The 224,869-nt window shown below is 67.4% G+C and carries 219 protein-coding genes, 8 tRNA genes, 1 other RNA gene and 4 pseudogenes (2 of these 232 running past the window's edge); 142 read left to right on the top strand and 90 right to left on the bottom strand.

Annotated elements, in window-relative coordinates; translation table 11 throughout:
- Positions 1-552, bottom strand: partial view of a patatin-like phospholipase family protein gene (locus tag QE389_RS04535; protein WP_307364897.1) — the 5' portion only. It extends 1,179 nt beyond the left edge of the window; only the first 552 of its 1,731 coding nucleotides appear in the window; its start codon is at positions 550-552; its stop codon lies beyond the left edge, outside the window.
- 814 nt (positions 553-1,366) lie between these two features.
- Here QE389_RS04535 and serS point away from each other — a divergent pair.
- The 8 genes from serS (at position 1,367) to QE389_RS04495 (ending at position 10,258) form a co-directional block, all read left to right on the top strand.
- Positions 1,367-2,806: a serine--tRNA ligase gene (gene serS / locus QE389_RS04530; RefSeq protein WP_307364896.1), complete on the top strand. Its 1,440-nt coding sequence runs from the start codon at positions 1,367-1,369 to the stop codon at positions 2,804-2,806.
- A gap of 1 nt (position 2,807) precedes the next feature.
- On the top strand, positions 2,808-3,599 hold the full coding sequence (surE, locus tag QE389_RS04525) for a 5'/3'-nucleotidase SurE (RefSeq protein ID WP_307364895.1): 792 nt from the start codon (positions 2,808-2,810) through the stop codon (positions 3,597-3,599).
- Positions 3,596-4,240 carry a protein-L-isoaspartate(D-aspartate) O-methyltransferase gene (locus QE389_RS04520; RefSeq protein ID WP_307364894.1) on the top strand — a complete coding sequence of 215 codons (645 nt, stop codon included), beginning with the start codon at positions 3,596-3,598 and terminating at the stop codon, positions 4,238-4,240. The genes surE and QE389_RS04520 overlap by 4 nt, the downstream gene beginning before the upstream one ends.
- Before the next feature lie 162 nt (positions 4,241-4,402).
- Positions 4,403-5,506, top strand: a complete 1,104-nt coding sequence (locus tag QE389_RS04515; protein ID WP_307368915.1) for a peptidoglycan DD-metalloendopeptidase family protein — start codon at positions 4,403-4,405, stop codon at positions 5,504-5,506.
- Between the two features lie 103 nt (positions 5,507-5,609).
- Positions 5,610-5,927, top strand: a complete 318-nt coding sequence (gene yajC / locus QE389_RS04510; RefSeq protein WP_307364893.1) for a preprotein translocase subunit YajC — start codon at positions 5,610-5,612, stop codon at positions 5,925-5,927.
- Positions 5,928-5,959: 32 nt separating this feature from the next.
- Positions 5,960-7,552 (top strand): protein translocase subunit SecD, encoded by a 1,593-nt coding sequence (gene secD / locus QE389_RS04505; protein WP_307364892.1) that lies wholly within the window; start codon positions 5,960-5,962, stop codon positions 7,550-7,552.
- Complete coding sequence (secF, locus tag QE389_RS04500) at positions 7,552-8,544, top strand: protein translocase subunit SecF (RefSeq protein ID WP_307364890.1); 993 nt, start codon at positions 7,552-7,554, stop codon at positions 8,542-8,544. The genes secD and secF overlap by 1 nt, the downstream gene beginning before the upstream one ends.
- A 34-nt stretch (positions 8,545-8,578) precedes the next feature.
- Entirely contained in the window at positions 8,579-10,258 is a 1,680-nt protein-coding gene (locus QE389_RS04495; protein ID WP_307364889.1) for a histidine kinase famiy protein, read from the top strand.
- A 7-nt stretch (positions 10,259-10,265) separates the two neighbouring features.
- On the opposite strand, the gene QE389_RS04490 is transcribed toward QE389_RS04495, so the two are convergent.
- Positions 10,266-11,471: a pyridoxal phosphate-dependent aminotransferase gene (locus QE389_RS04490; RefSeq protein ID WP_307364888.1), complete on the bottom strand. Its 1,206-nt coding sequence runs from the start codon at positions 11,469-11,471 to the stop codon at positions 10,266-10,268.
- Positions 11,472-11,594: 123 nt separating this feature from the next.
- Between QE389_RS04490 and QE389_RS04485 the strand changes: the two genes are divergently transcribed.
- The 6 genes and pseudogenes from QE389_RS04485 (at position 11,595) to rodA (ending at position 18,589) form a co-directional block, all read left to right on the top strand.
- Positions 11,595-12,371: a TVP38/TMEM64 family protein gene (locus tag QE389_RS04485; protein WP_307364887.1), complete on the top strand. Its 777-nt coding sequence runs from the start codon at positions 11,595-11,597 to the stop codon at positions 12,369-12,371.
- Between the two features lie 174 nt (positions 12,372-12,545).
- Positions 12,546-13,586 (top strand): rod shape-determining protein, encoded by a 1,041-nt coding sequence (locus QE389_RS04480; RefSeq protein WP_054765854.1) that lies wholly within the window; start codon positions 12,546-12,548, stop codon positions 13,584-13,586.
- Between the two features lie 145 nt (positions 13,587-13,731).
- Positions 13,732-14,895, top strand: a complete 1,164-nt coding sequence (gene mreC / locus QE389_RS04475; RefSeq protein ID WP_307364886.1) for a rod shape-determining protein MreC — start codon at positions 13,732-13,734, stop codon at positions 14,893-14,895.
- Positions 14,892-15,410 carry a hypothetical protein gene (locus QE389_RS04470; protein ID WP_307364885.1) on the top strand — a complete coding sequence of 173 codons (519 nt, stop codon included), beginning with the start codon at positions 14,892-14,894 and terminating at the stop codon, positions 15,408-15,410. The genes mreC and QE389_RS04470 overlap by 4 nt, the downstream gene beginning before the upstream one ends.
- A pseudogene (gene mrdA / locus QE389_RS04465) lies at positions 15,407-17,438 on the top strand (penicillin-binding protein 2). The gene QE389_RS04470 and the pseudogene mrdA overlap by 4 nt, the downstream one beginning before the upstream one ends.
- A complete protein-coding gene (gene rodA / locus QE389_RS04460; RefSeq protein ID WP_307364884.1) occupies positions 17,435-18,589 on the top strand; it encodes a rod shape-determining protein RodA in 1,155 nt (384 codons plus the stop codon). The pseudogene mrdA and the gene rodA overlap by 4 nt, the downstream one beginning before the upstream one ends.
- Before the next feature lie 7 nt (positions 18,590-18,596).
- Here the strand turns inward: rodA and hutH are convergent, their stop codons facing one another.
- From hutH to hutG, 3 genes are read right to left on the bottom strand one after another with little or no spacing between them, the layout of a single operon-like run.
- The gene (hutH, locus tag QE389_RS04455; RefSeq protein ID WP_307364883.1) at positions 18,597-20,141 is read right to left on the bottom strand and encodes a histidine ammonia-lyase; all 1,545 of its coding nucleotides are present in this window, start codon (positions 20,139-20,141) and stop codon (positions 18,597-18,599) included.
- A gap of 2 nt (positions 20,142-20,143) precedes the next feature.
- Entirely contained in the window at positions 20,144-21,808 is a 1,665-nt protein-coding gene (gene hutU, locus QE389_RS04450; RefSeq protein WP_307364882.1) for a urocanate hydratase, read from the bottom strand.
- Positions 21,805-22,623: an N-formylglutamate deformylase gene (gene hutG, locus QE389_RS04445; protein ID WP_307368913.1), complete on the bottom strand. Its 819-nt coding sequence runs from the start codon at positions 22,621-22,623 to the stop codon at positions 21,805-21,807. Before hutG ends, hutU begins: the two co-directional genes overlap by 4 nt.
- 77 nt (positions 22,624-22,700) lie before the next feature.
- Between hutG and QE389_RS04440 the strand changes: the two genes are divergently transcribed.
- From QE389_RS04440 to hutI, 3 genes are read left to right on the top strand one after another with little or no spacing between them, the layout of a single operon-like run.
- The gene (locus QE389_RS04440) at positions 22,701-24,077 is read left to right on the top strand and encodes a formimidoylglutamate deiminase (RefSeq protein ID WP_307364881.1); all 1,377 of its coding nucleotides are present in this window, start codon (positions 22,701-22,703) and stop codon (positions 24,075-24,077) included.
- Positions 24,074-24,793: a histidine utilization repressor gene (gene hutC, locus QE389_RS04435; RefSeq protein WP_307364880.1), complete on the top strand. Its 720-nt coding sequence runs from the start codon at positions 24,074-24,076 to the stop codon at positions 24,791-24,793. Before QE389_RS04440 ends, hutC begins: the two co-directional genes overlap by 4 nt.
- Positions 24,790-26,013, top strand: coding sequence for an imidazolonepropionase (gene hutI, locus QE389_RS04430; protein ID WP_307364879.1), 1,224 nt, complete (start codon positions 24,790-24,792; stop codon positions 26,011-26,013). The genes hutC and hutI overlap by 4 nt, the downstream gene beginning before the upstream one ends.
- Here hutI and QE389_RS04425 read toward each other — a convergent pair.
- Positions 26,010-26,387, bottom strand: a complete 378-nt coding sequence (locus QE389_RS04425; protein ID WP_307364878.1) for a response regulator — start codon at positions 26,385-26,387, stop codon at positions 26,010-26,012. The two genes, hutI and QE389_RS04425, sit on opposite strands and share 4 nt — an antisense overlap.
- Positions 26,388-26,615: 228 nt before the next feature.
- Between QE389_RS04425 and QE389_RS04420 the strand changes: the two genes are divergently transcribed.
- On the top strand, positions 26,616-28,136 hold the full coding sequence (locus tag QE389_RS04420; protein ID WP_307364877.1) for a carboxylesterase/lipase family protein: 1,521 nt from the start codon (positions 26,616-26,618) through the stop codon (positions 28,134-28,136).
- Between the two features lie 7 nt (positions 28,137-28,143).
- On the opposite strand, the gene gor is transcribed toward QE389_RS04420, so the two are convergent.
- From gor to QE389_RS04395, 5 genes are all read right to left on the bottom strand, one after another.
- The gene (gene gor / locus QE389_RS04415) at positions 28,144-29,526 is read right to left on the bottom strand and encodes a glutathione-disulfide reductase (protein ID WP_307364876.1); all 1,383 of its coding nucleotides are present in this window, start codon (positions 29,524-29,526) and stop codon (positions 28,144-28,146) included.
- 130 nt (positions 29,527-29,656) lie between these two features.
- Entirely contained in the window at positions 29,657-30,967 is a 1,311-nt protein-coding gene (locus QE389_RS04410) for an Hsp70 family protein (protein WP_307364875.1), read from the bottom strand.
- Between the two features lie 112 nt (positions 30,968-31,079).
- Positions 31,080-31,667 (bottom strand): class I SAM-dependent methyltransferase, encoded by a 588-nt coding sequence (locus QE389_RS04405; protein WP_307364874.1) that lies wholly within the window; start codon positions 31,665-31,667, stop codon positions 31,080-31,082.
- Positions 31,664-32,701 carry a glycosyltransferase family 4 protein gene (locus QE389_RS04400; protein WP_307364873.1) on the bottom strand — a complete coding sequence of 346 codons (1,038 nt, stop codon included), beginning with the start codon at positions 32,699-32,701 and terminating at the stop codon, positions 31,664-31,666. Before QE389_RS04400 ends, QE389_RS04405 begins: the two co-directional genes overlap by 4 nt.
- A 61-nt stretch (positions 32,702-32,762) precedes the next feature.
- Positions 32,763-33,695: a hypothetical protein gene (locus tag QE389_RS04395; protein WP_307364872.1), complete on the bottom strand. Its 933-nt coding sequence runs from the start codon at positions 33,693-33,695 to the stop codon at positions 32,763-32,765.
- A gap of 213 nt (positions 33,696-33,908) precedes the next feature.
- Between QE389_RS04395 and QE389_RS04390 the strand changes: the two genes are divergently transcribed.
- The 5 genes from QE389_RS04390 to QE389_RS04370 all read left to right on the top strand — a co-directional run bounded on the left by QE389_RS04390 (position 33,909) and on the right by QE389_RS04370 (position 40,523).
- A complete protein-coding gene (locus QE389_RS04390) occupies positions 33,909-34,415 on the top strand; it encodes an RNA polymerase sigma factor (protein ID WP_307364871.1) in 507 nt (168 codons plus the stop codon).
- Between the two features lie 82 nt (positions 34,416-34,497).
- Entirely contained in the window at positions 34,498-35,439 is a 942-nt protein-coding gene (locus QE389_RS04385) for a FecR domain-containing protein (protein ID WP_307364870.1), read from the top strand.
- A complete protein-coding gene (locus QE389_RS04380; RefSeq protein ID WP_307364869.1) occupies positions 35,426-37,909 on the top strand; it encodes a TonB-dependent receptor in 2,484 nt (827 codons plus the stop codon). The genes QE389_RS04385 and QE389_RS04380 overlap by 14 nt, the downstream gene beginning before the upstream one ends.
- Before the next feature lie 163 nt (positions 37,910-38,072).
- Positions 38,073-39,653 carry an alkaline phosphatase gene (locus tag QE389_RS04375; RefSeq protein ID WP_307364868.1) on the top strand — a complete coding sequence of 527 codons (1,581 nt, stop codon included), beginning with the start codon at positions 38,073-38,075 and terminating at the stop codon, positions 39,651-39,653.
- 24 nt (positions 39,654-39,677) lie between these two features.
- Positions 39,678-40,523, top strand: a complete 846-nt coding sequence (locus QE389_RS04370; protein ID WP_307364867.1) for a phosphatase PAP2 family protein — start codon at positions 39,678-39,680, stop codon at positions 40,521-40,523.
- Between the two features lie 15 nt (positions 40,524-40,538).
- Here the strand turns inward: QE389_RS04370 and ygiD (QE389_RS04365) are convergent.
- Positions 40,539-41,325: pseudogene (ygiD, locus tag QE389_RS04365) on the bottom strand (4,5-DOPA dioxygenase extradiol).
- Between the two features lie 222 nt (positions 41,326-41,547).
- Between ygiD (QE389_RS04365) and QE389_RS04360 the strand changes: the two are divergent.
- On the top strand, positions 41,548-42,039 hold the full coding sequence (locus QE389_RS04360) for a VOC family protein (protein WP_307364865.1): 492 nt from the start codon (positions 41,548-41,550) through the stop codon (positions 42,037-42,039).
- A gap of 3 nt (positions 42,040-42,042) precedes the next feature.
- On the opposite strand, the gene QE389_RS04355 is transcribed toward QE389_RS04360, so the two are convergent.
- The 10 genes and pseudogenes from QE389_RS04355 to QE389_RS04315 form a co-directional block, all read right to left on the bottom strand.
- Positions 42,043-42,549: a flavin reductase family protein gene (locus QE389_RS04355; protein ID WP_307364864.1), complete on the bottom strand. Its 507-nt coding sequence runs from the start codon at positions 42,547-42,549 to the stop codon at positions 42,043-42,045.
- An 8-nt stretch (positions 42,550-42,557) separates the two neighbouring features.
- Positions 42,558-43,868: a peptidase M20 gene (locus QE389_RS04350; RefSeq protein ID WP_307364863.1), complete on the bottom strand. Its 1,311-nt coding sequence runs from the start codon at positions 43,866-43,868 to the stop codon at positions 42,558-42,560.
- Positions 43,869-43,883: 15 nt separating this feature from the next.
- Positions 43,884-45,161: a CynX/NimT family MFS transporter gene (locus QE389_RS04345; RefSeq protein ID WP_307364862.1), complete on the bottom strand. Its 1,278-nt coding sequence runs from the start codon at positions 45,159-45,161 to the stop codon at positions 43,884-43,886.
- A 173-nt stretch (positions 45,162-45,334) separates the two neighbouring features.
- Positions 45,335-45,991, bottom strand: a complete 657-nt coding sequence (locus QE389_RS04340; RefSeq protein ID WP_307364861.1) for a cysteine hydrolase family protein — start codon at positions 45,989-45,991, stop codon at positions 45,335-45,337.
- 8 nt (positions 45,992-45,999) lie between these two features.
- Positions 46,000-47,049: an LLM class flavin-dependent oxidoreductase gene (locus QE389_RS04335; protein ID WP_307364860.1), complete on the bottom strand. Its 1,050-nt coding sequence runs from the start codon at positions 47,047-47,049 to the stop codon at positions 46,000-46,002.
- 303 nt (positions 47,050-47,352) lie between these two features.
- On the bottom strand, positions 47,353-48,045 hold the full coding sequence (locus QE389_RS04330; RefSeq protein WP_307364859.1) for an isochorismatase family protein: 693 nt from the start codon (positions 48,043-48,045) through the stop codon (positions 47,353-47,355).
- 15 nt (positions 48,046-48,060) lie between these two features.
- On the bottom strand, positions 48,061-48,909 hold the full coding sequence (locus QE389_RS04325; protein ID WP_307364858.1) for an oxidoreductase: 849 nt from the start codon (positions 48,907-48,909) through the stop codon (positions 48,061-48,063).
- Positions 48,910-48,976: 67 nt separating this feature from the next.
- Positions 48,977-49,114: a TauD/TfdA family dioxygenase gene (locus tag QE389_RS14620; RefSeq protein ID WP_373458337.1), complete on the bottom strand. Its 138-nt coding sequence runs from the start codon at positions 49,112-49,114 to the stop codon at positions 48,977-48,979.
- Positions 49,115-49,175: 61 nt separating this feature from the next.
- A pseudogene (locus QE389_RS04320) lies at positions 49,176-49,835 on the bottom strand (TauD/TfdA dioxygenase family protein); the annotation flags it as partial.
- A gap of 19 nt (positions 49,836-49,854) precedes the next feature.
- A complete protein-coding gene (locus QE389_RS04315; RefSeq protein WP_307364856.1) occupies positions 49,855-52,254 on the bottom strand; it encodes a TonB-dependent receptor in 2,400 nt (799 codons plus the stop codon).
- Positions 52,255-52,506: 252 nt separating this feature from the next.
- On the opposite strand from QE389_RS04315, the gene QE389_RS04310 reads away from it, so the two are divergent.
- The 6 genes from QE389_RS04310 to QE389_RS04285 all read left to right on the top strand — a co-directional run bounded on the left by QE389_RS04310 (position 52,507) and on the right by QE389_RS04285 (position 59,958).
- Positions 52,507-52,785: a hypothetical protein gene (locus tag QE389_RS04310; protein WP_307364855.1), complete on the top strand. Its 279-nt coding sequence runs from the start codon at positions 52,507-52,509 to the stop codon at positions 52,783-52,785.
- Positions 52,786-52,826: 41 nt separating this feature from the next.
- Positions 52,827-53,822, top strand: coding sequence for a bile acid:sodium symporter family protein (locus QE389_RS04305; RefSeq protein ID WP_307364854.1), 996 nt, complete (start codon positions 52,827-52,829; stop codon positions 53,820-53,822).
- Positions 53,823-53,921: 99 nt separating this feature from the next.
- Positions 53,922-55,031, top strand: coding sequence for an acetamidase/formamidase family protein (locus QE389_RS04300; protein WP_307364853.1), 1,110 nt, complete (start codon positions 53,922-53,924; stop codon positions 55,029-55,031).
- Positions 55,032-55,181: 150 nt separating this feature from the next.
- A complete protein-coding gene (locus QE389_RS04295) occupies positions 55,182-57,515 on the top strand; it encodes an acetamidase/formamidase family protein (RefSeq protein ID WP_307364852.1) in 2,334 nt (777 codons plus the stop codon).
- A 103-nt stretch (positions 57,516-57,618) separates the two neighbouring features.
- Positions 57,619-58,698, top strand: a complete 1,080-nt coding sequence (locus tag QE389_RS04290; RefSeq protein WP_307364851.1) for a TauD/TfdA family dioxygenase — start codon at positions 57,619-57,621, stop codon at positions 58,696-58,698.
- A gap of 15 nt (positions 58,699-58,713) precedes the next feature.
- Positions 58,714-59,958, top strand: coding sequence for an NAD(P)/FAD-dependent oxidoreductase (locus QE389_RS04285; RefSeq protein ID WP_307364850.1), 1,245 nt, complete (start codon positions 58,714-58,716; stop codon positions 59,956-59,958).
- Positions 59,959-59,968: 10 nt separating this feature from the next.
- Here the strand turns inward: QE389_RS04285 and QE389_RS04280 are convergent, their stop codons facing one another.
- From QE389_RS04280 to QE389_RS04270, 3 genes are all read right to left on the bottom strand, one after another.
- Positions 59,969-60,286 carry a 2Fe-2S iron-sulfur cluster-binding protein gene (locus tag QE389_RS04280; RefSeq protein WP_307364849.1) on the bottom strand — a complete coding sequence of 106 codons (318 nt, stop codon included), beginning with the start codon at positions 60,284-60,286 and terminating at the stop codon, positions 59,969-59,971.
- A 78-nt stretch (positions 60,287-60,364) separates the two neighbouring features.
- Complete coding sequence (locus QE389_RS04275) at positions 60,365-61,573, bottom strand: aromatic ring-hydroxylating dioxygenase subunit alpha (RefSeq protein WP_307364848.1); 1,209 nt, start codon at positions 61,571-61,573, stop codon at positions 60,365-60,367.
- A 210-nt stretch (positions 61,574-61,783) separates the two neighbouring features.
- Positions 61,784-61,873, bottom strand: a tRNA-Ser gene (locus QE389_RS04270).
- Between the two features lie 98 nt (positions 61,874-61,971).
- Here QE389_RS04270 and QE389_RS04265 point away from each other — a divergent pair.
- From QE389_RS04265 to QE389_RS04245, 5 genes are read left to right on the top strand one after another with little or no spacing between them, the layout of a single operon-like run.
- Positions 61,972-62,808: a septal ring lytic transglycosylase RlpA family protein gene (locus tag QE389_RS04265; protein ID WP_307364847.1), complete on the top strand. Its 837-nt coding sequence runs from the start codon at positions 61,972-61,974 to the stop codon at positions 62,806-62,808.
- A 48-nt stretch (positions 62,809-62,856) separates the two neighbouring features.
- Positions 62,857-63,489 carry a dTMP kinase gene (gene tmk / locus QE389_RS04260; RefSeq protein WP_307364846.1) on the top strand — a complete coding sequence of 211 codons (633 nt, stop codon included), beginning with the start codon at positions 62,857-62,859 and terminating at the stop codon, positions 63,487-63,489.
- Positions 63,486-64,478, top strand: a complete 993-nt coding sequence (locus QE389_RS04255; RefSeq protein ID WP_307364845.1) for a DNA polymerase III subunit delta' — start codon at positions 63,486-63,488, stop codon at positions 64,476-64,478. The genes tmk and QE389_RS04255 overlap by 4 nt, the downstream gene beginning before the upstream one ends.
- Complete coding sequence (locus QE389_RS04250) at positions 64,478-65,260, top strand: TatD family hydrolase (RefSeq protein WP_307364844.1); 783 nt, start codon at positions 64,478-64,480, stop codon at positions 65,258-65,260. Before QE389_RS04255 ends, QE389_RS04250 begins: the two co-directional genes overlap by 1 nt.
- Positions 65,257-66,051: an MBL fold metallo-hydrolase gene (locus QE389_RS04245; RefSeq protein ID WP_307364843.1), complete on the top strand. Its 795-nt coding sequence runs from the start codon at positions 65,257-65,259 to the stop codon at positions 66,049-66,051. Before QE389_RS04250 ends, QE389_RS04245 begins: the two co-directional genes overlap by 4 nt.
- Positions 66,052-66,324: 273 nt before the next feature.
- On the opposite strand, the gene recG is transcribed toward QE389_RS04245, so the two are convergent.
- The gene (gene recG, locus QE389_RS04240) at positions 66,325-68,424 is read right to left on the bottom strand and encodes an ATP-dependent DNA helicase RecG (protein WP_307364841.1); all 2,100 of its coding nucleotides are present in this window, start codon (positions 68,422-68,424) and stop codon (positions 66,325-66,327) included.
- Between the two features lie 131 nt (positions 68,425-68,555).
- On the opposite strand from recG, the gene QE389_RS04235 reads away from it, so the two are divergent.
- Together QE389_RS04235 and mfd are read left to right on the top strand one after the other, a co-directional pair.
- Positions 68,556-68,849 carry a succinate dehydrogenase assembly factor 2 gene (locus QE389_RS04235; RefSeq protein ID WP_307364840.1) on the top strand — a complete coding sequence of 98 codons (294 nt, stop codon included), beginning with the start codon at positions 68,556-68,558 and terminating at the stop codon, positions 68,847-68,849.
- Positions 68,850-68,860: 11 nt separating this feature from the next.
- Positions 68,861-72,295 (top strand): transcription-repair coupling factor, encoded by a 3,435-nt coding sequence (mfd, locus tag QE389_RS04230; protein WP_373458288.1) that lies wholly within the window; start codon positions 68,861-68,863, stop codon positions 72,293-72,295.
- Between the two features lie 111 nt (positions 72,296-72,406).
- Here the strand turns inward: mfd and QE389_RS04225 are convergent, their stop codons facing one another.
- Positions 72,407-73,714: a diguanylate cyclase domain-containing protein gene (locus tag QE389_RS04225; protein WP_307364838.1), complete on the bottom strand. Its 1,308-nt coding sequence runs from the start codon at positions 73,712-73,714 to the stop codon at positions 72,407-72,409.
- Between the two features lie 289 nt (positions 73,715-74,003).
- Here QE389_RS04225 and QE389_RS04220 point away from each other — a divergent pair, with 289 nt between their 5' ends.
- Complete coding sequence (locus tag QE389_RS04220) at positions 74,004-74,846, top strand: YihY/virulence factor BrkB family protein (protein WP_373458336.1); 843 nt, start codon at positions 74,004-74,006, stop codon at positions 74,844-74,846.
- Here QE389_RS04220 and QE389_RS04215 read toward each other — a convergent pair.
- Positions 74,806-75,054, bottom strand: a complete 249-nt coding sequence (locus QE389_RS04215; protein ID WP_307364836.1) for a sulfurtransferase TusA family protein — start codon at positions 75,052-75,054, stop codon at positions 74,806-74,808. The two genes, QE389_RS04220 and QE389_RS04215, sit on opposite strands and share 41 nt — an antisense overlap.
- Complete coding sequence (locus tag QE389_RS04210) at positions 75,051-75,539, bottom strand: CinA family protein (protein WP_307368910.1); 489 nt, start codon at positions 75,537-75,539, stop codon at positions 75,051-75,053. Before QE389_RS04210 ends, QE389_RS04215 begins: the two co-directional genes overlap by 4 nt.
- A 40-nt stretch (positions 75,540-75,579) precedes the next feature.
- Here QE389_RS04210 and QE389_RS04205 point away from each other — a divergent pair, with 40 nt between their 5' ends.
- Positions 75,580-77,865 (top strand): spermidine synthase, encoded by a 2,286-nt coding sequence (locus QE389_RS04205; RefSeq protein ID WP_307364835.1) that lies wholly within the window; start codon positions 75,580-75,582, stop codon positions 77,863-77,865.
- Positions 77,866-77,874: 9 nt separating this feature from the next.
- On the opposite strand, the gene QE389_RS04200 is transcribed toward QE389_RS04205, so the two are convergent.
- Positions 77,875-79,017 carry a bifunctional 2-C-methyl-D-erythritol 4-phosphate cytidylyltransferase/2-C-methyl-D-erythritol 2,4-cyclodiphosphate synthase gene (locus QE389_RS04200; RefSeq protein WP_307364833.1) on the bottom strand — a complete coding sequence of 381 codons (1,143 nt, stop codon included), beginning with the start codon at positions 79,015-79,017 and terminating at the stop codon, positions 77,875-77,877.
- A 64-nt stretch (positions 79,018-79,081) separates the two neighbouring features.
- Here QE389_RS04200 and dusB point away from each other — a divergent pair, with 64 nt between their 5' ends.
- The 7 genes from dusB to QE389_RS04165 all read left to right on the top strand — a co-directional run bounded on the left by dusB (position 79,082) and on the right by QE389_RS04165 (position 87,979).
- Entirely contained in the window at positions 79,082-80,137 is a 1,056-nt protein-coding gene (gene dusB, locus QE389_RS04195; protein WP_307364832.1) for a tRNA dihydrouridine synthase DusB, read from the top strand.
- Positions 80,134-82,395: a PAS domain-containing sensor histidine kinase gene (locus QE389_RS04190; protein ID WP_307364830.1), complete on the top strand. Its 2,262-nt coding sequence runs from the start codon at positions 80,134-80,136 to the stop codon at positions 82,393-82,395. The genes dusB and QE389_RS04190 overlap by 4 nt, the downstream gene beginning before the upstream one ends.
- A gap of 10 nt (positions 82,396-82,405) precedes the next feature.
- A complete protein-coding gene (locus QE389_RS04185; protein ID WP_307364829.1) occupies positions 82,406-83,812 on the top strand; it encodes a sigma-54 dependent transcriptional regulator in 1,407 nt (468 codons plus the stop codon).
- The gene (locus tag QE389_RS04180) at positions 83,812-84,672 is read left to right on the top strand and encodes a D-amino-acid transaminase (protein WP_307364828.1); all 861 of its coding nucleotides are present in this window, start codon (positions 83,812-83,814) and stop codon (positions 84,670-84,672) included. The genes QE389_RS04185 and QE389_RS04180 overlap by 1 nt, the downstream gene beginning before the upstream one ends.
- Positions 84,673-84,775: 103 nt before the next feature.
- Positions 84,776-85,021 (top strand): RNA chaperone Hfq, encoded by a 246-nt coding sequence (gene hfq, locus QE389_RS04175; protein ID WP_003164861.1) that lies wholly within the window; start codon positions 84,776-84,778, stop codon positions 85,019-85,021.
- Positions 85,022-86,335, top strand: a complete 1,314-nt coding sequence (gene hflX, locus QE389_RS04170) for a GTPase HflX (RefSeq protein ID WP_307364827.1) — start codon at positions 85,022-85,024, stop codon at positions 86,333-86,335. It abuts the gene before it with no gap.
- Between the two features lie 3 nt (positions 86,336-86,338).
- Complete coding sequence (locus QE389_RS04165) at positions 86,339-87,979, top strand: Na+/H+ antiporter (RefSeq protein ID WP_307364826.1); 1,641 nt, start codon at positions 86,339-86,341, stop codon at positions 87,977-87,979.
- A 4-nt stretch (positions 87,980-87,983) separates the two neighbouring features.
- On the opposite strand, the gene QE389_RS04160 is transcribed toward QE389_RS04165, so the two are convergent.
- The 3 genes from QE389_RS04160 to QE389_RS04150 are packed head-to-tail and all read right to left on the bottom strand — an operon-like array spanning position 87,984 to position 90,789.
- Positions 87,984-88,640: an HAD family phosphatase gene (locus QE389_RS04160; RefSeq protein WP_307364825.1), complete on the bottom strand. Its 657-nt coding sequence runs from the start codon at positions 88,638-88,640 to the stop codon at positions 87,984-87,986.
- Positions 88,637-89,425 carry a nucleoside triphosphate pyrophosphohydrolase gene (gene mazG, locus QE389_RS04155; protein ID WP_307364824.1) on the bottom strand — a complete coding sequence of 263 codons (789 nt, stop codon included), beginning with the start codon at positions 89,423-89,425 and terminating at the stop codon, positions 88,637-88,639. Before mazG ends, QE389_RS04160 begins: the two co-directional genes overlap by 4 nt.
- Positions 89,422-90,789: an MFS transporter gene (locus tag QE389_RS04150; protein ID WP_307364823.1), complete on the bottom strand. Its 1,368-nt coding sequence runs from the start codon at positions 90,787-90,789 to the stop codon at positions 89,422-89,424. The genes mazG and QE389_RS04150 overlap by 4 nt, the downstream gene beginning before the upstream one ends.
- Before the next feature lie 126 nt (positions 90,790-90,915).
- Here QE389_RS04150 and QE389_RS04145 point away from each other — a divergent pair, with 126 nt between their 5' ends.
- Genes QE389_RS04145 through ygiD (QE389_RS04130) form a run of 4 tightly spaced genes read left to right on the top strand, consistent with a single transcriptional unit; the run spans position 90,916 to position 93,670 of the window.
- A complete protein-coding gene (locus tag QE389_RS04145; protein WP_307364822.1) occupies positions 90,916-91,773 on the top strand; it encodes a M15 family metallopeptidase in 858 nt (285 codons plus the stop codon).
- Entirely contained in the window at positions 91,749-92,276 is a 528-nt protein-coding gene (locus QE389_RS04140) for a hypothetical protein (RefSeq protein ID WP_307364821.1), read from the top strand. Before QE389_RS04145 ends, QE389_RS04140 begins: the two co-directional genes overlap by 25 nt.
- 28 nt (positions 92,277-92,304) lie before the next feature.
- On the top strand, positions 92,305-92,907 hold the full coding sequence (wrbA, locus tag QE389_RS04135) for an NAD(P)H:quinone oxidoreductase (protein WP_307364820.1): 603 nt from the start codon (positions 92,305-92,307) through the stop codon (positions 92,905-92,907).
- A 4-nt stretch (positions 92,908-92,911) separates the two neighbouring features.
- The gene (gene ygiD / locus QE389_RS04130) at positions 92,912-93,670 is read left to right on the top strand and encodes a 4,5-DOPA dioxygenase extradiol (protein ID WP_307364819.1); all 759 of its coding nucleotides are present in this window, start codon (positions 92,912-92,914) and stop codon (positions 93,668-93,670) included.
- Here ygiD (QE389_RS04130) and QE389_RS04125 read toward each other — a convergent pair whose 3' ends face one another.
- Positions 93,671-95,215, bottom strand: coding sequence for an AMP-binding protein (locus QE389_RS04125; protein ID WP_307364818.1), 1,545 nt, complete (start codon positions 95,213-95,215; stop codon positions 93,671-93,673).
- A 181-nt stretch (positions 95,216-95,396) separates the two neighbouring features.
- Between QE389_RS04125 and lipA the strand changes: the two genes are divergently transcribed.
- From lipA to lpdA, 13 genes are all read left to right on the top strand, one after another.
- Complete coding sequence (gene lipA / locus QE389_RS04120; protein ID WP_307364817.1) at positions 95,397-96,359, top strand: lipoyl synthase; 963 nt, start codon at positions 95,397-95,399, stop codon at positions 96,357-96,359.
- A 6-nt stretch (positions 96,360-96,365) separates the two neighbouring features.
- A complete protein-coding gene (locus QE389_RS04115; protein ID WP_307364816.1) occupies positions 96,366-96,818 on the top strand; it encodes a type II toxin-antitoxin system RatA family toxin in 453 nt (150 codons plus the stop codon).
- Positions 96,815-97,930 carry an NAD(P)/FAD-dependent oxidoreductase gene (locus QE389_RS04110; RefSeq protein ID WP_307364815.1) on the top strand — a complete coding sequence of 372 codons (1,116 nt, stop codon included), beginning with the start codon at positions 96,815-96,817 and terminating at the stop codon, positions 97,928-97,930. The genes QE389_RS04115 and QE389_RS04110 overlap by 4 nt, the downstream gene beginning before the upstream one ends.
- Positions 97,927-98,478, top strand: a complete 552-nt coding sequence (locus tag QE389_RS04105; RefSeq protein WP_307364814.1) for a sugar O-acetyltransferase — start codon at positions 97,927-97,929, stop codon at positions 98,476-98,478. Before QE389_RS04110 ends, QE389_RS04105 begins: the two co-directional genes overlap by 4 nt.
- A 134-nt stretch (positions 98,479-98,612) precedes the next feature.
- The gene (gene rpmF / locus QE389_RS04100) at positions 98,613-98,795 is read left to right on the top strand and encodes a 50S ribosomal protein L32 (RefSeq protein WP_054765894.1); all 183 of its coding nucleotides are present in this window, start codon (positions 98,613-98,615) and stop codon (positions 98,793-98,795) included.
- Between the two features lie 112 nt (positions 98,796-98,907).
- Positions 98,908-99,513 (top strand): hypothetical protein, encoded by a 606-nt coding sequence (locus QE389_RS04095; protein WP_307364813.1) that lies wholly within the window; start codon positions 98,908-98,910, stop codon positions 99,511-99,513.
- A gap of 89 nt (positions 99,514-99,602) precedes the next feature.
- Complete coding sequence (gene eno, locus QE389_RS04090; RefSeq protein WP_307364812.1) at positions 99,603-100,880, top strand: phosphopyruvate hydratase; 1,278 nt, start codon at positions 99,603-99,605, stop codon at positions 100,878-100,880.
- A gap of 136 nt (positions 100,881-101,016) precedes the next feature.
- A complete protein-coding gene (locus QE389_RS04085) occupies positions 101,017-101,316 on the top strand; it encodes a septum formation initiator family protein (protein WP_307368907.1) in 300 nt (99 codons plus the stop codon).
- Between the two features lie 132 nt (positions 101,317-101,448).
- Positions 101,449-102,477, top strand: a complete 1,029-nt coding sequence (pdhA, locus tag QE389_RS04080) for a pyruvate dehydrogenase (acetyl-transferring) E1 component subunit alpha (protein WP_307364811.1) — start codon at positions 101,449-101,451, stop codon at positions 102,475-102,477.
- A 3-nt stretch (positions 102,478-102,480) separates the two neighbouring features.
- Positions 102,481-103,860, top strand: coding sequence for a pyruvate dehydrogenase complex E1 component subunit beta (locus QE389_RS04075; protein WP_307364810.1), 1,380 nt, complete (start codon positions 102,481-102,483; stop codon positions 103,858-103,860).
- Complete coding sequence (locus tag QE389_RS04070; protein WP_307364808.1) at positions 103,857-105,152, top strand: pyruvate dehydrogenase complex dihydrolipoamide acetyltransferase; 1,296 nt, start codon at positions 103,857-103,859, stop codon at positions 105,150-105,152. Before QE389_RS04075 ends, QE389_RS04070 begins: the two co-directional genes overlap by 4 nt.
- Before the next feature lie 13 nt (positions 105,153-105,165).
- Positions 105,166-105,645: a glutathione peroxidase gene (locus tag QE389_RS04065; protein WP_307364807.1), complete on the top strand. Its 480-nt coding sequence runs from the start codon at positions 105,166-105,168 to the stop codon at positions 105,643-105,645.
- Positions 105,645-107,051: a dihydrolipoyl dehydrogenase gene (lpdA, locus tag QE389_RS04060; RefSeq protein ID WP_307364806.1), complete on the top strand. Its 1,407-nt coding sequence runs from the start codon at positions 105,645-105,647 to the stop codon at positions 107,049-107,051. The genes QE389_RS04065 and lpdA overlap by 1 nt, the downstream gene beginning before the upstream one ends.
- A 151-nt stretch (positions 107,052-107,202) precedes the next feature.
- On the opposite strand, the gene QE389_RS04055 is transcribed toward lpdA, so the two are convergent.
- Positions 107,203-107,385 (bottom strand): DUF3606 domain-containing protein, encoded by a 183-nt coding sequence (locus tag QE389_RS04055; protein ID WP_047413801.1) that lies wholly within the window; start codon positions 107,383-107,385, stop codon positions 107,203-107,205.
- 191 nt (positions 107,386-107,576) lie between these two features.
- Between QE389_RS04055 and QE389_RS04050 the strand changes: the two genes are divergently transcribed.
- Positions 107,577-108,050, top strand: coding sequence for a surface-adhesin E family protein (locus QE389_RS04050; protein WP_307364805.1), 474 nt, complete (start codon positions 107,577-107,579; stop codon positions 108,048-108,050).
- A 41-nt stretch (positions 108,051-108,091) separates the two neighbouring features.
- On the opposite strand, the gene QE389_RS04045 is transcribed toward QE389_RS04050, so the two are convergent.
- The 4 genes from QE389_RS04045 to QE389_RS04030 all read right to left on the bottom strand — a co-directional run bounded on the left by QE389_RS04045 (position 108,092) and on the right by QE389_RS04030 (position 112,402).
- On the bottom strand, positions 108,092-109,177 hold the full coding sequence (locus QE389_RS04045; RefSeq protein WP_307364804.1) for a PLP-dependent cysteine synthase family protein: 1,086 nt from the start codon (positions 109,175-109,177) through the stop codon (positions 108,092-108,094).
- Between the two features lie 95 nt (positions 109,178-109,272).
- A complete protein-coding gene (locus tag QE389_RS04040) occupies positions 109,273-111,636 on the bottom strand; it encodes an ATP-dependent helicase (RefSeq protein ID WP_307364803.1) in 2,364 nt (787 codons plus the stop codon).
- 92 nt (positions 111,637-111,728) lie between these two features.
- Positions 111,729-111,977: a ribbon-helix-helix domain-containing protein gene (locus tag QE389_RS04035; RefSeq protein WP_307364802.1), complete on the bottom strand. Its 249-nt coding sequence runs from the start codon at positions 111,975-111,977 to the stop codon at positions 111,729-111,731.
- Positions 111,974-112,402, bottom strand: coding sequence for a YbaY family lipoprotein (locus tag QE389_RS04030; RefSeq protein ID WP_307364801.1), 429 nt, complete (start codon positions 112,400-112,402; stop codon positions 111,974-111,976). Before QE389_RS04030 ends, QE389_RS04035 begins: the two co-directional genes overlap by 4 nt.
- Positions 112,403-112,510: 108 nt before the next feature.
- Here QE389_RS04030 and QE389_RS04025 point away from each other — a divergent pair, with 108 nt between their 5' ends.
- On the top strand, positions 112,511-113,395 hold the full coding sequence (locus QE389_RS04025) for a DMT family transporter (protein ID WP_307364800.1): 885 nt from the start codon (positions 112,511-112,513) through the stop codon (positions 113,393-113,395).
- Positions 113,396-113,402: 7 nt separating this feature from the next.
- Here QE389_RS04025 and QE389_RS04020 read toward each other — a convergent pair whose 3' ends face one another.
- Positions 113,403-113,579, bottom strand: a complete 177-nt coding sequence (locus QE389_RS04020; protein WP_307364799.1) for a DUF4169 family protein — start codon at positions 113,577-113,579, stop codon at positions 113,403-113,405.
- Entirely contained in the window at positions 113,576-114,799 is a 1,224-nt protein-coding gene (locus QE389_RS04015; protein ID WP_307364798.1) for a patatin-like phospholipase family protein, read from the bottom strand. Before QE389_RS04015 ends, QE389_RS04020 begins: the two co-directional genes overlap by 4 nt.
- A 178-nt stretch (positions 114,800-114,977) precedes the next feature.
- Between QE389_RS04015 and QE389_RS04010 the strand changes: the two genes are divergently transcribed.
- Together QE389_RS04010 and QE389_RS04005 are read left to right on the top strand one after the other, a co-directional pair.
- A complete protein-coding gene (locus tag QE389_RS04010; protein WP_307368904.1) occupies positions 114,978-115,217 on the top strand; it encodes a DUF2171 domain-containing protein in 240 nt (79 codons plus the stop codon).
- 66 nt (positions 115,218-115,283) lie between these two features.
- Positions 115,284-115,679, top strand: a complete 396-nt coding sequence (locus tag QE389_RS04005) for a YccF domain-containing protein (protein WP_307364797.1) — start codon at positions 115,284-115,286, stop codon at positions 115,677-115,679.
- On the opposite strand, the gene QE389_RS04000 is transcribed toward QE389_RS04005, so the two are convergent.
- Together QE389_RS04000 and fumC are read right to left on the bottom strand one after the other, a co-directional pair.
- Entirely contained in the window at positions 115,676-116,092 is a 417-nt protein-coding gene (locus QE389_RS04000; RefSeq protein ID WP_307364796.1) for an AAA family ATPase, read from the bottom strand. The two genes, QE389_RS04005 and QE389_RS04000, sit on opposite strands and share 4 nt — an antisense overlap.
- A 4-nt stretch (positions 116,093-116,096) precedes the next feature.
- Positions 116,097-117,488: a class II fumarate hydratase gene (gene fumC, locus QE389_RS03995; RefSeq protein ID WP_307364795.1), complete on the bottom strand. Its 1,392-nt coding sequence runs from the start codon at positions 117,486-117,488 to the stop codon at positions 116,097-116,099.
- Positions 117,489-117,569: 81 nt separating this feature from the next.
- On the opposite strand from fumC, the gene QE389_RS03990 reads away from it, so the two are divergent.
- Positions 117,570-118,187, top strand: coding sequence for a peptidylprolyl isomerase (locus QE389_RS03990; protein WP_307364794.1), 618 nt, complete (start codon positions 117,570-117,572; stop codon positions 118,185-118,187).
- Positions 118,184-118,543 carry a RusA family crossover junction endodeoxyribonuclease gene (locus QE389_RS03985; protein ID WP_307364793.1) on the top strand — a complete coding sequence of 120 codons (360 nt, stop codon included), beginning with the start codon at positions 118,184-118,186 and terminating at the stop codon, positions 118,541-118,543. Before QE389_RS03990 ends, QE389_RS03985 begins: the two co-directional genes overlap by 4 nt.
- Before the next feature lie 2 nt (positions 118,544-118,545).
- On the opposite strand, the gene QE389_RS03980 is transcribed toward QE389_RS03985, so the two are convergent.
- From QE389_RS03980 to miaA, 3 genes are all read right to left on the bottom strand, one after another.
- Positions 118,546-119,016, bottom strand: a complete 471-nt coding sequence (locus QE389_RS03980; protein WP_307364792.1) for an SspB family protein — start codon at positions 119,014-119,016, stop codon at positions 118,546-118,548.
- 111 nt (positions 119,017-119,127) lie between these two features.
- Positions 119,128-119,497: a transfer-messenger RNA gene (gene ssrA, locus QE389_RS03975) on the bottom strand.
- A gap of 22 nt (positions 119,498-119,519) precedes the next feature.
- Positions 119,520-120,395, bottom strand: a complete 876-nt coding sequence (gene miaA / locus QE389_RS03970) for a tRNA (adenosine(37)-N6)-dimethylallyltransferase MiaA (protein WP_307364791.1) — start codon at positions 120,393-120,395, stop codon at positions 119,520-119,522.
- Between the two features lie 74 nt (positions 120,396-120,469).
- Between miaA and QE389_RS03965 the strand changes: the two genes are divergently transcribed.
- Complete coding sequence (locus QE389_RS03965; protein ID WP_307364790.1) at positions 120,470-121,531, top strand: Mrp/NBP35 family ATP-binding protein; 1,062 nt, start codon at positions 120,470-120,472, stop codon at positions 121,529-121,531.
- Here the strand turns inward: QE389_RS03965 and QE389_RS03960 are convergent.
- The 6 genes from QE389_RS03960 to QE389_RS03935 all read right to left on the bottom strand — a co-directional run bounded on the left by QE389_RS03960 (position 121,528) and on the right by QE389_RS03935 (position 124,344).
- Positions 121,528-121,848, bottom strand: coding sequence for a YbjQ family protein (locus QE389_RS03960; RefSeq protein WP_307364789.1), 321 nt, complete (start codon positions 121,846-121,848; stop codon positions 121,528-121,530). The two genes, QE389_RS03965 and QE389_RS03960, sit on opposite strands and share 4 nt — an antisense overlap.
- 24 nt (positions 121,849-121,872) lie before the next feature.
- Positions 121,873-122,400 (bottom strand): dihydrofolate reductase, encoded by a 528-nt coding sequence (locus QE389_RS03955; RefSeq protein WP_307364788.1) that lies wholly within the window; start codon positions 122,398-122,400, stop codon positions 121,873-121,875.
- Positions 122,397-122,696 (bottom strand): phosphoribosyl-ATP pyrophosphohydrolase, encoded by a 300-nt coding sequence (locus QE389_RS03950; RefSeq protein WP_307364787.1) that lies wholly within the window; start codon positions 122,694-122,696, stop codon positions 122,397-122,399. The genes QE389_RS03955 and QE389_RS03950 overlap by 4 nt, the downstream gene beginning before the upstream one ends.
- Entirely contained in the window at positions 122,696-123,541 is an 846-nt protein-coding gene (locus tag QE389_RS03945; protein ID WP_307364786.1) for a thymidylate synthase, read from the bottom strand. The genes QE389_RS03950 and QE389_RS03945 overlap by 1 nt, the downstream gene beginning before the upstream one ends.
- Before the next feature lie 90 nt (positions 123,542-123,631).
- Positions 123,632-124,174: a DUF924 family protein gene (locus QE389_RS03940; protein ID WP_307364785.1), complete on the bottom strand. Its 543-nt coding sequence runs from the start codon at positions 124,172-124,174 to the stop codon at positions 123,632-123,634.
- Positions 124,175-124,270: 96 nt separating this feature from the next.
- Positions 124,271-124,344 (bottom strand) — tRNA-Gln (locus tag QE389_RS03935).
- A 203-nt stretch (positions 124,345-124,547) separates the two neighbouring features.
- Here QE389_RS03935 and QE389_RS03930 point away from each other — a divergent pair.
- The 4 genes from QE389_RS03930 (at position 124,548) to QE389_RS03915 (ending at position 125,894) form a co-directional block, all read left to right on the top strand.
- Positions 124,548-124,624 (top strand) — tRNA-Pro (locus QE389_RS03930).
- Between the two features lie 152 nt (positions 124,625-124,776).
- The gene (locus tag QE389_RS03925) at positions 124,777-125,292 is read left to right on the top strand and encodes a Dps family protein (protein WP_307364784.1); all 516 of its coding nucleotides are present in this window, start codon (positions 124,777-124,779) and stop codon (positions 125,290-125,292) included.
- A gap of 69 nt (positions 125,293-125,361) precedes the next feature.
- Entirely contained in the window at positions 125,362-125,733 is a 372-nt protein-coding gene (locus QE389_RS03920) for a hypothetical protein (RefSeq protein WP_307364783.1), read from the top strand.
- 76 nt (positions 125,734-125,809) lie between these two features.
- Positions 125,810-125,894: transfer RNA gene (locus QE389_RS03915), tRNA-Leu, on the top strand.
- A 134-nt stretch (positions 125,895-126,028) separates the two neighbouring features.
- Here QE389_RS03915 and QE389_RS03910 read toward each other — a convergent pair.
- Positions 126,029-127,603, bottom strand: coding sequence for an amino acid permease (locus QE389_RS03910; protein WP_307364782.1), 1,575 nt, complete (start codon positions 127,601-127,603; stop codon positions 126,029-126,031).
- Between the two features lie 144 nt (positions 127,604-127,747).
- On the opposite strand from QE389_RS03910, the gene hrpB reads away from it, so the two are divergent.
- Together hrpB and QE389_RS03900 are read left to right on the top strand one after the other, a co-directional pair.
- Positions 127,748-130,192 (top strand): ATP-dependent helicase HrpB, encoded by a 2,445-nt coding sequence (hrpB, locus tag QE389_RS03905; RefSeq protein WP_307364781.1) that lies wholly within the window; start codon positions 127,748-127,750, stop codon positions 130,190-130,192.
- Between the two features lie 57 nt (positions 130,193-130,249).
- Positions 130,250-131,530, top strand: coding sequence for an MFS transporter (locus QE389_RS03900; RefSeq protein WP_307364780.1), 1,281 nt, complete (start codon positions 130,250-130,252; stop codon positions 131,528-131,530).
- A 9-nt stretch (positions 131,531-131,539) separates the two neighbouring features.
- Here QE389_RS03900 and QE389_RS03895 read toward each other — a convergent pair whose 3' ends face one another.
- The 3 genes from QE389_RS03895 to QE389_RS03885 are packed head-to-tail and all read right to left on the bottom strand — an operon-like array spanning position 131,540 to position 134,667.
- Positions 131,540-132,337, bottom strand: coding sequence for an RNA methyltransferase (locus QE389_RS03895; protein WP_307364779.1), 798 nt, complete (start codon positions 132,335-132,337; stop codon positions 131,540-131,542).
- Entirely contained in the window at positions 132,334-133,245 is a 912-nt protein-coding gene (locus QE389_RS03890; RefSeq protein WP_307364778.1) for a class I SAM-dependent methyltransferase, read from the bottom strand. Before QE389_RS03890 ends, QE389_RS03895 begins: the two co-directional genes overlap by 4 nt.
- Positions 133,246-133,263: 18 nt before the next feature.
- Positions 133,264-134,667 (bottom strand): glycosyltransferase family 2 protein, encoded by a 1,404-nt coding sequence (locus QE389_RS03885; protein WP_307364777.1) that lies wholly within the window; start codon positions 134,665-134,667, stop codon positions 133,264-133,266.
- 119 nt (positions 134,668-134,786) lie between these two features.
- Between QE389_RS03885 and QE389_RS03880 the strand changes: the two genes are divergently transcribed.
- Genes QE389_RS03880 through QE389_RS03865 form a run of 4 tightly spaced genes read left to right on the top strand, consistent with a single transcriptional unit; the run spans position 134,787 to position 137,960 of the window.
- On the top strand, positions 134,787-135,416 hold the full coding sequence (locus QE389_RS03880; RefSeq protein ID WP_307364776.1) for a TetR/AcrR family transcriptional regulator: 630 nt from the start codon (positions 134,787-134,789) through the stop codon (positions 135,414-135,416).
- Positions 135,413-136,222, top strand: coding sequence for an ABC transporter substrate-binding protein (locus tag QE389_RS03875; RefSeq protein WP_307364775.1), 810 nt, complete (start codon positions 135,413-135,415; stop codon positions 136,220-136,222). Before QE389_RS03880 ends, QE389_RS03875 begins: the two co-directional genes overlap by 4 nt.
- Positions 136,219-137,208, top strand: coding sequence for an iron ABC transporter permease (locus QE389_RS03870; RefSeq protein WP_307364774.1), 990 nt, complete (start codon positions 136,219-136,221; stop codon positions 137,206-137,208). The genes QE389_RS03875 and QE389_RS03870 overlap by 4 nt, the downstream gene beginning before the upstream one ends.
- Entirely contained in the window at positions 137,205-137,960 is a 756-nt protein-coding gene (locus QE389_RS03865; protein WP_307364773.1) for an ABC transporter ATP-binding protein, read from the top strand. Before QE389_RS03870 ends, QE389_RS03865 begins: the two co-directional genes overlap by 4 nt.
- On the opposite strand, the gene QE389_RS03860 is transcribed toward QE389_RS03865, so the two are convergent.
- Entirely contained in the window at positions 137,954-140,011 is a 2,058-nt protein-coding gene (locus QE389_RS03860) for a lytic transglycosylase domain-containing protein (protein WP_307364772.1), read from the bottom strand. The genes QE389_RS03865 and QE389_RS03860 overlap by 7 nt on opposite strands.
- Positions 140,012-140,135: 124 nt before the next feature.
- Between QE389_RS03860 and dapA the strand changes: the two genes are divergently transcribed.
- Entirely contained in the window at positions 140,136-141,020 is an 885-nt protein-coding gene (gene dapA / locus QE389_RS03855; RefSeq protein ID WP_307364771.1) for a 4-hydroxy-tetrahydrodipicolinate synthase, read from the top strand.
- On the top strand, positions 141,020-141,490 hold the full coding sequence (gene smpB, locus QE389_RS03850; RefSeq protein WP_307364770.1) for an SsrA-binding protein SmpB: 471 nt from the start codon (positions 141,020-141,022) through the stop codon (positions 141,488-141,490). Before dapA ends, smpB begins: the two co-directional genes overlap by 1 nt.
- Positions 141,491-141,519: 29 nt before the next feature.
- Here smpB and QE389_RS03845 read toward each other — a convergent pair whose 3' ends face one another.
- The gene (locus tag QE389_RS03845; RefSeq protein ID WP_307364769.1) at positions 141,520-142,158 is read right to left on the bottom strand and encodes a uracil-DNA glycosylase; all 639 of its coding nucleotides are present in this window, start codon (positions 142,156-142,158) and stop codon (positions 141,520-141,522) included.
- Entirely contained in the window at positions 142,155-142,691 is a 537-nt protein-coding gene (locus QE389_RS03840; protein ID WP_307364768.1) for an NYN domain-containing protein, read from the bottom strand. The genes QE389_RS03845 and QE389_RS03840 overlap by 4 nt, the downstream gene beginning before the upstream one ends.
- Here QE389_RS03840 and folK point away from each other — a divergent pair.
- From folK to QE389_RS03785, 11 genes are all read left to right on the top strand, one after another.
- Entirely contained in the window at positions 142,690-143,265 is a 576-nt protein-coding gene (folK, locus tag QE389_RS03835) for a 2-amino-4-hydroxy-6-hydroxymethyldihydropteridine diphosphokinase (RefSeq protein ID WP_307364767.1), read from the top strand. The two genes, QE389_RS03840 and folK, sit on opposite strands and share 2 nt — an antisense overlap.
- Positions 143,266-143,349: 84 nt before the next feature.
- Positions 143,350-143,709 (top strand): DNA-directed RNA polymerase subunit omega, encoded by a 360-nt coding sequence (gene rpoZ / locus QE389_RS03830; protein WP_292087126.1) that lies wholly within the window; start codon positions 143,350-143,352, stop codon positions 143,707-143,709.
- An 86-nt stretch (positions 143,710-143,795) separates the two neighbouring features.
- Positions 143,796-146,000: a bifunctional (p)ppGpp synthetase/guanosine-3',5'-bis(diphosphate) 3'-pyrophosphohydrolase gene (locus tag QE389_RS03825; protein WP_373458335.1), complete on the top strand. Its 2,205-nt coding sequence runs from the start codon at positions 143,796-143,798 to the stop codon at positions 145,998-146,000.
- A complete protein-coding gene (locus tag QE389_RS03820; RefSeq protein ID WP_307364766.1) occupies positions 145,997-146,755 on the top strand; it encodes an LOG family protein in 759 nt (252 codons plus the stop codon). Before QE389_RS03825 ends, QE389_RS03820 begins: the two co-directional genes overlap by 4 nt.
- 51 nt (positions 146,756-146,806) lie before the next feature.
- Entirely contained in the window at positions 146,807-147,391 is a 585-nt protein-coding gene (gene pyrE, locus QE389_RS03815; protein WP_307364765.1) for an orotate phosphoribosyltransferase, read from the top strand.
- A gap of 24 nt (positions 147,392-147,415) precedes the next feature.
- Positions 147,416-148,156 (top strand): pyridoxine 5'-phosphate synthase, encoded by a 741-nt coding sequence (locus tag QE389_RS03810; protein WP_307364764.1) that lies wholly within the window; start codon positions 147,416-147,418, stop codon positions 148,154-148,156.
- Entirely contained in the window at positions 148,153-148,554 is a 402-nt protein-coding gene (gene acpS, locus QE389_RS03805; RefSeq protein ID WP_307364763.1) for a holo-ACP synthase, read from the top strand. Before QE389_RS03810 ends, acpS begins: the two co-directional genes overlap by 4 nt.
- A 56-nt stretch (positions 148,555-148,610) precedes the next feature.
- A complete protein-coding gene (gene lepB, locus QE389_RS03800; RefSeq protein WP_307364762.1) occupies positions 148,611-149,498 on the top strand; it encodes a signal peptidase I in 888 nt (295 codons plus the stop codon).
- Entirely contained in the window at positions 149,498-150,208 is a 711-nt protein-coding gene (rnc, locus tag QE389_RS03795) for a ribonuclease III (RefSeq protein WP_307364761.1), read from the top strand. The genes lepB and rnc overlap by 1 nt, the downstream gene beginning before the upstream one ends.
- A complete protein-coding gene (gene era / locus QE389_RS03790) occupies positions 150,205-151,152 on the top strand; it encodes a GTPase Era (protein WP_307364760.1) in 948 nt (315 codons plus the stop codon). The genes rnc and era overlap by 4 nt, the downstream gene beginning before the upstream one ends.
- A gap of 4 nt (positions 151,153-151,156) precedes the next feature.
- Entirely contained in the window at positions 151,157-152,401 is a 1,245-nt protein-coding gene (locus QE389_RS03785) for a serine hydrolase (RefSeq protein WP_307364759.1), read from the top strand.
- 4 nt (positions 152,402-152,405) lie between these two features.
- On the opposite strand, the gene QE389_RS03780 is transcribed toward QE389_RS03785, so the two are convergent.
- Positions 152,406-153,917: an acetyl-CoA hydrolase/transferase family protein gene (locus QE389_RS03780; protein WP_307364758.1), complete on the bottom strand. Its 1,512-nt coding sequence runs from the start codon at positions 153,915-153,917 to the stop codon at positions 152,406-152,408.
- A 124-nt stretch (positions 153,918-154,041) separates the two neighbouring features.
- Between QE389_RS03780 and QE389_RS03775 the strand changes: the two genes are divergently transcribed.
- The 3 genes from QE389_RS03775 (at position 154,042) to parC (ending at position 157,598) form a co-directional block, all read left to right on the top strand.
- Complete coding sequence (locus QE389_RS03775; protein WP_307364757.1) at positions 154,042-154,554, top strand: nuclear transport factor 2 family protein; 513 nt, start codon at positions 154,042-154,044, stop codon at positions 154,552-154,554.
- 13 nt (positions 154,555-154,567) lie between these two features.
- Positions 154,568-155,299, top strand: a complete 732-nt coding sequence (gene recO, locus QE389_RS03770) for a DNA repair protein RecO (RefSeq protein WP_307364756.1) — start codon at positions 154,568-154,570, stop codon at positions 155,297-155,299.
- An 85-nt stretch (positions 155,300-155,384) separates the two neighbouring features.
- Positions 155,385-157,598 (top strand): DNA topoisomerase IV subunit A, encoded by a 2,214-nt coding sequence (gene parC / locus QE389_RS03765; protein WP_307364755.1) that lies wholly within the window; start codon positions 155,385-155,387, stop codon positions 157,596-157,598.
- A gap of 17 nt (positions 157,599-157,615) precedes the next feature.
- On the opposite strand, the gene QE389_RS03760 is transcribed toward parC, so the two are convergent.
- On the bottom strand, positions 157,616-158,353 hold the full coding sequence (locus QE389_RS03760; protein WP_307364754.1) for an arginyltransferase: 738 nt from the start codon (positions 158,351-158,353) through the stop codon (positions 157,616-157,618).
- A gap of 119 nt (positions 158,354-158,472) precedes the next feature.
- Entirely contained in the window at positions 158,473-159,369 is an 897-nt protein-coding gene (locus QE389_RS03755; RefSeq protein ID WP_307364753.1) for a flagellar motor protein MotB, read from the bottom strand.
- Between the two features lie 118 nt (positions 159,370-159,487).
- On the opposite strand from QE389_RS03755, the gene QE389_RS03750 reads away from it, so the two are divergent.
- Positions 159,488-160,342: an NAD(P)-dependent oxidoreductase gene (locus tag QE389_RS03750; RefSeq protein ID WP_307364752.1), complete on the top strand. Its 855-nt coding sequence runs from the start codon at positions 159,488-159,490 to the stop codon at positions 160,340-160,342.
- Between the two features lie 6 nt (positions 160,343-160,348).
- Here the strand turns inward: QE389_RS03750 and QE389_RS03745 are convergent, their stop codons facing one another.
- Genes QE389_RS03745 through hemB form a run of 3 tightly spaced genes read right to left on the bottom strand, consistent with a single transcriptional unit; the run spans position 160,349 to position 161,993 of the window.
- Positions 160,349-160,738, bottom strand: coding sequence for a PIN domain nuclease (locus QE389_RS03745; protein WP_307364751.1), 390 nt, complete (start codon positions 160,736-160,738; stop codon positions 160,349-160,351).
- The gene (locus QE389_RS03740) at positions 160,735-160,932 is read right to left on the bottom strand and encodes a type II toxin-antitoxin system VapB family antitoxin (protein WP_307364750.1); all 198 of its coding nucleotides are present in this window, start codon (positions 160,930-160,932) and stop codon (positions 160,735-160,737) included. The genes QE389_RS03745 and QE389_RS03740 overlap by 4 nt, the downstream gene beginning before the upstream one ends.
- A gap of 59 nt (positions 160,933-160,991) precedes the next feature.
- Positions 160,992-161,993, bottom strand: coding sequence for a porphobilinogen synthase (gene hemB / locus QE389_RS03735; protein ID WP_307364749.1), 1,002 nt, complete (start codon positions 161,991-161,993; stop codon positions 160,992-160,994).
- 153 nt (positions 161,994-162,146) lie between these two features.
- Here hemB and QE389_RS03730 point away from each other — a divergent pair, with 153 nt between their 5' ends.
- The 14 genes and pseudogenes from QE389_RS03730 (at position 162,147) to QE389_RS03665 (ending at position 174,202) form a co-directional block, all read left to right on the top strand.
- Positions 162,147-162,956, top strand: a complete 810-nt coding sequence (locus QE389_RS03730; RefSeq protein WP_307364748.1) for a class I SAM-dependent methyltransferase — start codon at positions 162,147-162,149, stop codon at positions 162,954-162,956.
- 133 nt (positions 162,957-163,089) lie between these two features.
- Positions 163,090-164,325, top strand: coding sequence for a 5-aminolevulinate synthase (gene hemA / locus QE389_RS03725; protein ID WP_307364747.1), 1,236 nt, complete (start codon positions 163,090-163,092; stop codon positions 164,323-164,325).
- The gene (locus tag QE389_RS03720) at positions 164,322-164,504 is read left to right on the top strand and encodes a hypothetical protein (RefSeq protein ID WP_295173088.1); all 183 of its coding nucleotides are present in this window, start codon (positions 164,322-164,324) and stop codon (positions 164,502-164,504) included. Before hemA ends, QE389_RS03720 begins: the two co-directional genes overlap by 4 nt.
- Positions 164,505-164,536: 32 nt before the next feature.
- Positions 164,537-165,082, top strand: a complete 546-nt coding sequence (locus QE389_RS03715) for a GNAT family N-acetyltransferase (RefSeq protein WP_307364746.1) — start codon at positions 164,537-164,539, stop codon at positions 165,080-165,082.
- 98 nt (positions 165,083-165,180) lie between these two features.
- Positions 165,181-166,464 (top strand): serine hydroxymethyltransferase, encoded by a 1,284-nt coding sequence (gene glyA / locus QE389_RS03710; RefSeq protein WP_307364745.1) that lies wholly within the window; start codon positions 165,181-165,183, stop codon positions 166,462-166,464.
- A gap of 7 nt (positions 166,465-166,471) precedes the next feature.
- Positions 166,472-166,957, top strand: a complete 486-nt coding sequence (nrdR, locus tag QE389_RS03705) for a transcriptional regulator NrdR (RefSeq protein ID WP_307364744.1) — start codon at positions 166,472-166,474, stop codon at positions 166,955-166,957.
- Complete coding sequence (locus tag QE389_RS03700) at positions 166,957-167,580, top strand: RibD family protein (RefSeq protein ID WP_307364743.1); 624 nt, start codon at positions 166,957-166,959, stop codon at positions 167,578-167,580. The genes nrdR and QE389_RS03700 overlap by 1 nt, the downstream gene beginning before the upstream one ends.
- Before the next feature lie 108 nt (positions 167,581-167,688).
- On the top strand, positions 167,689-168,291 hold the full coding sequence (locus QE389_RS03695; RefSeq protein ID WP_307364742.1) for a riboflavin synthase: 603 nt from the start codon (positions 167,689-167,691) through the stop codon (positions 168,289-168,291).
- A 26-nt stretch (positions 168,292-168,317) separates the two neighbouring features.
- Positions 168,318-169,443: pseudogene (gene ribB, locus QE389_RS03690) on the top strand (3,4-dihydroxy-2-butanone-4-phosphate synthase).
- Entirely contained in the window at positions 169,440-169,901 is a 462-nt protein-coding gene (gene ribH, locus QE389_RS03685; protein WP_307364741.1) for a 6,7-dimethyl-8-ribityllumazine synthase, read from the top strand. Before ribB ends, ribH begins: the two are co-directional and overlap by 4 nt.
- Positions 169,898-170,422 carry a transcription antitermination factor NusB gene (nusB, locus tag QE389_RS03680; protein WP_307364740.1) on the top strand — a complete coding sequence of 175 codons (525 nt, stop codon included), beginning with the start codon at positions 169,898-169,900 and terminating at the stop codon, positions 170,420-170,422. The genes ribH and nusB overlap by 4 nt, the downstream gene beginning before the upstream one ends.
- The gene (thiL, locus tag QE389_RS03675) at positions 170,422-171,411 is read left to right on the top strand and encodes a thiamine-phosphate kinase (protein ID WP_307364739.1); all 990 of its coding nucleotides are present in this window, start codon (positions 170,422-170,424) and stop codon (positions 171,409-171,411) included. The genes nusB and thiL overlap by 1 nt, the downstream gene beginning before the upstream one ends.
- 42 nt (positions 171,412-171,453) lie before the next feature.
- Entirely contained in the window at positions 171,454-171,882 is a 429-nt protein-coding gene (locus tag QE389_RS03670; protein WP_307364738.1) for a hypothetical protein, read from the top strand.
- Positions 171,883-172,054: 172 nt separating this feature from the next.
- Positions 172,055-174,202 carry a sodium-translocating pyrophosphatase gene (locus QE389_RS03665; RefSeq protein WP_307364737.1) on the top strand — a complete coding sequence of 716 codons (2,148 nt, stop codon included), beginning with the start codon at positions 172,055-172,057 and terminating at the stop codon, positions 174,200-174,202.
- A 74-nt stretch (positions 174,203-174,276) separates the two neighbouring features.
- Here the strand turns inward: QE389_RS03665 and QE389_RS03660 are convergent, their stop codons facing one another.
- Positions 174,277-174,756, bottom strand: coding sequence for an outer membrane protein assembly factor BamE (locus tag QE389_RS03660; protein WP_292176624.1), 480 nt, complete (start codon positions 174,754-174,756; stop codon positions 174,277-174,279).
- Between the two features lie 90 nt (positions 174,757-174,846).
- Here QE389_RS03660 and QE389_RS03655 point away from each other — a divergent pair, with 90 nt between their 5' ends.
- The 7 genes from QE389_RS03655 (at position 174,847) to QE389_RS03625 (ending at position 178,994) form a co-directional block, all read left to right on the top strand.
- On the top strand, positions 174,847-175,383 hold the full coding sequence (locus tag QE389_RS03655) for a ubiquinol-cytochrome C chaperone family protein (protein WP_307364735.1): 537 nt from the start codon (positions 174,847-174,849) through the stop codon (positions 175,381-175,383).
- 5 nt (positions 175,384-175,388) lie between these two features.
- Complete coding sequence (locus QE389_RS03650) at positions 175,389-175,907, top strand: DUF177 domain-containing protein (protein WP_307364734.1); 519 nt, start codon at positions 175,389-175,391, stop codon at positions 175,905-175,907.
- Positions 175,908-176,013: 106 nt separating this feature from the next.
- Positions 176,014-177,087, top strand: coding sequence for a phosphate acyltransferase PlsX (gene plsX / locus QE389_RS03645; RefSeq protein ID WP_307364733.1), 1,074 nt, complete (start codon positions 176,014-176,016; stop codon positions 177,085-177,087).
- Entirely contained in the window at positions 177,084-178,061 is a 978-nt protein-coding gene (locus QE389_RS03640; RefSeq protein ID WP_307364731.1) for a beta-ketoacyl-ACP synthase III, read from the top strand. The genes plsX and QE389_RS03640 overlap by 4 nt, the downstream gene beginning before the upstream one ends.
- Positions 178,062-178,136: 75 nt before the next feature.
- On the top strand, positions 178,137-178,445 hold the full coding sequence (locus tag QE389_RS03635; protein ID WP_292087165.1) for an integration host factor subunit alpha: 309 nt from the start codon (positions 178,137-178,139) through the stop codon (positions 178,443-178,445).
- Between the two features lie 5 nt (positions 178,446-178,450).
- Complete coding sequence (locus tag QE389_RS03630; protein WP_307364730.1) at positions 178,451-178,858, top strand: MerR family transcriptional regulator; 408 nt, start codon at positions 178,451-178,453, stop codon at positions 178,856-178,858.
- Positions 178,859-178,917: 59 nt separating this feature from the next.
- Positions 178,918-178,994: transfer RNA gene (locus QE389_RS03625), tRNA-Pro, on the top strand.
- 82 nt (positions 178,995-179,076) lie between these two features.
- On the opposite strand, the gene QE389_RS03620 is transcribed toward QE389_RS03625, so the two are convergent.
- Positions 179,077-179,271: a DUF2842 domain-containing protein gene (locus QE389_RS03620; RefSeq protein ID WP_307364729.1), complete on the bottom strand. Its 195-nt coding sequence runs from the start codon at positions 179,269-179,271 to the stop codon at positions 179,077-179,079.
- Positions 179,271-179,522, bottom strand: a complete 252-nt coding sequence (locus QE389_RS03615; RefSeq protein WP_307364728.1) for a transglycosylase — start codon at positions 179,520-179,522, stop codon at positions 179,271-179,273. The genes QE389_RS03620 and QE389_RS03615 overlap by 1 nt, the downstream gene beginning before the upstream one ends.
- 148 nt (positions 179,523-179,670) lie before the next feature.
- Here QE389_RS03615 and QE389_RS03610 point away from each other — a divergent pair, with 148 nt between their 5' ends.
- Positions 179,671-180,771, top strand: coding sequence for a COX15/CtaA family protein (locus tag QE389_RS03610; RefSeq protein ID WP_307364727.1), 1,101 nt, complete (start codon positions 179,671-179,673; stop codon positions 180,769-180,771).
- On the opposite strand, the gene QE389_RS03605 is transcribed toward QE389_RS03610, so the two are convergent.
- Entirely contained in the window at positions 180,740-182,140 is a 1,401-nt protein-coding gene (locus QE389_RS03605) for an alkaline phosphatase PhoX (protein WP_307364726.1), read from the bottom strand. The genes QE389_RS03610 and QE389_RS03605 overlap by 32 nt on opposite strands.
- A 267-nt stretch (positions 182,141-182,407) precedes the next feature.
- On the opposite strand from QE389_RS03605, the gene rplM reads away from it, so the two are divergent.
- The 3 genes from rplM (at position 182,408) to argC (ending at position 184,412) form a co-directional block, all read left to right on the top strand.
- Entirely contained in the window at positions 182,408-182,881 is a 474-nt protein-coding gene (gene rplM / locus QE389_RS03600) for a 50S ribosomal protein L13 (RefSeq protein ID WP_307368896.1), read from the top strand.
- A gap of 2 nt (positions 182,882-182,883) precedes the next feature.
- On the top strand, positions 182,884-183,375 hold the full coding sequence (rpsI, locus tag QE389_RS03595) for a 30S ribosomal protein S9 (RefSeq protein WP_292176579.1): 492 nt from the start codon (positions 182,884-182,886) through the stop codon (positions 183,373-183,375).
- Between the two features lie 86 nt (positions 183,376-183,461).
- A complete protein-coding gene (argC, locus tag QE389_RS03590) occupies positions 183,462-184,412 on the top strand; it encodes an N-acetyl-gamma-glutamyl-phosphate reductase (RefSeq protein ID WP_307364725.1) in 951 nt (316 codons plus the stop codon).
- Between the two features lie 40 nt (positions 184,413-184,452).
- On the opposite strand, the gene QE389_RS03585 is transcribed toward argC, so the two are convergent.
- Both QE389_RS03585 and phaC read right to left on the bottom strand, forming a co-directional pair.
- On the bottom strand, positions 184,453-184,830 hold the full coding sequence (locus tag QE389_RS03585; protein WP_307364724.1) for a hypothetical protein: 378 nt from the start codon (positions 184,828-184,830) through the stop codon (positions 184,453-184,455).
- Positions 184,827-186,806: a class I poly(R)-hydroxyalkanoic acid synthase gene (gene phaC, locus QE389_RS03580; RefSeq protein WP_307364723.1), complete on the bottom strand. Its 1,980-nt coding sequence runs from the start codon at positions 186,804-186,806 to the stop codon at positions 184,827-184,829. The genes QE389_RS03585 and phaC overlap by 4 nt, the downstream gene beginning before the upstream one ends.
- Positions 186,807-186,884: 78 nt before the next feature.
- Here phaC and QE389_RS03575 point away from each other — a divergent pair, with 78 nt between their 5' ends.
- From QE389_RS03575 to QE389_RS03535, 9 genes are all read left to right on the top strand, one after another.
- Entirely contained in the window at positions 186,885-187,334 is a 450-nt protein-coding gene (locus QE389_RS03575) for a hypothetical protein (protein ID WP_307364722.1), read from the top strand.
- Positions 187,335-187,374: 40 nt separating this feature from the next.
- Positions 187,375-189,186, top strand: coding sequence for a single-stranded-DNA-specific exonuclease RecJ (recJ, locus tag QE389_RS03570; protein WP_307364721.1), 1,812 nt, complete (start codon positions 187,375-187,377; stop codon positions 189,184-189,186).
- 97 nt (positions 189,187-189,283) lie between these two features.
- A tRNA-Glu gene (locus QE389_RS03565) sits at positions 189,284-189,358 on the top strand.
- Positions 189,359-189,556: 198 nt separating this feature from the next.
- Entirely contained in the window at positions 189,557-190,090 is a 534-nt protein-coding gene (locus QE389_RS03560; protein WP_307368893.1) for a cold-shock protein, read from the top strand.
- A 24-nt stretch (positions 190,091-190,114) separates the two neighbouring features.
- The gene (locus QE389_RS03555; RefSeq protein ID WP_307364720.1) at positions 190,115-190,594 is read left to right on the top strand and encodes a DUF192 domain-containing protein; all 480 of its coding nucleotides are present in this window, start codon (positions 190,115-190,117) and stop codon (positions 190,592-190,594) included.
- Positions 190,595-190,639: 45 nt separating this feature from the next.
- Positions 190,640-190,716 (top strand) — tRNA-Pro (locus QE389_RS03550).
- Between the two features lie 78 nt (positions 190,717-190,794).
- Positions 190,795-191,100 carry an ETC complex I subunit gene (locus QE389_RS03545; RefSeq protein WP_307364719.1) on the top strand — a complete coding sequence of 102 codons (306 nt, stop codon included), beginning with the start codon at positions 190,795-190,797 and terminating at the stop codon, positions 191,098-191,100.
- A gap of 12 nt (positions 191,101-191,112) precedes the next feature.
- A tRNA-Arg gene (locus QE389_RS03540) sits at positions 191,113-191,189 on the top strand.
- Between the two features lie 30 nt (positions 191,190-191,219).
- Entirely contained in the window at positions 191,220-192,170 is a 951-nt protein-coding gene (locus QE389_RS03535; protein ID WP_307364718.1) for a rhodanese-related sulfurtransferase, read from the top strand.
- A 72-nt stretch (positions 192,171-192,242) separates the two neighbouring features.
- Here QE389_RS03535 and QE389_RS03530 read toward each other — a convergent pair whose 3' ends face one another.
- Entirely contained in the window at positions 192,243-192,995 is a 753-nt protein-coding gene (locus QE389_RS03530) for an NAD(P)H-hydrate dehydratase (protein ID WP_307368891.1), read from the bottom strand.
- A 199-nt stretch (positions 192,996-193,194) separates the two neighbouring features.
- On the opposite strand from QE389_RS03530, the gene QE389_RS03525 reads away from it, so the two are divergent.
- Entirely contained in the window at positions 193,195-193,533 is a 339-nt protein-coding gene (locus QE389_RS03525) for a P-II family nitrogen regulator (RefSeq protein WP_292087873.1), read from the top strand.
- Positions 193,534-193,618: 85 nt separating this feature from the next.
- On the top strand, positions 193,619-195,025 hold the full coding sequence (glnA, locus tag QE389_RS03520; protein WP_307364717.1) for a type I glutamate--ammonia ligase: 1,407 nt from the start codon (positions 193,619-193,621) through the stop codon (positions 195,023-195,025).
- Between the two features lie 106 nt (positions 195,026-195,131).
- Here the strand turns inward: glnA and tatC are convergent, their stop codons facing one another.
- The 3 genes from tatC to QE389_RS03505 are packed head-to-tail and all read right to left on the bottom strand — an operon-like array spanning position 195,132 to position 196,827.
- Entirely contained in the window at positions 195,132-195,965 is an 834-nt protein-coding gene (gene tatC, locus QE389_RS03515; protein ID WP_373458334.1) for a twin-arginine translocase subunit TatC, read from the bottom strand.
- A 50-nt stretch (positions 195,966-196,015) separates the two neighbouring features.
- A complete protein-coding gene (tatB, locus tag QE389_RS03510) occupies positions 196,016-196,585 on the bottom strand; it encodes a Sec-independent protein translocase protein TatB (RefSeq protein ID WP_307364713.1) in 570 nt (189 codons plus the stop codon).
- A gap of 23 nt (positions 196,586-196,608) precedes the next feature.
- The gene (locus tag QE389_RS03505; RefSeq protein WP_307364711.1) at positions 196,609-196,827 is read right to left on the bottom strand and encodes a twin-arginine translocase TatA/TatE family subunit; all 219 of its coding nucleotides are present in this window, start codon (positions 196,825-196,827) and stop codon (positions 196,609-196,611) included.
- A gap of 109 nt (positions 196,828-196,936) precedes the next feature.
- Here QE389_RS03505 and rnhA point away from each other — a divergent pair, with 109 nt between their 5' ends.
- A complete protein-coding gene (gene rnhA, locus QE389_RS03500; protein WP_307364709.1) occupies positions 196,937-197,389 on the top strand; it encodes a ribonuclease HI in 453 nt (150 codons plus the stop codon).
- Positions 197,390-197,404: 15 nt separating this feature from the next.
- On the opposite strand, the gene QE389_RS03495 is transcribed toward rnhA, so the two are convergent.
- From QE389_RS03495 to kdsA, 7 genes are all read right to left on the bottom strand, one after another.
- A complete protein-coding gene (locus tag QE389_RS03495; RefSeq protein WP_307364707.1) occupies positions 197,405-198,817 on the bottom strand; it encodes an MFS transporter in 1,413 nt (470 codons plus the stop codon).
- A 44-nt stretch (positions 198,818-198,861) separates the two neighbouring features.
- Complete coding sequence (locus QE389_RS03490) at positions 198,862-199,320, bottom strand: NfeD family protein (RefSeq protein WP_307364706.1); 459 nt, start codon at positions 199,318-199,320, stop codon at positions 198,862-198,864.
- Between the two features lie 13 nt (positions 199,321-199,333).
- Positions 199,334-200,308: an SPFH domain-containing protein gene (locus tag QE389_RS03485; protein ID WP_307364704.1), complete on the bottom strand. Its 975-nt coding sequence runs from the start codon at positions 200,306-200,308 to the stop codon at positions 199,334-199,336.
- A gap of 76 nt (positions 200,309-200,384) precedes the next feature.
- Positions 200,385-201,485 (bottom strand): DUF3089 domain-containing protein, encoded by a 1,101-nt coding sequence (locus QE389_RS03480; RefSeq protein WP_373458287.1) that lies wholly within the window; start codon positions 201,483-201,485, stop codon positions 200,385-200,387.
- Complete coding sequence (rfaD, locus tag QE389_RS03475; RefSeq protein WP_307364701.1) at positions 201,482-202,471, bottom strand: ADP-glyceromanno-heptose 6-epimerase; 990 nt, start codon at positions 202,469-202,471, stop codon at positions 201,482-201,484. The genes QE389_RS03480 and rfaD overlap by 4 nt, the downstream gene beginning before the upstream one ends.
- A gap of 8 nt (positions 202,472-202,479) precedes the next feature.
- Entirely contained in the window at positions 202,480-203,961 is a 1,482-nt protein-coding gene (gene rfaE2, locus QE389_RS03470; protein WP_307364699.1) for a D-glycero-beta-D-manno-heptose 1-phosphate adenylyltransferase, read from the bottom strand.
- 18 nt (positions 203,962-203,979) lie between these two features.
- A complete protein-coding gene (gene kdsA / locus QE389_RS03465; RefSeq protein ID WP_307364696.1) occupies positions 203,980-204,858 on the bottom strand; it encodes a 3-deoxy-8-phosphooctulonate synthase in 879 nt (292 codons plus the stop codon).
- Positions 204,859-204,981: 123 nt separating this feature from the next.
- On the opposite strand from kdsA, the gene QE389_RS03460 reads away from it, so the two are divergent.
- Complete coding sequence (locus QE389_RS03460; RefSeq protein ID WP_307364694.1) at positions 204,982-206,202, top strand: cyclopropane-fatty-acyl-phospholipid synthase family protein; 1,221 nt, start codon at positions 204,982-204,984, stop codon at positions 206,200-206,202.
- Between the two features lie 94 nt (positions 206,203-206,296).
- Positions 206,297-207,145: a 3-mercaptopyruvate sulfurtransferase gene (sseA, locus tag QE389_RS03455; RefSeq protein WP_307364692.1), complete on the top strand. Its 849-nt coding sequence runs from the start codon at positions 206,297-206,299 to the stop codon at positions 207,143-207,145.
- 6 nt (positions 207,146-207,151) lie between these two features.
- On the opposite strand, the gene QE389_RS03450 is transcribed toward sseA, so the two are convergent.
- Both QE389_RS03450 and QE389_RS03445 read right to left on the bottom strand, forming a co-directional pair.
- A complete protein-coding gene (locus tag QE389_RS03450) occupies positions 207,152-208,480 on the bottom strand; it encodes a dicarboxylate/amino acid:cation symporter (protein ID WP_307364690.1) in 1,329 nt (442 codons plus the stop codon).
- Between the two features lie 31 nt (positions 208,481-208,511).
- Positions 208,512-209,603 (bottom strand): amino acid ABC transporter substrate-binding protein, encoded by a 1,092-nt coding sequence (locus tag QE389_RS03445; protein ID WP_307364688.1) that lies wholly within the window; start codon positions 209,601-209,603, stop codon positions 208,512-208,514.
- Between the two features lie 83 nt (positions 209,604-209,686).
- Here QE389_RS03445 and metC point away from each other — a divergent pair, with 83 nt between their 5' ends.
- The 5 genes from metC to QE389_RS03420 all read left to right on the top strand — a co-directional run bounded on the left by metC (position 209,687) and on the right by QE389_RS03420 (position 217,418).
- Positions 209,687-210,865, top strand: a complete 1,179-nt coding sequence (gene metC, locus QE389_RS03440; RefSeq protein WP_307364687.1) for a cystathionine beta-lyase — start codon at positions 209,687-209,689, stop codon at positions 210,863-210,865.
- Between the two features lie 23 nt (positions 210,866-210,888).
- Positions 210,889-212,250 carry an O-antigen ligase gene (locus tag QE389_RS03435; protein ID WP_307364685.1) on the top strand — a complete coding sequence of 454 codons (1,362 nt, stop codon included), beginning with the start codon at positions 210,889-210,891 and terminating at the stop codon, positions 212,248-212,250.
- On the top strand, positions 212,225-214,315 hold the full coding sequence (parE, locus tag QE389_RS03430; protein WP_307364684.1) for a DNA topoisomerase IV subunit B: 2,091 nt from the start codon (positions 212,225-212,227) through the stop codon (positions 214,313-214,315). The genes QE389_RS03435 and parE overlap by 26 nt, the downstream gene beginning before the upstream one ends.
- Before the next feature lie 50 nt (positions 214,316-214,365).
- Positions 214,366-215,778 carry an FAD-binding oxidoreductase gene (locus QE389_RS03425; RefSeq protein WP_307364682.1) on the top strand — a complete coding sequence of 471 codons (1,413 nt, stop codon included), beginning with the start codon at positions 214,366-214,368 and terminating at the stop codon, positions 215,776-215,778.
- Positions 215,779-216,353: 575 nt separating this feature from the next.
- Positions 216,354-217,418 carry a PA0069 family radical SAM protein gene (locus tag QE389_RS03420; protein WP_307364680.1) on the top strand — a complete coding sequence of 355 codons (1,065 nt, stop codon included), beginning with the start codon at positions 216,354-216,356 and terminating at the stop codon, positions 217,416-217,418.
- Positions 217,419-217,602: 184 nt separating this feature from the next.
- Here the strand turns inward: QE389_RS03420 and QE389_RS03415 are convergent, their stop codons facing one another.
- Entirely contained in the window at positions 217,603-217,995 is a 393-nt protein-coding gene (locus tag QE389_RS03415; protein WP_307364678.1) for a hypothetical protein, read from the bottom strand.
- Positions 217,996-218,011: 16 nt separating this feature from the next.
- Positions 218,012-219,256, bottom strand: coding sequence for a class I SAM-dependent RNA methyltransferase (locus QE389_RS03410; protein ID WP_307364676.1), 1,245 nt, complete (start codon positions 219,254-219,256; stop codon positions 218,012-218,014).
- A gap of 307 nt (positions 219,257-219,563) precedes the next feature.
- On the opposite strand from QE389_RS03410, the gene QE389_RS03405 reads away from it, so the two are divergent.
- Positions 219,564-220,238, top strand: coding sequence for a glycine zipper 2TM domain-containing protein (locus QE389_RS03405; protein WP_307364674.1), 675 nt, complete (start codon positions 219,564-219,566; stop codon positions 220,236-220,238).
- 121 nt (positions 220,239-220,359) lie between these two features.
- Here QE389_RS03405 and QE389_RS03400 read toward each other — a convergent pair whose 3' ends face one another.
- From QE389_RS03400 to QE389_RS03385, 4 genes are all read right to left on the bottom strand, one after another.
- Positions 220,360-221,100, bottom strand: a complete 741-nt coding sequence (locus QE389_RS03400) for a TlyA family RNA methyltransferase (RefSeq protein ID WP_307364673.1) — start codon at positions 221,098-221,100, stop codon at positions 220,360-220,362.
- Between the two features lie 13 nt (positions 221,101-221,113).
- Positions 221,114-223,843: a valine--tRNA ligase gene (locus tag QE389_RS03395; protein ID WP_307364671.1), complete on the bottom strand. Its 2,730-nt coding sequence runs from the start codon at positions 223,841-223,843 to the stop codon at positions 221,114-221,116.
- 122 nt (positions 223,844-223,965) lie between these two features.
- Entirely contained in the window at positions 223,966-224,565 is a 600-nt protein-coding gene (locus tag QE389_RS03390) for a DUF2497 domain-containing protein (protein WP_307364668.1), read from the bottom strand.
- Between the two features lie 145 nt (positions 224,566-224,710).
- A protein-coding gene (locus QE389_RS03385) for a TolC family outer membrane protein (RefSeq protein WP_307364667.1) crosses the window boundary here: on the bottom strand, positions 224,711-224,869 show its 3' end. It continues 1,377 nt past the right edge of the window; the window shows 159 of its 1,536 coding nt (coding positions 1,378-1,536); the start codon falls outside the window, past its right edge — the gene reads right to left on this strand; its stop codon occupies positions 224,711-224,713.

Below are 224,869 nucleotides of genomic sequence, written 5' to 3'. Positions count from 1 at the left end.
TTCGGACGCCGAGGCCAGGGCCGACTGGTCGATGACCTGACAGGTGAAGCCCATGGCCTGGATGGCGGCGCCGATGCGTTCGACGAAGGCGCGGATCGGCCGCGGCCGGGCCGAGACGAAGCCGAAGACGCTGGGCTCCGACGCGCCGGCCGTGCGCTCGCGGGCGCGGTGGATCATCAGGCGCGACAGTTCGACCATCAGGTCCGGTTCGGTCCGGGCGGCCTCGAAGAAGGCTTCGCGCGGCAGGGCCAGGATCTCGCTGTCCCTCAGGGCGACGACGGTTGCGGTGTGGGGCGTGCCGGCCAGCATGGCCATTTCGCCCACCGGCTCGCCCGTCTTGACCACGCCCAGCATGTGCGGCGGTTGATCCGCCTCCATCCGAAACACGCCCAGACGACCGGAGCGGACCAGATACAGGGTGTCGGCCGGATCGCCCTCGGTGAACAGCGGCTCGCCGCCGGTCAGCGCAAACCAGCTGGCCCGGTCGACCATGCGACCTTCGAAGATGCGCGCGAGCGAGGTCGCCAGCGTGTCGGGGCGAAGCGTGGCCATGATCCGGTTGTAGGCGCGATTCTGAGGCGGGTGAATTGGGTGTTTGGACGTGCGACGGCGCCTTCGCGCAATCGCAGCGAAGTTTGGAGGGCTGGGCGGAGCGCCGGGCCTTCGCCCGGAGTGTGAGTTTACAAGTACCGTTTCGACGAAGGGTATGACGCTCCGCGCGGGTGGTTGGCCTGCAAGCTCGGGGCGTCGAGCGGTGGCGGTCTTATCGCCTAACCCCATAAGCCTGCGACGGGCGGGTCGGAGCAGCGATCCCCGATCCCCGGTGCGGCCGAGTATCCCCCTCGACCCTGCGACGCGACTGCGGACGCCGGGGCGATTCCCCGACCGATCAGCCCCGGCGCCGCGATGGAATCTCACCACCGCTCCTGTCGCCGCAAGGTCGCAGGCCAGGCGAGCCCTCCATGCGACGAAACGGGTGCATTATGGGGCCGTTTCACCCGTGGATGGGAGACGGGGGACATAAATCGACAAGCGGTTGAAATCATTGTGGAGGCGCCAGCGGCATTGCGATGGCTGGGGCGGCATCTCTTGCTTTCGTCATCCTCCGGCTCAAAGCGACCGGGGGACCCAGCGGCGCCGAAGGCGATGCGTCCGCTGAACCGACCTAAAAGCCGAATCTGCGACAGGTTCGCGCTCGCGCGCGCCGCTGGGTTCCCCGGTCTCGCTACGCTCGCCGGAGAATGACGAAAGAAGAAGCATCTTTTTGCTCGTCGGGAGACGATGCATCCGCACCTTCCCGCGTTGCCCGTGACGGCGCGGGCGGGTAGAGCGTTCGGCTTCTCCCGCCCAGCCGAAGTTTCAGACCATGCACGACATCAGAGCCATTCGCGAGAACCCGCAGGTTTACGTGGCGGGCTGGTCGTCGCGCGGGGTGGACGAGCCGGACGGGCTGGTGGCGGACATCCTGCGGCTGGACGGCGAACTGCGTCACGCCCAGACGACGGGGCAGGACGCCCTGGCCAAGCGCAATGCGGCCTCCAAGCTGATCGGCGCCGCCATGGGCAAGAAGGACATGGCCGAGGCCGACCGACTGAAGGCCGAGGTCGAGGCGCTGAAAGGCGATATCGCGGCGGCGGCCGAGGTCGAGGCGCGTGTCGGCAAGGCGCTGCGCGACCTGCTGGCGGCGCAGAAGAACCTGGCGGCCGAGGACGTGCCGGACGGCGAGGACGAGGCGGGCAATGTCGAGGTCTCGACCTGGGGCGAACCGCGTCGCACCGGTCCGGCCAAGGACCACGCCGACCTGGGCGAGGCCCTGGGGATGCTGGACTTCGAGGCGGCGGCGAAGATGTCGGGCGCGCGGTTCGCGGTGCTGAAGGGGCAGCTGGCGCGGCTGGAACGTGCCGTGGGTCAGTTCATGCTGGACCTGCAGACGGACCAGCATGGGTATCTGGAGGTGAACCCGCCGCTGCTGGTGCGCAAGGACGCTATGTTCGGCACGGGGCAGTTGCCGAAGTTTGCCGACGATCTGTTCTTTGCAACCAGCACTGTGGGTAGCGTTGATTGGAACAACGTCGGAGCGCCGCTGCGCCCTGAGTTCCTGGGAAGTCCGCTTGGCGTCTTTGAGTTTGATGCGGTCACTCAATCCAGGGATTACTTCCTTGCTGCTCTCGATGCAGAGTATGTTGATGAGCGTCGCTACCTCATCCCCACCGCCGAAGTCTCTCTGACCAATCTGGTGCGCGAGAGCATCCTGCCCGAGGACGACCTGGCGACGCCGATGCGGATGACGGCGTTGACGCCTTGCTTCCGGGCCGAGGCGGGGTCGGCGGGACGTGATACGCGCGGGCTGATCCGCCAGCACCAGTTCTCCAAGGTCGAGATGGTGTCCATCGCGCGGCCGGAGGACTCAGACGCCGAGCATGAGCGGATGACGGCGTGCGCCGAGGCGGTGCTGAAGGCGCTGGAGCTGCCGTTCCGGCGGATGCTGCTGTGCAAGGGCGACATGGGCTTTTCGGCGCAGAAGACCTTTGACTTGGAGGTCTGGCTGCCCAGCCAGGGGACCTATCGCGAGATCAGCAGCTGCTCGAACTGCGGCGACTTCCAGGCGCGGCGCATGGACGCCCGGTTCAAGCGCGCAGGCGAGAAGAAGACCGAGTTCGTCCATACGCTGAACGGCTCGGGCCTGGCGGTCGGCCGGACGCTGGTGGCGATCATGGAGAACTATCAGCAGGACGACGGACGGATCGCCGTGCCCGCCGTGCTGCGGCCCTATATGGGCGGGCTTGAGTTCGTGGGCGGAGTTTAGAGTGCGGATTCTTCTGACCAACGACGACGGGATCGAGGCCGAGGGGCTGGAATGCCTGGAGCGGATCGCGCGCTCCATCAGCGACGATGTCTGGGTGTGCGCGCCCGCCGTCGAGCAGTCGGGCAAGGGGCGGGGGATCACCCTGACCGAGCCTCTGCGGGTGCTGAACCTGGGCGAAAAGCGGTTCGCGGTGACGGGGACGCCGACCGATTGCGTCGTTCTGGCCGTCAACGACCTGATGCCGGAAAAGCCGGACCTGGTGCTGTCGGGCGTCAATCGCGGGCACAACATCGGCGAGGACGTCAGCTATTCCGGCACGGTGGCGGGTGCGCTTCAGGGCATGGCGTTCGGCATCCGCTCCATCGCCCTGAGCCAGAGCCTGGAGCGGTTCCACGACGAGGTGGTCGCGCACTGGGAGACGGCGGAGGAATTCGCGCCCGCCATCATCGCCCGGCTGCTGGAGCAGAAATGGGCGAACGGCGTGGTGATGAACCTGAACTTCCCCAACCGCCCGCCCGAGGCGGTGGAACAGGTCGAGGTGACGACCCAAGGGTTCCGCGACGTGGGCGAGATGCACGCCGTGCGCCGCACCGATCTGCGCGGCCGCGACTACTACTGGATGAGTTTCCGGGGCGAGAAGCAGGAGCATCCGCAAGGCACCGATCTGCGCGCCATCGACGAGGGGCGGATTTCGGTCACGCCCCTGCACATCGACCTGACGCATAGGGCCAGCGTCAACGACCTGAAGAAGGTGTTGGGCGGGGCGCCGCCCAAGGCGGTGAAGGCCGCATGAACCTGCACGACGACCGCGCCGGCCGCCTGATCCTGTCGTTGCGGCGGCAGGGCGTGACCGACGCGCGCGTCCTGGGGGCCATGGAGAGCGTGGACCGTTCGGTCTTCGTGCACGAGAAATTCCTGGACCAAGCCTGGGAGGACCAGGCCCTGCCCATCGATTGCGCCCAGACGATCAGCCAGCCCTATATCGTCGGCCTGATGACCCAGGCGCTGGAGGTGCAGCCGCGCCACCGGGTGCTGGAGATCGGCACGGGCAGCGGATACCAGTGCGCGGTGCTGTCGAAGCTGGCGCGCTATGTCTATTCGGTCGAACGCTATCGCAGCCTGCTGGCCGAGGCGGAGGCGCGGCTGAAGCTGCTGGGCGTGGACAACGTGATCACCCGGCACGGGGACGGCGGGCTGGGCTGGCCCGAACAGGCGCCGTTCGACCGGATCATGATCACGGCCGCCGCCCCGACCGAGCCGACCGAACTGCTGAAACAGCTGAAGCCCAACGGCGTGCTGGTGGCCCCTGTGGGGCGCACCTCGGTCCAGATCCTGCACCGCTATGTCGGCCAGGGCGACGGCGCCTTCCGCCGCGAAAGCCTGACCGAAGTGCGGTTCGTGCCCCTGGTGGAGGGGACGGCGAAGGAGGGATAAAACCTCCTTTGCGGACCACGGCGCGCGTCGCGGTCGCTGGTTGTTTGGGCCGTTAACCTTCGCGCCCCAATTCCGTGCGGTTTGCGGGGTTGGATTTCGGGCCGCGAGCGGGCAAACCGGGCGGGCGAGGATCAACCCTGAGAGGAGCGGCCGGTGGCGAGAATGTCGGGCTGGATGAGAGCGGTTCTGATCGCGGGGGCGGCGCTGAGCACGGCGGCCTGCATCACCTATCCGTCCGAACCCCGCTACTCCACGCGGCCCACGCCCGTGCCGGGCCATACGGGCCCCGCCTATCCGGCGCCGCAGGGGGGGCAGGCGCAAGGCGGCTATCCGGTCTCGGCCCCGGCCCCGGCCCCGGCGCAGACCCAGCCTTCTTCGCCGCCCGCGCCGATGGCGACCGCGCCGGTGGGTCAGATCGACGGCGGGGCCCTGCCGCCGCCGGCGACCACCCCCTATACGCCCGGTCAGCCCGCCTATGCCCCTCCGTCCAGCGTGACGCCCCCGTCGCAACCGCGTTCCACCTCGACCGTGCCAGGGGCGGCCTATGTGATTCAGGCAGGCGACACGATTTCGGGCGTCGGACGCCGGTTCCAGACGCCGGTTCAGGTCCTGATCGATCTGAACGGCCTGGGGCCGCGCGGCGCGATCACGACGGGCCAGCGAATCATCCTGCCGGAATCGGCGGTCGACACCGGGTCCGATCCCTATGCGACCGGACCTTCGCCGACGGGAGTCTATGTGCCGAACGCGGGCGTCGTGCCGCCGCCCCCGCCGCCGCCCTCGGGCAATGCGGCCCTGCCGGCCCAGACTCGACCAGCCCCGCCCCGGCCCACGGCTGTAGCGCCAGTCGCCGCGCCGACGAGCGCCGCCGGCGCCTCTGTGGGCCTGGCCTGGCCTGTGCGAGGCGACATCCTGCGCCGGTTCGGCCCGGTCGGCATGGGCGAGCGGAACAATGGCGTCAACATCGGCGCGCCTGCGGGAACCGCCGTGACCGCCTCTGCGGCCGGTCGCGTGGCCTATGTCGGCGACGACCTGGTCGGGCAGGGACTGACGGTGCTGATCGTCCACGTCGGCGGCTGGCGCACCGTCTATGGTCATCTGGGCTCTGCGACGGTGCGCGACGGCGAGGACGTGCGCGCGGGTCAGCAGATCGGCACCGTCGGCATGACCGCCGGCGACGGCCGCCCGTCGATCCATTTCGAGACCCGCCAGATGCAGGGCGACGACCCGGTCGCGGTCGATCCTTTGAGCGTATTGCCGCGATAGCGATTTCGCCGCGTTGCAATCCGCGAGACGCGGCCCTAGGTTCCGCGCCTCGTTTTAATGGGGCGCCGACGAGGGCTGTCCCCCTCGTGTTCGGAGACTTCCCATGGGCGCCCCAGCTGACGGCGGCATTATGGCCGTGATCATGCAGTTCCTGCCGATCGTCGCCATCTTCATCCTGTTCTACTTCCTGCTGATCCGTCCGCAGCAGAAGCGTGCCAAGGACCACGCCGCCGCCATCGCGGCCGTGAAGCGCGGCGACACCGTCGTCCTGGGCAGCGGCATGATCGGCAGGGTCACGCGCGTCGAGGAGGCCGAGGTCAATGTCGAGATCGCGCCCAGCGTCAATGTGCGCGTGGTCAAGGCGATGATCGCAGAGGTGCGTAACCGCACCGCCATCGCCGCCAACGACTCCAAGGCCTGAACACCGCGTATCGCTGACCGGGGACCGCCCACATGATTCAGCTCTCGCGCTGGAAAATCATTCTCGTCGTCGTTTCGGCGGTTCTCGGCTGCTTGCTGGCCTTCCCCAACCTGCTGAGCCCTGCTCAGCGCGAAGCCTTGCCCGGCTGGCTGCCGAAGAACGCGCTGAACCTGGGCCTCGACCTGCAGGGCGGCTCCTATCTGCTGCTCGAAGTCGATGTGCCGACGATGCGCGAGAAGCGCGTCACCAATCTGATCGAAGACGTGCGCGTCACCTTGAACGGCGCGGGCATCCCGACCAACGGCTTCCAGCGCGAGACGGGCGGCGTGGTCGTGACCCTGGCGAACCCGGCTCAGAGCGATGCGGCCTTCAAGGCGTTGCAGCAACTGGGCGGTCAGGCCGGCCCCGGCGCCCAGGTCGAGCGGACGGCGACCCGTCTGGGCGATAACCGCATTCGCTTCGCCTATACCGACGCCGCGCTGAACAGCATGGGCGCGACGGCCGTGGATCAGTCGATCGAGGTGGTGCGCCGCCGGATCGACAGCCTGGGCACCCGTGAACCCTCCATCACCCGCCAGGGCTCCGACCGGATCGTGGTCCAGGCGCCGGGCGAGAGCGATCCGACCAAGCTGGAAGAGGTCATCGGCCAGACGGCGCAGTTGACCTTCCAGATGGTGGACGTCGAGAACTCGGTCCAGGACGCTATGGCCGGTCGCGTGCCGCCGGGTTCCGAACTGCTGCAAGGCGAGGACGGCACCCCCTATCTGGTCAAGAAGCGTGTGCTGGTGTCGGGCGAGAACCTGACCCGCGCGGGCGTCGGCTCCGACCAGAGCGGCCGCCCGGCCATCGACTTCCGCTTCGACGGGGCCGGCGCGCGTCGGTTCGGCGAGGCGACGGCCGCCAACCTACAGAAGCCGTTCGCCATCATCCTGGACGGCAAGGTCATTTCGGCGCCGACGATCCAGAGCGCGATCACCTCGGGATCGGGTCAGATCACCGGCAACTTCACCATTCAGGAAGCCTCGACCCTGGTGAACCTGCTGAACGGGGGCGCCCTGCCGGCGCCGCTGAAGGTCGAGGAGCGTCGGACCGTGACCGCCGAACTGGGCGCGGACGCGGTCGCCGCCGGCGCCCTGTCCACCGCCGTCGGTTTCGCCATCATCGTGGTCTTCATGATCCTGGCCTACGGTTTCCTGTTCGGCGGCGTGTCCGTGGTCGGTCTGGTGCTGAACGGCGTGCTGATCGTGGCGGCCATGTCCCTGACCCAGGCCACCCTGACCCTGCCCGGCATCGCCGGTCTGATCCTGACCTTTGCGGTCGCGGTGGACGCCAACGTCCTGATCTACGAGCGGATGCGCGACGAGGCCCGGGCAGGCCGCAGCGTCGTCGCCTCGATGGACGCCGGTTTCAACAAGGCCATGGGCACCATCATCGACGCCAACCTGACCACTCTGGTCGCGGCCGGCATCATGTTCGTGTTCGGCGAAGGGCCTGTGCGCGGCTTCGCCTGGACCCTGACCATCGGCGTGTTCACTTCGGTCTTCTCGTCGGTCCTGGTCGCCCAGGTCCTGCTCGGCTACTGGCTCAAGGCGGCCAAGCCCAAAAAACTGCCGATCGCGGAGTGATGGCGATGCGTGGATGGCCCCTCATCAAACTGCTGCCGCAGAAGACGAACTTCCACTTCGTCAAATACGCCCGGTTCGCCGGCGTGCTGTCGGTGGTGCTGTGCGTCGCGGCGATCGTGTCGTGCTTCTATCCCGGCCTGAACATGGGCATCGACTTCCGGGGCGGGGCCTCGATGGAGGTGTCCAAGCCCGCCGGCCAGGTGATCGAACTGGACCGTGTGCGCGAGGCCGTGAACGGCCTGAACCTGGGCGACGTCCAGGTGCAGGGCATCGCCCGGCGCGACTCCAATGTGGACGACGGCTCGACCGCCATCCTGCGTTTCCAGGTGCCGGAAGGCCGGGATCAGACCCAGGTGGTCCAGCAGGTCGAGGGCGCCATCACCGGCGCGGTCGGTCAGGTGAACTATTCGGGCGTCAGCGTCGTCGGCTCCAAGGTGTCGGGCGAACTGTTCACCTCGGGCCTCTTGGCCCTGGGTGTCGCGATCGGCCTGATGTTCCTCTACATCTGGTTCCGGTTCGAGCCGCAGTTCGGATTCGGCGCCGTGGTCGGCCTGCTGCACGACGTGATCCTGACGTTCGGCCTGATCGTGCTGTTCAAGCTGGAGTTCAGCCTGAACATGGTCGCCGCCGTCCTGACCGTCATCGGCTATTCGATGAACGACACCGTGGTGGTGTTCGACCGCCTGCGAGAGAACCTGCGCAAGTACAAGACCATGCCGCTGCGCGACGTGATCGACCTGTCGCTGAACGAGACCCTGTCGCGGACCATCATCACCGGCGTCACCGCCGTCATGGTGCTGGCGGCCCTGGCGGTGTTCGGCGGCGAGGCCCTGTTCGGATTCTCCATCGCCCTGATGTTCGGCATCATCGTCGGCACCTATTCATCGATCTATGTCGGCGCGCCCATCATCCTGTTGTGGGGCGTCAAGCGTGGGGGCGGGGCGTCGGACGACGCCAAGCCGATCAAGCTGGGCATGGCCAGCCGACCTTGAAGAACCGTCCGGCCCTCCAAGCGTTGCGCTAATCATGACCGATAAGAGCAAGGACACGATTGGCGGACACGCGGGGGCGCATTTGAGCCACTGGCGCCAAAGCGTCATCAGCGAGCCCGGCTTCGCGGACCAGAGCGACGTCTTCTTCGCCGCCATCCAGATGACGCGGATGCCGATGATCATTTCGGATCCGCGTCAGCCGGACAATCCCATCGCCTTCGCCAACAACGCCTTCCTCGACTTGACGGGTTATGAGGAAAAGGAGGTCGTCGGTCGCAACTGCCGCTTTCTGCAAGGGCCAGGCACCGACCGCGAAACCGTCCGTGAAATGCGCGAGGCCATCGAGGCTAAACGCGCCTTGGCGGTAGAGGTGCTCAACTACCGCCGGGACGGAACGCCGTTCTGGAACGCCGTCTTCATCGGGCCGATCTTCGACGAGAAGGGCGAACTGCTCTATTTCTTCGCCAGTCAGTTGGATGTCACCCGCCGGCGTGAGAGCGAGCAGGTGTCGCGCCAGGCGCAGAAGATGGAGGCCATCGGCCAGCTGACGGCCGGCCTGGCGCACGATTTCAACAATCTTCTGCAGGTGGTCGGCGGCAGTCTGGAGCGCATCAGCGCAGCGCCCGACGATGTGGATCGGGTGAAGCGTTTCGTCGCCGTGGCCACCACGGCGGCCGAGCGCGGGGCCAAGCTGACCCAGCAGCTTCTGGCCTTCGCCCGTCGCAGCCGGCTGGAGCCGAAGGGCGTCGATCTGACCGACCTGGTCAGTTCCATCTCTGACCTCCTGGACAGCGCGGTCGGGTCGAAGATCGATCTGTCGCTGCACCTGCGCCGTCGCCTGCCGCGCGTGATGGTCGACCCGGTCCACCTTGAGATGGCCCTGCTGAACGTTCTGGTGAACGCGCGCGACGCTTCCCGCCAAGGCGGGGCCGTGACGGTCAGCACCGAGCCGCTGAGCCTGAACGGGGACGCCGCCGCGCGCCATCTGGCGCCGGGCGACTATGTCACCCTGACTGTCGCCGACCGGGGCGAAGGCATGCCCGACCATGTGCTGGCGCGGGCGACCGAACCCTTCTTCACGACCAAGCCGGCCGGGCAGGGCACCGGACTGGGCCTGGCGATGGCCCACGGATTCGCCCAGCAGTCGGGCGGACGGATGGAGATCGAGTCGGAGCCGGGCAAGGGCACGACGGTGCGCCTGATCTTCCCTGTCGCGGCCCCAGCCGACGACGATGTCCAGGCGCCGAGGGGGCGCTTCAGGCCCGACGCGGTGGACGACGACACGCCGCCGCGGATTCTGGTCGTGGACGACAACGCCGAGATCGCCGCCCTGGCCCGCGATACGCTGGTGGAGACCGGCTATGAGGTGGCGGTGGCGCTGAGCGGCGAGGAGGGGCTGGCCCTGTTCGCGGCCGCCCAGAAGGAGGGCGCGCCGTTCGACCTGGTCTTCACCGACGTGGTCATGCCCGGCGGGATGAACGGCCTGGTGTTCGCCAGCCAGATTCGGGAACGCAGCGAGACCGCCGCCGTCCTGATGACCACCGGCTACAACGATCAGATGGCGCTGGACGGGCCGCAGGCCGAGGCGATGGACGTGCTGGGCAAGCCCTATCGTCGCAACGAGTTGATCGACCGGGTCCAGACCGCCCTGAAACAAGGGCCGCGCAAGGGGCCGGGCCGCCGCACTTCCGACTTCGGAATTGCGACGGCCTGACTTTCTGTCAGCGTAGCGAGGCGGTGAAGCGCTGGATGCGCGTGCAAGCCTCTTCCAGCACGGCGTCGGAGGTGGCGTAGCTGATGCGGAAATAGGGGCTGAGACCGAACGCTTCGCCCTGGACCACGGCGACCCCTTCTGCATTCAACAGTTCGGCGGCGAAGGTGGAATCGCCGTCGATGACCACGCCGCCTTCGGTCGTCTTGCCGATCAGGCCGGCGATGGACGGATAGACGTAGAAGGCGCCTTCCGGCGTGGCGCAGGTGATGCCAGCCGCCTGGTTGAGCATCGACACGACCAGATCGCGGCGCTTTTCGAAGGCGGCCTTGCGCTGGGGGATAAAGTCCTGCAGGCCGTTCAGCGCCTCGACCGCCGCCCACTGGCTGATGCTGGTCGGGTTGGAGGTGGTTTGGCTGGCGACCTTGCGCATCAGGTCGATCAGCGGCTTGGGCCCGCCGGCGTAGCCGATGCGCCAGCCGGTCATGGCGTAGGCTTTCGACACGCCGTTCACCGTCAGGGTGCGGTCGATCAGGTCCGGCGCCACCTGGGCGATGGTTGTGTATTCGAAGTCGCCATAGACGAGGTGTTCGTACATGTCGTCGGTCAGCACCCAGACGTGGGGGTGGCGGCGCAGGACCTCGGCCAGGGCTTCCAGCTCGGCGCGGGTATAGGCGGCGCCGGTGGGGTTGGACGGGCTGTTCAGGATCAGCCACTTGGTCCTGGGCGTGATCGCCGCTTCCAGCGTGGTGGGCAGCAGTTTGAAGCCGTCCTTCTCCTCGCCGATCACGGTGACGGGTTCGCCCCCGGCCAGCAGCACCATGTCCGGATAGCTGACCCAATAGGGGGCGGGCACGATGACCTCGTCACCGGGGTTCAGGGTGGCCACCATGGCGTTGAAGATGACCGGCTTGCCGCCAGGGGCGACGTGGATTTGCGACACGTCGTAGGCCAGGCCGTTTTCGCGGGCGAACTTGGCGACAATGGCCTTCTTCAAGTCGGGCATGCCGTCGGCGTCGGTGTATTTGGTCTCGCCGCGATGGATCGCGTCGATGGCGGCCTGTTTGATGTTGTCCGGCGTGTCGAAATCGGGTTCGCCGGCGCCCAGGCCGATGACGTCGCGGCCTTCCGCTTTCAGCTTACGCGCCTGGGCGGTCACGGCGATGGTGGCCGAAGGCTTGACACGGGCGAGGGCGGAAGATTGCAGGCTGGACATCATAATCCCGTCGATTTGAAACGTTCATGCCGGGGAGGGCGGGGTTGTTTAGGCGCTGCGGCGCGCCGGGACAATGCGCTGACGCTCGCTAATGTGGGCGGCGGATGATAAGCGGCCGGTCTGATGCGCTGGATCGTCGATTTCCTGTCGAACATGGAGGCGCGCCGCTGGCGGGCGGTGCTGGCGACGGCCTTGCTGCTGGGCGCCATGATCGCCCTGTTCGCGGTGGGCAAGACCCAAATGGGACTGGAGGCCGAGGGGCGGCTGGAGGCGTGGCTGACGGGGTTTCGGCACGGGCCATGGGGACTGGTCGCGGCCATTGTGGTGTTCACCCTCTCGGCCTTTATCGGCGCGCCGCAGTTCATCCTGATCGCCGCCTGCGTGGTGGCGTTCGGCCCCTGGTTCGGCTTTCTTTACAGCTGGATCGCCACTGTGGTGTCGGCGGGCGTGACCTATTGGCTGGGACGCGGGCCGACGGCGCGGCTGCTGGAGCGGCACGGCGGTCAGACGGTCGGGCGGCTGACGCGGTTCGTCGGCAAGAACGCCTTCTACGCCAGCTTCATGATCCGAAACGTGCCGTCCGCGCCCTTCATCGTGGTCAATATGGCCTTCGGCGCGGCGCGGGCGTCGTTCATGGGCTTTCTGGGCTGGTTGCGCGCTGGGGGTCCTGCCCAAGACCGCCCTGGTGGCCTTCTTTGGCGGATCGTTCATGACGGCGGTTCGCGGCGACGGCGTCTGGACCTCGGCCATACTGGCGGGCCTGGCCCTGGCCTGGCTGGCGCTGATGTTGGGTGTTCGGGAATTGGTGAAGCGCCGCGAAGCCGCGCGCGGCGACTGATATCCGGATATCGCCTGGCCGGGTTCGTCGGTGCGGCGTGGCGCCGCGAAATTACGATATGACGAGACTGTCATCGGGGCTTGTAATCCCGTTTCCATACGGGCAAACCCCCCGCTGGTAGGCGTGGCGAAGACGATCAGGACCTGTCCGGCGTGGGGATGTCGGACAGCGGGGCGTCGCCAGGTCGACTGCGAACAAAAGACGCCCTTGGCCAGCAAGCAACGGTATCCACTCCCATGAGTTTTTCCCTTTTCGGCGCGATCTCGAACGACATCGCGATGGACCTGGGCACCGCCAACACCCTGATCTACATGAAGGGAAAGGGCATCGTTCTGAACGAGCCTTCGGTGGTGGCGCTGCGTAACGTCGGCGGACGCAAGATCGTCCACGCCGTCGGCATCGAGGCCAAGCAGATGCTGGGTCGCACCCCCGGTCACATGGAGGCGATCCGCCCCATGCGCGACGGCGTCATCGCCGACTTCGAAGTCGCCGAAGAGATGATCAAGCACTTCATCCGCAAGGTGCATAACCGCAAGGGCTTCGTGAACCCCAAGATCATCGTCTGCGTGCCGTCGGGCGCCACGGCGGTCGAGCGTCGCGCCATCAATGATTCCTGCCTGAACGCCTCGGCCCGTCGCGTGGGCCTGATCGACGAGCCGATGGCCGCCGCGATCGGCGCCGGCCTGCCGATCCACGAGCCGACCGGCTCCATGGTCGTCGACATCGGCGGCGGCACCACCGAGGTGGCCGTCCTGTCCCTGTCGGGCATCGTCTATTCGCGCTCGGTCCGCGTCGGCGGCGACAAGATGGACGACAGCATCATCAGCTACATGCGTCGCAACCATAATCTGCTGATTGGTGAAACGACCGCCGAACGCATCAAGAAGGACATCGGCACCGCCCGCATCCCGGCCGACGGCGAGGGCCTGTCGATCGAGGTCAAGGGCCGCGACCTGATGCAGGGCGTGCCGCGCGAAGTCCGCATCTCGGAACGCCAAGCGGCGGAAGCCCTTGCGGAACCCGTCACCCAGATCATCGAGGCCGTGAAGGTCGCGCTGGAAGCCACGCCGCCGGAACTGGCCGCCGACATCGCGGACAAGGGCATCATGCTGACGGGCGGCGGCGCCCTGCTGCGCGGTCTGGACGTGGAGATCCGCGACCACACCGGCCTGCCGGTTTCGGTGGCCGACGATCCGCTGTCGTGCGTGGCCATCGGCTGCGGCCGCGTGCTGGAGCATCCGCGCTGGATGAAGGGCGTGCTCGACTCGGCGCTCTAAGCCGTCGGCGGTCGGGCTTCTCCGGGCCGCGCCTCCGATCAGTCTGTCGTGATCGGGTTTCTTTCGAGGCTCGTTTTTGCGATAGGCAGGCAGAACGGCGGGCGGCGTCCCGCCGATTCCCAACCCTTTTACTGGAAGGTCGACCGTGGCGTTTCGCGACGGCCCTTTTGAAAACCTGAAGGTGCCGCTGGCGTGGGCCGCCGCGGTGGTCGCCGTCGTGGGCGTCGTCGGGGCGGGGGTGCTGCTGGCGACCGACCGCACGACGCCTGAAGGCGGCTCCAGCGTCCAGGCGGTTCGCGGCGGCGTCGAAACGGTCGTCGGGCCGGTCGGCGGCGTTCTGTCGGCGCCTGTGCGCTGGTTCGGGTCGGTCAGCGACGGTGTCGGCGGCTATTTCTTCGCCGTGTCCGAGAACCGCAGGCTGAAGGCCGAGATCGACGAACTGGAGGCCTGGAAGGCCCAGGCCATCGCCCTGAAGAACATCAATGCGCGCTATGAGGCGCTGCTGGGTCTGCGGCTGGAGCCGCCGGTGCCGACCGTGGCCGCGCGCGCCGTGCTGGAATCGCGCGGCCCCTTCAGCCGATCCAAGCTTCTGGATGTCGGCGCCGCCAAGGGCGTGCGTATCGGCAATCCCGTCGTGGACGAGCACGGCTTGGTCGGGCGCGTGACGGGCGTGACCGGCGGCGTCAGCCGCATAGTGCTGCTGTCGGATGTGGCGTCCCGCATCCCGGTCCTGATCGAGCGCACCGACGCACGGGCCGTGTTGACCGGCGACGGCAGCAACAGTCCGCGCCTGGACTTCATTCGCGGCGTCGGGGCGGTCAAGGCCGGGGATCGGGTGCTGAGCTCGGGCGACGGGGGCGGCCTGCCGCGCGGCCTGCCGGTCGGCGTCGTGGCCAAGGGGCTGGACGGCGCCTGGAGGGTCAAGCTGTTCAGCGATCGGGGCGCCATCGACTATGTGCGGGTGCTGCTGTTCCAGAATTTCGGCCAGTTGGTCGATCCCAACGCCCTGAACGCGCCGCCCCTGGCCGGTCTGAACACGGCGCCCCAGCCCACGCCCGATCAGGCCGCCGCCATCAGCGACGCGGCGGCGCGTCGCCAGGCCCAGATTCAGGCCCAGATTCAGGCCCAGATTCAGGCCCAGATTCAGGCCCAGGCGGAACGCGCCCGCGCCGCCGCCGCCGCCGCCGTTCCAACCCCCGGCCCGTCTGCAGGCACGGCCGCAGCCGCGCCGCGTCCTGCCGCCCAGACGCCGTCGCCGGCCGCGCCCCAGACCCCGGCGCCGGCGCCCGACACGGAGGCGCAGCGGTGAGACGCCCTGTCGCGGTCCGCGTTGTCGGGCCTCTGGAATGGGTCGTCTATCCGTCTCTGGCCGCCATCGCCGCGACCGTGGTTCTGGCGACGCCGATCCAGCTTTTCGGCCTCAGGCTGCCGGAGCCCGTGATCCCCATGGTCCTGGCCTTCGCCTGGCCCCTGATACGGCCGTCGATGTTCGCCGCCGTGACCCTGTTCGTGGTCGGCCTGTTCCTGGACCTGTTCTGGAACGCGCCCCTGGGGCTGTGGCCGCTGTGCCTGATGGCGGTCTATGGGGGGCTGCTGATGTCGCGCAATCTGCTGGCCGGTCATGAGGGGCTGGTCCGGCTGGGCTGGTACGTCGCCTGCACCCTGGGCGCCTTCGGCCTGGCCTATGTCGTCGTCACCGCGCGAGCGGGGAATGCGCCGTCCCTGACCGCGGTTTTCGGTCAGATTGCGCCCACATTACTGCTGTATCCGCTGGCCAACTGGATGATCGAACGGTTCGACGACGGAGATATTCGGTTCCGATGAGCGGCGAACCCTCCATCTTCTTCTCGGACGTCAACGAGCGCCAGGGTTCGTTCCTGCGTCGCACCTTCGTCCTGGGCGGGGCGACGGCTCTGGGCGTGGCGGCCCTGATCGGGCGTCTGGGGCAGTTGCAGGTCGTGCAGGCCCAGGAATATGCGACCCTGTCGTCGCAGAACCAGTTCAACTTTCGCCTGGTGCCGCCGCCGCGCGGGCCTGATCAAGGATCGGAACGGCGTCGTCATCGCCGGCAACCGCCCCAGCTTCCGCGTGCTGGTGATCCGCGACGAAACCAAGGATCTGGACGAGACGCTGGACCTGCTGGGTCAACTGCTGCCCGACACTGTGGAGCGCCGCCGGGCCATCATCCGCGACGTCAACGCCTCGCCCAAGTTCAACCCCGTGCCGGTCAAGAGCGACCTGACCTGGGAAGAGTTCGCCAAGGTCAATCAATACGCCAATGAACTGCCCGGCGTGATGGTCGATATGAACGAGGCCCGCTACTACCCCTTCGGCGGAGCCTTCGCGCACGTCATCGGCTATGTGGCCAAGGTCAACGACCGCGACGTTCAGGCGATCCGCGCCAAGGGCGAGCAGCCGCCGCCGCTTTTGTTCAACCCCAGCTTCCGCATCGGCCGGCAGGGCGTGGAAAAGGCGCTGGACGTGCCTTTGCGGGGCGAGCCGGGTGGCAACCGGGTCGAGGTGGACGCCCGTGGTCGCGTGGTGGCCGAGGACGTCGGCGGCTCACGCCCGGCCGTCCCGGGCAAGGAAGTGGTCCTGACCCTGGACGCGGACGTCCAGAACCGGGCCCTGGAAGTGTTCGGCGACGAGTCCGGCGCCTGCGTGGTCATGGACGTGCGCAACGGCGACATCCTGTGCATGATGTCGGCGCCGTCTTTCGATCCCAACCTGTTCGTCGGCGGGGTGCCGTCCAAGGTCTATCGCGCCCTGGCGGACTATGAGCGCAAGCCGCTGCTGGACAAGACGATCAACGGCACCTTCGCGCCGGGCTCTACGTTCAAGCCGACCACGGCCCTGGCGCTGCTGGAGGCAGGAGTCGATCCGAAACAGACGGTCGTCTGCACCGGGGCGTTCCGCAACGGCAATCGGATTCAACGCTGCTGGGGTCGGCACGGCGTGCAGAACATGCACGACGCCATCAAGAACTCCTGCGACGTCTATTTCTACACCATGTGCAACCGCGCGGGCGTGGACAATATCCGCAAGGCGGGCCTGGCCCTAGGGTTCGAGCATATCTTCGACATCGGCGTGGATAACCAGAAGAAGGGTCTTCTGCCGTCCACCGAATGGAAGGCGCGCACCTTCCCGCGCGATCCGGTCTGGCATCCGGGCGAGACGACCTCGGTGGCGATCGGGCAGGGGGCCATCACCGTCAACGCCCTGCAACTGGCGGTCATGACCTCGCGCTTGGCCAACGGCAAGAAGGCCCTGATGCCCCGCCTGATCAAGTCGATCGGCGGGGTCGAGCAGCCCCGCGGAGACGCGGCGCCGGATTTGCCGTTCGATCCGGCCCATATCGAATATGTGCGCCAGGGGATGATCGCGGTCGCCAACGACCGATCCGGCACCGCCTATCGCCAGAGCCAGCTGGGACTGGGCGACATCCAGATGGCCGGCAAGACGGGGACGGCCCAGGTTCGCAACTATGGCTCTGGCCCGCGCAAGAGCGATGTCTGGGCCTTGAAGGATCACAACCTGTTCGTAGCCTTCGCCCCCATCGACGCACCGCGCTACGCCGTGGCGGTGATCATCGAGCACGGCGGCAAGGGCGGGGCCACCGCCGGCGCCCCGCGTGCGCGCGAGGTGATGCGCACGGTCCTGCTGAAAGATCCCGACATGCGCGCCCGCATCGAACGGCCCCCGCCGCCCGAGGCGACCGGACCCCAGATCGACGAAGGCCTGGTCGGCGCCGCGCCCGAGCCGGACGCCGTCGCGCCCTCGACGCCGGCGCCCAGTCCCGCCGCGCCGGCGACCGGGGGACCGCATCCCTATCTGTCCGAGCCGCGCGTATGACCGCCTCCGCCCTGTCGCGCCCAGGCGAGCGCGAGCGTTTTTCGACCAAGCTGGGCCAGATCGACTGGCGACTGACGGCCTTGCTGTGCATCGTCGCGGGCACCGGCGGACTGATGCTCTATTCGGTGGCCGGCGGGTCCTGGTCCCCTTGGGCGGCGAAACACATGATCCGGTTCGGCGTCTGCCTGGCGCTGATGCTGGCCCTGTCGCTGATCAACATCCGCTACTGGTTCAGCCTGGCCTATCCCATCTATGGGGTGGCGCTGGTGCTGCTGGCCTTGGTGGAGACGCCGCTGGGCTATCACGCCCTGGGCGCCACGCGCTGGCTGGACCTGGGCTTCACCCGCATCCAGCCGTCCGAGATCATGAAGATCGGCGTCGTTCTGGCCCTGGCCCGCTGGTACCACGGCGCCACGGCCAAGGAGGCCAGTTTTCACTGGAAGCTGATCGTGCCGGTGGCGATCATCGGCCTGCCCTTTCTGCTGGTCGCGCATCAGCCGGACCTGGGTTCGGCCATGCTGATCGGCCTGACCGGGGCAGCGGTGATGTTCGCGGCAGGCTTGAGCTGGCGCATCATCCTGCCGCTGGTCATTGCGGCGGCGGTGCTGGTTCCGCCCTATGTCATGTTCGGCATGCACGATTATCAGCGCCACCGGGTGCTGACCTTCCTGAACCCCGAGGCCGACATGGCCGACAAGGGGTATCAGATCGTCCAGTCCAAGATCGCCATGGGATCGGGCGGCCTCCTGGGGCGCGGCTACGGCCTGGGCAGCCAGAGCCAGCTGGAGTTCCTGCCCGAGCGTCAGACCGACTTCATCTTCTCGGCCTTTGCGGAAGAGTTCGGCTTTGTCGGCACCTTCACCCTACTGGCCTGTTACGCCGCCATCATCTTGATTTCACTAAGGATCGCTTCCCTGTCCCACAGCCATTTCGGACGGTTGGGGGCGCTGGGAGTGACGGCGACCTTCGCCCTCTATGTGCTGATCAACGGGGCCATGGTGATGGGGCTGGCGCCGGTCGTGGGTGTGCCCATGCCGATGCTGTCGAACGGCGGCACGGTGATGCTGACGGTGATGATCGGTTTCGGCCTGGTCATGGCGACCCGCGTTCACCGCTACGCCGAACTGCCCAAGGGCCACGGCCTGCTTTGAAGACGGTCTAGGCGGACGGCAGCAGGTCGGCGGCGAACCGTCGATAGCGACCGGCGCGCACGCCGTCGGTGGCCCGGGCGATGTCGGGGGCGAAATAGTGGTCCTGGGCATAGGGGGCGGCCGCCTCGCGGACGATGGCGAAGACCTGCTCCAGCGCGGGCGAACTGGTCAGGGGGCGATGGAATTCGATCCCCTGGGCGGCGGCCAGAAGCTCGATGCCCACGATCGTCGCCGTATTCTCGGCCATGTCCAGCAGGCGGCGCGCACCGTGGGTGGCCATGGAGACGTGGTCTTCCTGATTGGCGCTGGTCGGCACGGTGTCCACGCTGCACGGATGGGCGACCATGCGGTTTTCAGCCACCAGGGCCGCCGCCGTGACCTGGGCGATCATGAAGCCCGAGTTCAGGCCGCTTTCCTTGACCAGAAAGGCGGGCAGTTCGCTCATCTTCGGATCGACCAGGATCGCGGTGCGCCGTTCGGAGATATTGCCGATCTCGCACAGGGCCATGGCGATCTGATCCGCAGCGAAGGCCACGGGCTCCGCGTGGAAGTTGCCGCCGGAGATGACGTCGCCCCCAGATTCAGAATTGGCCTCGATGAAGACCAGGGGATTGTCGGTCACGGCGTTGGCCTCGCGCTCCAGGGCGGCCGCTGCGGTCGTCAGCACGTCCAGCACCGCCCCCATGACCTGGGGCTGGCAGCGCAGGGAGTAGGGGTCCTGCACCTTGGTGCAGTCGTCCCGGTGGCTGTCGCGGATGGCCGAGCCGGCCATCAGGTCGCGCAGGCGGGCGGCGACGGCGATCTGGCCCGGCTGGCCGCGCAGGGCGTGGATGCGGGCGTCGAACGGGGCGTCCGAGCCCTTCAGGGCGTCGACCGACAGGGCGCCGGCGGCGATGCCGGCGGCATAGGCGGCCTCGGCCGCGAACAGGCCGGCGAGGGCCAGGGCGGTCGAACACTGGGTGCCGTTCAGCAGGGCCAGACCCTCCTTGGGGCCCAGGGTCAGGGGCGTCAGGCCGACACGGGCCAGGGCGGTCTCGGCGTCGAGCGTCCGGCCGTCCAGCCGCGCCTCGCCGACGCCGATCAGGACGCAGGACATGTGGGCCAGGGGCGCCAGGTCGCCCGAGGCGCCGACAGATCCCTTTGACGGAATAGAGGGCAGGATGTCGGCGTCGACCAGGGCGATCAGGGCCTCCAGCGTCTCGCGCCGGACGCCGGACGCGCCCTTCGACAGGCTGGCGATCTTCAGCACCATGAGCAGGCGGGTGACGGCGTCCGGCAAAGGATCGCCCACGCCGCAGGCGTGGCTGAGCACCAGGTTCTTCTGAAGGGTTTCAAGGTCTTCCGGCGCGATGCTGGTGTTGGCCAACAGGCCGAAACCCGTGTTGACGCCATAGACGGTGCGGCCTTCGGCGACGATGGCGGCGACCGCGGCCGCGCCCCTTTCGACAGCGGACCAGGCGGCGGCGTCCAGTTCGACCGTCACCGGCCCGTCCAGAACCGCGCGGAGCTGGGCCAGGGTCAGGGGCGCGCGGCCCAGGGTCAGGGTCGTCATGGTCAAGCCTTCAGGCTGGGCAGGTTCAGATGATGCTCGCGCGCGGCGGCCTTGGCGATGTCGTAGCCGGCGTCGGCGTGGCGCATGACCCCGGTGGCGGGGTCGTTCCACAGCACGCGCTCCAGACGGACGGCGGCTTCGGGCGTGCCGTCCGCGACGATGACGACGCCTGAGTGCTGGGAATAGCCCATGCCGACCCCGCCGCCATGATGCAGGGACACCCAGCTGGCGCCGGAGGCCGTGTTCAAAAGGGCGTTCAGCAGAGGCCAGTCGGACACGGCGTCAGAGCCGTCCTGCATGGCCTCGGTCTCGCGGTTGGGGCTGGCGACCGACCCCGAATCCAGATGGTCGCGGCCGATGACGATGGGGCCGGACAGTTCGCCGGACGCCACCATCTCGTTGAACATCAGGCCCGCGCGATGGCGGTCGCCCAGGCCGATCCAGCAGATACGGGCGGGCAGGCCCTGGAAGGCGATCCGCTCGCCCGCCATGTCCAGCCAGCGGTGCAGGCCGGCGTTGTCGGGGAACAGCCGTTTCATGGCCGCGTCGGTCTTCCTGATGTCGTCCGGATCGCCGGTCAGGGCGGCCCAGCGGAACGGGCCGACGCCGCGACAAAACAGCGGGCGGATATAGGCCGGGACGAAGCCGGGGAAGGCGAAGGCGTTCGTCACCCCCTGGTCGAAGGCGACCTGGCGGATGTTGTTGCCATAGTCCGTCGTCGGCACGCCCTGCGCGTGGAAATCCAGCATGGCCTGGACGTGGACGGCCATCGACGCCCGGGCGGCGGCCTCGACGGCGGCGGGGTCGGACACGCGCCTGTCCTCCCATTCGGCGACGGTCCAGCCGGAAGGGAGGTAGCCGTTGACGGGATCGTGGGCGCTGGTCTGGTCCGTGACCAGATCGGGCCGGACGCCGCGTCGGACAAGTTCGGGTAGGAGATCGGCGGCGTTGCCCAGCAGGCCGATGGAGGTGGGCCTGCCTTCGTCGAAGGATGTCTGGAGAAGGGCCAGGGCCTCGTCCAGGGTCTCGGCCATGACATCGAGGTAGCGGGTGCGCAGACGGAACTCGATGCGGCTGCGCTGGCATTCGATGGTGATGCTCGAGGCTCCGGCCATCGCGGCGGCCAGGGGCTGGGCCCCACCCATGCCGCCCAGGCCCGCGGTCAGGATCCAGCGCCCCGACCAGTCGCCGCCATAGTGCTGGCGGCCCGCCTCCATGAAGGTCTCATAGGTCCCCTGAACGATGCCCTGGGTGCCGATGTAGATCCACGACCCGGCGGTCATCTGGCCGTACATGGCCAGACCCTTGCGATCCAGTTCGTGGAAATGCTCCCACGTCGCCCATTTGGGCACCAGGTTGGAGTTGGCGATCAGGACGCGCGGCGCCTCGGCGTGGGTGCGAAAGACGCCGACCGGCTTGCCCGACTGCACCAACAGGGTCTCGTCCTCTCCGAGCGCCGTCAGCTCGGCGACGATGCGGTCGAAGCTGGGCCAGTCGCGCGCCGCCTTGCCGATGCCGCCATAGACGACGAGGTCTTCCGGCCGCTCGGCCACCTCGGGGTCCAGATTGTTCATCAGCATCCGCAGGGCGGCCTCGGCGGCCCAGGTCTTGGCGGTCTTCTCCGGCCCGCGCGGGCTGCGGACGACGCGGCTGTTGGGGGTGTTCATCTCTGGCTCTCGGCGAAGGCGATGCAGGCGGTCAGGACGCGGCGCAGATGGTCCCGCATCGGCGCCGCGCGGTCGGGGTCATAGGGGCTGGGCCAGTTGTCCGGTGTGACCGGACCGGCCGGATCGAGGATGTAGCCCCGGTCGGCCAACTCCATCTGAATGGCGTGAACGCCCGTTTCGGGACGCCCGTAGTGGCGGGTGGTCCAGCCGCCCTTGAAGCGGCCGTTGACGATCAGGCTGTCGCCGCTGACGGCGCAGGCGGCCTCCACCGCGCGGGTCAGCCGAGGCGCGCAGGTCGTTCCGTCATTGTCGCCGATGTTGAACTGCGGCAACGCACCGTCGAACAGGCGCGGAACGACCGAACGGATCGAATGGGCGTCGTAAAGGACGACCGGGCCGCGCGCTCTCAGCCGCTCGATCTGCTCTTGAAGGGCGGCGTGGTAGGGGGCGAACCAGGCCGTGCGGCGTTCGTCGATCTCGTCCGCGTCGGGCGTCTGACCCGGATGATACAGGGGTTCGCCGTCGAAGGTTTCGGTGGGACACAGGCCGGTCGTGGTCATGCCGGGATAGAGAGAGGCGCCGGACGGATCGCGATTCACGTCGATGACGCTGCGAGACACGCCGGTGCGCACCAGGGTCGCGCCCATGTCGATGGCGAAGTCGTACAGCCGGTCCACCCACCAGTCCGCATCCTTGCGCCCCAGCCAGGGAGAGGTCATCCGCGTCTCGATGGCGGCTGGGATGTCGGTCCCGGTGTGCGGCAGACCGATCACCAGCGGCGCCGAACTTTCATGGACGGTCAGCCAGTCCTGCATCCGTTCGGTCTCCCTCGCCAAATCGATCCATCGTGGTATGTCTAGACATATTGATCGCAACGACACGGACCTGTCCAGTGACCCTTGAGCCGCAGCCTGTGGATCGCACCCTCTGGTTCGAGGCGGCCCTGACGCCGGACGGCTGGGCGCGCGACGTGCGGCTGAGCGTGGGGGGCGGCCGGATCGTGGGCCTGGAAACGGGCGCGGCGCGGGGCGCGGCGGATCAGGGCGGCGGGGTGGCCCTGCCCGGCGTCGCCAATGTGCACAGCCATGCCTTCCAGCGCGCCATGGCGGGGCTGACCGAGGCGCGCGGGCCATCGGAGGACGACTTCTGGACCTGGCGCGAGCTGATGTATCGTTTTCTGGATCGGGGCGGTCCGGAAGAGATCGAGGCCATCACGGCCCTGGCCTTCATCGAGATGCTGGAGGGCGGCTTTACGCGGGTGGCCGAGTTTCACTATCTGCATAACGATCCGGCAGGCGCGGCCTATGCCGACAGGGCCGAAATCGCCGGGCGAATCGCAGCGGCCGCGCAGGCGGCGGGCATCGCCCTGACGCTGCTGCCGGTCTTCTACGCCCACGCCGGGTTCGGCGGACAGCCGCCGTCGCACGGTCAGAGACGATTCATAAGCGACCTGGACGGGTTCGCCGACCTGGTTTCGCGGTGCCGAGCCCTGACCGGCGATCTGTCGGACGCCGTCGTGGGCGTCGCGCCCCACAGTCTGCGCGCCGTCAGCCCGGAAGAACTGGCGATGCTGCCCGCCCTGGCCGGCGACGGGCCGATCCACATCCATGTGGCCGAACAGACCAAGGAGGTCGAGGACTGCCGGGCCTGGTCGGGCGCGCGGCCGGTCGAATGGCTGCTGACGCATGCGCCGGTCGATACGCGGTGGTGCCTGATCCACGCGACCCACGTGACCGAGGCGGAATGGCGCGGGATCGCTGATCGCGGCGCCGTGGTCGGCCTGTGTCCGATCACCGAGGCCAATCTTGGCGACGGCGTCTTTCCGGCCGCGGACTATCTGCACGCGGGCGGACGCTTCGGCGTCGGCACCGATTCCAATGTTCAGATCGGGGTCGCCGAAGAATTGCGATTGCTGGAGTACAGCCAGCGTCTGGCCCGACGCGGGCGCGCGGTCATGGCCGACTCGGCGCGTTCGACGGGGCGGGCCCTGTTCGAGCGCGCCCTGGCCGGCGGGGCGCAAGCGGCCGGCGCGGCGGGCGGCCTGGCAGTGGGGGCACCGGCGGATATCGTGGTTCTGGACACCCGCGGGATCGCCTTCGCGGGCCGATCCGGCGATGCGATCCTGGACAGCTGGATCTTCGGCGCGCCGGGCGGGGCCGTCGGCTCGGTCTGGCGGGCGGGCCGGGAGGTGGTGCGGAACGGCCGTCATGTCGCCCGAGACGCCATCGAAGACCGCTATCGCCGCGCTCTGGCGACGGTTCTGGGATGAGCGCGCCGCTGCATCGGCGCATCTACGCCGACCTGGAAAGCCGAATCCTGTCGGGCGAACTGGCGCCGGGTGATCGCATTCCGTTCGAGCATGAACTGACGGCGCGTTACGGCTGTTCGCGCATGACCGTGTCCAAGGCGATCGGCGAGCTGGCTGGACGCGGGCTGGTCACGCGCCGCCGACGCGCGGGCACCTTCGTCGCCCAGCCCAAGGCCCACGCCGCCGTCCTGGCCATTCCCGACCTGCGGGCCGAGGTGCAGGCGAGGGGCCAGACCTATGGTTACGCCCTCCTGGCGCGGGTGGAGCGGGCGCCGGCCGATGCGGAGGAGGCGGAGCTGGCTGCAGGCGGTCGCCTGCTGGACCTGACCTGCCTGCACCGGGCCGATCAGGCGCCGTTCGCCCTGGAACGCCGGTTGATCGCTTTGAACGCTGCGCCCGAGGCGGCCCTGGTGGATTTCAAGGCCGTGCCGCCGGGCAGTTGGCTGCTGGAATCCGCGCCCTGGACCGAGGCCGAGAACCGCATCGCGGCCGTGGAAGCCGACGCCGCGACCGCGCGCCTGCTGGAACGGGCGCCCGGCGCCGCCTGTCTGTGCGTCGAACGCCGGACTTGGCGGGACGGGCAGGGGGTGACGCGGGTGTGGCAGACCTTCCCCGGCGACCGCTACGATCTGGTCGCCCGCTTCTCGTCCGCCCATGCTGAGGATCAAAGCCGATGAAGGCCGACCGCCTGCTGATCGACTGTCACGCCGCGACCATGACGGAGGGCGGCGCGCCTTACGGCGTCGTCGAGGACGCGGCCGTGGCCATTGCGGACGGCCGGATCGCCTGGATCGGCCCGCGCGCCGGAATGCCCGCGATGGAAGCGGCACGGACGGATCGGCTGGACGGCCGCTGGATCACGCCGGGTCTGATCGACTGCCACACCCATCTGGTCTTCGGCGGAGACCGCTCGGGCGAATTCGAACAACGGCTGGGCGGTGCGACCTATGAAGAGATCGCCCGCGCGGGCGGCGGCATCGTCTCTTCGGTCAAGGCCACACGCGCGGCGTCGGAAGAGGCGTTGTTCGCCTCGGCCATGAGCCGTCTGGAGGGGCTGAAGGCCAGCGGAGTCACGACCGTCGAGATCAAGTCCGGCTATGGTCTGGACCGCGACAGCGAGCTGAAAATGCTGCGTGTCGCCCGCCGGATCGGGCGCGAAGGCGGGGTCAGGGTCCGCACCAGCTATCTGGGCCTGCACGCCGTCCCGCCCGAGCACCGCGACGATCGCAGGGCCTATGTGGACAAGGCTGTGGACGACATCCTGCCGGAGGCCCATGCTCAGGGGCTGGTCGACGCCGTTGACGCCTATTGCGAGCCCATCGCCTTCTCGACCGAGGAGGTGTCGCGCCTGTTCGACAAGGCGAGGGCCTTGGGCCTGCCGGTCAAGCTGCATGCCGACCAGTTGTCGGACGGCGGCGGAGCGGCCCTGGCGGCGCGTTATCGGGCCCTGTCGGCCGATCATATCGAACATGCGACCGAGGCGGGCGTCGCGGCGATGGCCGCAGCGGGGGTCGCGGCGGTGCTGCTGCCCGGCGCCTACCTGATGTTGCGTGAAACCCGGACGCCGCCGATCGACCTGCTGCGTCGCCATGGCGTCAGAATGGCCGTCGCCACCGACTGCAATCCCGGCACCTCGCCCGTCGCCTCCATGACCGCCGCCCTGAACCTGGCCTGCGTTCAGTTCGGCCTGACCCCCGAAGAGGCCCTGGCTGGGGCCACGCGCGAGGCCGCGCGCGCCCTGGGCCTGTCGGAACAGGTCGGGACGCTGGAGGTCGGCAAGGCCGCCGATCTGGCGATCTGGACCATCGCCCGCCCCGCCGAACTGGCCTATTGGCTGGGCAAGCCGCTGCTGTTTCGGCGGATCACCGCAGGCGTGGACGGCGAGGCTCGGGCTTAACCCTCGGCCACGCCCAGGGCGCGCATCAGGGCGTCGCGGATGGCCGCTTCGGTGAAGGGCTTCTGAATGGTGGGGTTGCCGCGCCATTTGTCCGGCAGGCCGCTTTCGCCATAGCCGGTGGAAAAGACGAAGGGCACGCCGCGGGCCCTCAGCGCCTCTGCGACGGGGAAGACCTGACGGCCGGCGACGTTGACGTCCAGCAGGGCGGCGTCCAGATCGGCCGTGTCGCGCGCCATGACTTCGCCGTCGTCGATGTTTGACGCCGGACCGACAGGGGTGCAACCCATGTCTTCCAGAATGGTCTCCAGAAGCATGGCGACCAGGGATTCGTCCTCGACCACAAGGACGCGGCGGCCGGAGAGGGGCTGGGTCATCGGTGGACGTCCTAATGCGCGGCGCGGTCTTCTTCCGCAAAGGTTGGATGACGCCCTAAACCAGAACGAACGCCGTCGCCAGATACCGATGAATCTTTCGCGCAAACAAGCCGCTACCTGTAAAAATCGTGTGCGGTTTCGCACATTGCGCGCAGGGTCGGCCATTCAGTCGCAGAGTGTGATCCCGCACGGCATTGGCGGGCGCGTCAGATTTGGTAAGCAACGGGCATGACAATCGCAGGCGTTTTCGCCACCCTCTCGCTCATGATGGCGCCCGCAGCCGAACAGCCCACTGTCCAGATCGAACAGGGCGTCCTGATCGGGCGCGCCGAAGCCGATGTGACGGCGTTCAAGAACATCCCCTATGCCGCACCGCCGACAGGCGAGCGACGCTGGCGACCGCCGGCGGCCGCGCCCAGTTGGCGCGGGCAACGGGACGCCGGAACCCTGGGGCCGATCTGCATCCAGGCGCCGCCGGGCGGCGATCCCGGCGTCGGGCCTCTGCCGATGAGCGAGGACTGTCTGAACCTGAACGTCTGGCGGCCGACGAACACCGCCCAGCCCGCGCCGGTGATGGTGTGGATCCATGGCGGCGGCCTGGTGAACGGATCGGGCACGGCGCCGCTTTACGACGGGTCGCACCTGGCGCGGCGCGGCATGGTGGTGGTGACGCTGAACTACCGTCTGGGACGGTTGGGCTTCTTCGATCATCCTGCCCTGGCGGCCGAGCGCCCGGCGGACGAGCCGGGCGGCAACTATGGCCTGATGGACGTGATCGCGGCCCTGAAGTGGGTTCGGGCCAATATCGCGGCCTTCGGCGGCGACCCCCAGAACGTCACCGTCTTCGGCGAATCGGCCGGCGGGGCCATCGTCACCCGGCTGATGATCTCGCCGCCCGCGCGGGGTCTGTTCGACCGGGCGGTGGTGCAGTCGGGCTTGGGACGCGAACTGCAGACGCCGCTGGACGCCAAGGGACCGGGCGGGGCGCCGTCGGCGCGCGATCGGGGCTCGGTCTGGGCCTATGCGGCCGGCATGCGGACGGCGGCGGACCTGCGCGGCGCCCCGGCCGAGTTGTTCCTGACGCCGGCTCCGGTGTTCGCCAATGGCGACCTGACCCTGATCGACGGCGAGATCGTGCCCACGACGGTCGAGGCGGCATTCCGCGCCGGTCGGCAGGCGCCCGTGCCGCTGATCATCGGCACCAACAGCGCCGAGTTCTGGTGGATGCGGCCGACGGATCGCAACGGCTATGGTCTGATCGACGACGACATGACCTGGCTGGAACGCGCCGACCTCGTCCAAGCCTACGGCGGGCTGGAGGCGTTCGACAAGACCGTGATCACCGACCTGGTCTTTTCGGAACCGGCGCGCCATCTGGCGCGGCTGCACAATGCGGCGGGCAACCGGGCGTGGCTGTACCGTTTCGATGTCACTTCGCCCCAGAACCCCGAGCCGCACGGCGGAGCGACCCATGCGATCGAGCGGCCCTATGTGTTCGGCACGCTGAACACCCTGCCGTATCCGGTGGAGGAGCGTGACCGCAAGGCGTCCGAGGCGATGATGAGCTATTGGACGACCTTTGCGCGGTCGGGCGATCCCAACGGCGTCGGGCGGCCGCAATGGCCGCGCGCAAGGGGCGGGAACACCCAGTTGCTGAACTTCGGCAACGGCGGGCCCACGGTGACGGCCGTGCCGTTCAGCGCGCGGCTGGACCTGCTGGAACGTTTCCGCAAGCGGGCCCGCCCTTGAGGTCGCTTCAGGCGGCCAGATTGGCGGCGTTCTGCTTTTCCTTCAGCGTGACCAGTTCCTCGGCCATGGTCGGGTGGACGGCGCAGGTGGCGTCCCACTGAGGCTTGGTCAGGCCGGCCTTCACGGCGATGGCGGCCAGCTGGATCATCTCCGGGCTGTCTGGCCCGACGATATGAACGCCGACCACGCGCTGGGTTTCGGCGTCGACCACCAGCTTCATCAGGACCCGCTCGTCCGAGCCGGTGAAGGCGTATTTCATAGGTCGGAAGCGGGTGAGATAGACGTCCACCCCCTTGGAACAGGACCGGCGCGCCTCGGCCTCGGTCAGCCCCACCACGCCGACCGGCGGCTGGCTGAAGACCGCAGTGGCGACGGCCTCGTAGTCGAAATGCTGGGGATTGTCGCGATAGACGGTCTGGTGGAAGGCGACCGCCTCGCGGATCGCCACCGGCGTCAGGTTCATCCGGTCGGTGACGTCGCCGATGGCCCAGATGTTGTCGGCCGTGGTCCTGGAATAGGCGTCGACCTTGATCGCGCCGGCCGCATTGAGTTCGACCCCGGCGGTCTCCAGGCCCAGGTCTTTGACGTAGGGGATGCGGCCGGTGGCGAACATGACCGCGTCCGTCTCCAGCTTCATGCCGTTTTCCAGATGGTTGACCAGGCCGGTTTCGGTCTTTTCGATCTTCTCGTGCTGGCAACCCAGCACGACCTTGACGCCGCGCTTCTCGATCTCTCCGGCCAGATGCGCGCGCACGTCGTCGTCGAAGCCGCGCAGGATGTTCGGCCCGCGATAGATCAGGGTCGTCTCGACGCCCAGGCCGGCGAAGATGCCCGCGAACTCCACCGCGATATAGCCGCCGCCCGCGATCAGGATGCGCTTGGGCAGTTGCGGCAGGTGGAAGGCTTCTTCCGAAGTGATGGCGTGTTCGATGCCCGGCAGTTCTTCCGGCTTCCAGGGGCGGCCGCCGGTGGCGATCAGGATCTTTTCGGCGGTGACGGTGCGGTCCTTGCCGACAATCTCGACCGTATGGGCGTCCTTCAGCACCGCCCGGCCGTGAACCAGTTCGACCCCCGCCTTGCCCAGGTTGGCGGCGTAGAGGCCGGACAGGCGGGCGATCTCGACATCCTTGGCTTCCAGGAACCGGGGCCAGTCGAACTCGGCCTTGTCGAACGACCAGCCGTAGCCCTCGGCGATCTCCAGCGCGTGGCTGACCTCGGAGGCCATGACCATGAACTTCTTGGGCACGCAGCCGCGAATGACGCAGGTGCCGCCGACGCGGAATTCCTCGGCGATGGCGACCTTCTTGCCGTCCAGCGCGGTCAGGCGCGCCGCGCGCACCCCGCCGGACCCGGCGCCGATGACGAAGAGGTCGTAGTCGTAGTCCGCCATCTGGGTCTCCGGCGTGCGCGAAAAACAGAGTCCAAAGAGTCCGAACAGTCCGAATTCGGCGCCGACGGTCAGGTCTCAGATCGCACGGACTTAGGCGCCGGGGGCGGAACGGACAAGCGCAAGAGGCGCCTCAGGCGGCCTTTTCGCTCCACAGGTCCAGCCGGGGTTCAAGGCCGATCAGGGCCAGGCCGGCGGCGATGGATTCGAACTCCCCGCCGGTCTCGATCTTCGCGGCTCCGAACCGCTTGTGGAACAGGGCGCGCACGGCGGGGACGAAGGAGGTGCCGCCGGTCAGGAAGACGCGGTCGACGCCTTCGGGCGGCAGGCCGGCCTGATCCATGGCCCGATCCACGGCCTCGGCGATGGCGGCCAGTTCGGGCGCGATCCAGCCTTCGAACTCGGCGCGGGCCACCTCGCGCACGATCCGCACGTCGCCGGCGGCGAAGTCGAAGGTCGCCGTCTCCCGAGAAGACAGGGCGGTCTTCAGGGCCGACACGGCGCGGTAGAGGGCGTGGCCGTGGTTGTCGTCCAGGATTTCGATCAGCCGCTCGATCTTCTCGGGCTCCAGGGCGGTGCGGGCCAGGGCGCGGATGTCGCGCATGTCGCGCGAGGCGCGCAGCAGGGCCAACTGGTCCCAGCGAGCGAAGGCGGAATAGTAGCGCTGGGGGATCGGCAACTGCTTGTCCAGGGCGCGGTAGAGGCCGCCCTTGCCTAGGGCCGGCGAGACCAGATTGTCGATGATGCGATAGTCGAAGGCGTCGCCGGCCACGCCCACGCCCGACCGAGCCAGCGGGGTGGAGCGCAGGACCCCGTCCGCTTGTTCGAAGCGGATGATGGAGAAGTCGCTGGTGCCGCCCCCGAAGTCGGCGACCAGGACGGTGGCGTCTTCCTTCAACTGGCGGGCGAAATAGAAGGCGGCGCCGACCGGCTCGTGCGCGTAACGGATGTCGGTGAAGCCCAGGCGCCCGAAAGCGGTCTGATAGCGGGCCAGGGCCAGGGCCTCGTCCGGGTTGTTTCCGGCGAAGGTGACGGGACGGCCCACGACCACGCGCGGCGGCAGGTCGGACAGGTCGCCGCCGGCGTGGTGGCGCAGGCGCAGAAGGAAGGCCGACAAGAGGTCCTCGAACCGATAGCGGCGGTCGTCGATGCGGGTTTCGGTGAAGGCGGCGCTGGCGGCGAAGGTCTTGAACGACTGGATGAAGCGGGTCTCCAGCGGGTCCTCGACATAGGCCTCGATGGCCCAGGGACCGGCCTCGACCAGGCGCTCGGGCGGCTGGCCGTCGCGGCTGGGGTGGAACTGGAACGCCAGGGCCGAGCGGAAGGTGGCGCCCGCCGCGCCGAAGGTCGTCAACTGCGTCCGCCCTTCGGCGTCGGTGACGGCGACGACGGTGTTGGTCGTGCCGAAGTCGATGCCGATGGTGGTCGGCTGTGAGGTGGTCATGATGAAGTCTCGACGGGTGGAGAGCCCCGGCGCGCGGGCGCGACCGTGCGTGGGAGCCGCCTTTACAGGCTTTCGGCCGATTCATCAGGTCGAAAACGGAGCGGCGAACCCTTCAGAGACGGCGCAGGGCGTCGTAAACGTGGGTGACGGCGTCGAACCGCACGCGCGGCGGCTGGCCGGCGAAAGGCGTGGGGGCGTAGGCGGCGGACGGAACCGTCAGGGGATCGTCGATCTTGTCCGTGTTCCAGCCCAGCAGCAGCAGGCCGCCGGGACGCAGGATGCGGGCCATGGCCGCCATGGCCTGATCCTGCATTTCCGGCGAATCCGCGCCAAAGCCCAGAACGCCGTTGCAGACCACGACGTCGAAGGTCTGGTCGGCGAAGACCTGGTCGATGGCGCAGATGTCGCCGGTGCGGTGGCGGCCCGGCTGGCCCCAACGGGCGGCCTTGGGGTCGATGTCGGTGGTCCAGACCTCGGCGCCGTGGCGGGCCAGGGCGGGATAGTCGTCGCGCGTATAGGCGCGACAGCCGACCCACAGGATGCGGCCCCCGGCCTGGGTCTGGGTCTGCGCCTGAGCCTGAGCCAGGGCGGGGATATAGGTTTCGATCAGCAGCCGCCGGTCGGGCAGGGCGCGGATGCCGTCGATACGGCCACGGCCACGGCCGCGAAGCCGGCGGAACAGGCGGGAGAGGGCGGTCACGCGCTGAACCGCGCGACGCGCTGGGCCATCATTTCGGTTCTCAGACGGTCCAGTTCGTCAGCGCGCGTCTGGGGCGCATGGGTGCGGCCGACGAAGGCCTGGGCGTCCTGGGCCATGGCGATGCGGCCCGGGTGGTCGGCGACCAGGCGCAGCATGGCCTGGGCCAGGGCGTCGGCCTCTGGTGGATCGACATAGAGGGCGTGAAGGCCGCTGGCCTCGCGCAGGCCGCCACGGCCCGAAGAGATCAGGGCGGCGCCGGCGGCGTGGGCCTCCAGCGCCGTCAGGCCCATGGCCTCGGCCACGCGGGACGGCACGACGGCGATGGCCGCGCGGCGCGTAACGTCGCGCACGACGTCGAGAGGCGCTGACCTGCGGACCTCGATCCGGTCGCCGAAGCGGGAGAGGGTCTCGACATGCTGGGCGGCCCAGGCCCCGTGCTGGTCCCAGTCGCCCAGCATCAGCGCGCCGCGCCAGTCCCGATGCCGATCCAGGACCACGGCCAGGGCGGCGCAGAAGGCGTCCAGACCCTTTTCCGCCATGGCCCGTCCGGAAAATAGGATCAGCTTTTCCCGTTCGGCCGGATCGCCGCGCCAGCACGCCAGATCAATAGGGTTGCAGACGACGGAGGCGCGGTCGTCGAAGCCGGGATAGTCGGTCAGGAACTCGGTGCGGGCGGCCTGGCTGACGAAGATCAGCCGGTCGAAGCCCCGCAGGCGGCCCCGATAGCGCATCCGGTCGATCAGATGGCGGGGCGGTCGGATTCGGGTGTGGCGGTAAAGCACATGACGCGCGCCCGGCAGCCGCCTGGCGAAGTCGGCCGCACAGCCCAGGGTCTGGTGATACTCGACCAGATCGGGGTCGAAATCCTGCAAGGTCTGGAGCACGGCGCGGGAATGGTCCGCCTTGCCCAGACCCGCCGGAACCGTGATCGTCAGGTCCGGTGCGGCCGGGTTTGCGGCCCCGGCCTCGCAGATGAAGCGGGTCTCGTCGCGGAACCGGCTATGCCGGCTCAGGGTCAGGGCGACGTTCTCCATCGAATTCAGGCGGTCGCAGTCGAGACTTCCCCCGCGCGGGATGACGACCGCGATGCGCAAATCAGGCGGCCCGGCGGGTGATCGAAGTGCGCGGGTCGTTGAGGCCCAACAGGCGTCGCATCTTGTAGAGCGTCTTCAGCCCGCCCTCGACGGGAGAGCGGCGCAGGCCCTTGACGTCGATGAAGGTCAGCCGGTCGTCGCCTGAGAGGGTGTGCAGACCGTCCGCGAAACCTTCCAGCAGGCCGCCGGGCGTCAGACGGCGGACCTCTGAGGCCGAAAAGCGATCGGGTGTCAGTTCGTCGATGCGGAGCAGGCGCAGGGCCGCGCCATAGGTCGGCTGGCATTCCTGAACCGGGAGATGCAGGGCGCCGTCACGCACGAAGGCCGAACCCCCGGGCCGGGAGGACAGAAAGCCGGTCCGCACAGGATTGGCGGCGTGCGGCGTCCACGGGCCTTCCAGACGCGGGGCCCAGGCGACGTGCATTTCCCGCATGGCGCGGTCCTCGGGGCCGGGCAGGGCGTAGAACATCCACCACAGGCCGTCGTGCTTGATCACGGTCGCGTCGATGGCGGGTACGTCCATCAGCCGATGAACCGGCGTCCAGCGGTCGGGGAAGCGTTCGCACCGATAGAGGGTCAGGGCGCCGCTCTTGTAGCCTTCCGGCAGCATATAGAGCTGGCCTCCGTCCTCGATCAGACTGGGATAGGACAGGTGGAAGGGTTCGATCAACGCCTCGCCCTCGCAGACCAGCCGGTCGCCGTCATACTGGGCGTAGTGTATCTCGCCGCGACGGACGCGGTAGTCGAAATGTTCGAAAAATACCGTGGTCAGGCCGTCGCGCTCGACGCCGAAGGGATCGGCGATGAACTGGAAAGCCTTGCGCGGCGGAAGCCAGATCACCGCGTCGGCGTCGAGGGCCGACTGATCCGGGGCCCGTTCCAGAACGTGCGAGATCCGACGGCGAACGAAGCCGACGCGCCAGTCGTCATACATGGGGCGCATCCTCGACGGGCGTACAGGGCTTCGAAGCGCCGATGGGCATGGTCTTCTCTCGAAGGGCGGGGACGCGCGTCGGGCGTCTTCACTGGATAGACGGCGCCGAGGCGGGCTTGCCTCATCGATTGGCTATAGGCATGAGGTCGTCAGGCGGTTCGGCCGCTGTCCCGCGCTGTCGGCGCCGTCCTTGTCGAGAAGTTCACGGCGTCCATGCTGGTCGAAGCCTATTTCGCGCACCGGGAGGACCTGCAAAGGTTCGTCGCCGCGCGCCTGGGCCGCAGCGGGCAGGACGTGGAGGACGTGCTGCAGGACCTCTATCTCAAGGCGACAGGCATTGGGCCGGAGGTGGATGTGCGCGATCCGCGCGCCTTCCTCTATCGCCTGGCGTCCAACCTGATGATGGACCGCTGGCGCTCCGGCCGACGCGCGGCGGCGCGGGACGGGGCCTGGCGTCGGGTGGCCGCTGGCGACGGAACGGATGGAGAGGCGGACGACGCCCCTTCGGCCGAGGCGGTGGTGGCGGCCCGGCAAAGGCTGGCGCGACTGACGGCGGAAGTCGACCGTCTGCCCGAGAAGACCCGGCGCATCTTTCGGATGCACAAGTTCGAGGGGCTGAGCTATGCGGAAACCGCCGCTGCACTGGGGGTTTCCAAGAGTTCGGTGGAGAAGCACATGATGGAAGCGCTTCGGCGCCTGGCCAAGGCGGCGGGACAATGAGCTTTACTGTTGGAGGCGACGGGCCGTCGGCGACGTCCTATAATCGGGCGTCCTATTTCGCTCTCGGCGAACGACCGTGCACATGATCCCGCAGCAAGGCATCGAGGAAGAGGCGCTGGGGTGGTTCGTCCGCCTACAGGACGCCGACGCCTGCGCCGCCGACTGGGACGCCTTTTCAGCCTGGATCGCGGCCTCTCCCGACCATGCCCGAGCCTATGATCGGCTGGAGCGGCTGTGGGTCGATCTGGACGAGGCCGCGCCGCAGTCGGTGCGGATAGTGCGCCCCGCCAACGACAATGGCCTGGGCCGTCGTCGCCTCTGGGCCGCAATGGCCACGGTCGCCGCCGCCGCCGTGATCGGGATGGTCGGCTGGCCGATGTATCAGGCTCGGGATCAGCATTTCACCACCACGACCGAACCGCGCCGCATCGAACTGGCCGACGGTTCCGTGATCCGGTTGAACCGGCGGTCGGATCTGACGGTCAAGCTGACGTCGGGCGCGCGCCGGGTGTCGCTGAATGACGGGGAGGCGGCCTTCGACGTGGCCCACGACGCGGCGCGGCCCTTCACCGTCGCGGCCGGAGACAGCAGCCTGCAGGTGCTGGGCACGGCGTTCAATGTGATCAACCACGACCATCGGTTCTCGGTCGGCGTGTCGCGCGGCGTCGTCGCCGTTCGTCCTGCCGGGCGGGCGACGCCGGTGCGGCTGACGGTTGGCCAGCAGATCGAACGGGATGCGCGCGGCGCGGTTTCCCTGTCGCGGGTCGATCCGCGCCAGATTTCGGCCTGGCAGGACGGGGTGCTGCTGTACCGCGATTCTCCGCTGTCGCAGGTCGGGGCCGACCTCTCGCGCTATCTGGGCAAGTCGGTTAAGGTTTCGGCTTCGGCGCAAGAGTTGCACTTCACAGGCGCTCTGCGTCTGGGAGACGAAACGACGATGTTGAACCAACTTCAGGCGTTCGCGCCGATCGCTGTCCAGCGAACGGCCTCCGAAGTGCGCCTGACCGCGCGTGGCGAACGCTGACCGCCTTAAAGGCGGTCTTGCGGGTCCCAAGTCCCTTGCTCTGATCGCCGCCCTGGCCGGCGCGGCCTCGCCCTTGACGGCGCAGGCGGCGGGATTCGCCATGCGCGCGCCGGTCGTTCGACTGGACGTGCCGCGACAGCCCGTGCGCGACGCCCTGCTGGATCTGGCGGTGCAGGCGCGGCTGTCCCTGGGCGGCGATCTGAGCGCCTGTCGGGGACAGGCGGCGGGGGTGTCCGGGGTGATGAGCTTGGACGCCGCGCTGTCCCGGCTGCTGGCGGGCAGCGGCTGCAGCTACATCCTGCGACCGGACGGGGCGGTGATCATCCGGCGAGCCGCCCCGCCGCGCCCCGCCGAACTCCCTCGACCCGCGGCCTCGCCTCGGCCTGCGACGGCCCCCCCGCCGAGCGACACGCCGATGGTCAGCGACGTGATCGTCACCGCCCAGCGTCAGCCGCAGTCGCCCCAGGACGCGCCGGGGGCTCTGACCGCCGTTTCCGGCGCGCGCATCGTCGAGGCCGGTGGCGACAACACCGGCGACCTGAGCGGCCTGGTCGCGGGCATGACGATGACGAACCTGGGATCGGGTCGAAACAAGATCCTGTTGCGCGGGATGTCGGACGGCGCCTTCACCGGCCTGACCCAGTCGACGGTCGGCGTCTACCTGAATCGGGTGCCCCTGACCTACAATGCGCCGGACCCCGATCTGAAGCTGGTGGATGTGGACCGCGTCGAAATCCTGCGCGGGCCGCAGGGCACGCTTTACGGCACGGGGCCGATCGGCGGCGTGCTGCGCATCGTGCCGCGCGCCCCCGATCCGGATCGGGAGGCGTTGGAGGCGTTCGGGTCGATTTCCCACACGCGGTCCGGCGGGCAGAACCAGGACTATGGCCTGGTCGTCAATGCGCCGCTGCCGGACGGACGCGGCGCGGTGCGCGGCGTAGCGTATCGGGAAAAGGCCGACGGCTACATCAACGACGCCAATCTGAACCTGCGGCGGGTCAACGCCGGCGAACGGCGGGGCGGGCGTCTGGCGCTGCTGTATCGTCTGAATCCGGAATGGACGGTGACGGCCGGCACGGTCCAGCAGCGGATCGAGACCAACGACACCCACTATGTCTATCGGACCTCCCAGGGGCTGACCCGCGCCAATCTAGTGCGAGAGCCGCACGCCAACGCCCTGGCCCAGCACAATCTGACGCTGGAGGGCGCGGGCGCCTGGGGCCGGTTCGAGGCCACGGCGGCGCGGGTGGAGCACGACTTTTCCAGCCGCTACGACGCCTCCTCCGCGCTCAAGCTGTTCGGGGCGTCCAGCAACGGCATCGGCGCGCTGGACGAGGACCGCGACATCGACCTGTGGGCGGCGGACGCCGCCTATGTGTCGCCGCGCGGGCGGCGGCTGCGCTGGCTGATCGGCGGGTTCTGGTCGGAAGGCCGATCCACGACCGACACGACCATGCAGGCCCTGCTGCCCAGGCCGGTCGTACTGTATTCCGAGACGCGATCCGACCGCCGCTCCGAGGCGGCCCTGTTCGGCGAGGCGTCCTACGACCTGACGCAACGGCTGTCGGTCACTCTGGGCGCGCGCTACTATGCGATCAAATACGCTGCGGACTCCCTGGTGCAGCAGCGCGGACGCCGGCGGTCGTTCGACGGAAAGCAGGACACCGACGGCCTTTCGCCCAAGGTGGTGGTCGATTTCACCTTGAACTCCGACTGGTCCTTCTACGCCCTGGCCAGTCAGGGACACAGGGTCGGAGGATTCAACACCGCCGGGCTGATCGGCCAGACCTTCGGCGGCGGGGTGGGGCGGCCCGCGCGCCGCTACGCCGGCGACAGCTTGTGGAATTTCGAGGCCGGAGCCAAGGGGCGGCTGTGGGACGGGCGGCTGCAGACCCGTATCGCCGTTTTCCACGCGGAATGGCGCAATCTGCAGAGCGACCAGTTCCTGCCCAGCGGCCTGGCCTATGCGGTGAACGTCGGCGACGGGGCCAATACGGGCGTGGAACTGGAGGCCAATTGGCGCCCGCTGGAGGCGCTGAAGGTTCGCGCCAACGCGCTGGTGGCTGATCCCGCCATCGTGCGGCCGGGCGAGGCGTTCAACTCGCGCGGCGACGCTGGCCTGCCGGGCGTTCCCGCGGTCTCCGCCAATCTGAACGTCGCCTGGCGTCGCGCCACGCCGTGGGGGCCGGATCTCGTCGCGGCCGGACAGGTCGCCTACGTCGGCGCCTCGCGCCTGACGTTCGACGCCGCGCAGGGACACAGGATGGGCGACTATGCGACCGGGCGTGTCTCGGTCGGGCTGGAACGGACGAACTGGAGCCTCAGCCTGTTCGTCGATAACCCGATGGACACGCGCGCCAACACCTTCGCCTTTGGCGATCCGTTCCGCCTGCCCGAAGCCCGCACCATCACGCCCCTGCGCCCCCGCACCATCGGTCTGTCCCTGCGCTGGACGCCAGGGGCGGATTGAAGCGCCCGTTTCCGAAAAAAATGTCTGTTCGGGTCTTTTGAACCGAATTTACGGACCTCAAACTTTCACAAAAAACAGTCTTGCGACTTATCGGTCTTGGGTCTTATTGCGGCGGACTGGCCAAAGTCGGTCTTTCATTCTCACCTCCGTCTGCGAGACCGCCATGAACATCGGTGCATCCCGCCTCGATCGCCGCGCCGTGCTGACGGGCCTGGTCGCGGCGCCAGCCGTGCTGAGCTTCGGCCCCGCCCAGGCGGGCGGCGCCTATCTGTTTCCTCTGGGGGTCGCCAGCGGCGATCCGGCGTCCGACGGTTTCGTCATCTGGACGCGCCTGGCGGCCCGGCCCCTGGCCCCCGACGGACTGGGCGGACTGTCTCAGCCGATCCCCGTGCGATGGGAGGTGGCGGCGGACGAGGGCTTTGGTCGGATCGTGGCGTCGGGCCAGACCGTGGCGACCGCCGATTCGGCCCACAGCGTCCATGTGGAGGTCGTCGGACTGAGATCCCATCGGCCCTATTGGTATCGGTTCACGGCCCAGGGCCAGCAGAGCCCGGCGGGTCGGGCGCTGACCACGCCGGCGCCCAATGCCGCGGTCGACCGCCTGCGTCTGGCGGTGGCCTCCTGCTCGCATTGGGAGCGGGGCTATTTCAGCGCCTATGGTCATATGGCGGACGAGGCGCCGGACCTGACCCTCTTCCTGGGCGACTACATCTATGAATACAGCCTGGGACCGGATCGCGCGGCCCAGGTGGTGCGGCCCTACAATCTGGAAGAGGCGACCACTCTGGCGGGGTATCGCAACCGCTACGCCCTGCATCGCACGGACGCGAACCTGCAACGTCTGCACGCCGTCGCGCCCTGCATCGCCGTGTGGGACGACCATGAGGTTCAGGACGACTATTCCGGCATTTGGTCCAAGGTTCGCGGCGTCGCGCCCAACGACTTTCTGCAACGTCGCGCCGCCGGCTATCAGGCCTTCTACGAAGCCATGCCGATCCGTCGCACGCGCCTGGACGCCGCCCTGCGGATGCCGATCTATCGCCGGGTCCGCTACGGTGAACTGGCCGAGTTCTTCATGCTGGACGGGCGGCAGTACCGCTCGAAACAGCCGTGCAGCGACGGCGAGAACGGCGGCAAGGGTCAGGTCGTCGCCGATGCGAGTTGCTGGGACCGGCTGGACCCGTCGCGCACCTTCCTGGGATTCGAGCAGGAACGCTGGCTCTACGACGGCCTTGCGCGCGCCGACGCCCGCTGGACCATCCTGGGTCAGGATCTGGTGATGGCGGGCCTGCGTCTGTCGCGCACGCCGCAGGAGGAGCCGCGATACTGGACCGACACCTGGGACGGCTTTCCCGCCGCGCGGGATCGCCTGACCCAGGCGCTATCGACGCTGAAGCCGTCCAATCCGGTGGTGTTGAGCGGCGACTATCACTCCTTCTGGACCAACGACGTGAAGCTGGACAGCCGCGATCCGGCTTCCCCCACCGTGGCGACCGAGTTCGTCGGCACCTCCATCACCTCGACCGGCCCCGCCTATGAGGGGCTGATGGCCGTCATGCCCAACAATCCCCAGGTGAAGTTCTTCGAGAGCCGGCAGCGCGGCTATATGTTCATGGATGTGCGGGCGGATCGGATGGAGACGCGCTATCAAGTCATCAGCGACGTGCGCGATCCGCAGGCGACGGTGTCCACCCTGAAGGCATGGACCGTCGAGTCCGGCCGCCCCGGCGCCGTCGCCATCTAGATTTTCCTTTGCGTGAGTGTGTCGATGATCCGTCTGCGTCCTTCCTTTTCCGCCCTGGCTGCGGCTCTGCCCCTGGGCCTGGCCGTCCTGACCGCTGGATGCGCCGGGGGAGGACCGAAGACCGACCGGACGGTTGCTGAGACGACCTTCTGGCAAGGCTTCCGTGATCATCCGCACGGCTATCTGACGGCCGAGAACGCGCCGAACGCCGCCGACTTCCTGCCTCCGCCGCCGGCCGAGGGTTCATTGCGGGAACAGGTCGACATCGCCGCCTATCGCGCCCTGCGGGCGTTGGAGGGAAGCGAACGGTGGGCGATCGCCCGCGCCGACGCCGAAATTGAGACTCCGCGCGCGCCCCACGCCTTCGACTGCGCGCTCGGGTTCCGGTTCGAGCCTGAAAAGACGCCGACCCTGACGATGCTGCTGGGCCGGATGCTGGGCGATCTGGAGACGATTCAGACCCCGGCCAAACGCGGCTTCTTCCGCAAGCGCCCCTTCGTGGTCGAGCCGCTGCCGATCTGCATCGCGCCCGAGGCCTGGCTGGCCGCCAGCGGCTCCTATCCGTCGGGCCATTCGGCGCTAGGCTGGGCCTGGGCCCTTGTGCTGGCCGAGATGGCGCCGGACCGGGCCGACCCGATCCTGCGGCGCGGCCTGGCCTATGGCGAGAGTCGCGCGGTGTGCGGCGTGCATTACGTCAGCGACGTTGAGGCGGGCCGCATCGTCGGGGCGGCCCTGGTGGCCCGTCTGAAGGCCGATCCGGCCTTTCAGGCGGACTTCGCTCGCGCCAGGGAAGAATTCGACGCCGCCCGCGCCGCCGCCAAGGAACGGACGCCCGCCTGTGCCGCCGCCCTGACGCAGCCGATCCTGTGATGGGATAAAAGAGGCTCAGGCGGCAAGCGTCACGCTGGTCATGCTGAGGGAGCCGTGCTCGATGTGGTCCGGAGAGAAGGCGGGCTTGTCGCCAGGCAGGCGGGCGCCGAGCACATACAGCAGCGGCCAGTAATGTTCGGGACTGGGCAGCGACAGGGCGGCGGCCTGACCCTGACTGGCGTAGTCGATGGCGCGCTCGGGCGCATCGGCGACGATGGCTTCACGGATATAGTCGTTAAAGGCGACGGCCCAGGGGTAGGGCGCGCAGTTCTGGTTTTCCCAATCCATCGCCGGCAGATTGTGCACGATATTGCCGGTTCCGACGATCAGGACACCCTCGTCCCGCAGGGGCGCCAGTTTGCGTCCCACGTCGAAATGCCAGGCGGGAGGGCGGGTCATGTCCATGCTGAGCTGGACCACCGGCACGTCGGCCTCGGGATAGGCCTTTCGCAGCACAGACCATGTCCCATGATCCAGGCCCCAGCCGTCCTGGTCGAACATGACGCGGATGGGCGCCAATAGCTCGCGCACCCGCGCAGCCAACTCGGGCGCGCCCGGCGCCGGATACTGGACGTCGAACAGCGCCTGAGGAGAAGGCGCCGAAATCGTGGATGGTGCGAGGCTTGGCCATCGCGGTCACTGACGTGCCGCGCGTCTCCCAATGGGCCGAGACGCACAGGATGGCCTTCGGTTTGCCGATGGCTTTAGCGATGCCGGCCCAGGTCCGGGTGGTCGCATTGTCCTGAAGCGCGATCATGGGACTTCCGTGACCGAAGAAGACAACGGGCAGACGCGAGGTCATGAGGGGTGTTCTCGACTGTGGTGGACCCTGCCTCGTATCCGGCGGGGAGGAGACGATCTTGCGACAGGACGAACTCAGTTTTGGCGAAACCGGGCCGTCCTGGCCCCGGTGCGAGACCGCAGGCTGGACAAGCCTGCGTACGCGGGACGCCAAGACCGCGATCGGCGCCTGTTCCAGGATGGATCGTCGGCCGGTGTTCGGTCGGGATCGATGGAGCATAGCTTGGCCAAGCCCAATACCCTCATTTTCGTTGACCTGGCCTCCGACGACCCGTCGGCGGCAGGCCAATTCTATGCCGATGTGTTCGGTTGGGAAAACGACGCCCGGCCCGAAGGAATCTATCACCGCATGGTTCCCGGCGGGCATTTCACCAACCCGGACGGGGAGGCGAGCCAGATCGGAAATCTGCATCTGGGGATTTTCGACGTGGCCAATGCCCGGCCGCACCCCCTGTCCGAAGGCGTCGAGCCGCGCGTGTTGAGCCCGTCGGGCCGCAAGGCTCGGATCTGGATCCTGATCAGCGACGACGACACGCCCGAACGCATCCTGGAGGCGGCCGTCAAGCGCGGCGCCGTCGAGCTTTGGCGCAATCACTACTGGGCCGAGTTCAACGGCTACAATCACGCCTTCCGTGACCCCTGGGGGAATGAGATCATCCTGTGGGGCAAGGCCGGCCCCGACCCCAGGATTCCCGCCGACTTCACGCGCGAATAGGCGTCATGCCGGGGGCAGGTGCGAGATCCGCCCCCGGCCATGGACCAGGGGGGGCACGGAGGGGTTGCTGGCGATATGCTCCGGCCGGCCGATCAGGATGTCGTGGTCTCCCCCGGCGACACGCTCATGAAGGCGGCATTGCAGGGTGGCGGCGCAATGCCGAAGGACCGGAACGCCCGCCAGTCCCAAGTCGAAGGCGACCCCCTCGAAGCGGCTTGCCGCCTCCGCCGCCGTGCCCGACCGTGCAAAACCATAGGCGAGGTCTTCCTGACCCGCGCCCAGAATGTTGACACAGAAATGGCCGCTCTCGATCACGGCGGTCAGGGTGCGGCTGGTCCTGGCCAGACAGGCAAGCACCAGCGGCGGGGTCAGGGACAGGGAGCTGAAGGCGCTGACCGTCGTTCCGCTGAGACGCCCTTCGACATTGGTGGTTATGATCGTCACCCCCGCCGGGAAACTGGCCAGGGCGGCGCGGAAGTCGGCGGTTTCGACGCCGGACGATAGGACCATGCTGGCCGTCATGCCTCACGACGCCGGCACAGGGCCAAGGCGGCGAGGGCGTAAATGCGCGTGCAGGCGACGAGATCGTCAATCCTGGGTCGCCACCGCACCGGGCCCATCGTGACCGAGGGAATGCGGTTCAGGTTGAAGACGTTATGGTCGCGCCACATGCTGGAATAGACGGTGTTGCCGATCGGCATGGGGCCGGTTCGCACCGCTTCATGGGCCAGGTTCAGGGCCTGGCGGAGCGGTTCGACCGCAACCGGGTCGGCCTCGGCCCCGGCGCGGAACACATAGGGGCGGACCTCGCAGTCCTCGACCCCGGCGGCGCGCAGGACGGCCTTCAACTCGCGGTCGACCGCGCCGAGGGTTTGGCAGGGCCCGATATTGACGTCCAGATAGATCGAACACACTTCGCTGGAGGCGCCCATGGACTGGGGGTTTCCGCCCCGGATGGCGCAGACCTGAACCTTGGGCGTGACCACGCCACCCGCGCTTTCGTAGCGGTGCCTGGTTTCGTAATCGCGCGCCCAGGCGTTCAGCGCCTCGATCACGCCCCCCATGCGGACGATGGGATTCAGTCGCGCCGTCTGGCTCTCGTGGTCGAGAATGGGGGTGAACAACGCTTCTCCATAAAGCGTGATCTTATAGTAGGCGTAGCCGCAGGCCGCCCAGTTGACGCCGAAATCGGTGCCTTCGGCCGAGATGGCGAAATCGGGCGCCACCCCGCCGTGGGTCAACATATAGGCGGCGCCCAATTCCTTGCCCAGATTGGCGACGCCCTGGTGTTCGTCGGCAGGCTCGGGGCCGATCTCGCCCGGGCAGGCGGTCAGATAGAGCGTTCCGGCCAGCCGGAAGCCAGCCGCCTTCAGCGCCTTGGCGGCCATGATGAAACAGACCATCGGCCCACGATCGTTGCCGACGGCGTAGCCGAAGAAGACGTCGTCTTCGAGCCATGCCCGAAGCCATTGAGGATCGACGACGGTGTCGGGACGATAGGTATGGCGGTCGACCGGCTCGTAGAACGGGCTCTCTGTATCGAGGTGGCTCGAAAACAGCAGGTTGGGTCCTTCGCCCTCGCCGCCGAAGCGTCCGACCACGTTGAAGCGATCCTCGACCAGGGCGACCTTTTCGGGGGCGAAACCCTCTTCGGCCATCCAGTCATAGACATACTGGCCAGCCTCGCGTTCGCGGCGGGTCGGGCTGGGGATGTTGCAGAGTTCGAGGACGCGGCGGACCAACTCGTCCCGGTCGATCGCGGCGTCGATGGCGGCGATGTCTTCAAGGCTGAACGAGTCGAGGGAGAAGGGAAAGACGGAATCTGACATACGGTGCAAACCGACCTATTCGGCAGCGTTGATGATCGAGGCCGCGTGGCCCGGCTTTGTCGGCGCCGGGGTCGAACGATCGGCCCTGTGGCTTAGGGTCGGCTTGTGCATGAACAGGGCCGTGCTGAGGGCGACGACGGCCAGAAGTCCCGCAAAGAAGAAGAACACGGGGACGAAGGCGCCCGTCTCGTCAGCCACCCAGCCGGCGAGGATCGGACCCAGGACGGCGAAGGTTGTCGCCATGGTCGCCATGGCCACCATCTCGCCGGCGATGGCGCTGCCGAAATAGCGCAGGAGCAGGATGTGGGCGCTGAGCCAGGAAAGCCCCCAGCCGACGCCGAAGATCAGGGCGAAGACATAGGCCAGGACCGGGCTGTGGCTGAGCGAGAGCAGGAAGATCGCCGCGCTTTGAAGCAGCAGGCCGCCGACCAGAAGGCCCTTGGGATTGGTCTTTTCGCTGAGGGCGCCGGTGACGCCCTTGGCCAGGGTTCCGGTCAGAGCCAATAGGCTCATGGCGATGGCGCCGGGCGCACTACCGCCGCCAAGACTGGCCACATGCGTCACCAGAACCGAATGCATCGTCGTGACGACCGTCTGAACCACGATCATGGCCAGGGCCAGAAACAGGAAGGCGCGGCTGCGAAGGGCGGCGGAGACGGTCCAGTCGATCGGCGACTCGACTTCGATGCCGCCTGATCCCGCGGCCTTGACCTGATCGGTGGTCTCGACCTTCACCGCATCGCGCACGCAGATCAGGCAGACCAGGCCGACAACGGCCGCCGCCCCCGCCATGACCATCCAGTGAAGGCGCCAGCTTCCGGTCAGGCCGACGACGGCGCCGACGATCAGGGGACCGACCACGCCCCCGAAGGCGCCCGCCATGAAGTAGAAGCCGACCCAGCGCGCCGCCGTCTTGGGAAACCAGGTCGCCAGCAGATAGACGGCCGGCGCAGGAGCGATCAGCGAAAACCCGATGCCCATCAGGCTCGTCGCTAGGAAGAACAGATAGATGTGCTGGATGATCGAGGCCAGGCCAAAGCCGGCCGCCAGCACCATGCCGCCCAGGAACATGGTCCAGCGCGATCCGAACCACTTCATCAGAAGGGGAGGAAGCGGGCTGCTGAGGCCGCAGGCCAGGCCCAGGCAAGCAAAGCTGAGGCCCGCCGCCGCCTGGGACCAATGCAACTCTCCGACCATGGTGTAGAGCACATAGCCCAGCGAGGTGAAGGTGGTTGCCGTGATGAAGAAGAACCCCAACGACGCCGCAAACATGACCAGATACTTGCGTGGCATTCTCGCTCCTTTGTTGCAAGCGACAGATGGAATATCGGGCGCGACCAGATCGTCGGGGCAAGACGGCCCCGGGGTGAGAGCGGAAGTGTCTCGCGTCCCCGACGAAATCGCTTGATCCGCAGCGCCTGTTGATTTGCGACTGGGCGCACAGGAACGCCGGCGCCGATATGGAATCAGGTCCAGACGGCGATCACGTCTTCGGTCCGGACGGGCAGGGCGAAATGCATCGCCATGACGCCCATCGCCGCTCGGTGAACCCTCTCGTCATAGGCGGCGCAGGCGTCGTCCACCACGAACACGTTGAACTGGTGGTGAAATGCGTCGCGGGCCGTGGAGTCGACGCAGCAATCGGTCGTAAAACCAGCGATCACCAATGTGTCGATGCCGCGGGCGCGGAGTTGAAGGTTCAGATCGGTGCCCGAGAAGCTTGAGTAGAGAAGCTTTTCGATGTGGATGTCGCCGTCCTGGGGCTGGATCGTCGGATGATAGTCTGCGCCCCATTCGCCTGCGCGGCAGAGTTCCAGCGCATCGTCCGGATAGCCCCGCCGCTGCATCAGCAGTTTCATCGCCTGACTGTCGCTTTTCTCGCGGGTGACGACCCGGACGAGCACGATGGGAAGCTCGACCTCGCGCGCCTTCGCTATCAGGCTCTTGATGCGATCAAGCGCCGGCTGCAGGGGCGTCATGTCCAGTCCTGCCCGGCCCAGCACGCCATCCTGGGCGACGAAATCGTTCTGGACGTCGATGATGACCAGGGCCGTGCTGGCCGGCGGCAGCATGGGTTTCAGGTCGGCGGCGGCGACTGGGCTCAGGGCGAAGGGGTCGGACATCACCTGGCTCACGCTGCAGCGCGTTCGGGAAACCGGGCGCGAAGCACGGGCAGGATCTTCTCGGCGAAGACAGGCAGCCCTTCCAGATAGTCCGGAAAGATCAGCATCAGCCCGTCCAGATCGGCCGCATCCAGCAGGGTGGTCAGCTTCTCGGTGATGGTCTCGGCCGAACCGACCGCGTGTTCGCTGATGAAGCCGCTGCGCGCCTTCTGCACGAAGACATTTTCCTTTCCGACTTCGAGATCGAGGAAGCCATAGGCCCGCATCATGCCGTGAAGGGCGCCCTCGTCGAACCCGGCGCGATAGCTTTCAGCCGTCGCCGCCGCGGCCTCGTCGGTGTCGCCGATCACCAAATTGATCATGGAGTAGGTCTTGATGGTCTTCCCGACATCGCGGGCCATCTGTTTGGCCTTGCGGCTGTTGGCGGCCAGTTCCTCGACCGTGGCGCCGCCCAGGAAGATGGCGTCCATCTCCTCGATGGAGAATTTCATCCCCCGCGACGAGGTGCCGGCGCAGACGAGGAAGGGGCGCGGATCGCTGAGCGGCTTGGGATCGCACTGGCAATCCTTGAGCTGGAAATACGGGCCGTCGTGGGTCACGCTGGGTTCGGACCACAGCCGTTTGATGACGTGGACCCACTCCTCGGCGAAGGCGTATCGGTCGTCGTGGTCCAGGTCGTCGCGCCAGGCGCCCATCTGTTCGAACTCGTTCTTGAACGAGCCGCTGACCACGTTCAGACCGGCGCGCCCGCCGCTGACGTGATCGAGCGTGGTCATCATCTTGGCCGTGACGGCGGGGTTCTGAAGCAGGGTGTGAACCGTGGCCCAGACCTTGACCCTGCTGGTGACGGCCGCCAGGGCGGCCATCAGGATCTGGGACTCCATCGAATAACGCCAGTGTTCGGTCGCGCCGCCGAAACCGCGCAGCTTGGACATGGCCATGATGAAATCGAGGCCGTGCCGTTCGGCCAGTTCCGCGACCTTGCGGTTGTAGGCGTAGGAGCCGTCCAGCTTTGGCGTCGAGGACGAGATGATCCAGCCGCCGTTGGCGATCGGCATGAAGACGCCAATGTCTTTTCCGCCAAAGTCGGAGGGCAGGTGAGAAGCGATCTTGGTAATGGCAGATATCCGGAATGGGCGCCCGCGGTCGGCCATCCCGGATGTCGGTTACGGGCGGCGTTCAGGGCGGCGGTGAGAAGTTGGGCGTCCCCGACCTCTGTGTCGGGGGATTCGCAGTTGTCTCGTTCGCCAAAGCCGCCTGTCCAGGCTAGGCCCAGACTACCGGCTTATCCATCGGCACGCTCCCAAGCGTTCGGATAATGATGTCCGTTGATAGGCTGCACATTCATGCCGCTCTTGACGTCAGGCGTCCGAATTTTTGTCGCGGGTTTCGGCGCCGATCATGTTCAAGACGGTCGCGGTGTCGGCGACGTCGGCGAACATCAGCCGCAGATTGAGCAGCGAGGCATTGTGCTCGGCGTCGGTCATCGCGGCCATGGCATCCGACACCACCAGCACCTTGAAGCCGGACATGAAGGCGTCGCGCGCGCTGCTCTCGCAACAGCAGTTGGTCAGGGTTCCGACGATGACCAGGGTATCTATGTCTCTTGCCTTCAGTTGCGGTCCGAGGTCTGACGACTGCGGCAGAAAGGCGCTGTAGCGATATTTGTCGATCAACAGGTCGTCTGGACCTGGCCCCATGGCGGGATGCAGGGCGTGGCTGGCGCTACCGCTGGTCAGAGCGGCCTTAGCCATACTGACGAAAGGATCGTTCGCCATCGCCTGCCAATGGGGATCGGCTCTTCCGAGCGTGTCGTCGACCGTCTGTCGGGTCCAGGCCACGACCGAGCCTGCGGCCCTGAAGGCAGAAGCCAGGCGGTTGACGGGCTCGATGATGTCCATCGCATGAGGGTTGGCGAACACTTCGCCCGGCGCCAGGAAGGCGCTCTGCATGTCGATGACGATCAGTGCTGTCCGGGCGGGCGCCAGCCTTGCGATATTGTTGGTCAAGGCGCCGCGTAGGACGGCCCAGGCTGGAAGATCGACGGCATGCACGGGTCTTTCCTGACCTCATTCGGCGGCGACGACGGTTTCGAAGTCGGTCGCCGTCGAGACGGCTTCCCAGCGGTCGACCTCCGATAATTGGGCCGAGATCTTGTCTTTGAGATAGGAAACGGCGTCGGACCCGAGCAGCAGACGCAAGGGCGGATGCTCGGCCTCCAGCGCCGTCAGGATCGCCTGGGCGGCCAGGGCGGGATCGCCGCGTTCTTGCCCCGCGTGACTGTGGAGGATGGCCTTGCAGTCGGACAAGACCGTGCCGTCATAGTCTGCGATCGGGCTGGACGCCTCGACACGCGAACGTCCGGCGAAATCGGTGCGGAAGCCGCCGGGCTCGACCATCATGACGCCTATGCCGAACGGCGCGACTTCCTGGGCCAGGGTCTCGGTGATGCCTTCAAGGGCGAATTTGCTGCCGGAATAGACGCCCAGGCCGGGCCAGCCGACCAGGCCCGACACCGAGGTGACGTTGACGATGGTTCCGGATCGACGCGCGCGCATGGCGGGCAGGACAGCCTGCATGACCGTGACCGCGCCGAAGACATTGACCTCGAACTGGGCGCGTATCTCGTCGAGCGAGGCTTCCTCGATCCCAGAGACCAGGCCGTAACCCGCATTGTTGACGAGGACGTCGATCGGACCCAGGGCCTGTGTCACGGCGGAGACCGCAGCCGTCACCGCACTGGGGTCGACCACGTCCATGACGACCCCATGGGCCAGACCGGGCGCCAGGGCTTCGAAGGCGCTCAGGGCAGGGGTGTTCCGCACGGTCCCCGCGACGCGGTCGCCGCGCGCGAGCACGGCCTGAGCCAGCGCCCGACCGAAGCCGGAGCTGACGCCTGTGATGAGCCAGGTTTTCATGAATCCGTTTCGGTTTGGATGATAGGACTGGCCGGAGGCGTCTGGACCCGGATCAGTCTGGGCCCCATCAGAACGTCGGGCGCGATCCCTTCAGGGTCACGCGAAAGCCCGAGCGGACCTGAGGGAAATAGTCCCACACCGCCAGATGGTGAGTGCAGCGGTTGTCCCAGAAGGCGATGGAGTGCGGCCGCCAGCGGAAACGCACATTGGAAATTCGGATTGGCGCAATGTTCGTAGAGGTAGTTCAGAACGGCGCGGCTTTCCTCGTCGGACAGTTCGTTGATCTTGGTGGTGTAGGACGAATTGACGAACAGGGCTTTGCGGCCGCTCGCCGGGTGGGTGATGACCACCGGGTGATTGTTGCGCGGATAGACCTTGTCGTAGTCCTTGTAGAGCGCGTGATAGACGTGGTTGGCGTCGTGCTCGGCCGTCAGCCCTTCGAGATAGGTCTTCATGCGGTCCGACAGAGCGTCATAGGCTGCGTACATGCTGGCGAACATCGTATCCCCGCCGCAATCTGGAACGGTGTGGAGGTACAGGATGCTGCCCAGAGGCGGTTCTGAGTTGCACGAGAGGTCCGAGTGCCAGGACTCGCCGGCCACATATTTGGAATCGGCGTCCGCATGGATGGCGACGATCAGGGGATAGTCTTGAATGCCTGGGGCGCCCGGATGAGCGATCAGATCGCTGAACGCCCGGCCGAGCGCCATATGCTGTTCGTGACTGATGGGCTGGTCACGGAAGAATAGAACCAGATGTTCCGTCAGGGCGCGGTTCAGTTCGACCTTCTGCGCCTCGCCGATCGGCTTGGTCAGATCGATCCCCGAGATTTCCGCGCCGATACGCAGGGTCACGGGCTCGACCTTGATCGTTCGATAGGGAGCGATCCTGTCCGGGCGTGACCGTTCAACAGTGATCTGGTTCATACTCGACGTCCCTGGCGGATCAGAACTTGTAACCGACGGAAGCAATCCATTGGCGGGGAGGAACATAAGTGTCGCTGACCTGGGCGCTTCCGTAGGGATCGCTGAAGCGCGAGTTCAGCCCTTCCTTGTCGAACAGGTTGGTGCCGCTGAGGGACACGTTCCAGTTCGCTCCGTCCGGTTCGTATCGCAGGAAGGCGTTCACGACCGAATAGGACGGCACGATATCGGTCGAGGCCTCGTTGTACAGACGATAGGTGTATTGGCCGCGATAGACGTATTCGAGCTTGGCCGTGAAATAGCCGCCGGCGATGGTGTCCGAATAGGTCGTGCTGATCGCGCCTTGACGACGCGGAATCTTGGGCACGTCGTTGCCGTTGATGTTGGCGCGCGCAGAGTTCCGGGCGAGAGCCGCCCTGTAGTAGTTCGCCCAGAACAGATAGCCGGGATAGCCTGCGGCGCTTTGGGCCTTGGTGGCCGCGACCGGATCGAGGGCGTAATAGTCCTCGTCGAACTCGCCTTTCGTGAAGGACAAGCTGCCGTCGAAGCGCCATTTCGGCGTGACCAGCCAGGATCCCTCCAGTTCTAGGCCATAGATTTGGGCGCTCGGCGCGTTGCTGGTGCCTTCGTAATAGAGCACGGGGTCCTCTTCGAGGAACTGCATGTTCTTGTAATCGTAGAGGAAGGCGGAGGCGTTGAGCTGAATGGTGTTGTCGTGGAACCGGTTCTTCGAACCGATCTCGAAAGAATCGACCGTTTCAGGCTGATAGGTCGCCTTGATGGATTGCCAGGCTGTGCCGCTGTCGGATGCGCCGTTCAGACCGCCGGGCTTGTAGCCGCGCGTATAGCTTGCATACAGGAGATTCGTCGGCGTGAACTGATAGTCGAGCGACAGCTTTCCGGTGACTTCCTCGGTGGAGAGACCCGGCCGAGGGGACGGCTGAAGGTGCGAGCCCGAGGTCTGTTTCGACACGCCGCCGCTATAGTTGTCGGAGGCGCCGCTGTAGTCGTCGCTGTTGTAACGTAGGCCGGCCGTCAGGGTCAGATGGTCGGTCAGGGTATAGGCGCCCTGGAAATAGGCGGCCCAGGATTCGCGCTCGACCTCCGAGAGGTCCGCATAGGTGACACTGGCCACGGCGGGGTCGTTCCAAGCCGAATTCCGCGCCAGGGCGGGGCGAGTGATGTTGGTGTCCGAGCCCCGGTATTCGACGACATACTGTGCGTTCTTGGATTTCAGATAGACCACGCCGCCGATCCACCGGAACGGTCCGTCCGTGTTGGAGGCGAAGTTGAATTCCTGCGTCCAGGACTTGGTGTCCGATTGCCACAGCGGAACATGGTCGTACCGGGTGCCTGAATAGAGGCGGGGGTCGTAGGTCAGGCCATAGAACAGGCTGGTCGTCAGGCCGTCCGCATCCCAAGCCTGGATGCTGTGCAGTTTCTGATAGCTGGAGATCGACTTGAAGGTCGCCCAGGGCAGTTCCCATTTCACCACGCCCGAATACAAAGTCGTCTCGACGACGGACTTGCCCGGGTAGTCCTGGGTCAGGAGGCGGGGATTGGGTTCGGGGTCCAGAATGTTCTTCTGGGCGGGACCGTTCGTATTGCTGTCGAAATGGATGGCGCCCAGGGTGAAGGAAAGGTCGTCGCGCGGCGCCCACAGGCCCGCGACCTTCCAGCCGACCTCGTCCGCCTGATCCAGGGGATAGCGATCGGTTCCCGACACGCCTGTGGCGTCGGCGTACCCATCATGTTTGAGGGTCTGGATGGCGCCGCGAATGGCGAACTGGTCCCCGATCGGAACGTTCAGGGCCGCGCTGGACTTGACCAGATCATAGTTGCCGGCGCCCAGAGAGAATGCACCGCCGTAGCGTCCCAACTCGGGCTGATTGGTCACAACATTGATGGTGCCGCCGGTCGACCCCTGGCCGAACATCGTCCCTTGAGGGCCGCGTAGAATCTCGACCTGGGCGACATCAATGAAGGCGGCGCTCGCCGCGATGGAGTTGAAGATATAGACCCCGTCGACGTGATAGGACACGCCCGGCTGGGTGTTGGTGTTCTCCGGCGTTTCGGAACCGATGCCGCGAATGGCGACCATCAGCTCGCCGCCGCCGCTGCGCGCCACGACCAGTCCAGGCACGGTTCCGTTAAGGCCGGTGACGTTGGTGATATTGGCCTGGGCCAGGGTTTCGGCGGTCACGGCGGTGACGGCGATAGGCGCCTTCTGAAGATCCACAGAGCGGCGCTCGGCGGTGACGACGATATCGGTCAGTTCGGTCGACTGCGGGTCGGGTGCGGTCGTCGGATCGGCGGTGGGGTCTGCAAAGGCAAATGCGGCGGTCGGCGCAAGACACAAGGTCGATGCGGAAAGCAACAGCAGCAATCTCGAACTGGCGTTCATATGGACTTGGCGGCGCATCAGCTTATCCCCTTTTTATCTCGCTGACAGAACGCCATCGCAGAGGGTTGGAGCGCCGCGACGGCCTGATCAACCTGTCCGTCAACGGGATCGCCTTCTTGATTTGGCACGTCCTATTTGTTGCTCCGCTTCCCTCCTTTTCATCGCTGCGTTGACTTGGTCGCCGCTCGCCGCGACACAGCCGCCATGTCTCTGAAATCTGCGGCAAGGGCCGTGGTCAGGGTATCTGGCGGGCTGTCTAAAGGCGAGCGTGTGTCGACACTGGACTATAGGATTCCGGCTCAGGACGTGATCACAGAGGCGGGGCGTATTTCCAATGCCCTGCGTCTAGGCGGCTATGACGCCGAGGGCCTGGACATGTTCGATCTGGCGCGACAGGCCGTGGCGCGCGCGGCGATCGACTGGGTCCGCGCCATCGACATCGAGATTGTCGAGGCTCCCTGGTCCCAGGCGCCGGACGGCGGCGTCGAGATACGATTTCGATTCCACGCCGACGCCGACGCGGATAGCGCGCGATTGGCGTTGGACTGACGGGTCCGAACCCTCATCTTCATAGTCTGAGCGACGCGACCATGTTCAGCCGCATCCGGCCTGATGGCTTTACTCTTCTGCTGGCAGGGGCGGTTCTGCTCGCGACCCTGCTGCCCTGTCGCGGAGCGGCGGCCGCCGGGTTCGAATGGGCGACACGGGCGGCCATCACCCTGCTGTTCTTCATGCACGGGGCGAAGCTTTCGCGCGAGGCCGTCGTTCGGGGGCTCGGCGCGTGGCGACTTCATCTCGGCGTCCTGACCTCGACATTCGTTCTGTTTCCTCTTCTTGGTCTGATGGTTATCCTGGTTCCGGACGCCTGGATCGGGCCGGAGGTCAAGGTCGGGGTCCTGTTCCTGTGCGTCCTGCCTTCGACGGTGCAGTCGTCGATCGCCCTGACCGCCATCGCAGGCGGCAATGTCGCGGCGGCGGTGTGCAGCGCTTCCCTGTCCAACATTCTGGGCGTCTTTCTGACCCCGCTGCTGGTCGGTCTGCTGATCCATGCCCAGGCCGGCCAGGACGCCGATATCGTCGGCGCCATAGGCAATGTCGCCCTGACGCTGCTCGCTCCCTTCCTTCTGGGCCATCTGTCGCGCCCGTGGACCGCAAGGTTTGTCGATCGGCACAAGCTGTTCCTGGGCCGGCTGGATCGAGGGTCGATTCTGCTGGTGGTCTATACGGCGTTCAGCGCGGCGGTCATCGAAGGCATCTGGTCGAGGCTTACCGTCGGCGATTTCGCGCTTATCGCCGTGGTGGACGTCCTTCTTCTCGCCGCCGTGCTCGTCCTCACCACGGTCGCGGCGCGCCTGTTCGGCGTCAGGGTGGAGGATGAGATCGTTCTGGTCTTCTGCGGCTCCAAAAAGAGCCTTGCCAGCGGCGTGCCCATGGCGGCGGCCCTGTTTCCCGCGGCGGCCGTCGGCGTCATCATCGTGCCCCTGATGCTGTTCCATCAGTTGCAGTTGATCGTCTGCGCCATTCTGGCCCGGCGTTACGCCGAGCGAAATGCGGCCGAGGACGCGACGGTGATGCTCCCGACCTGATCCTCGTGCGCCTGTGGCCCGCTTTTGTGCGCCTGCCGACAAGACCTGTTCGGCGGTCGAGGCGATGTCTGGCTGAAATTCGGTGCTGAGGAGAGGCGCATGGCTTTGATCTGCGAGAGCGGTCAGGTTCGACACGAGGTGAAGCCGGGAGCGATCCACCATCTGAAGGCTACGCCCGAGACCGTGCACTGGGGCTATTTCCATCCCGAGATCAAACCGGCCCTGCGGGTGCATAGCGGCGACCTGATTCAGGCCGAGGCCATCACTCACCATGCCGGGGATGCGCCCGAGCTGATGATGGACGAGCCCATCACGCGCATCTTCACCGAGATCGAGCCCGAGGATCGCGCGCCCGGCGTCCATATCATGACGGGACCGATCTATGTCGAGGACGCCAAACCGGGCGACATGCTCGAAGTTCGCTATCTGAGAATGACGCCGCGGTTCAATCACGGCTCCAACCTGGCGGCCAACTGGGGGCATCTGTACCAGGAGTTCGACGAGCAGGAGCGCGTCACCATCTATGAACTCGATCCCAACGCCAACACGGCCAGCGCCCTTTATGCCTATGACTTCAAGGGGAAGTACCTGGTTCCCGGCACCATCACCCACTGCCCGGTCTGCGAACGTCAGCCTGCGCTGAAGGGCATCACCATACCCGCCCGGCCGCACCTGGGCACGGCCGGCGTGGCGCCTTCGGTGGACGAGCGGGTGAGCACGATCCCGCCGGGCCTGCACGGCGGCAATATCGACAACTGGCGGATCGGCGCCGGCGCGACGATGTACTATCCGGTGCAGGTCGACGGCGCCCTGTTCTCGATCGGCGACCCCCATATCAGCCAGGGCGACGGAGAGATTTCCGGCACCGCCATCGAGGCCTCGCTGGATGTCCTGATGCAGATCGTCCTGCGCAAGGACTTCTCCTTCCCTTCGCCGCTGCTTGAGACGCCGACCAAATGGATCGTCCATGGCTTCGACGAGGACCTCGACAAGGCCATGAAGAACGCCGCCCTGGATATGCTCCACCTGCTCACCGAGCATCAGGGTCTCAGCCGGAACGACGCCTATTCGTTGATGAGCGTGGCGACGGACTTCGGCGTGACCCAGGTTGTCGATGGCACCCAGGGCATCCATGTACGGGTCGATCGCGGAATATTCCCCAACAAGGGGGTCGTCGGCGACGTCGTCGCCAATGATCGGGACGAATAGGACGGCGCGATCTCAAGATCGTCGGGGATCGGACGACCTTTGCGCCACGATCCCGACATTGCCCCGCCCGTCGGATGCCTCTAGCGTTGCGGTGGGTTCCGCGTCCTTCTCCCTGTCTGTGGACGGAGGAGCCTGATCGGATACGACCCATTGCGACTGACGACAAACGCCTATCCCAAGGAACAGCGCCAGGACGCATGGCGCTTTGCGTTGAAGCGCGTCTCGCTCGAATGCCTCGAAAGCGAAGACGAAATCTATGGGGAACTCGTCACCTTTCGCAGCGCCCTGGACATCCAGTTCCTCAGGATCACCGGGACGCGACAGTCGCTGGCGGTCGATTTCAGCGAGACCCTGCCTTGCGTCTGGCTGGTGCTGGTCCTGGAAGGGGAGGGCGCCGTGACCAGCGGCGCCGTGCATCAGGAACTCCATGCGGGCTCCCTGATCTGCGGCGGGGACAGGGTCGGGGTAAGACTGGACATGGCGGCCGATCACCGGCTGCTTGTCGTTCGCGCGCCCTTGACCCTGCCCAGCCTCAAGGCCAGGGCGACGCCACCGTCGGTGGTGACCGTCCTGGATGGGCGGTCCAACCTGGGGCAGATGCTGGCGGGGCTGCTGTTTTCCGTCGCCGACGCCATGGTCGACACCACCAACGACCAGATGCGCCCCGTCGAGACGGCCCTGCCGGAATTCATCGCCTCGCTTCTGCTGGACAGCGCGCCGGACAAGGACCGCGGCGGTACGGCGGGCGGTCGCGCGGCGCTGCTGGAACGGGTGTTCCAGACAATCGAGATTCGTCTGAGCGACCCGGACCTCAACCTGCAACAGGTCGCGGCGGAACACGGGATCTCGCCGCGCTACCTGCAGAAACTGTTCGAATCCGTCGGCGACAGTTTCGGCCATTGCGTGAAGACACGCCGACTCGAACGTTGTCGGCTCGACCTCGGCAGCCCCCTGCACGCGCAGAAGTCGATCTCCGAGATCCTGTTCCAGTGGGGCTTCAACGATTCGGCCTCGTTCAGCCGCGCCTTCCGCGAACAGTATGGCGTCAGTCCGCGCCAGTACCGCAAGGCGCCGGCCCTGCCCGACGAAGAGGCGTCCGAGACCCCGCTGCGGGGGCGTCCGGCGTCGCTCAAGGAACACAAGAAGCCGCCGCTCCGATTGGCCACGATCGAGGACGAGGAACCGGAACAGCCCGCGCCCACGCAGGAGAGGGAAGTCCAGACCGTGCCGATGGGGCCGGGCGTGCGCCATCACTTGCTGCCGGCGACGCCGGAGACGGTCCACTGGGGCTTTTTCAGCCGCAACCTGAAACCGGCGATCGAGGTCCAGTCCGGCGACTATGTGACCGTCGAGACCCTGACCCACCACGCCAACGACGACCATGAGCGAATGATCGACGGCGATCCCGGCGCCGAAAGCGTGTTTCGGTGGACCGCCGAGGGCAAGGCCGTCGACCGCCGCGGCGCGGGTCCCGGCGACGCCTCGGCGCTAGGGCGTGGGGCGGGCGAAGGCTTCGGCGTTCATATTTGCACGGGGCCTATCGCCATCGCCGGGGCTCGGCCGGGCGATGTCGTCGAGGTCCGCATCCTGGACATCGCGCCGCGCCCCAGCGCCAACCCCAAGTTCGCCGGACGTTCGTTCGGCAGCAATGCGGCGGCCTATTGGGGCTTTCACTACAACGACCTGCTGACAGAGCCGAAGCCGCGCGAGGTCATCACGATCTACGAGGTCGATCACCAGCATAGCCGGTCGTGCGCGCGGGCCGTCTACAACTATCGCTGGACGCCCCAGACGGACCCGTTCGGCGTGGTCCACCCTCGCATCGACTATCCGGGCGTGCCCGTGAATCTGGACACGGTCGAGCGCAACTTCGAAATCCTGCAAGACATCGAAGTGCCGATCCGGCCCCATTTCGGAGTGGTCGCCATGGCGCCGGCCCATACGGATCTGGTCGATTCCGTGCCGCCAGCCAATTTCGGCGGCAATATCGACAATTGGAGGCTGGGCCCTGGCGCCAGTCTCTATCTGCCCGTCGCCGTGGCGGGAGGTCTCTTGTCCCTTGGGGACCCCCATGCGTCCCAGGGCGATTCCGAACTGTGCGGCACCGCCATCGAATGTTCGATGACCGCCGTGATCCAGGTGGTGCTGCATCCGGCCAAGACCGCGCGCGAACCGCTGAAGGATCTGGACTATCCTCTGCTCGAAACGCCGGACGAATGGGTCATCTTCGGCTTTAGCCATCCCAACTATCTGAAGGAACTGGGGGCGGCGGCGCAGAGCGAAGTCTATAAGAAGTCCTCGATCGACCTGGCCATGCGCGACGCCTTTCGCAAGGCGAGGCGGTTTCTGATGACGATGCGCGGTCTCAGCGAAGACGAGGCCATCTCCCTGTTGTCCGTCGGCGTCGATTTCGGCGTGACCCAGGTGGTGAACGGCAACTGGGGGGTTCACGCCATTATTCGCAAGGCCCTGTTCGCGGGGTAAGGGCGGTCAGCGTCAACTTCGCGCACGGCTGCGGACAAATTGGCGAGACGGCAAGGTGTTAGGTTCGCCACAAGGATCACCACATTCGAACCTGAGCCGACATATGAGCACCATGACCGCCCTGCCGCCCGTGATCGGAGCCGCCGCCTGGCGCGGCGATACGCTGAGCAAGTCGCAGGACTGGATCTATCGGCTTTCGGCCGAGGAACTCGCCGAACTCGAAACCCTGGGCGCTCGTTTCATGGAAGACGACCCCGATCTGCGCTTCGTGCAGGCGGCCGATTATCCGCTCGTCGCCTGCGCCGACGCGGTCAAGGCCTGGGGCCAGGATGTGGATCGCGGTCGGGGTTTCGTTCTGGTGCGCGGCCTTCGCACGGACCTGTACTCGGACGCCCTGTCGGCGGCGATCTACTATATTCTCGGCCTGCACATGGGCGATCCCATCCGGTTGAACGAGATGGGGGATCTGATCGACAGCGTTTACGCCACCTCGACCAAGACGATGGATGATCCCACGGCCCTGTCGTCCAAGGTACGCGACAAGCTGGTGTTCCATTCCGACAGTTCAGACATCGTGTCGCTGATGTGTCTGCGTCCGGCCAAGTCCGGCGGGGCGTCGTGCCTGGTGTCCGGCGCGGAAATCTACAACGAAATCCTGCGCCGCCGCCCGGACCTGGCGCCCCTGTTGCTCGAACCCTTCCATTGGGACTGGCGGCGTCAGGATCACAATGCGCCGGCGAACAGCTATGCATCGCCCGTGGTCAGCCTGGAGGAGGGGGTGTTCAGCATGTATGCGGGCAGCCTCTACATCCTGACGGCCCAGGACTATCCGGACGTGCCGCGCATCACCCCCCAGCAGGTCGAGGTGCTGAAACTGTTCGACGAGATTACCTACGAACCCGGCATGGCCATAGAGATGGATTTCCGGCCGGGCGATATCCAGTGGCTGTCGAACTACGCCGCCCTGCATTCGCGCACGGCGTTCGAGGACTATCCCGAGCCGCAGCGTCGTCGCCACCTGCTCCGCATGTGGTTGAGCCGTGCGGGCGCACGGCCGGTGGTTCCCGGTTTCGGCAAGAATGGCGTGGTTCAGGTGCGCGAGGCCCCGCGCGACGGACAGCCTGAGCATCCAGACGCCTGGTTCAGCATCAAGCTGGCGGCTGTGCCCCGCCTGTTGTCCTGAGGCGGATCAAGCCGGATGGAACGGTTCGACGTCTTGATCGTGGGGGCGGGGCACGGCGGCGGCCAAGCGGCGCTGCAACTCCGTCAGGAGAAGTTCGAGGGGTCTATCGCCCTGCTCGGCGACGAGCCGTGGCTGCCCTATGACCGGCCGGCCATGTCCAAGGACTATCTGTCGGGCGCCAAGCCGTTCGATCGCCTGGGTCTTCGCCCCGCCTCGGCCTGGGCCGAACGCGACATCGCCCTTCGTTTGGGCCGCAGGGCCGTCGCCGTCGACGCCCAGGCGCACCAGGTGACGACCTCGGATGGCGCGGTTTTCGGTTACGGACGGCTGATCTGGGCGGCCGGGGCGTCGCCTCGACGGCTGGCCTGTCCGGGCGCGGGGCTGGGGGGCGTCCATGTTCTGCGAGGTCGTGCGGATGTCGACGCAATGCGTGACGGCCTCGATGCCGTCACGGACGTGGTCATCGTCGGCGGCGGCTATATCGGGCTCGAGGCGGCCGCCGCCCTGGTCAAGGCCGACAAGCGCGTGACGGTGATCGAGGCCCAAGACCGGCTTCTGGCGCGCACCTCGGGCCAAGTGGTCGCGCGGGTGTTCGAGACCGTTCACCGGGCGCATGGCGTCGATTTCCGGTTCGGCCGGACGGTCGAGGCGCTGGAAGGTTTGGGCGGCGTGGTCGATGGCGTCCTTCTGTCGGGGGGGGAGCGCATCAAGGCGTCGATGGTCATTGTCGGCATCGGGGTCGTCCCCAATGTGAAACCGCTGCTCGAGGCAGGGGCGGCGGGCGGGGACGGGGTTCTGGTCGATGAATTCTGCCGCACCAGCCTGGCCGACGTCTTCGCGATCGGCGACTGCGCGAAACACGTCAATCCGTTTGGCGGCGCCGAGCCCCTTCGGCTGGAGTGCGTCCAGAATGCTCACGATCAGGCCCAGACCGTCACCCGGCATCTGGCAGGTCGTTCCGCGCCCTATGAGGCGGTTCCCTGGTTCTGGTCCAATCAGTACGATCTGAGGCTTCAGGCCGTGGGCCTTTCGACCGATCACGACGACGTCGTCGTGCGCGGCGACCCCGACGATTCAAGCTTCTCTGTCGTCTATCTGAGGCAGGGGCGGGTCGTGGCGTTGGACTGTGTCAACGCGGTCAAGGATTATGTGCAGGGGCGCGTCCTGGTCGTGGCGGGGGCCCGGATCGACCCGTCCGCACTGGCCGACGCCACGACGCCCCTGAAATTGCTTCACTCGGTCGCCGCCGACGCCGCCTGAGGGCAGATCATCAATCCTCGGGCGCAATGGTGAAGGTCAGGCCCTCAAGCGCTGCGTTCAGGGGCAGTTGGCACGACAGGCGCGACAGCTGGGTCCGATGGTCCGAGGCGTCCAGAAGATCGTCTTCGTCGCTGGATATCGGCGCAAGAGCGGCGACGGCTTCGGCCTCTACATAGACATGGCAGGTCGCGCACGACCGCGCGCCCCCGCACAGGGCCAGCAGTTCGTCGAACCCCGCGTCGCGGATGGCCTCCATGACCGACAGGCCCTCTTCGCCGGCCACGACGTGAGCCTGACCGTCCCGGGTCAGGAGATTGAACTGAACCATGGCGTTACGACACTGAAGCTTCGGCGTTGAAGAAGGCGCGGGATGGGCCGGATGAAGCCCGAAGTCGTCTGATCATCCTCAACCGCCGACCACGGCCAGACGGGGCGCGACCGGGGGCTGCGGGTTCCGCCGCTCCCATTCGGCCTTGTAGCGACGGATCAGCCAGCTGTTCAGACCGGCCTGCGCGCCTTCCTGCCAGGAGTAACGGCCGCGTTTGGCGTAGCGGGACTGGAGTCCGGTCTGGACCTTGCTGTCCACGTCGAAATCCTGGGCGATGATATGCTGAGTGGCGACCCACATGGCTTCGAGCTTGTGCGGAAAGGACTCGTCCTTCATCGCCCCCGGCGCCACCAGAAGGCCGGTGTCCATATAGTGGCTGGTGGGACTGTCCGGCCTCAGGATCATGAAGATGACCACGTCGCTGGTCATCACCAGGGACAGGGTCGGCGGCAGGTTGGCGAAGGTCAGTCGGCCGCGTTCCACCTCGGTCAGCCCGGGGAAGATCGGCAGGATCGCCTTCTGCGTGGCGTTGAAGCTGGCGTCCGGGTGAAGGGAGCCGTTGAACCTCAAATAGCCGGCGGCGGCGGGATCGGCCGGCGGAAACTCCGCCAGACTCGACGGCACGAAGTCGTGCAGCGGCCCGTGGTGCAGACGACTGGCGTGATAGCCGTCGTTGTTGTTCTCGAACATCACCTTCCAGTTCCACGGCATCAGAGGCGCGGGGTCGGGACGGGGACCTTCGGCGTTGGCCAGGTCGTAGGGGGCGATGGCCTCGGCTACCTGGGTCAGGCGCGGAGCCAGGGGTTCGGCGTTGGCGTCCAGATTGACGAAGATGAAGCCGTGCCAAATCTCGACCTTGAAATTGGGCAGGCCGTGATCCTTGCGGTCGAACTCGCAGGTCCTGTTCATCGCCGGCGCCGCGACGAGGTCGCCATCCAGCGAATAGGCCCAGTGGTGATAGGGGCACAAAAAGCCGCGCGCGTTGCCGCTGCCTTCGGCCACCAGCATGGCGCGGTGCTGACAGACCGACGACATGGCCTTGATCTCGCCCTTGCGATTGCGGGCGATGACCATGGGTTCGTTGGCGATGGTGGTGGTGAAATAGTCGCCCGGCGCGGCCAGCCAGCTTTCACGACCGACGCAAAGCCACTCGCGCGTGAAAATCGCCTCCTTCTCGAACGCATAGAAGTCGGCGTCCGTGTAGCAGGCGGGGGGAAGCGTCTCTGCGGACAGGACGTCCCGATCTGAACTGTCGAGGCTGTGGATGAATTCGGATGAGAGCATCATGAGATGGACCTTAGCCGCCGTCGGCTCGGTCCTCTTGGCGTATGACGCCCTATGATTTGTCGTCCGACTGCGCCTTGGGCGGGCCTATAAGGGCAGGGTAGAGCGCGTTTCAACCTGGCGGTGTTCGCCGACGGACTTCTGGCGCGGTCGTCTGCGGCGGCTGAGGCGCCAGCTGTGGTTGCCGATCTCGACGATGTCCGGTTGGGGCGATGGCGGACAGGGTGGGATTCGAACCCACGGTGGGCTTCCACCCACGGCGGTTTTCAAGACCGCTGCCTTAAACCGCTCGGCCACCTGTCCTCCGTGCGGACGAACGCCATAGCAGGCGAAGGGGCCGTTAACCAAAGCGGAAATGTCTTTGGCCATGCTGTTTTCGATTTTTGAGCCGAGGCGGACGGATGACGGCGAGACAGTGGATCGGCAGGGCGGCGAGTCTGGGCCTGTTCGCCTTGCTGGCGGCCTGTTCGACGGTTGGCGACGGTCGGGGCGCGGGCGGCTATCCGGTGGTGAAGAACCCTGCGCCGATCGTCAGCGGGACGATGCGGCCCTATCAGGTCCGCGGGCGGTGGTACACGCCCAAGGATCAGCCGAATTACGAGGAGGTCGGCCTGGCGTCCTGGTACGGCGACGCTTTCAACGGGCGGCCCACCTCCAGCGGCGAGCGGTTCGATATGAACGCCCTGACGGCCGCGCACAAGACGCTGCCGCTGCCCGGTCTGGTCGAGGTGACGAATCTGGAGAACGGCCGAAGGCTGGTGGTGCGGATCAACGATCGCGGGCCGTTCGTGGACAGCCGCATCATCGATCTGTCGCGCGAGGCGGCCAAGGAACTAGACCTCTTGTCGCGCGGCGTGGGCCGGGTGCGGGTGCGCTATCTGGGGCCGGCGCCGCAGCAGGGCGGGGGCGTCCTGCTGAGGGCCTCAGCGCCTGCGCCCACGTCTGCGCCCGCGCCGGCGCGGCGATCATCGGTCCCTGTGGCGACGCAGGCGCCGATCGTCACGCCCGTGTCGGCGGCCGAGACGTCGAGTTTCTGGGTTCAGGCCGGGGTTTTCGCCGATGCGAGCGAGGCCCGGCGAATCGCCGACAGCCTGAGCGGCTGGGTCCGGGCCGACGGCGAGGGGGAACGGTATCGGGTCGTCGTCGGTCCGTGGGACAGCGCCAACGCCGCCGAGGCCGCGCGTCTGTCGGTCATGGCGCGCGGTTATGCGGACGCCTTGTTGATATCCGGCCGCTGAAACCCTTGCGGGGTTGCGTCGAGCGCTGCGGGCGCGCCATGAAGGCGCGTGACGCGCGGCAACTTCATCACGTTCGAGGGCGGCGAGGGCGCCGGCAAGTCGACCCAGGTCGGGCGGCTGGTCGCGCGGCTGCAGACCGTGCTGGGCGAGCGGCAGGTGGTGCGCACGCGCGAGCCGGGCGGGTCGAAGGGGGCGGAGGTCATCCGCAATCTGGTGGTGGCGACCGAGGCCGAGCCCTGGTCGGCCATGACCGAGACCCTTTTGATGTATGCGGCCCGCTCGGACCATCTGGAGCACACCATCCGACCGGCGCTGGCGGCGGGCGACTGGGTCGTTTGTGATCGGTTCGCCGATTCCAGCCGCGCCTATCAGGGCGCAGGCGGCGGGGTGGCCCAGAGCTTCATCGAACAGATCGACGCGGGCGTGGTCGGCGAGGACCAGCCGGACCTGACCCTGGTGTTCGACCTGCCGGTCGAGGTGGGGTTGGAGCGCGCGTTCGGACGCGGCCTGTTCGAGACTCGGTTCGAATCGAAGGGCTTGGAGTTCCACCAACGCCTGCGCGAGGGCTTCCTGAAGATCGCCGCGGCCGAGCCGGATCGTTGCGTGCTGATCGATGCGGTCGGATCGCTGGACGAGGTCGAGGCGCGGGTGTGGCGAGCGGTCCAGGACCGGCTGCTGTGAGCGAGGATCATCCCCGTGACCGGTTCGACCTGATCCCGGACGCCGCAGCGGAGGCGGCGTTCCTGGACGCCTGGGAGCGAGGGCGGCTGCACCACGCCTGGCTGTTATGCGGGGTCGAAGGCGCGGGCAAGGCCACCTTCGCCTATCGCGCTGCGCGACGCCTTTTGGGCGCGGAGGCCGATCCGGAGCGCGGGCCGCTGGGGGCGCGACGGGACGACCCGGTCAGTCGGTTGATCTCGGCCCAGGCTCATCCCGATTTGCTGGTGCTGGAGCGGCTGGTCGAGGGGGGCAAGACCAAGAAGTCGATCTCGGTCGATCAGTCGCGCGAACTGCCCGAGTTCTTTTCCAAAAGCCCGTCCCAGGCCCGGCATCGGGTGGCGATCATCGACGCCGCCGACGATCTGAATGTCAACGCGGCCAATGCCTTGCTGAAGGTTCTTGAGGAGCCGCCAGAGCGGGGCGTGCTGTTTCTCGTGACCCATGCGCCGGGCAGGCTCTTGCCCACGATCCGGTCGCGGTGCCGGCGATTGAGCTTTCCGATCTGGACGCCGGAGCGGCTGGAGGCCCTGGTCCGCAATCGCACGGGCGCCGAGCCCGACGATGCGGCCCATGCGGCGGCGATGGCGGGCGGATCTCCGGGGGCGGCCCTGGCGCTGGCCTCTGGCGCGACCTTCGAGATGGACCAACTGGCGCGGCGTTGGGTGGACGGCGACATCGACCGGGCCGAGGCCCTGGCCGTGGCCGACCGCTTTCGGGGCGCGGAGGGGCAGGAGCGGTTCGACATCCTGATGGATCGGTTGATCGCCGCCGTCCGGATGCGGGCCCTGCGGAGCGCGCCGGGCGCCGGCAATCGCTGGGCCGAGCTGTGGGAGCGGTTGCAGCCTCTGCCGGAACGGACGGCGGGCCTGAATCTGGATCGGGGCGACGTTCTGGCCGGCGCCCTGGCCGATCTGCGCCGCGTCCAGACGCAAGACGAAAGGGTGGGCTGATGCTGATCGACAGCCATGTGAACCTGCACGCCCCCCAGTTCGACGAAGACCGCGACGCGGTGATCGCCCGGGCGCGAGACGCCGGAGTGCGGCTGATGGTCGAGATTTCCGATCGGCTGACGACCTTCGAGGCCACGCACGGTCTGGCCATGGCGCATGACGACATCTGGTGCACGGTCGGGGTCCATCCGCACGAGGCCAAGGACACGCCCGACCTGACGGCGGCGACACTGATCGCGTTGGCGCAACGGCCCAAGGTGGTCGGGATCGGGGAATGCGGCCTGGACTTCCACTATGATCTGAGCCCGCGCGAAACGCAGGCGGCGGTCTTTCGCCAGCATGTGGCGGCGGCGCGTGAGACGGGCCTGCCGCTGGTCATCCATACGCGCGAGGCGGACGAGGTCATGGCCGCGATCCTGAAGGAAGAGCACGCCGCGGGGCCGTTCAGGATGCTGATGCACTGCTACACCAGCGGGGCCGAGTTGGCGCGGCTGGCGGCGGAACTGGGGGCCTGGTTCTCCGTATCGGGCATCGCCACCTTCAAGGCCGCCGAGGATGTCCGGGCGGTGATCCGCGACATGCCGGCCGACCGGATCGTCGTGGAGACCGACTGCCCCTATCTGGCGCCCGTTCCGCACCGGGGACGACGCAACGAGCCGGCCTATGTCGGCCATGTGCTGGACAAGTTGGCCGAGATCCGGGGGTGGAGCCCCGAGGAGGCGGACCGGATCACGACCGACGCCTTCTTCGCCCTGTTCGACCGCATCGCGAGGCCGCAATGAGTTTCGAGGTCGTCATCCTGGGCAGCGGGTCGTCGGGCGGGTCGCCGCGCGGCGACGGCGACTGGGGCGTCTGCGATCCCGCCGAGCCGAAGAACCGGCGCACCCGCTGTTCGATGCTGGCGCGAAAAACCGGGCCGGAGGGCGTCACCACGGTGCTGATCGACACTTCGCCGGACCTGCGCGAGCAGATGCTGGCCAGCGGGACCACGCATGTCGATGGAGTGCTCTATACCCACGACCATGCCGATCAGACGCACGGGATCGACGATCTGCGGACCTTTGCGGCACGGGCGCGAAAGCGGATTCCGGCCTGGATGGACGAGGCGACGCGAGCGTCGCTGACGCATCGATTCGACTATATTTTCGAGACCAAGCTGGGCTATCCGCCGCTGCTGGACGCACGGACCATTCCCCCGCACGGAACGGCCTGGTCGGTCGAGGGGGCCGGCGAGGCGATCCCTGTCATCACCTTCGATCAGGCGCACGGCCCGATCCGTTCGGTCGGCTATCGGCTGGGCGACGTGGCGTATTCCAGCGACGTGTCGGACCTGGACGAGGCAGCGATCCGGGCGGTGGCGGGATGCAAGATCTGGATCGTCGACGCCCTGCGCTACGCGCCCCATCCGACCCACGCTCATCTGGACAAGGCGCTGGAATGGATCGCGGCCGCCGAGGTGGAGCGGGCGGTGCTGACGAACTTGCATATCGACATGGATTACAAGGCGTTGTCGGCACTTGTTCCGGCAAACGTCGAAGTCGGGTTCGACGGCTGGAGCCGGACTTTCGGCTGACCTTGGGCTGAAATTGCACTGCGGAAAACAGTGCAATGTGCAATTTCGCGCCTGATTTCAAAGACCGGACAAAGCAGTCTAACACGATCCGGAGCGGCGCCATGTCGATTGCCGAAAAGACCGGAAAAGGTCGGAAATTTCAAAGGGCGGTAGGTCGGAAATAGGGGACGAAGAGCGGAGCCGTCGATCGGGAGGTCGACCCGGCGCCGCCGTTTCGGCAATTGCGCCGGCCCGTCGTGACTGGACTCCGCCACGGGGGCGTCGAGGCAGTCCTCAGTCCGATCCGGCCCTATGCCCCTTCCAGTCGAACAGTTCTTCCAGCACCTGCACCGCCTGACCTCGCGCGGAGGTCAGGTCGGGGTCGCGGTTCAGGATCAGGCGGGCGTCGTCGGCGGCGGCCAGCATCAGGTCGCGGTGGCGGATCGGGTCGGCGAAACGATAGGCGGGGAAGCCGCTCTGTTTCAGGCCCAAAGGGTCGCCGCCGCCGCGCAGGCGGAAGTCTTCTTCGGCGATGATGAAGCCGTCCTCGGTCCGACGCAGGGTCTCCAGCCGTTCTTTCGCTGTGTCGCCCAAGCCGCGTCCTGGGGCGCCGTCCTGGCCGCCGTACAGCAGGATGCAGGAACTGGGCTTCGAGCCGCGTCCGACGCGGCCGCGCAACTGGTGAAGCTGGGCCAGGCCGAAGCGGTCGGCGTGTTCGATGACCATGATCGAGGCGTTGGGCACATCGACCCCGACCTCAACCACCGTGGTGGCGACCAGCAGGGGAATGCGGCCATCGGCGAATTCGGCCATGACGGCCTCGCGCTCGGCGCCCGGCATCTGGCCGTGGGCCAGGCCGACCTCGACGCCCAGCAGTCGGCGCAGGTCGGCGGCCCGATCCTCGGCCGCGGCCAGGTCTATGGCTTCGGACTCCGCGACCAGAGGGCAAATCCAATAGGCCTGGGCGCCCGTGTCCAGCGCCGTCTTCAGCCGGGCGGCGACCTCGCCGATGCGGGCCAGGGGCAGGACGGCGGTGGTGACGGGGGTGCGGCCGGGCGGCTTCTCCATCAGGCGGCTGACCTCCAACTCGCCGTACTGCGTCAGCTCCAGGGTGCGGGGGATGGGGGTGGCCGACATGGTCAGCAGGTGGACGGCGCCCAGGCGGGGATCGCCTTTCGCCTGAAGGCGCTGGCGCTCGCTGACGCCGAAACGGTGCTGCTCGTCGATGACGGCCAGTGCCAGACGGTCGAAGCGGACGGCGTCCTGGAACAGGGCGTGGGTGCCGATGGCGACCTGGGCCTGGCCGGAGGCCAGGGCCGCCAGCTTCTCACGCCGCTGGCCGTTCGTGTCGCGACCGGTCAGGAGGATCGCCGCGACGCCGGCCCCCTCCAGCAGGGGGCCGAGCTTTTCGTAGTGCTGGCGCGCCAGGATTTCGGTCGGGGCCATCAAGGCGGATTGAAAGCCGCTGGAGGCCGCATCCGCCAGGGCCAGAGCGGCCACCGCCGTCTTGCCCGAGCCGACGTCGCCCTGAAGGAGCCGCCCCATCTGACGGCCCGAGGCCAGATCGCGGCGGATTTCCGCGACCGCCTGGGCCTGAGCGTCGGTCAGGGCGAAGGGCAGGGCCTGGAGCAGATGGTCCGAGGCGGCGCCCGGCGCGATGAGCGGGGCGGGCTTGATCTCCCGCGCGCGGCGACGGCGGGCCAGGGCCAGTTGATGGGCCAGAAACTCGTCATAGGCCAGACGCTGGCGGGCGGGGGCGTCGGGCGACAGATCGGGCTCGCCGGTCGGGGCGTGCAGGGCGTCCAGCGCCGCGCGCCAGGATCGCCAGTTCCGACGCTTCAGCCAGGCGGCGTCCTGCCATTCCGGCAGGTCAGGCGCGGCGGGCAGGGCGGTCTGGATCAGTTTGCGCAACTGGCGCGAAGTCAGGCCCTGCGTCGCCGGATAGACGGGCTCCGACGCGGGGATGTCGGCCGCCTTTTCCGGGGTGACGATGTCCGGGTGGACGATCTGGACCTCGCCGTTGAAGCGTTCGACCTTGCCCGACACCAGCCGGGTCTCGCCGCGCGGCAGCAGACGATCGATATGCTGGGGCGAGCCGCCGAACCAGACCAGATGGACGAAGCCGGTCAGGTCGCTGGCGCGGACCTTCAGCGGAGCGCCGGGACGGCTGGGGGCGAACAGGCGGTCGATGACGATTTCGAAGATTCCGACCTCGCCGTCGATGGCGGTCGCCGCCTGCATCGGGCGGCGGACGATGACGCCCGACGGCGGCAGGAAGATCAGGTCCCGCACCAGAGGTCCTGCGACCTTTTGCACCAGGGGCAGGACGCGGGGCCCCACCCCTTTCAGGGTGGAGACCTCGGCGAACAGGGGGAAAAGAATCTGCGGACGCATCGCCGTGAACATAGCGTGACCACGACGGGTGGCGAAACGGTCCGAGGAGCGCTATTTCCCCCGACCTGTTTGAAAGTCTGCACCGGGCAAGGATTCTTGTGGCCGAAATCGACGCGCGTCTTGAGAGTGAAATGACCCCGGAGCGCAAACTGCGGCTGGGCCGAATCCAGTTCCGGGCCTGGCGCCGGGGCTTTCGCGAAGCCGACATGGTGCTGGGACCGTTCGCGGATCAGGTGGCGCCGGGGCTGGGCGAGGCCGAACTGGACCAGTTCGAAGCCCTGCTGAACGAGGAAGACCAATGGCTTTACGGCTGGATCATCGAGCGTGATCCGACGCCGGCCGAGTTCGAGACGCCGGTGATGGCCAAGGTGCGGGCCTTCATGCGCGCCCATGTGGCCGCCGAAGTCGGCAAGGGGATCGGCTGATGGACGCGCGCGTGCAACGGACGGACGCCGAACTGGGCGGAGCGCCGGAGGGGCTGGACGCCCTGATCGTCGCCGAGCGGATCAAGGCGGAAGGCGGGGTCGGCCTGTTCGTGGCGCGCGACTATCAGCGCGCCGGCGCCTTCGTTCAGGCGTTTCAGTTCTTTGCTCAGGATATTGAAGTTCTGGATTATCCCGCCTGGGATTGCCTTCCCTACGACCGGCTGAGCCCGACGGCGGCCATCGCGGCGCAACGTATGGCGACCTTGACGCGCCTGGCCCGGCGCAAGGCCGGCGATGCGCCTGTCCTGGTCACGACGACCGTGTCGGCGGCGATGCAGCGCACGCCGCCCCGGGCGGTGACGACCCAGGCGGGGTTCGAGGCCCGGACCGGCGGCGACCTGGATATCCAGGCGCTGGAACGGTATTTCGCCGCCAACGGCTATGTCCGCGCCTCCACCGTGTCGGAACGCGGCGAGTTCGCCGTGCGGGGCGGGGTGATCGACGTCTTCCCGCCCGGTTTCGCCGAGCCGGTGCGGCTGGACATGTTCGGCTCCGAACTGGAATCGATCCGCACCTTCGACCCCGAGACCCAGCGGTCCACAGGGCAGATGAAGGCCGTGTCGCTGGCGCCCGTGTCGGAGGCCCTGTTGGACGCGAGCGCCATCTCGCGGTTCCGCACCGGCTATCTGAACCTGTTCGGGGCGCCTGGGGACGATCCGCTGTACGCGACGATCAGCGAGGGCGCGCGGCGCCAGGGCATGGAACAGTGGTTGCCGCTGTTCTACGAGACGCTGGACACACTGTTCGACTACCTGCCCGATACGGCCCAGGTCTTCCTGGACAACCAGGTCGAGGCGGCGCGCGGCGAGCGCTGGGATTTGATCGCCGACGCCTATGAGGCGCGGTCCGAAGCGGCCAGGACCAAGGGCGGGGCCGGCGCCAATCGCGCCCTGCCGCCCCTGGACCTCTATCTGGATGAGGGCGACTGGAACCAGGCGCTGGCCGGGCGGTCGGTGCGGCGGTTCACCCCCTTTTCGACAGGCGGCGAGGACGCGGGCGGGCGGCTGGGCCGCACTTTCGGCGCCGAACGTGCGCAGGACAGCGTCAATCTGTTCGAGGCGGTGGCCGCCCATGCCCAGGCCCTGAAGGCCGACGGCAAGCGGGTGCTGTTCGCGTCCTGGACCGAGGGGTCTTCGGATCGTCTGGCGACCATGCTGGGCGATCACGGGCTGGATCACATCGTCGCCGTGCGCGACTGGAACGACGTGCAGGGGGCGCCCCAGGACTTGTATCTGCGCGGCGTCCTGCCGGTGGAACACGGGTTCGTCACCGAGACGGTCGCGGTCATTTCCGAGACCGACATTCTGGGCGACCGCCTGGCGCGGCCGAGGAAGAAGCGGCGGGCGTCGAACTTCCTGGCCGAGGCCTCGGCCCTGACGACCGGCGACCTGGTGGTTCACCTGGACCACGGCATCGGGCGTTACGAGGGATTGAAGACCCTGGACATCCAGTCGGCGCCGCACGACTGCCTGGAACTGATGTACGCGGGTGACAGCAAACTCTATCTACCCGTGGAAAATATTGATCTTCTGACCCGATACGGCACGGACGCCGATGGGGTTCAACTGGATCGATTGGGCGGGGCGGGCTGGCAGGCGCGCAAGGCCAAGGCCAAGGAGCGACTGCGCGCCATGGCCGAGGGGCTGATCGCCCTGGCCGCCAAGCGCGCCCTGCGCGAGACGGACGCGGTGACACCGCCCCCCGGCCTGTTCGCCGAATTCTGCGCCCGCTTCCCTTACGAGGAGACGGACGACCAACTGAACGCCATCGGCGACGTGCTGGAGGATCTGGGCAAGGGCGTGCCGATGGATCGCCTGATCTGCGGCGACGTGGGCTTCGGCAAGACCGAGGTGGCGCTGCGGGCCGCCTTCGTCGTGGCCATGACCGGCCAACAGGTGGCGGTGGTTGCGCCCACCACTCTGTTGGCGCGTCAGCACTTCAAGACCTTCACCGAACGGTTCGCCGGCTGGCCGGTCAGGGTGCGCCAGCTGTCGCGCATGGTCGGCGCCAAGGAGGCGTCGGACACGCGGGCGGGGCTGAAGGACGGCTCGGTTGAGATCGTGGTCGGCACCCATGCGGTGCTGTCCGAACAGGTCGGTTTCCGCGACCTGGGCCTGGTGATCGTCGACGAGGAGCAGCATTTCGGCGTCAAGCACAAGGAGAAGCTGAAGACGCTGCGGGCCGATGTCCATTTGCTGACCCTGACCGCCACCCCGATCCCGCGCACCCTGCAGATGGCCCTGTCGGGCATTCGGGAGATGTCGATCATCGCCACCCCGCCGGTCGATCGCCTGGCGGTGCGGACCTATGTGACGCCGTGGGACCCGGTGCTGGTGCGCGAGGCCCTGCTGCGCGAGAAATATCGCGGCGGTCAGGCCTATTATGTCGCGCCGCGTCTGAAAGACCTGCCCGACATCGAACGGTTCCTGCGCGAACAGGTCCCCGAGGTGAAGTTCGTCGTGGGCCACGGCCAGATGTCCGCCACCCAGTTGGAGGAGGTGATGAGCGCCTTCTACGACGGGGAGTACGACGTGCTGGTCTCGACCACCATCGTCGAGAGCGGGCTGGACATTCCCACCGCCAACACCCTGGTCGTGCATCGCGCCGACATGTTCGGCCTGGCCCAATTGTATCAAATTCGGGGCCGGGTCGGGCGTTCCAAGGCGCGGGCCTTCGCCTATCTGACCACCGATCCGGTCAAGCCGATGACCTTGTCGGCCGAGCGGCGTCTACAGGTCTTGCAATCGTTGGACAATCTGGGGGCCGGTTTCCAACTGGCCAGCCACGACCTGGATCAGCGCGGCGGCGGCAATCTGCTGGGCGACGAACAGTCGGGCCATATCCGCGAGGTGGGCGTCGAACTGTATCAGCAGATGCTGGAAGACGCGGTCGCCGAACTGAAGGAGAAGGGCGAGGGCGGGACGGCGGATCGCGGCTGGTCGCCGGCGATCAATGTCGGTGCTTCTGTTCTGATCCCAGAGGATTATGTCCCCGACCTGAATGTGCGTCTGAGCCTTTATCGCCGTCTGTCGGACGCCGAACAGGCCGAGGACCGCGAAGCCCTGGCTGCAGAACTGATCGACCGTTTCGGGCCGTTGCCGGACGAGGCGCGGCAACTGCTGAAGATCGTCGGCATCAAGGCCAACTGCCGCAGGGCCTGTATCGAGAAGATCGATATCGGGCCGCGTGGGGCGGTGCTGACGCTGCGCGACAACAGCTTCCCGAACCCGGTCGGCCTGGTGGGATTGATCCAGAAGAACCACGCCTTCTGGAAGATCCGGCCCGATCAGAAGATCGTGGTGTCCGGCGACTGGCCCACGGCCGAGGAGCGGCTGAAGGTGGCCGAGCGGATCACCGCCGACCTGGCGCGGGTAGCGGGGGCGTAAGGGGCCCCAAGTCAATCGACATTCGTGAGAATGATCTCTCGGCTCGTCCTTCCGGGTTCTTCGCTCCGCTCAGCCTCGGAAGGACGTCACTAGGCTCGATGTCGACTGAACCTAGCTGATCTTGTCGAACAGGTCGGCGGAGGCGCGTTCCAGAAGGGCGCCGGCGGTTTCGCCATGGCGCATCTCGGCCGAGCCCACGTCGAATTCGGCCACGAAGGGCGAACGGTCTGCGCCTGCGTCGAAGGCGGTGCAGCCGATCACGGCGGCGATGCGCTCGGCCGCCAGGCGCGCCTCCTGGCCATGGGTGGCGGGCAGGGCGAGGGCGAAGACCTCCTTGGCCAGGCGCACGGGGGTGTCTTCCACCCGCACCAGGCGCGACACCATGGCGCCGATCTGAGGCATGGCGCGGTCCAGCCAACCGCCTTGGCGCGCCCAGGTCACGGCCTCGGTCTCTCGCACGCGCAGGACGCAGACGGAGAGCGGACGCTTTCTGGCGCGCGACGCATTCGCCACTCGGGCAAGGTGGGCGGCGAAGATTTCGGGCGTGAACAGGCCGGTCGCGGGATCCATGACCTCCAGGCTGCGCACCGAATCCAGCGCCTTGCGGATGGTCAGGTGGCGGCGGTGGGCGCGCGCCAGGCTGAGGATGCGTTCCGCCGTCTCCATCTCTGGCGTGTCGGCCGAGGCTACGTCGGCGAAGCCGCGATTGAACAGCTCCGACAGGCTGATCTCGTTCTTGCCGCGCAGATAGAGCATCAGCGGGATGTGATAGAGGCGCGTGTTGCGCTTCATGCCCGAGGCGATCGACAGGGCCGGGGCATGATCGTCGGCGCCCCACAGAACCGCGGCGTCGAAGGCGCTTTCGTGCAGATAATCGAAGGCGGTGTAGGGCGTCGGCGCGGCGACCACCTCCGCCCCTGCGGCCGTCAGGGTGTTGGACAGGGCCAGGAAGCGCCGATCCGCCACTCCGGCGGCCAGGACGCGCAAGGGCGTGTCGTCCTCCCGCTCCGGGCTCAGGCCGATGCTGCGCGCCGCGAAGGTGGTGACGCGCAGGCGGAACTCTTCCTCGGCGATGGCCGCGCGCACCAGTTGTTCGAGCCGGAGGGCGGCCTGGGCGGGATGGGGCAGGGTCGACATGGCCAGGTCCGCGTCCGTCGCATGGTCGGGGCGCAGGCCGACAACCACGATGGGAACGCGCCGTGGCTCGGCCGCCGCTCTCAGGCGCGAGAGGGCATGGGTCGAATACTGGTCGGCGTCGATGAGGACCGCCTCAAGCGGAAAATCCTTCAGCGTCGCCTCTCCCGCATCCAGGCTGTGCGCGGTGACGGTGCGCCAGCCCAGGGCATCCAGTCCGGCCGCCAGAGCGCCGACGCGATCATCGGTCGCCGCGAGAACCAAGACACGCGCGTCGAAATTCAAGTCTTCCGTCTCCGTGAAGCGCGCCGCGCCTTGCGGCTCCCAAGCGGAGCCATAACGATCATAGCCATGTGGGTGTTAAGGAACAGTCGTCGGATGCGGCTGAACCCCAGAAATCCGCGCATGCGGAAAGGACTTACACCCGTCGTGGAATCCGCTAGGTTCCGCCGCTTGTGCAACGGTTGTGGGGACCGGCTTGAGCGATCATTTGACCCGATCCGTCCTGCGGGCGCCCCGTTTCTGGGCCGGCCTGTCTGTGCGCGCCTTCGCGCGAAGCTGGGGTCGGGACGTCATGCTCTACACGGGCGGGGTGTCGTTCTTCGCCCTTCTGGCCGTGTTTCCGGCCATCGCCATCCTGATCGGCTTCTACAAGCTGGGTCTGTCGATCGACGAGGTCAGCGCCCAGGCGGCGGCCCTGTCGGACCTGTTGCCGGATGCCGCCCAAGCCATTTTCCAGGGCGAGATCGCCCGGTTGAGCAATGCTTCGGCCCGCACCGTTTCGGCCCAGAGCGCCTTCGCCTTGTTCGTCGGCGCCTATGCCGCTCATCGCGGATTCAAGGCCTTGCTGGCGGGTTTGAACCTGATTCATGACGAGACCGAGCCGCACGGCTTCTTCAAATTCAATCTGCTGGCCTTCTTCGTCGCCATCTTCGCCTTCGCCCTGTTCACCGTGGTGTCGGGGGCGGTCGTGACCGTGCGGATTCTGGCCCATGCCTCCTCCGGCCCGGCGGGCGAAGCGGCGCGCGGGTTCGCGCCGCTGGACGCCCTGTTGCCGGCCGTCGGCCTGGCGATCGGCCTGACGCTGCTTTACCGCTACGCCATGAGTCACAGGACGCCCGTTGCCTGGCTGCCGTCGGCGACGGGCGGCCTAGTCGCAACCTTGATGTCGGTGGTGTCGTCCTGGCTGTGCGCCATCTATGTCGAACAGATCGCGCCCTTGGGGGCCACCTACGGTTCGGTCGGCGCCGTGGTGGTGCTGTTGATCTGGCTGTCGTGGAACGTCAACGCCATCTTCTACGGCGGGGCGTTCGCCACCGAAATGGAGCTGGCCGCAAAGGCCCAGGCCCAGATGGCCGCCCCGCCCGCCGGGGTGGTCAATCTGTCGGAGCGGCGGGCGCGGCGATCTCGACCGTAAGGCGGATCACGCCGTCGACGTCTTCCACCTGGGTCACGCGCCCTCCTGTCTGGCTCATCAGATAGGGCACGTCGATCCGGGCCATGGGGTCGGTGGCCAGAAGGACGAAACGCGCAGGCGGCGTGGCCCCTCGCAGCGCCTTCATCAGTCTGAGGCTGGGCGTGGGGCACCGATGACCGCGGGCGTCGATGACGATGGGGTCCGTCACGCCAGGCGGTCCGCCAGCATGTCCAGCGCCACACGCACGGCGGCCAGGCGCACCGCCTCGCGGCCCAGGTCGCCGAACCGCTCCTCACGATGAACCACGCCCCCTGGGCCGGCCGCCGCGAAATGGACCAGGCCGACCGGCTTTTGGGCCGATCCGCCGCCGGGACCGGCAACGCCGGTGACGGCGACCGAAACGGTCGCGCGCGAATGGTCGACGGCGCCGGTCGCCATGGCCCGCGCCACGGGCTCGGACACCGCGCCGTGGGTCTTCAACAATTGCTCGTCCACGCCCAGCATCTGGGCCTTCGCTTCGTTGCTATAGGTGACGAACCCCCGGTCCAGGGCGGTCGACGAGCCGGCGATGGCCGTCAGGGCGCCGGCGACCAGCCCGCCGGTGCAGCTTTCGGCTGTGGTCAGCGTCAGGCCGCGTCGGCTGGCGGCCGCGACAATCTGTTGCGCCAGGCGCTGGATGTCATCGGGGAACATGGTCTTTTCATAGGCCGCGAACCCGGCTCTAACCAGAGGCATGACCGAGGCTCTGGATCGTCCGCTGCCTGCCGAATCCGCCCGCGACCGTCTGACGCCGATTCTTTTCGCCGTCGCCGTCTTCACCTCGGCCTGTCTGGTCTTCGTGGTTCAGCCCATGGTGACGAAGCTGGTTTTGCCGACGCTGGGCGGATCGCCGTCGGTGTGGAATGCGGCCATGGTCTTTTTCCAGACCGCCCTCCTGGCCGGCTACGCCTATGCGCACCTGCTGCAGAGGCTGGGTTCGATGCGGGTCCAGATGGGGGTGCATCTGGGCGCGCTGGCGCTGGCGGCCCTGTTCCTGCCCTTGAGGGTCACGGGCGTGCTGGGCGATCCCGATCCCGGTCGGCCGACCTTTTGGCTGTTGGCGACCCTGGCGCTGTCGGTCGGGGCGCCGTTCGCGGTTCTATCGGCCACGGCCCCCCTGCTTCAGGCCTGGTGGGCGCGGGCGCGCGTGGGCTGGCATGGGGGCAGGAATCCCTACGTCCTCTATGCAGCGTCCAACCTGGGCAGCTTCCTTGCGCTGCTGGCCTATCCGGTAGTGATCGAACCCCTGGCCAGTCTGTCAGGCCAGCGCTGGGCGTGGAGCGGCGGCTACGCCCTGTTCGTCGTCCTGATCGCCGGCTTGGCGCTGACGGCCTGGCGACGCGGTTCGGGCCAGACGCCGGCCCCGCGCCTGGCCGTCAGCCCGCCCATCGCCTGGCGCGAGAAGGCGATGCTGGTGCTGCTGGCCGCCGCGCCGTCCAGCCTGATGCTGGGGGTGACGGCGCATCTGTCGACCGATGTGGCCTCGGCCCCCTTCCTGTGGGTTATCCCGTTGGCGCTGTATCTGTTGACCTTCGTTATCGCTTTTCAGGATCGCCCGGCCATCGCGCCGCGCACGACCCTGGTGCTGCAGGCCGGAATGGGCGCGGCCTGCGCGGCCATGGTGGCGTTCCGCAGCGGGGAGTGGCTGGCGGTGTTCGCCGTCAATCTGATCGCCTTCTTCTTTGCGGCCCTGATGTGCCATCAGCGGCTGGCCACGCGACGGCCCGCACCGGATCGGCTGACCGAATTCTATCTGCTGCTCTCCTTCGGCGGCGTGGTCGGCGGGGTGTTCAACGCCCTGATCGCCCCGGCCGTGTTCGAGATGGTGTGGGAATATCCGCTGGTCCTGGTGGCGGTGGCCCTGCTGCGCCCCTGGAGCAGGCGAGAGATGCGGCCGTGGGAGATCGTCTGCGCTGTGGCGGGCGTCGTGGTCGCCCTGTCGGCGCCGTTATCGATGGAAATGGTGCGTCACGCGCCCGATCTACGCGCCGCGATTCCCGACGCCCAATGGCTGCGGATCGCCCAGGCGATGTTAGGCGTGTCGGCCGTCCTGGCCTTTCTGGTGCGAGACCGGGCCGTGCTGTTCGCCGTCGTTCTGGCGGCCGTCGCCTGGTCCGGATACACGCTGGCGCGCGGCTATGACTGGGACCTGACCGAACGCAGCTTCTTCGGCGTCATGCGGGTGGCGACGATCAACGATCCGCACCTGGGCGGGCCGGTCCATGTTCTGATGCATGGCACGACCCTGCATGGCGCGCAGGGCCAGGCCGAGGCTTATCGCTGTCACCCCACCCTCTATTACGCCACGGCGACCCCGCTGGGGCAGGCCGCGCTGAAGACGCAGGCGCGCCGCCCGGACGGGGCGCGTATCGGGGTCGTGGGGCAGGGCGCCGGGGCCATGGCGGCCTATAAGCGCCAACAGGACCAACTGACCTTCTTCGAGATCGATCCGATGGTGGATCGCCTGTCACGGGATCGCCGCTGGTTCAGCTTCATCGGCGACTGCGCGGAAGGGCCGGTGCGGACGGTGATTGGGGACGCGCGCCTGACCCTGGCGCGAGAGCCGGCCGGCGGATACGATCTGCTGGTCATCGACGCCTTCAGTTCGGACGCCGTGCCGACCCATCTGCTGACGGTCGAGGCGATCCGGGGCTATCTGCGCGCCCTGGCGCCGGACGGGGTCGTGGTGCTGCACCTGTCGAACCGGAACCTGGAGATCACCCAGCCGGCCGAGGCGGCGGCCCGGGCGCTGGGTGCGCCGCATCTGCATCAGGTCTATGTCGAGGCGTCGAACCGGGGCGAGATGGCCGAGGCCTCGACCGAAGCCCTGATCATCGGCAAGAGCGAGGCGGCCTTGGCCCCGTTCCGGGCCGATCCGCGCTGGCGCACCCTGCGGCCTAGTCCGGTCCGGCCCTGGACCGACGACTACGTCAATCTGTTCGGCTCATTGCTGAGGCAATGGACCTATTCGCACCGCTAAACGCCTGAATTAGATCGCGGCAGGCAGGTCGATCGTCGCCACCGCCTGGGCGGCCAAGCCCTCGTTGCGCCCCGTGAAGCCCAAGCCCTCGCTGGTCGTCGCCTTCACGCTGACGGCGTCCAGCGCCAAATCGAGCAGGCCCGCGATGCGTTCGCGCATGGCCAGGCGGTGCGGCTTCACCTTGGGATGCTCGCAGATCAGGGTCACGTCGACGTTGACGATGCGGCCTCCGCGCGCCTTCACCAGATCGGCGGCGTGGACCAGAAAACGGTCGGACGAGGCCCCCTTCCACTTCGGGTCCGATGGCGGAAAGTGGTCGCCGATGTCGCCCTCGGCGACGGCGCCCAGGATGGCGTCGGTCAGGGCGTGCAGGCCGGCGTCGGCGTCCGAATGGCCGATCAGGGTCTGGTCGTGCGGCACTTCGATCCCGCATAGCCAGACCGAGCCGCCAGGCCCCCAGCGATGGACGTCGTAGCCCGAGCCGATGCGGGTCTGTCGCGGCAGCAGAGCCTCGGCCATGGCGAAATCCTCGGGGTAGGTCAGTTTCAGAAGGCGCGGATCGCCCTCGACCAGAACGACGCGGCCGCCTTGGCGGTCCACGACCACGGCTTCGTCGGTCGGCGTCTCATCGACGGGCCAGGCGGCGTAGGCGGCCTCGATCACGCCGCGACGGAAGGCCTGAGGCGTCTGGGCGCGCCAGAGGCCGTCGCGCTCGACCACGCCCGCCATGCGGCCGTCCTGACCCCGGCGCAGGCTGTCGGCGACGGGCAGGGCGGGCAGGGCGCCGTCGGCGTCTTTCAGGGCCGCGATCAGACGGTCGACGACCTCGCGGGCCAGCAGGGGTCGGGCGGCGTCGTGGATCAGAACGGGCTGATCCGCCGGACAACTTAGGGCCGCCAGTCCCGCGCGAACGGATTGGGCGCGGGTTTTCCCGCCCGTCACGGCGCGCCAGGACGAGAGGCCGGACAGGGCCTGGGCGACGCGATCCTGGGCGTCCGGCGCGATCACGACGATCAGTTCCTGGGCGCCGGCGTTCAGCAGTGCCTCGGCCGACCAGCGCAGGACGGGCCTGCCGCCCAGGTCGCGCCATTGTTTGTCGCCGCCGGCGCGAGAGCCAGATCCGGCGGCGACGATGAGGGCGGAGAAGGTCATGGCGGCCTTCTAAACGGCGTGGTCAGGCTTGACGAGGGGCTGTGGGATGAGGCGAAAGGCCCCGATGACGAAGACGCTTCAGATCGGCGACGTGACCGTTCCGGGCCGGGTGCTGATGGCGCCCATGACCGGCGTTACCGACCTGCCGTTCCGTCTCCTGGCCTCCAGACTGGGCGCGGCCTATGTGGCGACCGAGATGGTGGCGGCCAAGGAGCTGGCGCGGGCGCGGCCCGACGTGGTGCGGCGCGCGGCGGTCGGGGAAGGACTGCCTCTGACGGTGATCCAGTTGGTCGGGCGCGATCCCGAGCAGATGGCCGAGGGCGCGCGCATGGCCGAAAAGGCCGGGGCCGACATCATCGACCTGAACTTCGGCTGCCCCGCCAAGGAGGTGACGGGTTCGGCCGCCGGCTCGGCCCTGATGCGAACGCCGGACCTGGCCTGTCGGATCATGGAGGCGGCGGTGAAGGCCGTGTCGCGTCCGGTCACGGTCAAGATGCGCCTGGGCTGGGACGACGACAGCAAGAACGCCGCCGATCTGGCGATGCGGGCCGAAGCCATCGGGGTCAAGGCCGTCACCGTCCACGGCCGCACCCGCAAGCAATTCTACACGGGCCAGGCCGACTGGGAGGCCGTGGGCGCGGTCAAGGCGGAGGTCGGGATTCCGGTCATCGTCAATGGCGACATCGTGACGGTCGAGGCGGCGCGGCAAGCCTTGGCGGCGTCGGGCGCGGACGGGCTGATGCTGGGACGCGGGGTCTATGGCCGGCCCTGGCTGGCGGCGCACCTGGAGCGGGCGCTGATCGACGGCGTGGCGATGGCCGAACCGGGACCCGAAGCGCGCCTGGCCATCGTGATCGAGCATCTGCACGCCTCAGCCGCCTTCTATGGCCTGCCGCTGGGCCTGAAGATGTTCCGCAAGCACCTGGGCTGGTACATCGAACAGGCGCCTTGGCCGGCGGACCCGCAACACCGGCGAGAGGTCAAGGCGAGAATCTGCCGGCTGGAAGCGGTCGAAGCCGTCGAAGCGGCCATGGCGGAGCTATGGCGACCGAAAACGCCGCGTCCGGACAACTCGGGTGTTGAAAACGCGCCACAGGTGTCGGAGAGTGCTGTGGCATGACGGATACGCCTTCAGCCGTGACTCCTCAGGCCGACACCGCGTCGGACGAGGAGTCGTTCTGGGGACGGATCGACGGAGACCGGGCGCGGGCCTGGTTCGGCCTGGCCTATTTCGTGGCGGTGGTCGTCACGGCGGTCTCGGTCTGGCTGGTGGCCGTCGCACCTGACGCTGCGTCCGACGGACTGAGCGGATCGGCGAACCAGCTGGTCCTGTATGTGCTTCTGGCCAATCTGGTTCTGATTGCGGGCCTGGCGGCCATCGTCGGGCGGCGGGTCCTGGCGCTGGCCCGGCGCACCAGCGAAGCGGGATCCAGGCTGCACCTGCGGTTCGTCACCCTGTTCTCGGCGGTGGCCCTGATCCCCTCTGTCGTGATCGCCCTGGTGTTCGGCGTTCTGGTTACGCGCGGGGTCGATCAGTGGTTCAGCCAAAACGTTCAGGCCTCCGTCGAAAACGGCGCGGTGGTGGGCCGGGCCTATATCAAGGATGTCGCCTCGACCATGGACACGGACCTGGTCACGATTTCCGAACAGTTGGGCAGCGCGCGCGCCCTGTTCGGCAACCGCATCCAGTTCAACGACGCCCTGGCCCAGGTGGGTGAGATCTTCGGCTATCCCGCCCTCTACATCGTGGATGGACAGGGCGAGGTGCTGGCGCGGGCCGAGGCGCCGAACGCGCCGCCCTATCTGGCGCCGCCCCGCGCCTATCTGGAAGATGCCGCTCAAGGCGGTCAGCCGCCCACCGACGTGACGGAGCAACCGGACGCGGTGCGCTCGGTCATCGCCCTGCCGGCCTATGGCGACGCCTATCTGTATCTGGTTCGCCCGCTGCAGGACGGGCTGATCGCGCGGATGAACGCCTCGGTTCAGTCGATCCAGTCCTATAACGAGGCCAAGGAATCCCGCGCCCGCATCCAGTCGGCCTTCATCCTCAGCTATCTGGAGACGGCCCTGCTGGTGCTGGTGGGGGCCGTGTGGCTGGGCATGTCCGCGGCCAGCAGCATTTCCGCCCCCATTGGGCGGCTGGTGAAGGCGGCCGGTCAGGTGGCGGGCGGCGACTTCAGCGCGCGTGTGGACAGCGACGGGGCGCCGGGCGAAATCGCCACCCTGTCGGACGCCTTCAACCGCATGACCCACGACCTGCAGGCCCAGCAGACGGCGCTGAAGGCCGCCAGCGACGAGGCGCAGGATCGAAGCCTGTTCATCGAGACGGTGCTGTCGGGCGTCAGCGCGGGGGTCATCGGCCTGGACCGACGCGGCCGCATCTCGGCGATCAACGACAGCGCCCTGCAACTGCTGCATATCGAGGAAGACGAGGTCCTGGGACAGGCGCTGGCGGCGCTTTCGCCGGAACTGAGCGATCTGGTGCGTCGCGTCGAGGCCCATATCGAAGAAGACATCGACGTGAGCCGCGAGGGAGAGACGCGGCGCCTGCGCGTTCGGATCGAGGGGGGGCAGGGCGGCGAAATGGTCCTGACCTTCGACGACATCACCCGGCTGGTGACGGCCCAGCGCAACGCCGCCTGGCGCGACGTGGCCCGCCGCATCGCCCATGAGATCAAGAACCCGCTGACGCCCATTCAACTGTCGGCCGAGCGGCTGAAACGAAAGTATCGCAGCAAGGTGGACGAGGTCGAAATCTTCGACCGCTGCACCGACACCATCATCCGCCAGGTGGGCGACATCGGCCGTATGGTGGACGAATTCTCGGCCTTCGCGCGGATGCCGGCGCCCCGGTTCGGCGCGGCCAACCCGGCGGAAATGCTGCGGGAGGCGGTGTTCGCCCAGCGGGTCGCGGACGCCGACATCGCCGTGGAGATCGCCGAGCCCCTGCCCAAGGCGACGCTGCGCTGCGACGCGCGGATGGTGGGACAGGCGTTGCTGAACATCCTGAAGAATGCGGGCGAATCCGTCGCGGCGCGTCGGGCGGCCGATGGCGACGGGGCTGCCGGCACGGGCATCATCGCGGCCCTTAGCGTCGAGAACGGCGCGGCGGTTTTCATCGTTGAGGACGACGGCATAGGCCTGCCCGCCAAGGACCGCGACCGTCTGACCGAACCCTATGTCACCACGCGCGAGAAGGGCACGGGCCTGGGCCTGGCGATCGTCAAACGCATCTGCGAGGACCACGGCGGCGAGCTGAGGTTGGCGGATGCGGAAACCCTGCGCGGCGCGCGCGTGTGCCTGATTTTCCCACTGACTTCCACCGGCAAGACCGGAGACGCCGCGGAGCGCCCGCTCCGTAGCGTTCCCGCCGAATAAGCGAGGCAAGATGCGACCCACCGGTTCCGACATTCTGGTCGTCGACGACGAAGCCGACATCCGCGACCTGGTTTCCGGCCTCCTGGAGGACGAGGGCCATGCGGTGCGCGTGGCCGCCAATTCCGACGAGGCCCTGGCGGCGATCCGCGCGCGCAAGCCCAGCCTGGCCATCCTGGATATCTGGATGCAGGGCGGCGGTCTGGACGGGCTGGAGCTGCTGGAGGTGGTCAAGGAGATCGATCCCGACCTGCCGGTGGTGATGATCTCGGGGCACGGCAACATCGAGACGGCGGTGACGGCGTTGAAGCGCGGCGCCTATGACTTCATCGAAAAGCCGTTCAAGTCGGACCGGCTTGTGGTGGTGGTGGAACGCGCCATCGAGGCGGCGACGCTGCGACGCGAGAACCGCCGACTGCGCGCCGCCACCATGACGCCCTCGGGCCTGATCGGTCGGTCGCAGGCGGCCCAGGCCCTGCGCAGCACCATCGCCAAAGTGGCCCAGGCCAACAGCCGCGTCCTGATCTCGGGTCCCGCCGGGTCGGGCAAGGAACTGGTGGCGCGCCAGATTCACGACGGCAGCCCGCGCGCCCGGGCCGAGTTCGTCGCCATTTCGGCCGCCGGCATGACGCCGGAACGGCTGGACGTCGAGCTGTTCGGCGAGGAGGGGCAGGACGGTCGGCCCAGCAAGATCGGCGTGTTCGAACGCGCCCACAACGGCACCCTGTATCTGGACGAGATCAGCGACATGCCGCGCGAAAGCCAGAGCCGCATCCTGCGGGTTCTGGTCGATCAGCGGTTCCGCCGCGTCGGGGGCGAGCAGGACGTGCAGGTGGATGTTCGCGTGATCACCTCGACCTCGCGCGACCTGAAGACCGAGATCGCCGACGGCCGGTTCCGCGAGGATCTGTTCCACCGGCTGAACGTCGTCCCGATCCGCGTGCCCGCCCTGTCGGAACGGCGCGAGGACATCGCCGAACTGGTCGATTATTTCGTGGAGACGATCAGCGCCGCGCAGGGCCTGCCGCGACGCCTTATCGGCGAGGACGCCGTGGCCGTGCTGCAGGTCCATCCTTGGCCGGGCAACATTCGCCAGCTGCGCAACAATATCGAGCGGTTGCTGATCCTGGCGACGGGCGATCCGAACGAGCCGATCACCGCCGACATGCTGCCGCAGGAGGTGGCGACCTCCAACGGCGCGGCGCCGTCCCTGGGCGCCGAACGGACCATCGCCCTGCCGCTGCGTGAAGCGCGCGAGGTGTTCGAGCGGGAGTATCTGGCCGCCCAGATCATGCGCTTCGGCGGCAATATCTCGCGCACCGCCGCCTTCATCGGCATGGAGCGGTCGGCGCTTCACCGCAAGTTGAAGTCGCTGGGCGTCTCGCCGGCGCGCGGCGGCGACGAGGAAGAGCCTGCCTGATGTCTCGCATCGCCTATGTGAACGGCGTCTATAGTCCGCACGGCGAGGCTGTGGTCCATATCGAGGATCGCGGCTTCCAGTTCGCCGACGGGGTCTATGAAGTCTGGTCCGTGATGGATGGCCGTCTGGCCGACTTCGAGGGGCATATGGCGCGCCTGCACCGCAGCCTGAACGCACTGGATATCGAAATCCCGATGACCGCCGCCGCCCTGGCCGTGGTGCTGAAGGAGACGGTGCGGCGGAACCGCGTGCGCGACGGCCTGGTCTATCTGCAGGTCACGCGCGGGACGGCGCCGCGCGATCACGCCTTCCCGGTCGATGTGGCGCCCAGCGTCGTGGTCACGGCCAAGCGGCTGGATCCGGACAAGGGCCGACGTGCGGCCCAGAACGGGGCGGCGGCCGTAACCCGCCCCGACCTCCGCTGGGGTCGATGCGACATCAAGACGGTGGGCCTGCTGCCCAATGTCCTGGCCAAACAGGCGGCGCGCGAGAGCGGGGCCTACGAATGTCTGCTGGTCGATGAGATGGGTCTGATCACCGAAGGGGCGTCGACCAACGCCTGGATCGTGGACGAACACGGCAAGCTGAGGACTCGCGACACCCAGGCCAACATCCTGCGCGGCGTCACCCGCGCCGCGGTGCTGAAGCTGATCGAGGCGGAAGGTCTGGAGCTTGAGGAGCGCGCCTTTTCCGTGGACGAGGCCAAGCGCGCGCGCGAACTGTTCGTCACGGCCGCCAGCACCTTCGTCATGCCGCTGATTTCCCTGGATGGTGTCCGCATCGGCGATGGTCGTCCGGGGCCCGTCGCCACCCGCCTGCGCGACCTCTATCTTGAACAGGCGCGCCGAGAAGCCATTTAGGGCGTTGCCCCGGCGGGGAAGCGACGTTTAAGGTCGCGCCTGGCCGTATCGGCCCCGCGCCGCTTCTCCGGCGACGAACAACCAAGAACAGGAACAACCTGCCATGTCGCAAGACAAACGTCAGAACCTTCAGGACACCTTCCTCAACTCGGTCCGCAAGACCAAGACGCCCTTGACCATCTTCCTGGTCAATGGGGTCAAGCTGCAGGGCATCGTGACCTGGTTCGACAACTTCTGTGTGCTGCTGCGCCGCGATGGCCAGTCCCAGCTGGTGTATAAGCACGCCATCTCCACCATCATGCCGTCCGCGCCCGTGCAACTGTACGAGCCTGACGCCGAAGAAGACTGATTGACCCAAAAACTGATCGATCACGCCGCCCCCGTTCAGCGGGCGGTCGTCATCCACCCCGACGGACGGTCGGACTCGCCGCGCCTGGCCGAGGAACGGCTGGCCGAGGCGACCGGCCTTGCCCGCGCCCTGGACCTGGACATCCAGGCCGAGGAGATCGTGCGCGTGCGAAAGATCGCGCCCGCCACCCTGTTCGGCTCTGGCAAGGTGGAGGAACTGGCCGCCCTGATGCGGGCGGCCGAGGCCGACGTCGCCATCATCGACGACGCCCTGACGCCTGTGCAGCAGCGCAATCTGGAGAAGGCGTGGGAGGTGAAGGTCATCGACCGCACCGGCCTGATTCTGGAAATCTTCGGCCGTCGCGCCCGGACCAAGGAAGGCCGGCTGCAGGTCGAACTGGCGCGGCTGGATTATGAGCGGTCGCGTCTGGTGCGGACCTGGACCCACCTGGAACGCCAGCGGGGCGGCACCGGCTCGACCGGCGGGCCGGGGGAAACCCAGATCGAGCTGGATCGGCGTCTGATCGCCGACCGGATCGTGCGGCTGAAAGCCGAGCTGGAAGAGGTGCGTCGCACGCGCGGCCTGCATCGCAAGCAGCGCCAGAAGGTTCCGTTCCCGACCATCGCCCTGGTCGGCTACACCAATGCGGGCAAGTCGACCCTGTTCAATCGGCTGACGGGGTCGGAGGTCTTCGCCAAAGACCTGTTGTTCGCCACCCTGGACACGACCCAGCGCACCATCCGCCTGCCGCAGGGGCGACCGGCCATCGTGGCCGACACCGTCGGCTTCATCTCCGACCTGCCGCACGAACTGGTCGAGAGCTTCCGGGCGACGCTGGAGGAGGTCGGGGAGGCCGACCTGATCCTGCATGTCCGCGACATCGCTTCGGACGACAGCGACGCCCAGGCAGCCGATGTCGAGGCGGTTCTGAAGCAGATCGAGACGCCCGAGGGCAAGACGCGGCGCGTCCTGGAGGTCTGGAACAAGACCGATCTGCTGAAGGACGAGGTCCGCGAGGCGGTGCTGGGTCAAGCCCAGCGTCTGGCCAAGGCCGGAGAGGCGGTGGCGGTTTCGGCCTGGACCGGGGAGGGCGTCGAGGAACTGCGCCAGATCATCGCCGGTCTGATCGACGACGATCCGGAAAGCCATGTGGTGCTGGAGCCCGATCAGGGCGAGGCCCTGGCCTGGCTTTACGAACACGGGCGGGTCACGTCGCGCGCGACCGACGAACTTGGCCGTACTGAGGTCACGGTGCGGCTGCACCCTGCGGCCCTGGGGCGATTCGAGCGCCTGTATCCTCACCTGACCCGCTGATCCATGCATCTGATCGAAACCGTCCTGCTGCTGCTTCTGGCCGTCGTGGTGTCGGGTTCGATCGCACGGATCACGCGCGTCGCTCTGCCTCTGGTGCAGATCGCGCTGGGGGCGGCCATCGTCATGGTGACGGGTTCGACGGTGGACCTGAAGCCCGACATCTTCTTCCTGCTGTTCCTGCCGCCGCTGCTGTTCCTGGACGGCTGGCGCATCCCCAAGGAAGACCTGTTCCGCGACCGCGCGGTGATCCTGGAGCTGGCGCTGGGTCTGGTGCTGTTCACCGTGGTCGGCCTGGGCTTCATGATCTGGTGGATGATCCCGGAGATGCCGCTGGCGGTCGCCTTCGCCCTGGCCGCCATCCTGTCGCCGACCGATCCCATCGCGGTTCAGGCCATCGCCGCCCGCGCCCCGATCCCCAAGCGGCTGATGCATATTCTGGAAGGCGAATCTCTGCTGAACGATGCGACCGGCCTGACCTGCATGCGCATCGCCGTGATCGCGGCGACGACCGGCGCCTTCTCCGTCGGCCATGCGGTCGGAACCTTCGCCTGGCTGGCCCTGGCGGGGGTGGCGGTCGGCGTCGGCGTGACCCTGGCCATCAGCTACGCCAAGGGATTCGTCAGCCGGCGCTGGGGCGAGGATGTGGGCGCCCAGATACTGGTCAGCCTGCTGATCCCGTTCGCGGCCTATCTGGTGGCGGAAGAGCTTCACGCCTCGGGCATTCTGGCGGCGGTGGCCGCCGGCGTGACCATGAGTTTCACCGAACGCGGCGGCGGGGCGAACGGCCAGTCTCTGGCCATGACCCGCATCCGGCGCGCGGTGGTGTGGGACACGGTGCAGTTCGTCGCCAACGGCTTCATCTTCGTGATCCTGGGCGAGCAGATGCCCTCGATCATGGCGCGCGCGGCCGAGGTGGTGGCGGGCACGAGCCGGCCCGAGGTCTGGTGGCTGGCGGTCTATGTGCTGGCCATCGTCGGGGCCCTGGCGGCGCTGCGGTTCGTATGGGTGTGGACCTCGCTGAAGCTGACCCTGTTCCGCCGTCGCCATCGCGGGCCGCCGCCCAAGGTGGGTCTGCGTCTGACGATGGTTATGTCCCTGGCGGGCGTGCGCGGGGCCATCACCCTGGCGGGTATTCTGACCCTGCCGTTCGTGGTGGGGGACGGATCGCCCATGCCGTCGCGCAATCTGGCGATCTTTCTGGCGGCGGGGGTGATCATCGTGTCGCTGGTGCTGGCGACCTTCGCCCTGCCGCGCCTGATGAAGCACATCGAACTGCCGCCCGAGCCGTCGCACCAGCAGGAGGAGGACCGTAGCCGGATCGCCGCCGCCACCGCCGCCCTGCGCGCCATCGAGGACGTGTCCCACGCCATGGCTGAGGGCAAGCCCAACCCCGACCTCTATTCCGAGATCGCCACGCGATTGATGGAGATCTATCGCCGCCGGATCGAGAGCCGGACGCGCCGCGACGAGGACGATCTGGAAGTGGCGCGCCAGATGGATCAGATCGAGCGGCATCTTCGCCTGGCGGGTCTGTCGGCGGAACGGGCCGAGTTCACGCGCCTGAGCCGGGCGCGCCGACTGGACGAGGAGACCGCGCGACGCCTGATCCGCGAGGTCGATCTGCAGGAACTGCGCTACCTCTGACGGATCAGCGCGCCATGAAGGCGCCGACGGCGGCGTAGCTGTCGGCGATGTGATGGGCGCCGCGCGCGATCAGGCGCTCCGCGTGGCCGTCGCGGACGTGGCCGCCGGCGGTCAGGCCCACGACCGTCATGCCCGCCGCCACGCCGGCCGTCACGCCCGCTTCGCTGTCTTCGATCACCAGGGTCCGGGCCGGGTCGGCCCCCAGGCTTTGCGCCGCATGCAGGAACAGGTCGGGATGGGGCTTGCCCCGTTCGACCGCCAGGCCGGTGAAGACCGCACCGTGGAAATGGTCGCTGAGGCCGAACAGGTCCAGGCCGACGCCGATCCAGTCGGGGCCGCTGGAAGAGGCGATGCAGCGCGGTTCGCTGCGCGCAGTCAAAAAGTCCACGACGCCTGGCACGGGCTTCAACTGCTGCGGCGCGCGGGCGCGGCAGGTGGCGAACCAGGTGGTGTGGAAATCTTCGGGACAGGCGCCGCCCAGGGCCGCCTCGACCACCGGCCGGTTGTCGCGCCAACGCTTGCCCGTATAGGCGCTCAACACCTGCTCCAGGGTCGTCGGCAGGCCGATGGCCGTCAGCTGTTCGGCCATGACGGTGCTGTTCAGCACTTCGCTGTCGGCGACGACGCCGTCATAGTCGAAGATGATCAGGTCGTAGGTCACGAGGCGCGCTTTTCGGCGGCCTTTGCGGCGTCCCAGAGGCGGTCCATCTCTTCGAGCGTCGATTGATCCGGCGTGCTGCCATCCTTGCCCAGTTCGGCCTCGATGAAGCCGAAGCGGCGCACGAATTTGGCGTTGGCGGCGCGCAGGGCGTCTTCGGGTTCGACGTCCAGCTTGCGCGCCAGATTGGCGACGACGAACAGCAGGTCGCCCAGCTCCTCGCGGACCTTGGCCTGGTCGCCGGCGGCGATTTCGACGCGCAGTTCCTCGACCTCTTCGGCCAGCTTGTCGAACACCTCGTCGGTCGAGGGCCAGTCAAAGCCGACGCGGCCGGCGCGCTTCGTCAGCTTGGCGGCGCGGGTCAGGGCGGGCAGGCCGACCGGCACGTCGTCCAGGACGCCGGGCTTCTGGCGGTCCTTGCGCTCGGCGGCCTTGATAACCTCCCAGGCGAGGGTCTGTTCTTTCGAGGTGCGCTGGAGCTCCGCGCCGAAGACATGGGGATGGCGGCGTTCCAGCTTGTCGGCAATGGCCGTGACCACGTCGTCGAAGGCGAACAGCCCCTGTTCCTCGGCCATGCGGGCATGGAAGACGACCTGAAACAGCAGGTCCCCGAGTTCGCCCTTCAACTCGTTCAGGTCGTTGCGCTCGATGGCGTCGGCGACCTCGTAGGCTTCCTCGATGGTGTAGGGGGCGATGGTGGCGAAGGTCTGCTCCACGTCCCAGGGGCAGCCGCCCTCCCGGTCGCGCAGCCGCTCCATGATGGCCAGCAGGCGGTCGACGGGTCTCATGCCCGGACCCCGGCGTCGCGTTCGTCCAGCGCCTTACGAATGGCGTTGTGGCGCGCGGCGGTCAGCGGATAATTCCTGAGGGCCAGGGCGGCCAGGGCCAGCAGAACGCCCGGCACGGCGATGAACAGGACCTGCAGGGTGATCAGCGCCGTCTCGCTGTTGCCTGCCACGCCCGGAACGGCGCGGAAACCGACCCACTGCAGGATCAGATAGGGGATCAGGGCGAAGACGTGGCCGATCTTGGTCGTGGCCGACAGGATCGACAGCATCAACCCCGTGCGGTCCACGCCGGTTTCGAACCGCTCTTCGTCACCGGCATCGGCCATCATGGCGCGGGTCAGGAACAGGCCAGCGGCGTAGGGCAGGCCGGCGATGAACATGACCACGGCCGTCAGGGCGAAGGCGCCGCCGGGAACCAGGGTCGCCCCGACATAGAGAACGGCCGAGACGATGCTGGCGACCGCCAGGCCCTTGTCCTTGCCTACGCGGGTGGCGAACCAGGCCCAGAAGGGCGCGCCGCACAGGCCGGCGATGAAATAGACCAGCATGAACAGCCCGGCCTGGGTGTGGTCGTAGCCCCGGATCTGACCGAAGAAGAAGAACAACAGCGACCCGGTGATGCCGGGCGCGACGCCCAGAAGAAGGTCGGCGATCAGGAGCTTTCGCACCGTCTTCTGGCCCAGCAGCGACAGATAAGCCTTCAGACTGCCGTGCGGCTGATCGCCCTTGGTCACGGGCTCCGGCACGGCGATCATGGCCAGGCCGATGGTGACGGGCAGGGCGATGACGATGGCCCAGCCCATGATGCGGACGCCCGCCGCATAGTCCCCGACGCCCGTCTTCACCACGATGGTCGGCAGAACCAGGATCAACACCACCCCGACGATGTTGAACACCTGCCACCAGCCATAGACCCGGCTGCGCTGGTCGTACTGCGGCGCCAGGACCGCCGCCCAGCCCAGCTGACCCAGGGTGCCGATGGAGAAGCCCAGGTAGAGGAACAGCAGCCAGCCGAACAGATAGACGGGCGGCGCGCCCGGCTGGACGACCACGAACATCATGAAGGCCGCCAGCATCAGCATGGGCGTCGACAGGGCCATCCAGGGCCGATAGCGGCCGAACCGCGTCTTGGTCCGGTCCATGCCCCAGCCGATGAAGGGGTCGAAGACGATGTCGATGAGCCGCACCGCCATGAAGACGGCCGCCAACACCCCCAGCTCCAGCCCCACGAAGGTGGCGTAAAACTCGGGCAGGGTGACGGGCAAGGCGACGCCGAAGGCCGCCAGCGGCAGGCAGGGGCCGGAGAAGGCCGCCAGCACGGCGTTGGAGCGGCGAGGCGCGGTCGGGGCGGCCACGGTGGACATCGTTGGTCCTGCGAAAGACGGCGCGAGTCGGCCGCGCACGCACCATGCCAGTGATCGGCCGCTCTTGCACCGCCAAGCCGTCGATTGGCGCTTGTCGGAATCCGCGGCTTGGGGCTTGCTGCACGCATGTTGCGGCGTCTCCTCGCGGTCCTGTCCTTCTGCCTGATCGCGGCCAGCGCCGTCGGGGCGCGCGCGGCGGGGCCGTGCCATACGAACGCCGACCTGTGGCGCGATCAGGGATTGAGCAACGCCATCTCCTACTATTCGCTGGAATGGGCGCCGTTTGGCGCGACCGAATGGGGATGGGAGACCTATCTGCCGCTGATCCAGCAGGAGCTTCACACCCGGTGCGGGCCGGGCACGCCGGTCTTCGCCTCGCAATTGGCCGGGTTTCAGCAGACGCACGGCCTGGCGCCGACCGGCCTGTTCGACAGCGCGACCTTTCAGGTCTTCAAGGGCGTCTGGCAGGAACGGCGGCCCTTCGTCATGGCCCGGACGCGCGGGGAATGCCCCGATCCGCCGCCGATCAATCAGCTGGGCTATCTGGTGGCTTCGGAAGAGCACGCCGACCGGCTGACGCGGCTGTTGCGGCGCGACGTGCTGGACGCCTATCGCCGGATGGCTGCGGCGGCGCGAGCCGAGGTTTCGGAAATCGCCGCCGATCCGGAGCTGTTGCAGATATTCTCAGGCTTCCGCGATCCGGAGGCGGATGCGGCGCGCTGCGCCAAGCAGGGCAATTGCGACGGCCTGCGGCGCGCCGTCTGTTCGGCGCACCGGACGGGCACGGCGGTCGATCTGTATGTGGGACGGGCGCATGGCCTGAACGTCGATTCGACGCTTCCGGCCAGCCGACAGGCCATGGCGCGCGGGGCGACCTATCGCTGGCTTGTGGCCAACGCCGGGCGGTTCGGCTTTGCGCCCTATGTCTTCGAGCCTTGGCATTGGGAGTATGTGCGGCCATGGGATCCTTCGTTCGCGCCCTGACGCCCGCAGAGGCGGCCCTGGCGCGCGAAGCCTTCGGCGGCGCCCTGCGGCTGGTCCGCATCCGACTGATCGGCTGGCCCTTCGCGCGGGCTTTCGTCGCCGGACGCTGGTTCGGGCGTGACTGGATCGTCTGGCCTCGGCGAAGCCTGGTCGCCGATTTCGCCGAGGCTTCGTCCCAGGTTCAGGGCGTGCTGGTGCATGAATTGACGCACGTCTGGCAGGCCCAGCAGGGCGTCAATCTGCTGATCGCCAAGCTCAAGGCCGGGGACCGCCCGGCGTCCTACGCCTATGTCGCCGACGACGGCTGCCGGTGGGCGGGGCTGAACATCGAGCAGCAGGCCATGGTGATGGAGCATCGTTTTCATGCGCGTCGGAGCGGTTGCGCGCCCGCAGAGCTGGCCTTCTACGACCGCCTTTGTCCGTTCGATGCATCGGAACCGCCCATGGGGCTTGAAACCGATCCAAGGACGCGCCAAGTTAGCAACGGTCGTTGTTGCGAATAGCGGCCTGCATCAATTCGGAGCCTCCACCATGCCCAAGATTCTCGTCCTCTATCATTCGACTTACGGCCATATCGAAGCCATGGCCGAAGCCGTCGCCGAGGGCGCGCGCGAGGTCGAAGGCGCCGTCGTCGACATCAAGCGCGTCCCGGAAACCGTGCCCGAAGAGCTGGCCAAGGCCTCGGGCTACAAGCTGGATCAGAAGGCGCCGATCGCCAAGATCGACGATCTCAAGGACTATGACGCCATCATCATCGGCGCCGGCACCCGCTTCGGCTCGGCCGCTTCGCAGATGCGCGCCTTCCTGGATCAGGCCGGCGGCCTGTGGTTCACGGGCGCTCTGATCGGCAAGATCGGCGGCGCCTTCACCGCCACGGCGACCCAGCACGGCGGTCAGGAAACAACCTTCCAGGGCCTGCACAACTTCTTCATGCACCACGGCATGCCGGTCGTGGGTCTGCCCTATTCCTATCAGGCTCAGATGACTCTGGACGCCGTCCACGGCGGTTCGCCCTATGGGGCGACGACGATCACCGGCGGCGATGGATCGCGTTTGCCCAGCGAAATCGAACTGGACGGCGCCAAGTTCCAGGGCAAGCATATCGCCGAGCTGGCCAAGAAGCTGCACGGCTGATCCGATGCGCCAGCCCGCTCTTTTCTTTGGCCACGGTTCGCCCATGAACGCGCTAGGCGGTCCTTTCACGGCTGCTTGGCGCGACTTGGGCGACGCGGTCGGCAAACCCAAGGGGGTGGTGATGGTCTCCGCCCACTGGGAGACGCGCGGGCTGGGCGTCACGGCGCAGGAAGAACCCGAAACCATTCACGATTTCGGGGGCTTTCCACGCGAACTTCATGAAATGCAGTATCCGGCGCGCGGGTCGCCCGCCCTGGCGGCCCGTGTGTCGGAACTGACCGGCGCCATCCAGACGCAGCAATGGGGGCTGGACCACGGAACCTGGTCGGTCTTGCGCCACGTCTGGCCTCAGGCGGACGTGCCGGTGGTGCAGTTGTCGCTGAACCGCGACCTGACGGGGCGTCAGCACTATACGCTGGCCAAGGCCCTTGCGCCGCTGAGGGACGAGGGAATCGTGATCGCCGGTTCGGGCGACTTCGTCCATAATCTGCGGACGTGGAAGCGCGACGCGGGGGCCGAACCCTATGCCTGGGCGACCGGGTTCAACGAGGCGGTGAAACACGCCTTCCTGATCGGCGACCACGAAGCGCTGATCGACTGGGTCGGCTTGGCCGAGGACGCCCAACTGAGCGTACCGACCGACGAACACTATCTGCCTGTCCTCTATATCGCCGCCCAGCAGCAGCCCGGTGAACCTGTCAGCTTCTTCAACGACAGCATCGACGGCGGTTCGATCTCGATGACGGGCGTGCGGATCGGCTGATCAGGTCGCCTCGACCATCTTCTGGATGGCGACATAGTCGGTCTTACCGGTGCCCAGGACCGGCACTTCGGCGACCTTGACGATCTTTTTGGGCACGACCAGTTCGGGGGCGCCGTTGGCGCGTGCCCATTCGGCCAGGGGCGCGACCTCGGCCCCGGCGTGGTCCGTGACCAGGACAAGTTTCTCGCCCTTGCGGCTGTCGGGGATGGAGACGACGGCGTGGCGCTGTTCCGGCCAGACGGCGCCGGCGATGCCTTCCACGGCGGTCAGTGAGACCATTTCGCCGCCGATCTTGGCGAAGCGTTTGGCGCGGCCCTTGATGGTGACATAGCCATCGGCGTCCACATCGACGATGTCGCCGGTGTCCAGCCACTCGTCGCCGACGACGTCCCAGGACAGGGGCTCGGCGGACGTCACATAGCCGCTCATGACGTTCGGCCCCTTCAGCAGCAGACGGCCGCCTCCCTCGATGCCTTCGACCGGCTCCAGCTTCCAGTCCATGCCCGGCAGGATCTGGCCGACGGTGCCCGGCGCGTTGCGGTCGGGATGGTTGACGGCGACGACGGGCGAGGCCTCGGTCGCGCCATAGCCCTCCAGCAATTCGACGCCGCCGAACTTGCTGTTGAACAGGGCGCGGGTCTCTTCGCGCACCTTCTCGGCGCCGGCCACGGCGAACTGAAGGGTGGCGAAGTCGTCGGGTTCCGCTACGCGGGCGTACTGGCTGAGGAAGGTGTCGGTGGCGAACAGGATCGACGCCTTCACCTGGGGCAAGAGGTCGGTGATCTGTTTGGCGTGCAGCGGCGACGGGTATTCGAACGCCTTCAGGCCCTGGAGCAGGGGCAGAATGACCCCGCCGGTCAGGCCGAAACAGTGGAAGGTCGGCAGGGGATTGAACATCACCCATTCCGGCTTCAGGTCGATATGGGCCGCCACCTGACGGGCGTTTGCGACCAGGTTCTTCTGGCTGAGGACCACGCCCTTGGGCGTGCCGAAGCTGCCGGAAGTGAACAGGACAACGCCCGGCGCGTCGGGATCGGTCCTGACGCGGAACCGCTTGGGCGCGGCGCCCGCCGCGAGACCGTACAGCTTGTCCTGAAGCCCGATGGTCTTGCGCACGTCGTCCAGCCAGACGATGTCGGCGACCGTCTTGAGCTCCACGATCAGATCGTCCAGCTTGGCCTGGTCGATGAAGCGTTTGGCGGTCAGCACCTTCTTGACGCCCGACGCCTGGATCGCCGCTTTCAGATTGGCCTCGCCGGCGGTGAAGTTCAGCATGACCGGCACGCGGCCGTGGGCGTGCAGGCCGAAGAAGGTGACGACAACGCCCATGGAGGACGGCAGCAGAATGGCCACCCGTTCGCCCAGGCTGGTCATGTGCGCGATCTTGCGGCCCAGAACGAAGGCCGCGCGGATCAGGCCGGTGTAGGTCAGGGGATGGCGGTCCTGGTCCTCCAGGATTTCCTTGTCGCCGAACTTCGCCCGCGCCTCGATCAGGGCGTCGATCAGCGATACGTCGTAGAGCGAGGAATCCAGGGGCTGGCGCAAGCGCGTCTCCTACGGAGGGCGTTCGAACCCTCTCTGTCATTGGGGCGTCAGTCATTAATGACGCCGGGTCATCTTGAAAAGATGCGTTACGGACCGTGAGGTCGGGGCGCCATCACGCCTGCGGGAGGTCTGTAACCCGGTTTGCCTTGCCTAAACGGCCGCAAAGTCCGAAATACCGCCCATGGTCACACTGATCGACACCCTGCAGCGCAAGCCGTCGGAACTGCGCCACCCGGAAAAGCAGAACCGGCCCGAAACGGTCGTTCTGAAAAAGCCCGACTGGCTGCGCGTGAAGGCGCCGGGGTCGGGCCAGTACAACGCCACGAAGGAGATCGTGCGCTCCAAGGGCCTTCACACCGTCTGTGAAGAGGCGGCCTGCCCGAACATCGGCGAGTGCTGGAGCCAGAAGCACGCCACCCTGATGATCATGGGCGACACCTGCACGCGGGCCTGCGCCTTCTGCAACGTGAAGACGGGCCTGCCGCAGCCGCTGGACCCGGAGGAGCCGGGCAAGGTGGGCCTGGCCGTCGCCCAGATGGGTCTGAACCATGTCGTCATCACCTCGGTCGACCGCGACGACGTGTCGGATGGCGGCGCAGCCCACTTCGCCGAGGTGGTGCGCCAGATCCGCCTCCAGGCGCCGAACACCACCATCGAGATCCTGACGCCAGACTTCCTGAGGAAGGACGGCGCGGCGGCCGTCATGATCGACGCCAGGCCGGACGTCTTCAACCACAACCTCGAAACCGTGCCGCGCCTGTATCTGAAGATTCGGCCCGGCGCCCGCTACTTCCATTCCCTGCGCCTGCTGCAGATGGTCAAGGAGCGCGATCCGAACCAGTTCACCAAGTCCGGCATCATGGTCGGCCTGGGCGAGACCAAGGAGGAGGTCATGCAGGTGATGGACGACATGCGGTCCGCCGGCGTCGACTTCATCACCATCGGCCAATACCTCCAGCCGACGCGCAAACACGCCGCCATCGACCGCTTCGTCACGCCGGAAGAGTTCAAGGCCTATGAGGCCATCGCGCGGGCCAAGGGCTTCCTGATGGTGTCGTCCTCGCCGCTGACGCGCTCGTCCCACCATGCCGGCGACGACTTCGCGCGGCTGAAGGCGGCGCGTGAGGCGCAGCTGCGCCGCTAGGACCGAATGGCCGTCCATCGCGTCACGCGCATATTGCCCTATGCGCCCCAGCAACTGGCCGATCTGGTGGCCGATGTTCGGACCTATCCCGACTTCGTGCCGTGGGTCACGTCGATGCGCGTCTGGAACCCCCGCGTCGAGACCGAGGGCGTGAGCGTTGTGGACGCCGAGGCGGGCGTGGGCTTCGCGGTGCTGAAAGAGCGGTTCTCGACCTGGGTGCGCCACGACCGCAATGCGCCCAAGGTCGAGGTCGGCCTGTTGCGCGGTCCGTTCAGGCATCTGAGGAACCGTTGGGAGTTCTTCCCGCATCCCGAAGGCACGCGGCTGGAGTTCATGATCGACTTCGCCTTCAAATCGCGGATGCTGGACCTGATGCTGTCGGCCAATTTCGACCGGGCGGTGGAAAAGCTGATCGGCTGTTTCGAGGCTGAGGCCAGGCGCAGGTATGGCGGATCATGAGCTTCGATTTCGACGCGGTCGTCGTAGGCGCCGGGGCCGTCGGCCTGGCCTGCGGTCGGGCGCTGTCGAGGCGGGGCCTGACGGTGCTGGTGCTGGAGAAGGAAGGCCACATCGGCCAGGGCGTCTCCTCGCGCAATTCCGAGGTCATCCACGGCGGCCTCTACTATCCCAGCGGCTCCCTGAAGGCGCGGTTCTGCGTGGAGGGGCGGCGGGCGCTGTATGCGTTTCTGGACAGCCGCAAGATCGACTATCGCCGCTGCGGCAAGCTGGTGGTGGCGACCGAAGAGGCCGAGGTCGAGCGGATTGAGGCCATTTTCGAACAGGCGACGGCGAACGGCGTCGAGGGACTGGCGCATCTGACGGGCGCCCAGGCGCGGAGGTTGGAGCCCGCGTTGAACGCCCACGCCGCCATCCTGTCGCCCGAGAGCGGCCTGTTCGACAGCCACGGCTATATGCTGGCCCTGCAAGGCGAGATCGAGGATGCGGGCGGGTCGGTCGTCGTGTCCGCCCCGTTCGAGGGCGCCGAGCCGCTGACGCGCGGCGGCTTTTCCATTCGGGTCGGAGGGGAGGGTGCGATGACCCTCGCCAGCCGCCTTCTGGTCACAGCGCCGGGCCTGTCGGCGCAAACCGTCGTGGCGGACATCGAGGGCTATCCGGCCCAGGACATTCCCGCCGGCCATTTCGGCAAGGGCGTCTATTTCCGTCTGACCGGTCCGGCGCCGTTCGATCGCCTGATCTATCCGCCGCCGATCCCCGGGGCGCTAGGCACCCACTATCGCAAGGACCTGGGCGGCCAGGCCGTGTTCGGACCTGACCTGGCCTATGTCGAGACCGAGGACTATTCGGTCGATCCGTCCAAGGCGGAAGAGTTCGCGCGTTACATCCGCCGCTTCTGGCCAGGCGTTAGCGCGCATCGGCTGACGCCGGATTACGCCGGCATTCGCCCCAAGCTGCACGGACCCGGTCAGCCTCAACCGGACTTCCAGCTTCATGGGCGCGAGCATCACGGAATCGATGGGCTGATGGCGTTGTTCGGCATCGAAAGTCCCGGCCTGACCAGTTCCCTGGCCATCGGCGAGGCGGTGGCCGCCGCCTTGACGGAGGTGCAATGACCGAGCGTGAAAAGATGCTGGCGGGCCTGCCTTACGATCCCGGCGATCCGGACCTGCGGGACGGACGCGCGCGGGCAGTCGGCCTGACCGTCGCCATCAACGCCGAACCGGACCGCGACCGCCGCAGCGTCCTGGTCAACGAACTGGTGCGCGCCGTCGACGGGCGGGCGATCATCATGCCGGGCTTCTTCTGCGACTATGGCGTCAACATCCATTTCGGCGCGCGCGCCTTCGTCAACGCCAACTGCGTCTTTCTGGACTGCGCCGAAATCCGTATCGGCGACAACTTCCAGGCCGGACCGGGCGTGCAGCTTCTGACCCCCGAACATCCTCTGGACGCCGTGGCCCGTCGTGGGGCGGAGACCGCGCGGCCCATCGTCATCGGCGACGACGTCTGGATCGGCGGCGGCGCCATAGTCCTGGCCGGCGTCACCATCGGCGATCGGTCGGTGATCGGCGCCGGCAGCGTTGTGACGAAGGACGTGCCGCCCGATGTGGTGGTGGTCGGCAATCCGGCGAAGATCGTGCGTCGTCTGACGCCCGCTTAAACGCCTTGAAATCGTCGCGCGGTTCATGCATAAGCCGCGCCTCGCGTGGCGGCTCTATCGGGCCGCCGCTATTGTTTTCGCGCCAGACAGGCTTCGGCTCTGGGCGGCGCCCGACTTAGAAGATTGAGACGGACATGGCCGTTCCGAAGCGCAAAGTATCCCCCTCGCGTCGCAACATGCGCCGCGCCCACGACGCCCTGACCTCGAACGTGTACGTCGAGGACAAGGACACCGGCGAGCTGAAGCGCCCGCACCACATCGACCTGAAGACCGGCACCTATCGCGGCCGTCAAGTCCTGACGCCCAAGGAAGACTAGGTCTTTCACGGCATCCGGTTTCGGCCGGACGATGATTTTTACGGCGCGCGGTGCCGCCGCGCGCCGTTTTCGTGCGTTCCAGACGGCGAAGCTTCCGCCTGGAGAACCTCCGATGATGATTCGTTTCGCCGCCATCGGCGTCCTTGGCCTCCTGACCCTGGCGGCCTGCGAGCAGCGCCAGGCAGAGCCTGCCGCGCCGGCGCCCGCTGCCGAAGCGCCGGCTGTTCAACCCGCCCTCGCCGATATTCTGACCGCAGACGGTCTGGGGCCGGCCCGGATCGGCATGACGCGGGCCGATCTGGTCAAGGCGTGGGGCGACGACGCCCAGCCCAACGCCGTCGGCGGACCCGATTCGCAAGCCTGCGACATCTTCCATCCCGCAAAGGCGCCCGAGGGCGTGCAGGTCATGGTTCAGGACGGGGTGCTGACGCGAATCACGCTGGCGCGCGGCGCGACCATCAAGACGGATCGCGGCTTGGGCCTGGGTGATACGGCCATGGCGATCAAACAGACCTATGGCGGCGCCGTCTTCGCCCAGCCCCACAAGTATCGGGCTGCGCCGGCCGAGGATCTGTTCGCCTGGTCTAAGGGCGGATCGACCGCCTATGTCACCGATCCGGCGGCGCGCGGCGTCCGCTATGAGATCGGCGAGGACGGCAAGGTCGCCATGATCCATGCAGGCGATCCGTCGATTCAACTGGTCGAAGGCTGTTCCTGAGTTCCGAACGCCACGGCCCCATTGGCGTTTGGCGGGGAGGCGGTTAAACGGTCAGACCTTCTTCCCGCCTTGAGCCAAAGAGCCGAGCCATGACCGACATCGCCGACATCGTCGCCCGCCAGATTCTCGACAGCCGGGGCAATCCGACGGTGGAAGTCGATGTGACGCTGGACGACGGCTCGTTCGGTCGTGCGGCCGTGCCGTCGGGCGCCTCCACCGGCGCGCACGAGGCCGTGGAACTGCGTGACGGCGACAAGGACGTCTGGGGCGGCAAGGGCGTCCAAAAGGCGGTCGACGCCGTCAACGGCGAAATCTTCGACGCCCTGTCCGGCATGGACGCCGAAGACCAGCGCCGCATAGACGAGGCGATGATCGCCCTGGACGGCACGCCCAACAAGGGTCGCTTGGGCGCCAACGCCATCCTGGGCGTGTCACTGGCCGTGGCCAAGGCCAGCGCCGTTTCGGCCAATCTGCCCTTCTATCGTTATATCGGCGGCGTTTCGGCCCGCGTCCTGCCGACCCCGATGATGAACATCATCAACGGCGGCGCCCACGCCGACAATCCGATCGACATTCAGGAGTTCATGATCCTGCCGACGGGTGCGGAGAATTTCACCGAGGCCCTGCGCATGGGCACGGAGATTTTTCACGCCCTGAAGACGCAGTTGAAGGATGCCGGTCACAACACCAACGTCGGCGACGAGGGCGGTTTCGCGCCGAACCTGGCCTCGGCCGACGAGGCGCTGAGCTTCATCACCAAGGCGGGGCAGGCGGCCGGCTATCTGGCGGGCGAGGACTTCCACCTGGGCCTGGACGTCGCCTCGACCGAGTTCTTCAAGGACGGCAAATACGTCATGACGGGAGAGGGCAAGACCGTCGACGCCGAGGGCATGGTCGCCTACCTGGCCGACCTGTGCGAGCGCTTCCCGATCGTCTCGATCGAGGACGGCATGGCCGAGGACGATTTCGACGGCTGGCGCCTTTTGACCGAACGCCTGGGCGACCGGGTCCAACTGGTCGGCGACGACCTGTTCGTGACCAACCCGGCGCGTCTGGCCGCCGGCATCGGCGAGGGGCTGGCCAACTCCATCCTGATCAAGGTCAACCAGATCGGCACCCTGTCCGAAACCCTGGACGCCGTCGATATGGCTCAGCGCGCAGGCTACACGGCCGTCATGAGCCACCGTTCGGGCGAGACCGAGGATTCGACCATCGCCGACCTGGCCGTCGCCACCAACTGTGGGCAGATCAAGACAGGCTCGCTGGCTCGTTCGGATCGGGTGGCCAAGTACAACCAACTGCTGCGCATCGAAGAGATGCTTGGCGACCAGGGCGTCTATTTCGGCGACGGCATGCTGCTGCGTTAGAACGCTGAATTCTCGGCGGAGAATCGACGTTCTTCGCCGAGAAACTTACGGTCAAGCTACAATTTGTTAGGCATTCTCGAGCACGGTTCCTGAACTGTGTTTTCGCGCTCAGAAGGAGCGTTGCGTGCTTGAACGAATGAAGCCTTATCGCCTGTCCCTAGCCCTGTTGCTTCTGGTCGCCTATCTCGGCGTTCAAGCGCTCACGGGGGAAAGGGGCCTGCTCAGCGGCGCCTCGCGCGACAGCCTCTTGGCTCAGCGCGCCGACCAATTGGCGCATCTGACCGAACAACGCCGCGACCTGGAGACGCGGGTTCGCTATCTGCGGTCCGACAGCCTGTCGCGTGATCTGCTGGAAGAACGTGCGCGCGCCGTCCTCGGATTTTCCGACCCGCGCGACTATGTCGTCCATGTACCGGCCCAGACGGCTCAGAGCTAAGCCGTCGCCGCGTTGAACTATTGTTACAGGCGACGCGGCCCCCCTTTGCGTTTCGGGAAGGAAGGCTGCTAAAGCCCCCTTCCGTAACGATAAGAAGGCGTCGCTCATCGGCGCCTAGCCGGGAGATGCCGGATGGCGAAAGCCCCAGCCAAGACTGCTCAGACGACCACGCCTGACAAACTGCCCAATGCGCCCACGGCGTCAAAGGAAGACCTGCTGCGCTTCTACCGCGAGATGGTCCTCATCCGCCGCTTCGAGGAGCGGGCCGGCCAGCTGTACGGCATGGGCCTGATCGGCGGCTTCTGCCACCTGTACATCGGCCAGGAGGCCGTGGCGGTCGGCGTTCAGGAGAGCGTCAAACAGGGCCACGACAAGATCATCACCGGCTACCGCGACCACGGCCACATGCTGGCCGCCGGAATGGACCCGAAGGAAGTGATGGCCGAACTGACAGGCCGAATCGGCGGTTCGTCCAGGGGCAAGGGCGGCTCGATGCACATGTTCGACGTGCCGACCGGATTCTATGGCGGTCACGGCATCGTCGGCGCCCAGGTCGCGCTGGGCACGGGCCTGGCCTTCGCCGGCAAGTACCGCGGCGACGATTCGGTGGCCTTCGTCTATTTCGGCGACGGCGCTTCGAACCAGGGCCAGGTGTACGAGAGCTTCAACATGGCCCAGCTGTGGAAGCTGCCGGCCATCTACATCATCGAGAACAACCAGTACGCCATGGGCACGAGCATCGAACGCTCGTCCTCCACGACGGAACTCTATATGCGCGGCGCCAGCTTCGGCATTCCGGGCGAACAGGTCGATGGCATGGACGTTCTGGCCGTGCGCGACGCCACCGCCCGCGCCGTGGCCCGCGCTCGCGCCGGCGAAGGCCCTTACATCCTGGAAGTGAAGACCTATCGTTATCGCGGCCACTCGATGTCCGACCCGGCGAAATACCGCACCAAGGAAGAGGTCGACGAGGTCAAGAAGACCCGCGACCCCATCGACCATCTGAAAATGCTGCTCTCGGCCGCCAAGGCGACCGAGGAGGAGCTGAAGGCCATCGACGCCGAGATCAAGGCGATCGTGGCCGAAGCCGTGCAATTCGCTCAAGAGAGCCCGGAGCCGGATCCGTCCGAGCTCTATACCGACGTCTACGTGGAGGCCTGATCCGTGACCGACATTCTGATGCCGGCGCTGTCCCCCACCATGGAAGAGGGCACGCTGACCAAATGGCTCATCAAGGCCGGCGACACCGTGTCGGCCGGCCAGGTGATCGCCGAGATCGAAACCGACAAGGCCACGATGGAAGTCGAGGCCGTGGACGAGGGCGAGGTTCTGGAAATCCTGGTTCCCGAAGGCTCGGAGAACGTGAAGGTCAATACGCCCATCGCCCGACTGGCGGGCGAGGACGGGGCCGCTGCGCCTGCGCCGAAGACGGAATCGGCCAAGGCTCAGGCTGATTCGCCCAAGGCCACCGCTGAAGGCAAGACCGGCGATCCCGAGAAGGCCCCGGCCCAGACGGCCTCGCCCAAGGTCGAACTGCGCGATCCGGAAATCCCGGCCGACGCCAAGCTGGTCAAGACCACCATCCGCGACGCCCTGCGCGACGCCATGGCCGAGGAAATGCGCCGCGACGAGAAGGTGTTCCTGATGGGCGAGGAAGTCGCCCAGTATCAGGGCGCCTATAAGGTCAGCCGCGAACTGCTGCAGGAGTTCGGCGACCGCCGCGTCATCGACACCCCGATCACCGAGTACGGCTTCGCCGGCGTCGGCGTCGGCGCCGCCATGGCGGGCCTGAAGCCGATCGTGGAGTTCATGACGTTCAACTTCGCCATGCAGGCGATCGACCACATCATCAACTCGGCGGCCAAGACCCTGTATATGTCGGGCGGCCAGATTCGCTGTCCGATGGTGTTTCGCGGCCCGAACGGCGCCGCCAGCCGCGTGGGTGCCCAGCACAGTCAGGACTATTCGGCCTGGTACGCCCAGGTCCCGGGCCTGAAGGTCATCGCCCCCTATGACGCGGCCGACGCCAAGGGCCTGCTGAAGGCGGCGATCCGCGACCCCAACCCCGTCGTCTTCCTCGAACACGAGATGATGTACGGCCTGGAGTTCGACGTGCCGGAGGTCGAGGACTGGATCGTGCCGATCGGCAAGGCCAAGGTCCGCCGCGAAGGCAGGGACGTCACGATCACCGCCCACAGCCGCATGGTCGGCTTCGCCCTGCAGGCCGCCGAGAAGCTGGCCGAAGAGGGGATCGACTGCGAGGTCGTGGACCTGCGAACCCTGCGCCCGCTGGACACCGACACCATCATCGACAGCGTCAAGAAGACCAACCGCCTAGTTTCGGCCGAAGAAGGCTGGGGCCGGATGGGCGTCGGCGCCGAGATCGTAGCCTGCGTCATCGCCGAAGCCTTCGACTATCTGGACGCCCCGCCGCTGCGGGTTCACCAGGAAGACGTGCCGCTGCCCTACGCCGCCAATCTGGAAGCTCTGTCGCTGCCGGGCGTGGACAAGATCATCGCAGCCGTGAAGCAGGTGATGGCATGACCGACATCCTGATGCCCGCCCTGTCTCCGACCATGGAGGAGGGCGTTCTGGCCAAGTGGCACGTCAAGGTCGGAGACGTCGTCTCCGCCGGCGACGTGATCGCCGAGATCGAGACGGACAAGGCCACGATGGAAGTCGAGGCGGTCGACGAGGGCGAAATCACCGACATTCTGGTCGCGGAAGGCACGGAAGGCGTGAAGGTCAATACGCCCATCGCTCGCCTGAAAGACGAGGGCGGCGCTGCAGCTCCCAAGCCAGCCGCCAAGACGGAGGAGGCCCCCAAGGCCGAAGCTGCTCCGGCCGCTGAAGCGCCCAAGGCCGCAGCGTCCGTTGCAACGGCGACGCCTGCGCCCAAGGCGGACAACAAGACGTCTGGAGGCGACCGCATATTCTCCTCGCCCCTGGCCCGCCGCATCGCGGCCCAGAACGGGGTGGACCTGAAGACCATCAAGGGCACCGGCCCGCACGGCCGTATCGTCAAGCGCGACGTGGAAGGAGCGCCGAAGGGCGCGGCCCAGCCGGCCGCCGCTTCCGCTGCGTCGTCTTCGACCGCCGCCGAGCCGCGCAAGGCCCAGTCGCTGGCCCAGATGGGCATTCCGGACGGCAGCTACGACCTGATCCCGCTGGACGGCATGAGGAAGGCCGTCGCGCGCCGGATGGTCGACAGCATCCAGAACGTGCCGCACTTCCCGCTGTTCATCGACTGCGAGATCGACCAACTGATGGCGGTTCGCGCCAAGGTCAACAAGATGCTGGAGCCGCAAGGGATCAAGGTCTCCGTCAACGACTTCGTCATCAAGGCCGCCGCCCTGGCGCTGAAGCTGGTGCCGGAGGCGAACGCCTCCTACACGCCCGAGGGCATCGCCATGCACCACAACGCCGACGTCTCCATGGCCGTGGCCATCGACGGCGGCCTGATCACTCCGATCATCAGGAAGGCCGAGACCAAGGGCCTGGCGCAGATCGCGACCGAGTCCAAGGACCTGGCCAAGCGCGCCCGCGACCGGAAACTGAAGCCGGAAGAATTCCAGGGCGGCACCTTCTCGGTGTCCAATCTGGGCATGTACGGCATCAAACAGTTCACCTCGATCATCAACGAGCCCCAGGGCTGCATCATGAGCGTGGGCGCGGGCGAACAGAGAGCCGTGGTCAAGAACGGGCAGGTGGTTCCGGCCACCGTCATGACCGTGACCCTGACCTGCGATCACCGCGTGGTGGACGGGGCGACCGGCGCTCGCTTCCTGCAGGCGTTCAAGCCGCTGATCGAAGATCCCGTCGCGATGCTGGCGTAGGGGAGAGGAAGTCATGACCTCGGTCTATGACTTCTCCGCCCGCGCCATCGACGGCACGGAGGTTTCGCTCGACCGCTTTCGTGGTCAGGCGCTGCTGATCGTCAATACGGCGTCCAAATGCGGCTTCACCGGCCAGTATGCGGGGCTGGAGACGCTGCACCGCGCCTTCGCCGACCGGCCGTTCGAGGTGCTGGGTTTTCCCTGCAACCAGTTCGGCGAGCAGGAGCCGGGCAGGGCGGCGGAGATCGCCGCCTTCTGCGCGACCAGTTTCGACGTGACCTTCCCCCTGTTCGACAAGGTGGAGGTCAACGGGCCGAACCGGCATCCGCTCTACGCCTGGCTGACCGAGCAGAAGCGCGGCTTCCTGGGCTCCAAGGCCATCAAATGGAACTTCACCAAGTTCCTGACCGACCGCGAGGGCAGGGTGGTCGCCCGCTATGCCCCCCAGACTGAACCCGAGGCCATCAAGGCCGACATCGAGAAGTTGATCTAATGGCTGCTGAATTCGATCTCGTCGTCATCGGCTCGGGCCCCGGCGGTTACGTCGCGGCCATTCGCGCAAGCCAACTGGGCCAGAAGGTCGCCATCGTCGAGCGCGAGAACCTGGGCGGCATCTGCCTGAACTGGGGCTGCATCCCGACCAAGGCCCTGCTGAAGTCGGGCGAGAAGTTCGAGAGCCTGAGCCACTTGAAAGACTACGGCCTGTCCGCGTCGGGCGCGTCGTTCGATTTCGACGCCATCATCCAGCGTTCGCGCGGCGTCGCAGCGACGATGAACAAGGGCGTGGCCTTCCTGATGAAGAAGAACAAGATCGAGGTGATCGAGGGTTCGGCCAAGCTCGAAAAAGGCGCGGCGGCTCCGAAGGTGGTCATCGCGCTGAAGGCCGGCGGTTCGCGCACGGTCGAGGCCAAGTCGGTCATGCTGGCCGTCGGCGCCCGCGCCCGCGCCTTGCCGCAGATCGGTCTGGAGGCTGACGGCGACAAGATCTGGGCCTACCGCGACGCCCTGGCGCCCAAGACACTGCCCAAGACCTTCGTGGTCATCGGTTCGGGCGCCATCGGCATCGAGTTCGCCAGCTTCTACCGCGCCCTGGGCGCCGAGGTGACGGTCGTGGAGGCGGTGGACCGCATCATGCCGGTCGAGGACGAGGAGGTCTCCAAGGCCGCCCAGAAGTCGTTCGAGAAGCGCGGGATCAAGTTCAAGGTCGGCGCCAAGGTAACGAAGGTCTCCAAGACCGCTTCGGGCGTGAAGGTGGACATCGAGGTCGGCGGAAAGGCCGAGGCTCTGGAAGCCGAGGTCTGCATCTCGGCCGTGGGCATCACCGCCAACACGGACGGCATCGGGCTGGAGGCCCTGGGCGTCGAACTGGACCGCGGCCACATCAAGACCGACAGCCACTGCCAGACCAATGTGAAGGACCTTTACGCGATTGGCGATTGCGCCGGCGCGCCCTGGCTGGCGCATAAGGCGTCGCACGAAGGCATCCACGCCGCCGAACACATCGCCGGCTACAAGACGCCGAACGTCCATTCGCCCATCGCCGGCTGCACCTACGCCCAGCCGCAGGTCGCCTCGGTCGGCGTCACGGAACAGGCCGCCCGCGCCGAGAAGCGCGAGGTCAAGATCGGCCGCTTCCCGTTCCGCGTGAACGGCAAGGCCGTGGCCGCCGGCGAGATCGACGGCTTCGTAAAGGTGATCTTTGACGCGGCAACCGGCGCCCTGATCGGCGCCCACATGATCGGCCACGAAGTGACCGAGATGATCCAAGGCTACGTCACCGCCATCGCCATGGAAGCGACCGAGGAAGACATCCACGGCATCGTCTATCCGCACCCGACCATGTCGGAAGCGATGCATGAGGCGGCTCTGGACGCCTATGGGCGGACGATCCACCTGTAGAATGACCCACTCCGCTCATCCCGGCGAAAGCCGGGACCCAGACCTTTGAGCGATCGGCGAGCCGATTAAGCGAGCCGCTCGCCCCGCGCACCCTGTCCGGCGAAAGAACTGGGTCCCGGCTTTCGCCGGGATGAGCGGGATGGGGGCAGCGCTACCGCTTCTTCCCCAACTCCGCCGCGATGTCCTTGGTCATGCGGCCGACCTTGCGGTGGGCGGCGGTGATCTGGTCCCGGGTCACGCCCCAGCGTTTCATCCAGTATTCGACGGCCTGACGCTCTGACAGGTCCAGCCGGTCCTTGTCGATGAAGCCGCGTTTGTCCTTCAGACCCGCCATGATTGCAATCCCGGTTGAACGGTCATGATGCTCGGTTGGGACCGAATGCGCCAGCGTCCTGCGTGATCATGCTGATGGGGATGCGAGCGTGGGCCCAAAGGTCCATTGGGAAGCCGTTCTGCGTTGCATGAGCCGCCTGTTGCGGCAAAGATCGGCGCATTCGGGATTTGTCTGCTAGTCGGGGAAGAGGAATGAGTATTGTGATCAAATCGATAGCCCTCGCGATCGTTGCGGGATGTTTGGCTACCGAAACTCAGGCCCAGGTCCGAACCTGGATTGTGGATGACAGTCCCGAATGGCCCGTCCGGGCTTTCGATCAGAGTACGCTGACGATCAATGACGGCGTCGCCAGTGTTCTGGTCTTCGCCGGCTGGAACGCTCCGGTCCGTCGGTCAGAAGGGACCTATGATTTCGTCCTCAACCAAAGCGAAATCGACTGCCGGGGCAAACGCCTCCGCCATCTCGAAGGGGTGGGGTTCCGGTACGGCGCCAATACCCCATCGTATCAACAGACCGAAGCCGAAGGCTGGCAGACCATGGACCCCGCATCAAGATGGGCGAACTTCATGTCGTTGATCTGCAATGCCACGCCCGGTTACAGCAATCCCTATGGACGAAGCACGGTCGAGGTCATCCGCCTGGCGGAAGGGCGGCTGTCCCGCTGATCTTGCCGCATGAGGGCGTCAGCCGAGCGTCTGGAGTCTGATCACGCAAGCCGGCCCTCGGCGAAGAAGGCCTCCATCCGGACCTCCCAGGGGGCCACGTCGAAGCCGGTCTCGGCCAGCCAGGCGTCGCTGAAATAGGTCGAGGCGTAGCGGTCGCCGTGATCGCACAGGATGGAGACGATCGAACCCGCTTCACCCGCCTGCGCCATTTCCTGGGCCAGTTGGACGCAGGCCCACAGGTTGGTGCCGGTCGAGCCGCCGCAGGGACGGCCCAGACGCCGGCTGAGGACGCGCGTGGCGGCGATGGAGGCGACGTCGGGGACGACGATCATCCGATCCACCACATTGGGTATGAAGGACGGCTCGACCCGCGCCCGGCCGATGCCTTCGATCCGGGACGGGCGATCGGCGCTGCTCTGGATCGTCGGATCGGCCCAGTGACGGTGGAAGACCGAGGCCTCCGGGTCGGCGACGCAGATGCGGGTGTCGTGGCGGTTGAAGCGGGCGAAGCGGCCGATGGTCGCCGAGGTGCCGCCCGTGCCCGCGCCGCAGACGATCCAGCGAGGGACGGGGCAGGGTTCGCGTCGCATCTGGGCGAAGATGGATTCGGCGATATTGTTGTTGCCGCGCCAGTCCGTCGCGCGCTCGGCATAGGTGAACTGATCCATGTAGTGCCCGCCCAGTTCGTCGGCGAGCCGCTGACTCTCGGCGTAGGCTTCGCCTGGCACATCCACGAAATGGCAGCGCCCGCCGTAGAATTCGATGGCGGCGATCTTTTCCTGTGCTGTCGAGCGCGGCACTACGGCGATGAAGGGCAGGTTCAGCATCCGGGCGAAATAGGCCTCGGACACGGCGGTCGAGCCGCTGGACGCCTCGATGATTGTCATGCCCTCGCCGATCCAGCCGTTGCTGAGGGCGTAGAGGAACAGAGACCGGGCCAGCCGGTGTTTCAGACTGCCGGTCGGGTGGCTGGATTCGTCCTTCAGATACAGGGCGATATTCGACAGGGCCGGCATGTCGACCGGGATCAGATGGGTGTCGGCCGAGCGGTTATAGTCCGCCTCGATCCGCCGCATGGCCCAGCTCAGCCAGGCGCGATCGACAATAGGGCGGGCAGGGGCGGGCATGGCGGACTCAGACGTAGACGGGAAGGCGACGGATTAGGCCAAAGCTTGGCCGGTGGCAAAGGCGGAGAACGCCCGGCTCCATCGTTGCGATGCGCTTAGTCAGCCTTCTCCACAAAACTGTCGATCACCCGTTTCTCGCCCGCCTTGTCGAAATCGACCAGCAGCTTGTTGCCCTCGATGACGCGGACGTGGCCATAGCCGAACTTCTGGTGGAAGACGCGCTGGCCGCGCGCCCACCCTGAGCTGGACTTCGGGTCCGCCGTGGCGATCAGGCGGCCGTCGCCCTCGATGACGGCCTTGCGGGCGGGGATGCGGTTCGGCGTCTGAGCGGCGGTGAAGGACTGGGCGCGTTTCCAGCCGGGCGAGGAGTAGCCGCTGCCGAAGGAGGGGGCGTCGTCCCAGCGGCTCTTGGCCTCCTTCATGCCGCTCGAGGCGCCGTAATAGCCGGTGTCGGACTGGGGATCGACGTGGGCGATGGGCAGTTCGTCGACGAAGCGGCTGGGCAGTTGCGAGGTCCAGCGGCCATAGACCAGCCGGTTGGCGGCGAAGGAGATGCGGGCGTCCTGCTTGGCGCGGGTGACGCCAACGTAGGCCAGGCGGCGTTCCTCCTCGAGGCCCTTTTCGCCCTTCTCATCGATGCTGCGCTGGCTGGGGAAGACGCCTTCCTCCCAGCCGGGCAGGAAGACCAGCGGAAACTCCAACCCCTTGGCGCCGTGCAGGGTCATGATCTGCACCGCCCCGTCGCCGTTGGGATCGTCGCTGGTCGCGCGCTCCAGATCCATGACCAGGGAGACGTGTTCGAGATAGGCCTGCAGCGTCTCGAACTGCTGCATCGACTGGGTCAGTTCCTTCAGGTTCTCCAGGCGGGTCTGCCCGCTGGTGCGGTCGGCCTTCTGCATGTCTGTATAGCCGCTTTCCTCCAGCACGGTCTCCATGACCTGCCAGTGGGGCGTGGTCTCGGACAGTTGGCGCCAGCGGTCGATGTCGCGCACGAAGTTGGACAGGGCGGTGCGGGTGCGGGCCTGAAGCTCGTCGGTGTTGATCAGGCCGCGCACGGCCGTGAGGGCCGACAGATCGTGCTGGCGGGCCAGTTGCAGGATTTTCTGCACGCTGGTGTCGCCGATGCCGCGCTTGGGCGTATTGACGATCCGCTCGAAGGCGAGGTCGTCATCTTCCGACAGGATCAGGCGCAGATAGGCGTGGGCGTCGCGGATTTCGGCGCGCTCGAAGAAGCGCGGCCCGCCGATGACGGTGTAGGGAATGGCCAGCATGACCAGCCGTTCCTCAAAGGCCCGCATCTGGAACGAGGCGCGGACCAGGATGGCCATGTCCTTGTATTTCAGGCCCGGTTCGCCGGCATGCGGACGTCGGGCGGTTTCGATCTCGTCGGCGATCAGCCGCGCCTCGGCCTCGCCGTCCCAGACCCCGCGCACCCGCACCTTGTCGCCGCTGTCGTCCTCGGTCCACAGGGTCTTGCCCAGCCGGTCGCGGTTGGCGGCGATCAGGCCGGACGCTGCGCCCAGGATATGACTGGTCGAGCGATAGTTGCGCTCCAGCTTGACGATCTTGGCGCCAGGAAAGTCGCGTTCGAACCGCAGGATGTTGTCCACCTCGGCGCCGCGCCAGCCGTAGATCGACTGGTCGTCGTCCCCGACGCAGCAGACGTTGCCGGTCGAGGCCGTCAGCAGCCGCAGCCACAGATACTGGGCGACGTTGGTGTCCTGATATTCGTCCACCAGGATGTAGCGGAAGCGACGGCGGTATTCCTCCGCCAGGTCCGCGTGTTGCGACAGGATGGTGATGTTGTGCAGCAGAAGATCGCCAAAGTCGCAGGCGTTCAGCGCGCGCAGCCGGGCTTGATAGGCGGCGTAAAGGCCCTGGCCCTTGCCGTTGGCGAAGTCTTCGCCGGGCGGCAGCTTGTCGGGCGTCCAGCCGCGGTTTTTCCAGTGATCGATCAGGCCCGACAGCGACTTGGGCGTCCAGCGTTTGGTGTCGATGTTGGCCGCTTCCAGCAGCTGTTTCAGCACCCGCTCCTGGTCGTCGGTGTCCAGAATGGTGAAGCTGGATTTCAGCCCGACCAGTTCGGCGTGGCGACGCAGAATCTGCGCGGCGATCGAGTGGAAGGTGCCCAGCCAGCGCAGGCCCTCGGCCGACGAGCCGATCAGATGGGTGATCCGCTCGCGCATCTCTCGCGCGGCCTTGTTGGTGAAGGTGACGGCCAGCAGCTCCCACGGCCTGGCCCGTCCCGTCGCCAGGATGTGGGCCAGGCGTGTGGTCAGCACGCGGGTCTTGCCCGTGCCCGCGCCGGCCAGCACCAGAACCGGCCCCTCCGTCGTCTCGACCGCCTCGCGCTGCTCGGGGTTCAGGCCGGACAGATAATCCGGCGCTGCGTCAGCGGGAGCGCGGGCACGGGCGAGGTCGGAAATCCGGGGAGAGGGCAGGTCGGTCACGGGCGGCACATACTCGGGCGGACGGGCGGGCCGCCGGAATCGGGGGCCGTCAGAATCTCGAAAACGAGAACATAAGCAGCACAGGGGCCAAAGTCAGGCCCTTAGGCCGATCCATCCGCACTCGCAGCGTTCGGTCCGCCGTGTTTCGCCACCCAGTCCAGCGCCATCAGACGGCACGCCGAAGCCAGCGGACGTCGGCCCCGCCCGGCGTCCACGTCCGCCAGAAGCTGCGCCTTGCTGAGACTGCGCACCTCGGCGATCCGGTCCAGAACGGCCCAGAACTCGGGCTCCAGGGCCACGGATGTGGCGTGGCCCGCCAGCAGGACGGATCGCTTGCGCAGTCCGCTCAACGCGCCGCCTTCAGCAGAATATCGGCGGACGCCGGCGCGCCCTGGGTCAGGACCGCGTGCCGCGTGTCGGTCACGAAGACCGGCGCGCCCGACGGATCGCGGATTTCGGCGCCCACCGCATAGGTGTGGGCTGGATCGACTTCGGCGCCGGAGAAGGCCAGGACGACCCGATAGGGCGGGGCGCCGACGATGGGCTCGCGCGCCTGCACCATGACGCGAGCGGGGGCGTCGGCCAAGCTGACGTCCTCGACCCGGACGGTCAGCACATGGCCGGACGGCAGCAGGATCCGCTCGCGATAGAAGGCCGTCACCGTCACGACCGCAGCGCCGGCCAGGGGCGCGGGCGCGGGTTCTGGCGACGGCGCGGGCGTGGCGCAGGCCGCCAGAACCAGGGTGGCGGGCAGGACGAACGGGGCGTGGCGCATGAGGGGCCTCCTTATCCGCCCATCCTGCCACAGGTCCGATGCGAACGGGAACGACGCGCCGACGCCAAACATGATATGCGGCCGGCCCATCCTTTCGGAGCTGCGTGCGTGAGTCGCCCTTTCGCCATACTGGCCGTCGTCGTCTGCGCCCTGATCTGGGGTACGACCTGGTTCGCCATCACCCTGCAACTCGGACCCGTCGATCCGGTCGTTTCCATCGTGTGGCGCTTCGGTCTGGCCTCCCTGACCCTGTTCGGCTTCTGCGCCGCGACCCGTAGGCCGTTGCGGCTGACCCTGTCCCAGCACCTGGCGGCGCTGGGGCAGGGGGCCTGCGCCTTCGCCCTCAGCTACGCCTTCGTCTATGCGGCGGAGGTCAAGGTGGCCTCGGCGGTCGTGGCCGTGATCTTTGCCGCCCTGGCCTTCGTCAATCTGATCCTGTTTCGGACGATCAGCGGCGTCAGGGCCTCGCCCGCCGCCTGGATCGGGGCGGTGCTGGGCGTGGTCGGCGTCGGCGTGTTGTCGGCGGGCCAGCTTTCGGGGGCGGGCGCCGGGGTGGACCCAGGTATGGGGGTGATCTTCGCCCTGGTCGCTGTCGTGGCCTCGGCCTTCGGCAACTGGTTCGCCTGGAAAGGCCAGACGGCCGGAGCGCCCGTCATGGGCGCGACCGCCTGGGCCATGGCCTATGGGACGGCGCTGCTGGCGCTGTACGGCCTCGCCACCGGCGTCGTCTGGCGGATCGAGCCGACGCCGGCCTATGTGTTGTCGCTGCTCTATCTGTCGCTGTTCGGGTCGGTGGTGGCCTTCGGCCTCTATTTCAGTCTGGCGCGCCATCGCGGCTACGCCCTGGCCAGCTACATCTCGGCCCTGACGCCGCCCATCGCCATGCTGGTGTCGGTGCTGTTCGAAGACGCCCGTTTCGGATGGACGGCCTTAGCGGGCCTCGCGCTGGTCCTGGCGGGGCAACTGCTCCTGATCCGCGCGCCCAGGGTCTGAGGCTGCGTCAATCCTCGCGCCTAGCGCCGTCCAACAGCGCCTCAACGCGCGCCTTGGCCTTTGCCGCCGCGTCCTTTTCGGCCTTGGTGCGACCATGGGCGGCTCGATTCTGCGCCGCTTGCGCCTGGGCTTCGGCCTTGGCCCGCGCCTTGCGAGCGCGGGCCAGATTGATGATCGTGGTCATGGTCGGGGCTGCCTCGGTTCGGGCTTGGCCGCATCGTCAGGCCTGGGCGCAGCCAGGACGGACGGGATTTGCGATTCAGAGATCGTTGTCGCCGGGACGAAGGGGGCGTCCGGCGACTTCTGGTCCAGCCGTATCCAGGCGTCGGGGCCGCGCCCGCGCTGGCGGCCCAGGTCGAACATGGCGTTCATCGTCTCCTGGTCGAACTTCAGGCTGGACGCCTCGACATTGTCGGGAATGGCGGACAGCGCCATGTCCAAGCCGTTGCGCCGTGCGAAGGCCGCCGTCACCGCCAGATGGATGCGCAACTGCGCCTTGCTCATACTGTCATAGGTGCGGGCCAGGATGCCGGACAGGCGTCCTGGCGTGACGCCTTCGTTTCTCCCCACCTGACCGTTGACGATGACATAGAGAGCGCCGACGCGGCCCTGGTCCTGCGGTCGGGTCCACAGCATCAGATCTTCGGGAATGGCCAGGAAGGGCGTGTTCACCCCGCCGTCGACGTGCATGTTCAGCGCCACACGGTCGTCAGGCTGCAATCCGGCGATCAGCACAGGCGGGAAGACCCCGGGAATGCTGGCCGAGGCGACAAGCACCTGTTTGAACAGCTCGCGCGCGCTTTCGTCGCCCTGGCTGGCCAGCAGCCCCATGTCCCAGATGACCGTCTCCTCGTCGTCCAGATTGGTCGTGGCGACCAGCAGGCGCCGCCCCTTGGCGTGTTCGCGCGCCACCGCCTGCAACAGTTCGGGCGTGACGTACTGATCGACCAGGTCGCGCAACACCCGAGAGGAGAAGAGGCTGGGGTTCAGGAAGGCGGCGAAGCTGCGCCAGCTCAGGATATTGCTGACCGCATCTCCCGTATAAGCCTGCCGTAATTCGTCGTCCCAGTCCGAACCCAGGAAGGCGAACGGCGCGGCCAGCGCGCCGGTGCTGACGCCCGTGACGACGTCGAACGAGGGTCGGTCGCCCCGTTCGCTCCAGCCGACCAGCAGGCCCGCGCCATAGGCGCCGTTCGCGCCTCCGCCGGACAGGGCCAGGATCGATGTCGGATGATCCGCCCGCAGCCGGCCGCCGATCTCCTGTGTGAAGGCCTGGAGCCGTGCGCTGTCGTTGGCGCGGATGCGCGGGTCGGCAGTGCGGATCAGTTCGCCTTCGACGATCCGCAGAGGTCCGGACGGTCGCTCCAGCGTTCCACACGCGGTGAGGACCAGCGCAAGGAACACGCTCGCTAGCCCTGATCCGATCCGTCCCATGTCTGGCTGTCCTCAGTTCGGCTCGGTGATTAGCGTGACTGGCGGCGGGCCGCCATACCGCGCCGGAACTTCACAAGCTGCGCCATTTGAAACCCGCGTCTGTCGCCGACGTTCGATGAGACAGTCAAACCAGTCCAAGGAGATCAAGATGGTGGATGCTTCGATGATCAAGGAACATCTGGAAGTCGTCGGTTCGGACGGCGGTCATGTTGGCCGCGTCGATCACGTCAAGGACGGCCAGATCGAACTGGCCAAGCTCGATTTCGCCGGCGGCTTCAAACACCATATGATCCCTGTCAGCTGGGTCGACCATGTGGATGACAAGCACGTCCACTTGAACCTGACCAAGGATGACGCCAAGGCCCGCTGGACTGAAAAGACGCACTGATCGAGCTTACATCGAATTCACCAAGACTCCGCTGTGGCCAGCGGGGTCTTTCACTATGTATGAGGTATGATCAGACTGATTCTGAATGTCCTCTGGCTTGTGTTCGGGGGCTTTGCCTCCGGCGTAGCTTGGCTGTTCGGCGGTCTCTTGCTGGCGCTGACTGTTGTCGGACTGCCTTGGGCCTTAGCGGCGTGGCGGATCGCCGCCTATTGGTTCTGGCCCTTTGGGCGCGAGATCGTCTGGCGCGCTCCCGATCCTGCCGATCTCGGTCAGGGCTGTCTCGGCGTCGGCATGAACGTGATCTGGCTGGTCGTGGCCGGCTGGTGGATCGCCCTGGCCCATCTGATGATCGCCGTGGCCGAGTTCGTCTCGATCATCGGCATTCCGTTCGCTCTGAAGGATCTGGAACTGGCCAAGCTGGCCCTGGCTCCGATCGGCCGAACGATCCGCGATAAACCCTAGTCGCCTTCGCCCAAAAGCACGTCCAGCATCATCTCGCGCCGCGTCAGGAAGTTGCGCGTCACCTGGTAATGATCGGTGTCCTCGTATTCGATCCGTTCGAGTCCGTGGTTCGAGGCTTGGTAGATCCTGGCGTTGGGATAGCCCAAAAGGATCGGAGAATGGCTGTCGCGCGTGCCGAAACGGTGTTCGCGTCCACCGCCTCCGGCATTGAATCCCCATGCCACCGCCAGGGCCTCGATCAACGTGGACTTTCCTGAGCCGTTCTCCCCGACGAGAAAGGTCACGTTCGGGTGGAAGGCCAAGCGATCGAGCGTGCGCACGACCGGCAGGTTGAACGGATAGGCGGAAGCGTCCCAGCCTTCTCGACGCTCGAAAAGGGCCTTGATCCAGTAGGGACGCTCCAAAGCGGTCATCGCCTCAGCCCGGCGAGATCATCTTTTCGGGGCGCACCGCCTCGTCGAACTCGGCGTCGGTCAGATAGCCGCCGCCGACCGCCTCTTGGCGCAGGGTGGTGCCGTTCTTGTGGGCGGTCTTGGCGATCTTGGCGCACAGGTCATAGCCCAGCTTGCCGTTCAGGGCCGTGACCAGCATCAGGGAGTTGTTCAGGCCGCGCGCGATATTGTCCTCGCGCGCCTCGATGCCGACGACGCAGTTGTCGGTGAAGCTGATGGCCGCGTCGGCGACCAGGCGCACCGACTGCAGGAAGTTGTAGGCCATGACGGGGTTGTAGACGTTCAGCTCGAAGTGGCCTTGCGAGCCGGCGAAGGTGATGGCGGCGTTGTTGCCGAACACCTGGACGCAGACCTGGGTCAGGGCTTCGCACTGGGTCGGATTGACCTTGCCCGGCATGATGGACGACCCCGGTTCGTTCTCCGGCAGGGCCAGTTCGCCCAGGCCCGAACGCGGGCCGGAGCCCAGGAAGCGGATGTCGTTGGCGATCTTGAACAGGGACGCGGCGACGGTGTTGATGGCGCCGTGGCTGAAGACCATGGCGTCGTGGCCGGCCAGGGCCTCGAACTTGTTCGGCGCCGTGGTGAAGGGCAGGCCGGTGATCTCGGCGATCTGGGCCGCCACCTTCTCGGCGAAGCCGATGGGCGCATTCAGGCCGGTGCCGACGGCGGTGCCGCCCTGCGCCAGTTCCATCAGCTTGGGCAGGGTCTGTTCGATCCGTTCGATGCCGTTGGCGACCTGCTGGGCATAGCCGCCGAACTCCTGGCCCAGGGTCAGGGGGGTGGCGTCCTGGGTGTGGGTGCGGCCGATCTTGATGATGTGGGCCCAGGCCCTGGCCTTGGCGTCCAGGGCGGCGTGCAGATGCTTGAGCGCCGGGATCAGGTCGCCCGCCACCTGTTCGGCGCAGGCGACGTGCATGGCCGTGGGATAGGTGTCGTTGGACGACTGGCTCATGTTGACGTGGTCGTTCGGGTGGACTGGCGTCTTGGAGCCCATCTCGCCGCCCAGAATCTCGATGGCGCGGTTTGAGATCACCTCATTGGCGTTCATGTTCGACTGGGTGCCCGAACCCGTCTGCCAGACGACCAGGGGGAAGTGGTCGTTCAGCTTGCCCTCGATGACCTCGTTGGCGGCCTGGATGATGGCCTCGGCCAGCTTGGGGTCCAGCTTGCCCAGGTCGCGGTTGGTCTCGGCGGCCGCGCGTTTGACGATGCCCAGCGCCCGCACGACCGGCAGGGGCTGCTTCTCCCAACCGATCTTGAAGTTGCCCAGCGAACGCTGCGCCTGCGCGCCCCAGTAACGGTCGGCGGCGACCTCGATGGGGCCGAAGGTGTCGGTTTCGGTGCGGACGTTGGTCATGCGCGGACAAGGCTCTCAGGCGTGGCGATTGTATGCGGGGGGGTGTAGCACGAGAGAAGAGCAGGGCAAGGCGAGGGGGCCATGGGACGACATTGGATTCTAGCGACGACGGCGCTGATCCTGGCGGGGTGCGCGAGCCTGCCGCAACAGCCGACGCGACCGCGCGTGGCTCTGGAGACGACGGCAGGACGGATCGTGCTGGCGCTCGACCCCGCCGCAGCCCCGATCAGCACCTGCAACTTCATCGGCTACGTCGTCTTCGGCGACTATGACAACGGCGCCTTCTTCCGCACGGTTTTACGAGAGACCAACACAGCCAATCCCCATCCGATCGACGTCATCCAGGCGGCCACGCCGCGCGGCAGCGATGACGATTCCCGCCCGCCTATCCGGCTGGAGCGCACGCGCGACACGGGGCTGCGCCATGTTGCCGGAACCGTGTCCATGGCGCGTGACGGGCCGGACAGCGCCACCTCCAGCTTCTTCATCGTCATTCGGGACACGCCCAGCCTGGACTTTGGCGGCGCCCGCAATCCCGACGGCCAGGGGTTTGCGGCCTTCGGTCAGGTGATCGAGGGTATGGATGTGGCGCGCCGCATTCAGGGCATGCCCGCGAACGCCGAAGAGCAGTTGACGCCGCCGGTCACGATCCGTTCAGCCAGACTGCTGGACGCCGTGCCGTCCGTCTGCACCCGATGACCGCCGGCTGGATCGGCACAGGCAAGGTCCGCGCGCGCGAGGACGGCGAGGCCGTCGAAATCGTCATCGACGGCCTGACGACCCAGGCCAAATATTACAAGCCGCTGGTCTATGAGTTCATGCGCAAGGAATGGCGCGCCAGCCGACCGTCATGGGGCGATCACGTCGTGGAGATTCGTATGGAGCATGTGGGCGATCCGCCTTGGATGGACCTGGACAATCTGGCCAAGGCCCTGCTGGACGCCATCAAGGGGTATCTGTTCCACGACGACAGTCAGGTCGCGCGGCTGCTGGTCGAGCGTCACGAAGGCGAGAAGGAACGGATCACCATCCGTACCTATCCGCGCAAGACCTGACCCTATTTCTTGCGAAACTGGTCCAGGGAAACGACCTTCGGGCCGTCGGGCGCAGGCGTATCGGCGGGAGGAACGGGCGGCTCCTCGACGGGCTCGACGACCGGCGGTTCCTCGAACTGCAGCATGAACTGGACGCTGGGGTCGTAGAAGCGGGTGATCGCCGCATAGGGAATGACCAGATTCTTGGGCAGGCCGCCGAACCGCAGCTTGACCGAGAATCGCGCCTCCTCGACCCGCAAGTCTTCATACTGATGCTGTAACACCACCGTCATTTCCTGCGGATATTTCGCCAGGATGTCGGGCGGAACCACCACGCCCGCGGCGCGAGTGACGAAGGTGATGTAGAAATGGTGGGCGCCCGGGAGGCCCTCGGCCAGCACACGCTCCAGCGCCGCGCGCATGACGCCGCGCAGGGCCTCGTGGGCCAGTCGCTCGTACTGCATCTCATCGACCGGAGGGGCCTGATCGGTCATCGTCACCTCGCAACAGAGCGTGACTGATAGCGGCGCCTTGCACGGCGCGAAAGCCATCATCAGACGAAAGCGATGGGATTCTGTCGCCAAGCTTCCGATCATTTTGGGGGAAGTGCCGGGGGTTCTGTTGCCAGGCCCCCCGACGGGCCCCGCCCAAGGATCTGAACCCCTAGGACTTAAGGTTCGAAATCACCCGAACCGCATTACGCGGCGAGAGCGACTTCTCCAGCGAAGTTATCGTTCGCAGTTAGAAAATGGCCCGATACGGTGGGCCAGGACGAGCGAAAGCAATCCTCTTTACACGTCCGTCGATGCTAGTCGGCCCCATGGCTGCCTCCGCCGATAACGCGGGGAGAAGATGGTGGAGCCGCCGGGAATCGCACCCGGGTCCGGTCCGCTTATTACAGGCGCCTTTATCGCCATAGTCCGGCCGAAGCCGGACGAGGGGAATATAGGCATGCTGACGACGATAGGAAAGTGTCGGCTCTGTTGGAAGGCGACTTTCATCCCCGTCGCGGCCAATCGGCCGTCTGATTGCGGAACCAGGTCAGTTGGCGTTTGGCGTAGTTGCGGGTGGCCTGTTTCAGCGCCGCGAGCGCCTCGGCTTGGGTCGTTTCGCCATTCAGCCAGGCGGCGATTTCGCGCACGCCCACCGCCTTCATCGCCGGCAGGTCGGGCGAGAGGCCGCGCGCCAACAAGGCGCGGACCTCCTCCACGGCGCCGCCTTGGATCATCAGATCGACGCGACGGTCGCAGTTGGCGTAGAGCGCCGCCCGCACGGGCTCTATGACTAGGCCGGTCCAACTGTCGGGCTTGAGCAGGGGCTGGGTCTCGTCGCGCCAGGCGGACAGAGGGCGACCGCTGGCGGCCAGAACGCTCATGGCCCGCACCAGACGTTGGCGGTCGCCTTGCGCGATGGAGGCGGCCGCCCTGGGGTCGTCCAAGGCCAGGCGAGCGCGAAAGGCCGCTTCGCCCAGAGCCCGATAGTCCGCCTCGACCCGCTCGCGGACTTGGAGCGAGACGGCAGGAATATCGGCCAGTCCCTTGGTCAAGGCTGTGAAATAGAGGCCCGTTCCGCCTACCAGAATGGCCGATCGGCCTTTCTGGCGAAGATCGTCCAGGATCGTCAGAATTTCGCGGCTCCAGCGACCGACCGACCAAGCGTCGACAGCATCGGCGACGCCGTAAAGGCGATGGTCGGCCAGGGCTTCTTCGGCTTCGGAAGGGCGGGCCGTCAGGACCCGAAGATCGGCATACAGTTGCTGGCTGTCGGCGTTCAGGATCACCGCGCCGGTTTCTCGCGCCATCCGCAGGGCCAGCGCCGACTTTCCCGAGGCGGTGGGGCCGGCGATCAGGGTGATGAGAGGCGGTCGGGGCAAATGCAGGCTCGCGGCGGGACGTGAACGGCGATAGAACGCGCGCCTTGTCGCCTGCAAGCCCCGTGGAGTTTCTCTTGGTCGATCGCGCCGTCGTTCTCGCCGCCTTGGACAGGGTCATCGATCCGATTTCGGGCCAGGGCCTGGTCGCGGCTGGCCTGGTTCAGGGGTTGGTCGTGGCCGAGGATCGGGCGGGCTTTGCCTTGGAGGTCGCCCGCGACCGCGTGGCGGCCTACGCCCCCGTTCGGGATGCGGCGGAGGCGGCGCTGAAGGCCCTGCCCGGCATGACGCGCGTTTCCGTGGTCCTGACGGCCGAGGCGGGACCCGCGCCCCGCTCCGCCAGCCTGTCCCAGGCCGCCGTCGATCAGGGGCGGCCCAAGGCGCCGGTTCCCACCGATCGTCCCGCAAATGTGCGCCGGGTACTCGCGGTCGCCAGCGGCAAGGGCGGGGTCGGCAAGTCGACGGTCGCCGTCAATCTGGCCGCCGCGCTCTCGGCGCGCGGCCTGTCGGTCGGCATCCTCGACGCCGATGTCTATGGGCCGTCGCTGCCGACCATGCTGGGGATCGGCGGCCAGCCTGCCTATGAGAACGGCGCCATCATCCCGCATGAGGCCCACGGGCTGAAGGCCATGTCGGTCGGCCTGCTGACCAAGATGGACGACGCCATGATCTGGCGCGGCCCCATGGCCTCCCAGGCCATCACCCAGATGCTGACCCAGACGCGCTGGGGCACGGCCGAGGCTCCGCTGGACGTTCTGGTGGTGGACCTGCCGCCGGGCACCGGCGACGTGCAACTGACCCTGATCCAGAAGACGCCGCTGGACGGGGCGGTGATCGTCTCGACGCCGCAGGAAGTGGCGCTGGCCGACGCGCGGCGCGCCCATACCCTGTTTCAGCGCGTCAATGTGCCGACGCTGGGGCTGATCGAAAACATGAGCGGCCCTGTCTTCGGTCAGGGCGGCGCCGAGGTCGAGGCGCAGCGGCTGTCGATCCCCTTTCTGGGCGACCTCCCGCTGGATGCGGCCATCCGGGAAGGCGGCGATGCGGGGCGTCCGCCGGTCGCGGTCGATCCGTCCGGCGCCGTCGCCGACCGTTTCGCCGCCATCGCCGCCCGGGTCGTGGAGGGACTGAAGCTTTAGGCCGGCTCGACGATCACGGCCGTGCCGTAGCACAGCACCTCTGTCACGCCGGGCATGATTTCGGTGGCGTCATAGCGGACGGCCAGAATGGCGTTGGCCCCGTGGTCCTGGGCGTGTTTGACCAGTTCGTCATAGGCTTCCTGACGTCCGGCCTCGGCCAGTTTCACATAGGCGCCGACGCGGCCGCCCAGCATGGACTGGACCCCGCCGATGGCGTCGGAGATGGCGTTGCGAGAGCGCACCGTCACGCCGCGCACTAGGCCGATGTGGCGGGTGACGCGAAAGCCCGGCAGGTCGTTGGTCGTGGTGACATACATCGCAGTCTCCTTGGCTGATCGAGGTTAGCGGCGTTCTAGCACGCGAAAGGTGAAGGCGTGATCGTCCTTCTCGCCGGCCTCATGCGGTTCGCACGACACCTCGGTCCAGTCCGCCGGGTCGAAGTCGGGAAAGCGCGCATCACCCTCCGGCGCGGCGTCGACCTCGGTGATGTAGAGGCGGCGGGCGCGGGACAGGGCGGCCTCGAACACGGCCGTGCCGCCGATGACGCAGATTTCGTCCGCCCCGTCGTCCTGGGCGGTTTCGCGCGCGATCTCGATGGCTTCGTCCAGGGTCGCGCAGACCAGGGCGCCTTTCGACTGACCCTCGGCCTCATAGGACTGGTCGCGGGTCAGAACCAGGTTCAACCGGCCGGGCAGGGGGCGCAGCGGCAGGCTCTCCCAAGTCTTGCGCCCCATCAGGCACGGCTTGCCGATGGTGATGGCCTTGAACCGCTGAAGGTCCGAACGCAGCCGCCAAGGCAGGTCGCCGTCACGGCCGATCACGCCGTTTCGCCCGCGCGCCACGACCAGGGCGATCACAGGCACGGTCATGGTTTCGGCTCCAGCCACTTCAGCCATTTGCGCTGCATGGCCTGTTCCAGATCGATCTCGGCCCGCGCGCAATAGATCAGCAGCATGCCCAGCACGTCCGCCGCCTCGTCGCCCAGCGCCTGGGCGTCCGGCGCGCCTCGCGCACGGCGGGTCAGGCGCAGGTGCTCGGCCGTCAGTTCGCCCAGTTCTTCCTGCAGCTTCAGCAGGGCCCAATCCCGGTCCCGGTCGATCGCGTGTTCGGCGGCGTAGATGTCCGAAATGCGCAGGACATCGGCCTGCAGGCGCTTCAAGTCCATCAGACCGCCACGGACGCCTTGATGTGCGGCCAGGCTTCGTAGCCTTCCAGCGTAAAGTCCGACAGTTCGAAGCCGAACAGGTCGGTCTTGGGCGCGATCCGCATGGTCGGCAGGGGCAGGGGCTCGCGGCTTAGCTGCAACTCGGCCTGTTCCAGATGGTTCAGATACAGATGGGCGTCGCCGAAGCTGTGCACGAACTCGCCCGGCTCCAGCCCCACCACCTGGGCCAGCATCATCGTCAAGAGGGCGTAGGAAGCGATGTTGAAGGGCACGCCCAGGAAGACGTCGGCGCTGCGCTGATACAGCTGGCAGCTCAGCTTTCCGTCGGCGACGAAGAACTGGAACAGGCAATGGCAGGGCGGCAGGGCCATGTCGTCGACATCGGCCGGGTTCCAGGCGGTGACGATGTGGCGGCGGCTGTTGGGATTGGTCCTCAGGTCGTGGACCAGCTTTTGGATCTGGTCGATGACGCGGCCGTCCGGCGCGGTCCACGACCGCCACTGCTTGCCATAGACCGGACCCAGTTCGCCCTCGGCGTCGGCCCATTCGTCCCAGATGCGAACGCCGTTGTCTTTCAGCCAGCCGATATTGGTGTCTCCGCGCAGGAACCACAGCAGTTCGACGATGATGGAACGCAGGTGCAGCTTCTTGGTCGTCAGGACGGGGAAGCCCTTGGACAGATCGAACCGCATCTGCCGGCCGAAGACGCCCAGGGTGCCCGTGCCGGTCCGGTCGTCGCGCCGTGCGCCATTGTCCAGAATGTCGCGCAGCAGGTTCAGATACTGCCACTCCGGATGATCGACGGGCGCGGCGCCGGCGCGCGACTGAACATCGGCAAGGATCATCTGGACGGTCATGAGACGGAGGTTGCCTCAGAAAACCGATTCGCGTTTCGGGAAATCGTGGCCCCCTGACGAGAGTCCACAGAAATCGAATCAGCCGCCGAACCCGCCCTGGTCGAGGAAGTCCTGTTCATCGGGCGTCGTCGCCCGACCCAAGGCTGCATTGCGGTGCGGGAACCGGCCGAAGCGCACGATGATGTCGCGGTGGATTCGACCCCACTTCTCCAGTTCTTCGTCGCCGGCGACCAGGGCCATGTAGCGGTCCTGATCCTCGATCCGTTCCGAATGCTCGAACGGCAGCAGGAGAAAATTCTTCAGTTCGGGGGCGACCGCCAGGTGATGGTCCTCCGCCACCGCGCGATTGGCGAACATCAGAGCCAGCGGATCGGTGGCGAACTGGTGCGCCGTGCCGCGGAAGCTGTTGCGCGGATATTGATCCAGCAGAATCGACAGGGCCAGGGCGCCTTCGGCGCTGGCCATCCAGTCGTCGCATTCCCGGCGGGCCGCCGCCCAATGCAGGGTGTGGCCGCGGTCGCGGAAGACCGCGTCGAAGGCGTCATCCTTGGCGAACCACTTTTCAGGCCCGGCCTCGATCCAGAAGGCGACGACATCGGAAGCGCTGGCGAACTCGGTCATGCCCCTGTCCTAGCCAATCGGTCCTGACAGAACCATAGGCAGGATCGTTCGACGATCCGCCTGATTGAGCTTGGGAGAGGACGACCTGTGGGTCGGTGGCTGGGGAACTAGGACTCGAACCTAGAATGACGGTACCAAAAACCGTAGTGTTACCATTACACCATTCCCCAGCAGGTCCGGCGTTTCCGCAGCAGCGCTGTGCAGCGGAGGCGGTCAGATAGGCCAAACCGTTTTCGGATGCAACACCCTCTTTCAGGACTATTTCCGCCGGTTTCGTTGCTGGACGAAAAGGGTGCTTGCGGGTTCCGAAAGCCGTGTTTATAAGCCGCGTCCTCACTTCGGGGCGACGCCTTTCCAGGCCCGCTCCCACGGTCGGAGTGTGGCTCAGCCTGGTAGAGCACTGCGTTCGGGACGCAGGGGTCGGAGGTTCGAATCCTCTCACTCCGACCATCTTCTCCTTCTCAAGCGACGAAACGATGTGATCGCCCCTTCGGCGCGTCGAACGAAATGCGTCTCGTCGCATTTTGGTCCCGGCCGGGCTTCCATCGGATCGTCCGGTTTCCTAGCTAGACGGTTAGGATCGCAGCCGAGGAGATTTCCCCATGGTCAACGCCCGTGAAAAGCGCCTGGCGCCGCTCAGAACCCCCACCAGCCTGTCGGAGGACGCCACGCGCGACATCTCTGCGGCCCTGACCGGCCTGCTGGCGGATGTGTTCGCCCTCTATATCAAGACCAAGAATTTCCACTGGCACGTCTCGGGGCCGCATTTCCGCGACTATCATCTGATGCTGGACGAACAGTCGGCCGAAATCCTGGCCATGACGGATCCGATGGCTGAGCGCGCGCGCAAGATCGGCGGCACGACCTTGCGCTCCATCGGCCAGATCGCCAAGGAAAGCCGCGTCGCCGACAACGACGCCGACTTCGTCGACGCCCTGGACATGCTGGCCGAGCTTCGGGACGACAACCACGAACTGATCAACCGGATGCGCGAGGTCCATGACCTCTGCGACGAACACAACGACATCGCCACCGCCAGTCTGATTGAGAACTGGGTGGACGAGACCGAAAAGCGGGTCTGGTTCCTGTTCGAGGCCGGCCGTCGCGGGAACGCCTGAGCCGGGAACCCGCCTCTTGCCTGCGCTTTCCTATCGGCGATATTCGATAGGGGAGCGCGGGAGCGGGGCATGAAGACTAACTCAAGAGCTGGGGGCGCGATCGTCCTGGCCCTGGTGGTGTTGGGCGTCGCCGGATCGGCTCAGGCCGACATGTCTCGCGCGTTCGGGAACACCATCATTTCCCACTATCCGAACGGCCAATGGGTGAAGCACTATTTCGAGCCCGGCGGCCGCTATTCGTCCCTGTTCTCTGACGGGCGGCGTCTAGAGGCGCGCTGGTCCGTCGAAAACGAAAAATTGTGCCTGTCCGGCTTTCGCCCGCGCCAGTTCCTGCCGCGCTTCTGCAGTCCGATGGTCGAGGCTGAGATCGGTGACACCTGGCGCGCGCGTGATCCCCTGGGCCGCAGCATTCGCAACGAACTGGTGGCGGGCCGCCGCTGAGATCGCCCGTCGTCCTGGCGTCTTCCCGTCTTGCCGAGGACCGCAAACGCCCGTAGAAGCCGCGTCCTACCTCGATGCGGATGTGGCGGAACTGGTAGACGCACTGGATTTAGGTTCCAGCGCCGCAAGGCGTGGAGGTTCGAGTCCTCTCATCCGCACCAAAGCAAAAAAGGCCCCGGATCGCTCCGGGGCCTTTTCTTGTTTGTGGGCTACCGCCCTATGAGCGGCTTGAGGCCAGGCTTTGGAGCCGGTGTCGAAGCCTGCGCATGCGCGCGCAGGCCCCGAAGCGTTCGCCTTAGCTGATCGGCGGGACGGGCGGCGGGGGCGCGTCGCTGTCGGTCTCGTGGACCTCGACCAGGCCGCGCCCGACGTGGCTCTTGCGATAGCCGTAGGCGAAGTAGATCAGCAGGCCCAGACCGCCCCAGATCGGCAGCACCATCTTGGCTTCGTGCGGCAGGTTCCAGAACAGGAAGGCGCAGCCCAGCGCCGACAGGGGCGCAAAGACCCAGATCAGAGGGGTGCGGAAGGGCCGTTTGCGGTTCGGATCCTTGACCCGCAGCACCAGCACTGCGATCGACACCATGAAGAAGGCGAACAGGGTGCCCGAGTTGGAGATGTCGGCCAGCTTGCCGACCGGGAACAGGGCGCCGGCGATGGCGACCGCGATGCCGGTGGCCAGGGTGACGATGTACGGGGTCTTCCACTTGGGATGGATCTTGGTCAGACCTTCCGGCAGCAGGCCGTCGCGCGCCATCACGAAGAAGATGCGGGTCTGGCCGTAGATCATCATCAGGATGACCGAGGGCAGGGCCAGGAGGGCGGCGGTGCCCAGGGCGTTGCCGATCTGCGGATGGCCGACGACGCGCAGGACGTGAGCCAGGGCTTCGTTGGAGCAGACCAGGCGGTCGGCGTTGGCCGGCAGGGCGCAGGCGGCGACGAAGGCGGGCGAACCCGGCTCCACGGCCTGGCCGGCGGCGCCGAGCACCGGCTGGGCGCCGATGGCGCCGGCCGCGCCCAGGGCGACCAGCAGATAGAAGATGGTGCAGATGGCCAGCGACCCGATCAGGCCGATGGGCACGTTACGCTGCGGATTCTTGGTCTCTTCGGCGGCGGTCGAGACGGCGTCGAAGCCGACATAGGCGAAGAAGATCGAGGCGGCGGCCCCGACGACGCCCATGCCGGAATACTGGCCGAACAGGCCGTTCGGGGCGAAGGGCGTCAGATTGGCCGATTGCACCACTGGCAGGGTGATGACGATGAAGACGGTCAGGGCGGCGACCTTGATGGCGACCAGAACGGCGTTCACGCGCGCCGATTCCGTCGTGCCGATCATCAGAAGCGCCGTGACCAGAAGGGCCACCACGATGGCGGGAATGTTGACGATCCCGGCCGAGAAGTCGGGAACGGGAACAAGGCCGTGCATCGCCCAGGTCGGGCCGGCGGACAAGAGGTCAGGGAAGTCGATCCCCAGCCCTTTTTCGATCAGTCCCAGCACATACCCCGACCAACCCACCGAAACGGCCGAGGCCGCCACGGCGTATTCCAGGATCAAGGCCCAGCCGACCGTCCAGGCCAGCAGTTCGCCCATGACGGCGTAGGTGTAGGTGTAGGCCGAGCCGGACACGGGGGCCATGGCCGCCAGTTCGGAGTAACACAGCGCCGCCACGGCGCAGACCGCGCCCGCGATGACGAAGCTGATCATCATGCCGGGTCCGGCCTTCTGCGCGGCCGCAGCCGTCAGAACGAAGATGCCGGTGCCGATAATGGCGCCGATCCCCAGAAGCGTCAGTTGAACAGGACCCAGCGACCGATGAAGCGATTTCTTCTCGGCCGTGGCCAGAATCGCGTCGAGCGACTTAACGCGCCACATTGAATATCCCCACGTTTACCAAAGCCCCTCGGCTGGTTTGGCGGGACGCTAGCGGGGGAAATCATGACGCGCAACGCGGATGACGGGCCGGTAAAGGCGTGACGACGCTTTCGTGATCGCCCCCGGACAGGCTAGAGGCCGGAAATGCTGCCGATCCATGCCGTTCTGGAGCCGCTGAAGACCGTCTTGTCGAAGGGCAATACGGCGGTTCTGGCCGCGCCGCCCGGCGCCGGCAAGACGACGGTCGTGCCCCTGGCCCTGCTGGATCAGCCGTGGCTGACAGAGGGCAGGGTCCTGGTTCTGGAGCCGCGCCGCCTGGCCGCCCGCGCCGCCGCCGACCGCATGGCCAGGACCCTCGGCCAGGAGACGGGAGAGACCGTCGGCTATCGCACCCGCCTGCAAAGCCGCATCGGCCCCCGCACACGGATCGAGGTCATCACCGAGGGCGTCTTCACCCGCATGATCCTGGACGACCCGGCGCTGGAGGGCGTGGGGGCGGTTCTGTTCGACGAATTCCACGAACGCAGTCTGGACGCCGACCTGGGCCTGGCCCTGGCGCGAGAGAGCCAGTCGTTGCTGCGCGACGACCTGCGGCTGCTGGTCATGTCGGCGACCCTGGACGTGGCGGGCGTCTCGCGCCTGCTGGCCAGCGAGGGTGGCGATCTGGCCCCGGTCGTCGAGGCCGAGGGCCGCGCCTTCCCGGTCGAGACCCGCCATCTGGGCCGCAATCCGAGCGAACGATTCGAGGAGGCGATGGCCCGGGCCTGCCTCTTGGCCTTGGGTGAAGAGACGGGCTCGGTCCTGGCCTTCCTGCCGGGCCAGGGCGAAATCCACCGGGTGGCGCGTCTGGTCGGCGAGCGGCTGCGTCTGCCGAACATCGACGTCGTTCCCCTTTACGGCGGTCTGGACCGCGCCGAGCAGGACCGCGCCGTGGAGCCCGCCCGGCCGGACCGGCGCAAGCTGGTGCTGGCGACTTCCGTGGCCGAGACCAGCCTGACCATCGAGGGCGTGCGCGTGGTGATCGACGGCGGATTGTCGCGCGTGCCGCGGTTCGAGCCCTCCAGCGGCCTGACCCGGCTGGCGACCGTGCGGGTCAGCCGCTCGTCCGCCGAGCAGCGGCGCGGACGGGCCGGACGTACCGAACCCGGCGTCTGCTATCGCCTGTGGGACGAAGAACAGACGCGCGGCCTGGTTCCGCATCAACGGCCGGAAATCCAGGAGGCCGACCTGACCGGCCTGGCGCTGGACTTGGCCCGCTGGGGCGCGCGATCGGTCGAGGGGCTGGCCCTGCTGGACCCGCCGCCGGCCGGGGCCATGGCCGAGGCGCGCAAGGTTCTGACCCGGCTGGGCGCGCTGGATTCGGAAGGTGGCCTTTCGAAGCATGGGCTGCGGCTGACGCGGATTCCGCTGTCGCCAAGACTGGCGCACATGGTCGCAGTGGCGTCCGACGCCGGAGACGCGATGACGGGTGCGCGGATCGCGACGGTGCTGAGCGAGCCTGGACTGGGCGGATCGAGCGTCGATCTGGCGGATCGACTCATCGGGCTGGATCGGGACAGGACGCAGAGAGCGCGCGATTCGATCAAGCTGGCGGAACGTTGGGCGCGCGCGGCGGGCGGCGGATCGGGTCGGACGATCGATCCGGGGCTGTTGCTGGCCGAAGCCTTTCCAGAGCGGATCGCCAAGGCGCGGGGAAAGGCGGGCGAGTACCTTCTGGCCAGCGGGCGCGGGGCGCAGTTGGAGCCGACCGATCATCTGGCGCGCGAACCGTGGCTGGCGGTTGCGGAACTCGGCGGCGGCGACACGCGAGACCGGGTGCGACTGGCTGCGGCGCTCGACGTTGATCGGATCGACAGCGATCTGGCGCGCCTGATCTCAGTGGAAGACCGGCTGGTGCGCGAGCCGTCGGGGCGCTCGGTCATCCGCCGGTCGCGGCGCATCGGCGCCATCGTGCTGGACGAAAAGATCGTCGGCGCGCCGGATGCGAAAACTCTGGCGACCGCTTTGCGCGCCGAGGTCGAGGCCGAGGGATTGGGCGCGGTGAAATGGGGTGAGCAGGCTTCGGGTCTGCGCGCGCGGCTGGCCTTCCTGCATGACCGCGACCCGGCCTGGCCCGATGTTTCGGACATGGCGTTGCTGGAAGCACGCGAGGACTGGCTTTGGCCTCTGCTGGACGGGGCCAAGTCGCTGGAAGGGATATCCGACGGTCGGCTGGCCGAGGCTCTGCAAGGACTGATCCCTTGGGACCTGCAACGACGGCTGGACGAATTGGCGCCCACGCGGCTGATCACGCCGCTGGGCTCGGCGGCCATCGATTACGCCGCAGAGGGCGGCCCGCGCGTCGATATTCGGGTGCAGGAGCTATTTGGCGTGACGACGCATCCGACCGTCGGCGGCGTGCCGTTGACCCTGGCTCTGCTTTCGCCCGCGCGTCGGCCGGTGCAGGTGACCAAGGACCTGCCGCGCTTCTGGGCCGGTTCATGGGCGGCGGTGCGCGCCGAGATGCGTGGTCGATACCCACGTCACCCCTGGCCCGAGAACCCGGCCGAGGCGCAACCGACGAACCGGGTGAAGCCGCGCGGAACCTGATCGCCTTGACGGCGCGGCAGGGAAACGGGCATCGCTGAGGACAACTGGGAGCCTATGATGTCCGACGCCGTCCTGCCGAAGAACTCCACCGGCCGCGTGCTGTTCGCCAGCCTGATCGGCACGACGATCGAGTTCTTCGACTTCTACATCTACGCCACGGCGGCCGTGCTGGTGTTCCCGAAGCTGTTCTTTCCGGGCGGCGATCCGACCACGGCCCTGTTGTCGTCCTTCGCCACCTTCTCCATCGCCTTCTTCGCCCGGCCCGTCGGCGCCCTGGCGTTCGGACACTTCGGCGACCGGGTGGGACGCAAGGCCACGCTGGTCGCGGCCCTGATGACCATGGGCCTGTCGACCGTGGCCATCGGTCTGTTGCCGACACATCAGCAGGTGGGCCTGTTGGCGCCCCTGCTGCTGGCCCTGTGCCGGTTCGGCCAGGGGCTGGGCCTGGGCGGCGAATGGGGCGGGGCCGTGCTGCTGGCGACCGAGAATGCGCCCGAGGGCAAGAAGGCCTGGTTCGGCATGTTCCCACAGCTGGGCGCGCCGATCGGCTTCATCCTGTCCACCACCTCCTTCATCGTGCTGACGGCGACCATGCCCGAGGCCGCTTTCGAGACCTGGGGCTGGCGCATTCCCTTCATCGCCAGCGCGCTGCTGGTCTTCGTCGGCCTTTGGGTGCGGCTGAAGATCACCGAGACGCCCGAGTTCCAGAAGGTCGCCGACCGCCACGAACAGGAAAAGGCGCCGGCCGCCGCCCTGTTCGCCCACCACAAGGCGGCGCTGGTCCTGGGCGCGCTCGGCGGCGTCACGACCTTCACCCTCTTCTATCTGATGACGGTCTTCGCCCTGGGCTGGGCCACGACCGGCATGGGGCTGAATCGCGCCGATGTTCTGCCTGTCCAACTGATCGGCGTGCTGTTCTTCGCCGCCTTTATCCCGGTGACGGCCCTGCTGGCGGACAGGTTCGGGCAGATTCGGGTGATGATCTGGTCCACGGTCGGCATCGGCCTGTTCGGCGCCCTGTTCCAGCCGCTGTTCGCCCTGGGTCTGAGCGGCCTGTTGATCTTCTTCGCCTTGGGGTTCGCCCTGATGGGCTGCACCTACGGCCCCATCGGCACGGCCATGGCGCGGCCGTTCCCGACCACGGTGCGCTACACCGGCGCGTCGATGGCCTTCAATGTGGCGGGCATCCTGGGCGCGTCGCTTGCGCCCTTCGTGGCGATGAAGCTGGCCAGGACTTTCGGGCCGGCGGCGGTCGGCGCCTATCTGGCCGTCGCCGCCGTGATCACCATTCTGGCCCTGTGGGGCCTGGGCCGCGTCGCCCCGGAAAAGCGGCCCTGAAAGGCGAGCCTAGAGGTCGTCCGTCGCGGCATAGACCATGACGCCCGTGGCGATGGCCAGGTTCAGGCTGTCGGCCCGGCCGCGCATCGGGATCTTCACATTGACGTTGCAGGCGGCGGCCAGGGCGTCGGTCAAGCCGGCCTGCTCGTTGCCCATCAGGATCAGGGCCGGCTTCTTCATTTCGGCCGAGCGGTGGCTGACCTGGGCGTCCAGACGAGTGCCGACGACGCTGCCGGGCCAGGTCTTGCGCCAGGTCAGGAAGGCTTCGGGGCTGGTCCGGGTGATAGAGACGGCGAAGACCGAGCCCATGGTCGCGCGCACCGCCTCGACCGAATAGGGATCGACGCAGTCGCCGATCAGGATCACCCCGCCGCAGCCGGCCGCGTCGGCGGTGCGGATGATGGTGCCCAGATTGCCGGGATCGCGCACCTGCTCCAAGGCGACCCAGCAGGGCGCCGAGGACGGGTTCAGTCTGTCCAGCGGGGCATAGGCCTGTTCGAATACGCCCAGCACCGTCTGCGGATTGTCCCGGCGGCTGATCTTTTCAAGGATGGGGTGGGTGACGACCACGATCTCGCCGCCCGCCTTGACCGTTTCGGCCTTGGCGCGATCCAGAATCGGGTGAGGGCGGGCGTCCTGCCCGACCAGCAGCAGGCGCGGCGCGCGGCCCTGATCCAGCGCCTCGCCGATGAACTTCAGACCCTCGGCCAGAAAGGTTCCGGTCGCCTCGCGTTCTTTGCGCATATGCAGAGCGCGCACGGCCTTGACCGTGTCGTTGGTCAGGGAGGTGATGACTCGCTCGGTCATTGGCTCCACCGCGCGAAGAAGGACAGGCCGATGGCCCGCGCGTCCGGCCCGTCCTCTGACAGCGCCAGTTCGCCCCAGTCGATGCGTCCGCCGCGATTCCTGGTCGCATCGGCCATCAGATGCGCCAGCGACAGGCCGGAAATTCGCGCGGCATAGGCGTTCAGCAGCAGGAAGTCGGCGTCGTCCGCCAGCAGGGCTGCGCAGTCCTTCAAGAGGCCGGGCATGTCCTCGAACAGCCGCCAGACCTCTCCGGTCGGGCCGCGCCCGTATTTCGGCGGATCCAGGATGATCCCCTGATATTTCGAGCCGCGTCGCACCTCGCGCGCCACATATTTGCGGGCGTCCTCGACGATCCAGCGGATCGGGCGGTCGCTCAGGCCGGACTGTTCGGCGTTCTCCCGCGCATAGGCGACGGATTTCTTGGAGGCGTCGACGTGGGTCACTTCCGCGCCCGCCGCCGTCGCCGCCAAGCTGGCCACGCCGGTATAGCCGAACAGGTTCAGGATGCGCGGCGCGGCGCCCGTATCGGTGGACGCCTTGCGGATGCGGCCGTCCAGCCAATCCCAGTTGGCCGCCTGCTCGGGAAAGAAGGCCAGGTGCCGGAAGGGGGTGAAGCGTCCGGTGAACTTCACGTCGCGCCATTTCAGGGGAAAGGCGTCGATGGGGCCGTGTTTGTCGAAACGCCAGCGGCCGGAATCCTCTTCCTCCTGCTGCGGATCGAACAGGGCGTTGGCGACCTCGAAGGCGGCGGGATCGCGCGGCGACCAGAAACACTGAGGTTCGGGGCGCACGACCGTATAGCGGCCATAGCGTTCCAGCTTCTTGCCATCGCCCGAGTCCAGCAGGGCGTAGTCGGACCAGCCGCGGGTCACGAGCGTTTCGGGAGTGGGAGAGAGGACAGGCGACATTGGCCCGCTGATAGGCGCTCAGGCGGCCTCGCGTCCAGACTTGGCCTTCATCAGGACCGGGGGCGCAATTCGATCGGGCATGTCCTCGTCTCGATCATGGGGCGTCTTGTCCCAGACGTGCGGCTCCATCACCAACCGCCACAGGGCGTGAACAAAGGCTAGGCTGAGCAGGGCCCAATAGGCTGGCGCGGCCAGCATGTCGGTCAGGCGGTAGTTCAGCCCCGCGCGACGCGCGCCGATGGCGCAGGTCGTCCAGGAGGCGACGACCCCGATCATCAGCACGGCGATGGCGCCGACCGGCGCCTCGGGCCGCACGCCTGCGCTGAGCCCGATCAGCACGGCCGAAGCCAGCCAGGCCAGGGTCGGCGCATGGGCGGCGGCCGAAATGATCGCGGCGCCCAGGGTCATCGCCAGGGCCAGCAGACCTCGTCCCCTCAGGTCGGCCGGGCGGCGCGTGTGGACGCCCCAGGTCTGCATATAGCCCTTGATCCAGCGGGTCCGTTGCGGAAGCCAGCGGTCGATGCCGCCCGGCGGCGTCTCTTGCGTCGGCGGGGCGACGAGGCCCAGGGTCCAGCCTCTGGACCACAGCCGAAAGCCCAGGTCGGCGTCCTCGGTCACATTGTAGGCGTCCCATCCGCCGACGGCGCGCAATGCCTCCATCCGTACATGATTGCTGGTGCCGCCCAGGGGGAAGGGCAGGCCCAACCGCGCCATGCCGGGAAGCATCACCTCGAACAGGGCGGCGTATTCGAAGGCGAACTGCCGATCCAGAAAGCCGGAGCCGCCGCCTCTGCGCGGACGAATTCGCAAGGGCGCCTGCAGACAGCCCAGGCGGGGTTCGGCGGCGAACCGCGCCGCCGCGGCCCTCAGCTGATCCGGATCGGGCCGATCCTCGGCGTCGTAGATCGTGACCAGATCGCCGGTCGCCCGCGTCAGGGCGTGGTTCAGGGCGCGGGGCTTGGTCAAGGGATGGCCCGGCGGCGCGACGACTACTTTCAGCCAGTCCGGCTTGGGCGTCGCCTCGGCGGCGGCGAGGGTGGCGTGGTCGTGCGCCTCCAGAACCAGAAACCCTTCCAGCCGATGCGCCGCATAGTCCAGCCGGGCCAGGCTGGCGATCAACTGCGGCGTGACGGCCGCCTCGTCATGCAGGGCCGCCAGCACCGTATAGCGGGGCCATTCCGTTGGCGGAGGGGTTGTTGCGACGCGCTTCAGACTGGCGACGGCGACCGTCGCGCGCCACAAGGCGGAGATCGCGAAGGCGCTCTGCAAGGCCAAAATCAGACCGGCCACGGTGCGCGACGGAGACAGGGCGAAGCCGGCGGCCGGCGCCGCCAGAACCAGACTCCAGCTCAGGATCTGGCCCAGGGTCGGAGAGCGCCGCGCGGCGCCGCGCGGTCGCTCGATCTTCGCCGCCTTGGTCATGTCCGCCCCCGCGTTGCCCACAACCGTGGATTATTATTTGCACCAACCGCGTTCGGCAAGACGGTTGGCGTCCGGCCGCCAGAGCCGCTATCAGGGCGGATCAATCCGGAGTCGCGCTGTTGTCCGCCGTCCCCTCATCGTCGCGTTCAAGTCGCAAGGCCAAGGGCGAAGGCCATTCTCGGCGCGGGGAAATCCTGTCCGCCGCCGAACGCATCTTCGTGGAGCGCGGCTACGAGGGCGCCACCATCCGCAAGATCGCGGACGAGGTGGGCCTGTCGTCCACGGCCCTCTACATGCATTTCGCCGACAAGGGAGAAATCCTGCAGGAAATCTGCCGCGACGCCTTCGCCCGCTTGATCGAGGCGACCGAACGGTTGGCGACCCTGGACATGCCGCCGGATCAGCGCGCCCGGCGCCTGGTGGAGGCCTATATCGCCTTCGGCTTCGACAATCCGAACGCCTATCGGCTGATCTATCTGACCCGGCCGACCGAGGCGCGCGAGGGCGCCCAAGGCATGGCGCAGGAACTGGGCCAGGATCTGTTCGTCGGTCTGCAGGCGACGGTGGCCGAAGCGGTGGAGAGCGGGCGGATGCAGGGCGATCCGGCGACCGTCGCCCAGCTGATCTGGGCCAACGCCCATGGCCTGGTCTCGCTGATGATCACCAAACCCTATTTTCCATGGGCCGCCCGCCGGGCTCTGGTCGACGCCTCGCTGGACGCGCTGTTTCGAGGGCTGCGGACCTCGTGATTCGTTCGGCCGCCCTTGGTTTGGCCGCCGCCGTTCTGGCGGGAGAGGCGGCGCAGGCCGTGCCGCTGCGGGTGATGGCCCTGGATCAGTGCGCCGATCAATATGTGCTGGCCCTGGCGCCCGATGCGGACCTGGCCCTGTCGCCGCGCGCGGACGATCCCGACTCCTGGATGCGGCATGAGGCGGCGGGCCGGCGGCGTGTGCGTCCGACGCTGGAGGCGGCGGTCGGTGTGCGACCCCAGGTCGTGGTGCGCTATTGGGGCGGCGATCCGCGCCTGCTGGAGGCGCTGAAGCAGCGCGGCGCGCGGGTCGTGACCATAGAAGACGCCGTCGATCTGTACGGGGTGCGCGCCAACATCCGGACCGTGGCGCAAGGTCTGGGCCAGGTCGAACGCGGCCGGCGTCTGATCGCGCAAATGGATGCGCGTCTGGATAAGGTGAAGCCGCCTTCGCGTCCCGCGCCCCAGGCGGTCTATCTGACGGCGGGCGGGTTCACGGCCGGGCCAGGAACGTTGGTCGACGCCATGCTGAGGGCGGCGGGTTTCCGCAACCAGACCACGCCCCCCGGATTCGGCGCCGTCAGCGTGGAGCGGATCGCCCTTGGTTCGCCGATGCGTTTTGTCTTGGGTTTCTTCGATCAGGTCCGGGCGGACTGGCGCGGGCCGGGGCGTCATCCGGTCGTGCGCCGCGTCGCCCAGGGACGCACCGCGGCCCGCCTGCCGGCGGCCGTCCTGACCTGCCCGGCCTGGTTCGCCGCCGATGGGGTCGCGATGATCGCCGGTGGCCGAAAGGACAGCGGGTCATGAGTCCCACGCTTCGGCTGTGGTTGGTCCTGAGCCTCGCCATCGTCGCCGCTCTGACGGCGGCGGTGCTGATCGGCGAAACGGCCTTCGATCCCGGCCAGTACGCGGCCGCCTTTGACGACCCGACGTCCGGTCCGGCCGAGGTGCTGTGGCAGGTGCGCGCGCCGCGCGCCATCTGCGCCCTGGGGGTGGGGGCGGCGCTAGGACTGGCCGGGGCGGTGATGCAGGGGCTGTTGCGCAACCCCTTGGCCGATCCGGGCGTCCTGGGCGTGTCGGCCACGGCGGCCTTGGGCGCGGCCCTGGCCATCGTCCTGGGCGGGGCGGGGACGCCGGGCGTGGTCGAGGTTTCGGCCCTGATCGGCGCAGGGCTGGCGGGCGCCCTGCTGATCGTCGCCTCCAGCCTGGTGCGCGCGCCCGAGGCGTTGATCCTGTTCGGGGTGGCCCTGTCCAGTTTCGCGGGGGCGGCGACCGCCCTGATCTTCAACCTGTCGCCTTCGCCCATCGCCCAGGCCGAGGTCATGGCCTGGCTGCTGGGGTCGGTCCAGAACCGCAGCTGGATCGACGTGGCCTGGGTAGCGCCGGCGGTCGGGATCGCCGCCGTCTTCGCCGCCCTGTCGGCCCAGGGCCTGCGGATGCTGACCCTGGGCGAAGAGAGCGCCGCGACCTCGGGCCTGTCGATGGGCCGACTGCGCGCCTTGGCCCTGATCGCGGCGGCGGTGGCGACCGGGGCGGCGGTGGCGGTCGCGGGCGTGATCGGTTTCGTCGGCCTGGCCGCGCCGCATCTGGTGCGGGCTGCCGTGCGGGGCGATCCGGGACGCATCCTGGGGCCCTCGGCCCTGGCCGGCGGACTGATGCTGGTCACGGCCGACCTTCTGGCGCGGGTCACGCCCACGGATCAGGAGCTGAAGCTGGGCGTCTTCACCGCCCTGATCGGCGCGCCCCTGTTCGCCCTGATCGCCTGGCGCGCGGCGCGGGAGTGGCGGCTGTGAGCCTGCTGTCGATGAAGGGCGTCCATGCCCGGCTGGCCGCCAAGCCTGTGCTGCAGGCCGTCGATCTGTCGGTCGCGCCAGGCCAGGTCGTGGCCCTGTGCGGGCCGAACGGGGCGGGCAAGAGCAGCGCCATCCGTGCGGCGGCCGGTCTTCTGGCCGTTCACGCCGGCGAGGTGCGCCTGGGCCAAGATCGGCTGGATCGGTTGGCGTATCGGGATCGGGCTGCACGTCTGGCCTATCTGCCTCAGGAACGCCGCATCGCCTGGAACCTGCCGGCGGTGGAGGTGGCGGCCCTGGGCGCGCCATTCCTGTCAGGAGCGGCGGCTCTGGTTCGGGCGCGGGCGGCGCTGGACGAGGTCGGGGTCGGCCGTCTGGCGGATCGCGGCGTGGCCGACATGTCGGGGGGCGAGCGGGCGCGGGTGCTGCTGGCGCGGGCGCTGACGGCCGATGCGTCGTTGTTGCTGGCGGACGAACCGATCGCGGGCCTGGATGCAGATGCGCAGCGACTGGTGCTGGAACGGCTGCGGGCCCGGGCCGACGCCGGGGCGGGCGTTCTGGTCAGCCTGCACGACCTCGCCCTGGCCGCCGCCGCCGCCGACCGGGTCGTGGTGATGGATCGGGGACGGGTGATCGCGGACGCCCCGCCGATGCAGGCCCTGTCGCCCGCGGTGCTGCGACAGGTCTTCGGCCTGGACGGGGTGTGGGTCGAGGGACGGGACGGGCCGTTGTTGGCGGCCCGCCGCGCTCAGTAGGCCGCGTAGGGCCGCGCGCCCGTCGCCGTGCCGCGCGCGATGTCGGCCGAAGGGGTGAGGGGCGCCGAACCGTCGTTCAGCCGCGCCTTGTACACCGCCATATTCTCCATCACCCGCATCATATAGTTGCGCGTCTCGGTGAAGGGCGCGCATTCGACGAAGTCGAGGGCGGCGTTGGCGTCGCCGCGCGGGTCGCCGCACCGCGCGATCCACTGGCTGGGCCGCGCCGGACCGGCATTGTAGCCCACCGTCGCCAGCAGCATGGAGCCGTTGTTGGCCGCTATCAGCTCGCCCAGATGATAGCTGCCCAGGGTCATGTTGTAATCGGGGTCCCACAGTTGTTCGGCCGAGAAGCTCATGCCCAGCCGACGCGCCACGCCCGAGGCGGTGGATGGCAGGAACTGCATCATGCCGCGCGCGTCGGCGCCGGAGCGGGCGCGGGGGTCGAAGCTGGACTCCTGGCGCGTAATGGCCTGGGTGAACTCCAGAGGCGCGGCGCCGGCGACCTGGGGCGGGATGCGGACCGGATACATCCGCTCGGGCATGACGAAGCCGCGCTGGCTGGCGGCGCGGCCGACCATCATGGCGGTGAAACCCTCGCCATAGCCGCGCGACAGGTCCATCAGCAGGGCCAGTTCCTCGATCCCCGGCAGGTCGTTGTCCAGCTGATAGGCGAAGACGCGCAGCAGAGTCATTTCGCCGGTTTCGCCCAGGATGCGGGTGGCGCGGACCAGTTCGTTGGCCTCGAACCGTGCGACATCCTGCGGCGTCGGGGCCGGTTCGCCCGGCAGCTGCAGGGTCGTCACGCCCGCCTTTTCGGCCGATAACTGTCCGTAGAAGGTCTGCCAGTGGCGCGCGCCGTTGCGGTAATAGGTCTGCGCCGCCTCGCGCTCGCCCCGCGCCTCGGCCGCCCGGCCCAGCCAGTAGAAGGCCCGACCCTGGGTGATCGGGGTGGAGGAGGCGGTCCGCAGCGCCTCGAAATGCCGGGCCGCGACCTCGGGCTGGTTCAGCTTGGTCAAGGCCAGCCAGCCGGCGAAGAATTCGGCGTCCACCATCCGGTCGCCCGAGGCGAAGCCGTGGCCGTTCATGGCGTCATAGGCCGCGCGCCAGTTCCCTTGCTGCAGGGCGTCCAGGAAATAGTTGCGGCGCTCGCTCCACAGGGTGTTGTCGCCTGTGGCGTGTCCCGGCGCAGAGGGCAGGGCGGCCAACAGGGGGAAGGCCTCGGACTGCCGGTTCTGCGAGCGCAGGATGCGGACCCGTTCCAGCACCACGGCCGGGTCGTTGGCCTGGGCCGGCGTCAGGCCGGCCACCACCGCATCGGGGCTGTAGGCTGTTCGCAGCGCCATCACCGCATTGGCGACGGCCGCGCGCTCGGGCGAGACCAGATTGATCATGGCGCGGGTCGCCGGGCCGTGCTGGCCCAGCAGCAGCAGGTTCAGCCGGGTCTCGTGATCGGCCGGGCTCAGCCAGCCGCTCCAGCGCGAAAGGATGCGCGACTGCGGCGCCTCGTCGAATGATCGGGTGCGCCACCAGTCGCGGATCAGGGCGCGGGCCTCGTCGCGCCGTCCCCGCTGTTCCAGCGCGGAAGCGTAGGCGATCGCCCCGTCGATCATGCTCGGCGGGCCGTCGGCGAACAGGGCCAGCGCCGCGTCCGGCCCGGCGCCCGAACGATCCAGCGCCCTCTCGGTCGCGGCCCGACGCGATTCGGCGCGGGGCCATCCGGCTAGGTCGCGGTGGGCGCGGGCCAGGTCGGCATAGGACAGTTGCTCGCCCGAGGTGTCGATCAGGGCCCATTCCACCAGCTTGCGGGCGGCCGGATCGCCGATCTGGGCCATGGCCGACCGGGCGGCGCCGACATCGCGCGCGCGCGCAGCCGCCAGGCCCTGGCGAAACAGCGCCGTGTCCTGATCGTTCAGCACGCGCGGCTGAGGCGTCGCGCCATAACCGGGAACTGAGGCGACCGAGGCGTAGGGAACAGGTTGGCCGGGAACCCCGTCCTGCGGATTGGGCGCAAGGATGGCGAGGGCCGCAGCCAAACTGGTCGCTAACATGATGTGTCCTGTTCCCATTCAATCCGGTTGCGGCGGAGCCGTCGGCGACCTAACGTCCCGCGCTCACTTCAAAGGCGAGGGACAATCGTCCGTCGTCCCTCCCACGCAGGCCCAAGTTAGTCTCATGACCGCCCCCTTGTTCAAGGGCGTGATCACCGCCCTGATCACACCACTTCGTGACGGAAACGTGGACGAAGCCGCATTCGCCAAACTGCTTGAGCGTCAGATCGCCGCAGGGGTTCACGGCGTCGTCCCGATGGGCACGACGGGCGAGGGCGCCAGCATGGATCTGGACGAGCACAAACATGTCATCGAGCTGTGCGTGCGCCTGACGGCGGGCCGTGTCCGCGTCATCGCCGGCACGGGTTCGCCCTACACCAAGGAAGCCATCGACCTGACGCGCCACGCCAAGGCGGTGGGCGCCGATGGGGCGCTGATCGTCACCCCCTATTATATCCGGCCGTCCCAAGCCGGCATGGCGGCGCATTTCGAGACCGTGGCCGACGCCGTCCAACTGCCGATCCTGCTCTACAATGTGCCGGGACGGACGGGGTCCGACCTGGCCAATGAGACGGTGGCGCGCCTGGCCGCCCATCCGAACATCGTCGGCATCAAGGACGCGACCGGCGACATGGGCCGCGTCGCCTGGATGCGGGCCAATATCGGCGGCCAGTTCGACCTGATCTCGGGCGATGATTCCAGCTATCTGGGCTATCACGCCTGCGGCGGCGTGGGCTTGATCTCTGTGGCCTCCAATGTCGCGCCCGAGGCCATGGTGGCCCTTCACAATGCGGCCCAGGCCGGCGACTACGCCGCTGCGCGCGATTGGCAGGATCGGTTGATCGGCCTGTCCAAGGCCCTGTTTCTGGACAATTCGCCGGCGCCGACCAAATACGCCCTGGCCAAGCTGGGCCTATGCGCGGAAGAGGCCCGCCTGCCGCTGTCGCCGACGTCGGAGGCGGTCAAGCCGCTGATCGACAGCGCGATGGCGGATGCGGGCGTGGGCTGATGGCGTCCGAAAAACCAAAGACCAAGGTGATTGCGGAGAATCGTCGGGCCAGGTTCGACTATTTCCTGGAGGATTTCGTCGAGGCCGGCATCCAGTTGCTGGGCACCGAGATCAAGGCCCTGCGCGACGGGCGGGCCAATATCGCCGAAAGCTATGTGTCGCCCGAGGGGCGCGACCTGGTCCTGATCAACGCCGACATCCCGCCGTACAAACAGGCCAACCGCTTCAACCACGAACCGCGCCGCCCGCGCCGCCTGCTGCTGCACAGAAAGCAGATCGACCGTATGATCGGCGCGGTCCAGCGAGACGGCCAGACCATCATCCCCGTGCGCCTGTATCTGAACGAGGCGGGCAAGGCGAAGATCGAGATCGCCATGGCCAAGGGCAAGAAGCTGCACGACAAGCGCGAAGCCTCGGCGGAGCGGGACTGGCAGCGCGACAAGGCCCGGCTGCTGCGCGACAAGGGCTGATAAGGGACGGCTGATTAGGGGCGGCGGCGTCAGGCGTCGATCAGCGTCCGCGCCCGCGCGAACACCGCCTCGAACATCTCGGGCGTAAGGCGGCCGGTGTTCGTGTTCAGCCGCGAGCAGTGATAGCTGTTCAGGATGACATAGCTTCCGGCTTCGCCCTCCGCCCCATGCCCGGCCGGCATGGCGGACGCCGGCCGTCCGAAGGCTTTCAGTATGTTGCGGCGGGACACGTCGCCCAGGGTCACGATCACCTTCAGGTTCGGCAGCAGCTTCAGCCGGTCGATCAGGAAGGGGCGGCAGGTCGTCTCCTCGATCGGCAGCGGCTTGTTGCCCGGTGGGGCGCAGCGCACGGCGTTGGTGATCATGCAATCGATCAGGGTCAAGTCGTCCTGCCCGTTCGGATCATAGGTTCCCCGGGCGAACCCGGCCTTCCTCAGGGTGTCGTACAGCAGCCACCCCGCATGGTCGCCGGTGAAGGGGCGCCCGGTGCGATTGGCGCCGGTGCGTCCCGGCGCAAGACCCGCGATCAACAGCCGCGCGTCCGGATCACCGAAAGAGGCGGCCGGGCCGTTCCACCAGTCGGGGTTCTGGCGCGCGTTCTCTCGCCGATACTCGACCAGGCGCGGGCACAGCGGGCAGTCGCGGGGCGGCTCGGGCGTCAGGTTCATTGCGCGGCCTTCGGGCGGCCGAAGTCGGCCATAAGGTCGTTCAGGTCCAGGAAGGCGTCGGCCTGGCGGCGCAATTCGTCGGCGATGTGCGGCGGCTGGGTCTTCTGGGTCGAAATCACCGTGACCCGCACCCCCTTGGCCTGAACCGCCTGCACCACGCGGCGGAAATCGCCGTCGCCGGAAAACAGGACGGCATGGTCGATGTGCGGGGCCAACTCCAGCATGTCCACCGCGATCTCGATGTCCATATTGCCCTTGATCCGGCTGTGGCCCGCCCCGTCCATGAACCGCTTGACCGGCTTGGTCACGACCGAAAAGCCGTTGTAGTCCAGCCAGTCGACCAGGGGCTTCACCGGCGAGAATTCTTCGCCCTCGACGATGGCCGTGTAATAATAGGCCCGTGTCAGCAGGGACCGGCTGCGGAACCAGTCCAGCATCCGGCGGAAATCCATGTCGTGCTGCAACGCGCGCGCGGCGGAATAGAGGTTGGAGCCGTCGATGAAGATCGCCAGCCGGTCGGGGGGATGAAACATGGTCGAGACCGCAAAAAGGAATGATCGAAATGGCGTCCGACCGGCCGACGCCTCCCAATCGGGAATCGATGCGCCTGTCGATCTGGACCAGGCTGTCATCGTGGCCCTGGGCTGCAATGACAAGGGGGCCTGGTCATCCTGCCGCGAGGCGCTGGAGGCGGCGGTCGCCCGTTTCCGCAGCGAGGGGGTCGACGTTCTGGCCCGGTCGTCCTGGTGGTCGTCCCTGGCCTGGCCGGACCCGCAGGATCCGCCCTTCCTGAACGGCGTGGCCCTGGTCCGCACCGATCACGATCCCCACGCCCTGATGGCGGCCCTGGGCCGCATCGAGGACGCCTTCGGCCGCCAGCGGTCCGTTCGCAACGCCCCGCGCACCCTGGACCTGGACCTGGTCGCCTATGGGCGGCTGAGCGGCGATCTGGAGGGGTTGATCCTGCCGCATCCGCGCGCGGCCGAGCGCAAGTTCGTCATGGGGCCGCTGGCGGAAATCCTGCCGGATTGGCGCCATCCCCACGGCGGCCGCGCCGCAGACCTGGCCGCCACGGCGGCGGTCGGGCGTGACGCCCATCCGGTGTGACGCCTAACTTCCGCCCCTGTGGCGTTGCAAAACTTAGTCTCCATCTGTATTTGACGCGGTTCTCCCCCGCGTTCGAGGAATTTCATGGCCCGCGTCACCGTCGAAGACTGTATCGAGAAGGTTCCGAACCGCTTCGGCCTGGTTCTGCTGGCCGGACACCGCGCCCGCAGCATCGCCAACGGCGCCGCCCTGACGCTGGACCGCGACAACGACAAGAATCCGGTCGTCGCCCTGCGCGAAATCGCCGAGGACACGGTCGTTCCGGACGAACTGCGCGAGACCATCATCACTACCCTGCAGCGCGTCGATGAGCGCACCGAGGCCGAGGACGAGGCCGAGGTCGTGGCCCTGCTGGCCGAGCCGCAGCACATGAACATGGCCGAAGCCGAACTGATCCGCGCGCTGCAAAGCGACCGCGACGGCGGCCAGGAGGAGCGCTACTGACTCCCGAGGGGGCCCCAGGCGTCACTATTCTGCCGGCGCGGACCGACGCGGTTCCGCCGGCCCCCCGGACTGCAACAAAGCCGGACCTGAAGGCGGCGGCGGATGACGCCGTCGCGCCTAAACGCGCGCCCATCCTGCGTCAGTTCGAACTGATCGAGGCGGTCAAGGCTTATGACCCGACCGCAGACGAGGCGCTGCTGAACCGCGCCTATGTCTATGCGATGAAGATGCACGGCTCGCAGTTGCGGGCCTCGGGCGATCCCTATTTCGCCCATCCGATCCAGGTCGCCGGCATCTTGACCGACTACAAGCTGGACACGGCCACCATCGTCACCGCCCTGCTGCACGACGTGGTGGAGGACACCTCGGCCACCCGGGACGACATCGCCGGGATGTTTGGCGAGGAGATCGCCGTCCTGGTCGAAGGCGTGACCAAGCTGTCGCGGCTGGAGCTCCAGGCCGAACATACGCGCCAGGCCGAGAATCTGCGCAAATTCATCCTGGCCATCAGCCGGGACGTGCGGGTGTTGTTGGTCAAGCTGGCCGACCGTCTGCACAACATGCGCACGCTTCAGTATGTGAAGCCCGAGAAGCGCGAGCGGATCAGCCGCGAGACGCTGGAGGTCTATGCGCCGCTGGGTCGTTCCATCGGCATACATTCCATCGCCTCCGAGCTGGAGGAACTGGCCTTCACCCACCTGAACCCCACGGCCAAGACCGCCATCGAGCGGCGGCTGGAGGCGTTGAAGCTGGAGCATGGCCAGGCCATCGAGGGCGTGGCGGGCGAGGTCGAGCGCGTCCTGTCCGAAGCCGGCGTGCGCGCCCGCGTCTTCGGCCGGCAGAAGACGCCGTATTCCATCTGGCGCAAGCTGCAGCGGAAGTCGGTGGGGTTCTCCTCGCTGTCGGACATCTACGGCTTTCGCGTGATCCTGGAGGCGGAGGACGACTGCTACCGCGCCCTGGGCGTCATTCACCGCGAATGGCCGATGGTGCCCGAGCGGTTCAAGGACTTCATCTCGACGCCCAAGTCGAACAACTACCGCTCGCTGCACACCACGGTCGTCGGCCCGCGCGGCCTGCGCATCGAGATGCAGATCCGCACGGAGGCGATGGATCGGGTGGCCGAGGACGGTGTGGCCGCCCACTGGCGCTACAAGAACCAGTCCTATGGCTTCGACCGCGAGGCGATGGAGAAGGGCGGGGGCCGCGACCCGTTGCAGAACCTGCGTCATCTGGTTCAGGTGATCGAACACGGCGAGGGCGGCGAGGACTGGGTCGAACACGCCAAGCTGGAGATGTACCTGGATCAGGTCTTCGTCTTCACGCCCAAGGGCAAGCTCGTGACCCTGCCGCGCGGGGGGATGCCGCTGGACTTCGCCTACGCCGTCCATACCGAGGTCGGGGACACGGCGGTCGGGGTCAAGATCAACGGCGAGTTGAAGCCGATGCGGACGCCTTTGCAGAACGGCGACGTGGTCGAGGTCGTTCGCGGCGCCAAGCGCGAGGTTCCCGCCGACTGGCGCAGCCTGACCGTCACTGGCCGCGCCCGCTCGGCCATCCGCCGCCACATTCGCACGTCGGAACGCGAAGAGTTCGTCAAGCTGGGCCGCGCGGCCCTGCAGCAGACCCTGACGCGGGTGGAGAAGACCCTGTCCGAGGTGTCGCTGAAGCCCGTTCTGGAAACCCTGGCCGTCACCAGCGACGACGATGTGTTTGAGGAACTGGGTCGGGGCCGCCTGTCGCCCACGACGGTCGCCGAAACCCTGTTCCCCGCCCTGCAGGGCCGTCTGAAGGCCGGGCCGGAGAAACAGCGGATCGAGGGCGGCACGGCCCGCCTGTTCGTACGCGGCGGCGGACTGACACCCGGCGTCTCGGTCCACTTCGGCCAGTGTTGCACCCCGGTTCCGGGAGATCGCATCGTCGGTATCCTGGAACCGGAAACGGGACTGACCGTCCACACCATCGACTGTCAGACCCTGGCCGATTTCGCCGACGACGACTCGGTCTGGCACGATCTGCAATGGACGCCCCAGGCCGAGACGGACGCCGTGGCCGCCGCCCGCATCCGCGCCACCATCCGCAATGCGCCGGGCGTGCTGGGCCAGGTCACGACCCTGATCGGCGAGGCGGGCGGCAACATCATCAACATGACCATGGCCCACCGCCAGCAGGACTTCTTCGACGTGGATGTGGACGTCGAGGTCGAGGACGCCAAGCACGCGACCACCATCATCGCTGCGCTGCGGGCCAATCCGTCGGTCGATTCGGTCGAGCGCGCGCGCGGCGAATGACGGACGAGCCGAAGCCGAACGGGCCCCAGATGGCTTCGCCCTCCTATCGCATGGCGGCGATGGACCAGGACTTCATGCTAGGCGATTCGATGCGCGGCGTGCGCTTCCTGATGGAATACGCCAAGCCGGAAGAGGCCCTGCGCGCCTGGGGCGTGCGCTCCACCATCGTGGTGTTCGGCAGCGCCCGCATCCGCGAAGGCCAGCCCTGGTACGACCAGGCCCGCGCCTTCGGACGGCTGGCGTCGGAGCGGGGCGGGGCGCTGCGGGGGCGTGTCGGCGAACCGCGCGACAATGTCATCGCCACCGGCGGCGGCCCCGGAATCATGGAGGCGGCCAATCGCGGCGCCACCGATGTCGGCGCACCCTCCATCGGCTTCAACATCACCCTGCCGCACGAGCAGGAGCCCAACGCCTATTCGACGCCCGAACTGACGTTCCGCTTTCACTACTTCGCCATGCGTAAGATGCATCTGGCGATGCGGGCCAACGCCCTGGTGGTCTTTCCCGGCGGGTTCGGCACCTTCGACGAAATGTTCGAGCTGCTGACGCTGCGCCAGACGGACAAGGCGCCGCCGGTTCCCATCATCCTGGTGGACAAGACCTATTGGACCTCGGTGATCGGTTTTGACGCCCTGGTCGAATACGGCATGATCGCGCCTTCCGATCTGGACCTGATCGGTTTCGCCGAGGATGCGGAGGGCGTCTGGGCCGAACTGCTTAAGCGTGGCCTGCGGCCCAACGAAAACATCGAATAGGGCTGCGTCCAGGGTTCAATCCGGCGCGTCCAGGGTCTAAGGACGGCGTTCATGAACACCGAAGACGTCCTCAACGAATTCCGCGACGCCGGCGCCCTGCGCGAAGGCCATTTCGTCCTGTCCTCCGGCCTGCACAGCCCGGTCTTCCTGCAGAAGAACCTGGTCTTCATGGACGGCGCCCGTTGCGAGCGCCTGTGCAAGGCCCTGGCCGAGAAGATCACAGCCGCCGTCGGCCCGGTCGATGTCGCCATCTCTCCGGCGGTGGGGGGCATCATCCCCGGCTACGAGACCGCCAAACACCTGAAGGTCCGGTCGATGTACGTCGAGCGCGAGGCCGGTCGGTTCAAGCTGCGTCGCGGCTTCTCGGTCGAGCCGGGCGAAAAGGTCGTGATGGTCGAGGACATCGTCACCACCGGCCTGTCCTCGCGCGAATGCATCGCCGCCATCCAGGCGGCGGGCGGCGAGGTGATCGCGGCGGCCTGTATCGTCGATCGTTCGGGCGGCCAGGCCGACGTGGGCGTGCCCCTGATCGCCCTGGCGTCCCTGTCGGTGCCGGCCTATCCGGCCGACGCCCTGCCGCCCGAACTGGCGGCCTTGCCGGTCGAGGATCCCGGCAGCCGGCGGCTGTCGAAGTGAACCTTTCTGTCTGCGGGAGCTGATATGACCCAGCGCGTTCGCCTTGGCGTGAATATCGACCACGTCGCCACGGTTCGGAACGCGCGCGGCGGCATCCATCCCGATCCGGCCCGCGCGGCCGAGGCGGCCCTGGCGGCCGGCGCTGACGGCATCACCGCCCACCTGCGCGAGGATCGCCGCCATATCACCGATGCGGACATCGACGTCCTGACGGCCCTGTGCCGCGGGGCCGGCAAGCCTTTGAACCTGGAGATGGCGGTCACGGACGAGATGCTGGCCATCGCCCTGCGCCATCGTCCCCACGCCGCCTGCCTGGTTCCGGAGCGCCGCGAAGAGGTGACGACCGAGGGCGGCCTGGCCGTCGCCGGGCATGAGGGCCGAATCGCGCCTGTCGTAAAGGCCCTGACGGACGCGGGCGTGCGCGTCAGCCTGTTCGTCGAACCGTCCGAAGCCCAGGTGGAGGCCGCCGCCGCCGTCGGCGCCCAGGTGGTGGAGTTCCATACCGGCCGTTACTGTCATCTTGGCGATCCGGCCGAGCGGGAGGTGGAGTTCGAACGCCTGGCCGCCGCCGCCGCCCAGGCCGACATTCTGGGCCTGGAGGTCCACGCCGGTCACGGTCTGGACTACGACACGGCGCCGAGGATGCTGGCCATCCGTGAAGTGCGCGAACTGAACATCGGCCATTTCCTGATCGGCGAATCGATCTTCATCGGCCTGGACGCCGCCATTCGGCGGATGCGGGCGGCCATGGATCAGGCGTCATGATCGTCGGGATCGGGGCGGACCTGTCCGACATCCGCCGCATCCAGGCATCGCTGGATCGGTTCGGCGAGCGGTTCAAGTCGCGCTGCTTCACCGAGTTGGAGCGGCGGCGCTCGGACCGAAAGCCCGACCCGGCCTGGAGCTACGCCAAACGGTTCGCCGCCAAGGAAGCCTGCGCCAAGGCCCTGGGCACCGGCATGCGGGCCGATGTCTATTGGCGCGACATGGGGGTGGTGAATCTTCCCTCGGGCCAGCCGACCCTGGCGTTGACCGGCCATGCCGCCGAACACCTGGCCCGCCTGACGCCGCCCGGCCACGAGGCGAGAATTCACCTGACCCTCAGCGACGAACATCCCTATGCGCTCGCCTTCGTGGTGATCGAAGCCTTGCCGGTGTCGTAATCAGGTTATAGGCGTGCGCGACGACCGCGAACACGCGGCAAGGGATGCCTGATCGCATGAGCGAAGACCAAAAGCCTGACGACGCCGACCGCGACGTCACCCCGGAAGAGCGTTTCGCCGCTTCGGAAGCCGATTCTCCTGTATCGGCGGTGCGCGAGCCGACCACGGCCGATCAGACGATCTACGCCAAGACGCCCAAGAGCGCCGCCAAGTCGGCCGCCAGCGAAACGGGCGAGATCTTCAAGACCATCGTCTTCGCCCTGCTGATCGCCATGGTGCTGCGGATATTTCTGTTCCAGCCCTTCACCATCCCGTCGGCCTCGATGGAACCCAATCTGTACGAGGGCGATTACATCGTCGTGACCAAATGGTCCTACGGCTTCTCGAAACACTCGATCCCCTTCAGCCCGCCGCTGTTCGATGGCCGCATCCTGGGCTCGGCGCCCAAGCGGGGCGACATCGTGGTGTTCAAGCTGCCGCGCGACAACAAGACCGACTTCATCAAGCGCGTGATCGGCCTGCCGGGCGACCGCGTTCAGATGATCGCGAACAAGCTCTACATCAACGACAGGCCCGTTCAGGACGTGCTGGTCAGCCGCCGCGAGATCGAGGACATCTTCGGCCCGCGCCCGGTGTCCGAGGTCCGCGAGACCCTGCCCGAGGGCAAGAGCTTCATGACCCAGGACTTCGGCCCCGGTAACGACCTGGACGACACCCCGGTCTATGAGGTGCCGGTCGGCCACTACTTCATGATGGGCGACAACCGCGACAACTCGATCGACAGCCGCGTCGAACAGTCCAGCGGCGTGGGCATGGTCCCGGCCGAGAACCTGGTCGGCAAGGCGCAGATCATCCTGTTCTCGTGGAAGCCCGGCTCTTCGCTGTGGAACCCGGTCAGCTGGTTCAATGTGCGCCTGAACCGGTTCTTCAACGTCCTGCATTGATGGCCAACCTGCGCGCCGAAGCGGTCGCGGCGCTTGAGGCGCGTCTGGGCCATGCCTTCCGCGACAAGGCGCTTCTGGAACGCGCCCTGACCCACGCCAGCGTGGGGGAGGGCGCGCCCGCCGGCGTCCATGGTCCCCGCGACAACGAGCGGCTGGAGTTCCTGGGCGACCGGGTCCTGGGCCTGCTGGTGGCCGACCGTCTGTCGCGCCAGTATCCCAGCGCCGACGAGGGCGAGCTGTCGTCCAGCTTGCATGCTCTGGTCGACAAGGGCGCCTGCGCCCGCGTGGGCGATGCGCTCGGCGTCGGCCCGGCCCTCAGGCTTTCGCCCGGAGAGACCAAGACCGGCGGTCGTCGCAAGGCCGGGGTCATCGCCGACGCGGTGGAGGCGATCCTGGCGGCCGTCTATCTGGACGGCGGACTGGAGGCGGCGCGCGCCGTCTTTGATCGCGCCTGGGCCGACGAGCTGAAAGCACCGCCGTCGCGGGCCGTGACCAATCCAAAGTCCGCGCTCCAGGAATGGGCGCAGGGGCAGGGGCGACCCTTGCCGACCTATCGCGTGGCGGATCGGACGGGTTCGGATCATGCCCCCACCTTCACCGTCGAGGTGAGCGTCCAGGATGTCGAGCCCTTGACCGCGCAGGGCCGTTCGCGTCAGGAGGCTGAGAAGGCCGCGGCTACGGCCCTGTTGAAAAGAGAAGGCGTGATTTGACCGAGATCGAAAACCAGCGGGCGGGGTTCGCCGCCATCATCGGCGCGCCGAACGCCGGCAAGTCCACGCTGGTGAACCGGTTGACCGGGTCCAAGGTCTCCATCGTCACGCAGAAGGTCCAGACCACGCGCTTTCCCGTGCGCGGCATCGCCATGGAGGGCGACGCCCAGATCGTTCTGGTGGACACGCCCGGCATCTTCACCCCGCGCCGGCGTCTGGACCGGGCCATGGTCGCCTCTGCATGGGGCGGGGCCGAGGACGCCGACGTGGTGGTCCATCTGATCGACGCCCAGTCCCACATCGACGCCGAGGGTCGTGACGGCACGGCCGCCGACCGTCGCTCTGCCGAGGACACAGAGACCATCATCGCCAATCTTCAGGCCACGGGAACCAAGGTCATCCTGGCCCTGAACAAGATCGACGGCATGCGCCGCGACACCCTGCTGGCCCTGTCGCAGAGGCTGTTCGAGAGCGGCGTCTATGACGAGGTCTATATGATCTCGGCCGCCAACGGCGACGGGGTGGACGATCTGAAGCAACGTCTGGCCCGCTCCATGCCCCCGGGGCCGTGGCTTTATCCAGAGGACCAGGCCGCCGACGTGCCGGTTCGGGTGCTGGCCGCCGAGATCACGCGCGAGAAGGTCTATCTGCGCGTCCATGAGGAACTGCCCTATTCGGCGGCGGTCGAGACCACCAGCTTCGAGGACCGTCCCGACGGCTCGGCCCGCATCGAACAGACCATCTATGTCGAGCGCGAGAGCCAGCGGCCCATCGTCCTGGGCAAGGGCGGCCAGACCCTGAAATGGATCGGCCAGAAGGCGCGCGAGGAGCTGAACGAGATCCTGGGTCGTCCGGTCCACCTGTTCCTGACCGTCAAGGTCGATCCGAAGTGGCAGGACAGCCGCGCCCTCTACGCCCAGTTCGGCCTCGACTACGACGTCTGAGCCCGTGTTCGTCGTACCGCGTACCGCCGGAGGCGTCCCCCGGCTTCTTCTGACCCTTCTGGGCGGTCTGATCCTGGCGATCATGGTCGGTGTCGGCGTCGCGCGCTGGAAGTCGCCGGCCTATGGCTCCACGACCGCCCTCAGGGCCCCGCCCGCGTCGCGCCCCCCCGTTCAGGTCGTTCAGGACCTGCCGCTTCTGGCCGCCCGCCTGGACCGCGAGGCGGCGGCCGGGCGGTTCATGGGGGCCGTCCTGGTGGCCAAGGGCGACAAGGTCCTGTTTCGCCAGGTCTATGGCAAGGCGAACTACGAGCAGAACCAGCCTCTGACGCTGACCTCGCGTTTCCGCCTGGCCTCCATTTCCAAGCAGTTTACGGCCGCGGCCATCTTGCACTTGCAGGACGAGGGCAAGCTCGGCGTCGACGACCCGGTCTGCAAATGGATACAGCCGTGCCCGGCCGCCTGGGCGCCGATTCGCATCCATCACCTGCTGTCGCACACCTCGGGCATTCCCGACCTGATGGCGCGGCCTTACTGGGGCATGCGCCGCACCACGCCCGCGACGCTGGCCGAGCTGACGGAAGACTCCAAACGGTTCGCTCTTCAGTTCGTGCCGGGAACCGAGATTCGTTACGACAACGCCGCCTTCAACCTGGCCGCCGCCATCGTGGAGAAGGCCAGCGGCCAGCCGTTCCAAACCTATATGCAGCAGACGCTGTTCACGCCCCTGGGCATGACCAACAGCGGCCTGGACCTGGATGGCGCGGACCACGGCGCAATCATGGGCTACGCCAACTATCCCGGCGGGCTGGCGGCCCAGCCGAACGCCAACACCTCCATCGTGGCCGGCGCCGGCGCCGTCTATTCGACCCTGGACGACCTGTTGGCGTGGCAGCGCGCCCTGCACCACGGCGGGTTTCTGAAGCCCGACACCTATCGCCAGATGCTGACCGACCATGCGCCCGCCGACACGAAGGCCAACGAACGGAGGCACAGACGGCGCGACTGGGGCTATGGCGTCTTCGTCAACAGCCTGGGCGAACAGGTCCAACCGGCTTTCCACGACCGCCAGATCTATCATACCGGCAGTTGGGGCGGGTTTCGCAACCTGATGCTCTATCAGCCCGATGCGGAGGTGACGGTGATCGTCCTGTCCAACAATTATCACCTGCGCGATCAGGTCTTCCTGATCAGCCAGCAGGCCATGGCCGAGGCCCTGGGACGGCCATTCCCGACCACCTTGGACCGCTAAGCGTTCAGTTCGGCGCCATCGACCCCGTTTCGACGAACCGCTGGTGCCACGACAGCGCCTCGGTCAGCAGATGCGGCGTCTGCAGCCCATAGGCGCCGGCCAACGCCCTTTGGTGATAGTCGGCCAGGGCGTCGCGGTATGACGGGTGGGCGCAGTTGGCGATGATGACCTTGGCCCGCTGCTTGGGCGACAGGCCGCGCAGATCCGCCAGCCCCTGTTCGGTGACGATGACCTGGACATCCTGGGTGATGTGATCGACATGGCTGGCCATGGGCACGATGGCCGAGATGGCCCCGCCCTTGGCCGTCGACGGCGTCACGAAGCAGGAGATGTAGGCGTTGCGCGCAAAGTCGCCCGAGCCGCCTATGCCGTTCTGGATGCGCGATCCCATAACGTGGGTCGAATTGACGTTGCCGTAGATGTCGGCTTCGATCAGGCCGTTCATGGCGATACAGCCCAGGCGGCGGATGATCTCCGGGTGGTTCGAGATTTCCTGCGGGCGCAGGATGATCTTGCCGCGGAACTGATCCATGCGGCGGTTCAGGTCGTCGGCCGCCTCGGGGCTCAGGGAAAAGGCGGTGGCGGAGGCGACGGTCAGCTTGCCGGAATCCAGCAGGTCCAGCATCCCGTCCTGCAACACCTCCGTATAGGCGGCCATCCGCTCGAACGGGCTGTCCTGCAGCCCGGCCAGCACGGCGTTGGCCACATTGCCGACCCCCGACTGCAGCGGCAGCAGGGCGGCCGGCAGGCGGCCCAGCTTCACTTCGTGCTTCAGGAACTCGATCAGGTGGCCGGCGATGGCCTGGGCGTTCTGGTCCGGCGCGGCGAAGGGCAGGTTGCGGTCCGGCGCGTCGGTTTCGACGATGGCGACGATCTTGGCCGGATCGCAACGGAACACGGGCTGGCCGATCAGCTGATCGGGGCGCGTCAGGGGAATCGGCACGCGCGAAGGCGGCAGGGCCGTGCCGTAATAGACGTCGTGCATCCCCTCCAGCGCCGGGTTCTGCCAGCGGTTGACCTCCAGGATGATCTGTTCCGCCCGGTCCAGCCAGGTCTTGTTGTTGCCGATGGACGATGAGGGGACCAATGAGCCGTCGGCGTTGACGGCCGACACCTCGACCAGAGCCGTGTCCAGCGGCCCCAGGAAACCCTGCCACGCCATCGGCGCGACCTGGCTCAGGTGCATGTCCAGATATTCCATCTGGCCCTTGTTGATCTTGTCGCGGGCGATCGGGTCGGAGTTGTAGGGCAGACGGAACTCGATCCCGTCGGCCTTGGCCAGGGCGCCGTCCAGTTCCGGCCCGGTGGAGGCGCCGGTCCAGACCTTCAGACGGAACGGATCGCCCGCCTGATGCGCCGCCTCGATTCGCGCGGCCAGCGCCTGCGGCGCCGCCTTGGGATAGCCCGAGCCGGTGAAACCGCTCATACCGACGGTCGATCCGGCGGGGATCAGGGCGGCCGCATCCTCGGCGGACATGATCTTGGAGCGCAGGGCTTCGCTTTTCACGCGGGACATCGGAACGCCAGGTCAGCGGCCCGGAGGGGCCAGAACGATTCCGAAGGCTTAACCTTCGGGGTTGCGATGATCCAGCCCGCCGACACCCGTTCCCCCGAACGCGGAACAGGATTAGAACATCACCATGATCCTCGCTCTTCTGGCCGCCTTGGCCCTTCAGTCCTCCACGCCGCCCGGCGCGCCGCCCGATCCGGCTTCCGTCCAGGCCGACTCGGCGGCGCGGGGCAGGGCGGCGCACGGGGCGGCGGCGACGCTGGACCGGATGCACGCCGCGGCTTCGCGCGCGGACGGGGCCGTCTATTTCGACCAGTTCGCGCCCGACGCCCGGTTCATCGGCACGGACAATACCGAGCGCTGGGGGCTGGCGCAGTTCCGCGCCTATGCCGAACCGTTCTTCGCCCAGGGCAAGGGCTGGACCTATCGCCCGCGTCAGCGGTCGCTGACCGTTTCGGACGACTTGGCCTGGTTCGACGAACTGCTGGACAACGACGCCTACGGCGCCCTGCGCGGCTCGGGCGTCCTGTCGCGGCATGGGCCGGACGGCGTCTGGAAAATCGAGCAATATGTGCTCAGCTTCGCCGTGCCGAACGACAAGGCGCGCGCCGTCGTCGGCCTGATCGCCGCCCCGATCCCCTGACGGATTCGGCCCCATGGATTTTCAGGAAGAAGCCTTCGTCCTGTCGGCGCGGGCGCATGGCGACACCGGCGCCGTCGTCGATCTTCTGACGGAAGGCCATGGCCGTCGGGCGGCCTATGTGGCGGGCGGCGCCTCGCGCAGGATGCGGCCCTTTCTTCAGCCTGGCGCGCGGGTGGTCGCCGACTATCGCGCCCGCACCTCCGACCACCTCGGCGCGGCGCGACTGGAGCCGATGGGCGAGGGACCCAGCGCCCTGTTCGACGACGCCCTGGCCCTGACCGGCCTGGCCGCCGCCGCCGCCGTGGCCCAGGGCGCCCTGCCGGAACGCGAACCCCATCCGGGCGTCTTCCTGGCGTTCGAGGCGCTGATGGCCACCTTCGCCCTGCCGTCGGTCTGGCCCGCCATCTTCGTGCGGTTCGAGGCGGGCCTGCTGGACGACCTGGGCTTCGGCCTCGACCTGACCAAATGCGCGGCGACGGGCGGGGTCGATGATCTGATCTATGTCAGCCCCCGCACCGGCCGCGCCGTCAGCCGCCAGGCGGGCGCCCCCTATGCCGACAAGATGCTGAGCCTGCCGCCCTTCATGCTGGGCGCCCAGGCGGGGCTGGTGGAGGGCGACGTGCGCGCGGGCTTCGACCTGACCGGCCATTTCCTGGAACAGTTCGTCTTTCATCCGCTGGACAAGTCCCTGCCGCCCGCTCGCGTGTGGATGCTGGACAAGCTGGGCGAGGCCGGCCGGCTCTAGCTCACGCCAAGGCGGCGCCGTCTTATCCCCAATCGGCGGCGTCGCGGGCTAGACTTCTGGCTTCCGATCCCCGATTCGCAGAGCCATGACGATCCACGCCCCGCCGCCGGAAGGCGGCCGCATCATCGACGAGCCGATGGAGACGGCGCTCAGCCGCCGCTATCTGGCCTACGCCCTGTCGACCATCACCAACCGCGCCCTGCCGGACGTGCGTGACGGTTTCAAGCCCGTGCACCGCCGCATCCTGTACGCCATGCACCAGATGAGGCTGAACCCGCAGGCGGCGGCGCGCAAATGCGCCAAGGTCGTCGGCGAGGTCATGGGCGGCTATCACCCCCACGGCGACGCCTCCATCTACGAGGCCCTGGTCCGCCTGGCCCAGGACTTCGCCCAGCGCTATCCGCTGGTGGACGGACAGGGGAATTTCGGCAACATCGACGGCGATAGCGCGGCGGCCATGCGCTATACCGAGTGCAAGCTGACGCCCGCAGCCGTCCTGCTGCTGGAGGGCATCGACCAGGACGCGGTCGATTTCCGCCCGACCTATGACGATCAGGACGAGGAGCCGGTGGTCCTGCCGGCGGGCTTCCCCAATCTTCTGGCCAACGGCTCGTCCGGTATCGCGGTCGGCATGGCGACCTCCATACCGCCCCACAATGTCGGCGAACTGATCGACGCCTGCCAACTGTTGCTGGAGCGGCCGGACGCGACGACCCAGGATCTGGTCCAGCACGTCCCCGGCCCCGACTTCCCGACCGGCGGCGTCGCCGTGGAGGGCCACGCCTCCATTCTGGACGCCTACGAGACGGGCCGGGGCGGGGTGCGCCTGCGCGCCCGCTGGGAGACTGAGGACCTGGGGCGGGGCGTCTGGCGCATCGTCGTCACCGAAATGCCCTATCAGGTCCAGAAGTCCAAGCTGATCGAAGCCCTGGCCGATCTGATCGAACAGAAGAAGGCGCCCCTGCTGGGCGATGTGCGCGACGAGTCGGCCGAGGACATCCGCCTGATTCTGGAGCCGAAGAACCGCACCATCGAGCCTGAAATGCTTATGGAAAGCCTGTTCAAGCTTTCCGATCTGGAGGTCCGCTTCCCCATCAACATGAACGTGCTGGACGCCTCGGGCACGCCGCGCGTCATGGGTCTGAAGGATTGCCTGCGCGCCTTCCTGGATCACCGGCGCGAAGTGCTGAACCGTCGGTCGCAATGGCGGATCGCGCGGGTCGAGAAGCGGCTGCATCTGCTGGAAGGTCTGCGGATCGTCTTCCTGAACCTGGACGAGGTCATTCGCATCGTCCGCGAGGAGGACCAGCCCAATGCGGTCCTGATCGCCCGCTTCGGCCTGACGGAGGTTCAGGCCGACTTCATCCTGGACACCCGGCTCCGTCAGCTCGCGCGTCTGGAAGAGATGACGATCGAGAAGGAATTCAAGGAGCTGTCGGAAGAACTTGCCAATCTGAGGGCGCTGACCTCGTCGGAAGGCAAGCAGTGGAAGGCCATCTCCAAAGAACTGGACGCCGTCCGCAAGGCCCTGATCTCGCCGCGCCGGACCACGATCGCCGAGGCCGTCGATACGTCCGCCTTCGTCGCGCCCGAAGCCTTCATCCCGCGCGAGGCGATCACCGTCATCCTGTCGGAACGCGGCTGGATCCGCGCCGCCAAGGGCAAGGTCGAGGACCCGTCGGAGCTGAAGTTCAAGGAGGGGGACCAACTGGCCTATCTGGTCCCCGCCTATACGACCGACAAGCTGCTGATCGGGGCTTCGGACGGGCGCATCTTCACCATCGGCGCCGACAAGCTGGCGTCCGGTCGCGGCCATGGCGAGCCGCTGCGCCTGATGATCGAACTGGACGAAAAGGCCGAGATCATCAACGTCCTGGCGCATCAGCCGGGCGGCAAGCTGCTGATCGCGTCCAAGGCGGGCTACGGATTCATCGCGCCAGAAGACGACACCCTGGCCCAGAAGCGCGGCGGCAAACAGGTGCTGAACGGCGAGATGCTGGCCATGCTGCGGGTGCCCAACGCCCCGGCTGGGGATCACGTCGCCACCATCGGCGAGAACATCAAGGCCCTGATCTTCCCCCTGGCCGAACTGCCGGAAATGGGACGCGGCAAGGGGGTGAAGCTGCAGAACTTCAAACAGGGCGGCCTGGCCGATGTGGCGGTGTTCAACGCCGAGACGGGGCCGGAATGGGCGGACGGCGGCGGTCGTCGCCGCAACTGGCCCGACTGGAAGGACTGGCTGGGCAAACGCGCCGGCGCCGGTCGCCAGGGACCGCGCGGCATGCGCAAGTTCAGATAAGAGATCGCGGCTGGGGGTCAGTCCTCCAGCCGCATCCACCCCAGCGGCCGCAGCGCCTCCAGCGGTCGGAACTCGGCCTTGTAGTCCATCTTGGCCGATCCCTGGATCCAGTAGCCCAGATAGACATAGGGCAGGCCCACCTGGGCGGCCTGGCGCACATGATCCATAATGGCGAACCGGCCCAGGCTCCGGCGCTCCATGGCCGGATCATAGAAACTATAGACCATCGACAGTCCGTCCCGCAGCAGGTCCGTCAGGGTCACGGCGACCAGATCGCCCGGCCCTCCGTCCGTCGAGGGCAGGCGATATTCGATCAGATGGGTGCGCACGGCCGTGTCCTCGACCATGGCGACATAGTCCAGCCAACCCATGTCGCTCATGCCGCCGGTCGGGTGGCGCGTGGTCAGATAGCGGCGCAGCAGTTGAAACTGCTCGGTCGTCGCCTCGGCCTCCACCAGGTTACGCGACAGGTCGGCGTTGCGGTTCAGCAGCTTGCGCTGGGATCGGCTGAACGCGAATTCGGCGACCGGCAGGCGCACGGAGACGCAGGCCTCGCAAGCCTCGCACGCCGGGCGATAGGCGATATTCTGGCTGCGGCGGAAGCCGGCGTTGGTCAGTTCGTCATTGACGTGCGCCCCGTCGGAGAAGGGCAGGTTGGCGAACACCTTCCGCTCGGTCTTGCCCGGTAGATAGGGGCAAGGCGCCACCGACGTCATGTAGAAGCGCAGTTGTCGGGTGGGGACGTGCTGGGTCACGCCTCAGTTCCACATCCGATCTGGCCGATTTTGCGACAGAAGGCTCATCGCCCGATTTGGCGTCATTCGGCCCTGGCCCGCAAGTGCTGTCGCAGTCCCGGTCTTCAAGGCCCCAATCCTCACAGGGAGGTGTCCATCGGCAGCACGGGCGCCTCGCGCAGCAGGACGATGGCGATGCGGCGGTTGCCCGCCAGGCTGGGGTCGTCCGGATACAGCGGGTCGGACCCGGCCTTGCCCGCCACCGAATAGACCCGATCCGGATCGACGCCCGCGCCCTGCAGCACCAAACGCGAGGCGTTGGCGCGTTCCGACGACAGACCCCAGTCCGACGGCAGGCTGGCGCGGTTCGATCCGGCCTGGGCGCTGGTATGGCCGGTGATGGAGATACGGTTGGGCAGGCGGTTGATCACCTTGGCGACGGCCCGCAACAGCACCTGGGCGCGCGGGTTCGGTCGGGACGAATTGGTGTCGAACATCGCCCGACCTTCCTGATCGACCAACTGGATGCGCAGCCCTTCGGGCGTCTGGTCCACGATCAGTTGTTTCGACAATTCGGCCAGTTCCGGCATCGACTGCATGGCTTGGCGCAGGGATTCGGCGGCGCTGGCGAACTCGGCCGCCTCGCGTTTCTGCACCTCGGCCTGCAGGGCCGCGTCGCTGGCCGCGCCCAGGCTGGAGCTTGAGCCGGGACTGGTGGTGTCGGGCGCCTGGGGCGCCATCTGTTCGATGATGGCCTGGGAGCCCGAACTCTTGGGGCCGTCGTCGCCCAGGGCCGTGCCGCCCAGGATGCCGCCAGAGCCCGACGTCGTCTCCGAAACGCTGGCCGGGGCGAAATATTCGGCGATGCCCTTCTTCTGCTCGGGATCGGTCGTGTTGATCAGCCACATCAGCAGAAAGAAGGCCATCATGGCGGTCACAAAGTCCGCATAGGCCACCTTCCAGGCGCCCCCGTGATGGCCTCCGCCGGAGACCTTCTTGACCTTCTTGATGAGGATCGGACGATCGCTCACGGACATGGATGCGCATCCCGAGGAGTGTTGTCTCATTTTGGCCCCGACAAGGTTAACCGCGCGTTGACCTTGAACGCGGCGCAAGGCGGGCCTAGTGCGGCTCAAACGCTTGCAGGAGCCTCACATGAAGATCGCTTTCGCCGGCCTGGGCGTCATGGGCGCCCCCATGGCGCGTCATCTGGTCCGGGCGGGCCATGAGGTGACGGGCTTCAACCGCACGGCGTCCAAGGCGCAGGCCTGGGCGACGCAGGCCGGCGCCGCCTTCGGCGCCACAGCGGCTCAGGCGGCCGAGGGCGCAGAGGCCCTGATCCTGTGCGTTGGCAACGACGACGACGTGCGGACGGTCGTAACCGAGGCCCTGCCGTATCTGGCGGCCGATGCGGTGATCGTGGACCACACCACCACCTCGGCCCGCTTGGCGCGGGAGATGGCGGGCCGCGCGGCGACCAGCGGCCGCGTCTTCCTGGACGCGCCCGTCTCGGGCGGTCAGGCCGGCGCGGAAAACGGCCAACTCAGCGTCATGGTCGGCGGCGACGCCGAGGCCGTGGCCCGCATGGCGCCGGTTCTCAACGCCTATTCCAAGGCGATCCAACACATGGGGCCGTCGGGGTCGGGCCAACTGACCAAGATGGTCAACCAGATCGCCATCGCCGGCGTGGTCCAGGGGCTGGCGGAGGCGGTCCATTTCGCCCAGGTCGCCGGCCTAGATACCGACGCCGTCTATGAGGCCGTCTCCAAGGGCGCGGCGCAGAGCTGGCAGATGGACAACCGCTGGAAGACGGCGGCCCAGGGTCGGTTCGACTTCGGCTTCGCCGTGGACTGGATGCGCAAGGATCTGGGCCTGGTGCTGGACGAAGCCCGCGCGAACGGTGCCCGCCTGGCCCAGACCGCCCTGGTCGATCAGTTCTACGCCGAGGTCCAGGCCATGGGCGGAAACCGCTGGGACACCTCAAGCCTGGCGGCGCGGCTGAATCGCTGACGGTTCTTAGAGGACGCTGTCGAGTCCCAGTTCGACGAAAGCGTCGAAATCCCTGTCGCTGTGCAGCAGCCGATAGCCGTCAAGAATGCACCGGGTAGCGATCAGGCAGTCGATGGTCTTGCGGACGGCCACGCCCTGGCGTCGCAACTGTCGAAAGTTCTGGGCAGCCTGATAGGCCGCCTCAACCCCGCCGATGGGGACGATCTCCAGCGTATCGAACAAGCGACGGGCCTGAGCGAAGTCGCGATCCGACGTGAAGCCCTGCAGCACTTCCGCCAGAACCAGATCGCCGATGGCGATCATCTCGCGCCCAAGCGCGGCGTCCAGATAGTTGGTTTGCGGCGTGGAGACGCCTCGGAAATAGTCGATCCAGACGCTGGAATCGACCAGGATCACGCGGCGTCCGTGCGTAGGGCGTCCAGATCGCCCTCCCAGGCCAGATGCCCCCTGTAATCTCGGATTTCAGCCTGCTGGCGCAGGCGAAGCAGGGTCTTGAGTCCCAGTTCGACCGCTTCTCGTTTCGACTTCAGGCCGGTGACGCGGAGCGTTTCCTCCATCAAGGCGTCGTCGATGACGATATTGGTGCGCATGATGTGTATCCAAGGGTGACTTCATACACATCTATCACGCGGCGGCCTGAGACGCCAGATCAGCCCCCCAGCAACCGCGCCGCCTGCGGGGCGAAATAGGTCAGGACGCCCGCGCAGCCGGCGCGCTTGAACCCGTGCAGAGTCTCAAGGATGGCGCGGTCCTGGTCCAGCCAGCCGTTGGCGATGGAGGCCCGCATCATCGCGTATTCGCCGGACACCTGATAGGCGAAGGTGGGCACGCGGAAGGTCTCGGACACCCGCCGCACGATGTCCAGATAGGGCATGCCGGGCTTTACCATGACGGCGTCGGCGCCTTCCGACAGGTCCATCGCCACCTCCTTCAGCGCCTCGTCGGAGTTGGCGTAGTCCATCTGATAGGTCTTCTTGTCGCCCCTCAGCAGGGTCGAGGAGCCGACGGCGTCCCGATAGGGTCCATAGAAGGCCGAGGCGAACTTGGCCGCATAGGACAGGATCAGGGTGTCCTGGAACCCGTTGGCCTCCAGCGCCTCGCGGACCGCCTGGATGCGCCCGTCCATCATGTCGGACGGCGCGACGACGTCGGCCCCGGCGTGGGCGTGGATGAAAGCCTGTTCGGCCAGCCGTTCCACAGAGGCGTCGTTGGCGATCCGGTCGCCCTCCATCACCCCGTCGTGGCCGTGGTCGGTGTAGCAGTCCAGCGCCACGTCGGTCATGACGCCGATCTCGGGCGCGGCGTCCTTGATGGCGCGGATGCAGTCGGGGATCAGGCCGTCGGGATCGGTCGCGGCCGTGCCGATCGCGTCCTTGATCGCGCCGTCCACGTTGGGAAACAGGGCGACCATCGGAATGCCCAGGTCGCGGGCCTCCACCGCCGCCTGGGCCGCCGCCCTGGGCGACAGGCGGAAGACGCCGGGCATGGAGGGGACCGGAACACGGTCTTCGGCCCCGTCGTGGACGATCAGCGGCCAGATCAGGTCGGCCGGCGTCAGGACGGTCTCCGCCACCAGGCGCCGCACCCAGGGGCTGGCGCGCAGACGGCGCGGGCGGGCGAGCGGGAAGGGGGCGGGCGGATAGGGGAGCATGGCGCGGACCTTGGAAACCTGGCGTGGCGATAGCCCCGCGGCGACCGGGGCGCAAATCGCAGAATGCGTCGAATCGTTTCGCGCGTGATCGCCGCTTGCGCCACACCGAGAAATGCGGGCCTATCGCCGCCATAAATCCAAGGGAGAGGCGAGATGTTCGGACGGTTGGCGGCGGGTGGGGCGATTCTGGCCCTGGCGGCGGGGCTTTCGGGGTGCATCATCATTTCGTCGGAGGGCGGATCGCGCACCGTGGTCGCCCCCGCCGGGGCCGACGGCGCCAGGGGCGCCCCGTCCTACGCTGGCCTCTACGCCGACGCCGTTGCCGATCCCAGGCGTCCGGCCGAGGAGACGGCGCGCGATCCCTTGCGTCATCCGGCCGAGGTGCTGGCCTTCGCCCAGGTGGCGCCGGGCGACAAGGTGGCCGACATCCGACCGGGCGCCGGCTATTTCACCCGACTGTTCTCGGACGTGGTCGGGCCCAACGGCCGCGTTTACGCCTTCGTGCCGAACCGGACCATGGCGCGCGAGAATCCGACCGCCGATCTGCTGGTCGCCGCCTATCCCAACGTCACGCGGGTCAACGGCCTGTTGGACGCTATGACCTATCCCGAGCCGCTGGACATGATCTTCATGAGCCAGGAATACCACGACTTCCATATTCCCGGTTTCAACACCGATGTGGCCCGGATGAACGCCGCCGTCTTCGCGGCCCTTAAGCCCGGCGGCCGCTATGTCGTCATCGACCATCAGGCCGCGTCGGGAACGGGCGTTTCCGTCGTCCAGACGCTGCACCGGATCGAGGGCGACTATCTGAAGCGCGAGGTCAAGGCCGCCGGTTTCGTCTTCGAGGGCGAAAGCCCGGTCGTCGCCAATCCGGCCGACGACCACAGCCTGAACGTGTTCGACGAAAAGATTCGGGGCCGCACCGATCAGTTCGTCTATCGCTTCCGCAAGCCGGGCTGACCAAGGCGCTGTCGCAAGTCGTTCTGAGAACCGTTATCAATTAAGGGTTTGGGCGTTTTGTCCATGTCGGGGACATGGACAAGGCCATCCGTCAGGCGCAAATAATCCCGCAGAAATCGCCATAAGCGAAAGAATGCGTCTGTTGTTCGACTATAAGGCCGCTTTTCAAAACTCGGTGGAGCAGGTCCGTAGCGAAGGGCGCTATCGCGTCTTCGCCGACCTGAAGCGCGTGTGCGGCCAGTTCCCGCAGGCGGTGCGCCGCCGTGCGGACGGGTCCGAGCAGGACGTGGTGATCTGGTGCTCCAACGACTATCTCGGCATGGGCCAGCATCCCGTCGTGGTGTCGGCCATGCAGGACGAGATCGAGCGCACGGGCGCCGGCGCCGGCGGCACGCGCAACATCTCGGGCACGACCCGCTCGGCCGTCGATCTGGAGGCCGAACTGGCCGCCTGGCACGGCAAGGAAGCCGCGCTTCTGTTCACCTCGGGCTATGTCGGCAATGAGGCGACCCTGTCGACCCTGCAGAAAATCCTGCCCGGCCTGATCGTCTTCTCGGACGCCCTGAACCACGCCTCGATGATCGAAGGCATCCGCCACGGCGGCGGCGAACGCCACATCTTCCGCCACAACGACCTGGCGCATCTGGAGCAGCTCCTGGCCGCCGCGCCTGCCGATGCGCCCAAGCTGATCGCCTTCGAAAGCGTCTATTCGATGGACGGCGACATCGCCGATCTGACCGGCACCATCGCCCTGGCCCGGAAATACGGCGCGATCACCTATCTGGACGAGGTCCATGCCGTGGGCCTGTATGGCGCGACCGGCGCGGGCGTGGCCGAACGCGACGGCGTGCTGGACCAGATCGACATCATCGAATGCACCCTGGGCAAGGCCATCGGCGTGATGGGCGGCTATATCGCCGCCGACGCCGTGATCGTGGATGCGGTGCGCAGCTGGGCCTCGGGCTTCATCTTCACCACCAGCCTGCCGCCGGCCTTGACGGCGGGGGCGCTGGCCTCGGTGCGGCATCTGAAGAGCCACCCGGAACTGCGTGAAAAACATCAGGAACGCGCCGCGACGCTGAAGGCCCGTTTCGCCGCCGCCGGCATCCCCGTGATGGAAAGCGAGAGCCATATCGTGCCGGTGCACGTCGGTGATCCGGTCCACTGCAAGATGATCTCGGACATGTTGCTGGACGATTACGGCGTCTATGTTCAGCCGATCAACTATCCGACGGTGCCCAAGGGGACCGAGCGGCTGCGCTTCACACCGTCCCCGAACCACACGGACGAGATGATGGACCATCTGGTCCAGGCGATGGACGCGCTGTTCGCCCACTGCAACGTGGCGCGCCGTCCCGCCGCCGCATGACGACGGGCGACGACCTCGGCGAGGTCATCGTTGAGTTCACCCGCAACGGCCCCTACCTCAAATGCTCGGCCATCCATGTCGCGACAGGCCGGGAGGTCAGCGCCATGGGACCGGTCAATGAACCCAAGTCCGTCGAACGGGTGGCGATCGCCAAGCTGAGGCGGGCCTTGGCGACATAGCGCGCGTGACGATCGCTGCTTAGACTATGGCGATGCTTGATACGCCCACCCTACACACCCCGCGCTTCGAAATGCGCAAGTTGGTTCGTCAGGATGCGGCTGCGTTGTTTCCCACCCTGTCTGACGACGCGCAGTGTCTCTACATGTCGCGCGCCGCTTTTCGCAGCGAAGCGGAACTGGCCGATTGGTTGACCGATCCCGCATGGCCCGGTCGGACCTGGATTGCCGTAGACCGAACCACTGGGGCCGTCGCTGGTCGATACGTCGCTTTTCCCGGTCGGGACGACGGGGTGTTTGAAGTCGGCTATGTCACGGTCATCGACCATCAAGGGCGCGGCGCGGCCAAGGAGTGCATGACGGCTCTGATTTCCCACCTCTTCGAACGTGAGGGGCATCGGCGGGTCTATGCAGAAATCGACGCTGAGAACATCGCATCCATCGCTCTGGCCGAAAGCCTTGGTTTGGTTCGAGAGGGCTGTCTGAGAGAGCACGAAAGGACCCACAAAGGCCTGTGTGACATGGTCATCTATGGCGCGCTGGGGCACGAGTGGCGCGCGCCACAGGCTTCGAACGCCTAGGCGTCGCAGGCTATCCATCGAACGCCACGCCACAAGATGTTGTGGTCGCGCGCGGCTGGGGATAGATAGGCCAGCTTCTGATTTCCGGGGATTCCAGCGTGACGGCCTTCACCCACGACGCCTATTTCACCAAGACGCTCGCTGACGCCGACCCGGATGTCTTCAAGGGCATTCAGGGCGAGCTGGGCCGTCAACGCGAACAGATCGAGCTGATCGCTTCCGAGAATATCGTCTCTCAGGCGGTGCTGGATGCGCAGGGTTCGGTTCTGACTAACAAATACGCCGAAGGCTATCCCGGTCGTCGCTATTACGGCGGCTGCGAGTTCGTCGACATCACTGAGGATCTGGCGCGCGAGCGGGCCAAGCAACTCTTCGGCGCGGCCTTCGCCAACGTCCAGCCGCATTCGGGCGCCCAGGCGAACCAGGCGGTCTTCTTCACCCTGCTGCAGCCCGGCGACACCTTCCTGGGCATGGACCTGGCCTGCGGCGGACACCTGACGCACGGTTCGCCGGCTAATCAGTCGGGCAAGTGGTTCCGCCCCGTGACCTACAAGGTCACGGAAGACACCCATCTGATCGATTACGACCACGTCGCCGAAATGGCCGAGCGTGAGAAGCCCAAGCTGATCCTGGCCGGCGCCAGCGCCTATTCGCGCCACATTGACTTCAAACGCTTCCGCGAGATCGCCGACAGCGTCGGCGCCTATCTGATGGTGGACATGGCCCACTACGCCGGTCTGGTCGCGGGCGGCGCCTATCCCGATCCGATCCCGCATGCCCACGTCGTCACCACCACGACGCACAAGACCCTGCGCGGCCCGCGCGGCGGCATGATCCTGTCCAACGACGCCGACCTGGGCAAGAAGATCAACTCGGCGGTCTTCCCCGGCTTGCAGGGCGGTCCGCTGGAACACGTCATCGCCGGCAAGGCCGTGGCCTTCGGCGAGGCGCTGAAGCCCGAGTTCAAACTCTACGCCCAACAGGTCGTCAAGAACGCCCAGGCCCTGGCCGCCGTTCTGGTCGAACGCGGCCTGGCCATCGTCTCGGGCGGCACCGACAGCCACCTGATGCTGGTCGATCTGCGGCCCAAGGGCGTGACCGGCAAGGCGACCGAGCATGAGCTCGAAAAGGCGCTGATGACTTGCAACAAGAACGGCGTGCCGTTCGACACCGCCCCCTTCACCGTCACCTCGGGCGTCCGCCTGGGCACGCCGGCCGGCACGACGCGCGGCTTCGGCGAGGAAGAGTTCAAGCAGATCGGTCACTGGATCGCCGACGTCGTCTCGTCGATGAACGGCGGCGACGAGGCCGATCCGGCCGTGGTCGCGGGCGTGGCGGCCCAGGTGCGCGAGTTGACGCACCGCTTCCCAATCTACGGATAACCCCCTGATGAAGTGCCCTTTTTGCGGTCATCAGGACACTCAGGTCAAGGACAGCCGGCCGTCGGATGACGGCTCGGCCATCCGCCGCCGCCGGTCCTGCCCGAACTGCAACGGGCGCTTCACGACGTTCGAGCGGGTGCAGCTGCGCGAACTGGTCATCCTGAAACGCAACGGCCGTCGCACCCCGTTCGACCGCGACAAGCTGGAACGCTCGCTGGGCGTGGCCCTGCGCAAGCGCCCGGTTCAGGCCGATCAGGTCGAGCAGATGGTCAACCGGATCGTCCGCCAGCTGGAAAGCCTGGGCGAGACGGAAATCCCGTCCAGCACGGTCGGCGACTTCATCATGAAGGCGCTCAAGGGCGTGGATGAGGTGGCCTATGTCCGCTACGCCTCGGTCTACAAGGACTTCCGCCACACCGGCGACTTCGCCAAATTCCTGGGCGCGGAAGGCTTTTCCGACGGGGGCTTCGACGAGCCGACCCGCAAGGTCTGATGCAGGTCACGCTGAAACTGGCGACCTCCCTGGACGGGCGGATCGCCACTGCCTCGGGCGAAAGCCGATGGATCACCGGAGAGGCCGCTCGGCTTGAGGGCCATCGCCTGCGCGCCGCCCACGACGCCATCCTGGTCGGCGTCGAGACCGTGCTGCACGACGATCCGGAACTGACCGTCCGCCTGCCGGGCCGTCAGGTCGACCAGCCCTTGCGCGTTGTTCTGGACAGCCGCCTGCGCACGCCGTCATCGGCCAAAGTGGCGACCGGCGACCCGGCCCTGATCCTGACGACGTCGCAGCCCCGGCCGCTGGGCGCCGCCCGCGTCGTTCAGGTGCAGGCCGAGGACGGCCGCCCCGCCATCCCCGCCGTACTGAAGGCGCTGACCGCAGCCGGGGTGGGCTCCCTGCTGATCGAGGGCGGGGGCCAGGTCGCGGCCGCCTTTCTGCGCGCCGCGGCGGTGGACCGGCTGGAGTGGTTCCGCGCGCCCATCCTGCTGGGCGGGGAGGGGCGGTCCTGCGTGGCGGCCCTGGCCCTTGCAAACCTGGCCGACGCCCCCACCTTCCGTCGCCTGGAGGTCCGGCCTGTCGGGGACGATCTGTGGGAACGCTACGCCCGCGCCTGACGGAATTCGGACTGTCTGGACTCCGTTTTTCGCAGTCCGGATCGGACATTTCGGACAGTCCGGATTCTTTGGACTGCATTTTTCGGGTCCGAAGGGGGCCAGTCTTCCATGTTCACAGGCATCGTCACCGACATCGGCCGCGTCCGCGACGTTCGGGCGACCGAGCGCGACCGCCGCTATGAGATCGAGACCGCCTGGGACACCGCCGGCATCGCCCTGGGCGCCTCCGTCAGCCACGCGGGCTGCTGCTTGACGGTGACGGAAAAGGGTCACGATTTACGAGGAGGCTGGTTCGCGGTCGAGGTGTCGAACGAGACCCTGTCCAGGACCACCCTGGGCCGCTGGGCCGCGGGCCACCGCGTCAATCTGGAACGGGCGGCGCGGCTGGGCGACGAGATGGGCGGCCATGTCGTCTCGGGCCATGTCGACGGCCTGGGCCGCGTCGTCTCCATCACGCCGGAAGGGGGATCGCACCGGATCGCGGTCGAGGCGCCCGCGCCCCTGCATCGCTTCATCGCCCCCAAGGGCTCGATCACCGTCGATGGCGTCTCCCTGACCGTCAATGCGGTGGAGGGGCGGGTCTTTCATCTGAACATCATCCCCCACACCTGGCAGGTGACGACCCTGGGCGCGCTGAAGCCGGGCGATCCGGTCAATCTGGAGATCGACATGCTGGCGCGTTACCTCGCGCGGTGGCAGGAGACGGCCTGATGCAAGCCCCGGCCGCCCCAGAAAACATGGAAAGTCTGAACGACAGCCCGATCAGTCCCATCGAGGACATTCTGGCCGACGCCCGCAACGGCCGTCCCTACATCCTGGTGGACGCCGAGGACCGCGAGAACGAAGGCGACATCGTCGTTCCGGCCCAGTTCGCCACGCCGGACCAGATCAACTTCATGATCCGCCAGGCGCGCGGCCTGGTCTGTCTGGCCATCACCGCCGAGCGCGCCCAGCAGCTGCGCCTGCCGCCCATGGCCGCCGACAATCGCGAGAGCATGAAGACCGCCTTCACGGTCTCCATCGAGGCGAAGGAAGGGGGTGACGACCGGCATCTCCGCCGCCGACCGTTCGCGCACCATTCAGGTCGCCGCCGATGCGTCGAAGGGCATGGACGACATCGTCTCGCCCGGCCACATCTTCCCTCTGGTGGCGCGCGAAGGCGGCGTTCTGGTCCGCGCCGGCCATACGGAAGCGGCCGTGGACATCAGCCGCATGGCCGGCCTGACGCCCGCCGGGGTGATCTGCGAGATCATCAAGGACGACGGCGAGATGGCGCGGATGCCGGATCTGGTCGCCTTCGCCCAGAGGCACGGGCTGAAGATCGGAACCATCGCCGACCTGATCGCCTACCGCCGCCGCACCGAACGCTTCGTCGAGCGGATCATGGACACGCCGTTCGAGAGCGTCCACGGCGGCCCGTTCCGCCTGATGCTGTATCGGAACACGATCGAGGGGACGGAACACGTCGCCCTGGTCCATGGCCGCATCGACCCCGCCCGGCCGACCCTGGTGCGGATGCACCAGGTGGACTTCGCCTGCGACCTTTTGGGCCACGTCGAGGCGCGCCAGGACTATGTCCCCAGCGCCCTGCGCCAGATCACCGACCATGACGGCGCGGGCGTGGTCGTCTTCCTGCGCGACCCGTCGCTGAATTCCCTGGCGGAACGTCTGGCGGGGACGGACAAGCCGGCGGCGGCGGATCGCTCGCTGCGGGCCTATGGCGTCGGGGCGCAGATCCTGCTGGACCTGGGCGTCAAGGACATGATCGTGATGAGTTCGACGCGACCGGAACCGACGGCGCTGGACGGCTATGGCCTGAAGATCGTCGGCTGGCGCGACATGGATGGAGAGACGAAGGCGTGAACGAATCCCCCCGCATCCTGGTCGTGGAGGCCCGCTTCTACGACGAACTGGCCGACGCCCTCTTGGACGGCGCCAAGGAGACGCTGAAGGCGCGCGGCGCGGCCTTCGACGTCGTCACCGTGCCCGGCGCGCTGGAAATCCCGGCCGCCATCGCCATGGCCGAGGAGGCGGGGCGTTTCCCCACCGCTCCGCGCTATGACGGCTATGTCGCCCTGGGCTGCGTCATCCGAGGCGAAACCTATCATTTCGAGATCGTTTCGGATCATTCTGCGGCCGGTCTCATGGCTCTGGGCGTCAAGGGTCTGGCTATCGGCAACGGCGTCCTGACGACCGAGGACGAGGACCAGGCCTGGGCCAGGGCGCGAATTTCCGAAGGGGATAAGGGCGGCGGTGCGGCGAAAGCCTGTCTGGACCTCATTGCCTTGAAGAAGCGATTGCGGCTAGGCGTCGGCGCATGACTGAACCGAACAGCCTCAAATCCGTCCTGGAGCAGTTGGCCGAGGCCGACAAGCAGAGGGCCGAACCTCATCTCAGCTCCAAGCAGCGCCGCGCGCGCACCGTCTCGCGCCTCGCCGCGGTCCAGGCCCTGTATCAGATGGAGCTGGCGGGCGAGGGGGTGGAGACGGTCATCACCGAATTCTCGAACTTCCGCTTCGACGCCGACATCGAGGGCGAAACCCTGGCCGAGGCGGACGAAGCCTATTTCGCCGACATCGTGCGCGGCGTGATCGACAGCCAGCGCGAGATCGACGCCGCCGTCAAGGCGCGCCTGGCCTCGAACTGGAAGCTGGAGCGGATCGACGCCACCCTGCGCGCCCTGCTGCGTTCGGGCGCCTGGGAGCTGATCAAACACCCCGAGACCCCCCGCGAAGTTGTGATCGACGAATATGTCGAACTGGCCAAGGCGTTTTTCGACGACGCCGAGGCGCGCTTCGTCAATGCGGCGCTGGACGGCGTGGCGAAAGACGCCCGCGCCTGATGCCCGCGCTCGACGTCGCGGGCGAGTTCGAGACGATCGAGAGGCTGCTGAAGCCCCTGGCCCATCCGGAATGGGGCAGGGGACTGGCCGACGATGTGGCGGCCCTGCCGTCCCGCCCCGGCCAGGACCTGGTCCTGACCAAGGACGCCATCGTGGAAGGCGTCCACTTCCTGCCCGACGACCCGTTGGAGACGGTGGCCCGGAAACTGCTGCGGGTGAACCTGTCCGACCTGGCGGCCAAGGGCGCCCAGCCGTTCGGCTATCTGCTGTCCTGCTTCTGGTCCGAACGCTGCGGCTGGCCCGAGCGTCAGGCTTTCGCCGCCGGTCTGGCCCAGGATCAGGCGCGGTTCGGCGTGCATCTTCTGGGCGGCGATACGGTCAGGACGCCGGGGCCGGCCGCCTTCTCCCTGACCGCCCTGGGCTGGACGCCTGCGGGCCGAACCGTGTCGCGCGCCGGCGCCCGGCCGGGCGATCTGGTGTTCGTCACCGGGGTGATCGGCGACGGCCTTCTGGGCCTCCGCGCCGTGCGGGGCGAACTGACGCTGGAGCCGGAACGCCTTGAGGCTCTCGCGGCCCATTACCGCACGCCCGTTCCCCGTCTGGATTTCGCCGACGTGGTCCAGGACCACGCTACAGCCTCGGTGGATGTCTCCGACGGGCTCTTCGCCGACCTGACCCACATCGCGCGGGCCAGCGGCGTGGAGATAGGGCTGAACCTGAACCTCCTGCCCCTGTCGACGGCGGCCCAGGCCTGGATCGCCGACCGTGTCGATCCGCAGCGGTCGCTGGAGGACCTCGCCGCCGGTGGCGACGACTACGAGATCGCCTTCACCGCCCATCCGCGCCATGAAGAGACCCTGCGGCGCGAAGCCGACCGTCGCCTGCTGCGCCTGACCCGGATCGGTCAGGTCGTCGCGGGCGAGGGCCTGGTCGTAACCTACGACGGTCGGCCCATCGTCCCGGCGCGCCAGGGATGGACGCATGGCTGAGGGCGAAACGGAATCCTAACCCGTTCAGGCCATCCTGGCGTCATGGATCGCAGAACCCTGATCTCCGCCGGGGTCGCCGGCCTGGCCGTCGCCACGCCGGCTATCGCTTCGCCCAGCGGCGGCCGCTCGGCCGAACCGCCCGCGCTCAGCATCCCCGGGCTGGGCCTGCCGGTGATCGAAGGCGGGCGTCTGCGCAACTATGTCTTCGTCTCGATGAAACTGATCCTCGGCGCGGGCAAGACGGTGGAGCAGATGCGGAGCAAGGAGGCGTTCTTCCGCGACGCCCTGGTCCGGGCCGCCCACCGCACCCCCTTCACCGTGCCAGGCGACTGGACCCGTCTGGACGAGCGGGCCCTGTCCAACGCCCTCATCGCGGCCGCCGACGGCATTTCCGGCCGGGGGTCCGTGGCTCGGGTCCAGATCCTTTCCCAGGCCCCGCGCCGCCGCACCGGAATGCCCACCCGGCGATAGCCCATCGCGGCCGTTGCATCGCGTGCGAGGCCGTGACACCGTCGTTGCGCAAATCCCAAGGGACGCGCTGATGCGTCTGCCGCGTGCGGGGGGACCGGAAGGCGGACAGAGGCGATAACGCCCACCGCCGCCCCAGGCCCGTGCGCCTGTTTGCAAGGGCATGGAAACGCCAATGACGAACTCACTGACGCTGGTTTTCGCGGCCGGTGTTCTGGCGGTGCTGTATGGCGCCGTTCAGACCGCCGCCCTGATGAAGGCGAGCACTGGCAACGACAAGATGCGAGAGATCGCGGCCGCCATCCAGGAAGGCGCCTCCGCCTATCTGAAGCGGCAGTACATGACCATCGGCATGGTCGGGATCGTCATCCTGATCGCCGCCTATTTCCTGATCGGCTCCTATGCGGCCGTCGGCTTTCTGATCGGCGCGGTTCTGTCGGGCGCGGCGGGCTACGCCGGGATGCTGATCTCGGTGCGGGCCAACGTTCGCACGGCCCAGGCCGCGTCGGAAGGTCTGGCCAGGGGGCTGAACCTGGCGTTCCGCTCGGGCGCCATCACCGGCATGTTCGTGGCGGGCGGCGCGCTGATCGGGGTGTCGGGCTACTACATCGTCCTGACGCAGAACCTGGGTCTGGAAACGACCAGCCGCGAGGTGATCGACGGTCTGGTCGCCCTGGGCTTCGGCGCCTCGCTGATCTCCATCTTCGCGCGACTGGGCGGCGGCATCTTCACCAAGGGCGCCGACGTCGGCGGCGACATGGTGGGCAAGGTCGAGGCGGGCATCCCCGAGGACGATCCCCGGAACGCCGCCACCATCGCCGACAATGTGGGCGACAACGTCGGCGACTGCGCGGGCATGGCCGCCGACCTGTTCGAGACCTATGCGGTGACGACGGTGGCGACCATGGTTCTGGCCGCCATCTTCTTCCGGGGCCAGCCCTATGTCGATCTGATGATGATCCTGCCGCTGGCGATCTGCGCGGTCTGCATCCTGACCTCCATCGTCGGCAGCTTCTTCGTGCGGCTGGGCAAGTCGAACAACATCATGGGGGCCCTGTATCAGGGGCTGATCGTCACCGGCGTCCTGTCCATCGGCGCGGTCTGGTGGGTGATCCACGCCCTGATCCCGGGTCCGGTCGTGACCGCCGGAGGGCTGGAGATTCAGCCCATGGCCCTGTTCTGGTCCGGCATGGTCGGCCTGGCGGTGACGGCGGCCATCGTCGTCGTGACCGAATACTATACAGGCTCGGGCTTCCGGCCGGTGCGGTCGGTGGCCAACGCCTCGGTCTCGGGTCACGGCACCAATGTGATCCAGGGGCTGGCGGTGTCGCTGGAGGCCACGGCCCTTCCGGCCCTGACCATCATCGTCGGCATCGTGGTCAGCTTCCAGCTGGCCGGCCTGTTCGGCATCGCCATCGCCACCACGACCATGCTGGGCGTGGCGGGGATGATCGTGGCGCTGGACGCTTTTGGTCCTGTCACCGACAACGCCGGCGGCATCGCCGAAATGGCGGGCCTGCCCAGCGAGGTGCGTCATTCGACCGACGCTCTGGATGCGGTCGGCAACACCACCAAGGCCGTCACCAAGGGCTACGCCATCGGCTCGGCGGGTCTGGGGGCGCTGGTTCTGTTCGCGGCCTATACCTCCGACCTGCAGTACTTCTCGGCCAATCCGGCGGACTATCCGTTCTTCGCCAATATGGGGCCGGTCGCCTTCGACCTGACCAACCCCTATGTCGTGGTCGGCCTGCTGTTCGGGGGGCTGTTGCCCTTCCTGTTCGGCGGCATGTCGATGATGGCGGTTGGTCGCGCGGCCGAATCGGTCGTGGCCGAGGTGCGGCGTCAGTTCCGCGAGAACCCCGGCATCATGACCTATCAGGTCAAGCCGGAGTACGGGCGGGCGGTCGACATCCTGACCAGGGCGGCGATCCGCGAGATGATCGCGCCGTCCCTGTTGCCGGTCCTTTCGCCCATCTTGCTGTTCGGCGCTGTGCTGGCGATTTCGGACAAGGCCAACGCCTTCGCGGCCCTGGGCGCCATGCTGATGGGGGTGATCGTGACCGGCCTGTTCGTCGCCATATCGATGACCTCGGGCGGCGGCGCCTGGGACAACGCCAAAAAGGTGATCGAGGAGGGCTTTACCGACAAGAACGGCGTCGTCCACGGCAAGGGGTCCGAGGCGCACAAGGCCGCCGTCACGGGCGACACGGTGGGCGATCCCTACAAGGACACCTCCGGCCCGGCGGTGAACCCGATGATCAAGATCACCAACATCGTGGCCCTGCTGCTTCTGGCGGTGCTGGCCAGCGGGACCGTGGGCTAGTTCGCGCCGATCCCGAAACGAGGATGCCCCGGAGAGCGATCTCCGGGGCGTTTCTCCTTGCGGGACCCGTTGTCTTAGTCCGGGCGGCGCTGGCCCGGCGCATCCTCGTCGGTGCGCGGCAGCTGACCGCGACCGACGTTGCCCAACAGTTGCTCCAACACCGTCAGGGCGCGGCCGCGGGTCGGGGTCTCGTTCCGGTTCATCGCGATCTGCTCGCCGTCGGCCAGGCCCAGGGTGCGAACGCCCGTCACCTTGTCGCCCGTGGGTTCGAAGGTGATTTCCGTCACCGTGCGGCTGGACACCTTGGGCAGGTTGTAGGTGTATTTCTCGGTCGTCTGGCTGATGTAGTACCAGACCTGATTGGGTTCGAAGGTCGAGGTGGTCGATGGCGTGCCCAGCTTGGCCAGGACCGTTTCCTTGGTGTCCGTTCCCGCCACCACGTCCTGCGGCTTGGCGTCGATGGCCTGGAAGCCGTTGGAGCCGATCACTGGCGCGCAGGCGGCGCTCAGTCCGGCCAGGGAGACGGCGGCGAAGATCGGTGCGAAACGGGACATGTCGGGCGCCTGCGAGAGAACAAGGTCTTTGACCTAGACGGACCTGCGTCCTAGTTCAACGGCGCGGCGGAAAAGGGGCCGCTGAAATCCATGCTCAAAAACCTGTTCAGACCCCGGCTGCGCGCCCGTATCGGCGACGACTTGTACGCCAAGGCGGTGGCCCAGGCGCGCAATGTCGCCTTCTACACCCGGCTGGCCGTGGCGGACCGGATCGACGCGCGGTTCGAGCTTTACACCCTGCATGTCCTGCTGCTGGTGCTGCGCCTGCGTGACGAGAACACGGCCCAGGGTCAGGAGACGGCGCAGGAACTGTTCGACGTCTATGTCTCCGCCCTGGACCACGTCCTGCGCGAGGAAGGCGTGGGCGACGTGGCGGTCGGCAAGAAGATGCGCAAGCTGGGCGAGGCGCTGTACGGCCGCATGACCGCCTATGAACCGCCGTTGCGCGCCGCCGATGCAGACACCCTGACCGAAGCCCTGGCGCGCAACGTCTATGGGCAAGACGGGGGCCAAGACGGGGCGGAACACGCGGCGGCCCTGGCCGCCTATGCACTGACGGCGCGCGCCAACTTGGCCGCGCAGACATTCAAGGCCGTGCAAACGACGCCGGCCTGGCCCGAGGTTTGAACGATATGACGACGCCCCTTCCTTTCAGCGATCCGGTGCGAATCAACCAGATCGGCGCCGGCCTGGAACGCACGCTGACGCCAGACGCCGAGGCCAGCCGCCGAATCGCGCGCGCTCTGGACCTGCAGGCGCTGGACGGCTTCACCGCCGATCTCAGCCTGGCGCCCACGCCCTCGACCCGCGAATGGACGCTGAAGGGGCGGGTGCGCGCCCATGCGGTCCAGACCTGCGGCATCACCCTGGAGCCGCTGCCCGTCGATGTGGACCGACGCTTCTCGATCCAGCTGGCCGAGGCCGCGCCCGAACAGGCGGATGAAATCGAGGTGACGCTGGACGAGGACGACGCCGACCTGATCGAAGACGGCAAGATCGACCTGGGCCAGTACGCGGTCGAACAGTTGTCGCTGGCGCTGGACCCGTTCCCTCGCAAGCCCGGCGCGTCCTTCGTCCAGCCGGACGAGCCGACGGAAATCTCGCCTTTCGCGGCCCTCAAGGCCCTGAAGCCGCGCGGCGACGAAGGCTGAGGTTGACGTAAGGGCCGGGTGGTTGCATCCCCCGGCGTCGGCGCTATCGTCCAGCGCCCAATCCGAAGCGTCGCGCGACAAGACGACGCGGCCAAAAGAGGTTCCTTTGCCCACCCCAATTACGATCTCGCTTGACGCCATGGGCGGCGATCACGGGCCGTCCGTCGTCGTTCCGGGCGTAAAGAACTACATCCAGACCCATGGCGGCGAGGGCGTGCGCTTCCTGCTGCATGGCGACGAGGCGAAGATCGCGGCCGAACTGGCGCGTTGCGGCCTGTCGCCGGACGGGGTCGAAATCCGCCACACCGACAAGATCGTGGCCATGGACGAAAAGCCGGCCCAGGCCATGCGACGGGGCAAGGGTTCCAGCCTGTGGAACGCCATCGAGGCGGTGAAGACCGGGGAGGCGGGCGGCGTCGTCTCGGCCGGCAACACCGGCGCCCTGATGGCCATCGCCAAGCTGATATTGCGGATGTCGGCGCCGGGACTGGAGCGGCCGGCCATCGTCGCCAGCTGGCCGACCTTCAGGGGGCACACGGCGGTGCTGGACGTCGGCGCCAACATCGGCAGCGACGCTGAACAGCTGGTGGAGTTCGCCATCATGGGCGAGGCGTTCCAGACGGCGGTGCACGGCGTCGCTCGCCCCAGCATCGGCCTGCTGAACGTCGGTTCCGAAGACATGAAGGGCAACGAACAGGTCAAGGAGGCGCACGCCATTCTGCGCGACGGACCGTTCGATCTGAACTATTACGGCTTCGTAGAGGGTGACGACATCGCCAAGGGCACGGTCGATGTGGTCGTCACCGACGGCTTCACCGGCAACATCGCCCTGAAGACGGCCGAGGGCACGGCCCGCTACATCTCGGGCCTGCTGAAGGAGGCCCTGACCTCCAACCTCCAGGCCAAGCTGGGCGCGGTCATCGCCATGCCGGCCCTGAAGAAGATGCGCCAGAAGATCGACCCCAGCGCGATCAACGGCGGCCCTCTGCTGGGCCTGAACGGCATCGTGGTGAAGAGCCACGGCGGCGCCGACGCCAAGGGCTTCGGCAATGCGATTCGCATCGCTGTCGATCTGGCCCGCAGCGACTATATGACCAAGGTCGGCGCCAATCTGGGCAAACTGGACGCCGTGTTCGACCATTCCAAGCCGTCCGCCCCCGCCGGAGAAACCCCTCAGTGAGCGTCACCCGCAGCGTCGTCACCGGCGTCGGCTCCTACCTTCCGGAGCAGATCGTCACCAACGCCGACCTGGCCGAGTTCGTCGACACCTCCGACGAATGGATCCAGGAACGCACCGGCATCAGGCAGCGTCATAAGGCGCGCGACGACCAACCGACCAGCGATCTGGCGGTCGAGGCTGCCAAGAAGGCGCTGGCCGACGCCGGGCGCGCCGCAGCGGACATCGATCTGATCATCGTCGCCACGACGACGCCGGACATGACCTTTCCGGCCGTCGCCGCCATCGTCCAGGCCAAGCTGGGCGCGCCGGTCGGCGCGGCCTTCGACGTGCAGGCGGTCTGTTCGGGCTTCGTCTACGCGCTGAGCATCGCGGACGGCTTCGTCGCGCGCGGCCTGTCGAAATGCGCCCTGGTGATCGGCGCCGAGGAAATGACCCGGCTGATGGACTGGACCGACCGGACGACCTGCGTTCTGTTCGGCGACGGCGCCGGCGCCGTGGTGCTGGAACCGCGCGAAGGGCAGGGGACGGCCCAGGATCAGGGCATGCTGGGCTTCGCCCTGCGCGCCGACGGGACCAAGACCGACCTGCTCTATGTCGACGGCGGCCCCGCCACGACTGGAACCGTCGGTCATCTGCGGATGGCGGGCAATCAGGTGTTCCGCCATGCGGTGGTCAACATCGCCGAAGGCATCACCGCCGCCTGCGCCGCCGCCGACATCCAGATCGCCGATGTCGACTGGTTCGTGCCGCACCAGGCCAATCAGCGCATCATCAAGGGCGTCGGCGACCGGCTGGGCCTGGACGAGAACAAGGTCATATCCACCGTCGCCGTCCACGCCAACACCTCGGCCGCCTCCATCCCCCTGGCGCTGGATGCGGCGATCAAGGACGGTCGAATCAAGAAGGGCGACGTGGTCCTTCTGGAGGCCATGGGCGGGGGCCTGACCTGGGGCGCCTGCGCCCTTCGGCTTTAAGTCCTGTCAGGCATTGATTTTTCGGGCTCTTTGCGGCCCTATGAATTCGAACGGGCTCACCACAGCGGGGATATGATGGCAGGCCAACAGACAGTGACGCGCGCGGACCTTTGCGAGGCCGTGCATGAAGAGGTCGGTCTGTCGCGCCAGGAGTGTTCGGCCCTGGTCGAGCGCACGCTGGAGTTGATCGTGGAATCGCTGGAACGCGGCGATACGGTCAAGCTGTCTGGCTTCGGCGTCTTTCAGGTCCGCGAAAAGCGCGCCCGCATGGGCCGCAACCCCAAGACCGGCGAACCGGCGGCGATCAATCCGCGCCGGGTCATCAGCTTCCGCGCCTCTCAGATCATGAAGAGCCGGGTTCACGACGCCGTCGTCGAGGACTGAGGCCGGTGGCCAAGAGCGCCGGGGCCTTTCGCACGATCTCGGAAGCGGCCGACGAGGTCGGCGTTCCTCAGCACGTCCTGCGCTTCTGGGAAACCAAGTTCACCTTCGTTGCGCCGGTGAAGCGGGCCGGCGGACGGCGATTCTATCGGCCTCAGGACATCGCCGTCTTGCGGGCGATCAAACGGCTGCTGCACGACGACGGCATGACGATTCGCGGCGTACAGCGGCTGCACAAGGATCAGGGGCTGAAAAAGCTGGTCGGGGCCGAAGCCGCCGCGCTGATCGAGAACGGCGAAGCGACCCTGCCGGCGGTTGCGGGGCGGAATCCGGATGTCGATCCGGCGCGTCTTGGCCTGATCTTGGCCGAGCTGGAGGCGGCGAAGGCCCGATTGGACGCCGTTCTTGATCGGTAGGTGGAAAACTGTTTTTAGCGTTTGCGGCGCGCGAAACCCCCGTCTATAGGGAGCGCCTTCGGAGCGTGGCGCAGCCTGGTAGCGCACTTGACTGGGGGTCAAGGGGTCGCAGGTTCGAATCCTGTCGCTCCGACCATTCTTGAAAAAGAGTGATGATGGTGGGGTCGTCCTGACGGGCGGCCCCATCGCCGTTTCAGGCCCGGAGTCCGGCGATCCCCTCAGCCGCGCTCCGCCCATTTCAACAGCGGTATGAGCGGCAGCCCCCAGGCCGTGCCGCCGATCCCGAAGAACAGGAAGTCGATCCAGGCCGAGGCGGGCAGGGCGCCGCGCAGGGCGATCAGCCCCCAGACCCAAAGGGCCAGAAAGGCCAGCACCCCGAGGGCGGCGACGAACCGGCGCGCGCGGGGCGGCATCAACGCTTGCTCCGGAACAGGAAGAAGGCGACCAGACAGATCGCCGACCCCGCCAGGGCCCAGACGGTCCACAGCCAGTCGGTCATGGCGCTGACCGCGAACACGCGCACCGCCAGGAACCCGCCGCAGACCAGGCCGACGCCGGACACCAGGGCCGTGCCCCCGAACCCGCGCCGGCCCGTCGCCAGGTCCGCGATCCAGGCCAGCAGGACGCCGCCTGCGACGGCGACGACGATTTCGGCGTATTGCACCCTGATCTCCCTGTCCTGCGCCGGCGACGGCGTGACGCTGTTCGTTCAATCCGACTCGATCTCGACCGCAGAGGCGGGCATACCGCCAGGGTCGCGATTTGGTCATGGTCGAGCGCGACAGCATATCCGGGTCAACGTCGGGCGTCGAATGAACCGTTTCGGAAATCCTGATCGCAACCGCGCCGTCGCCGTGTGGCTGTTCGCCACCGCCGCGCTGGTCTTTCTGATGGTGGTGGTGGGCGGCGTGACGCGCCTGACGGGTTCGGGCCTGTCGATCACCGAATGGAAGCCCATCATGGGGGCGATCCCGCCGCTGAACGACGCCCAGTGGGCCCAGGCGTTCGACAAGTACAAGCAGATTCCCCAGTACGCCCAGGTGAACGCCGGCATGACCCTGGGCGAGTTCCAGGGCATCTTCTGGTGGGAATGGCTGCACCGGCTGATCGGCCGCCTGATCGGCCTGGTCTTCGGCCTGCCGCTGGTGGTCTTCCTGCTGTGCCGGGCCGCGCCGCCGCGATCGGTCTTTCGCCAGTGGGCCATGCCGGATCGACTGATCTGGCGCTGTGTCGTGCTGCTGGCCCTGGGCGGCCTGCAGGGGCTGATCGGCTGGTGGATGGTCTCCAGCGGCCTGTCCGAGCGGGTCAGCGTCGCGCCCGAGCGGCTGGCCACGCACCTGGGCCTGGCCTTCGTCCTGTTCGCCGGCCTGATCTGGACCGGGCTGGAGGCGTGGAACGGCGAGGATCACGGTCGGCCGCCGTCAGGCTGGGCGCGGGGCGCGACCCTGCTGGTGTGTCTGGTCTTCCTGCAATGCCTGCTGGGCGCCCTGGTCGCGGGCGGCCATGCAGGGTTGGTCTATACGGATTGGCCGCTTATGAACGGCGCCGTCCTGCCCCCTGCGGACTGGAGCCTGGGCGTCGGCGCCTTTCTGCACGATCAGGCCCTGACCCAGTTCAATCATCGTCTGGTCGCCTACGGGCTTCTGATCGCCGTCAGCATCTACGCCTTCCAGGCCTGGCGCTGGCGCGTGGCGGAGGGCATGGGCGCGGGCGCCTTCATCCTGGCCGGCGTGGTCTGGATGCAGGCCCTGCTTGGGATCGTCACCCTGATTCACGCCGTGCCGCTGTGGCTGGGGGTCCTACATCAGGCCGGGGCCGCCGTGGTTTTGGCGGCGGCGACGGCGAACCTTTGGGTGGTGCTGCGCGCTCAGCCTCGCATCTTCATATCCGGACCGCGTTCCATGGGCCGGTGATGGCCAGGGTCATGCCCGGATATTGGATGTTGACGAACAGGGTCGATCCGTCGGGCGAGAAGACCGCCCCGGCGAACTCCGAGTTGCCCTGAAACATGTTGCGCCCCAGGGTGTAGATCTTTCCGTCCGGAGCGACGCCCTTCAGGTGGTTCTTGATGTCGCTGGAATAGTTGTCCTCGCACACGATCAGATGCCCCCAGGGCGCGACGGTGATGTTGTCGCCCATGTTCAGGGTCTTTTCGTTCGTGCTTTCAACGAACAGCTGAAGACGTCCCGGACGACGCGCCTCGCTCGCGCGACCTTCATCGGGCGAGGGGACGTAACGAAGGATTTGCCCTCTCTGGATCGGCCCGCCCGAGGTGGCGGTCAAATAAAGCTCTCCATCGCCCCACCAGATGCCTTCGCCCCGCGCCACCAGGGCGGCGCCGTCGGCATGACCGCGCTGGCGCAGATCACCCCTGGGGCTTTCGACCTCGGCCATGTCGATCCAGTCGACGTCCAGCCAGTCGCCGACCGACCACAGACGATCCTGATGATTGGCGGTGTCGGCCGCCTTGCGCGCGCGCAGGACCATCGCCTGCAATCGGCCGCCCTTGACCAGTTCGCCCGGCGCATCGGGGATGAAGCGATAGAACAGACCGTCCGGTCGATCCTCGGTCAGATAGACAACGCCGGTGCGCGGATCGACGCAGACGGCCTCATGGTCGAAACGGCCCAGGGCGGTCAGAGGAATCGGATCGACCAGCCCCTCGGCGCGCGCCGGCACTTCGAAGACATAGCCGTGCGCCTTGGTCACATCGGCGTCGGCGGGCGTCTCCTCCGTCTCCTCGCAGGTCAGCCACGATCCCCAGGGCGTAGGGCCGCCGCAGCAGTTGGTGCTGGTTCCGGCCAGGCTGAGGTGCTGGCGTTCGGTCTCGCCGCTGGCCAGGTCGTAGATCACCGTGGTCGTGCCGCCGGGCAGGGGGCGGCCGTCCTTGTAGGTGTCATAGGCGCGGCTCGCGTCCAGCCGGTCGATCCGCTGCTGGTTGTAGCCGCCGGGCCCCCAGTGTCGGTGCGCGGAAGACGAGCCCTTCAGTTCGTGGTTCCGCACCAGGGCGACGCGCGAACTATCCAGGGCGAAACAGCCCATGCCGTCGAACTGTCCGGGGACCAGCAGGCCGTCGGCCATGGTCTCGCCGCCCTGGGAGACGATGCGGTACGAGAAGCCCTCCGGCAGATCCAGCAAGCCGTTCGGATCGCGCTTCAGCGGGCCGTAGCCTTCGACCTCGTTAAGATAGGTCTCTTCGGCGGCGGCGTGGACGTTCCGGGCCAGGCCGGAGAAGGCCAGGGCGGCGCTGGAACCGATCAGGGCGCGGCGATGAAGGAACATGAGGCGTCTCCGTTGTCGGGGAGGGCTCGCAATGGCGCAGAAACGTCATGGTTTGATGACGGGAGCGTTATTCTGTAACAACGGGAACGGCCCTGACGTACAGGTATTTTAATACCGTTTATAAAAAATGTCTTACAATCAATATTATACAGGGAATTGTCGTGATTTGTGTGCGTTGACGCGGCGTATTGTCTCCTGTATCAGCGCGCCTTCCTCCGGTTCCCTTGGGTGCCGGAACCGATTTTCGTCTCCAGGAACCCCCTCATGCTGAAGAGCACCACGGCTTCGTTGAAGCCGGCCGAGGTCGAGAAGAAGTGGATCCACATCGACGCCGAAGGCGTCGTGGTGGGCCGCCTCGCGACCTTCATCGCCAACCGTCTGCGCGGCAAGCACCGCGGCGACTACACCCCGCACGTCGATTGCGGCGACTATGTCGTCGTCACCAACGTCGACAAGGTGGTGTTCACCGGCAAGAAGAACACCGACAAGATCTACTATCGCCACACCGGCCACCCCGGCGGCGTCAAGTCGACCACGCCTGAGAAGGTGCTGGGCGGCCGCTTCCCCGAGCGCGTCCTGGAAAAGGCCGTCGAGCGCATGCTGCCCAAGGAAAGCCCCTTGGCCCGCAAGCAGATGACGCACCTGCGCCTGTTCGCCGGCAGCCAGCACGATCACGAAGCCCAGCAACCGGAAACGATCGACTTCGCGTCGGCGTCGCCCAAGAACACCCGGAGCGTCTGAGCATGACCGACGTGACCAACGAAACCGCAACCGGCTTCGACGCCCTGAAGGGCCTGACCGCCTCGGCCGAGAACGACGCCCCCGTCTATGTCCAGAAGCTGGACGCCCAGGGCCGCGCCTATTCGACGGGCAAGCGCAAGAACGCCATCGCCCGCGTGTGGGTGAAGGCGGGCTCGGGCAAGATCACCGTCAACGGCAAGGACGTGGCCGCGTATTTCGCCCGTCCGGTCCTGCAGATGATGGTGGCCCAGCCGCTGAACGTCGCCGACCGCGCCACCCAGTACGACGTCGTCTGCACCGTCGAGGGTTCGGGCCTGTCGGGCCAGGCCGGCGCCATTCGCCACGGCCTGTCTCACGCGCTGACGCACTACGAGCCGGAACTGCGCAAGGTCCTGAAGCCGCACGGCTTCCTGACTCGCGACAGCCGCGTCGTCGAACGCAAGAAGTACGGCCGCGCCAAGGCCCGCCGCAGCTTCCAGTTCTCGAAGCGCTAATCGCGTTCACGCGATTTGGATTGGGGCGCTTCGGGGAGACCCGGAGCGCCTTTTTCTTTTGGCTGATGTCCTGACGGAACGACCGCATGACCCACACCATCTTCATCGACGGCGAGGCCGGGACCACGGGGCTGGAAATCCGCGAACGCCTGGAAGCGCGCGGCGACCTGGAGCTGATGCTGCTGGGCGACCGGCGCCGCGACCCGAAGGCCCGGTGTCAGGCGCTGAATGCGGCCGACGCGGTGATCCTGTGCCTGCCCGACGACGCCTCGCGCGAGGCGGTGGCGATGATCGCCAATCCGGCGGTGCGGGTGATCGACGCCTCGACTGCCTATCGGGTCGATCCGGAGTGGACCTATGGCTTCGCCGAGATGGACGCGGACCAGCGCGCGGCGATCGCCGCCTCGACGCGGGTGTCCAACCCCGGCTGCTATCCGACCGGCTTCATCGCCCTGATGCGGCCGCTGGTGAAGGCCGGGCTGGTTCCGGCCGACTGGCCCGTCACGGTCAATGCGGTGTCGGGCTATTCCGGCGGGGGCAAGGCCATGATCGCCGAATTCGAGGTCGCCAAGACCGAACGGGGGAGCGCGTCCACCGCCTATCGCGCCTATGGCCTGTCGTTGAGGCATAAGCATGTGCCCGAGATGACGAGACATTCGGGCCTGGCGCGCCCTGTCCTGTTCGCGCCCGCCGTCGGAAACTATCGCCAGGGGATGCTGGTCGAGGTTCCGCTGCATCTATCGGCCTTGCCGGAAACGCCCTCGGTCGAGCGACTGCACGGCGCCCTGGTCGAGTCCTATGAGGGCCTGCGGTTCGTCGAGGTCGCGGACCTGGAAGTGACCGAGGCCATGACCGGGATCGAGCCCGAGGCCCTGAACGGCACGAACCGTCTGCGCCTGCACGTCTTCGGCGACCGGGGCGGAGAGCAGGCGCGCCTGGTCGCCCTTCTGGACAATCTGGGCAAGGGCGCCTCGGGCGCGGCCGTGCAGAACCTGAACATCATGCTGGGACTGGACGAGGCGACCGGCCTGACCTGAGCCGCCGCGCCCGTCGCCCTGTTCAGGCCAGCCGCGCGTTTCAGCGCCGACGCGCCCGGATCGCCGAATCGATCGTCAGGCCGAAGATCACGGCGGCGATGATCACCAGCAGCCCATAGTCGTGGCCCGGAAAGAAGACCGGCGCGCAGCCCATGCCGATCACGATCAGCGGGAACAGCCCGGCCCAGAGGGCGGTGCGCGGCGCGTCGGGCCGGACCATGGGCTCGGCCTCCGGCCGGTTCATCATCCGCGCCACCCGTCCGTTCAGCAGGACGAAGGCGCCGGCGCAGAGGGCGGCCGAGACCAGATATTTCACCGTATTGCCCGGCTCGCCGAACAGGCTGGCGGTCATCAGCAGCAGCGCCAGGGCGACGCCCGTGCTGAGGGCGAGCAGGGCGTTCGGTTCCAGACGACTCAAGACTTCACCTTCACATAGCTGCCGGGCGCCGGCTCGATGGGGTTTAGCGGCCCCTTGGCGGGATCGCGAGCAGGAACGGCCTTGCCGGATCGTCCGCCCAGCCACGCCGCCCAATGCGGCCACCAACTGCCCTTGTGTTCGACCGCCCCGGCCTGCCATTCGGCCAGGGTCTCGGGCAGGGCGGCGTTGGTCCAGTGCTGGTATTTGTCGGCCGCCGGCGCGTTGATCACGCCCGCGATATGGCCCGACCCCGCCAGGGTGTAGGTCACGTCCCCGCCGAACAGCCGGGCCGAACGATAGACCGAGTTCATCGGCGCGATATGGTCCTCGCGGCTGGCCTGGAAATACAGGGGGATCCTCACCTTCGACAGGTCGGCGGTGACGCCGCCGATCTCGAACCGCCCCTCAGCCAGGGCGTTGGCGCCGTACATCTGGCGCAGATAGGCAAGATGCAGCGCCTTGGGCATGCGCGTCTGGTCCGCGTTCCAGAACAGAAGGTCGAAGGCCGGCGGGTCCTTGCCCAGCAGATAGTTGCTGACGAAGAAGGACCAGATCAGGTCGTTGGAGCGCAGGGCGTTGAAGGTCTCGGCCATGGCCGCGCCGGGCAGGACGCCGCCCGCCGCATCCATCTGCCGTTCGATCTCGGCGATCCAGTGTTCGTCGGTGAACAGCAAGAGGTCGCCCGCCTCGGCGAAGTCGTGCTGAGCCGCGAAGAAGGTGGCGGCGGCGATCCGCTTGTCGCCCTTGGCCGCCATATGGGCCAGGGCCGCGCCCAGCAGCGTGCCGCCGATGCAGTAGCCGACGGCGTTCAGCCTTTTCGTCCCGGCCTGTTCCAGAGTCTTTTCGACGGCGCGATAGACGCCCTTCTCCAGATAGTCGTCGAAGCCGAATTCGGCCTTGTCCCGATCCGGATTGATCCAGGAGCAGACGAAGACGCTGAACCCCTGCGCCGACAGCCAGCGGATCAGCGAGTTCGCGGGCTGCAGGTCCATGATGTAGAATTTGTTGATCCACGGCGGAAAGATCAGCAGCGGAATCTGATGCTGGGTCTCGGTCGCCGGGGCGTACTGGATCAGTTCGAACAGTTCGTCGCGCCACACCACCTGACCCGGCGCGGTCGCCACGTTTTCGCCGACCGTGAATTTGCCGTAGTCCGCCTGGCTGATCCGCAGGGCGCCGCCGCCCCGTTCCATGTCGGCGGCGAAGTTCTGCATCCCCCTGACCAGCGATTCGCCGCTGGTCTCGGCCAGGGCCTTCAGCGCGACGGGGTTGGAGGCCAGGAAGTTCGCCGGCGAAAAGGCGTCGGTCAGCAGGCGGGTGAAGAACTGGGCGCGTCGCTTGACCGCCGGATCGACGCCCTCCACCCCGGCGACCAGGCCGTTCATCCAGTCCGACGTCAGCAGATAGGACCGCCGCATCATGTCGAACATCGGGTTTTCGGCCCAGGCCGGGTCCCTGAACCGCTTGTCGGCGGGCGCGGGCTGCGGCGCCTCCTGGGTGGCGACCGACGACCACAGGCCCATGTAGCGGTTGAACAGATCGGCCTGGGCCTGGAACAGCTTTTCGGGACGGGCGGCCAGGCTGCTCATCACCGAAGTCATGGCCGGCGCGACATTGAAGGGGTCGGCCGACAGGGCGGCGGGACGGTCGGCCTGGGTCAGCGCCGCCTCGGCCAGGGCGCTCTGCGCCAGCATGGCGGCCTTGGCCAGGTTCATCGACAGGGTTTCGATCATCTGCGCCTGTTCGGCGCCCAGGACGCTCGGATCGACGGCCTCAGCGGCCGACGGCGCGCCCGACGATGCGACGAAGGGATCGGCGGGCGGCGTCTCGACCTTCGCCGTCCTGGGTTTCTTCGGCTTGGCGGCGCTGGACTTGCCCGCGCTGGACTTGCCCGCGCTGGACTTGGCCGAGGTCGGGCGGCCGGCCTTGCGCGGCGTCTTGTCGGCCTTGGGGGCATCCGTCTTGGACTGGGCCATCTGTTCGCCTCTGTATCCGGTGGGTCGGTTCGTCCGCCCTTCCTCCGACGGCGATGATGGCATAAGACCAGCCCTGAAATGAACGCGCAGTTTTGCAAAAAGATGGGTCTGGTCGCCGCCGTCGTCGTGCTGCCGTGCGTGACGGCCTGCGCGGCGGCCTTCGCGCCCAAGGTCGACGAGGCGTCGCCTCTGGCCCCGCGGGTCGAGGCCCTTGTCGCGGCGAACCGCCATTACCCCCGCTGGAGCGATTTCCCCGCGGCGCCGGAGGCCCTGCCGCCGGCCAGCCGAATCGCCGCCAACGTCTCCGGTCTGGAAGGGCAGGGGGCGACCCTGGCCGGTCAGGTTTCCGGCATCGACTGGACCCTGGGCGATCCCGAGGCCCTGGCGGCCGAGACCCGCGCGCGGGTCGGGGCGGTTCCCGTTTCTCCCGATGCGGTGCAGAGCCAGGCGGACATCGACGCCCTGGCCCGATCCCTGCGCGACCGGGCCAAGGCGCCGCCGCCCATCGACCGCCGCCCGCCGCGATGAAACGGTCGCCGGGAAACGAGAATCCCGGGACAATGCCGTGATGGCGGACGACGGCGGCGCAAAGACCCTGAACGCATTCCTGGGCGTGGCCCGGTCGCTGTCCGGCCGTGCCTGGGCCCAGCGTCCGGCCGACGCCGCCACCATCCGCGCCCATATGCAGACGCTGGGGCTGGAAGAGCCGCTGGCGCGGGCCCTGGCCGCGCGCGGCGTCCGGGCCGACCAGGGGGCGGACTTCCTGACGCCGACCCTGCGCGCCCTGTTTCCCGATCCGTCCAGCTTCATGGACATGGATCGGGCGGCCGAAGCCATTGTAGACGCCCTCCAGGCCGGGGCGTCGATCCACGTCTTCGCCGACTACGACGTGGACGGGGCCTCCAGCGCAGCGCTTCTGGTGCGCTGGTTCCGGGCCATGGGCGCCGAACTGCCCATCTATGTTCCCGACCGGCTGACCGAAGGCTATGGCCCCAGCGCCAGGGCCTTCGACACGCTCAAGGCCGCAGGCGCCGACCTGGTCGTGACGGTGGATTGCGGCGCGGCGGCCAACGAGGCCCTGGCCCATGCCGCCGCCATCCATCTGAATGTCGTCGTCATCGATCACCACCTGATGCGCGCCGAGCCGCCCAACGCCCTGGCGGTCGTCAATCCGAACCGTCCCGGCTGCAACTCGGGCCAGGGCAATCTGGCGGCGGCGGGGGTGGTCTTCGTGCTTCTGGCGGCCCTGAACCGGGAGGGGCGTCGGCGCGGTCTGTTCGCGAATCGGCCGGAACCCGACATTCGCCAGTGGCTGGATCTGGCCGCTCTCGGCGCCATCTGCGACGTCACCGGCCTGACCGGATTCAACCGCGCCCTGACCGGCCTGGGTCTGAAGGTCATGAGCGACTGGAAGAACCCCGGCCTGCGCGCGCTTCTGGCGGCGGCGGGCGCGGAGGTCGGTCCGGCCAAGAGCCATCACGCCGGCTTCATCCTGGGCCCCCGCATCAACGCCGGCGGGCGAATCGGGCGCTCGGACCTGGGCGCGCGCCTTCTGTCCACCGACGATCCGGCTGAAGCGGAGGCCCTGGCGCTCGAGCTGGACGGCCTGAACCTGTCGCGCCGCGAGGTCGAACGCGCCGTCACGGAAGCGGCTGTCCGCAAGGTCGAGGCGACGGGCGCCCATGCCGACGATTCGGCCGTCGTGGTCGTGGCGGGCGAAGACTGGCACCCCGGGGTCGTCGGCATCGTCGCCGGGCGTCTGCGCGAACGCTGGCGCAAGCCCGTCGTGGTCATCGGTGTCGATCCGGTGACGGGTCTGGGCAAGGGATCGGGCCGGTCGCAACCAGGCATGAACCTGGGGCGGGCGGTTCAGGCCGCCTGGGAGGCCGAGGTGCTGCTGGCTGGCGGCGGACACGCCATGGCCGCGGGCCTGACGGTCGAGGGCGGCCGCATTCCCGAACTGACCGCCTTCCTGAACGCCCGTATGGCCGAGGAGCGCGTCCAGGCCGTGGCCTTGGACGCCCTGGAGATCGACGCGCTGATCGACCCCGCAGCGGCCACCCGCGCCCTGTTCGACGCCTTCGAACGCCTGGCTCCGTTCGGTCCGGCCAATCCCGAGCCGGTCTTCGCCGTGTCCGGCGTTCAGGCGCGCGAGCCGGTGCAGATGAACGGCGGCCATGTCCGCTGTCGTTTGGTCGGGCCGGACGGCGCCTCGGTGCGGGCCGTCGCCTGGCGCTGCGCCGACCTGCCCGTCGGTCAGGCCCTGTTGTCGGGGCAGGGGGGGCTGAACGTCGCCGGGCGCCTGAAAGCCGACGACTGGAACGGACGGCGCGGCGTCCAGTTCGAGATCGAGGATGTCGCCGATCCGCGCATGGTCTGAGCGCCCGCGCCGCGATCCGTTCCCGGTCGAAAAAACTCGAAATCCCGGCTTGCGCCCCCGAAAGGGCGCGGCTATATCGCCGGCTCTCCCGCGCAGCGGTCCCTTCGTCTATCGGTTAGGACGTCAGGTTTTCAACCTGAAAAGAGGGGTTCGATTCCCCTAGGGACTGCCAGCGCCGGAAGATTTCAGGTCGCGCCGCCCGGCCGCCTGAGCATTCTCCGATCGCTTCCGCATCGACCGTCTGGTTGTTTCGCCGTCGCGTTTTGGGCGATCTGTCCCGATTTGACGCAATTCCCCCTTTCCATAAGTTCGCGGAACGGTGTTAAACATACCGCCGAGTCCGTGGAGGGAGCGGACGGGGGTGCTTGTGTTGTCAGACTATTCGATAGAGGCGGTCGAAACCGTCCACGTCGTCGGGCGCGTGAAGTGGTTCGATCCGACGAAGGGCTACGGCTTCATCGTCCCGGACGATCCGACCTTGACCGAGCTGCGCGACGTGCTTCTGCACGTTTCCAGCCTGCGCGAAACGGGCCGCGAGACGGCGGCCGAGGGCGCGCCCATCACCTGCCGCTGCGTCAAACGCCAGAAGGGTTGGCAGGCCATCGAAATCCTGGACCTGGGGCAGGGGGAGGCCGCGGGGCCCTCTCGCCGCCCCGACGCCGTCACGTCTTCGCCGGTGTCCGCCCAGGACGGCATGCTGGAGCCCGCCGTGGTCAAATGGTTCAATCGGGCGAAGGGCTACGGATTCGTCGTGCGTGACGGCCAGGCCGGGGATATCTTCGTCCATATCGAAACCCTGCGGCGCTGCGGCCTGGACGATCTCCTGCCCGGCGACCCGGTTCGGGTGCGCTTCGCCAGCGGTCCCAAGGGGCTGGTGGTGGCGGAAATCAGAACGGGCGGCTGACCGGCGCGCCCCAAGGAGGGGCGAATGACCCGCGCGACGAGACGTTTTGTTCTGGCCTGCATGACCGCGTTGACCCTGGCGGGCTGTGCGGCCAAGGCGCCCATGGGGCCGGACGGCCAGCCGCTGGAACGTCTGGCCGTCGTCACCGCCTCGGGCGAGCACGCCTTCTGGGTCGAGATCGCGGATGAGGAGCGCGAGCGTCAGCGGGGCCTGATGTTCCGCCCGCCGCTGGCCGACGATCGCGGCATGCTGTTCCAGTGGCCGGGCGAACCCGCCGGCGAAAAGAGCTTCTGGATGCGCAACACGCCCAGTTCGCTCGACATCCTCTATATCAATCCACAGGGGCGAATCGTCTCCATCGCCAGCCACGCCACGCCCTTCTCCGAAGCGCCCATTCCGTCGAACGGAGCGGTCAACGGCGTCTTGGAACTACGCGCCGGCATGGCCGAGCAGATCGGCGCCAAGGCCGGCGACCGGGTTTTGCATCATTATTTCAAGCCTTGATTGCGGATCGCGGCCCGAAGTGGCAAGAGAGCGCTCCGTTCGGTTCGGGGTGTAGCGCAGCCTGGTAGCGCATCTGGTTTGGGACCAGAGGGTCGGAGGTTCGAATCCTCTCGCCCCGACCAAGGAACGGCCGCTGGATTCCATGTCCCGCGCGCGTTAAGGCAGGGTCTTGGACCTGAGGATCGCTAGGGAATTCCGCCATGCTCGCCCGCATCTACCGCCCGGCCAAGACCGCGATGCAGTCGGGCAAGGCCAAGAGCCGCGATTGGCGCCTGGAGTTCGAACCGGCTTCGGCCCGCACCCTGGATCCGTTGATGGGCTGGACCAGCTCCACCGACATGAACGGCCAGGTCCGTCTGTCCTTCGAAACCAAGGAAGAGGCGGTCGCCTACGCCGAACGCCACGGCATTCCCTTCCGTCTGCATGAGCCGAACGATCCGCCGGTCATCATCAAGGCCTATGCCGACAACTTCGCCACCAACCGCAAGCAACCCTGGACGCACTGACCGGCGTTCACGGCGCCCTTAGCTCAACCGGATAGAGCACCCGCCTTCTAAGCGGGATGTTGCAGGTTCGAGTCCTGCAGGGCGCGCCAGGCTTCATGACGCTCGGCCCCGGAGGTTCGATGTCATCCCCCCACGGCCCCTACAGGATCGCCGCCCTCTATCGGTTCGCCGTCGTGTCGGATTGCGAAGCCGTCAGGGCGCGCCTTCAGAAGCTGTGCGAGGCGGGCGAGGCGAGGGGAACCCTTCTGGTCGCCCGCGAGGGCCTGAACGGCACCATTGCTGGCCCCCAGGCCGGCGTCGACGCGGTCGTGGCTGGCATCCGCGCCATGCCGGGCTTCGACGCGCTGGAGGTCAAATACGCCTGGGCTGACACGCCGCCGTTCCTGCGTCTGAAGGTCCGCATCAAGTCCGAGATCGTCACCATGGGCCAGCCGGACCTTGATCCGGCGACGAACGCCGGCGCCTATGTCTCGCCGGCCGACTGGAACGCCCTGATCGCCGATCCCGAGACCCTGGTGATCGATACGCGCAATACCTACGAGGGCCGCATCGGCGCCTTCGAAGGGGCGGTGCAGCCCGACACCGACAGTTTCCGCGACTTTCCCGACTGGTTCCGCACCGAGGGCCAGGCCCTGCTGGAGGCCCGTCGACCCAAGCGCGTCGCCATGTACTGCACCGGCGGCATCCGCTGCGAAAAATCCACGGCCTTCCTCAAGTCCGAGGGCGTGGAGGCCGTTTACCATCTTCAGGGCGGCATTCTGAACTATCTTGAGACTATGGATGAGGCAGACAGCCTATGGCGCGGCGAATGCTTCGTTTTTGATGAGCGCGTCTCGGTCGGCCACGGCCTGACGCCGGGCGACCACAGCCTGTGCAGGGCCTGTCGCATGCCGGTCGACGCCGCCGGGCGCGCGTCGCCGCATTATGTGGAGGGCGTCAGTTGCGAACAATGCTGGTCCGCACGCGACGCCGACCAGCGCGCACGCTACGCCGAGCGCCAGCGCCAGGTCGAAATCGCCCGCCAGCGCGGCCTGGACCACATTGGCGCGCGACAGGGCGACGACGGTTAGAAACCCCAGAGCCGTTAGAAACTCACAGCCATTTGTCGCCTAAGATATATTATGCGAAATATCGTGTCGACTTCATTGAGGCAGATTCTGAATCCATAGCGCTCTCAAGACCTTCGGCAGGGTTTCAGGCAGGTCTTCTGAGATCAGGCCGGGCCCGAACACCGCCGCGGTCTCGCTGTGCAGCCAGACTGCGGCGCTGGCGGCGTCGAAACTGGACATCCGCTGGGCGATCAGGCCGCCGATCATCCCGGCCAGGACGTCGCCGGACCCGGCGGTCGCCAGCCAGGGCGAGCCGTTGGGGTTTTTGCGGATACGACCGTCGGGCGATGCGATGATCGTCTCCGCGCCCTTCAGCACGACCACGGCCTGGGCGCGTCTGGCGGCTTCCAGGGCCGCCGTGTCGCGCCCCTGGGCCAGCAGGCCGGGAAACAGCCGCTCGAACTCGCCCTCGTGCGGGGTCAGGACGTCGTCGCGGTCCAGAAGGGCGAACAGTTCCGCGCTGCGATCCTTGAACATCGTCAGGGCGTCGGCGTCGATGACCAGCACCGCGCCGCTCAGCGCCACGGCCTGCAGATTCAGGACCGTCGCGTCGTCCAGCCCGGCGGCCGGTCCGATGACGACGGCGTCCGCCGTCTCGACCTCGCGGCCCAAGGCGTCGGCCGAACCGAACGGCGTCAGCATGACGGCCTCGATCGCCGGCGCGATAACCGGGGCCGCGTCCGGCGGACACAGGATTCGCACCACGCCCGCGCCAATCCGCAGACCGGCCCGCGCCGCCAGCCGCGCGGCGCCCGTCTGGTGCGCCCGGCCCGACACGACGACCAGCCGTCCCCGCGTATGCTAGTGCGTGTCAGGCCCCGGCCAGGGCAGAAAATTGCGCCAGATCGCCGGATCGTTGGTTTCAATCATCAGAGCCCCGACAATCCGTGTTTCTTGTGCGAAAACCGCTTGCTTTCAGCGGCCTTGGCGTGTCCCATTCCCGCCCGAGCGCCGTTGAAATTCCACGCGCCGCTCAGGGGTCGCCATGAAGAAAATCGAAGCCATCATCAAGCCCTTCAAGCTGGATGACGTCAAGGAAGCGCTCCAGGACGTGGGCGTGCAAGGCATGACGGTGCTGGAGGCCAAGGGATATGGCCGCCAGAAAGGCCATTCGGAACTGTATCGCGGGGCCGAATACGTCATCGACTTCCTGCCCAAGATCAAGATCGAGGTCGTCGTCGCCAACGACCTCGCGCCCGCCGTCGTCGAGGCCATCCAGACCTCGGCGCGAACGGGCAAGATCGGCGACGGCAAGATCTTCGTCTCCGACGTGGCCGATGTGATCCGCATCCGCACCGGCGAGACCGGAGCCCAGGCCGTCTGATCGCGACTACCCCCTCCCCGGCCTCGGCCCCTGGGTCGTCGGTCGGGCACCTCCCCAGAAACGACCAAGAACAGGACCCACGAGAATGAGCGCCAGCAAGATCCTTAAAGAGATCAAGGAGAACGAGGTCGAATACGTCGACATTCGCTTCACCGACACGCGCGGCAAGCTGCAGCACGTCACCTTCGACATCGACCTGGTCGACGAAGACTTCCTGAACGAAGGCACGATGTTCGACGGCTCGTCGATCGCCGGCTGGAAGGCCATCAACGAGTCCGACATGCTGCTGAAGCCGGACCTGACCACGGCCTACATCGACCCCTTCTATCAGCAGAAGACGATGTTCCTCTTCTGCGACGTGCTGAACCCCGACACCGGCGAACCCTACAACCGCGACAGCCGCTCCATGGCCAAGAAGGCCCTGGCCTATGTCCAGTCTTCGGGCGTGGGCGACGCGGTCTATTTCGGCCCGGAAGCCGAGTTCTTCATCTTCGACGACGTGCGCTGGTCGACCCAGCCGCATGACACCGGCTACGCCTACGATTCGACGGAACTGCCGGCCAACACGGGCTCGGAGTATTCCGAGGGCAACATGGGCCACCGCCCTGGGCCGAAGGGCGGCTATTTCCCGGTCAACCCGGTCGACAGCGGCCAGGACCTGCGCGGCGAGATGCTGGGGGTCATGCGCGATCTGGGCCTGCAGCCCGAGAAGCACCACCACGAGGTGGCGCCGGCCCAGCACGAACTGGGTCTGAAGTTCTCGGACCTGCTGACCATGGCCGACCGTCTGCAGCTCTACAAATACGTCATCCACAACGTCGCCGCCGCCTATGGCAAGACCGCGACCTTCATGGCCAAGCCCATGTTCGGCGACAACGGCTCGGGCATGCACGTTCACCAGTCGATCTGGCGCGACGGCAAGCCGCTGTTCGCCGGCGACAAATACGCCGGCCTGTCGCAGGAGTGTCTGTGGTACATCGGCGGCATCATCAAACACGCCAAGGCCATCAACGCCTTCTCCAACTCGACCACCAACAGCTACAAGCGTCTGGTGCCGGGCTATGAGGCGCCGGTGAAACTGGCCTATTCGGCGCGCAACCGTTCGGCCTCGATCCGCATTCCGCACGTCTCGTCGCCCAAGGCCAAGCGTCTGGAAGCCCGCTTCCCCGATCCGATGGGCAACCCCTATCTGACCTTCGTGGCCCTGCTGATGGCGGGCCTGGACGGCATCGAGAACCGCATCGACCCGGGCGCGCCCGCCGACAAGAACCTCTACGACCTGCCGCCGGAAGAACGCGGCTCGATCCCCGAGGTCTGCGGCTCGCTGAAGGAAGCCCTGGAGAACCTCGACAAGGACCGCGCCTTCCTCAAGAAGGGCGGCGTCATGGACGACGACTTCATCGACGCCTACATCGCGCTGAAGGAAGAAGAAGTCGCCCGCCTGCAACTGCATCCGCACCCGGTCGAGTTCGACATGTACTATAGCTGCTGATCCCCGGATCAGTCTAAAAACGAAAGGCCGGACGAGCGATCGTCCGGCCTTTTTGCTGCTCGGTGTGGATGTCTTGAGGCGTCAGCGCGCCAGGGGCAATGTCGGATCAGGCGACTTCGGCTTCCAGGGCGTCGGCCTTCTTCCGGCGCAGTTCGATGATGCGGACGCACCAGATCGAGACCTCGTAGAGCAGCACCATGGGCACGGCCAGCATCAGCTGGCTGATGGGATCCGGCGGGGTGACGAAGGCGGCGACCACGACCACGGCGACGATGGCGTAGCGGCGGCTCTGGGCCATCAGCTTGGAGTTGATCAGCCCGGCCAGGCCCAGCAGCGTCATCACCACCGGCAGCTGGAAGCACAGGCCGAAGGCCAGGATCAGCGCCGTCACCAGGTTCAGATAGTCCGACACCTTGGGCAGCAGTTCGGCCGCCACCCCCTCCCCGATGATCTGCTGGCTCAGCGAGAACCACATCACGAAGGGCAGCATGACATAATAGACCAGCGCCGCGCCCAGCACGAACAGCACCGGCGCCGCGATCAGGAACGGCAGGAAGGCGCCCCGCTCGTTGCGATACAGGCCCGGCGCGACGAAGCGGTACAGCTGCCAGGCCAGGACCGGAAAGGCCACGATCACCGCGCCCAGGCCCGCCAGCTTCATCTTGGTGAACAGGATTTCCAGCGGCGCCGTATAGATCAGCTTGACCGTGTTGTGATCGACGTCCGGCACGGGAATCAGCCCCGCCGTGCCCAGGATCAGGTTGAAGGGCGACACATGGCCGTGCGGCCCGACCGTGGCGTGGAAGGCGGCGGAGACGACGTAGGGCTTCACCAGAAACAGATACAGCGTCTCGGAAAAGGCGAAACAGCCGATGAAGGCGACGATGAAGGCGATCACGCAGATCAGCAGCCGCGACCGCAGCTCGATCAGATGATCCATCAGGGGCGCGCGCGACGCCTCGATCTCGGCCTCGTCACGATGAAAGGAGGTCAAGGTTCGACGGCCTTCTTGCGTGTGACCTTGGGCTTGGCGGCCGGGGTCGTCTTGGTCGCGGTCTTGGCGGCCGGCTTGGACGCCGGGGCCTTGGCGGACGTCTGTCGCGCGGCCGGTTTGGCGCTCGTCTTCGGCGACGCGCGCTTGGCTTTCGGCTTGGCGGCGGCGGTGGGCCGGGGGTCAGGCGACGGCGCATCCGGCCATTCGGCCGCCGCCGGCGTCACGACCGGCTCGGGCAGGGCGACCGGATCGACCGACGGGGTCGCGGGCCCGGTCAGTCCGGCGTTGATTTCCTTGAAGGCGGCGTCGGCCTGGGCGCCCAGGGGATACATTCCCTGCCCCGTCCGCAGCGCCTCGACTTCCTTGCGCAGTTCGTCCAGCTCGGACTGACGCGCCATTTCGTCGAAACTGGCGCGGAACTCATTGGCCATGGCGCGCGCCTTGCCGACCATCTGGCCGACGCGCCGCATCAGGATCGGCAAATCCTTTGGCCCCACCACAAGCAGGGCCACCAGGCCGATCACCAGAATTTCGAATCCCCCGACTCCGGGGCCGAGCCCGCCCATGCGGCAGCCCTTTCAGACGGCGATCAGCGCTTCAGCTCTTCCTTTTCGGCGTCGGTGCGCGGCAGGGAGCTGACGCCGTCCTGCGGGCCGTCCTTCTTGCCGTCGTCCGACAGGCCATCCTTGAAGGCGCGGATGCCCTTGGCGGCGTCGCCCATGATGCTGGACAGCTTGCCGCGTCCGCCGAACAGGACGGCGACCACGACGATGACGATGGCCCAGTGCCAGATGCTCATGGAGCCCATGGCGTATTCTCCTCATGGGGATCGATCATCGATCCCGTCCACGCTTCTTCGCACCGCATATAGGCCGAGTGATGGCCTCGCGCCAAGGGAGGCTGTAGGTCTCGCGACCATGAGTCTCTCCGATCACGTCATCATCCACACCGACGGCGCCTGCAAGGGCAATCCCGGCCCCGGCGGCTGGGGCGCGGTGCTGCAGGCGGGCGGCGGCCACGAGAAGACGTTGTGGGGCGGCGAGGCCAACACCACCAACAACCGCATGGAGCTGATGGCCGCCATCATGGCGCTGGAGGCGCTGAAGCGACCCTGCAAGGTCGAGCTGCACACCGACAGCAAATACGTCATGCAGGGAATCACCGAATGGATGCGCGGCTGGAAGGCGCGCGGCTGGCTGACCGCCGACAAGAAGCCGGTGAAGAACGCCGACCTGTGGCAAAGGCTGGACGCCGCCCGCGCCCGTCATGATGTCAAATGGCGCTGGGTGAAGGGCCACGCCGGCCATGTGCTGAACGAGCGCGCGGATCAACTGGCCAATCGCGGCTGCGCCGAACTGAACCGGCGGTAGAGCCAGAATCCGGCTCTAAACCGCTTCGACCTGCTTTTCCGGCTCGGCGCGTTGGCGACGGACGCGCGCGCCGCTCATCACCGCGCCGAACAGGGCGATGACGGCGGCGATCTGGAAGCCGTGACCCACACCGTTGGCGGGCGCGGCCGACAGCAGGAAGGCCACGGCCACGGCGCCCAGGGCCTGGCCCACCACCCGCGCCATGCCCAAGGCTCCGCCCGCCGCCCCGGCCCGCTCGCGCGGGGCTTCGGACAGCATGGCGCGGTTGTTAGGCGACTGGAAGAAACCGAACCCCGCTCCGCACAGGGCCATGCGCCAGGCGATGTCGAAGGGGCTGGCGCCGACGTTCAGGAAGCTCAAGGCCATCAGCCCGCAGGCGAAGATCGTCAGGCCCGCCGCCCCCAGCACCCCCGCCGAATAGCGATCCGACAGATAACCCGCCAGCGGCGCGGCGACCATGCTGGCCAGGGGCCAGGGGCTCATCAGCAGGCCCGTCTGCACCGCCGTCAGGCCCAGGCTGTTCTGCAGGAAGAACGGCAGGCCGACGAAGGCCATCATCTGGGCCGTGAAGGAAATGACCGAGGTGGCCACCGACAGGCTGAACATCGGCCGCCGCATCAGGTCCAGCGGGATCAGCGGCGCAGCGCGCGACCGCTCGCGCCGGACCAGCAGCACCCCGGCCGCCAGCCCTGCGCCCGTCAGGCCAAAGCCCAGGATCGCCGCCTCGCCATGCGCCAGGGACTGCAGGCCGGTGATCGCCAGGCCGAAGGCGGCGGCGTTCAGCGCCGCCCCGCTCCAGTTCAACCGGCGGCCTTGCAGCGGATTGCGCGGCAGGGTGAAGCCCGCCAGGGCCGCGGCCAGCAGGCCCAGGGGCACGTTCAGCGCGAACAGCCAGCGCCAGTGCCCGACCGCCAGGATGGCGCTGGCGATGGTCGGTCCGGCGGCGGCGGCCAGGGACACGATCACCGCATTGATCCCCACCGCCCGGCCCAGCAGCCGCTGCGGATAGGTGAAGCGCACCAGGGCGCCGTTCACGCTCATGATTCCGGCTGCGCCGAACCCCTGCAGCACGCGCGCCAGGCTGAGGGTCTGGATGGAATCGGCGAAGGTGCAGGCCAGGGACGCCAGGGTGAAGACCACCAGACCCGCCTGGGACACGCGCCTGTAGCCGACGATCTCGCCCAGCGACGCCAGCGGCAGCAGGGCGACCGCGATGGCGATCTGATAGGCGTTCACCACCCAGATCGAAGCGGCCGCCGACGCCTGGAGGTCCTTGGCGATGGACGGCAGGGCGACATTGGCGATGGCCCCGTCCAGCACCGACAGGGTCATCCCCAGGCCGATGGAGGCGATGGCCCAATAGCGACGCGGGACAGGCAGGCCGTCCTCGGCCGCGGCGGACCTGGCGGGGGCGGAGCCGGCGGTCATGCCCATCGAATGCCGCGGAGAATCTGTCCGTTCAACCGGCCCGCTCAGTCCGCTAGGCGCACGGTCAGCAGCGAACCGTCGATGGCCGTGACCACGACATCCTGCCCCAGGTCCGGGGCGGCGCCCTCGATCCGCGCCGGCCATTCGGCGCCCGAAACGAAGACGCGCCCCCGTTCACCGACGAAGGCTTGAACGACCTGGGCCTTCTGGCCGATCAGCCGGCTGTCGCGGTCGTTGATGTCGGGCGTGGGCGGATTGGCCTTCTGGATCAGGCGGCGCGACAGCAGGGTGGCGATCACGGTCAGGACGGCGAAGACCGCCACCTCTCCGGGCAGCCCCAGCCTAAGTCCGGCCGCCGTCATGACGGCGACGACGCCGGCCGACACCGCCGGCCATAACAGCCACTCGGTCGAGAACATCGCCTCCACCGCCAGCAGCAGGACGCCCACGGCCAGCCAGATCCAGAAGGGCTGGGCGGCGTAGAGATCGGCGATCACGGACATCGCAACCGTTTCCTCAGGCCGAAGGCGGCACGGCCGGGCGACGCGGCGGCGTCGGACGCGCCGGGGCCTCGCGCTGCTGGCCCTGGGCCAGGCCGACCAGTTCGCTGATGCCGGCGATGGAGCCGACCAGGGCGCCCATTTCCGACGGCACGATCACCGTGCGCTGTTGCGGGCTGCGGGCCAGTTCGGCGAAGGCTTCGACGTATTTCTGGGCGACGAAATAGTTGATGGCGTTCACATCGCCGCGCGCGATGGCTTCGGACACCATGGCGGTGGCGCGGGCCTCGGCCTCGGCCTCGCGCTCCCGGGCCTCGGCGTCGCGGAAGGCGGCTTCCTTGCGGCCCTCGGCCTGAAGGATGGCCGCCTGTTTGGCGCCCTCGGCGCGGGCGATAGCGGCCGACTTCTCGCCGTCCGCCTCGGTGATGACGGCGCGGCGCTCGCGTTCGGCCTTCATCTGTCGGGCCATGGCGTTGGTGATGTCGGCGGGCGGGGTCAGGTCCTTGATCTCGATCCGGTTGACCTTGACGCCCCACGGCTCGGTCGCCGCGTCGATGACGTGCAGCAGGCGGGTGTTGATGCTGTCGCGCTGGCTCAGCACCTCGTCCAGTTCCATGGAGCCCACCACGGTCCGCAGGTTGGTCATGCACAGCTGGGAGATGGCGTAGGTCAGGTCGTCGACGCGATAGGCCGCGCGGGCGGCGTCCATCACCTGGATGAAGACGATGCCGTCGACCCGCACCATGGCGTTGTCCTTGGTGATGACCTCCTGGGTCGGGACGTCCAGCACCTGCTCCATCATGTTCATCCGCTTGCCGACCCTTTCCACGAACGGGGTCAGAAAGCCGATGCCGGGGCTCAGGGTCTTGGTGTATTTGCCGAAGCGCTCGACGGTGAACTCGCGCCCCTGGGGCACGATCTTGATGACGCTGAACAACAAGGCGATCGCCAGCAGCAGCACGACGCCGGCGAAAATGGTGGTGACATCCATGGGAACCCTCCGTCTGCCGCGAGGTTAGCCGCCGCAACCCTGAAGCGCCACAGAAACCGGACGCCGTTCAACCGAATTATCCGGGCGTCCGGGTGGCGTAGAGGGCCAGTCGCTCCGCCACGTCGGCCTCAAGATCGCCGTAGAACAGATTGTAAGGCCGGGCTTTTCTCTGATCCGCCCAGCTGCCGCCCGCGCGAATGGAGTCCAGATTGGGCCAACTGTGCCGCAACAGGCCCTCGCGGCATTGGGTGCGGACCTCGCGCGTGATCAGGGCCGGACGCGCGCCCCATTCCAGGCCCGTGGCGTTGGTGGCGCCCCGGCTCAGCCGGGCGGGCGCCACGGCCTCGCCGGTCCCGCCCAGCACCGGATTGACGCACACCGGCTGACCGCGGTTCAGATCGACCAGATGCCCGCGCTCGTCCCAGACCACGGCGCGGCGCAGGCGTCGTCGCGCCGGCGCCTCGTCGTTTTCGCCCACCTGGGCCCAGGCGACGACGCACTGGGTCTGGTGGCGATCGCCGCAGGCGGGGATGCGCGCCGGCAGGTTCTCGACCGCCACGATGGTGTCCATCAGATAGGCCACCACCAGCCGGTCGCGCACGGCCTTGTCCGGCGCGATCCGTTCGCGGATCAGCCGATCCAGCAGTTCGGCCCCCTGCTCCACCCCCGCCAGGACGATGGGCCCTTGCGGATGACGCGCCAGCCAGGCGTCGAACGCCGCCAGTATGTCGCCATAGGCGAAGGCCCGGGCCTCGCGCGCGTCGTCCCGGAGGGTCAGGCGCGTATAGAGGCTGGCCTGGCGATAGCGGGGCGCGCTGACCGCCCCGGCCCGCGCGAACGGCCCGGCGTAGTTGGGCAGGACCACCCGGCGCAGATAGGCGTCGGACTTGTCGTCGCCGATGGGGCCGTTCCATTCCGACCCGCCGTCGAAGGTTGTCGAATGGACGAAGAAGACATCGGCCGGCCCTGCGCCCGGCGCACGCGCGTCCAGAAGCGCCCAGGCTTTCGGGTCGGCGTAGTTCAGGGCCGGCGGCGGCCTGTAGGTCTGGAACGGCACCTGCGGATCCAGGGCGGCGCGCAGGATGTCGCCCCGCCAAACCGCAACGGCCGCCGCCAGAAGCAGGATCAGCGCCAGCCCGATCCAGCCGATCCATTGACGGGCCGTCATCCGCCTCATCGAAAGGGATCGTCCGTGGCCAGGAAATCCTGGACGTAGCGTCGCACGCCCTCCTCCAGCGGCGTCGATTGACCCTGGAAACCGGCGGCGCGGATGCGGTCCATGCGGGCCTGGGTGAAATACTGATATCGGTCGCGGATCGCCTCGGGCATGTCGACGTACTGGATCGACGGGGCCTTGCCGGCGGCGGCGAAGGTGGCCGTGGCCAGATCGGCGAAGGAGCGCGCCTGACCGGACCCGACGTTGAACACGCCCGAGACTTCGGGCGATTGCAGCAGGAATTCGACGATGTCGACCACGTCGTCCACATAGACGAAGTCCCGCAACTGGCCGCCGTCCGGATAGTTCGGATTGTGCGACCGGAACAGGCTGACGGTCTCGCCGGCCGCCACCTTGGGCCAGATCTGGGCCACGACCGACTTCATCCCGCCCTTGTGCCCTTCGTTGGGCCCATAGACGTTGAAGAACTTCAGCCCCGCCCATTGACGCGGCGCCTGGCCTCGATCCGCCTGCCGCACCGCATATTGGTCGAACAGTTTTTTCGAATATCCGTAGGCATTTAAAGGGCGAAGCTGAGACAGAGACTCGGCGTCGTCATCGTCGTCGAACCCCGTCTCGCCATCGCCGTAGGTCGCGGCGGAGGAGGCGTAGATCAGCCGCGCGTCCCGAATCGCGCACCAGTCCCACAGGTCCCGCGACAGGGTGAAGTTGTTGCGCAGGATCAGGTCGGCGTCCGGCTCTGTCGTCGAAGAGATCGCCCCCATATGGATCACGGTCTCGATCCGGTCGGCATGGCGCTCCAACTGCTCGAACAGATCTTCGGGCGACCAGAAGTCGGCGATGGGATGTTTCGCCAGGTTCTTCCACTTGGCCAGGTCGGCGGTCTCCAGCCGGTCGCACGCCACCACGTCATAGGCGGTCTCGGCCGTCAGCCGCGCCACGATGTTGGAGCCGATGAAGCCGGCGCCGCCGGTAACAACGATCATTCTGGGCGTCATTGTTCCTGTCCTATCGCTGGCGCTACATGAGGACGGGACGTCATCTTCTCGATGGTTCGCGTGGTGGAAAAGCCGTCCTTGAAATCCGCCAGTCGGACCACCCCGCCCCAGCTTTCGACCAGATCGCCGCCGACCACGCCCTCGCGGGTGTAGTCCGAGCCCTTGATCAGCACGTCGGGCCGCAGCCGCTCGATCAGGGCGATGGGCGTGGGATCGTCGAAACTGGTCACGCGGTCCACGCTGCTCAGGCCCCCGATGACGACCGCGCGGCTGTCCAGATCGTTGACCGGCCGCCCCTCCCCCTTCAGTCGGCGCACGGAGGCGTCGGTATTCAGGGCGACGACCAGCCGGTCGCACCAACCGCGCGCCTGGGCCAGATAGGCGACATGGCCCCGGTGCAGAATGTCGAAACAGCCGTTGGTGAAGCCGACCTTCAACCCTTGCCGCCGCCAGACCTCGACCTCGGCGGCCAGTTCGTCCGGCGGCGTCACCTTGGCCTGGGCGGCCACGGCGTGCTGGCTCAGTTCCGCCTCGATCAGTTCGCCGGGCGTCACCACCGCCGTTCCGGCCTTTCCGACCACGACGCCCGAGGCCAGGATGGCGAACTGCACCGCCGTGTCCAGCGAGGCCCCGGCGCCCAGGGCCAGGCCCAGGGCCGCCAGGCCCGTATCGCCCGCGCCCGACACGTCGAACACCTCGCGCGCCCGGCCAGGGAAATGGCGCACCGGCCCGTCGCGCCGCGCCAGGCTCATGCCCTTGCCGGCGCGGGTGACGACGATGGCACGGGCCGTCGTCGCCGCCAACAGGGCCGCCAGCGCCGCCTCAACCTCGGCGTCGGTCTCGACCGGCAGGCCCGTCGCGCCGGCCAGTTCAGAGGCGTTGGGCTTGATCACATCGACTGCGCCATAGCGGGCGAAGTCCCGTCCCTTGGGGTCCACGATCACCGGCGCACCCGTTTCGCGCGCCGTCTTCAGCGCGGCGCCGATCAGGGCCTCGCCCACCACGCCCTTGGCGTAGTCCGATAAAAGAATAGCCGAAGCCTTTGCAAAGGCGTCCGATTGCGTCAGCTCGGGCGCGACCGCTTCCTCGTCCAGCCTCAGCAACTGCTGCCCGCCGGCGACGAAGCGCGTCTTGACGATGGTGGTCGCGCCCTCGGGTCGGGCGATGCAGTCGACGATCCGCGCCTCGCCCGCGATCAGGTCGGTCAGTTCGGCGCCGGCCGCATCCCGGCCCGCGACGGCGCCCAGCTGCGCCAGACCGCCCAAGGCCGCGACATTGCGCGCCACATTGCCGACCCCGCCGGGCATGGCGATGTTGCGCCGGGTCCGCAGCACGGGAATCGGCGCCTCGGGCGAGATGCGGCTGACCTCGCCATAGACGTAACGGTCCAGCATCAGATCGCCGACGCAGGCGATCTTCAGCTCGCGCACGCGCTCCAGCAGCTTCTGCAGGGCGCCCAGGTCCAGGGTGTCAGACATGGGTGCGACCTAGAGGATTCAGACGGCCTGCGCCACCGGCGCCTTGGCGCCCAGCTCGATCGCCAGGTCGTCGAAGGCGATCAGTTGCGCGGCCAGGGCCTCGAACTGATCCAGCGGCACCATGTTCGGCCCGTCCGACGGGGCGTGGTCGGGGTCGGGATGGGTCTCGATGAAGACGGCGTCCACGCCGACCGAGACCGCCGCGCGCGCCAGAACGGGGACGAACTCGCGCTGGCCGCCCGAGGACGTGCCCTGCCCGCCCGGCTGCTGGACGCTGTGGGTCGCGTCGAACACGACCGGGCAGCCGATCTCGCGCAGCACCGGCAGGGCGCGCATGTCGCTGACCAGGGTGTTGTAGCCGAAGCTGGCGCCCCGCTCGCAGGCCATGACGTTGGGATTGCCGGCGCCGACGACCTTGGCGACGACGTTCTTCATGTCCCAGGGCGCCAGGAACTGGCCCTTCTTGATGTTGATCGCCTTGCCCGTGGCGGCGGCGGCCAGCAGCAGGTCGGTCTGGCGGCTGAGGAAGGCCGGGATCTGCAGCACGTCCACCACCTCGCCCACCGGCCCGCACTGGGCCTCGGCGTGAACGTCGGTCAGGGTCGGCAGACCCGTGACCTCGCGGATTTCCGCGAAGATCGGCAGGGCGTCCTTCAGGCCGACGCCGCGCGCCGCGTTGGCGCTGGTCCGGTTCGCCTTGTCGAAACTGGTCTTGTAGATGATGCCCGCATTCAGCCGTTCGCCGATTTCCTTCAGCTGATGGGCGGTTTCCAGCGCGTGCTGGCGGCTTTCCATCTGGCAGGGGCCGGCGATGAAGGCGATTCGCGCGCCGCCGCCGATGACAACGGGGGTCCGAAGACCTTCGGACAACGTAATGACGGCGTTGGGTCGAGTCACGGCAGGCGTCTTTCCGGTTGGTTTCGGCGTTCAAGTGGCGCCCGACCGAAACGAATGCAACCTGTCGCACAGGCGCAACCCCATGTTTGACGGTCTGGAGCTTTGCGTGGAGAGTAGAATTCGATGAGCGTTTTCGCCACAGAGATCGAAGCCGTCGCCCGCCGAACGCCGCGCGTCTTCGCCATGCTGATCCGGCTGCTGGCCGCCAACTGGACGGTCGGCCGCCTGACGCTGCGTCTGCCGAATGGCGAGGAACACCGGCTTTCCGGCGAGAAAACGGGCCCCCAGGCCGTGTTGGTGGTCAAGGACTACCGCTTCGCCCGCCGTGTCCTGGCCGCCGGCGACATCGGCTTCGCCGAAGGCTACATGGCCGGCGAATGGGACAGCCCGAATCTGGCCGCCCTCTTGGAAACCCTGGTCGAGAACTACGACCACATCCGGCGTCTGTTCGACGGCAACGGGCTGATGAAGGCGGTCAACTGGCTGGCCCATCGCCGCAACCGCAACAGCAAGGCTGGCTCCAGAAAGAACATCCACGCCCATTACGACCTGGGCAACGCCTTCTACGCCGCCTGGCTGGACGGCTCGATGACCTATTCTTCGGCCCGCTTCGCCCGTCCGGACGAGGCGCTGGAGACGGCCCAGCGGAACAAATACGCCGCCCTGGCCCGCCTGATGGACCTGAGGCCCGGCCACACGGTGCTGGAGATCGGCTGCGGCTGGGGCGGCTTCGCCGAGTTCGCGGCCAGGGAGATCGGCGCCGAAGTGACCGGCGTGACCATATCGCGCGAGCAGTACGACTTTGCGCGTCAACGCCTGTTCCAGGCCGGGCTGGCCGAGCGCGCGCACATCGAGCTGATCGACTACCGCGACGTGGCGGGCCGGTTCGACCGGGTCGCCTCCATCGAGATGTTCGAGGCCGTGGGCAAGGAATACTGGCCCGCCTATTTCGACAAGATTCATGCGGTGCTGAAGCCGGGCGGCAAGGCGGGGCTCCAGATCATCACGATCCAGGAGGCGCTGTTCGACGAGTACAACGCCCGCACGGACTTCATCCAGAAATACGTCTTCCCCGGCGGCATGCTGCCGTCGGAGGAACGGCTGAAGCCGGTGATCGCCGCCGCCGGCCTGGAGTGGTCGGCCATCGAACGCTTCGGCCGGGACTACGCCGAGACCCTTAAGCGTTGGGACGAGCGTTTCCGCGCCGCCTGGGGCGACATCCAGCGCATCGCCGGCTTCGATATTCGGTTCCACCGCCTGTGGCGCTTCTACCTGGCCTATTGCGAGGCGGGCTTCCGCGCGCGCCGCACCGATGTGGTTCAACTGGCCCTGACGCGCGCCTGACACCAAGGCCCAATTTCAAGCGAAAGCTCGAATCACGCTTCGGCGGAACCGCAGAGCGGTTCCGTCTAAAACGATCAGGCTCTAGGCTGGGCGCATGACCCAGCCCGCCTCGCCCTCCCCGCTTGTTTCAACCGAAGCCCTCGCCGCCCTGATCGGTGCGCCATCGCTGCGGATTCTGGACGCCAGCTGGCATCTGGACGGCCGCGACGGCCGGGCCGAGTTCGCGGTCGAACACATCCCCGGCGCCCGCTTCTTCGATCTGGACGCCGTCTCGGACCACGCCGTCGGCCTGCCCCATATGCTGCCCTCGCCCCGGGATTTCGCCGCGGCCATGGCGACGCTGGGGATCAGCGAGACGGATCACGTCGTCGTCTATGACACGGTCGGGCTGTTCTCGGCGCCGCGCGTGCGCTGGATGCTCAGGACCATGGGCGCCCACAGGGTCCAGGTGCTGGACGGCGGGCTGCCGAAATGGAAGGCCGAGGGCCGCCGGGTCGAGGCCGGAGCCCCGCGCCCGCCTTCGCCCGCCCGTTTCACCCCGGATTTCGACCCCAGCCAGGTCGCCGGGCTGGACGATGTGCGCACGGCCCTGGCCGAGGGGGAACAGGTCGCCGACGCCCGCGGCCCCGCCCGCTTCGCCGGCCAGGCGGCCGAGCCCCGTCCCTGCGTCCGCCCCGGCCATATGCCCGGCGCGATCAACCTGCCCTACGCCGACCTTATCGACGGCGAGGGGCGGTTGAAACAGGGAGAGCCCCTGAACGAGGCCCTGGCCGCCGCCGGGCTGGACCCGGCCCGGTCGGTCGTGACCACCTGCGGATCGGGCGTCACGGCCGCCATCGTCGGCCTGGCGCTGGAAACCCTGGGCCGGCCGTCGCGCCTGTACGACGGGTCGTGGGCCGAATGGGGGGCTCGCACCGACACCCCCGTCGTCACTGGGCCCTGACCGCGATCAGGCGAGGACAGGCTGCGGCGCCGAGTTTTCGGCGGTCGGCTCGACCGGATCGTCCTTCTCGCCGCGCGAGACGACGGTGGCCAGCACCAGGTCGCCGGTGACGTTCAGGGTCGTGCGGCACATGTCCAGGAAGCGGTCGACGCCCAGGATCAGGCCGATCCCTTCCGGCGGCACCTTCACCATGACCAGGATCATGGCCACCACGGGCAGCGATCCCGCCGGCACCCCCGCCGTGCCGATCCCGCCCAGGATGCAGACCAGCATGACGATCAACTGCTGCGTCAGGCTCAGCTCGATGTTGAAGAACTGGGCCAGGAACAGCACCGTCACCCCCTCGAACAGGGCCGTGCCGTTCTGGTTGGCGGTGGCGCCGACGGTCAGGACGAAACGGGCGATCTTCTTGGGCAGTTTAAGCTCATGCTCGGCCGCCTTCAGCGACACCGGCAAGGAGGCGTTGGACGAGGCGGTGGAGAAGGCCACCACCATCGGCTCGCGCACCGATTTGAAGAAGCCGATCGGCGAACGTCCGCCCAGGATCCAGACGACCAGCGGATAGACCACGAACATATGGATCGCCATGGCCCCGACGGCCACGCCGACGAAGGCCGCCAGCCGCACCAGCAGATCCCAGCCGAACAGAGCGGCCAGATTGAACATCAGGCAGGCGATGGCGATGGGGGCCAGTCTGATGAACAGGTTGATCAGCTTCATCGTCACTTCGAAGAGGCCCTCGATCGTCTGTTGCAGCCGGTCGGTCGCGGGGCTCTTGGCCATGACCAGGCCGACGCCGAAGAACAGGGCGAAGACCATCAGCGGCAGAATCTGGTTCTCGGCGGCCGCCGTCACGGCGTTGGACGGCACCAGGTCCAGGAAGAAGTCCCCCAGTTGGATGCTTTCCGGCGCCTTGGCGACGATGCCGGCGGCGCCGTCGCGGCCCTGTTCCAGAAGCTGCCGGGCCATGGCCGGATCGACGCCGCGGCCCGGCTGCAACAGATTGACCATGACCAGGCCGATCACGACGGCGATCCCCGAAACCAGGACGGTCAGGATCAAGGTCTTGAGACCCGTGCGTCCCAGGGCGCTCAGATCGCCCATTTCCGCCACCCCGATCACCAGGGCCGAAAACAGCAGGGGCACGACCATCATGAACAGCAGCCGCAGGAAGATCTGGCCTGCCGGGCCGGTGACATTGTCGGTCAGCCAGACGACCCACGGCGTGTCCGCCCCCAGCGTCAGATTGACCCACAGGCCGCCGGCCAGGCCGACGGTGAAGCCGATCAGCATCAGCCAATGGAGCGCCAGGCCCCCGCGTTTGGTCTCGGTCATTCGCCCTCCAAGACGATGCTCGCCATTGCGCCTAACGGATCGGCAGGCCGTACATCAGACCCGCCGGACGGGCGTTCCACTGCGCGTTCAGCCCGCGTTCCAGGTTCAGCGGCGACTTGCCCCCCAGGTTCCGGTCGAAGATCTGGCCATAGTGGCCGACCGCCCCGACGGCGTCCGCAGCCCAGGTCTTGGACAAGCCTAGCATGGCGCCGTAATCGCCCTCCAGACCGACAAACCGCCGCACGCGCGGGTCGGTCGCGGTCTTCGACAGATCGCGGACATTCTCCTGGGTCACGCCCAGCTCCTCGGCCAGGACGACGGCGTTGAGGGTCCAGCGGACCACGTCGGCCCAGCGTTCATCCCCCGCGCGGACGACCGGCCCCAGTGGCTCCTTGGACACCACGTCCGACAATATCGTGTGCGCCTGCGGGTCGGCCAGGACCGTCCGCGCCGCCGCCAGGGCCGAAATGTCGGCGCTGAAGGCGTCGCAGTCCTCGCGGCCATAGGAGTCGCGGGCCGCCTCCTCGGTCGGCAGGATCACGGGGCGATAGGCCACGCCGCGCGAGCGGAAGAAGTCGTCGGCGTTCGCCTGGGCCGTCGATCCGGCCTGGACGCAGACCCGGGCGCCGTTCAGTTCGGCCGCGCTGTTCAGGTTCAGCGACCTGCGGACCAGAAAGCCCTGGCCGTCGTAATAGTTGATCCCGGCGAAGACGAAGCCTTCGCCCGCATTGCGCGTCATGGTCCAGGACGAGTTGCGCCACAGCACGTCGATCCGGCCGTCGTTCAGCGCCTCGAACCGATCCGCCGCCGACAGGGGTACGAACCGCGCCGCATCGCCGTCTCCCAGGATCGCCGCCGCCATCGCGCGGCAGAAGTCGGCGTCGAATCCCCGCCACTGGCCGCGATTGTCGGTATAGGCGAAGCCGACCAGACCCTGATGCACGCCGCAGTTCAACCGCCCGCGCCGTTTGACGGCGGCCAGGGTCGGGCTGTCCGGTCTATCGGTCGTCGCCACGGGGCGAGTCGGGGTCTCGGTCTTCTCGGGCGGCGGCGCGGCCGGTCGGTCGCCGCAGGCTGCGACCCACAGGGCCGCCGTCATCGCTCCGATGGTCAAGACCCGCATCGCGTTCGTATCCTCTCCGCCGCTTGCGCCCCTTGAGACTTTAGAGGCTTTTAGGCCGTGATCCGCAACCCATCGGAACAGCCATGTCGCCCCATTCGGACCGCACCCGACTGATCGCCTCGGCCACCCGGCGCGGCCTTGGCCGCCGTCCGGTCAATCCGCCCGTCGAACGCGCCTCGACCATGCTCAGCGACCGCGCCGAGGCGATGCGGGACGAGGCCGAGGGTCCGGTCTACGGGCTGGACGGGGGCAGCGCCGCCCGACAGTTGCGGGCCACCCTGGCCGATCTGGAGGGCGCGTCCGATGCGCTGCTGGTTCCGTCGGGCCTGGCGGCCGTGACCGTGCCCCTTCTGGCCCTGACCCGCCCCGGGGACGAGGTGCTGGCGCTTGACGGCGTCTATGGCCCGACCCGGCGGTTCCTGGGCCGCTATCAGGCGGCGCGCGGCGTCACGACCCGTTATCTGCCGGCCGATACGGACGCCCGAACCCTGATCGCGGCCGTCGGGGACCGGACGCGCGTGGTCCTTCTGGAATCTCCGGCGTCCCTGACCTTCGAGATGATCGACGTTCCCGCCGTCGCCGCCGCCTGCCGGGCGCGGGGCGTTCGCACTGTCATGGACAACACCTGGGCCGCCGGCCTGGCCTTCAAACCCCTGGCCCACGGCGTGGACGTCAGCGTCCAGGCCCTGACGAAATATGTCGGCGGCCACTCCGACGTGCTGATGGGCGGGATCGCCGCCACCGACATCGCCTGCCTGCACGCGGTCCGCGAAGCGATCGAGGATTTGGGCTGGCACGTTTCGCCGGACGATGCCTGGCTGGCCCTGCGCGGCCTTCGCACCCTGCCGCTGCGTTATGCCGAACAGGGGCGTTCGGGCCTGCGCGTGGCCGAATGGCTGCAAAGCCGGCCCGAGGTGGCGCGCGTCCTCTATCCGCCCCTGCCCGGCGCGGTCGGGCACGATCTCTGGGCGCGCGACTTCGTCGGCGCCGCCTCCCTGATGGGTCTGGTCATGAAGGGCGGGAACGCCGCCGCCGGGCGCGCCTTCCTGGACGCCCTCGGCCTGTTCGGCCTGGGCTATTCCTGGGGCGGGTTCGAAAGCCTGATGACCCACGAGACGCACCAGATGGCCTATCGCACCCACCCCACGACGCTGGAGGGCGAGCTGATCCGCCTGCATGTCGGGCTGGAAGACCCCGCCGACCTGATCGCGGACCTGGAACGGGGCCTGGCGGCCTTCTCCGCCGCGCTCACCCTTCCTTAAGCGCCGCACGCGACGTTCGGGCCGTGCGCCACACACCCGATCAGATCGTCGATTCGGACAGCCCGCCCCTGTGGGAGCAATGGGCGGCCGGCTTCGTCGTCTTCATGCTGACGGGCGCCCTGATCGCCCCCGTCATCGCCCCCACCCAGGTCGAGGCGCCGGTGCTGCGCCTGATCTGGCTGCCGGTCTATGCGGTGACGGCCGGGCTTCTGGTCTTCCGCTTCGACAAGGTGATCCGCGCCTGGCCCGCCTGGCTGATGGTCGGCGCCCTGATCGTCCTGGCCTATGTCTCCCAGTACTGGTCCATCGACCCCGAAGTCACCGACCGCCGCGTCATCGCCATGGCGATCAACAGCGCCTTCGCCGTCTATCTGGGCGCGGTGTTCCGGGGGGCGGCCCTGCCCCGCGTCCTGATGCACGCCTGTCTGGTCATGGCGGTCGGCAGCCTGATCATGGTTTTCGCCTATCCCAAGGTCGGGGTGCACCAGTTCGACAACGCCGGCCTCTGGCGCGGCCTGTGGTACGAAAAGAACCAGATGGGCCTGGTCATGGTGGTGGGCGCCGTCTCGGCCGCCGCCTGTCTGGCGGCCGACCAGATCGCCGCCAATGGACGCAGGCCCTGGACGGCGCTGCTGACCCTGGCCCTGACCGTCCTGCTGATCCTGGCGACCCAGTCCAAGACCTCGCTGCTGTGCCTGATGATCGGCGTCGGCATGGTGGGGGGCTGGTGGGTCTTGAAACAGGGCGGCGCGGTCGTCACCATCGTCGCCGTCTGGGCCGGCGTGGTCGGGATCGTCGGCGGCGCCTGGGTCTGGCACGTCGCCTCGGCCTCCATCCTACAGGCCCTGGGAAAGGATCCGTCTCTGACCGGCCGCACCCTGATCTGGGAGGCCCTGATGCGAAAGGTGGCCGAACGTCCCTGGACCGGCTACGGCTTCAGCGCCTTCTGGGGCGTGGATTCCATCCCGGCGCGCGAGATTCGAATCCAGACCCAGTGGCCCGTGCCGTCGGCGCACAACGGCTGGATCGACCTTCTGGTGCAGCTGGGCTGGCCCGGCGCGATCACCGTCGGCGCCCTGATCGTCGTCGCCGCCGTGATGATCCTGGCCCGCACCAACGGCCTGGGGACGCGCGAAGGCTATTGGAGCATCGCCTATCTGTCGGTCTTCGTCGCCCTCAGCCTGTCCGAAAGCGTGCTGCTGAACCACGCCAGCCTGCCCTGGTCGTTGATGCTGGCCATTCTGGCGCGGGCCGTGACCTTCGATCCGGCGCCCAACCGCGCCCCGGTGCGCGCCGCGCTTGCCCCCGGCCGTTCGCGGGCCTACCAGAACCGGCCCCGAATCGCCTCAGACTATGTGAATGGCCGCCGATCTCTTCGCCTTTGACGACGAACCTCCCGCTCGCAAGCCCGAGCCGCCCAAGCCTGCCGTGACGCCCGCGCCGGTTGCTTCTGCGCCTCCTGCTGCGCCGGCGCCCGCAGCCGCACCCCTCGTCGCGCCGGTCGCGCCGTCATCGACGACGACCGGCTATTCCGCCTCCTCCATCGAGGTGCTGGAGGGATTGGAGCCCGTCCGCAAACGCCCCGGCATGTATATCGGCGGCACCGACGAACGAGCCCTGCACCACCTGTTCGCCGAAGTCCTGGACAACGCCATGGACGAGGCCGTGGCCAAGCACGCCAAACAGATCCGGGTCGATCTGGACTCAGAGGGCTATCTGTCGGTCTATGACGACGGGCGCGGCATCCCTGTCGATCCCCACCCCAAACACCCCGGCAAGTCGGCGCTGGAAGTGGTCATGACCGTCCTCCACTCGGGCGGCAAGTTCTCGGGCAAAGCCTATGAAACCTCTGGCGGTTTGCACGGCGTCGGGGTGTCGGTCGTCAATGCGCTGAGCGAACGTCTGGACGTCACGGTCTGGCGCGACGGCTTCGAATGGCGCCAGAGCTTCTCGCGCGGCCAGGTCCTGGGTCCGATCCAGCAGGTTCAGCCTTCGAAGAAGCGCGGCACCCTGATCCGGTTCAAGCCGGACGACGAAATCTTCGGCGTCGGCGCGGCCTTCAAGCCGGCCCGTCTGTTCCGCATGGCCCGGTCCAAGGCTTATCTGTTCCGCGGCGTCGAGATCAAATGGACCTGCGCGCCGGATCGGATCACCGACGCCACACCGGCCCAGGCGGTCCTGCACTTCCCCGGCGGTCTGGCCGACGCCCTGGCCGACCGGATCGGTCAGCTGGAGACCGTCACCCCCACCTTCGCCGGCCGCGCCGAGCGTCAGGGCGAGGCGGGCGCCTTCGAATGGGCCGTGACCTGGTCGCCCGCCGGCTTTGGCGAGGCGGACGGCTTCATCCAGTCCTACTGCAACACCGTCTCCACCCCCGACGGCGGCACGCACGAGGCGGGCTTCCGCGCCGCTCTGGTCAAGGGCCTCAAGGCTTACGGCGAACTGACCAACGAAAAGCGCGCGGGCGTCATCACGGCCGAGGACGTCATCGCCAACGCCGGCGCCCTGATCAGCGTCTTCATCCGCAATCCCGAGTTCCAGGGCCAGACCAAGGACCGCCTGTCCTCGCCCGAGGGCGCCCGACTGGTCGAACAGCTGCTGCGCGACCCGCTGGACCACTGGCTGACCGAAAGCCCCAAACAGGCCAACGCCCTGCTGGGCTTCGTCATCGACCGGGCCGAGGAGCGTCTGCGTCGGCGCAAGGACAAGGAGGTCCAGCGCGCCGCCGCCACCCGCAAGCTGCGCCTGCCGGGCAAGCTGTCGGACTGCAGCCGCCAGGCCGCCGAGGGCACCGAACTGTTCATCGTCGAGGGCGATTCGGCCGGCGGCTCGGCCAAGCAGGCGCGTGACCGCACGACCCAGGCCATCCTGCCCCTGCGCGGCAAGATCCTGAACGTCGCCTCGGCCACCGCTGACAAGCTGCGCCAGAATGTGGAGCTGTCCGATCTCGCTCTCGCGCTGGGCGTCCAGCCCGGCAATCGGTTCAACATCGACGATCTGCGCTACGAGCGGATCGTCATCATGACCGACGCCGACGTGGACGGCGCCCACATCGCAGCGCTTCTGATCACCTTCTTCTATCGGGTCATGCCCGAGACGATCCGCCAGGGCCGGGTCTTCATGGCCCTGCCGCCTCTCTATCGGATCTCGGCCGGCCCCTTGAGCGAATACGCCCGCGACGACGCCCACCGCGACGAACTGCTGGCCACCGTCTTCAAGGGCAAGAAGACCGAGATCGGCCGCTTCAAGGGCCTGGGCGAAATGATGGCCTCCCAGCTGAAGGAGACCACCATGGACCCCAGGAAGCGCACCCTGGCCCGCATCACCGTGCCGGACGCCGAGGCCAGCATCGAAGATCTGGTCGAACGCCTGATGGGCAAGCGCGCCGAGGCCCGGTTCCAGTTCATTCAGGAAAACGCGCAGTTCGTGAAGGAAGAACTGGACGTCTGACGCCATCGCGGCCCTTCCAACGAACGGCGACGCCTGACAAAAGAACCGCCATGAGCACGACCGCCCCTTCCCCCGCCTTTCTGGATGAGTTGAAGGCCGCCCTCGGCCCGGGCGGTTGGACCCAGGACCCGCAGGTCGTGGCCCCCTTCCTGACCGAATGGCGCAACCGCTGGACGGGCGAAACGCCCATCCTCCTGACCCCGCGTTCGACCGAGGAGGTCGCGCGCATCGTCGCCCTGTGCGCCCGCGACGGGGTGGCGGTCACGCCCCAGGGCGGGGGCACCGGCCTGGTCGGGGGCCAGATTCCCTTCGGCGAAGTGCTGCTGTCGATGAAGAAGATGCGCGCCGTCCGCGACGTCACGCCCCTGGACGACGCCATGACGGTCGAGGCCGGTCTGACCCTGTTGGAGGCGCAACAGGCGGCGACGGCGGCGGGCCGCTATTTCCCGCTCAGCCTGGCGGCCGAGGGCTCGGCCACCGTCGGCGGCGTCATCTCCACCAACGCCGGCGGCACCCAGGTGCTGCGCTACGGCATGATGCGCGATCTGGTGCTGGGCGTCGAGGCGGTCCTGCCCAACGGTCAGATCTTCAACGGCCTGAAACGCCTCAGGAAGGACAACACCGGCTACGACCTGAAGCAGCTTCTGATCGGGGCGGAGGGCACGCTGGGCGTCGTCACCGCCGCCACTCTGAAACTGTTTCCGATCATGCGCTCGCGCGCCGTCGCGATCGTGGGGCTTGAGACCGCCGCCGCCTCCATCGAGCTTCTGGCCCGCGCCAAGGCCGAGACCGGCGGCGGGGTCGAGGCGTTCGAGCTGATGAAGCGCCTGGGCATGGAACTGGTGCTGAAGACCATCCCCGACACCCGCGAACCTCTGGAGTCGACGCCCGACTGGTACGTCCTGATCGAAATCGCCTCGGGCACGCCGGGCGGGGCCGAAGCGCAGATGGAGGCCCTGCTGGAGGTCGCCTTCGACGAGGGGCTGATCACCGACGCCGCCATCGCCCAGAACGACGCCCAGCGCGCCGCCTTCTGGCGTCTGCGCGAGGAGCATTCGGCGGCTCTGAAGCCCGAGGGCGGCGGCTGGAAACACGACGTCTCCGTGCCGATCAGCCGAATCGCCCATTTCATCGACGAAGCCTCGGCCGCCGTCGCACGCTTCCATCCCGGCGCCCGCATCTCGGTCTTCGGCCACGTCGGCGACGGCAATCTGCACTACGACATCCTGCCGGGCGTCGGTCAGGACGTGCCCGCCTTCATCGGCCGCTGGAAGGAAGGCTCCCAAGTCGTTCATGACGTGGTCGCCCGCTACGACGGCTCCATCTCGGCCGAACATGGTCTGGGCCGGCTGAAGACCGACGAGGCCCGGCGCTACAAGTCGCCGCTGGAGATCGAGACCATGGCCGCCATCCGCCAGGCGCTCGATCCTCGACGCATCATGAACCCCGCCGTCCTGTTCTGACGGAAATGTGCGCCCAACCGGCGGCTTGCGCGCGCAATGCCGCTGGTCTGAACCCCGTCTTTTCATAGACTTGTCGAATTCTCGCGCCGATCTGCGCGCCTCGGTTCGGATCGCGCCCATGCTTGATCCGTCCCGTCGCACCGGAGGGCTCGTAAGGCCTGCGACCTTGCGGCGGCGGGAGCGTATGGAGCGGTGTCCGCCCGATGTCGGGGTTCCAAAGACCTCGCGCGGGCGAGCGGCGGCCGGCAGGGTCCGGTCGCCTTGCGTGGCGGCTCGGAGGAGAGCCAACGGGGCGGACGTGCAGGCGTCACGCCCGCCGCGGGGGGCGTTCGGGGTCGGCGTGAAAACATTGCGTCGGTCCGAGGCTCGTCGAAAACCATGCGCGCGGAGCGTCGGCCTTCGTCGAAACGGTATTTCATCTCAGAACTCCGGGCGATGGCCCGGCGCTCCGCCTGCCCTCCCTTATCCCCCGCGCGACGGCGACGGGCGCCTTGGCCTGCCCAGTGGCTCGCCCAGCGGCTCGCATGGTCGATAATGTTCTTGATTTGTTCCTTTGTTCGTTCCATCGTCCCTTCATGGAAACGGCCAAGGGAAGAGGCGCGCGTTCGAATGTCACCGGCCGCTACGAGCCCCAGCAGCATGAAGCGTTCGACGACGGCTGGACGCACGACGACGCCCAGGTCGCGCCGCTGCGCACCACCCTCACGCCCGAACACGCCCGCACCATCATCGCCCGGAACGACAGTCCGGACGTCGGCTTCGACCGCTCCATCAATCCCTACAAAGGTTGCGAACATGGCTGCATCTACTGCTACGCCCGTCCGGCCCATGCCTGGATGGGCCTATCCCCGGGCCTGGATTTCGAGAGCCGGCTCTTCTTCAAGCCCGAGGGCGCACGTCTGCTGGAACAGGCGTTCCTCGCCCCCCGATATCGGTGCAAACGCATCCACATAGGCGGCAACACCGACCCCTATCAGCCGGTGGAGCGGGATCTGCAGTCCACCCGCTCGATCCTTCAGGTGATGCAGCGGTTCAACCATCCGTTCAGCATCATCACCAAGTCGGTGCTGATCGCGCGCGACGCCGACATTCTGGGCCCCATGGGACGGGCCGGCCTGGCCTCAGCCTTCGTCTCCATCACCACCCTGGACCGCAAGCTGGCCAGGGCCATGGAGCCGCGCGCCTCCACCCCCGCCAAACGGCTTGAGGCCATCAGCCGCCTGGCCGATGCGGGGTGCCCGGTCGGGGTCGGCTTCGCCCCCGTCATTCCCGGCCTCAACGATCATGAACTGGAATCGGTCCTGGAGGCCGCCGCCAAGGCCGGGGCGACCACGGCCATGTACGTCACCCTGCGCCTGCCGCTGGAGATCAAGGACCTGTTTCAGGAATGGCTGGCCGACGCCCGGCCCGACCGCGCCGCCCGCGTCATGTCCCTGATTCGCCAGACGCGCGGCGGGCGCGACTACGACCCCGACTTCGCCCAGCGGATGAAGGGGCGCGGCCCGGTCGCCGACCTGATCGCCGTCCGCTTCAAGGCCGCCCTGAAACGCTATGGGCTGGATGCGCCCCGCCCTCTGCTGGACGAAAGCCGTTTCCACGTCCCGGCCGACGCCCGACCTCAACTGGAGCTGTTCGGCTAAGATGTTGACGGAGCGGGGTCGTCATTCCGGGGCTGGGCATAGCGAAGAACCCGGAACCCAGGGGTACGGAATGGCTGCTGAATCCGTTCAGTTCCTGATGCGCGCCTCCTGGGTTCCGGGTTCGTCCTTCGGACGCCCCGGAAGGACGCGCCGAGAGGCTTGCTCTCGCGAATCGCAGGCGAATTCAGTCCTCGGCGGCCGAGGGGTCGATGGCGTTCGTCACCAGATCGCGCCACGTCGGGTCGGTGTCGTCCACCAGGTCGACATCGTCCATCAGGGCCACGACGGCGTCGCCGTCGGGCAGGATCAGGCCCAGCACCTCCATCGCCTCCCCTTCGGCGTTCAGGTGGCTCTCGGCCTGGACCACGACCGCCGCCTGTTCGCCCGCGTCGTCCCACCAGATGGCCGGCTGCGGCAGGTCCATGGCGATGGGGCGCGGATCGTCCGTATCCCCCAGGGCGAAGACCGCGCGGCGCGCCTGCACGTCGTCCAGGGTCGCAACCGCCCCGACGAACGGCGTCAACCGGGTCCAGTCTTCGGCGTGGAACCCGCCGCCGTCCTCGTCCTCGTCCGCCATCGTCCTCGCCTATCGCCTACCGTCTGAACACGCCGACCAGCTCCACATGGGCCGACCAGAGAAATTGATCCACGGGCGTGACCCGCTCCAGCCGGAACCCGGCGTCGATCAGAACCCGCGCATCCCGTGCAAAGGTCTGGGGGTTGCATGACACCCCCACCACGACGCCCGCCTTGGCGGCCGCGATCTGGGCCGTCTGTTCGACGGCTCCGGCGCGCGGCGGGTCGAAGACGATGGCCTCGCACCCTTTCAGATCGAACGGCGTCAGGGGACGGCGGAACAGGTCGCGCGCCTCGGCGGCGATGGCCTTCATCCCCTTGGCCGTGTTGATCCCGGCCTTCAGGGCGTCGATCCCGGCCTTGGAGGCGTCGGCGGCGATCACCGGCGCGACCGTCGCCAGCGGAAAGGTGAAGGTCCCGGCGCCGCAGAACAGATCGGCGACCTTTCTGGCGCCCTTCACGGCGGCCACGGCGCGCGACACCATGGCGTCCTCCGCCTGCGGCACGGCCTGCAGGAAACCCCCGGCCGGCAGCGCGACGGTCGCCGGACCGAAGGCGATCTTCGGCTGGCGCGCCATGACCAGGGTTTCTCCGGCCAGGCTCAGCCGCGCCAGATCGGCCGCCTGGGCCGCCGCGACGGCCCGGCTGCGGGCATCGCCCGACGGGCCGCCGCCGGATCGGCGCTCCACCCCCGTTACATCCACGTCCAACCCCGTCAGCGTCCAGGTGACATGCAGGGTCGGGGCCGACTTCGGATGCTCCAGAAAGGCGTCCGCCAGACGACGCAGGGCCGGGATCGCCTGAACGATGCGGGGATCGGCGACCGGACAGGCGACCACCTCGACCAACCGCCACGACCGACGCGCCTTGAACCCCAGGATCGCCCGACCGTCCTCGCCGCGTCGGGCATGCAGGGCCACCCGCCGCCGCGTGCCCGACGGCACGGCCACTGTCGGCTCGATCTCGGTCTCGACCCGCTCTCGCGCCAGGGCCAGTCGGACCTGCTCGCGCTTCCAGTCCAGATAGGGTTCGGCCGCCCAGTGCTGCAGCGCGCAGCCGCCGCAGTCGCCATATTGCGGCGACACCGGCGCGATCCGGTCGGCGCTGGGCGCGACGATCTCGGCCGTTTCCAGCCGACCGTCGCTGACCCGGCCCCGCACGGTCTCGCCGGGCAGGGTCAGGCTGGCGAAGACCGGCCCGTTCGGCGTTTCGGCGATCCCGTCGCCCTGCCCGCCGATGCGGTCGATCCTGAAGGTCTCCATCGCCGCGCTTCTAGCCCCGCCTCCCCGGCGCGCCAAGCACGACAGGCCAAACAAACCCCGGCCTCAAGCAGCGCGAAGCGCGGTAGGCGAAACAAACCTCGGCCTCAAGCAGCGCGGAGCGCGGTAGGCCAAAACGAACGTCTGCCGCAAGCAGAGCGGAGCGCGGTAGGCCCAACAAAGATGAACGAAGATGAACAGACCGCTCAAATCCCGTTCAGCTTCGCCGCATTAATCATCCTTGCAACAGACACGAGGCTTCGCCGTTATGCGGTTACGGAATTGGTCCGGTCCTCGAAGGGGTTGGAATATGCGTATCTCGAAAACATCGCTGGCCGCCGTCGCCGCCCTGGCTCTGGGCGTCACCGCAGCGCCGCTCGCCGCCTCGGCCCAGACCTATTACAGCTACGGTCAGGCGCGGAACTACGGCACGGGCGCCTATGGCCCGTCCTATGACTATTCCAACCGCGGCTATGGCTACGATCCCTGCGCCCGTGAACGGCAGGGCCGCACCGGCGCGGGTGCGGTGATCGGCGGCGGCGCGGGCGCCGTCATCGGCTCGCAGTTGGCCGCGCGCGGTCGTCGCACCGAAGGCAGCATTCTGGGCGGCGTGCTGGGCGCCGTGGTCGGCTCTCAGGTCGGTCGTTCCAGCTCCGACGCCTGCCGCAGCTATCAAAGCTACGGCTCCAATGGCTACTACGGCCAGGGCTACGGCTATACGCCCAGCTACAGCGAGCCGACCTACAGCTACTACGATAACCGCTACTCCGGCGATCAGGGTTACGGCTACGACGGCTACGACCGCCGCGACGACTACGCCTACGACCGGGGCGGCTATTATAACGACCGCCCGGTGGGGAACTATCAGAACACCGACGGATGCCGCCTGGCGGAAAGCCGCATTCGTCTGCCCGATGGTCGCACGGACACCCGCTACGTCCGCACCTGCCCCGACCAGTACGGCCGCTATCGCGTCGTCGATTAATTATCAGCCCCCCTGTCGATCGACGACGTGACGGGAGCCGCCGGAGGAGAAATCCCCCGGCGGTTTCTCATCGTTCGGGCAGGCCACCGCGCTTCGCGCCACTTGAGCCCGTGTTTCAGGGTCAAGGTTCTCGGTCGGGCTTCGTGGCCCACAGCAGGAACTCGACGTTGCCGTCGCCGCCGGTGACGGGGCTTACGGTCGTGGCCTGCACGGCCCAGCCTGCGGCCTCCAGCCAGTCCCGCACCCGTTGGACCGCTGCGGCGTGGGCGGCGGGGTCCTTGACCACCCCCTTCTTGCCTGTGCCAGGCCGATCCGCCTCGAACTGAGGTTTCACCAGGGTGATCAGGTCCGCCCCCTGCGCCGCCAGATCCAGAACGGCCGGCAGCACCTTGATCAGGCTGATGAAGCTGGCGTCGCAGACGATCAACGACGGCGCCTGCGGGATCAGCGCCGGCGTCAGATCGCGCGCATCCGTCCGCTCCAGATTGGTGACGCGAGGGTTGGCGGCGACGGTCGGATGCATCTGACCCGACCCCACGTCCACGGCGAACACCTTGGCCGCGCCGCGATCCAGGCACACCTCGGTGAAGCCGCCGGTGGAAGCGCCGACGTCCAGCGCGATCCGGCCTTCGACGGCGATGGGCCACAGCGTCAGGGCGTGATCCAGCTTCAGCGCGCCGCGCCCGACCCAGCGGTGCGCGGGCCGGGCGTCCAGAACGGCGTCGTCGGCCACCGCTTCGGACGGCTTTCGCACCACGACGCCGTCGGCCCTGACCAGCCCGGCCTCGATGGCGGCCCGCGCTCGCGACCGGCTGTCGAACAGGCCCCGCGCGACCAGCAGCTGGTCGATGCGGCTCTTCACCCGGCCCGCCGGATCACAGGGCCTCCAGCCGTTTCAACGCCGCCTGCAGCTTGGCCTTGCCGGCTTCCGCCTCCGCCAGTTTGGCGCGCTGTTCGTCCACGACCTCGGCGGCGGCGCGGGCGACGAAATTGGGGTTGCCCAGCTTCTTGTTCACATGGCCGATGTCGGCGTCGAAAGCCCCGATCTCTTTCTCCAGCCGCGCCCGTTCGGCCGTCAGGTCGATGATTCCGGCCAGGGACAGGGCCGCCGTCGATCCGCCGGAAACAAAGGTCACGGCCCCGGTCGGCGCGGCCTCTGCCGATCCGACCTCCGACACCCGGCCCAGGGTCAGGATCAGGTCGCGGTGCCGCGCGATCCGCTCGGCCGTCACGGCGTCGGGCGCGACGAAGGCCAGCGGCGGCTTGGCCGACGGCGGCACGTTCATCTCGGCGCGCAGGCCGCGGATTTCGCCGACCAGATCGACCAGCCAGCCGATTTCGGCCTCGGCCGCCGGGTCGATGAAGGCGTCCGGCAACACCGGCCATTCGGCGCCGATCAGCAGACCGTCGCGGGCCGGGCCTTCCTTGCCCAGTTCGGCCCAAAGCTCCTCGGTGATGAAGGGCATGACCGGGTGCAGCAGCTTCAGCGTCTGATCCAGCGTCCAGGCGGTCATGGCGCGTGTCTCGGCCTTGGCGGCTTCATCGCCGCCTTGGAAGACCGGCTTGGCCAGTTCCAGATACCAGTCGCAGAAGACGTTCCAGACGAAGCGATACAGCGCGCCCGCCGCATCGTCGAACCGCCCGCCCTCGATGGCCTCGGACACCTGACGCTCGGCCTTGGTCAGCTCGCCCCGGATCCAGCGGTTGATCGTCTGTTCGACGGTCGCGGGATCGAAGCCCTCGACACGGCGCGCCTCGTTCATCTGGCTGAAGCGGGCGGCGTTCCACAGCTTGGTGCCGAAGTTGCGATAGCCTTCAATGCGTTGCTTCGACAATTTGATGTCGCGCGTGCCCGACAGGATGGCCATGGTGAAGCGCAACGGATCGGCGCCCAGTTCGTCGATGATGCCCAGAGGGTCGATGACGTTGCCCTTGGACTTCGACATCTTCTGGCCCTTCTCGTCGCGGACCAGACCGTTGATGATGACCCGCTTGAACGGAGCCTCGCCGTCCATGAAGTGCAGGCCCATCATCATCATCCGGGCGACCCAGAAGAAGATGATGTCCGCCGCCGTGACCAGGTCGCTGGTCGGATAGAACCGCGCCAGATCCTCGGTCTTCTCGGGCCAGCCCATGGTCGAGAACGGCCACAGGGCCGAGGAGAACCAGGTGTCCAGAACGTCCTCGTCCTGGGTCAGGGCGACCTCGGAATCATAGTCCGTCATCGCCTGTTCGCGGGCGTCCGCCTCGGTTTCGGCGACGTAGATTTCGCCGTTCGGGCCATACCAGGCCGGGATGCGGTGGCCCCACCACAGCTGGCGCGAAATGCACCACGGCTCGATGTTGCGCAGCCATTCGAAATAGATCTTCTCGTAGGACTTCGGCTCGAACACCGTGTCGCCCTGCTCGACCGCCTTCAGAGCGGGCTGGGCCAGGACCTTGGCGTCGACGTACCACTGGTCGGTCAGCCACGGTTCGATGACCACGCCGGAGCGGTCGCCGTGAGGGACGACGTGGCGGGTCTTCTCGATCTCGCGCAGCCAGCCCTCTGCCTCGGCGCGGGCGACGATGGCCTTGCGCGCGGCGAAACGGTCCAGGCCCACCAGATCGGCGGGGATTTCCGGCACGTCCTCGGCGACGATGCGGGCGAAGGCGTCCAGCACGTTCAGGGCGGCCAATCCGGCCCGCTTGCCGACGCCGAAGTCGTTGAAGTCGTGCGCCGGGGTGATCTTCACCGCGCCCGAACCCTTGGTCGGGTCGGCGTAGTCGTCGGCGACGATGGGGATGCGGCGGCCGGTGATCGGCAGGGTCACGAACTTGCCCACCAGCCCCGCGTAACGCTCATCCTCGGGGTGAACCGCCACCCCGGTGTCGCCCAGCATGGTCTCGGGCCGGGTGGTGGCGACGACGATGAAGTCGCGCGTCTCCCATTCCGTCGCCTTGCCGTCCTCGTCGAAGGCGATGGGGTGCTCATAGGTCACGCCGTCGGCCAGCGGATAGGCGAAGTGCCAATAGGCGCCGTCCACCTCGCGCTGCTCGACCTCCAGGTCCGAGATCGCGGTCTGGAAATGCGGGTCCCAGTTCACCAGCCGCTTGTCGCGATAGATCAGGCCTTCCTTGTGCAACTGGACAAAGACCTTGCGGACGGCGGCGTTCAACCCCTCGTCCAGGGTGAAGCGTTCCCTCGACCAGTCGCAGCTGGCGCCCAGGCGGCGCAACTGGCGCACGATGGTCCCGCCGCTCTCGGCCTTCCATTCCCAGACCTTGTCGATGAAGGCGTCGCGGCCCATGTCGCGCCGTCCGACATTGCCCGCGGCGGCCAATTGGCGCTCGACCACCATCTGGGTGGCGATGCCCGCGTGATCGGTGCCCGGCAGCCACAGCACCGCCTTGCCCTTCATCCGGTGATAGCGGGCCAGGATGTCCTGAAGCGTGTTGTTCAGCGCATGGCCGATGTGCAGGCTGCCCGTCACGTTCGGCGGGGGAATGACGATCGAATAGGCGCTCCCGGCCCCTTCCGTGCGGGGCGCGAACAGGCCGCTCTTTTCCCACTGGGCGTACAGGCGGGGTTCGGCGGCCTGGGGTTCGAAGGTCTTCTCGAGCATGGGGGACTTCTTTGTTGCTAACGCTCCGCGCGCGGCGCGTCGCTCCTTGAGCATATCGAAAATGCAGAAAGGCGGCCCCTTCAGGAGCCGCCCCTCGGATTAGTCTGGGCTGAAGCGAAGGGCTAGGCGCTGCGCGCGATGCGTTCGACTTCCTTCTGCACCGCGGCCTGGACGATGCCGGGAAGATTGGCGTCCAGCCAGTCCTTCAATAGGGGGCGCAGCATCTCGGCGACCATGGCCTCGACCGTGTTGCCGCTGACGAAGGGCAGGTCATGGGTCGGGGCGGAGGGCGCAGGCTCGGGTTTCTTGAAGCTGGCGGCCAGGCCCGCGAAGGCGGATGCGGCGCTGGCGGCGGCGCTGTCGCCGACCAGGGAATCGTAAGACGGGGCAGGCGCCGACGTCGATGCCGCCTCGACCGACGGGACCGGGGTCGGCTCGGGCGTCGGCTCCAGCACGTCCAGGTCGCCGATGGTCGCCGTCGCCTCGTAGCGGTCGGTCAGTTCCAGCACGTCGTCATCAGCATGCGGCGCCTCGGCTGGAGGCGTTTCGACAGGGGATTCGGCGGCGACGGTCTCAGCTTCAGCCGCGGCTTCGGGCTCGGCGACCGGCGCCTCGGTGGCCTCAGCCGCCGTTTCGGCCGGCGCTTCGTCTTCGGAAATGATTCGGCGGATCGACGCCAGAATCTCTTCCATGGTCGGTTCCTGGGCGGATTGATCGGTCATGGGGCAGCCTTGGACGAGACCATTGAAAGAACGATGCCTGCGGGCCGCCGCCGAACAGCCGGAACCGTCCGACGACAGAGCCTTGTCGTCGCACCAACGCTCGCGGGAATCAACGGCGTTTTCCTGCGGACCCGCCGGGAGACGATCAGTTGCGCGGGGCGGTGCGCATCGCTTCGCCCTTCAACTGGGCGTCGACCGGCGCGTCGGGCGCATCGACGGCGCCGACGATGGGCGGAGAGGCCACGCGGTCCAGCGTCTCGACCAGGCCATCCCACGGCAGGGCGCCGCGACCCTGAACCCGGTC

Source organism: Brevundimonas sp. SORGH_AS_0993, assembly GCF_030818545.1.
Taxonomy (GTDB): Bacteria; Pseudomonadota; Alphaproteobacteria; order Caulobacterales; family Caulobacteraceae; genus Brevundimonas.
Note: the sequence above shows the minus strand (reverse complement) of the source record. Positions and strands in the feature narration are given on the sequence as shown.

What these genes read in the sequence shown, in the direction of transcription:
- serS (WP_307364896.1), top strand. Translation starts at nt 1,367, where the DNA reads ATGCACGACATCAGAGCCATTCGCGAGAACCCGCAGGTTTACGTGGCG.
- QE389_RS04520 (WP_307364894.1), top strand. Translation starts at nt 3,596, where the DNA reads ATGAACCTGCACGACGACCGCGCCGGCCGCCTGATCCTGTCGTTGCGG.
- QE389_RS04515 (WP_307368915.1), top strand. Translation starts at nt 4,403, where the DNA reads ATGTCGGGCTGGATGAGAGCGGTTCTGATCGCGGGGGCGGCGCTGAGC.
- yajC (WP_307364893.1), top strand. Translation starts at nt 5,610, where the DNA reads ATGGGCGCCCCAGCTGACGGCGGCATTATGGCCGTGATCATGCAGTTC.
- secD (WP_307364892.1), top strand. Translation starts at nt 5,960, where the DNA reads ATGATTCAGCTCTCGCGCTGGAAAATCATTCTCGTCGTCGTTTCGGCG.
- secF (WP_307364890.1), top strand. Translation starts at nt 7,552, where the DNA reads ATGGCGATGCGTGGATGGCCCCTCATCAAACTGCTGCCGCAGAAGACG.
- QE389_RS04495 (WP_307364889.1), top strand. Translation starts at nt 8,579, where the DNA reads ATGACCGATAAGAGCAAGGACACGATTGGCGGACACGCGGGGGCGCAT.
- QE389_RS04490 (WP_307364888.1), bottom strand. Translation starts at nt 11,471, where the DNA reads ATGTCCAGCCTGCAATCTTCCGCCCTCGCCCGTGTCAAGCCTTCGGCC.
- QE389_RS04485 (WP_307364887.1), top strand. Translation starts at nt 11,595, where the DNA reads ATGCGCTGGATCGTCGATTTCCTGTCGAACATGGAGGCGCGCCGCTGG.
- QE389_RS04480 (WP_054765854.1), top strand. Translation starts at nt 12,546, where the DNA reads ATGAGTTTTTCCCTTTTCGGCGCGATCTCGAACGACATCGCGATGGAC.
- rodA (WP_307364884.1), top strand. Translation starts at nt 17,435, where the DNA reads ATGACCGCCTCCGCCCTGTCGCGCCCAGGCGAGCGCGAGCGTTTTTCG.
- hutH (WP_307364883.1), bottom strand. Translation starts at nt 20,141, where the DNA reads ATGACGACCCTGACCCTGGGCCGCGCGCCCCTGACCCTGGCCCAGCTC.
- hutU (WP_307364882.1), bottom strand. Translation starts at nt 21,808, where the DNA reads ATGAACACCCCCAACAGCCGCGTCGTCCGCAGCCCGCGCGGGCCGGAG.
- hutG (WP_307368913.1), bottom strand. Translation starts at nt 22,623, where the DNA reads ATGCAGGACTGGCTGACCGTCCATGAAAGTTCGGCGCCGCTGGTGATC.
- hutC (WP_307364880.1), top strand. Translation starts at nt 24,074, where the DNA reads ATGAGCGCGCCGCTGCATCGGCGCATCTACGCCGACCTGGAAAGCCGA.
- hutI (WP_307364879.1), top strand. Translation starts at nt 24,790, where the DNA reads ATGAAGGCCGACCGCCTGCTGATCGACTGTCACGCCGCGACCATGACG.
- QE389_RS04425 (WP_307364878.1), bottom strand. Translation starts at nt 26,387, where the DNA reads ATGACCCAGCCCCTCTCCGGCCGCCGCGTCCTTGTGGTCGAGGACGAA.
- QE389_RS04420 (WP_307364877.1), top strand. Translation starts at nt 26,616, where the DNA reads ATGACAATCGCAGGCGTTTTCGCCACCCTCTCGCTCATGATGGCGCCC.
- gor (WP_307364876.1), bottom strand. Translation starts at nt 29,526, where the DNA reads ATGGCGGACTACGACTACGACCTCTTCGTCATCGGCGCCGGGTCCGGC.
- QE389_RS04410 (WP_307364875.1), bottom strand. Translation starts at nt 30,967, where the DNA reads ATGACCACCTCACAGCCGACCACCATCGGCATCGACTTCGGCACGACC.
- QE389_RS04400 (WP_307364873.1), bottom strand. Translation starts at nt 32,701, where the DNA reads ATGGAGAACGTCGCCCTGACCCTGAGCCGGCATAGCCGGTTCCGCGAC.
- QE389_RS04395 (WP_307364872.1), bottom strand. Translation starts at nt 33,695, where the DNA reads ATGTATGACGACTGGCGCGTCGGCTTCGTTCGCCGTCGGATCTCGCAC.
- QE389_RS04390 (WP_307364871.1), top strand. Translation starts at nt 33,909, where the DNA reads ATGCTGGTCGAAGCCTATTTCGCGCACCGGGAGGACCTGCAAAGGTTC.
- QE389_RS04385 (WP_307364870.1), top strand. Translation starts at nt 34,498, where the DNA reads ATGATCCCGCAGCAAGGCATCGAGGAAGAGGCGCTGGGGTGGTTCGTC.
- QE389_RS04375 (WP_307364868.1), top strand. Translation starts at nt 38,073, where the DNA reads ATGAACATCGGTGCATCCCGCCTCGATCGCCGCGCCGTGCTGACGGGC.
- QE389_RS04370 (WP_307364867.1), top strand. Translation starts at nt 39,678, where the DNA reads ATGATCCGTCTGCGTCCTTCCTTTTCCGCCCTGGCTGCGGCTCTGCCC.
- QE389_RS04355 (WP_307364864.1), bottom strand. Translation starts at nt 42,549, where the DNA reads ATGGTCCTATCGTCCGGCGTCGAAACCGCCGACTTCCGCGCCGCCCTG.
- QE389_RS04350 (WP_307364863.1), bottom strand. Translation starts at nt 43,868, where the DNA reads ATGTCAGATTCCGTCTTTCCCTTCTCCCTCGACTCGTTCAGCCTTGAA.
- QE389_RS04345 (WP_307364862.1), bottom strand. Translation starts at nt 45,161, where the DNA reads ATGCCACGCAAGTATCTGGTCATGTTTGCGGCGTCGTTGGGGTTCTTC.
- QE389_RS04340 (WP_307364861.1), bottom strand. Translation starts at nt 45,991, where the DNA reads ATGTCCGACCCCTTCGCCCTGAGCCCAGTCGCCGCCGCCGACCTGAAA.
- QE389_RS04335 (WP_307364860.1), bottom strand. Translation starts at nt 47,049, where the DNA reads ATGCCGATCGCCAACGGCGGCTGGATCATCTCGTCCTCGACGCCAAAG.
- QE389_RS04325 (WP_307364858.1), bottom strand. Translation starts at nt 48,909, where the DNA reads ATGAAAACCTGGCTCATCACAGGCGTCAGCTCCGGCTTCGGTCGGGCG.
- QE389_RS04315 (WP_307364856.1), bottom strand. Translation starts at nt 52,254, where the DNA reads ATGCGCCGCCAAGTCCATATGAACGCCAGTTCGAGATTGCTGCTGTTG.
- QE389_RS04305 (WP_307364854.1), top strand. Translation starts at nt 52,827, where the DNA reads ATGTTCAGCCGCATCCGGCCTGATGGCTTTACTCTTCTGCTGGCAGGG.
- QE389_RS04300 (WP_307364853.1), top strand. Translation starts at nt 53,922, where the DNA reads ATGGCTTTGATCTGCGAGAGCGGTCAGGTTCGACACGAGGTGAAGCCG.
- QE389_RS04290 (WP_307364851.1), top strand. Translation starts at nt 57,619, where the DNA reads ATGAGCACCATGACCGCCCTGCCGCCCGTGATCGGAGCCGCCGCCTGG.
- QE389_RS04285 (WP_307364850.1), top strand. Translation starts at nt 58,714, where the DNA reads ATGGAACGGTTCGACGTCTTGATCGTGGGGGCGGGGCACGGCGGCGGC.
- QE389_RS04280 (WP_307364849.1), bottom strand. Translation starts at nt 60,286, where the DNA reads ATGGTTCAGTTCAATCTCCTGACCCGGGACGGTCAGGCTCACGTCGTG.
- QE389_RS04275 (WP_307364848.1), bottom strand. Translation starts at nt 61,573, where the DNA reads ATGATGCTCTCATCCGAATTCATCCACAGCCTCGACAGTTCAGATCGG.
- QE389_RS04265 (WP_307364847.1), top strand. Translation starts at nt 61,972, where the DNA reads ATGACGGCGAGACAGTGGATCGGCAGGGCGGCGAGTCTGGGCCTGTTC.
- QE389_RS04250 (WP_307364844.1), top strand. Translation starts at nt 64,478, where the DNA reads ATGCTGATCGACAGCCATGTGAACCTGCACGCCCCCCAGTTCGACGAA.
- QE389_RS04245 (WP_307364843.1), top strand. Translation starts at nt 65,257, where the DNA reads ATGAGTTTCGAGGTCGTCATCCTGGGCAGCGGGTCGTCGGGCGGGTCG.
- recG (WP_307364841.1), bottom strand. Translation starts at nt 68,424, where the DNA reads ATGCGTCCGCAGATTCTTTTCCCCCTGTTCGCCGAGGTCTCCACCCTG.
- QE389_RS04235 (WP_307364840.1), top strand. Translation starts at nt 68,556, where the DNA reads ATGACCCCGGAGCGCAAACTGCGGCTGGGCCGAATCCAGTTCCGGGCC.
- QE389_RS04220 (WP_373458336.1), top strand. Translation starts at nt 74,004, where the DNA reads ATGCTCTACACGGGCGGGGTGTCGTTCTTCGCCCTTCTGGCCGTGTTT.
- QE389_RS04210 (WP_307368910.1), bottom strand. Translation starts at nt 75,539, where the DNA reads ATGTTCCCCGATGACATCCAGCGCCTGGCGCAACAGATTGTCGCGGCC.
- QE389_RS04205 (WP_307364835.1), top strand. Translation starts at nt 75,580, where the DNA reads ATGACCGAGGCTCTGGATCGTCCGCTGCCTGCCGAATCCGCCCGCGAC.
- QE389_RS04200 (WP_307364833.1), bottom strand. Translation starts at nt 79,017, where the DNA reads ATGACCTTCTCCGCCCTCATCGTCGCCGCCGGATCTGGCTCTCGCGCC.
- dusB (WP_307364832.1), top strand. Translation starts at nt 79,082, where the DNA reads ATGACGAAGACGCTTCAGATCGGCGACGTGACCGTTCCGGGCCGGGTG.
- QE389_RS04190 (WP_307364830.1), top strand. Translation starts at nt 80,134, where the DNA reads ATGACGGATACGCCTTCAGCCGTGACTCCTCAGGCCGACACCGCGTCG.
- QE389_RS04185 (WP_307364829.1), top strand. Translation starts at nt 82,406, where the DNA reads ATGCGACCCACCGGTTCCGACATTCTGGTCGTCGACGACGAAGCCGAC.
- QE389_RS04180 (WP_307364828.1), top strand. Translation starts at nt 83,812, where the DNA reads ATGTCTCGCATCGCCTATGTGAACGGCGTCTATAGTCCGCACGGCGAG.
- hfq (WP_003164861.1), top strand. Translation starts at nt 84,776, where the DNA reads ATGTCGCAAGACAAACGTCAGAACCTTCAGGACACCTTCCTCAACTCG.
- QE389_RS04165 (WP_307364826.1), top strand. Translation starts at nt 86,339, where the DNA reads ATGCATCTGATCGAAACCGTCCTGCTGCTGCTTCTGGCCGTCGTGGTG.
- mazG (WP_307364824.1), bottom strand. Translation starts at nt 89,425, where the DNA reads ATGAGACCCGTCGACCGCCTGCTGGCCATCATGGAGCGGCTGCGCGAC.
- QE389_RS04150 (WP_307364823.1), bottom strand. Translation starts at nt 90,789, where the DNA reads ATGTCCACCGTGGCCGCCCCGACCGCGCCTCGCCGCTCCAACGCCGTG.
- QE389_RS04145 (WP_307364822.1), top strand. Translation starts at nt 90,916, where the DNA reads ATGTTGCGGCGTCTCCTCGCGGTCCTGTCCTTCTGCCTGATCGCGGCC.
- QE389_RS04140 (WP_307364821.1), top strand. Translation starts at nt 91,749, where the DNA reads ATGGGATCCTTCGTTCGCGCCCTGACGCCCGCAGAGGCGGCCCTGGCG.
- wrbA (WP_307364820.1), top strand. Translation starts at nt 92,305, where the DNA reads ATGCCCAAGATTCTCGTCCTCTATCATTCGACTTACGGCCATATCGAA.
- ygiD (WP_307364819.1), top strand. Translation starts at nt 92,912, where the DNA reads ATGCGCCAGCCCGCTCTTTTCTTTGGCCACGGTTCGCCCATGAACGCG.
- lipA (WP_307364817.1), top strand. Translation starts at nt 95,397, where the DNA reads ATGGTCACACTGATCGACACCCTGCAGCGCAAGCCGTCGGAACTGCGC.
- QE389_RS04115 (WP_307364816.1), top strand. Translation starts at nt 96,366, where the DNA reads ATGGCCGTCCATCGCGTCACGCGCATATTGCCCTATGCGCCCCAGCAA.
- QE389_RS04110 (WP_307364815.1), top strand. Translation starts at nt 96,815, where the DNA reads ATGAGCTTCGATTTCGACGCGGTCGTCGTAGGCGCCGGGGCCGTCGGC.
- QE389_RS04105 (WP_307364814.1), top strand. Translation starts at nt 97,927, where the DNA reads ATGACCGAGCGTGAAAAGATGCTGGCGGGCCTGCCTTACGATCCCGGC.
- rpmF (WP_054765894.1), top strand. Translation starts at nt 98,613, where the DNA reads ATGGCCGTTCCGAAGCGCAAAGTATCCCCCTCGCGTCGCAACATGCGC.
- QE389_RS04095 (WP_307364813.1), top strand. Translation starts at nt 98,908, where the DNA reads ATGATGATTCGTTTCGCCGCCATCGGCGTCCTTGGCCTCCTGACCCTG.
- eno (WP_307364812.1), top strand. Translation starts at nt 99,603, where the DNA reads ATGACCGACATCGCCGACATCGTCGCCCGCCAGATTCTCGACAGCCGG.
- QE389_RS04085 (WP_307368907.1), top strand. Translation starts at nt 101,017, where the DNA reads ATGAAGCCTTATCGCCTGTCCCTAGCCCTGTTGCTTCTGGTCGCCTAT.
- pdhA (WP_307364811.1), top strand. Translation starts at nt 101,449, where the DNA reads ATGGCGAAAGCCCCAGCCAAGACTGCTCAGACGACCACGCCTGACAAA.
- QE389_RS04070 (WP_307364808.1), top strand. Translation starts at nt 103,857, where the DNA reads ATGACCGACATCCTGATGCCCGCCCTGTCTCCGACCATGGAGGAGGGC.
- QE389_RS04065 (WP_307364807.1), top strand. Translation starts at nt 105,166, where the DNA reads ATGACCTCGGTCTATGACTTCTCCGCCCGCGCCATCGACGGCACGGAG.
- lpdA (WP_307364806.1), top strand. Translation starts at nt 105,645, where the DNA reads ATGGCTGCTGAATTCGATCTCGTCGTCATCGGCTCGGGCCCCGGCGGT.
- QE389_RS04055 (WP_047413801.1), bottom strand. Translation starts at nt 107,385, where the DNA reads ATGGCGGGTCTGAAGGACAAACGCGGCTTCATCGACAAGGACCGGCTG.
- QE389_RS04050 (WP_307364805.1), top strand. Translation starts at nt 107,577, where the DNA reads ATGAGTATTGTGATCAAATCGATAGCCCTCGCGATCGTTGCGGGATGT.
- QE389_RS04045 (WP_307364804.1), bottom strand. Translation starts at nt 109,177, where the DNA reads ATGCCCGCCCCTGCCCGCCCTATTGTCGATCGCGCCTGGCTGAGCTGG.
- QE389_RS04030 (WP_307364801.1), bottom strand. Translation starts at nt 112,402, where the DNA reads ATGCGCCACGCCCCGTTCGTCCTGCCCGCCACCCTGGTTCTGGCGGCC.
- QE389_RS04020 (WP_307364799.1), bottom strand. Translation starts at nt 113,579, where the DNA reads ATGACCACGATCATCAATCTGGCCCGCGCTCGCAAGGCGCGGGCCAAG.
- QE389_RS04010 (WP_307368904.1), top strand. Translation starts at nt 114,978, where the DNA reads ATGGTGGATGCTTCGATGATCAAGGAACATCTGGAAGTCGTCGGTTCG.
- QE389_RS04005 (WP_307364797.1), top strand. Translation starts at nt 115,284, where the DNA reads ATGATCAGACTGATTCTGAATGTCCTCTGGCTTGTGTTCGGGGGCTTT.
- QE389_RS04000 (WP_307364796.1), bottom strand. Translation starts at nt 116,092, where the DNA reads ATGACCGCTTTGGAGCGTCCCTACTGGATCAAGGCCCTTTTCGAGCGT.
- fumC (WP_307364795.1), bottom strand. Translation starts at nt 117,488, where the DNA reads ATGACCAACGTCCGCACCGAAACCGACACCTTCGGCCCCATCGAGGTC.
- QE389_RS03990 (WP_307364794.1), top strand. Translation starts at nt 117,570, where the DNA reads ATGGGACGACATTGGATTCTAGCGACGACGGCGCTGATCCTGGCGGGG.
- QE389_RS03985 (WP_307364793.1), top strand. Translation starts at nt 118,184, where the DNA reads ATGACCGCCGGCTGGATCGGCACAGGCAAGGTCCGCGCGCGCGAGGAC.
- QE389_RS03980 (WP_307364792.1), bottom strand. Translation starts at nt 119,016, where the DNA reads ATGACCGATCAGGCCCCTCCGGTCGATGAGATGCAGTACGAGCGACTG.
- QE389_RS03960 (WP_307364789.1), bottom strand. Translation starts at nt 121,848, where the DNA reads ATGTATGTCACCACGACCAACGACCTGCCGGGCTTTCGCGTCACCCGC.
- QE389_RS03955 (WP_307364788.1), bottom strand. Translation starts at nt 122,400, where the DNA reads ATGACCGTGCCTGTGATCGCCCTGGTCGTGGCGCGCGGGCGAAACGGC.
- QE389_RS03950 (WP_307364787.1), bottom strand. Translation starts at nt 122,696, where the DNA reads ATGGACTTGAAGCGCCTGCAGGCCGATGTCCTGCGCATTTCGGACATC.
- QE389_RS03945 (WP_307364786.1), bottom strand. Translation starts at nt 123,541, where the DNA reads ATGATCCTTGCCGATGTTCAGTCGCGCGCCGGCGCCGCGCCCGTCGAT.
- QE389_RS03940 (WP_307364785.1), bottom strand. Translation starts at nt 124,174, where the DNA reads ATGACCGAGTTCGCCAGCGCTTCCGATGTCGTCGCCTTCTGGATCGAG.
- QE389_RS03925 (WP_307364784.1), top strand. Translation starts at nt 124,777, where the DNA reads ATGGTCAACGCCCGTGAAAAGCGCCTGGCGCCGCTCAGAACCCCCACC.
- QE389_RS03920 (WP_307364783.1), top strand. Translation starts at nt 125,362, where the DNA reads ATGAAGACTAACTCAAGAGCTGGGGGCGCGATCGTCCTGGCCCTGGTG.
- QE389_RS03910 (WP_307364782.1), bottom strand. Translation starts at nt 127,603, where the DNA reads ATGTGGCGCGTTAAGTCGCTCGACGCGATTCTGGCCACGGCCGAGAAG.
- hrpB (WP_307364781.1), top strand. Translation starts at nt 127,748, where the DNA reads ATGCTGCCGATCCATGCCGTTCTGGAGCCGCTGAAGACCGTCTTGTCG.
- QE389_RS03900 (WP_307364780.1), top strand. Translation starts at nt 130,250, where the DNA reads ATGTCCGACGCCGTCCTGCCGAAGAACTCCACCGGCCGCGTGCTGTTC.
- QE389_RS03895 (WP_307364779.1), bottom strand. Translation starts at nt 132,337, where the DNA reads ATGACCGAGCGAGTCATCACCTCCCTGACCAACGACACGGTCAAGGCC.
- QE389_RS03890 (WP_307364778.1), bottom strand. Translation starts at nt 133,245, where the DNA reads ATGTCGCCTGTCCTCTCTCCCACTCCCGAAACGCTCGTGACCCGCGGC.
- QE389_RS03885 (WP_307364777.1), bottom strand. Translation starts at nt 134,667, where the DNA reads ATGACCAAGGCGGCGAAGATCGAGCGACCGCGCGGCGCCGCGCGGCGC.
- QE389_RS03870 (WP_307364774.1), top strand. Translation starts at nt 136,219, where the DNA reads ATGAGTCCCACGCTTCGGCTGTGGTTGGTCCTGAGCCTCGCCATCGTC.
- QE389_RS03860 (WP_307364772.1), bottom strand. Translation starts at nt 140,011, where the DNA reads ATGTTAGCGACCAGTTTGGCTGCGGCCCTCGCCATCCTTGCGCCCAAT.
- dapA (WP_307364771.1), top strand. Translation starts at nt 140,136, where the DNA reads ATGACCGCCCCCTTGTTCAAGGGCGTGATCACCGCCCTGATCACACCA.
- smpB (WP_307364770.1), top strand. Translation starts at nt 141,020, where the DNA reads ATGGCGTCCGAAAAACCAAAGACCAAGGTGATTGCGGAGAATCGTCGG.
- QE389_RS03845 (WP_307364769.1), bottom strand. Translation starts at nt 142,158, where the DNA reads ATGAACCTGACGCCCGAGCCGCCCCGCGACTGCCCGCTGTGCCCGCGC.
- folK (WP_307364767.1), top strand. Translation starts at nt 142,690, where the DNA reads ATGGTCGAGACCGCAAAAAGGAATGATCGAAATGGCGTCCGACCGGCC.
- QE389_RS03840 (WP_307364768.1), bottom strand. Translation starts at nt 142,691, where the DNA reads ATGTTTCATCCCCCCGACCGGCTGGCGATCTTCATCGACGGCTCCAAC.
- rpoZ (WP_292087126.1), top strand. Translation starts at nt 143,350, where the DNA reads ATGGCCCGCGTCACCGTCGAAGACTGTATCGAGAAGGTTCCGAACCGC.
- QE389_RS03820 (WP_307364766.1), top strand. Translation starts at nt 145,997, where the DNA reads ATGACGGACGAGCCGAAGCCGAACGGGCCCCAGATGGCTTCGCCCTCC.
- pyrE (WP_307364765.1), top strand. Translation starts at nt 146,807, where the DNA reads ATGAACACCGAAGACGTCCTCAACGAATTCCGCGACGCCGGCGCCCTG.
- QE389_RS03810 (WP_307364764.1), top strand. Translation starts at nt 147,416, where the DNA reads ATGACCCAGCGCGTTCGCCTTGGCGTGAATATCGACCACGTCGCCACG.
- acpS (WP_307364763.1), top strand. Translation starts at nt 148,153, where the DNA reads ATGATCGTCGGGATCGGGGCGGACCTGTCCGACATCCGCCGCATCCAG.
- lepB (WP_307364762.1), top strand. Translation starts at nt 148,611, where the DNA reads ATGAGCGAAGACCAAAAGCCTGACGACGCCGACCGCGACGTCACCCCG.
- rnc (WP_307364761.1), top strand. Translation starts at nt 149,498, where the DNA reads ATGGCCAACCTGCGCGCCGAAGCGGTCGCGGCGCTTGAGGCGCGTCTG.
- QE389_RS03780 (WP_307364758.1), bottom strand. Translation starts at nt 153,917, where the DNA reads ATGTCCCGCGTGAAAAGCGAAGCCCTGCGCTCCAAGATCATGTCCGCC.
- QE389_RS03775 (WP_307364757.1), top strand. Translation starts at nt 154,042, where the DNA reads ATGATCCTCGCTCTTCTGGCCGCCTTGGCCCTTCAGTCCTCCACGCCG.
- recO (WP_307364756.1), top strand. Translation starts at nt 154,568, where the DNA reads ATGGATTTTCAGGAAGAAGCCTTCGTCCTGTCGGCGCGGGCGCATGGC.
- parC (WP_307364755.1), top strand. Translation starts at nt 155,385, where the DNA reads ATGACGATCCACGCCCCGCCGCCGGAAGGCGGCCGCATCATCGACGAG.
- QE389_RS03755 (WP_307364753.1), bottom strand. Translation starts at nt 159,369, where the DNA reads ATGTCCGTGAGCGATCGTCCGATCCTCATCAAGAAGGTCAAGAAGGTC.
- QE389_RS03750 (WP_307364752.1), top strand. Translation starts at nt 159,488, where the DNA reads ATGAAGATCGCTTTCGCCGGCCTGGGCGTCATGGGCGCCCCCATGGCG.
- QE389_RS03740 (WP_307364750.1), bottom strand. Translation starts at nt 160,932, where the DNA reads ATGCGCACCAATATCGTCATCGACGACGCCTTGATGGAGGAAACGCTC.
- hemB (WP_307364749.1), bottom strand. Translation starts at nt 161,993, where the DNA reads ATGCTCCCCTATCCGCCCGCCCCCTTCCCGCTCGCCCGCCCGCGCCGT.
- QE389_RS03730 (WP_307364748.1), top strand. Translation starts at nt 162,147, where the DNA reads ATGTTCGGACGGTTGGCGGCGGGTGGGGCGATTCTGGCCCTGGCGGCG.
- hemA (WP_307364747.1), top strand. Translation starts at nt 163,090, where the DNA reads ATGCGTCTGTTGTTCGACTATAAGGCCGCTTTTCAAAACTCGGTGGAG.
- QE389_RS03720 (WP_295173088.1), top strand. Translation starts at nt 164,322, where the DNA reads ATGACGACGGGCGACGACCTCGGCGAGGTCATCGTTGAGTTCACCCGC.
- QE389_RS03715 (WP_307364746.1), top strand. Translation starts at nt 164,537, where the DNA reads ATGCTTGATACGCCCACCCTACACACCCCGCGCTTCGAAATGCGCAAG.
- nrdR (WP_307364744.1), top strand. Translation starts at nt 166,472, where the DNA reads ATGAAGTGCCCTTTTTGCGGTCATCAGGACACTCAGGTCAAGGACAGC.
- QE389_RS03700 (WP_307364743.1), top strand. Translation starts at nt 166,957, where the DNA reads ATGCAGGTCACGCTGAAACTGGCGACCTCCCTGGACGGGCGGATCGCC.
- QE389_RS03695 (WP_307364742.1), top strand. Translation starts at nt 167,689, where the DNA reads ATGTTCACAGGCATCGTCACCGACATCGGCCGCGTCCGCGACGTTCGG.
- nusB (WP_307364740.1), top strand. Translation starts at nt 169,898, where the DNA reads ATGACTGAACCGAACAGCCTCAAATCCGTCCTGGAGCAGTTGGCCGAG.
- thiL (WP_307364739.1), top strand. Translation starts at nt 170,422, where the DNA reads ATGCCCGCGCTCGACGTCGCGGGCGAGTTCGAGACGATCGAGAGGCTG.
- QE389_RS03670 (WP_307364738.1), top strand. Translation starts at nt 171,454, where the DNA reads ATGGATCGCAGAACCCTGATCTCCGCCGGGGTCGCCGGCCTGGCCGTC.
- QE389_RS03665 (WP_307364737.1), top strand. Translation starts at nt 172,055, where the DNA reads ATGACGAACTCACTGACGCTGGTTTTCGCGGCCGGTGTTCTGGCGGTG.
- QE389_RS03660 (WP_292176624.1), bottom strand. Translation starts at nt 174,756, where the DNA reads ATGTCCCGTTTCGCACCGATCTTCGCCGCCGTCTCCCTGGCCGGACTG.
- QE389_RS03655 (WP_307364735.1), top strand. Translation starts at nt 174,847, where the DNA reads ATGCTCAAAAACCTGTTCAGACCCCGGCTGCGCGCCCGTATCGGCGAC.
- QE389_RS03650 (WP_307364734.1), top strand. Translation starts at nt 175,389, where the DNA reads ATGACGACGCCCCTTCCTTTCAGCGATCCGGTGCGAATCAACCAGATC.
- QE389_RS03635 (WP_292087165.1), top strand. Translation starts at nt 178,137, where the DNA reads ATGGCAGGCCAACAGACAGTGACGCGCGCGGACCTTTGCGAGGCCGTG.
- QE389_RS03620 (WP_307364729.1), bottom strand. Translation starts at nt 179,271, where the DNA reads ATGCCGCCCCGCGCGCGCCGGTTCGTCGCCGCCCTCGGGGTGCTGGCC.
- QE389_RS03610 (WP_307364727.1), top strand. Translation starts at nt 179,671, where the DNA reads ATGAACCGTTTCGGAAATCCTGATCGCAACCGCGCCGTCGCCGTGTGG.
- QE389_RS03605 (WP_307364726.1), bottom strand. Translation starts at nt 182,140, where the DNA reads ATGTTCCTTCATCGCCGCGCCCTGATCGGTTCCAGCGCCGCCCTGGCC.
- rpsI (WP_292176579.1), top strand. Translation starts at nt 182,884, where the DNA reads ATGACCGACGTGACCAACGAAACCGCAACCGGCTTCGACGCCCTGAAG.
- argC (WP_307364725.1), top strand. Translation starts at nt 183,462, where the DNA reads ATGACCCACACCATCTTCATCGACGGCGAGGCCGGGACCACGGGGCTG.
- phaC (WP_307364723.1), bottom strand. Translation starts at nt 186,806, where the DNA reads ATGGCCCAGTCCAAGACGGATGCCCCCAAGGCCGACAAGACGCCGCGC.
- QE389_RS03575 (WP_307364722.1), top strand. Translation starts at nt 186,885, where the DNA reads ATGAACGCGCAGTTTTGCAAAAAGATGGGTCTGGTCGCCGCCGTCGTC.
- recJ (WP_307364721.1), top strand. Translation starts at nt 187,375, where the DNA reads ATGGCGGACGACGGCGGCGCAAAGACCCTGAACGCATTCCTGGGCGTG.
- QE389_RS03555 (WP_307364720.1), top strand. Translation starts at nt 190,115, where the DNA reads ATGACCCGCGCGACGAGACGTTTTGTTCTGGCCTGCATGACCGCGTTG.
- QE389_RS03545 (WP_307364719.1), top strand. Translation starts at nt 190,795, where the DNA reads ATGCTCGCCCGCATCTACCGCCCGGCCAAGACCGCGATGCAGTCGGGC.
- QE389_RS03535 (WP_307364718.1), top strand. Translation starts at nt 191,220, where the DNA reads ATGTCATCCCCCCACGGCCCCTACAGGATCGCCGCCCTCTATCGGTTC.
- QE389_RS03525 (WP_292087873.1), top strand. Translation starts at nt 193,195, where the DNA reads ATGAAGAAAATCGAAGCCATCATCAAGCCCTTCAAGCTGGATGACGTC.
- glnA (WP_307364717.1), top strand. Translation starts at nt 193,619, where the DNA reads ATGAGCGCCAGCAAGATCCTTAAAGAGATCAAGGAGAACGAGGTCGAA.
- tatC (WP_373458334.1), bottom strand. Translation starts at nt 195,965, where the DNA reads ATGGATCATCTGATCGAGCTGCGGTCGCGGCTGCTGATCTGCGTGATC.
- tatB (WP_307364713.1), bottom strand. Translation starts at nt 196,585, where the DNA reads ATGGGCGGGCTCGGCCCCGGAGTCGGGGGATTCGAAATTCTGGTGATC.
- QE389_RS03505 (WP_307364711.1), bottom strand. Translation starts at nt 196,827, where the DNA reads ATGGGCTCCATGAGCATCTGGCACTGGGCCATCGTCATCGTCGTGGTC.
- rnhA (WP_307364709.1), top strand. Translation starts at nt 196,937, where the DNA reads ATGAGTCTCTCCGATCACGTCATCATCCACACCGACGGCGCCTGCAAG.
- QE389_RS03495 (WP_307364707.1), bottom strand. Translation starts at nt 198,817, where the DNA reads ATGACCGCCGGCTCCGCCCCCGCCAGGTCCGCCGCGGCCGAGGACGGC.
- QE389_RS03490 (WP_307364706.1), bottom strand. Translation starts at nt 199,320, where the DNA reads ATGTCCGTGATCGCCGATCTCTACGCCGCCCAGCCCTTCTGGATCTGG.
- QE389_RS03485 (WP_307364704.1), bottom strand. Translation starts at nt 200,308, where the DNA reads ATGGATGTCACCACCATTTTCGCCGGCGTCGTGCTGCTGCTGGCGATC.
- QE389_RS03480 (WP_373458287.1), bottom strand. Translation starts at nt 201,485, where the DNA reads ATGAGGCGGATGACGGCCCGTCAATGGATCGGCTGGATCGGGCTGGCG.
- rfaD (WP_307364701.1), bottom strand. Translation starts at nt 202,471, where the DNA reads ATGATCGTTGTTACCGGCGGCGCCGGCTTCATCGGCTCCAACATCGTG.
- rfaE2 (WP_307364699.1), bottom strand. Translation starts at nt 203,961, where the DNA reads ATGTCTGACACCCTGGACCTGGGCGCCCTGCAGAAGCTGCTGGAGCGC.
- QE389_RS03460 (WP_307364694.1), top strand. Translation starts at nt 204,982, where the DNA reads ATGAGCGTTTTCGCCACAGAGATCGAAGCCGTCGCCCGCCGAACGCCG.
- sseA (WP_307364692.1), top strand. Translation starts at nt 206,297, where the DNA reads ATGACCCAGCCCGCCTCGCCCTCCCCGCTTGTTTCAACCGAAGCCCTC.
- QE389_RS03450 (WP_307364690.1), bottom strand. Translation starts at nt 208,480, where the DNA reads ATGACCGAGACCAAACGCGGGGGCCTGGCGCTCCATTGGCTGATGCTG.
- QE389_RS03445 (WP_307364688.1), bottom strand. Translation starts at nt 209,603, where the DNA reads ATGCGGGTCTTGACCATCGGAGCGATGACGGCGGCCCTGTGGGTCGCA.
- metC (WP_307364687.1), top strand. Translation starts at nt 209,687, where the DNA reads ATGTCGCCCCATTCGGACCGCACCCGACTGATCGCCTCGGCCACCCGG.
- parE (WP_307364684.1), top strand. Translation starts at nt 212,225, where the DNA reads ATGGCCGCCGATCTCTTCGCCTTTGACGACGAACCTCCCGCTCGCAAG.
- QE389_RS03425 (WP_307364682.1), top strand. Translation starts at nt 214,366, where the DNA reads ATGAGCACGACCGCCCCTTCCCCCGCCTTTCTGGATGAGTTGAAGGCC.
- QE389_RS03420 (WP_307364680.1), top strand. Translation starts at nt 216,354, where the DNA reads ATGGAAACGGCCAAGGGAAGAGGCGCGCGTTCGAATGTCACCGGCCGC.
- QE389_RS03415 (WP_307364678.1), bottom strand. Translation starts at nt 217,995, where the DNA reads ATGGCGGACGAGGACGAGGACGGCGGCGGGTTCCACGCCGAAGACTGG.
- QE389_RS03410 (WP_307364676.1), bottom strand. Translation starts at nt 219,256, where the DNA reads ATGGAGACCTTCAGGATCGACCGCATCGGCGGGCAGGGCGACGGGATC.
- QE389_RS03405 (WP_307364674.1), top strand. Translation starts at nt 219,564, where the DNA reads ATGCGTATCTCGAAAACATCGCTGGCCGCCGTCGCCGCCCTGGCTCTG.
- QE389_RS03395 (WP_307364671.1), bottom strand. Translation starts at nt 223,843, where the DNA reads ATGCTCGAGAAGACCTTCGAACCCCAGGCCGCCGAACCCCGCCTGTAC.
- QE389_RS03390 (WP_307364668.1), bottom strand. Translation starts at nt 224,565, where the DNA reads ATGACCGATCAATCCGCCCAGGAACCGACCATGGAAGAGATTCTGGCG.